The following is a 225,921-nucleotide window of genomic DNA, read 5'->3' as shown; positions in this document are numbered from 1 at the left end:
CGGCCGTGACAACGGATGCGCTTCCGGCCCGGTAAAGCCTTTCGCGAGCAACTGCTTCTGTAGTTGAAAGACGAGTTCACCGTTCTCCGCATGAACCGTCGGCAACGCACCTAGCTCCAGTGATCGCGCGAAGCTGTTCACGAGCACTTCGTCGTCGGCCATGATTGCGTTCTTGTAGGCCATGAAGTGCTTGAAACTGGACACGCCGTGTTCACGCACGAGCGTTCCCATGTCCCTGTACACCGACTCGTCCCACCACGTCACGGCCACGTGAAAACCATAATCCGCCGACGCCTTTTCCGCCCAGCCGCGCCATTCGTTGAAGGCTTCCATCAACGGTTGCTTCGGACTTGGAATAACAAAATCGATGATGCTCGTCGTACCGCCGGCCAACCCCGCTGCCGTGCCGGTATAAAAGTCGTCGCTCGCTGTCGTTCCCATGAACGGCAGCTCCATGTGCGTATGCGGATCGATACCGCCGGGCATCACATATTGCCCGGATGCATCGATGGTTTCGGTACCCGCCGGCACATCGAGGTCGAGGCCGATCTGCAGGATCGTGCCGCCTTCCTTCGGGTCTGCGCACAGCACATCTGCACGATACGTGCGCTCTGCATCGATGATCGTGCCGCCGCGAATCAGGATCGTCATGTTGCGTATCTCCTGTAAGTCCTGTGAAGACCTGCGAAATTCAGGCGCGAACGACGCGCGCCGTCGGGCTCTTGCCCATTTTCATCCACGCGCCATATACGATCGACGCAAGCGCGAGGCCCACGAACCATGCGTACGTGTAGAGCGTGTTGAAAAATGCGGGAACATTAGGGAACGAAGCGGGAAACGCCGTGTGCAGGAATCCCGGCAAGTTCGGCAACACGCCCACGAGCAATGCCACCACCGCTGCCATGTTCCAGCCACCGGTATAACTGTACTCGCCGTTCTCGTTGAAGAGTTCACGCGTATCGAGCCGCGTGCCGCGAATCAAAAAGTAGTCGACCATCAAAATGCCGGCCACGGGTCCGAGCAACGCGGAGTACCCGACGAGCCAAGTAAAAATATAGCCCTGCGTGGTCGCGAGAATCTTCCACGGCATCATCACGATCGCGATCAACGCCGTGATCATCCCACCCACGCGATACGAAATACGCTTCGGCCACAAGCTCGAAAAATCGTACGCAGGGCCCACGAGATTGGCCGCGAGATTGCAGCTCATGGTATCGAGCGTGAGGATGATGAGCGCCACACCCACGCCTATGCCGGTCATGCGGCTGGTGAGATCGATCGGGTCCCAGATCGCCTTGCCGTAGATCACCACCGTTGCCGACGTCACCACCACCGAGATCACCGAAAGCAGCGCCATGGGTGCAGGCAAACCAATCGATTGCCCGATGATCTGGTCCTTCTGCGAGCGCGCGAATCGTGTGAAGTCGGGAATGTTCAGCGCAAGCGTGGCCCAGAAGCCGACCATGGCCGTAAGCCCTGGCCAGAACGTCGCCCAGAACAAACCTTCCTTCTTGCCGCCTGCCACGAATTGCGACGGCTGTGCGAGCATTGCACCGACACCGCCCGCCTTCGATGTCGCCCACCACACGAGCGCGAGGCACATGACGATCTTGATCGGTGCGGACCAGCTTTCAAGAAAGCGGATGGAGTCCGTGCCGCGCAAGATGAAGTACAACTGGATCAGCCAGAAAAACAGAAAACATGCGAGCTGGCCGAGCGAAATGTCCAGGAAGGGAATCGGCGCGCCATGCGTCGTATTGCCGGCCAGGATGTTGAGCAACGTGTAGATCGCACTGCCGCCCAGCCACGTCTGGATGCCGTACCAACCGCAAGCCACGATTGCCCGCAGCAACGCCGGAAGTTTCGCGCCCTTCGTTCCAAACGATGAACGCACGAGCACCGCATACGGAATGCCATGTTTTGCGCCCGCGTGACCGACGAGCAGCATGGGTACGAGCACGATCATGTTGCCGAGCAACACGGTTATCACGGCCTGCCACGGCGACATGCCCTCCTCGGTCAGGCCGGCGGCAAGCATGTACGACGCGATGTTCATGACCATGCCCACCCAGAGCGCCGCGAAGTGATACCACTTCCAGGTGCGCTGCGCAGGGGTGGTCGGCGCCAGGTCGTCGTTGTATAAACTGCTGCTGGCGCCGGCCGCGAACTGCGGGTCGACGGAATGCGCTGTCTGCTTCATCGAGTTGATCTCCTCAAGATCGTTGCGGTCCGCGCCCGGGATCGGCTTGTAAAGCAGTTCGGGCGTCGGCCGTCTGGGGACGTCTGGTGACAAGCGCTGGTGTTTCGTAAAGCATCTGAACTCTATGCGGCCTTGACGCTTTCTTCAACGTCGGCGACCACACGAGCCGGGTTGTTCGGATGCGTCGTCCAGTTCGCGTACTCGCCGGCGTCCACGCGTTCCATGGTGATGCATTGCTCGACCGGGCACACGTGCATGCATAAATTACACCCAACGCATTCGGAATCCATCACCTCGAAATGGCGCTTGCCGTCTTTCTCGCGCATGATCGCCTGATGCGCGGTGTCTTCGCAAGCAATGTGACACAGTCCGCATTGAATGCACTTGTCCTGGTCGATGCGCGCCTTGATGTCGTACTTCAGATTCAGGTACTTCCAGTCCGTGACATTCTGGACGGCGCGGCCACGAATATCGTCGAGCGTGGCGTAGCCTTTTCCGTCCATCCAGTTGGACAGGCCGTCGGCGAGGTCGGACACGATCCTGAACCCATAGTGCATTGCGGCCGTGCAGACCTGGACATTGCCCGCGCCCAGGACTATGAATTCAGCGGCGTCACGCCACGTCGAAATACCGCCGATTCCGGAGATGGGCAAATCCGGCGTTTCAGGATCGCGCGCAATCTCCGCGACCATGTTCAGCGCGATCGGTTTGACAGCCGGGCCGCAGTATCCACCATGTGTGCCCTTGCCGTCGACAGTCGGCATGGGCGCCATGACGTCGAGGTCGACCGCGACAATCGAATTGATCGTGTTGATCAGCGACACGGCATCCGCACCGCCCTTGTACGCCGCCCTTGCGCTCGTGCGGATATCGCTGATATTCGGCGTCAGTTTCACGATGCACGGCATCCGCGTGCCTTCCTTCACCCAGCGCGTGACCATCTCCACGTACTCGGGCACTTGCCCGACCGCGGCGCCCATGCCGCGCTCGCTCATGCCATGCGGGCAGCCGAAATTCAACTCGACGCCATCGGCGCCGGTGTCTTCGACCAGCGGCAAGATCCACTTCCAGTCGCGCTCGTTGCATGGCACCATCAATGAAACGATCAACGCGCGCTCCGGCCAGTCGCGTTTGACCTCCCTGATTTCTTTCAGATTGATATCAAGCGGACGGTCCGTGATCAACTCGATGTTGTTCAGCCCCGCAATCCGCTGGCCGTTCCATTGCACGGCACCGTACCGCGAACTCACGTTCACCACATGCGGATCGAGCCCCAGTGTTTTCCAGACTACACCGCCCCAGCCCGCTTCGAACGCGCGGTTGACGTTGTAGGCTTTGTCGGTGGGCGGTGCGGATGCGAGCCAGAAAGGATTGGGCGAAGTGATACCAACAAAATTGTTGCGAAGATCGGCCATGAGCTGGCTCCATTATCGTGGGGTGTTTATCAGCCTCAGGCTGCCTTGATGGCCGTGGCCGCGAACGACGCACTGATGGCCTCTGCCGCGAGCTTGCCGTCCTGCACGGCCTGCACCGTCAAATCGATACCGCCATGCGCCGCACAATCGCCGCCGGCCCAGACGTTGGGCAGCGATGTCCGGCCGCCCGAGTCCACGGCAATGCGGTTGCCGTCGAGCGTGAGCAGATCGGCGTCGATAGCGTCGGAAAGGAGGGTTTGCCCGATGGCTTTCAGCACCATGTCGGCTTCGATCACGAAGCGTTCGCCTTGCGGGTTCTCGAACTCGACACCTGTCACCTGATCGCCTGCATTCAGCAACCGCACGGGCCTGGCGTGCGTGATGATCGACACTCCGTTGTGCTGCGCGAACTCGCGCTCCGCCCACGTCGCGCCCATGGTTTCCACGCCGCGCCGGTAAGCCATCGTCACCGTTTGTGCGCCGAGCTTGCGGCTCTGTACGGCGGCGTCGATAGCCGTGTTGCCGCCGCCGATCACCACCACGCGACGTCCGACCGGCACGCTTGCGAGGTCATCGGCCTGACGCACCTGTTCGATGAAATCCACCCCGTTGTACACGCCCTGCAATGTCTCGCCTTCGAGTTCGAGCGATCGCACGCCTGCAAGTCCGATTGCCAGGAACACGGCGTCGTACTGTTTGCGCAATGCGTCGAGCGTGATATCGCGTCCGAGCATGACACCATTCTTCACTTCAATGCCGCCAACCGAATAAAGCCATTCCACTTCGCGTTGCGCGAAGTCCTCCACCACCTTGTATGCAGCGATCCCATATTCGTTCAGACCGCCGGGTTTCGCCAACGCATCGAAAATCGTCACGCGATGCCCCGCGAGCGCAAGCTTGTGCGCACATGCCAATCCGGCCGGCCCCGCGCCCACTACGGCGATATGACGTCCGGTATCGGCTTCGCGCTTGAACAAGGGCTCGCCCCGGCTCATCGCCCAATCAGTTGCATGGCGCTGCAACGCGCCAATAGCAACTGGTTTGTCATCCTTATGATTTCGGACGCACGCACCTTCACAGAGGATTTCTGTTGGACACACCCGCGCGCACATGCCGCCAAGCGGATTCGCAGAAAGAATATCGACTGCCGCGCCTTTCAGGTTGCCGTTGCCGATCTTGCGGATGAAGCTCGGGATATCGATCTTCGTAGGACACGCATTGATGCACGGCGCGTCGTAACAATAGTGGCAACGGCTCGATGCAGCCGCTGCCGCGGTTGCATCGAGGAGCGGCGCCACGTCCGAGAACTCACACGCCAGTTGCTCTTGCGACAGCCTTTGCGGGGCAATGTCGCCGGTAGGCTTCATGGTCATACGCGTCCTTCCTGATTGTGGGGATTTTTATATGGGTGCGGCGCTTGTTTGTTACTGACCGGCGCGTTCCAGCATGGCGTGAAGCAGCACGTTCGCGCCCGCTTCGATCCATTCTTCCGAGGCGTCCTCGATCTCGTTATGGCTGATCCCGTCGACGCAGGGTACGAAGACCATCGATGTCGGTGCGACCTTCGACAGGTAACACGCATCGTGTCCCGCGCCTGAGACGATGTTCCTGTGCGGATAACCGAAGCGCTCGGCGGCAGCACGCACGGACGCGACGCAGGCGGTATCGAATGCAATGGGTGCGTAGTAGAAGATCTGTTCGAGCTGCGTTTCAAGGCCGATACCACTCGCTATCTTCTCCACGCCTTCACGCAACGCGGCATCCATTTTGGCGAGCACGGCGTCATCGGGATGCCGGAAGTCGACGGTGAAGAACACGCGTCCGGGAATCACGTTCCGCGAGTTCGGATGCACTTGCATCATGCCAACCGTCGCGCATGCGAGCGGCGCGTTATCGAGCCCGATACGATTCACGAGCTCCACCACGCGCGACGCGCCGAGCAATGCATCGCGACGCCGCGGCATGGGCGTAGGACCCGCATGTGCCTCCTGCCCCGTCAGCGTGATCTCGTACCAGCGCTGGCCTTGCGCGTCGGTGACCACGCCGATCGTCAGGTTCTCCGCTTCGAGAATCGGCCCCTGTTCAATGTGCAATTCAAAGGCCGCATGCAGCTTGCGTCCGCCGCAGGGCTCGCTGCCGGCATAACCGATTCGCTGCAGTTCCTCGCCGATCGTCTTGCCATCCACGTCCTTGCGCGACAGGCCGTAGTCGAGCGTGAACTCGCCTGCAAACACGCCGGAGGCCACCATGGCCGGTGCGAAACGCGAGCCTTCCTCGTTCGTCCAGATCACGACTTCGACCGGATGCTCGGTCTCGATCCCGCGATCATTGAGCGTGCGGATCACCTCGATACCACCAAGCACGCCATAGATGCCGTCGAAGCGTCCGCCCGTCGGTTGCGAGTCCGCGTGCGACCCCGTGACGACCGGCGCGGCGTCCAGGTTGCGTCCCGCGCGCCGCATGAAGACGTTGCCCATCTGGTCGACGGTCACCGTGCAGCCGGCTTCCTTCGCCCAGCTCACGATCAGGTCGCGCCCTTCCTTGTCGAGATCCGTGAGGGCAAGGCGGCACACGCCGCCCTTCGGCGTTGCGCCGATCTTTGCCATCGTCATGAGACTTTCCCAGAGACGTTTGCCGTTGACCCGGATCGACGTGTCCAGTGCTGAATCGGTTACCGCGTTCATGTCGCGTTCTCCTTGGTGTATCGCTTGAATGTGGGGTTACTACCCATACGAAACTGGTGCATCGACGCCGGCTTTGGGGCGCACTTGCACGTCTCTTGTGCAGCTTGCGCGTCTCCCGCAGCAACGTCCAATATCCTGTTCGATACCGCTTCGCAAATCCTGTCCAACTGGACAGGTTGTAGCCGATTAATATTTGCAAATCAACGTCTTTCGGGGTTTCCGATAGTTCGAAAGACAGAGCGAGAAGCGTGCCATTGCGATGCAGCAGAGCTGCATGACGGCGTTGAGATGCGCTGAGCAGCGCGGGCATCAAACCGAATAGAATGAGGCGCGCAGCGCCATTCGAGGATAACGATGAGAGACGACGAAGCGACAGCCGAGGCAGTGAAAGACGACGCCGCGCCCACTCCATTGCGGCGGCGCAAGGCACACATACGCGAGACCAACGAAGCGCATCTTCTGGCATGCGCCGAAGCGGTTTTCGCGGAACGCGGCCTCGAAGGCGCGAGCACGGCGATGATCGCGGAACGCGCAGGCTTGCCCAAAGCCAACCTGCATTACTACTTTCCGACGAAGCTCGCGTTGTATCGCAGAGTGCTGGAGGATTTGTTCGATGACTGGCATCGTGCGGCCGATACGTTCGAAACCAGTGACGATCCGGTCGAAGCCATCAGCGGTTACGTGCGGACAAAAATGGAGTTGTCGCGGCGCCGGCCGCTCGGCTCGAAAGTCTGGGCAAGCGAGATCATTCACGGCGCAGTGCACATGCAGGACATCCTGACAGAGCGGGTCAAGCCGTGGCTCGATACACGCGTCGTGGTAATCGACAGATGGGTCGCGCATGGGTTGCTCGAGCCCACAGATGCGCAGACCTTGCTCTTCATGATCTGGGCGACGACCCAGCATTACGCGGATTTCGATGCGCAGATTCGCGCGCTGAAAGGCAAGCGGGCGTTATCGCAGAAAGCCTTCGATACCTCCACCGAAGAAGTCGTCAAGCTCGTGATTCGTGCATGCGGCGCGAAGTCGCCGAGCTGACCGGGCGGTCGAAACGCAAAAAACTCGCCGGCCGCGTTGCTGCGGAGGGCGAGTTTTTTGTGTGGCGCGTGGTGCCGTTACCGGCGTCGCACTACGATACTGCCAAGACCTGACTACCGATTAGTGACCGAAGAACACCGATCCGGGAGTATTTCGCGCCGGCGCTACCGAGCTGCGAACGCCTGCTGCCGATGTGCCGCTCGTCGACGGGCCATAAGACGTCGCTGCCTGGTTTTGTGCATCCACGCGCGCTTGTGCGGCTTGGATATTGGCCGGGTAATTGATCTGGTCGCTCGACGGGTTATAGCCGGCCTTTTCCAGTTGAACCAGTTGCGCCTTCACTTCGGCGCGCGTGACCGGGCCGTTGTCGTTGCTCTGAGCAAACACGAAGGTCGGAGCTGCAAGTGCCGACACGATGACAACTGCGGGAATGAGTGACTTGAACATGGTGAAACCTCCAGTATTTTGTTTGTCGTCTCGAAGCGATTTCAGAAGTTAATAAGCGGTTTCTGAATCCGTTTCGGATGTAAGAAGTCTATGCTTCCGACCCTGGAGGGAAAACCCTTATTTACGCGAAACATCATTGTTTATTTTGCAACAATCAAGGGTAGGACTAGCAGGATATGGGTAGTTTTTACTGAATAACCCTATTTTAGGGTAAAAATAGGTGGGAGTCTGGGCAATCCAGCCCTTGAAAATGACAGTAATGTCATATTCGACAACAATGCCGCTATCGCGCCAACGTTGCCGCCAAAAAAGCTAGAAATGTCCGGTGAATTGATACCGGTCGCCGGGATGCCAGAGATTTGCCACCGACGCCACCGCATCCCGCGACCACGTCCGCCGATGCAACATGAGACAAGGCGCACCGTTTTTCATCGACAAAGCGAGCCCCGTCCCCTCATCCGGCAGCGCGGCTTCAATGCGGTACTCGACACGCTGCAGGGGCGCAGCAACCATCAGGTACTGATTCGGCGTGATCCTGGTGAAATCCTGCCGCGCGTATTCCGGCGCCAGCGCAGGGTTGACCCAGCGCTCTTCCAGTTGAATGGGCAAATCATTTTCGAAATGCAGCACGCGCGAATGAAACACGGGACTGCCCTCGGTCAGCTTCATTTCAAGCGCGAGGCGTTCATCCAGCACGGATGCTCCCAGATGCAGGACTTCCGCCCGGTGCGCATGGCCGCGTCCGATGATTTCATCGGAGATGCTGCGAATTTCGACCAGCGTCGATGCGTATTTCGGTTGCGCCACAAACGTGCCGGCACCCTGGACGCGCGTCAGGATCTGCTCGGCGGTCAGCTCGCGCAGCGCGCGATTGACGGTCATTCGCGCGACCTTGAAGTCGCGTGCAAGCTCGTTTTCGGACGGTACCTGATCGCCCTCCTTCCATTCGCCCGCATGAATGCGCGTGAGAATGTGATCCTTGATTTCCTGATACGCGGGCGTACTCATGCTGAAGTTACAGCGTCCATTTCGGCGGTTCCTGTCTATACAAGTATCGGCGCAGTCTAAACAAACAAAAGCCCTATAACAAGGCCGGGAATCACCCTAACTTTGGACTTCAAACGCGCTTCAAAAGGTTGTCTATACCGGATCGAGGCATTTCTGCATGCGGAAGTTGGTCAGGCGTGCGCCGCGCACTTCCACGACTTGCGACCGGACGACCCCGAACCCGCGCGCTTCGAAGAACGGCCGGGCGGTGAGGCTCGCGTCGGTATCGATGATGGCGAGATGCTGGTTCCGCGCTTCGGATTCGATCTGATCGAGCAGCGCGTTCGCCGCACCCGCGCGTTGATGTTCCGGATGAACGAACAACATGTCGATATGCCCATCGCTCTGAAGATCGCTGAATCCGGCAACCGCGCCGTCGATAAGCGCAAGCCATGTTGGCCGATCGAGCCGGCGCCGGGCCCATACATCGCGGTCCGCTTGCGCCCAGGCGTCGATTTGAGCGGCGTCGTAATCACGCGATGCGACCTCGCGGATCGCGCGCAAAAAGACATTGATCACCGCATCGAGGTCGGACGGTTCATAACGCCGGATGACAATCGCCATGTGATTTCAGCGCGTAAGCGACACCGTCGCGATACCCAGGATTGTCATCACGACCGATGCCAGCACATGAATGGCGATCTCGCCCGCGGCCCAGCCGTAACGCCCCTGCTGCAAGTGCGCGACGACTTCGACCGAAAAGGTGGAGAAGGTGGAGAGCCCGCCCATCAGGCCGGTGATGACAAAGAGCCGCCATTCGATCGACACACCCGGAAAGCGCGCGAACCACGCAACTGCCACGCCGATCACATACCCGGCAATGACATTCGCCGCGAGCGTCCCGAGCGGAAGATTGGGATAGACGGTGTTCAGGCGCAGGCCGAGGAGCCATCGAAACAGGGAACCGAGCGCGCCGCCAATGCCTACGGCCAGAATCGACAAGTACATGAGGAGATAAGTTTAGAAGGGAATGAGCGCCAGCCGGTCGATGAGTTGCTTGCGGCCCGCTTCCACGATGGTTCCCCCCGACGCCGACAGACGTGCGGTCCATGTACCGTCGCGGCGTTGCTCCCAGGTGCCGCATTCGTGGCCGTCGATCAGCAACGAGCCGCGGGCGACCAGTTGCGGGTCGGACGGATCGAGGACGGTGTCGTCGTTGTGTTCAAGCTTGACGGTTCGCATGAGCCCGGCGCGCGGAGTTGCACAAGGGCGTAATAATAGATGAAGCAGAATAGATGAAGCAGATAATCGCGCGCACCTTAATGCACAATACGGGTCGCCAACCTTCACCTTTGTCTGCCGCATGAATTTCGACACCATCCTCGACACCCTGCAAGAGCACTATCCCACGCATCACTGGGCGCAGTTCGCGCTCGGGATGTTGTCGCTCGTGCTCGCCGCGTTATTTGCTCAGTGGGTGGTCGCGCGGATCGTTCTGTATTTTGCGCATCGACTGCTGGTGCTCACCGAACACGATGCCTGGGACAAGGCGCTCGCCCGGCATCGGGCGTATCACCAGCTCTGGTACGCGGTGCCGTTTGCCGCGGTCGCGATCGGGATCGGCGAAGTGCCGTACATCGGGCATATTGCAGAGCTGATCGAGCGGCTCGCGCACGCGGGCGCATGGATCTGCGTGTTCTTCGCGATGGGCGGCGCCCTCAGCGCATGGCAGGACGTCTATGCCGCGAGCATGCAGGCGCAGACGCGCTCGATCAAGGGCTACATACAGATCGGCAAGCTCGCGCTCGCGCTGATCTGCGGCGTGCTGGTGTTGTCGATTGTGATCGACCGTTCCCCGCTCTGGATGCTGTCAGGTCTCGGCGCGCTATCCGCCGTCCTGCTGCTGGTGTTCAAGGACACGCTGCTGTCGCTGGTGGCGAGCACGCAGCTCACGTCGAATGACATGCTGCGCATTGGCGACTGGATCGAGATGCCGCAATCGAATGCCGATGGCTTCGTGAAGGACATCGCGCTGCATACCGTCAAGGTGCAGAACTGGGACAACACGGTGACCACCGTTCCCACGTACAAGCTCTTTTCGGAGAGTTACAGGAACTACCGGCAGATGTTCGAATCGGGCGGTCGGCGCATCAAGCGGACGCTGCGAATCGATGCCACATGCGTGCGTTTTCTCACCGACGAAGAAACCGCCCACCTCAAGCAGTTCCGCTTGCTGCACGATTATCTGGAAGAAAAGCAGATCGAGGTCGAGCTCGCCAACAAGAACCTCGGTGAACTTGCGAGTGAACCGGCAAACCGCCGGCGGCTGACGAATATCGGCACGTTTCGCGCGTATGGGCTGGCGTATCTGCAGCGGCATCCGGAGATCCGGCAAGACATGTCGATGATGGTGCGCATGATGGAACCGCAATCGGAGGGCATTCCCGTCGAGGTGTATTGTTTCACTGCCGTCACCGCGTGGACGCAATACGAACGCATCCAGGGCGATGTGTTCGATCACTTGCTCGCCATTCTTCCGGAGATGGGCTTGCGCCTGTATCAGGCGCCTTCGGGCGCCGACATGAGCGGACTGGTGGGCGCCCGCATCGGCGCTCAGGCGAGCAACGTGATCGCCGGTCATGGCGCAGGTCCAAGCCTGATGGGCAACACAGACAACGGGCGTCTGCGCGGCGAACTGCCGACGGTGTAGAACAAAAGCGGTTGGAGAAGCAGGCAAGAATCCGCGATTATTATGTATTCACGCGAATCGTCCTGATCCTTAAAGTGTGAACCTTGCCGGCATTCCTTTTTGACGTTTGAAGGATTGAAGGAATCATGCCGGTCAACGCATTCATCGCTTCTACAGGAAAACTCCCGTGACCGATCGCGTTCATGCCATGCGTGTTTTCATCCGTGTCGTCGATACCAACAGTTTCTCCCGTGCCGCCGAATCCCTCGGCATGCCGCGCGCAACTGTCTCCACGACCATTCAACAACTCGAGGCGCTGCTCGGCGTGCAATTGCTTGCACGCACCACGCGGCGTCTCAATCTCACCGCCGAGGGCGCCGCGTGCTACGAGCGCTGCGTGCGCATTCTCGCGGATATCGATGACCTGGAATCGGGCTTTCACGGCCGTGAGGACAGGCTACGCGGCCGCTTGCGCATCGAGATGCCGGACACTGTTGCAACGTCCATGGTCGTGCCCGCACTGCCGGATTTTCATGCGCGCTATCCGCATATCGAGTTATCGATTGGTGTCAGCAACCGCGCCGTCGATCTGGTCGGCGAAGGCGTGGATTGCAGCGTGCAGTTGGGGGAATTGCCGGACTCCGGCTTGATCGCACGGCGGCTCGGCAGCTTCGAGCATGTGACGTGCGCAACGCCCGCGTACCTTGAAGCGCACGGCACGCCGAAGACGCTCGATGACCTCGCGCATCATGTGGCGGTGAACTGTGTATCGATCCGAACAGGACGCCCGTGCGATTTCGATTTCGAGGTCGATGGCGAAGCGGTCGCTGTGAAAATGGCCGGATTCGTGCAAGTCACCGACGAAGCCGCTTATCTCGCATGCGGCTTGCAAGGACTCGGGCTGATCCAGCCGCCGCGCATTGCCGCATTGCCTTATTTGCGTTCGGGCGAATTGCGCGAAGTGCTGCCGCAGTGGAAGTCGATGCCCATGAATGTATCGGTGGCTTTCGTCAAGACGCGGCAAGCGGCGCCGCGTGTGAGCGCGTTCGTGGACTGGCTCGCGGAACTGTTCGAGCGCACGCAGGAAATGGACGACACGCTCACGCGGCTGTTTCACACGACACGGCGTCCGGTGGCTCCATCTCCGAGGGCAGTACAGCCCGTACGCGTCGCGCCCGATTCACGCGACGAAGACACGCACGAGGACGAGGAGACCACCAGCGAGTCATGACGCTGCAAAGGCGCTCACGCCGGACGTATCGGCTGAGCCGCCTGCTCACCCACCACGGTATTCCACTTGCGCACTTCCCAGCGCATGACCAGTCCCTCGGTCACATAGGGATCGGCCCGGGCAAATGCCTCGGGCACGGCGGCTGAATCTGCATTGAAGAGCAGCATCGCGCGATCCACTGGCGCCTCCAGCGCGCCGCCCAGCAATAACTCCCCACGCTCCACCGCCTTCCACGCATAGGTCAGATGACGTTCACGAAACGCCGCCCGGCGTTCCAGGTAATCGTCGCTCAGTTCGTAAATCAAGAGCAGATGCATTTGTACGTCCCCTTCTGACTCGTCGTCAGACTCTTCACGAAACTGCGTCGTGTATGCCGGTTGTGCGATCATGGCAGCGTTCAAAGCAGAATATTTCCGCGCGACCGTTCACTCCCGGGCCGTAAAACGGACGCCGGCGGTGCCACGAGCACTTCGAACGGTTGCCGACTCCGCCTTGTTCAGGCGCCCTCTCCGTCTTTGACGCGGATTTTCACCGCGCTAGTCTCGCCGTAACTCCTCTTCGACATCCGGTCAACGGCCGATCGTCGGAGTCCAAATCTACTCGGCGCTCGTCAAATCTGGTTCGCCGCCCGCATCCAAGGGCCCAGCTTGAACACTATCGGTTTTGCGCTCATCGTAGCGCTGCTGCGCGCGCTCGCGCGGCTACCTTATGGCCTGGTCGCGCGTTTCGGCAGCGGACTTGGCGCCCTGCTTTATTACATTCCCAGCCGCCGGAAACATATTGTGCAGGTCAACCTGCAACTATGTTTCCCGGGCAAGACCGCGGCTGAATACGAACTCCTCGGACGTTCACACTTTCGTCACGTAGTGCGTAGCTACGTGGAACGCGGCGTGCAATGGTTCGGCTCGGCCAATGCCATCGAAAAGCTGGTGAAGCTGGAAAGCCGCATCGATCTGGACGATGAAAACGCCCCGCCCACCATCTTCATGGGTTTTCATTTCGTGGCCATTGAAGTGGGATGCATGCTGTATTCCATGAAACTGCCCATCACGGCGCTCTACACGCCGATGTCCAGCAAGAAGCTGAACACGCTCGCGATCGAACAGCGCGGCCGCTTCGGCGCGGACATGGTCAAGCGCGCCGACAGCGCCCGTCGCATCCTGAAGCTGCTGCGCGGCGGCGGGTCGGTCATGCTCGCCGCGGACATGGATCACGGCATCGAAAATTCGGTGTTCGTGCCGTTCTTCGGTGTGCCGGCGTGCACGTTGACATCGGTATCGCGGCTTGCACGACTCGGCCGCGCCCGTGTCGTGCCGTTCGTGACCGAAGTGCTGCCGGACTTCAAGGGCTACAAGATGACCATCTTCGAACCGCTCGCCGACTTCCCCTCAGAAAGCGATGAAATCGATGCCCGCCGCATGAACGCGTTCCTCGAATCGCAAGTGGTGCGTTTTCCGGAACAGTATTACTGGGTGCATCGGCGATTCAAGCATCGGCCCGAGGGCGCACCGGCAGTGTATTGAGACAATACGTCATTCGGGCTTGCGGAAATCGTTGTCCACCCAGGCCTGCGCGCTGGTCTTGCTGAACTTGAATCCCGCCGAAACGCGCACTTGCGCCAGCACCCCGCCAAACATGTCGAGCGCCTTCAGGTCCGCGTAGGGATCGTCCTCGTCCGGCACGATATCAAGTGTCACCGTCACATCTTCGCCGTTCGCGCGAACCATCACATCTTTGTGAAGCATGGCGTGGCGCTGCTGCTCGTGGCGGCGCAGTACTTCGGACGCCGTCTTGATCAGCGTGCGAAATGCGTTCGGATCGAGCGGCTTGGGATTCTTCTTGTCACGGCCCATGGTCCACGGACCCGTCAACGCCGGTTCGACTTCTCCGTCCTTGATCATCTCGACGGCCCAGCCATCGTCGTCTTCATTTTTGATCACGCGGGCGGTCCAGCCGTCATCGCGCCACAGGCGTGGTTCGTGGATGGTGTTGTCTTCGTCGGCGTGGAGGTCTTGATCGGAATCGGAAACGGTCATGGAGCAAGGTTCGGTTTGAGTGGCTTGAAACACGCGCTTCGTTGCGGGGGCGTTGCAAACGTCGCGGCGCGCTGTCGATGTGACGAATTTTAACTGCAAGAAGCGACGGCATCGTCGAAAATGCCTGAACGCTGGCCGATCGGTCTAGGGCACCTGCGTGCCGGCGTGCCCGGATCTTCCGGGGACAATCGCCAACACTACGGAGGATTTACGATGCTTTCACTCATTGGCACCATTATCGTCGGCGGCATCATCGGGTTGATTGCCCGTGCGATCAAACCCGGCAACGACAGCATGGGCTGGATCATGACAATCGTGCTCGGTATTGCCGGGTCGCTGATTGCGGGCTACGCAGGCCGCGCGATGGGGTGGTATCAGGAAGGACAACCGGCGGGCTGGATCGCGTCCATCATCGGTGCAATCATTCTGCTGGTGATTTGGGGGCTGGTGACCAAACGCCGGGCCTGACCGGCTTCCGAAGCATAAGGGGCCGTTGCGGCGAAAGCTGCAACAGCCCTTTGCTTGCGCTATGCACTCATTCCCGATTTCAGGAATAGCACATGGCGCGGCGCGAAGTGCGTATATAACGGCAAGATTGCGCCGCCCATGGCGCGGGCATCGGCGCCAATTTCGCCCTCTACGAGTCGCGGGCGCAACATGCCTTGCCAGTCGAATGCATCGAGCGCAATGTTCGTGCGGCTCAAAACCTCCCGCAACAATCCACGATCCAGTTCGCCGTCGATCACGATGGCATCGAGATCGACCAGCGCCGCCGCGGATGCAATCGCCGAAGCCAGCGCGGGACATGCATCGTGGAGCCACGCTTCGCAAAGCGGCCACAATTCGGCTGAAAGTGCACGCTGGTCGTGTGCGGCATCGGCGGGAAATCCCGCTTCCGTGAAACGCTTCTCCAGAACATAGATCGAAGCCACGTTCAGCAATTGCGGCGCGCCTTCGGACCTGACCGGAAACGATCCCACAGCACCGGCGTTGCCCTTGGGCCCGGCATGCAGGCGTCCATCGATGACGAGACCGCCGCCAATGAACGTGCCGATAAAAACGTACAAGAAATCGCGCAATCCGCGCCCTTGACCCATCAGCAATTCGGCGGCGCACGCGGCGGTCGTGTCCTTTGCGAATTCAACGGGCAATGGCGTGAGCGCCTGCACGCGCGCGCGGATATCGATCTCGTTCCATGCGGCGAAAACGTCGGGCGGGGTATCGAAGAAGGTACGCCAGCCGCCCAGCCACAACGGCGCCGCCACCCCTATGCCGACCACTTTGGCGGCGTCCCCGGCGAGTGCGAGCATCGTTGCGTCGAGTTTGTCTGCAAGCAGTGCGAAGACCGTGCGCGGATCGGGATACGCATAGCCGATGGTCTCGCGCGCATGCACCTGGCCCGCGAAATCCATGGTCAGCACATCCAGACTGCGCCGGCCCACTTTCACGCCGATGGAAAACGCGCCGTCCGCGCGCAGCGAGATGGGCACCGACGGCTGCCCCATACGCCCTTGCACGCGCGTTCTCGGTTCACGCGCGAGCAGGCCATCATCGATCAGACGATCCACGATCAACGACGTCGTCTGCGAACTCAAGCGCGTCAGCCGTGCAATATCCGACTTGGGCAGCGGGCCATGCACGCGCACTGCCTGCAACACGATGCGCTCGTTCATCTGCCGCATGCCGGCTGGCTTCGAGGTGCTTGCGGACGTGGACGAACTCATCGGGCTCAGGCAATCGCCTGGACATCGGCCTGTTTTGCGCCTGTCATGATCGCGACCGCCTCGGACATGTGGATGTCGCGCGTGTTGACCAGCGCCGCGCGCCGCCCGAGCCGCTGAATGTGGATACGGTCTGCGATCTCGAACACGTGCGGCATGTTGTGGCTGATGAGGATCACCGGCAAACCGCGATCGCGCACGCGCCGGATCAACTCCAGCACCATGTTCGATTCCTTCACGCCAAGCGCGGCCGTGGGTTCATCGAGGATCACGACGTGCCGCGCAAAGGCCGCGCTGCGCGCCACCGCAACGCCTTGCCGCTGGCCGCCGGAAAGCGTTTCGACCGCCTGTTTCATGGAGCGGATGCCGATCTGCAGCCCCTCCATATGCGCGATGGCTTCCTGCAGCATGCGGCGTTTGTCGATCATCTTGAACACCGAGCCGAGCACGCCGGGGCGTCTCAGTTCGCGTCCGAGAAAGAGATTTTCCGCGATGCTCATCGCCGGCGCGACCGCCAGGTCCTGGTACACGGTCTCGATGCCCTGCGCGCGGGCATCGAGCGGACTGCGGAAGTGGACCGGTTTTCCATCGAGCAGGATCTGGCCTTCATCCGGCACGAGCGCGCCCGACAGCGCCTTGATCAGCGATGACTTGCCCGCGCCATTATCGCCGATGACCGCCATGATCTCGCCGGGGAGCAGTTCGAAGTCGACGCCATCGAGCGCGGTAACGGAGCCATAGCGCTTGATGACGCCGCGCGCTTCCAGTACGAGCTTGCGTGTGTCGTTCATGGCCATTACTCCTTAAGCGCGTGGACGCGCGAGCTTGTCAGCGGCGACCGCGAGAATCACCAGGATGCCGGTGATCAGGATTTGATAAACCGACGACACGCCGATCAGCGTCAGGCCGTTGCGGAACACGCCGACAATCAAGGCGCCCAGCAACGTACCGATGATCGTGCCGCGTCCACCAAAAAGACTCGTGCCGCCGAGCACGACCGCCGTGATGGAATCGAGATTCTCGGTTTGCCCGGCTTGCGGATCGCCCACGCCTGTTCGCGCAACCGACAATAACGCCGCGATGCCGTAGAAAAACCCCGCAAGCGTATAAACGGTGATCAGGATTTTCTGCGACGAAAGTCCCATCAGCCGCGCGGCTTCCGCGTTGTTGCCAAGCGCGTAGAGATGCCGGCCGGGCACGGTATCGCGTAACACGAACCACACGACGAGATACATCAGCAAGGTGAGCACGGTGCCATAGGTGACTTCCGCGCCACCGAGATGGAAGGTTGTGCCGAAGAACATCATGGCGTCAGGCAGGTTCGTGACGCTCTCTGCATTCGAATAAACCTGCGTCAATGCAAACGCAATGTTGAGCGTCCCGAGCGTCACGATGAACGCGGGCAACTTGATCTTCGTGATCAGCGCACCATTGAGCAATCCGAACAATGCACTTGCCCCGACGCCGCAGACGATCGCGAGCACGGGCGGGATGCCGAGCGTCACGGCAAACTTGGTCATGATGATCGAGCCGAACGCCATTACCATGCCGCACGACAAATCGATACCGCCCGTCAGCACGATCAGCGTCTGCCCGATCGCAATCACGGCGACGACCATGGTCTGCTGAAGAATCAGCGAGATGTTTTGTATCGATAAAAAGCGGTTGCTTTGCCAGATGAAAAATGCGCACGCGATCACGAGCGCCGCAAGCGGACCGATATCCGTGATAGACGGCAAACGGTCGGCAAACGTTGCACGCCCGGCGGTGGGAGAGGTGGATTGCGTCATGATTCGGGACCTCGACAGCGACATCTTAAAGGCGCCTTCATGCAACGCCCGAGCACCGGGCGCTGCATGCGGCGTGGCGTCTTACTTGTTGCCCCAGCAGTTGTCCAGACCGAACTTCGTGTCCTTGCCGGTGACGCCTGACACGGGTTTGTCGGTGATCAGCGTGACGCCGGTATCGTGATAGCCCGTCGCTTTCTTGCCCGTCTTCGCGTAGTCGATTCCGGCCTGCACGCCTTGCGCCGCCATCACCAGCGGATATTGCTGCGACGTCGCGGCGAAGTTGCCGGACTTCACATTGCGCACGCCTTCACATCCGCCGTCGATAGACACGATCATCACGCTCTTGTCCTTGCCCGCCGCCTTGAGCGCGCGATACGCGCCTGCCGCAGCCGGTTCGTTGATCGTGTAGACAAGGTTGATGTCGGGCACTTTCTGCAGGCAGTTTTCCATCGCCGTCTGACCCTTCGACTGATCGCCGCGCGTGTCCTGGCTGCACACAATCGACGGGTCGCCTTCCTTCACGCCGAAGCCCTGGAGGAAGCCGTTGTGGCGCAGCACGCCGACCGACACGCCCGGCGCGAGGTCCAGTGTGGCGATCTTCGCGGGCTTGCCGCCAAGCGATGCTTTCGCGTACTCGCCGATCAGCACGCCGGCCTTGAAGTTATCGGTGGCGAAAAGTGCGTCGGTTGCGTCTTGCGGTTCCGTGGGGGTATCGAGCGCGATCACGAGGATGCCTGCTGCGCGCGCTTTCTTGAGCGTCGGGACGATAGCCTTGGTGTCGCTCGGCGTGATCAGGATGGCCTTGACGCCGGCCGTGATCATGTTTTCTACCGCCGTCACCTGGCTCGCATTGTCGCCGTCGAACTTGCCGCTGGCCGTGATGAGTTTCACACCGCCTTTGGTGGCGGCCTCTTCGGCGCCCTGTTTCATCTTGACGAAGAACGGGTTGGTCTCGGTCTTGGTAATCAGCCCAATGGAGATCTGGTCCGCGGCATACGTTGCGCTTGCGCTAAAAATGGATGCAACGGCCAAGCCAATAAATGACGCCCGTGCGGCAGCACGCCGAAGATTTTTCATGTCTCGCTCCAATGTTTTTATGGGTCCGGCACTTCGGGAAAGAAGCGCTTCGAGCCCGTTCGCCGACTAAATCAATTGACTTTATTTAGTACAGCAGCGCGCGTCGTACAAGTCAAGAGGAGCCGGCTGGAGCGGCGATACGCGGTGCAGCATTCGGAGAGAAGGGACCCGCGCGCTGCACCGCTGGGCTTGGGCAAGCACGGATTGTTGCGACGCGTCTACGTACAAACACTAGGCGCGCGAAAAAGCTCGAAAATTAATTGTTTTCGGCTTTTTCTTCGGGGTATGGTTTACCAGCATTTTTGCCAACCTTATGGGTGTACCGCATCATGAGCGCACTAGAAGCCCTTCACGCCGTTGTCACCAGCGAAGACTCGCCCCAGATCATCCGCGATCACATCGTGGATGCGTTGCAGTTTGCGCTGCGAAACAAGCCGGGGTTCTTCACGACAAAGGAAGTGCAGTGGCTCGCGCAGTGGGACGACACGCGCATTCCAATCGCAGCAACCAAGATATTGAAAGAGATGAAGGTGGTCTGAGCGCTTTAATGCAGGCCGGCTTTGTCGACGAGATCAAACGAGAACGCAAGAGACTTGTCGCTGCCGGCAATCCGGTCAATAAACTCGAGCACGTCCGGGTCCTTCACAAAACTGGCAGCGGAAGCGGCGCTTAAAATAGCCCCGCTCTCTTGCGGCTTCGCAATCAGGTATCCCTGCACATAATCCACGCCGATTTCCTTGAGCGCGCGCAGCGTATCGATATCCTCGACCCATTCCGCCACGCTGCGCATGCCCAGATTCCGGGCTAGCGCGACGATAGCCTCGACAATGGCGATATCGGCCGGATGTGCGCACATCGTGCAAATGAATTCGCCGTCGATCTTGAGTGCATCGGCGGAAAGATCCTTGAGATATTTGAACGACGTATATCCCGCGCCGAAATCATCGAGCGCGATCTTCCCGCCCATCTCGTGAACCCGTGCAATAAAGCGCTGCGTATTGCCGAGATCATGCAAGGCGACGCTCTCGGTAATCTCGAGACAAAGATAAGGCACGACATGCCGGTACCGCGCGAATAACGCGAAGGCATCTTCCATGAATTGCTCGTCGTTGAGCGAGCCGCCGCTCAGGTTTACGCAGATAAACCGCGTGCTCTGCAGCGACGCCTGATGCTTCTCGACCCATTCGAGCAATGTGGCAAGGACCCATTTATCGATGGCCGCAATATTCCCCGATTCTTCCGCCGCGACGATAACCTTGCCCGCCGGCAAGGTCGCGCCATCGGGCGCGCGCATGCGCAACAGCACCTCGAAGTTCAGCGACTCCGTGGGTGCGGCGAGCGACATGATCGGCTGCATCACGAGAAACAATCCGGGTGGCAACCGGTTGCGTCCGAGTGTTTCGACGAGTTTCAGTTCTTCGGCCCGTTCCTCGAAGGCAGTTGCGCCCTTGCGATACGTCACCATGTGAACGCTCGAGCTTTTCTTGGCCTCGCGGCACGCCCGGTCAGCATGAGACAGCGCATCCTGCACACGCACGCCATGCGAACATTCCACGAGCCCAACGGACGCCTTGACCTGGAACGCACGGTTGCCGACCTGATATGGCGTGTCGCTCAACGCGCTTATCAGCCGCTGGCAACAGTCGACGGCTTCGTCTATCGACATGCGGCTCATCACGCACACGAATTCATCGCCGCCGATCCGTCCGAATGGAAAGCCGTTTGCGAACAGCGCGCGGGTCCGCGTGGCGACCTGCTTCAGGACTTCATCGCCGGCGCGATGTCCGAACAGATCGTTGACGAGCTTGAAACGATCCAGATCGACATAAGCAAGCGCCCACGACGACGCGTCCTCGCTCTGCGCGGCAATGGCCTTCTCCACACCACGGCGGTTTAGCGAACCCGTCAGCGGATCGTGCTCCGCGAGAAAGCGCAACCGTTCGATAGCCTTCGAACGTTCGGTCACATCCTGCAGCGATCCTTCAATCCACCCGTTCGAACGCGTGGCTTTCAGCAGGAAGCGCCGCTCGCCGCTGCCACGCGATTCGGCGCCGCCCATTTCGAGCTCGCCTTCACTGCCCTTCGATGCCAGCGCCTGCAGCGCCCCCCATGCGCCCGATTCGAAGTAGTCGTTCCAGTGCCGCACCTTGTACTCGGCTTTTTGCAGCGCGAGCATGGAGCGCAGCGCGGGGTTGGCGCGAACGAAGTGGCCGGCGGCATCGAGGGTAAAGAGCCCGATGGGCGTCACGTCATAGGTGTTGCGCAACTCCGTCTGCGCCTGCCGGCGATGTTCCCGCTCGGCTCGCATCTGCTCGGCGATGGCAAACGCCGCCATCATGCTCGACGACAACGCCGCCATCACGGTGTTCACGCCCCCGACCAGCAGCTTGATGCCGAACGCCGCACCCATCACTTCGGAGAAGGTCGCAAACAGCACGATCGCAAGCGATCCCACGTACCACAGAACCGTGCGCGATCGCGTGAGCCACACCAGCCGCGCCAGCAGGAAAATCAGCACGGCTATGCCGAAGCCGGTGATCACCCAGAGCGTGGGGATGAACTTCGAATAAGGCAGCACGATGGCAGCGCCCAGCAGCACAAGCCCGACATACTGGATGATCTTCAAGAGCCACCTGTAGCCGATCACCTTCAGCTCGCGCCTGAACAGCGAGGCGAACAGCGCGGCGGTCAACAGGTAATACGCGGCGAATGTGAGTTGCCGCAGGCTTTGCATATAGTCCGGCGGAATCACGCGTCCGAGCCACTGCATGTCCCAACCCATCGCGTTCGCGCAAAGACGCAGGTTGCCGACGAGCCACACCGCGAAGATCACGTAGGTCCATTCGCGGTTGATCATCGCCGTGACGAAAACAAAGACGGCAAGCGTCAGCAGGCCGCCTGCGATCAACCCCGAGCTTTCCTGGAAATCGAGCGCCGCACGGCGCAGCTCCGGACCACTCCAGCCAAACGCAGCGATCTGGGCAGGTCCGGAGAACGTGCCACGGCACAAAATGCTTAATGGCTGCACCAGGTGGCCGAGATGAAGCGCGAACCCGGCCTTGACCGGCGAAAATTCGTTGGTGGTGTTGAGCCTGTCTGCAGTTCCAAGCGGCTGCAAGGTCGATGCGACCCAGCACGACAGCGTTTGCGCGTGCCGTGAAGGAAGTTCAGCATAGGTCGACTGCTCCGCGCTCATGTTGGGAACGGTGAATTCAAACCAGACGGGCTTCTCCGAGAGCTGGGTATTGAAGCGGTTGGTTGTCACAGCGCCGGACATACGCTGCAACGCCGTGGCCGGATCGAGCGTGCCCGCGGCATCTCTCACCACCTGCAAAGGCAGGGTGACGCCGCCCTTGGAATCGAATTGCTGCGTACCCCAGATCAGGGTCGCGATAGTAGCGAGGGCAATGAGCGTGGGGACAATATAAACAGCGAACGCGTACAGAAACCGATCGATATTCGACCCGGTATATCCGGACTTGGCCCGCGAAAATAAGGCAACCAACGCCATACCTGGATTTCCCCCGTGATGCATGACGCAAGCCGCGCCAGCAGTGGCGAAACAGCCATAAACGCCTGTCGGCGCATAGGTTGAATCGCCACCACCCTCTCTTGTGGCCTCGGCTGTCAAGCAGCCGGGCTATCTTCTATTACCTGCCATAAACAAGTTGCGACGCTTCCGGGCATCGTACCGGTTCCGGCCGGAAAGATAAATCCGGCAAATCCAAGTCGAGGTCCGGATGATCCGTATGCACCATGAACTGGAATAACGGATGCTTCGCTTCTTCCCAACGCCGCCGCGCCGCCATGACGTCCTTGGCAAGTACCCGGTGCGGTAATCCGCCGACATGCGCCATCGGCATGAATTGCCTTTCACCAAAGACATCTTCAAACAACATCGCTTCATATTCACGGTCAAGCGGTGAACGGGCGGTTATCACCATGTAGTCGACCAGTTGCTGCTCGCAATAAAGCCAGAGCGCCTTGCAAAGCATCACCTTGACGACCCTGCCCATACCACCGCCCGCAACGCCCAGTCGCGTTGCTTCCGCGAGCCGGCTTTTCCCCAGCCAGTCTGGAAGACGCACCGATTGTTCCAGCGCCAGCGGTGCGTATTCATTTGTTTGGATACGCATCGTGCCAACGGGCGCGCCGTCCAGTTTCGCCTCCGCCAGAAGCACCGCTACACCCGCTTCGCGATCGCAATCTTCAATGCCGAGTTTCTCGGCAAAGGATGGCAAATGCCGCGCATACGCGAGACGCCGGATATCGATGACTTTATCGAGATCGGCTGTTTCGCGGACTATCCTTATAGTAAACGGCATCGATTCACGTTTCCTGAGCGTTTGTACCGTTCGCTCAAGCGTCTCCATCCGGTTACCCCGTTCCAAACGATCACTGCTTAAAACACTGCTTTGGCCTGCATCGAGCTGTTCCATTTTTGTTACCCCATATTGGCGAGAAGGAGATGCCGCGGTGCGTTTGACTTGATGCAAACAACACGCGCGACGATTTAAGTCTCGCCCAAAGGGAATTGATACAGTGTCGAATGGAAGAGAAAACTTTAAAGATACTTAAAAAAACGACGCTTCCAAGGGTTTCTTGAATTCGCCCGCAGTTTTCACTCAAACGGTTTCGTAACACGAAAATCTATTTGGGAATGCAGCGCGGGTTTGGATTATCGGCATTCGACGGGGATGCGGGCGCGGAGAAAATGCACCGGCATCGTGCGAGTATCAAGTTATAAATCGCCGGCGGGATTAAATCCGGCGTGCAATTAGCGCCTTTGCAGCGACTAAATTACCGAACAGGAAAAAATGACTCGATACCGATTGCGGCGCTTGATGCCATACGAACAGGAGGGAGTGTGGGTCGTTAAAGCGATGTGATTGAATCCGGCGGACGACAGCGCGCCCGCCAGTGTAGAGATTCGCCTGCTTCAGTCTTCGTCGTCGAGCCAGGGAATATCCACGTCGGTGATGAACGCGACCATTGCGAGTGGACGCCCTTCCTGGCGGCCGATCTTGCCATCGGCGCGTTGCCACTCACAGCGGAACACGGTGGCGGGCGTGTCGGCCATCAACGTGACCGTGCGCAGTTCATCCGGGTCCGAATCCTCCACGGGACCGTCCAGCGATATCAAAAGTTGTTGCGGCCACATGCCGTCGACCGGATCGTAGATCTTGTCGCCGTCGTGGATCACGACAAACGCTTCCACGCCAATGGTCGCCGACGCTTCCACGATCATCTTGCCGAGCGCGCGCAGCACAGCGGTCGCGCGGCCTGAGTTGGCCTGACGGATCGCGAGATCGCCGCGGGTCAGCGCCTGCTCCAGTTTCGGATTGGTTTTCTGTTGGGCCATTGGGTTGCCTCCGTAACTTGATTACCGTTCGACGGGTACGGCCCGCCGAGAGTTGCAAGGCGGGATCGTACCATTCCCGTCCCAAATTTACCGCCTGGAATGCCTCACAGGAAACTTTTGGCCTGCCGCAAACCCTTGCCTGTCAACCTGCTGCAAGAGCACGCGCAAGAAACTCGCCGCCTGCCTTGAGCGCAGTCACGTTGCCGGGTTCGAAGGTCCAGTGGCCGGCTGCATCGACGATGGAAAGCTGCGCGCCGGGCCATGCATCTGCAAGCGCGAGCGCCTGGTCGGCGGGACACACCATGTCGAAGCGGCCATGCACGAGCACACACGGCAGATGCGCAATTCGGCCGATGCGCGGCAAAAGCGGCTCGGGCGGCAACTCCTGCGCCATGTAGTGATGTTCGAGCAGAGACATGGAGATGGCGGCGGCATTGGACTCGCGAGTTTCTTCGGGCGTGGCGGCAGGCTTCGCGGGATCGGCTTCCGGCGCTTCGGCTTTCGCCTCACCTTTCTGCGCCGGTTTGTTCACCACGGACAACGTCGCTTCGAATCCGGCCCATGCGCGCGCGAGCCTGATGCCGGCATCGTCGAAACGGGCGAGCGGCGCGCCGGTAAGCGACAGGATCTCGGCCGAGTTCAACGGGCGCTCGCCGCTGGCGGTTTCGATAGCATCGAGAAACTTGCGATGGGCGTCGGGGAAGACGCGCTGTACGTCCCACAGGAACCAGTCGATGTCCTGCTGGCGCGCAAGAAAAATCCCGCGCAACAGAAATCCAAGGCAGCGTTCCGGATGCGTGACGCCGTAGCTCAACGCGAGCGTCGTGCCCCACGAGCCGCCGAAAAGCGCCCATTTTTCGATGCCGAGCAATACCCGCAGCTTTTCCATATCGCCGACCAGTTCCTTGGTGCCGTTATGTTCCAGCTTGCCGAAAGGCGTGGACTTGCCACAGCCGCGTTGATCGAAGAAGACCATCCGCCACTTCGATGCATCCAGCACATCGCCCCATTTGACATTCATCGCGCCGCCCGGGCCGCCATGCACGATCAGCATTACGGGCGCATCCTCCGGGCCTTGCGCGCGCCAGTAGATCGAATGGCCATCGCCGACATCGAGCATGCCTTCATCGAAAGCCGGGGTCTTCACGGTCGATGAATCTTCCGGAACCTGAGTCTTCACTTCGTTGCCTGCGTCGTCCGTCATTGGAACTCCGTTGGAGAGATCACGCGTCTCTCAGTATTTGATTGGGCCGCAAGGCGGGATTTTGGAACCCGGGACACGAACCGCCGCACAAGCTATCCTTCGGGTTTCGTACGCGGGGTTGACTGGCGTCTGCATGTCTTGCGCAGGGTCGCGGCCACCTCGACGCCTGTTCGCCCATTCGCCTTATCGCCGGTTGCGGCGCTTGAGCCACGTTTTTACCATTGTCCAATACTTAATGCATCGAACCTTCGTCAAGTGGCTATTCGCGACCTACCTGCTTGGCAGCGGCACGGTGTGGTCCATCCTGATTCTGCCTTTGTTTCCGTTCGTCGGCCGCAGCGGCCGTTATTGGCTTGCAAAGCAATGGTGCCGTGCCATGGTCAAGATGATGCGCATGATTACCGGCGTGTCGTGTTCAGTGGAAGGACTCGAAAACCTCCCCGACGAGCCGTTCATCATGCTGTGTCGGCACGAATCGACCTGGGAGACGCTCGCATTCATGGCGCTGTTTCCGCGCCGCATCAGCTTCGTATTCAAGAGCGACCTCAAGCGTATTCCGTTCTTCGGCTGGGTGCTCAAGGGCCTCGACATGGTGAGTCTTGATCGTGGTTCACCGCGTCAGGCGCATCAGGCGGTCACGCGCGAATGCGCGGAAAAGCTCGCGCTTGGGGATGTCGTGGTGATCTTTCCAGAGGGCACGCGGGTCGCGCATGATGCGCCGTTGAAGCTGGCATCGGGCGGAGTACGGCTTGCCTGTTCCACGCAAGTGCCGGCCGTGCCGGTCGTGCATAACGCAGGGAAGTACTGGCCCGCGAAGGGCTGGCCGGATCAGCCCGGCCATATCCGCGTGATCGTCATGGCGCCGCTTCCCGCTGATTGCGTGGTGCCGCAAGAGTTGAACCGGCTCGCTCAGGAGCGCATGGAAAAGGAGATGACGCGGCTTGCGTGAGCCCCGCTTTCCTTCAATACGGCCGGCGGCGTTTTGCAGCGCAAAGCCGGTCTACCGCTGACAACAACGCTTCAATCTCGACAGGCTTTTGCAGATAGCCATCGTAATGAACGAAAGCCGGCGGGTGCGGATGGCCCGAGATCATCAAGAACGGGATATGCGCCGTCGCCGAGTTGGTCTTCATGGTCTGGCAAAGCAGTGCGCCGCCAAGTCCTGGCATCTTCCAGTCCGATATCACGATATCAACGAGGTTCTCGCCGAGCAACGCAAGTGCGCTGTTGCCGTCGAAGGCCGACAGCACCTTGCACTCCTCCGACTGCATGCACAGGGTCCACGCTTCGATGGTCTCGGGATCGTCGTCGACGAGCAATACGGTTTTCATCGTGCTGGCGGCTTTGGTGGCGTCTTGTTGATTAGGTTCGGGCAAGTGAGACATCGCAAAGCAAGGTTTGGTTGCACGAAGATATCTTGCGCGCAGTTACAGTAAGGTTGCCTGTAGTCCATCGCAAGGCTGCTTCACGTGCATGCACCGCTTTCCTCGAGCCACTTATATAGCTTTTATCGCACGTATGCTAATGGGGTTTTGCCGATGCCGCTCGCGCGGTAACAAGTGCCTGCAACACACGCTCCAGCAAGCTATTTCATACCGATACGCACCGCCTCGCGCTCACGCCCCACGTCACGGATTGCATCGATAAGACTATCCAGCGCCGGTGACTTCGCACGGTCGTGACGCAGGATGAGGCCGATGGGTTCATCGGCACTTGCGAAAGGCATGGGCAGGCGTGTCAGCAACTTCAATGCAATGTCGTGCTCGACTACGCTCGAAGGCACGAACCATACCGCGTCGTTGTGCAATGCAAGAGCGCGTCCAAGCGACACCGACAACGTCTCGATCAGCGAGCTCGATGCCTGGGCGCCGAAAGCCGTCAGCACGCTCTCGGCGGACTGGCGGATCAACGTGCCGAACGGTGGAACGACTATTGGAAAGCGTGCAAGCAAGCTCGCGGTTACATTGCTTTCGTGCACGAGCGGATGATCGTTGCGCACAACGACCGTCAGCGGTTCGCGATACAACTGCTCGAAGGTCATCCCGACCATGCCTTCGGGTTCGGAAAGCCGGCCGACGACCAAATCGGTATCGGCGGATTTGAGGCGTTCGAGCAACTGCCCGTTCGACCCGGTCCACACTTTCACCGATACCCTCGGCCACTGTGCCCGGAATGCCGCGAGCGTCGGCGGCAGCAAGGCGGGTGCAACCGTGGGCAGCACACTGAGCGAGACTGTTCCCGGATGCTCGACGCCATGACGCGACAACTCGTCCACACCCTCGCGCAGGGCGCCCACGCAAGCCGCGGCGTGGGGCGCGAACAGACGTCCTTCGCGCGTCGGCTCGGCGCCGCGCCGGCCGCGCTCGAACAATCGCACGCCTAGAATGGATTCCAGCTCGGCAATGGTCTTCGATACCGCCGGCTGCGTGATCGACAGGCTGTCCGCTGCGCGTTGCACGCTCCCGAACTGGGTCACGGCAAGAAAGCATTGCAGGTGCCGGAACTTGATCCGGCCGCTGGTCAGGCTGCCCAATTCCGCGGCCGACGCAGCGCCAAGAGAGTATTCGTTATCCATGACGATCAGTTATGTCTGAATGCATAAAACGTCATTTTCCATAACTTCACCGCTTCGATAAAGTGTTGATTCACATTTTAAAAGCCGGAGACAAAAATGGATGCTCCCTCATCACTCCTGAGCCCGCGCGACTGGGATTCGCACCCGCCTTACTCTTATCCGGGCTACAAGTCCTCGGTATTACGCAGCCCTTCACGGCCGCTGATTCCGCTCAAGGAAAAACTGAAGGACCGCCGCGTGCCCGTCTACGGCGCGGAAGATCTCGGCAAACTGGATCACGACCTGACCCGCAACGCCGCCAGAAACGGCGCGCCGCTCGGCGAACGCATCATCGTGACGGGGCGCGTGATGGACGAACGCGGGCGGCCGGTGCGCAATACGCTGGTCGAAATCTGGCAAGCGAACGCGGCCGGACGTTACGTTCACAAGGCAGATCAGCACGACGCGCCGCTCGACCCCAACTTCCTCGGCGCGGGGCGTTGCATGACGGACAACGACGGGCGGTATCGATTCCTGACGATCAAACCCGGCGCGTATCCGTGGGGCAACCATTCGAACGCATGGCGTCCGAACCACATCCATTTTTCGCTCTTCGGCGAATATTTCGGCTCACGGCTCGTCACGCAGATGTACTTCCCGGGCGACCCGCTGCTCGCGCTCGACCCGATCTTCCAGGGCACGCCGGAACACGCGCGCAACCGGCTGGTCTCGCGATTTTCCATCGATACGACCGAGGAAGCCTATGCGCTCGGTTACGAGTTCGACATCGTGCTGCGCGGCCCGAACCAGACCCCGACGGAGGCTTGAACATGACGACCTTTAGCCAGACGCCCTCGCAAACCGTCGGACCGTACTTCGCTTACGGCTTGTGTCCCGAACAGTACAACTTCGACTTGAAGAGCTTGTTCACGCCATCGATTGCAGACCGGGAATCGGCGGGACAGCACATCAGCATCGTCGGGCAGGTTTTCGATGGCGACGAAAAAGTGATCGGCGACGCGGTGATCGAGATGGTTCAAGCCGACTCGACCGGCCGTTATGTCACCACAGTGGCCGAGGCACGCGAGTCCGGTTTCCGCGGCTTCGCGCGGGTCGGCACGGGCACCGATCCCGAGCTTCGCTACGTGGTCGATACAGTCAAGCCGGGCAGCATAGGCAGTGATTCGGCGCCGCATATCGATGTGATCGTGCTGATGCGCGGCATGCTGCTGCACGCATACACGCGCCTTTATTTCGACGATGAAACGGAAGCCAACGCCGGCGACGACGTGCTCGCGCTAGTTCCCGCAGAGCGGCGCGCAACGCTGATTGCGAAGCGTGAACCGGAAACGTCGAACACGATTTACAGGTTCGATATTCATCTGCAAGGGCCGAACGAGACGGTGTTCTTCGATCTTTGAAGCGTCGCGCCATGCGGTAAAAACGGACGTCCGGCATCGATGGTTTATGATGTCGGACGCTCGAACCCGCCTGCACTGCGCCATGAAAGACGATCAAACTCCCAGCCCGCTATACCTCAAGCTTTTCTCCGAAACTGCCCAGATCGAATGGTCCGAACTGGAGCGATTCTTCGCGCGCGGCGTGTTGCTGAAAGTGGCGCGCGATATCGATCTGGTCAGTGTGGCTGAAGCCGTTGCCGGCGACGATACGAAGCGCGTGACCGAGTGGTTGTCATCAGGACTGCTCGAACGCACGACGGCAGAAACCGCCGCTGACCTGGCGCAGCGCAACCCTGAGTTGTGGGCCGTGGTGGTGTCGCCGTGGGTTTGCGTGCAGGAACGCGGCTAGACACATTACCGTTCAGCGTGTCGTCAGTTTCCGCCATAAGGTCGTCTTGCTGATTCCCAGCGCCTTCGCCGTCCTCCCGCGATCGCCGCCGAACGAATCCAGCATCGTTCGGATCTCATCGGCCTGCAACTTGCGGCTGCGCGCCTTGAGCGATTCCTGATTCGAATTCATTGTTTCTTCCTCGAGCTCAGGCGCTATCGACCGTATCAACCTGGGCGTCAACTTCAACGGCTTCGCGGCCGGATCTTCCAGCTCCAGCGAAATCCTTTCGATCACGTTCTGCAATTCGCGCACGTTTCCGGGCCAGGCGTAGCTCGTGAATATCGGCATGACCGGGTCGAGTGCCTTGAGCGCGGCATCGAATGAAACCACGCGCCCGGTGCGCCACAACAATTGCGCGGCCAGTGCCGCTATATCCGCCGCCCGTTCGCGCAACGGCGGCAGGTGCAGATTCAGGATATTCAGCCGATAAAAAAGGTCCGCGCGAAACTCACCCGCCTTCATTCGCTCGCTCAACGCGCGATGCGTCGCCGCGACGATCCGCACATCGACCTGCAGTGGTTCAGTGGAGCCCAGCCGCACGACTTCGCGCTCCTGCAGCACGCGCAGCAACCGGCTTTGCAGCGGCAACGGCATCTCGCCGATTTCATCGAGGAAAAGCGTGCCGCGATGCGCCGACTCGATCAGTCCAGCCTTGCCGCCGCGACGCGCGCCCGTGAACGCCCCCTCCTCGTAGCCGAAGAGTTCGCTTTCCAGCAGCGTTTCCGGAAACGCGCCGCAATTCAACGCGACGAACGCGAAGTCGCGCCGCGCGCTTTCGCCATGGATGCCTTGCGCAACCAGTTCCTTGCCCGTGCCGCTCTCGCCGCGAATCAGCACGGTCGCGTCGGAGCCCGCATATCGGCGAGCGCGCTGGCGAACCTGCTCGATAGCCGGAGTGCTGCCGCTGAGGTCATCGATCGTGTATCGCGCGACGAGCGACGGCGAGCGTTGCCGCGCACGCACCGACCTGTCCATGCGCTGCAATGCCACTGACTCCTGAAACGTGACGATGGACCCCGAAGCCGCCGATGCATCGCCCCAAGCGCTTCGATGTACCACATAGCTCGCCCCGCGCACCGTCTCCAGCGACTCGCCGGGTTCGTCCGGCACGGCGCTAGCCACTTCGGGCGCCAGGTCGCGCAGGCGCTTGCCGACGACTTGCGATGGCGCGAGGCGCAGCATCTCGGCCATCTTGCCGCTGAGCGCTTCGATGCGGCCATCGGCGGCAAGCGCGATCACGCCGTCCCGCAGATGTTGCAGGACCTGATCGAGCCGGCGACGGCGCTGCGTCTCGCCGAGGGTCGCGCGCGCCACTTCCAGCGCTGTTTCGAACGCGCCCTGAACGGACGCTCGCGAGTAGAGAAACACCGACTTCATGCCGGCCTTTTCCGCGAGTTCCGTGACGAGACCCGGCCCGACAATCGCCTGCACGCCGCGGTCACGCAGATCCAGCACGCAGGATTCCGCGTCCTCCGCCGACACGTAGGACGCGCATTCGATCGCCGCACCGAACGCGCGGAAAAAGCGGGCGACTTCAGCGGGTGTCTCGCCGTGCATCACGAGACCGACCGGTTCGCCCTCGCGGCGCGCACGCGCGAGCGCATGCATGACATCGAACCCGGTCGGGTTCACCAGTACGACCGGAACGCCGATTCGCGCCTTCAGGTACGCCCCGTTCGATCCGGCAGCAACGACCACATCTGGGCGGGCATCGCCGGCGTTCTCGATCTCGTGCACCGCGTCCTCGTAACCGAGCGGCACAATACGCAGATCGGCAATGCCGTCGTATTCGGCCGCCATGTCGCGATACAGATCGCGGAGCTTGCTTATACCTACGGCCCAGATGCGTGGAGGAGGATTCATGGCGTGGAGGATCGGGCTCGAATGCTTCAGTCTAATTCACTTCTGCAAACAATGATTTCATTTCTGAAATTTTCAGGCATCGATAAAAAAGCTTAATCTGTTCCCAATCAAGAACTTGGGCACTGGCAAACAACTTGCGCTTCCAGATGCATAAAACCGGAGACCTCCATGAGCTCAACTGCAGCACTCAGCGCCGGCGCGAAGTTCCGCGCAGCGGTCGCGGCCGAACGGCCCTTGCAACTCGTCGGCGCGATCAACGCGAATCACGCGCTGCTCGCCCAGCACGCCGGGTTCAAGGCGATCTATTTGTCCGGTGGAGGGGTAGCGGCGGGATCGCTGGGCTTGCCGGACCTCGGCATCTCCACGCTCGACGACGTGCTCACCGATGTCCGTCGCATCACCGATGTCTGCGACCTGCCGCTGATGGTCGATGTCGATACCGGCTTCGGCCCGAGCGCATTCAACATTGCGCGCACGGTCAAGTCGCTGATCAAGGCGGGTGCAGGCGCGATGCACATTGAAGACCAGGTGGGCGCGAAACGCTGCGGTCATCGGCCGGGAAAGGCAATCGTCTCGCAGCAGGAAATGGCCGATCGCGTACGGGCCGCGGTGGACGCCCGCACCGACGCGAACTTCGTCATCATGGCGCGCACGGATGCTTTGGCGGTCGAGGGACTGGACGCGGCAATCGACCGGGCGCGTGCGTGTGTGGAGGCGGGCGCGGACATGATTTTCCCGGAAGCAATGACGGACCTGAAGATGTACAAACAATTCGTCGATGCCGTGAAGGTCCCCGTTCTCGCCAACATCACCGAGTTCGGATCGACGCCGCTCTTCACGGTCGAGGAATTGCGCAGCGTGGATGTGTCCATCGTGCTGTATCCACTCTCCGCTTTCCGCGCGATGAACAAGGCCGCTGAGAATGTGTATCGCGCGATTCGCACCGATGGCACGCAAGCCAACGTGCTCGACAGCATGCAAACGCGCGAGGAACTGTACAAGAGCATTGGCTATCACGACTTCGAGCAGAAGCTCGACGCGCTGTTCAATCAGACCAAATAAAGCGTTATTCCTGCGTTGATCCGATAAGGAGACTGGAACAAATGAGCGATACCCCGACGAAAGAAGCACCCGCCGCCAGCGGGTTCAAGCCCAAGAAATCTGTCGCGCTTTCGGGCGTGACGGCGGGCAATACCGCGCTCTGCACCGTCGGCAAGACGGGTAACGATCTGCATTATCGTGGCTATGACATTCTGGATATTGCAGGAACCTCGGAGTTCGAGGAGATCGCGTATCTGCTCGTGCACGGCAAATTGCCGAACGCCGCCGAACTCAAGGCGTACAAGACGAAGCTCAAGGCGCTGCGTGGTCTGCCCGCGAACCTGAAGGCCGCGCTGGAATGGATTCCCGCTTCCGCTCATCCCATGGACGTCATGCGTACCGGCGTCTCCGTGCTCGGCACCTTGTTGCCCGAGAAGGACGATCACAACGTCGCGGGCGCAAAGGATATCGCCGACCGCCTGATGGCATCGCTGGGATCGATTCTGCTGTACTGGTATCACTATTCGCATAACGGCCGGCGCATCGAGACCGAGACCGATGACGATTCCATCGGCGGGCATTTCCTGCATTTGCTGCATGGCGTCGAGCCATCGAAATCATGGGTCGATGCGATGCATGCATCGCTCATTCTGTACGCCGAGCACGAATTCAACGCATCGACGTTCACCTGCCGCGTGATCGCGGGCACGGGATCGGACATGTATTCGGCGATAACCGGCGGTATCGGCGCGTTGCGCGGCCCGAAACATGGCGGCGCAAATGAAGTTGCGTTCGAGATCCAGAGCCGCTATCAGACGCCCGACGAAGCAGAAGCGGACATTCGTCGCCGCGTGGAAGCGAAGGAAGTCGTGATCGGCTTCGGTCATCCGGTGTACACGATCTCCGATCCGCGCAACAAGGTGATCAAGGACATTTCGAAGAAGCTGTCGAAGGAAGCCGGCGACACGAAAATGTACGACATCGCCGAGCGCCTCGAAACGACGATGTGGGACGCAAAGAAGATGTTCCCGAACCTGGACTGGTTCAGCGCGGTGTCGTATCACGCCATGGGCGTGCCCACCGCCATGTTCACGCCGCTGTTCGTGATCGCGCGCACGTCGGGCTGGAGCGCGCACATCATCGAACAACGTATCGACAACAAGATCATTCGCCCGAGCGCAAATTACACCGGGCCTGACAATCTCAAGTTCGAGCCTTTGAACAAACGCAAATAATTACGGAGACATCCTGAGCATATGAGCCACATTTCAAACGTCCGGCCCGAGCCGGATCGCGTACTGGTCGACATAGTCGACTACGTTCTCAACTACAAGATCGACAGCGAAATTGCGCTCGACACCGCGCGCAATTGCCTGATCGATACCCTCGGTTGCGGACTCGAAGCCCTCACCTATCCCGCTTGCACCAAGCTGATGGGACCCATCGTGCCCGGCACGATCGTCCCCAACGGCGCCAAGGTGCCGGGTACATCGTTCCAGCTCGACCCGGTTCAGGCCGCGTTCAACATTGGCGCGATGATCCGCTGGCTCGACTTCAACGACACATGGCTTGCAGCAGAGTGGGGTCATCCGTCGGATAACCTCGGCGGCATTCTTGCCACAGCTGACTGGCTCTCGCGCAACGCTGTCGCCACCGGCAAAAAGCCGCTGACGATGAAAGACGTCCTGATCGGCATGATCAAGGCGCACGAAATTCAAGGTTGTATCGCGCTGGAAAACTCGTTCAACAAGGTCGGGCTCGATCACGTGTTGCTGGTCAAGCTGGCATCGACGGCGGTGGTCGGCCAATTGATCGGCTTGACGCGCGATGAGCTGATCAACGCAGTCTCATTGGCTTTCGTCGATGGCCATTCGCTGCGCACCTATCGTCACGCGCCGAACACCGGTTCGCGCAAATCATGGGCCGCAGGCGATGCGACCTCGCGCGCCGTGCGTCTCGCGTTGATCGCGAAGACGGGCGAGATGGGGTACCCCTCGGTTCTGACTGCCAAGACGTGGGGCTTTTACGATGTCCTGTTCAAGGGCAACGAATTCAAGTTCCAGCGTCCATACGGTTCTTACGTGATGGAGAACGTGCTCTTCAAGATCTCGTTCCCGGCCGAATTCCACTCGCAGACCGCGGTGGAAGCGGCAATGACGTTAAACACGAAACTCGCTGAAGCCGGCAAGAAAGTCGAAGACATCAGGAAGATCACGATCCGCACGCATGAAGCGGCAATTCGGATCATCGATAAAAAAGGTCCGCTCGATAACCCCGCCGACCGCGATCACTGCATCCAGTACATGGTGGCCGTGCCGCTGATCTACGGCCGGTTGACGGCATCGGATTACGAAGATTCGATTGCAAAGGATCCGCGTATCGATACCTTGCGCGCGAAGATCGAATGCGTGGAAGACCCGCAATTCACGAAGGATTATTTCGATCCCGAGAAGCGTTCGATCGCCAATGCGCTGACCGTCGAATTCAATGACGGCAGCACCTTCGACGAGCTGGTCGTCGAATACCCGATCGGACACAAGCGCCGCCGCGAAGACGGCATTCCTCTCCTGGTCGAGAAGTTCAGGACCAACCTCGCACGGCGTTTTCCGGCGAAGCAGCAAGAGGCGATCATTGCGGCATCGCTGGACCAGGCAACGCTTGAGGCAATGCCGGTCAATGAATATGTTGATCTGTACGTGATCTGATTCTGGCGCCGACAAAGGAAAAGGCGGCCCAACGAAAGTGGGTACCGCCTTTTTTCATGACTCGGACGCTACTGGCTCAATGCACCCAGTCATTCCAAAGCACGACCAATATAGTCATCAACGCCGGTCCGATAAACAATCCCACCAGACCAAACGTCTCCGCCCCGCCGAGAATGCCGAAGAGCACGAGCAAGAACGGCAACCTCGCCGCGCCGCCGATCAGCACCGGCCGCACCGCATGTTCGGCCACGAACACGACCACGAAACCAAACACCGCAACGCAGATCGCAGCCACCGTTGCGCCTTGAGCCAGCAACCACAAAGCCGCGCCCAAAAACACAATCGGCGCGCAGAACGGCAACATGGCTGCAACGGCGGTCAGCATGCCGAGAAGCGTCGCATGTGGCACACCGGTGACGGCATAGGCCACACCCAGCAGCGCGCCTTCTCCGAGCCCCACGACGACCAAACCCGTCACCGTGCTGCGAACCGAATCCGCCATGCGCCGGGCAAGCGCCGCACCATCCGATCCAAACGCGCGTCTCGACCCTTCGAGCAGTTGCTCACCCAGTTTCGACCCCGCCTTGAACAAGAAGAACAACGTGACGAGCATGAAGCTGAACACGATCAACCCGTGCGCGACACGCCCGCCGAAATGCCGCGTCATCGCAACAATGGTTGCGCTGTGAAAGTGCTTGGCCGCCGGCGATGAACCGAGAGGCGTAGCAAGATTCTCCTGCCACCACGCGGCGACCTGCTTCGATCCCATCGGCAGATGATTGACCAGATCGGGCATGGTGATCCCGCTTCGCAACGATTCCTGAACCCATCGGATCAGGTCGTTTGCCTCGCTGCCCGCCTGGGCCGCGACCACTATGAACGGCACCACGAACACGAGTGCGAGCACCACCGTCATGCCGATTGCAAGCCAGGTGCTTCGGTTCCGGAACAATGGCCGCTTTTCCAGCCATGTCAGCAATGGCCACAAAGCAATGGCGATCACCGCTGCCCACACGACGGCGGGGATGAAGTCGCGGATCATCCAGATGGCGACTGCCACGAGGACCGTGTATAGCAATCCCGAAGCGGTACGTTGCAACCGCCGTGTGCGATCCTTTTCGTCGTCAGAAGTCTGATCGCGTGGATTCATGAAACGTCCTTGTAATTGCTTCCAAAGTTGAAGCTCAAAATGTTTATAAAACGCATGCCGCGTGGCGGCGACGCAAATCTGTTTGTAATCCGCATGAAGCGTGATGCCAGCCACGCATTGTAATTCGAGCGGGAAGCGGCCAGAATCAAGGGGCTTTTTCCCAGCAACCGCGCTTCAATCTGCCATCGCATCTTTTGATCTAATTTCACACTCACCAATTTCCGTTTCCCTATAATCGGTTCCCTCGCCCCGGCATCCGTTCAAGAGATTTGCAGTGAAAGCTATTCGAACCATTGTCAACGCATGTGCAACAACAGCAATGCTTGCCGGTTGCGCGTCGGGCCTGAACCGGACGAAGGAAGAAGCGATCAACCAGAAGGTCGGAATCGTAGTCCATCCCGCACACGGCGGCGTTGAGCTGCGCCTTCAGGAATCGGCGCTGTTCGACTTCGATGAAGCATCGATGCGCCCCGAAGGCATCGTCGTACTCGACCGCGCAGCGGTGCTGCTGAAGCGCAGTACACGACCCATCATGGTCGAAGGACACACCGACAACGTGGGGCCGCTCGACTACAACCAGACCCTGTCGACGGCACGCGCGAACGCGGTCGCCGATGCGCTTGTCGCACGCGGCGTTCCCGCTGCGCGCATCAAGACCCGCGGCATTGCATTTTCGGAGCCGATCGCGTCCAACGCCACGCCCGAAGGGCGTGCGCTGAACCGGCGAGTTGAGATTCTGGTCAGGACCGAGACCGAAGAAACGCTGCTGGGACGCGTCAAAAAGAAATGACGCGCGCCGTCGAGCGCCGTTGTGTGAAGCTTATTTGACGGCCTGCACATCCATCATCAGGAGCTGCGCGCCATCGGTGACCTGATCGCCGACACCGAACAGGATCTCGCCAACGGTGCCGCTCGCGGGCGCGACGATCGTGTGCTCCATCTTCATGGCTTCCATCACCAGCAAGGGCGCCCCCTTCTCCACCACGGCGCCGGCCTCCACCAGCACGGCGATCACCTTGCCCGGCATCGGCGCGGTCAGGCGGCCTTCGCCATGTTCGGCATCAGCGGCGTGGGCAAGCAGATTCTGCCATTCAAACGCCAGTGATACCCCCGCGTAGAACACATGGAACACATCGCCGTCTACGAAGACGCGCCCCTTGATCCGTGTGTCCCCGATCAGCACCACGAACGAATGCGGCTCATCGCCGTGCGACCAGTCGAATGCAAGCGTCTCGCCGGGCAGCTCGAGCTGCTTGTTGTCCGCCCGGCCCGATGTTGAACCGCGCTTGAAGACGGCCACGATTTCATCGTCGGAATCGGCGAGGCGCCAGTTCAGCGCTTGCGTGTAACCGCCGCTCATGCGCCAGTGCGATAACGCGTCCCACGGCGACGCGCCACGCACTTCTCCACCTTCGCGCGTAAGTAGCGCAGCGCAAGCAAGCGCGAGCGTGTGTGTCTTGGATACGGTCGATGGTGCGAACAACGTGTCGTGATGACGCTCGATCAGGCCCGTGTCCAGATCGCCCGACGCGAACGGTTCGCTTACGACGATCCGATGCAGGAACTCGATATTCGTCGATGGACCCACGACCTCGCATTGTTTCAACGCAAGCGCCATGCGCAGCAACGCATCGTCACGATCGTGACCGTGCACGATCAGCTTGGCGATCATCGGGTCATAGAACGGCGTGATGGTATCGCCCTCGCGCACGCCGCTATCGATGCGCACGTTCCCGTTAAACTGAAACTCGACCGCTTCGGGCAAGCGTAAATGCTTCAGCGTTCCAGTCGATGGCAAAAATCCGCGCGAAGGATTTTCGGCATAAATGCGCGCCTCGATCGCGTGGCCGCCCACCTTGAGTTGATCCTGCAACAGCGGCAACGGTTCGCCGCTCGCCACGCGCAGTTGCCACTCGACGAGATCGAGACCGGTGACCATTTCGGTCACGGGATGTTCGACCTGAAGCCGCGTGTTCATTTCCATGAAGTAGAACTGGCCGTCGCCGGTCATGATGAATTCGACCGTACCCGCGCCGACGTAATTCACGGCACGTGCGGCGGCGACTGCGGCTTCGCCCATCGCCTTGCGTACTTCGGCTGAAAGGCCCGGAGCCGGCGCCTCTTCGAGCACCTTCTGGTGACGGCGCTGCACCGAGCAGTCGCGATCGAAGAGATACACGGCATTGCCATGCTGGTCGGCGAACACCTGCACTTCCACATGGCGCGGGCGCTGCAGGTATTTTTCGATCAGCACGCGATCATTGCCAAAGCTGCTTGAGGCTTCACGTTTGCACGACAACAGCGCTGACGCGAAGTCCGCGCTCTGCTCGACGACGCGCATGCCTTTTCCGCCGCCACCCGCGCTTGCTTTAAGCAGCACCGGATAACCGATGCCATCGGCTTCCTTCTGCAACAGCGCCGCATCCTGACTGTCGCCGTGATAACCCGGCACGAGCGGCACCGAAGCTGATTGCATCAGCGCCTTGGCCGCCGCCTTCGATCCCATCGCGGAAATCGCTTCGACCGGCGGCCCGATAAACACGAGTCCCGCCTTCTCGCAAGCCCGCGCAAATTCTTCGTTCTCCGATAGAAAACCATATCCCGGATGCACGGCTTGCGCGCCGGTTTTCAGCGCAGCATCGATGATCTTGTCGATCCGCAGATAACTTTCAGACACCGCCGCACCGCCCACATGCACCGCTTCATCGCAGACGGCGACGTGCTTCGATTGTGCATCGGCATCGGAATAAACTGCCACGCTGCCCACGCCCAGGCGTTTGCAAGTCGCGGCCACGCGGCACGCAATCTCGCCGCGATTCGCAATCAGTATTTTGTTGAACATGACGAAGCCCGGGAAGAAGTGATCACATCCGGAACACGCCAAAACGCGTGTCCTCGATAGGCGCATTCATTGACGCCGCCAGTCCCAGCCCAAGCACGTCGCGGGTCTGCGCGGGGTCGATCACGCCGTCGTCCCACAGCCGCGCGCTCGCGTAATACGGATGCCCCTGCACCTCGTATTGCTCGCGGATCGGCGACTTGAACGCTTCCTCTTCTTCCTTCGACCACGAACCACCTTTCCCTTCGATCCCATCGCGGCGCACGGTTGCCAGTACCGAGGCAGCTTGCTCGCCGCCCATCACCGAGATGCGCGCGTTCGGCCACATCCAGAGGAAACGGGGCGAATATGCACGCCCGCACATGCCGTAGTTTCCTGCGCCAAACGATCCGCCGATGATCACCGTAAACTTGGGCACTTTCGCCGTCGCAACAGCGGTCACCATCTTCGCGCCGTTACGTGCGATGCCTTCGTTCTCGTACTTGCGCCCGACCATGAACCCCGTGATGTTCTGCAGGAACACTAACGGAATTTTCCGCTGGCAGCACAGCTCGATGAAATGCGCGCCCTTCAACGCCGATTCTGAAAACAGGATGCCGTTGTTCGCGATGATGCCGACTGGATGTCCCCAGATATGCGCGAATCCGCAAACGAGCGTCGTGCCGTAGCGCGCCTTGAATTCGTCGAAGGCGGAGTCATCGACAATGCGTGCGATCACTTCGCGGATATCGAACGGCTTGCGGGTATCCGCCGGAATCACGCCGTAGATGCTGTGCGGATCATGACGCGGCGGCAGCGATTCCTTGAGCACCAAGGGCGTTGGCTTCACACGATTCAGGTTGCCGACAATGCTTCGCGCGATCCCCAACGCATGTGCATCGTTTTGCGCGAGATGATCGACCACGCCCGAGAGGCGCGTGTGCACGTCGCCGCCGCCGAGATCTTCAGCGCTGACTTCTTCGCCGGTCGCGGCCTTCACTAGTGGCGGACCGCCCAGGAAAATCGTGCCCTGGTTCTTCACGATGATCGATTCATCGCTCATTGCCGGTACATATGCGCCGCCTGCCGTGCACGAACCCATCACCACGGCGATCTGCGAAATGCCCTTCGCCGACATGTTCGCCTGGTTGTAGAAGATGCGGCCGAAGTGATCGCGATCGGGGAAGACATCGTCCTGGTTCGGCAGGTTCGCGCCGCCCGAATCCACGAGATACACACATGGCAGGTGGTTCTCTTCCGCGATCTCCTGCGCACGAAGATGCTTCTTGACCGTTACGGGATAGTAAGTCCCGCCCTTCACGGTGGCATCGTTACAGACGATTACGCATTCCTGCCCTGCAATCCTGCCGATGCCCGTGATCACTCCCGCTCCGGGCGCGTCGTCGTTATACATGCCGAATGCGGCAAGCTGCGAGAACTCGAGAAACGGCGTGCCCGGATCGAGCAGTTGCCCGATGCGATCCCGCGGCAAGAGCTTGCCGCGCGACAGATGTTTGTCGCGTGCGGCTTGCCCGCCGCCCAACGCAATCTTCGCGACCTTCTCTTTCAGATCCGCCACCAGCGCTTCGAGCGCCGCCGTGTTCGCGCGAAATTCGTCGCTACGGGGATTCAGTTTCGATTCGATGATCGGCATGAGTGTCTATGCCCTCAAGCCGTTTCGGCGAACAGTTCGCGCCCGATCAACATGCGGCGGATCTCGCTCGTGCCCGCGCCGATTTCATAGAGCTTCGCGTCGCGCCACAAACGGCCAACCGGGTATTCGTTGATATAACCATTGCCGCCGAGAATCTGGATGGCTTCGCCGGCCATCCACGTCGCTTTCTCCGCGGTATAGAGGATCACGCCCGCGCAGTCCTTGCGCACCTGGCGGCCGTGTCCCGCGCCGAGCGTATCGAGCTGACGGCCCACTGCATAGAGATACGCGCGGCAGGCTTGCAGCGTCGTGTAGAGATCGGCGACCTTGCCTTGAATCAATTGAAACTCGCCGATCGCCTGGCCAAACTGTTTGCGATCGTGGATGTACGGCACGACCGCGTCCATGCACGCGACCATGATGCCCGTCGGGCCGCCGGCCAACACCGCGCGTTCGTAATCAAGGCCGCTCATGAGCACTTTCACGCCGCCGTTCAACTGGCCGAGCACATTCTCCTTCGGCACTTCGACGTTCTCGAACACGAGTTCGCCGGTATGCGAACCACGCATGCCGAGCTTGTCGAGTTTCAGCGCGACCGAGAAACCCTTCATACCCTTCTCGACGATGAACGCGGTAATCCCCTTCGCACCCGCCTCGATATCGGTCTTCGCGTACACGACCAGCGTGTCGCAATCGGGACCGTTGGTAATCCACATCTTCGTGCCGTTGAGCACGTAATGATCGCCCTTTTCATCGGCGCGAAGTTTCATGCTGACCACGTCCGATCCGGCGTTCGGCTCGCTCATTGCCAACGCGCCGATGTGTTCGCCCGATATCAACCCCGGCAGATACTTGCGCTTCTGCGCTTCCGTGCCGTTGCGATGAATCTGGTTCACGCACAAGTTCGAATGCGCGCCATACGACAATCCCACCGACGCCGACGCCCGCGAGATCTCCTCCATGGCGACCATGTGCGCGGTGTAACCCATGTTCGCGCCGCCGTACTCCTCCGAGACGGTCATGCCGAGCACGCCCAGATCGCCGAATTTCTTCCAGAGGTCCATGGGGAACTGATCGGTTTTATCGATTTCAGCGGCGCGCGGCGCAATCTCTTTTGCGGCGAAATTGGCGAGCGAGTCGCGCAACATGTCGATGTCTTCGCCCAGGGCGAAATTCAGACCGGGTACGTCGTTCATGCGGGTCTCCTCCTTCGGGGTATCGGCGGGGCTCTATCGGAGCAGTGAGTGATACTCACACACACCGATTTGCTTGATATTTGGTAGTTTCATGCTGAACCCCACTTTCCGTCAATAGGGATTTGAGCTACGCTCACATTTGTCGAATCCAACCTCAAAGCCATGTCCTCATCGCCCGTCACCGGAAATCGCCGCACGCCTGCAGGCGTCAAGTCGCAGCAACGCGTGAAGGACATTCTTCAGGCCGGCCGAGATGTCTTCGCCGAAAAAGGCTACGACGCGGCCACCAGCGCCGAAATCGCCCAGCGCGCCGGGATTTCGGAGGCGACCGTGTTCAGTTATTTCAGCGGCAAGCGGGAGTTGTGCGCGCGGGTGATTGCGGATTGGTACGACGAGATCATCGATGCCTTCGAATCCGGCCTTCCCCGCGATGGCAGCGTGCGGCAGCAGTTTGCGTTCATCGTGAAGACGCATTTGCGACTGATGCTGGTGAACGGTACGGGATTGTGTGCGCTGGTTTTATCGGAGGGACGCACGAAACATCACGACCTGAGCGACACGCTCACGGACTTGCAACGCCGATACACCGCGCCGCTGATGAACGTTTTGTCGCACGGGCAGAGCATAGGCCAGGTGCGCGCGGATCTGCCGCTACGCTTGCTCCGGTCGCTGGTTTTCGGGCCGATGGAGCATGTCCTGTGGGACGCGACGCTCGCGAAGCGGCATCTGAGCCAGGCTCAGATCGACACGACGGCAACCGAACTCGTCGATGTGCTCTGGACAGCGCTGCAGCCACCTGCTGCAAACCTGACTGCGCTTGCGCAGTTCAGACAGGACGTGGAAGAGGCGTCGCGCCGGTTCGAGGCGTCGCGGCTCGCAAAATAGCGGGCACCGGCCGGGTCCATGGGCGCAGGCGGGATAGACCGTTAGTTGCGTTTAGATCAACTACTTCATGAACCGGCGAGCAATTCCCGCTAACCAGGGCACTGTCGTTGGACGAAGCAGACGCGCATCGTAGCCGCCCATCCGGCGCTCGTTCTCGGTCAGACATAACTCGATCAGCGCCTTAACCGATATCCCCCCGCCCACCGAATCCCCGACGTTCGCCGGGAAATTCATGTCCTGCGCGGCGCCGCCGGTGTCGAACCCCTTGGCCAGCGATATCCGGTCTCGAATCAGCGAAATCCAGACGCTCGCGGTCTTCATGAGAAACCACGGCCGTTTGTACCAGGGCAGATTCCGCCGATACCACGCAACCCAGTTCGCGAAAAACAGGATATGGCGCGCCTCTTCCTGGATCACCGGCTCGAACGTTTCAACCAGTTCATCGGGAAAATAGCCTGTCTGCTTCGCGGCTTCGAACAAACCGAACGCGAAAAAACTATCAATGCATTCGCTGTACCCCGTGAGCATCCAGGCGCGCAGTGCATCGTCGGGCGCTGGATACGGCGGTTCGGGCGCAAGGTCGATGCCGTACGCCTGCACGAGCCTCGACAACACGATCTTGTGGCGCGCTTCCTCGCCGCCATTCATGGTGACAGCTTCGCGCAGCAACGGGTCCTTGATGGTGTGGGCAAACGTCGCTACACGAATCGACGCGCGCCCTTCCGTCTGGACCGCGATGTCCCAGATGGGCAACGAGGTGATGCGCTTGAGCGCGGCCGGCGCGAGTAACGGCCAGTCGATCACTGCAGGCTTGTAGGGGTTGTGCGTGGTGAGCAGCATTTCGCAGAACATGCGTTTGTGCTGCGGGGAACCAATCTGAATCTTGCCGATGGAACCATACGACCAGTGGCGCATTGCGTGGTCGGCTTCGGCAGGCGTGAGCGTGTCGGACATGGCATAACGGAGAGTTAATCGCGTCATGCAGATTTTGGCATAACACGCGTCATCTTGCCGTCATGCAGGGCGGCGTCTGCCGCCTGAACGCCAACCGTATAGCGTCCTATGCCGACAACATCGCTATAAAAACCATCATCTCGAGATCTGTTCAAGCGCCATATCGCGCGTCTTCGGGCCCATGAAGCCGATCGCGAGCATGACCACGATCATCGCTCCGGCGATAAACACGAACACGCCCGTCGTTCCCGCCGCCTTCAGCACGCCCGCGATGAAAAACGACGTGAAAATGGCCGAAAAACGGCTCCACGAATAGACGAATCCAACGGCGCGCGCCCGGATGCTCGTCGGGAACAGCTCGCTCTGATACGCATGGAAACTGTAGGACATGATGTTGCTGGCAAGCGTGAGTCCCACGCCCATTGCAACCAGGAGCGCCGCGCCCGAGACCTGGCTGAAGACCAGTCCGCACACCACGATCATGCCGGCCATCGCAACGATCACGCTCTTGCGCTCGAATTTATCGGCGATGAACAAGCCGATGATCGGCCCGACCGGCGCGGCGATCGCGATGATCGTCGAGTACATGAGGCTGGTCGTGATGGTGATGCCCTGCCGGATCAGAAGCGTCGGGACCCAGTTGGCGAAGCCGTAGAAACCGACCGTCTGAAACACGTTGAAGATGATCATCATGGTCGCGCGTTTGCCGTAGGGCGCGACCCACATGTCGCTGAACGCACCGCGCGTGCTGACGGGTTCGGGCGCGGCGGGCACAGGCAACGGCCGGCCGTATTCCTTTTCGACCCTGGCTTCCAGGGCGGTCATGATGGCGTCGGCTTCCGTCAGCCGGCCTTTTTGCGCCAGCCAGCGCGGACTCTCGGGCAAGGCGCGGCGGATGAACCATACGAACAGCGCGCCGTGTGCGCCGATCAATACGACCCAGCGCCAGCCATCGAAGCCGAAGGGTTTGTTCGGGACCAGCGCGTAGGACAGGAACGCGACCACCGGTACGGCCATGAAGCCGATCGCCTGTTCGCACGCAAAAGCGCGTCCGCGAATGTGCTTCGGCACGAGTTCCGAAATATACGTGCCGATGGTCACCAGTTCCACGCCGATCCCCAGGCCCGCCATGAAGCGCCAGAAGTTGAGGCCGCCCGCGGTGTCCTGGAAAGCCATGATCACGTTCGCGGCCGTGTACCAGAGCAGCGAGTAAGTGAAGATCGCGCGCCGCCCGAAGCGATCGGCGAGAAACCCGCAAGCGATCGTGCCAATGAAAAGCCCAAGAAACAGCGACGCGATAAAACTCGCCACGCCCGTGAAGCCAAACAACCCGACTGTCGTCGATGTCAGGATTCCGCTCTTCACCAGCCCGGGTGCGACGTAGCCCGAGTACAGCAGGTCGTAGAGTTCGAAGAAGAAACCGAGGCTCAGCAACACGACGAGCGTCCACATGGAACGGGTTGCAGGCAAACGGTCGAGCCGCGCAGAAATCGACCCCGCCGATAAAGAGCCGGCTGTGGCCTGAGGGACTTCATATTCCTGGCGGGTGGTCATCGATTCATGTCTCCGTGGCGTGGCCGCTTTGTGTTGGCGCCGGCGCGCATTTTAACGGTCAACGTGCCAGTTTGTTGCAGATAATGAAGATTCCAGGGCTGTGGCCTGCCTCCCGTTTGGTGCCAAAATTTGAGATAGTCTGTCCCCGCCCGTCACGCTCACTGCCGAAACCGTGCCTCAAGACGCCTCCTCGCCCGCCGCGAATGAACCCGAACGCATCGACATAGCGGTCATAGGCTCGGGCTTTGCCGGTCTTTGCATGGCGATCCGGCTGAAACAGGCAGGCATGAACGATTTTTTCGTGGCCGAGCAGGCGGCGTCGCTTGGCGGCACATGGCGCGACAACCATTACCCTGGCTGCGCCTGCGACGTGCAGGCCCACGTCTATTCGTTCTCGTTCGCGCCGCATCCGGGCTGGACGCGGCTATACGCGCCGCAAGCCGAGATCCGCGCGTACCTTGAGGATTGCGCGGCGCGGTTCGGTATTGGAGCGCATTTGCGTTTCAACGAAACGCTGCAACGCGCCACCTTCGATGAACCCACGCAACGCTGGATCCTGCGATTTTCAACGGGCAGGAAGGTGTCGGCACGCGTGCTGATCGCGGGGATGGGCGGGTTGTCGCGGGCATCCGTTCCGGCAATCCCGGGCATCGATACATTCGAAGGACCGTGTTTCCATTCGCAGCATTGGGATCACGAGATGCCGCTGGAAGGCAAACGGGTTGCTGTGATCGGCACGGGCGCGAGTGCGATCCAGTTCGTGCCCGAAATCGCGGCGCGCGTGGCGCATCTCGACGTGTTTCAACGCACGCCCCCGTGGATCATGCCGAAGAACGACCGCAAACTGGGCAAGCTCGAACGATGGATCCTGAAGCACGTTCCGCTCGCGCAATGGCTGCTGCGCGCGACGCTTTACTGGATGCTCGAAGCGCGTGTTTTGGGGTTCGTCGTGCATCCGGCCCTCATGAAAGTGATCCAGAAGGTCGCTCTCAGGCATCTGCACAAACAGGTCGCCGATCCTGAGCTGAGACTTGCGCTCACACCGGATTACACCATCGGCTGCAAGCGGATCCTGATCTCGAACGACTATTACCCGGCAGTATCGCGCAGCAATGTGTCGGTGGTGACGCAGCCCATCGTGCGCGTGGAACCCAACGCAGTCGTCACCGCCGATAACGTCCGACATCCCGCCGACTGCATCATCTTCGGCACCGGCTTCCAGGTCTCGAAGCCCTTCACGCGCGGCGTGATAATCGGTCGCGGCGGCGTGCGTATCACCGATACCTGGCGCGACGGCGCCCACGCTTACCTCGGCACGACGCTGCCGGACTATCCGAACTTTTTCATGCTCGTCGGTCCAAACTCAGGCCTCGCGCATAACTCGATGGTCTACATGATCGAGTCGCAAGTCACCTACGTCATGGAAGCGCTCGCCTATATGCGCGATCGCGGCGTGGCGAGCATCGATGTAAAGCCGGAAGTCGAAGCCGAGTACAACGTCCGTATCCAGCAGCAATTGAACCGCGCGATCTGGGCAAAAGGCGGCTGCAAAAGCTGGTATATCGATCCGGCTTCAGGCAGGAATACCGCGTTATGGCCAGGCTTCAGCTGGAAATTCCGGAAGGCGTCGAGCGTGTTCAAACCAGACGAATACATCATGCAGCCGGCGATTTCACGTACCAATGTATAGGTCACGTTTTTGTAACGCGCCGAAGCCGCGCGTATACTTCGGCGAAATGTCTTTTGCCCTTCGCGTTCGCCATGGGCGCGAAGATCGGACCAACAAGGCCGCGTCCTTCATGGATGCGCGTATCGAGGATACTGAGAATCACCAGCATGAGAAAGCTCCGCTCGTCCCCCGCCGCTGTAATCGGATTGTTAGCTACCGCCTCCTTTTTCTCTCTTGTTCACGCGCAGGAAGCGCCGGACCCATCGAAGGAAGACTACGCGTATCTCACGCGCATGCACGTTCCCCAGCCCGTGATCCGCTGCGTCGCCGCTTTCGACAACTGGGTCGCGCTTACGCCGAAATACGATACCTTTATAGTGCCGGACCGGCGCGTGTTGAACGCGAGGATCGACGACGACACCACCGTCTTCAGCGCGGGCAATCCTGTTCCGGTCGATGAAGTGATCATCATGCGCGCCTTCGCAAAAACGCGCGGCCATTCGCAGTGGACCCGGCTCGATAGCCGTTGCGGCGTGAAAGACGGCCGCGTGGTTGGTGTTTCGCTCACGCCAAATGTAAAGCCGCAGATCGTTCGGTAACAGCGCGGGCGCCTGCGCCCTTTTGCGTCCTTTCCTGAATATTTCCAAGCATACGTTTCCTTACAAAGGCACACGGCTTGTCATTTATCTAATTGCTAAATTGATTTTACGGGATTCACTTGGAGAAACCGATGAAACGATTAGCGATTCTTGCCGCACTTGCAGTGGTCCTCGGCAGTTCCTTGGGCGGTTGCATCGTAGTTCCGGATGGTGGCGGATATCACCATCACGACTACTACGGCCGCTACTAGCACTGACGACCCGCGCATCGACGGCATTCATAACTGACAAAACGCGAAGGAAACCATCATGTTGAAACTCAAGAAAGGCTTGTTGCTTGCATCGCTCGCTGCTGCTGCTGCCGTGACGAGTATTGGTGTATCGAACGCGGCATCCGCCGATGAGCATTTCCGCCCCGGCTACGTGCATGTCGACAGCCGCGGCTGGCACGGCGACCGTTACTACGATGGCCACCGGTACTGGGAACGTCGTGAATGGGAACGCCGGCACGCGCCGCATCACTATGCGCCGCCGCATCGGTACTATTGATTGCGCGGGTCGAGTAAAAAAGCCAGGGGACGTCCCCTGGCTTTTTTATTGGTGCGCGTGTGGCTCATGCGCCGGTCGAATCGCGCCATCTGCGGGTATCGCGCAGAGGCGGCGCGCCGAACAAACGGCTGTACTCGCGGCTGAATTGCGATGCGCTTTCATAACCCACGCGATGCGCCGCCGTGGCTGCATCCGTCATGTCAATCAGCATCAGCCGGCGCGCTTCCTGCAGCCGCAACTGCTTCTGGTATTGCAGCGGGCTCATGGCCGTCACCGCCTTGAAATGATGATGCAGCGAAGACACGCTCATGTGCACGTCACGCGCGATCGATTCCACACGCAGCGGCTGGTCGAAGTTCTGGCGCAGCATCATGATGGCCTTCGCGATGCGCTGCGTCTGACTGTCCTGCAACGCAATCTGGCGCAGGCGCGCTCCCGAGCCGTTCATCAGGAGCCTGTAGAGGATTTCGCGCTTGATCATGGGCGCGAGGATGGGGATGTCCTCAGGCGTGTCCATCAGGCGCAAGAGCCGCAGCACGGCATCGAGCATGGGCGTGCCAAGGCGGTTCACGTAAAGGCCGCGGGTGGCATCGGCGTGAGTGGGCGGCGGCAGGTTTTCGTCGCGTATCAGCGCGGTGATTTCTTCCACGTCCATGTCCAGCCGAAGTCCAAGATAAGGCTTGTCTTCGGTTGCGCCCGTCACCTGCCCCATCACCGGCAAATCCACCGATGAAACCAGGTAATGCATCGGGTCATAGACATAAAGTTCGTCGCCGACCATGATCCGCTTGGACCCCTGCGCGATCAGGCCGAGCGCCGGCGTCTGCATGCCGTGGCTCGGACCGCCGCAATGCACGATCCGATGCACGTGCAAACCCTTGACCGCGGTCTCGTGCGAGCCCTCGTGGTCGGCGGTAAGCCGTTCGAGCAAGGCGACGAGGTCGAGGCGCGCGTGATCCAGGCCGGGGTCGAGCGGCGCGGTATCGTGACCGTTGACCGGCTCGCGTTGTGCCGACTGATCCGGATGGTCGGCATGTTGTCTTGGATCGATGGCGGAATCCGCCGTCTCATTCAGGGCCATGATTCGCATTCAGTGAGTTGGCGTCTGCGCGGCAAAACGGGCAACAACGGCGCCGGGGGTGAAGAAGGATAACCGTCAGCCGGACCTCAATGATGCATGCAGTTTGCATGCAATTCGCCTGTTTGCGGATACGCGAGGCGTTTGAAGTGCTGCCGGTGAATTGCACTCAGCTTACTCGCGCGCGGGCGTTTTCGCCCAGCGCCGCACGTGGCGTTTGCAGAATCGGGCAATGATCCGACAGGATCAGGCTAGCCTTTCGGCATATCGCAGGCAGATACTGGATTGTCGCGGCCAGCCATCGCCGCGCCGAACGGGCGTTCGGTGCGCAAGCCGCGCACGCGGTCCACGCATTGCGCATTCGTAATCCCGGTGCGGCGGTGTGGCAGTGCGCGCCGGCCGCACCATCCAAGGACGAATTCTAAGGAACCCAGCATGCGCAACAAAAAATTTGGCAATACCGGCTTGTTCGTCTCAGAACTCTGCCTCGGCACGATGACCTTCGGCGAAGGCGGCATCTGGACGAACATCGGCGGGCTGCAGCAGGCGGACGCGGACAAACTCATCGGCCGGGCGCTGGACGCGGGTATCAACTTCCTCGATACCGCCGATGTCTACGCCGACGGCACCTCCGAAATCATGACGGGTCAGGCGCTGAAAAACCTGAAAGTGCCACGCGAGAACGTCGTGGTCGCGACCAAGATCCACGGCGAAACCGGCACGAAGGGCGTCAATTCGCGCGGCGCGTCGCGCTTTCATATCATCGATGGCGTGAAGGCGAGCCTGAAGCGCCTGCAACTGGATCATATCGATTTGTACCAGTTGCATGGTTTCGATCCCGCCACGCCCATGGAAGAAGCGCTGCGCGCGCTCGACACGCTCGTGCAGCATGGTCACGTGCGGTATGTCGGCGTATCCAACTGGGCGGCCTGGCAGATTGCGAAGGCGCTGGGGATTTCGGAACGGCTCGGGCTTGCACGCTTCGAATCCCTGCAGGCTTATTACACGATCGCCGGGCGCGACCTCGAGCGAGAAATCGTGCCTATGCTGAAGAGCGAAAACGTCGGGCTGATGGTCTGGAGTCCGCTTGCGGGCGGCCTGCTGAGCGGCAAATACAAGCGCGACGGCAGTTCCAGCGAGCAAGGGCGCCGCACGAACTTCCAGTTCCCGCCGGTGAATATGGAGCGTGCGCACGATTGCATCGACGCCATGGCGAAAATGGCCGAAGCCAAGGGCGTGACGATCGCGCAAATTGCGCTCGCGTGGCTGCTTCACCAGAAAGTGGTGACCACGGTGATCGTGGGAGCGAAGCGGATCGAGCAACTCGATGACAACATCGCCGCGACCAACGTCAAGCTGAATGACGACGAACTCGCCGCGCTCGATGAAGTCAGCCAACTCGCAAGCGAATATCCGGGCTGGATGCTGGCACGTACGGGCGAGTACCGGTTGAACCAGTTGAAGGAATCCAACGGTTAATCCTTCCGGGAAGGGTCGAACGGCAAAGTCATGAGCACCGAGTCGTGATACTTGCCGTCGACTTTCAATGCGCGCGGTTCACGCGCGTATTCCACGAATCCCGCCTTCCGATAAAGCCGCAACGCCGCCTCGTTGTCCGGCGAAACGGTCAACTGAATCTCCTCGACCACGCTGCGAGCATGGTCCAGCACGGCCTGAACCACGGCCGCGGCGAGACCCGTTCCGCGCGCCACCGGGCGCACGTACATGCCATAGAGCGTGCCCTTGTGCCTGACCTTCGCCCCATGCGGCACGATGAGGCCGGCGGTACCGTCCAGACTCTCCGTGTTCACATCGTCACGTTGTAAAAACCCGCCGAACACGGCTGCATCCGTCAGCCGTTGCCCGAACCACGAAAGCGGTTTGTCCTTCTCGTCTTCGTACGCGGAGCCGAAGCCATCAGGATGTTGCTCGAGGCCTTCCAGCCTGAGTTCGCGGTACGCGGCGGCATCGGCGGAGGTAAGACGACGGATCGTGAATGACATGGGCGTCCGGCTCGAGGAATGTGCGAACGCGCAGTGTCGCATGCACGCCCCGAGCTTTGAAGACGCACCTCAAATAATCGGCTTGCCGCCCGTCACGGCGATCGTCGCGCCGGAAATATAGCTCCCTTCATCCGATGCCAGCAGCACATATGCCGCCGCCAGTTCGGCTGGTTGGCCAGGGCGCTTCATCGGCACTTGCGAGCCGAAGTTCTTGACCTTTTCGGGGTCCATCGTCGATGGAATCAGCGGCGTCCAGATCGGCCCTGGCGCCACGCCGTTCGCACGAATGCCTTTCTCGGCCAGTAACTGCGCAAGGCCGCCGGTGAAGTTCTGGATCGCACCCTTGGTCGTCGCGTACGCGATCAGGCCGGGATTCGGGGCGTCCGCGTTCACCGATGTCGTGTTCACGATCGAACTACCGGGCTGCATATGCGGCACGGCAGCCTTGGTGATCCGGAACATCGCGCCGATGTTCGTCGAGAACGTCTTGTCCCATTCTTCGTCGCTGATCTCCTCCAGGCTATCGTAGGTCATCTGGTAGGCGGCGTTGTTCACGAGGACATCGACACGCCCGAAGGTCTCGACCGTTTTCGCCACGAGCGCGCGGCAATGCGCGTAATCAGTGATGTCGCCGGGTAGCAGCAGCGACTTGCGCCCGGCTTCCTCGACCCATCGCGCGGTCTCTTTCGCGTCCTCGTCTTCGTCGAGGTAGGAGATTGCAATGTCTGCGCCTTCGCGCGCAAACGCAATCGCCACCGCCCGGCCAATGCCACTGTCGGCACCGGTAATCAACGCAATCTTGCCCGCGAGTTTGCCCGCGCCCTTGTAGCTCTTTTCACCGTGATCGGGCTGCGGGTCCATCGGCTGTGTGTGGCCAGGCTGCTGCTTTTGCGGCTGTTCGGGGAACGGCGGTTTCGGGTACGAGATCAGGGCCATTTGCGTTGCTCCAGATAGGGTTGAAGGATGTTCAACCTCAGCAAGCACCGGACCCAGCTACGCCCATGACCTTTATCGACTATCGGAATATTGGCTATCTGCGCTATCGCGTTGCGCGATATGGTGCACATCCGCAGACTCTCTCCACAATCAAAACAACGCATAACGGAGACAATCATGCGTACACAAGTCGGAATCGTCGGCGCGGGTCCTGCCGGCCTGCTGCTTTCTCACTTGCTGCATCTGCGCGGTATCGAATCGGTCGTCCTCGAAGCGCGCAACCGCAGTGAGATTGAATCCACCATTCGCGCCGGCGTACTCGAACAAGGCACGATGGACCTGCTCAACGAAGCCGGACTCGGCGCGCGAATGCGAGCCGAAGGCGCGGTGCATCACGGCTTTGAACTCGCATTCGAAGGGCAGCGCCGCCGCATTGCGCTGACCGAACTCACCGGGCATTCAATCACCGTCTATGCCCAGCACGAAGTGATCAAGGACCTGGTCGGCGCACGCGTGGCAGCGGACGGCGCGTTGAAATTCGGGGTATCGGGTGTCTCGTTGCATGATTTTGAATCAGCGGCAGGCACAAGCCGGCCTCGCATCAAATACTCACACGAAGGCGATGCACACGAGCTCGAGTGTGACTTCATCGTGGGTTGCGACGGGTCTCAGGGCGTTGCGCGTGGCTCGATGCCACAAGCGCAGCGGCACGATTACCAGCGCATCTATCCGTTCGGCTGGTTCGGAATCCTGGTGGAAGCGCCGCCCTCGTCGAACGAACTGATTTACGCGCGTCACGACCGTGGCTTTGCGCTGATCAGCACGCGTTCGCCGAGCGTGCAGCGAATGTATTTCCAGTGCGATCCCAAGGAGTCAGCCGATGCCTGGTCGGACGACCGCATCTGGGCAGAACTTCACGCCCGTGTGGATACGCATGACGGCTGGCAAATCACCGAAGGCCGGATTTTCCAGAAAAACATTGTCGGCATGCGCAGCTTCGTCTCCACGCCGATGCAATCCGGCAAGCTATTCCTGGCCGGAGACGCTGCGCACATCGTCCCGCCGACGGGCGCAAAAGGCATGAATCTCGCGGTTTCCGATGTCCGCGTGCTGACCGCCGCGTTGCGTGCCTTCTACGAAGAAGGCACGAGCGAGCAACTGGATCGTTACACGGAAACCGCGCTGAAACGCGTCTGGCGCGCGGAGCATTTCTCGTGGTGGATGACCCGGATGCTGCACAAGCTCGACGACACCTCGCCGTTCGAGCAGCGCCTGCAAGTGGCCGAGCTGGAACATGTGACGACATCGCGCGCCGCCGCCACGGCGCTGGCCGAAAACTACGTCGGCAGCGTCGCGGTTTAAGCGCTGTACTTTGGCGATTTAGAGAACGGCGACCACGCGAACGTCGCCTTCCACCGACGGCACGATCTGCCCGCCCACACGCCGGAAGGTTATCGATACGGTCTTTTCGCCGACACGCAACTCGCCGATCTCGAGCCAGTCGATACCATCCGGCAGTTGCGGCCGGTCGATACGCACTTCGCCTCGCTCGGCATCGATGGCGATTCCCAGGCACGCTTCGAGGATCATGAACGGCGAACCTGCCGCCCATGCTTGCGGCAGGCACGCAACCGGATAGCCGATAGGACGCTCGCCGCGTTGCCGCGTGAAACCGCAAAACAGCTCGGGCAGGCGCATGTCGAAGGTGACGGCGGATTCGAACAGCGCCTGCAGCAGGCGTACTGCGCCGCCGCGGTCGCCGTATCGTGCAAGACCACGTGCGCACATGGCGGTGTCGTGCGGCCAGACTGAACCGTTGTGATACGACATGGGGTTGAAACGCGGCTGGCCGGCAGCAAGCGTACGAACGCCCCAGCCCGTGTGGAACAAGGTCGATTCCAGTTGCCGCGCCACGGCCTCGCCCCGGCTGCGCTCGACCAGGTCAAACGCCAGCAGGTGCCCCGCGTTCGACGACAGCACCTTGCACAGCTCGCCCTTGCCGTCGAGCGCAATGCCGTAGAACTCCGACTCGGGCATCCAGAACATCGTCTCCACGCGCTCACGAATGTGCTGTGCGCGTTTGTCGAAGGACGCCGCGTCATCCGGCATGCCGCGTTGCCGCGCGAAACGGGCCATGGTTGCAAATGCCGTCGATGCATAGCCCTGCACTTCGATGAGCGAAATCGGGCCGATCGGGAAGCTGCCGTCTGCGTGAAACACCGAGTCGTGGCTGTCCTTCCAACCCTGGTTCGCGAGCCCGTGTTCCGTCGCGCGCTGGTAGCTCAGCAAGCCGTATTCGTTCTTGTCGCAATGACCTGCGATCCACTTTGCCGCCAACTGCAGCGAAGGCCACAATTCGTCGATAAGCGCCGTATCGCCCGTTCGCTCCGCATAAGCCCCGGCCAACGCAACGAAGAGCGGCGTGCTGTCCACGCCGCCGTAATACATTGCAAATGGCACCTCGCCGGTCGCGGCCATTTCGCTATTGCGGGTCTCGTGCATGATCTTGCCGACTTCGGCATCGCGAAAAGCCGAGTCCTCACGCGCCTGGTTGGCTGCGAGAAAGCGCAGCACGCCGCGCGCAAGCGACGGATCCAGCCACAACATCTGCAGCGACGTGATGATTGCGTCACGACCGAACGCGGTCGAGAACCATGGAATCCCCGCATACGGATACGGTCCCGTTTCGAGGTCGGTGGTAAGCAATCCCAGGTCGGCCAGCGACCGGTCGATCCACTCGCTGAAGAGCGGATTGCTCGAACGCACCCGCGCGACCGAGCGGCGTCTGTCGCGCATGCGCCTGTGAGCATCGACCAGTGCCTCACGAATCGCCGGGCGGCCCGATTCCGGCGCGCATTCCGCACCTTCCTCGGCGATCTTCTTGCTTTCGGCGCTCGCGTCGCTCAACGCATGCGTGAGCGCCGTTACCGACAGGTAAATCGACATGGCCGTTTCCGGCTGGATTCGCAACGCGTAGTCGGCTCGACTGACCGTCAGCGAATGCGGCGCGGGGGAGAACTGGATGCGCGCGGTCCGCTCGACTTCATCGAGACCCGTGTAGCGAAGCACCACTTCTCCGTCTTCGATGCACGGCTCGCGCATTTCCCCGCGTTTGGGACGCGTGGAACCGCGGACCTCGAACATGTCGTGAAAGTCGGCCGCAAAGTCGATGGACAGCGGCACCGTCGCCGGTTCCGTGCCGTAATTGGTCAATACAATGGCTTCGTGCAGCACGTGCCGCGACAGCACGCGCCGGCGCTCGATATGGAGCACCCCTTCCGGCGTGGTCGCACCACCGATGGGGGGCAGCGGCCGGTTGGTCATGTGTGCGGTAAAAACGGCGTTGTCGCTGGATACGCTCCCCGACAGCAACGACGGCGCGCGGCCGCCGAAGGTCAGGCGCAACTGCGACAGCACGCGGGTATCGTTGACGAAGAGCCCGTCGTCGTTGCCGCGGATGTCTCCATTGGCGTCGTTCACGACGAACGTATTGCCTGCTTTGAGCACGAACTGACGCTCATTCGCATAATTCGAGTGTTCTGTTGCGATAAATGCGCCGTCAGTCACCGCGAGGGGCGTGGTGGGAGCAACTTCGCGCACACCGACCGTGCTGCGCACCGGATCGGGAAGGTCGTCATGCGCGGGGCTACGGCCAGCGGCAGCGGCCTTTTGGTCGTCGAGCGACTGATTTGCCTGCTGTTGTTCCTTCGTTTCCATTACACCTTCCTGAAAAAGAGTTGCCTGGACACTCGGCTTGCCCGGCCATATCGGCCACCGTTGGCGGATTGTACGGCCGGAGCCTGCGAATCAATTTGCCGGGACCGGAGGCGTGCACGCGGCGGACCCGCTATCATCGACCGTTTTTCGACCGACGCTCACCCAACCGGTTCTCCAAGCTGCATGTCTTTCCCACATATCGATCTACTTTATTCGGCTTCTGGCCTTGCCGTCGGTTTTCTGGTCGGACTTACCGGCGTTGGCGGCGGATCGCTGATGACCCCGCTGCTCGTGCTGCTGTTCGGCATTCATCCTGCCACGGCGGTCGGCACCGACCTGCTTTATGCAGCCGCGACCAAGTCCGCCGGCACGCTGGTCCATGGATTGAAAGGTTACGTGGACTGGCGCGTTACGGGACGGCTTGCGGCAGGAAGCATTCCCGCTGCTGCCATCACGCTTTTCCTGCTCCACCGGTACGGCCTGAACACGCCCGCAGCCGCGCGGGTCATCCAGCTAATACTGGGTTACGCGCTCCTGATCACCGCCCTGTCGCTCGTGTTCCGCCCGCAACTCGCACGCTTCGCCTACAAGACCGGCATGGCACGCGAGGCTCGCGGCGGTGACTCGGGCGCAGCGGGCCGCGAAACGCGCACTATCGGCTGGACGGTACTGACGGGCGCCGTCCTCGGCGTGCTGGTGTCGATCACCTCCGTGGGCGCCGGCGCGATCGGCGTCACGGTGCTTTTGCTGCTTTACCCTCGCCTCGCCACGGCGCGAATCGTGGGCTCGGACATTGCGCACGCGGTGCCGCTTACGCTGATTGCCGGCACGGGTCACTGGCTGCTCGGCTCGGTTGACTGGTCGCTGCTGGTTTCCCTGCTGGTTGGCTCCCTGCCGGGCATCGTCATCGGCAGCCTGCTGTCCGCCCGAGCGCCCGAAGTCTTGCTGCGTAACGTCCTGGCCGCGACGCTCGTCCTGGTCGGCATGAAGCTCGTGTTCAGCTGAAAACCGGGTAGTTCGATCGATAGTAGTCGCGAGACGTGACGCTTTCCAGTCGGCCGAATGGCATATGAGCTATGAACGAGATCATTTTCGCTGTCGCGATCTCGTTTTCACGTCATATGCCATTTGGCCGACTGTCGGAGATCGGCGGATACGTGCACGATTCAGGAGACGAAATGTGAGGAGCAGCGCGCCTGGGTTGCTTTGACTCTGAAAATTCGACACTATTCTTTCGCACGACCGAGCCGTGGCACCGCGAAGGTGCGCCCTGTCGAGAACCAGGAAGGAGCCTGTGCATGAGCCAGACTGACGATCCGCGTGACGAGCAACCCGCGTCCGACCTGCCCCAGGATCCATTTCGCCGCCGCCTGCTGGTCGCTGGCATGGGCCTCGCCGGCCTGGGCGGATTGTCGCTGAGCGCCTGCGATCTCCTCGATTCCCGCACGGGCACGCCCGAGACCGCTGCCGATCTCGCGCTCGACCGCACGCTGCAGGCAAAAGTCCGGCATATCGTGGTGATTTACGCCGAGAATCGCAGTTTCAGCAATCTGTGGGGCAATTATCCGGGCGTGCAATATCCGCTCGAAGCCGTGCCCGCGTCTCGCTATGTGCAGCTCGACCGCGACGGACGCACGCCTATGCCGGTGCTGCCCAAAATCTGGGGTGGTCTCGTGCCGCAGGCGCAGGAAGTGGACGGCAAACGCTACATGATCTCGGAAAAGCAGATCGACGGTATTGCCAACGGACCCTTTCATCTCGTCGATACCGAAGGCCAGCCGTTGCCCAACGGCGTCATCACGCGTGACCTCGTACATCGTTTCTATCAGAACCAGATGCAGATCAATGCCGGGCGCAACAACCAGTTCGCTGCCTGGGGTGATTCAGGTGGCCTGGTGATGGGGCATTACCGCAACTCGGCGGAGTCGCTGAAACTCTGGAGCATCGCGCAGCAGAACGTGCTGTGCGACAACTTCTTCATGGCGGCTTTCGGCGGCTCCTGGCTCAATCACATCTTCCTGATTTCGGGTCAGGCGCCGCGATATCCCGATGCGCACAACGGGCCGGCGAAAAAGCTGCTGTCCGTGCTCGACGGTGACGATCCGCTAGGTACGCGGCTCAAACTCGCGCCCGACTCGCCGGCCTCGGCGCTTGACGGACCACCCTCGTATGTGAACGACGGCGCGCTTACGGCCGACGGCTACGCGGTCAACACCATGGCGCCGCCTTATCAGCCGAGTAACGTCAGGCCCGCGGAAGGCGGCGATCCGACGCTCGCCGATCCCTCGAATCACAAGGTGTTGCCGCCGCAGACCTATGCGACGATCGGCGACCGCTTGTCGGACAAAGGGGTGGACTGGGCGTGGTACGGCGGCGCGTGGGAGTTCGCGCTCACGCATCGCGACACCGGCATGCTTCCCGACTTCCAGTATCACCACCAGCCATTCAACTATTTCAGCAGCTTCGCACCGGGCACGCTTGCACGCACCCAGCACTTGCGCGACGCCGGCGTGGGCGAGGATGCTTCAACGAACAAGTTCATCGCGGATATCGATGCAGGCCGGCTGCCGCCCGTGGCGTTCTACAAGCCGCAGGGCAACCTGAACATGCATGCGGGTTATGCCGACGTGGAATCGGGCGACCGGCATCTGTCGAATATCGTGGAGCGGATTCAGCGCGGGCCGCAGTGGGACAACACAGTCGTCATCATCACGCACGATGAAAACGGCGGCTGGTGGGATCATGTGGCGCCGCCGAAGGGCGACCGATGGGGCCCCGGATCGCGCATTCCGGCGCTCGTGATCGCGCCGTTTGCAAAGAAAGGTCTGGTCGACCATACGGTCTACGACACGAACTCGATCTTGCGCTTCATCACCCGCGTGCATGGCCTGGTGCCGCTTGAGGGGGTCGTCGCGAGGGACCGGGCGTTTGTGGCAAATGGTGAAGCGCCGCTGGGTGATCTGACTGCGCCGCTCGATCTGGCTTGATGCGGCTTAAGCCCCGGACAAGCCACTACGAAGCCCGCGTGCCGTCCATGCGCCCTGCCCGGGCATCCGCGGCGTCGGATGTTTCTTGTCGCCACTGACGCCGTGAGCGCAGCATCTTGCGCACGGCGAGGCGTGTCATCTTGAGATAGCTGAACGGGCGCGGATCGGCGAGCATGCTTAACGCCCGCGCGTAATCGAGCGTGAGGCCAGGCGTCCACGCCATTGTCGCGGCGCGCTTGCGAATCTGCGCCGCGACCCAGAGTTCGGGTGTGACCAGCAGGCGCAGGAACGAACGCCAGCCGGTGTCGCGGCCATGAAAGGTTCCTACCGTCCCTTCCAGTGCGGCCTCCAGGGCATTGGAGACGGTACTGGAACAATTGCGGTAAGTCAGGTTGTAAGTCGGGTCCTCCCGATACTTCTCCCAGAACGCGTTCAGCCGCTCCGGTCGATAGTTCCGGATACGCACGCGTGTCGTGGATTCGCACCAAGCCGTCGACTCCGTCGGGTAGTCCGGCTGGAACACGCCAGGCACGTTGTTCTCGCGCGTCGCACGGAGGATGCGGCCAAACTCGTCCGGCGAGCGATCGATCTCGACCCCCGGATACAGGCTGATATAAATGCCTTCCGGCGATTCCAGCGCCGCGTGGCCGGTGGAAATGACGCCGTTGGCATCGACGGCGGCAATGTAGCGGTCCACGATCAGCCGCCGGTTTGCCTGCGCCCGCGCAGAGCCGACCGGCGTCCAGACGTGCACGGTCAGGGCTTTTTCGTCGGCGGCGGGCGGCCCGTCCCATTCGAACGGGGCATCGGCTTCGGTGGCACTCGCACTCGCCACGGCTTTCGCGGCTGCCGATTTGTCGGCCATGGCAGGATCGGTAATGACGTCATCGGACAGGGCCAGCGTCTTTTTGGTTTCGGGAGGCAGGCTTTCCATGCGACGCACGCGAAACGCGATCAGCAGCATGTTCCAGCCGCCGAACGCAAGTCCAAGCCCGATCGCATAAGGTGCCGTGCCCACGTAATGCGTCGGATAGGGCTGGAAAAAGAAGACAGCAAGCAGGATTTCGATGATCGCCAGCGCCAGCACCATCCTCCATCGGCTGTAACGGACAACGACCGCCGAGACGGATTGCAGCAGGCCATCGGCGAGAAACAAGGTGCCGAAGATCATCGACAAGACGAAGTTGCCGTGATGATGACCCGCCATGATCAGCAGCGCCGCCAGCACGAAAGCCGCACCCTTCACGTAACGCAGTGTTCGCTGGCCGCCAACGCCCGTACCCGCTGCGGCAAGCGTTGCGATGCCCTCGATCAGCAACAGCCACGCGAAAAAGTGAATGGGAAAGTAGAGGACGCCATCGAGGGCATCGATGAAAACGAGCACGCCGATCACGAGCCAGATGCCGCCGGCCACTGCCAGCGTGATCCATCGGCGGCGCAAGTAGTCGACGCCCAGCAGCAGCAACACGAGTTGGATCATGACGTCACCCTCGATGGACCCGCGTGATTGATACAACCCGGCCATGATAAAAGCGATACCGCGCGGCGCCAACTCACTGCCGACTATTCAACCCAGGCGCGCGCCGCGATCTCGATCAGATATCCATAATGCAGCGCGCCGACCGGCACCACTGCCCGAGCCGGTTTCCACTCGCCGAAGTGGCTCGCGTAGATCTCGTTGAGCGCCTTCCAGTGATCCACGCCGACCAGATAGACAGTCACCTCGATCACATCCTGCAGAGCCGCGCCGGCCGCGGCCAGCACCGTGCTGACGTTTTCGAGCGTTTGCCGCGCCTGCTCTTCGAACGGCAAGTCGCCGGTATGCGTGCCGTCGGGGCGCATCGGCAACTGGCCGGAAACGCAGATGAGATTGCCGGCGCGCGTGGCATGGCTGTAATGGCCGGCGGGAACCGGAAGGCCCGGTGCGTTGATTCGTTCGATAGGCATGAATAGACTCGAATATTAAGAAATGTCAGACGGCAGCATACGACCACCTGCTCACAGCACCAACCGTCCCGCAAGAAAATCGAGGAAGGCCTTGGCGCGTCCGGCCATCGACGCGCTCTGGTAAAACACCGCGCTGACCGGTTGCCTGACGTCGAGCCACGCGCTGTCCATGACGGTCCGAAGGCGCCCGCCCGCGACATCGGCGTGGGTCATGTAGGACGCGAGACATACGATACCGCCGTCGGCGAGAGCAAGCTGGCGCATGGTTTCCCCGCTCGATGCCGCAATGTCCGGCACGATCCTGAAGCGGACGTCGTCACTGAGCAAAGGCCAGTCGTTCAGGCTCTCGGGCGCGGTAAATCCGATCAGCCGATGTCCCTTCAACTCCGCCACCGTTCGCGGCTCGCCGTGCTCGGCAAGATATCCAGGACTCGCGAGTATCCGCAACCGACTGCTGCCGAGCGAGCGCGCGTGCAGCGTGGAATCCTGCAGCGCGCCGATCCGGATCGCAATATCCACGCGTTGCTCCATCAAGTCGACAAACCGCTCGTTGCTGCTCAATTCCAGCACGATTTCGGGATAAGCCGCGGCGAACGCCTGCACATGCGGGACGATGCAATGAAGCATGAACGGCGACGCCGCGTCCACCCGCAAGCGTCCCGCCGGCCGTTCGCGCTGCCGTGCGATGGACTCCTCGGCGTCTTCCACTGCGGCGAGGATGGCCCGGGCGCGCACAAGGAAGAGTTCTCCTTCGTCGGTGAGCTGGAGCCGGCGCGTGGTGCGGCGAATCAGCGTGGAATCGAGCTTGGTTTCGAGCCGCGTGAGCGCGCGGCTGACACCCGAAACCGTTTGCTGCAAAGCTTCCGCGGCGGCCGTGATCGAACCGGCGTCGATCACGGTCACGAAAGCGAGCAATTCTTCGGTGGTGGTTTTCATCGTGCGATTGTTGATGCATAGTCAAGATTGATTTGAGACTAACACCGTTTTTGCGAAAGTAGAACCGAGCGATACTAGGTCAATCGATTCAGGAATCATCAAAGGAGAATGGACATGAAGGTATTTGTAACGGGCGCAAGCGGGTTTATCGGCGGAACAATCGCAGCGCACCTCGCGCGCAACGGACATCAGGTTCGCGGGCTGATCCGCCGCGCCGATCAGGCGGCCGAACTGAAGCAACTGGGCGTGGAGCCTGTGATCGGCACGCTCGATGACCGCGATCTGCTGATTGCCGAAGCCAGGGCCGCCGATGGCGTCATCAACGCCGCGAACAGCGACCATCGCGGCGCGGTGGAAGCGTTGATCGAAGGGCTGGCGGGATCGGACAAGCCGTTGCTGCATACGAGCGGATCAAGCATCGTCGGCGACGCTTCCGGCGGCGAAGGCTCGGATGCGATCTACCACAAGGACACGCTGCCGGAACCGACCGCCGATAAAGCGGCGCGCGTAGCCATCGACAACCTCGTGCTCGACGCAGCCACCCGTGGCGTGCGCGCCTCGGTGCTGTGCAACACGCTGATCTACGGTCACGGCGCCATGAAAACCGCGAAAAGCGTCCAGTTGCCGCGCCTGCTTTCCCAGGCGCAGAAAAGCGGCATCGTCCGGCATGTCGGGCCGGGACGTAATATCTGGTCGAATGTGCATATCGACGATGTCGCCGACCTCTATGCTCGCGCGCTGGAAAAGAGCCCGGCGGGCACGTTCTATTTCGTCGAGAGCGGCGAAGCGGCGTTCCACGAAATGACCAGGGCGATGGCCGAGGCGCTGAATCTGGGCGAACCGCAAGACTGGCCGCTCGAAGAAGCGAAGAAGGAATGGGGCTATGAAATGGCGTCGTATGGGCTGGGATCGAACAGCCGGGTTCGTGGCAAGCACGCGCGTGAATTGCTCGGATGGACGCCGAAGCGCACGTCGGTGACCGACTGGATTCGCGACGAGATGCTCAAGTAAGCGCTTATTGCCTGAAACAGCGCGGCCGGTTGCGAAACCGGCCGCGCTGTTTTCCATCCGGCTGAAGCGGCTAGCGCAGCGCTTTCAGATAGCCATCGATTTCCGCGGCAGGCATCCCCGCCTTCACCGCCGCGTCATGGATCTGCTGCCACGTCGTCGGATCGACGGGCACGCCCTTCACTTCCAGTTCCGCGCGCCGCGCGCGCTCCGGTTCGCCCGGAACCATGATCCTGTCCGTATTCGCGGCAAGCGGCGAGGCTTTAACCCATTCCACGAACGCGTCCGCTTCCGCTTCGGCATCGGGTGCATCGAAGGCCTTCGGATTGACGATCACCGACGTCATGCAGTTGATGATGGCGTTGGTGGTATCGAGCGTGCTTTCATGCGTCGTGTAGCCACCCGACAACGCGCCGCCGAAAATCTCGCACATCGCGGCGAGGCCGTAGCCTTTGTGTGCGCCCATCGCCGTCAACGACCCGAACGGTGCTTCATGCATGACTTTCGGTTCGACGGTCGGCACGCCCGCATGGTCGATCAGATGTCCTGGCGCGACCTGCACGCCCTTGTTGTACGCCACGCGCGTCTTGCCGTAAGCAATGCCCGAGGTCGCGAAATCCAGCACGAGCGGTTCGCGCCCTTCACGCGGGAACGCGGCGCAGAACGGGTTCGTGCCGAAGCGGCGATCGATACCGCCAAACGGCGCGACCAAGGGATCGCCCGCCACATTGACGAAGTGAAACGATACAAGCCCGGCCGCCGCGCATTGCTCGGCCCAATGCCCGATGCGCCCGATGTGATGCGCATTGCGCAGGCCGACCGCGCACACGCCGAGCTTTTGAGCGCGCTCGATGCCGTGTTCCATCGCCTCGAACGCCACGACCTGCCCGAACCCTTTCTTCCCGTCGATAGTCAGCACCGCGCCGGCGTCACGGACGATTTCGGCGTGCGTGTTGAGCTTCAGTTCACCGTCGCCGAGTGAGGCCATGTAGCGCGGGATCATGCCGACGCCATGGGAATCGTGACCCGACATGTTCGCCATCACGAGGTGATCGGCAACCAGTTGCGCTTCGCGCGGCGTGCTGCCGGCATGCGTCCAGATCGCGCTCACATAGGCGTGCAAGGTATCGTGGGGAATCCGTGCTTCGGGCGTGTTTTCAGTGTTCATGCGACTGCGTCTCCTGACATGAAAGTGCTGCACAACAAATTCGATGGTGTGCCTGGCCATACAAAACGAAAAGGCGCGCTGGAAGCTGCGCGCCTTTTCATTATCGATGACAAGTCTTCAAGGCGTTGCGGCAATCACTTCGGCGACCGTCGCCGTGAGTTTTTTGGCGAACGGCACGTGCAGGAATTCATTCGGGCCGTGCGCATTCGATCTTGGTCCCAGCACGCCGCACACCATGAACTGCGAACGTGGGAAACCCGCCTGCAACGTGCTCATCAGCGGAATGGTGCCGCCCTGTCCAAGGAACGCGACGTCTGCGCCAAAATGCCTGCGCGATGCGTCGTTCAATGCTTCGTCGAGCCACGGCGCGAGGTCCGGTGCGCTCCAGCCCGTCGCTTCGCCGCGCTCGGCCTTGAACGTGACCTTCGCGTTGTAAGGCGGATCGGCTTCGAGCAAGGACTTGAGTTCGGCGAGCGCCGTAGTTGCCTCGACCAGCGGCGGCAAACGCAGCGAGAGCTTGAACGCGGTGCGCGGGCGCAGGACATTTCCGGCATCGATCAGCGATGGCAAACCCGCCGCCCCGGTCACCGCCAGCGACGGCCGCCAGGTGGAGTCGAGCAGCGCCTGACGCGGATCGGTGGTGACGGGCAATACCGTGCCGCCGTTCTGGCCGCAGGTCCAGGGCAACTTCTTCCAGACATCGTCGCCGAGAATTTTTGCCGTCGCTTCGGCTTCCGTCAAACGCCGCGACGGGATATCGCAATGAAACCCCTTCGGCAGCAGATTGCCCGTGCTCGAATCCTCGAGCCGTTCGAGCAACCGGCGCATGATCCGGAAAGTCGATGGCGCAATGCCGCCGTTCGTGCCGGAGTGGATGCCTTCGTCAAGCACTTGTACTTCCAGGTCACCCGCAACCAGGCCGCGCAGCGACGTGGTGAGCCATAACTGATCATAATTGCCGGCGCCCGAATCAAGGCAGACGACGAGGCTGACTTCTCCGAGCCGATCGCGCAGCGCGTCAACATATGGCAGCAGATCGTAGCTACCCGATTCTTCACACGTTTCGATGATGCCGACGCAACGCGGCCGTTCGATGCCTTGTGCATCGAGCGCGGCGATGGCGCTGATGGATGAGTACGTCGCGTACCCGTCGTCCGCGCCGCCGCGGCCGTACAGCTTGCCGTCTTCGAACTTGGGCGACCATGGGCCCAGGTCGCGGCGCCAGCCGTCGAACTCGGGTTGCTTGTCGAGATGGCCATAGAGCACGATGGTGTCGCGGCTGTTCGAACGCGTGGCCGGCGCCTCGAAAAAGATCACGGGTGTGCGATCGGGCAAGCGGATTATCTCGACTTTCAGGCCACGCACCGGCTGACGTTCGGCCCATTGCGCGGCATCCGTAATCACACGCTCGATGAAACCGTTCTTCATCCAGTCGAGATCGAACATGGGGCTCTTTGCAGGCACCGCGATGTAATCGGTCAGCGCGGGCAGGATCTCGTCATCCCACTTGCGGTCGATGAATTCACGCAAAGCGTCACGGTCGATGCGCTGTGTTTCTTGTGTAAGGTCGTCTGAGATCATGACGGGCGTCCCGGCCGTTTAAAAACGAATGATAGCCGGGATTGGCGGCGCTTCGGGCGCGGAATTGCCCGTGGAACGAATGCGAATCGAACGCTGATATCAATGGGACCGCTTCCAGCAAAATCGGGCACAATCAGTTCCAATCAGGCGCGATCAGTCGAAAAAGCGCTACACGTCGCGTCCCGGTATGCTGAGGCCCCGTCCAGTCAGGACTGAGTAAAAAAGGAACACCGCCATGTCCGTATCCATGTATCGCGCAAGCATTCCTGTATTCATCCGCGGTCTCGACGTACTCGTTTCACTGATCGCCAAAGCCGAAACCCACGCGAAGGAGAAAGGACTGGGAGACACCGACATCACGTCGACCCGGTTGATCGAAGACATGCTGCCGTTCACCGGACAGATCCAGCGCGCAAGCGATACATCGAAGCTTTCGGCGGTTCGTCTTTCAGGCGTCGAAGCGCCGAGTTTCGACGACACCGAAACGACCTTCGCCGAGTTGCGTGAACGCTTGACGAAAACGTTGGCGTATCTGAAAAGCGTCGATCAATCGACGCTCGAAGGCAGCGAAACGCGCGAGGTCACGCTGAAGCAACGCGCTGGTGAAATAACGTTCAGTGGCAGCGACTACTTGTTTTTATTCGCGCTGCCAAACTTTTATTTCCACGTGGTGACCGCGTACGACATCCTGCGCCAGCTCGGCGTGCCGGTCGGGAAACTCGATTACCTGGGCGCGATGCAATCCGCCTGACCGGACTTCAGGTTCGCGCGGCAATCTGTTTCTGCCAGCTCGTCAGAATACGTCGCGCGAGCACGGCGTAGTCGCCGCCGAAATGGTGATCGCCACTCGTCTTGATCACTTCGATGCCCGTCCTGGTCAGCGCCGGGCATAACGTGTCTTCCTCGGCCTCGCCGTAGATGCACTGAACGATTCCCGGCGGCAGTTTCGCCAGTTCCGGGCGCACCTTGAACGCGTCCTTGCTTGCGGGCATGCCAAGCCAGCCGGTCACCCGGATCTGGAAATCGGCATCGGGTGCAAAGCCCATGAGCGAAACCATCGATACCTTCGCGCGCACCGCGTCGGGCAGACGGTTGTAGGCGAACGGCATCACGTCCGCGCCGAACGAGTAGCCAATCAGCGCGACGTGCTCCGAATGCCAGCGGGCGCTGTACGCCTGGATCACGCGTGCCAGATCATGCGCGGTCTGCTCGGGCGTTTTCGCGCTCCAGAAATACCGCAAGCTGTCGATGCCAATCACCGATACCCCATCCTTCTGCAATGATTCCGCGACGGTTTTATCGAGATCGCGCCAGCCGCCGTCGCCGGAAATCACGATGGCAAGCAGGTTCGTCGGATGGGCGGCGGGCAGCTCGACCAGCGGCAGATCGGACACGTCTTCGTCGTGCATCGGCTCGATCTTCAGGTGCGGCACGGCGAGCGCCAGCAGCGCATCGGCTTTCGATGTGGCGGCGGGCTGCGTGGTTTTATCGAAGAAACCGGGCAGGCCTTTCGCGTGCGTGATGGTCGGATCGGGCGGGCACAGATTGAAACGCGAGTCGAGCTGCGCGTCGGGATTCAGCGCGAGCGCGCCCGCGACCGTGTTGTCCGGCGCCTGCGACAGGATCTTCGTGGCGAGTACGCCGCCCTGGCCGGAACCCATCAGGATCGGCGCGAAGTAACGGTCCGACTGCACTTCGCGTTCGAGCTGATGGCTGAGCGCTTCGGCATCGCCGACGAGGTTGTGGCAGCTTTCTTTCTCCGACGGCAACTTCGCGGCGTAACGCGTGGTGTCGACGCCTACGACCATCGCGCCGTTTTTGGCGAGCGCATCGGCGGTCTGGGTGTCGGCGGGGGTCCAGGTTTTATCGGAGAAGAGCACGATAAAACCGCGCATCGGACCAGCAGGTTTCGTGAACTGCACATCGCCGTAACGGCCGCCGGGAATCGTGGCGGCATGGGCCGCTGAAACAGCAAGCAATGAAACGAACGCAATCTTGCTGAAAAAATTCATGACCGCCAGCCTCCCGCCAGCAACGAGAGATCTGCAAGCGTGAAAAACACGCCCACCGAGCCGGATGCCGCGAGATAACGCGGCTCCCAGCGCGGCTGGAACTTGCTCTTGAAACCGCGCAAGCCCCGGAAATTGTAGAAACGCCCGCCAAAGCGCCAGACGAGACCGGCGAGCCGGTGCCATGGCGAGGCAAGCGGCGTCGGCTGCATGCCGGACAGCGGCGCGATGCCAAGACTCAGCGTCTGGTAACCGGCCTGCTTCAAATGCAGCGCAAGCTTGGTGAAGAGATATTCCATTGCATACGGCGATGCATCGGGCACGTGGCGCATCACGCCGACCGTGGCTTCCGTATTCATGTCGGTGGTCATGAACGTGACGAACGCCACCGGCTTGCCTTGCTGGCGAACGAGCAACACGGATTGCGCCGCAAGGTAATCGTCGTTGAACGCCGCGACCGAAAAGCTTTTCTCACGTGCTTCGCGGCCGTTCAGCCAGGCATCGGACACTTCGCGCAGCATGGGCATGGCGTACGGCACCTGTGCGGAATCGATGACTTCGACATCGAAACCATCGCGCTCGCCACGCTTTAACGCATAACGCAAATGCGCGCGATGCGAGCCCTTCAAGTCGAAATCTTCCAGCACGACGTGCGCTTCCTCGCCGAGTTTCATCAGGGTGAGACCGGCATCGAGATAAAGCGGCAGGGCATCCGCGCGAACCTGGTAAAACGCGGCGCGGCCGCCATGCGCGTGCGCCATTTCAACGAACCGGCGGATCAGTTCCGCCCATTCGCGGCGCGGGCCGACCGGATCATGAAGCGCCGCCCAGGTGCGGCCGTGCTTGGCGTACATCAGGAAGGCTTCGCGCGATGAAGAGAAGAGGAAACTCTTGTCGCCCATCATCGCGAGGCCGGCGTCGCTGCGTTCCTGTGCGCGGAAAATGCGGGCGGCATCGAGGAGATCCTGCGCCGCGGGTTTTTCGAAACGGCCGGCGGCTGGACGCAACAATTGCCAGACGGCGAAGAGCGCTGCAAACAGGCCCGCCGCCAGCGTGGCGCGCAAGGCGCGGGGGGCGCGTTCATCGAAGGCGAATTGCCACCAGAGATCGCGGCTGTAGTTGATATCGCGGAAGGCGAACAACATGATCCAGACCGCCAGCACGATCACGATCCCCACCGACACCAGCCAGCTCGCCGTGAAGCGCTCCGAGAGCAGCGACGAACGCCGGTTGAAGCGGTCGCGCGTGGCCAGCAGCAGCACGATCAGCAGCGCGAGCACGCCGGTCTCGACAAACGCCAGCCCCTTCGCCAGCGACAGCGCCAGGTTGGCCACCGCGAGCGTGATTGCGAGCCACCATGCGGCGTCGAGCCGGCGCAGCAGCCCGCGCGCGACAAACAACAGCACCACGCCCAGCACGCTTCCGAGCAGTTGCGAGCTTTCCAGCACCCATAACGGCAACACGGCCTGCAGCACCGCGATGCGCTTGCCGAACGCGGGCGTCGCGCCCGAAATCACGAGCATGCCGCCCACCACGAACGTCACCACGCTCAGGAACAAGGGCGCGAGCTGCGACACATTCGAAGGATTGAGGAACGTGAACCTGCCCTTCAGCGCGCGGCCTTCGAAACCGGCCAGCACGGCGGTCGCCACGATCAGCGGCAGGCCGAAGTAGATCGCGCGATAGGCAAGGAGCGCGGCCAGCATGGCCGGCGTATTGACGCTGCCGCCGAGCGCGAAGACCATCGCCGCCTCGAACACGCCGACGCCGCCAGGCGTATGGCCGATCAGACCCAGCAGCATGGCAGCCGAGAACACCGTCAGGAATTCGCCGAAACCGACCTGCGCATGCGGCAGCACGGCCCAGAGCGCGAGCGCGGCGGCGCAGACATCGAGGGCGGCAAGAATGAGTTGGGCAACCAGGTCGCGGCGCGACGGAACGGTGACGGCCAGCCACTTCCAGCGCGACTGCAGCGTTCGCGATGATTTGCCGCACAGCGCGATCATCACCGCAAAAATGGCCAGGATCGCGGCGCCGCTGAACCGGAGCAGTTCCGGCGAAGCGTGCAGCATGGCCGCGAGCGTATCCGCCGCGCACACCATGCCGATCGCCGTCATCAGCGCGAGCGCCAGCGCCAGCGTGACGCTGGTGAATACCGTCAGGCGGCCGACCTGCGCCGGCGTAATGCCCGCCACGCCGTACACGCGGCAACGCACGGCGCCGCCTGTCAAAGCGCCGAAGCCGGTTGCGTTGCCAAGCGCCGACGCGACCGTCGCGCCGACCCACAGCACGGAATGCGGCACTTTGGCGTCGAGGTACCGGAGGCCTACGGCATCGCGGCCGACCAGCGCCGCGTAGCTCAGCGCGGTGGCAAGGAGCGCACCGGCCCACGCCTCGAAGGAGAGCGCGAGAAGCTGGTGAACGACCGTCTTATAGTTGACCGCGTGCGACAAGTGCTGGAAAACCACCAGCAGCAGCGCGCACACGACGAGCGCAAGGACCGGGGCGGTGAAACGCTGCAACCGCCACGACCGTGTTAAACGGAGCAGCGATTCCGGCTGAAGAACTGAACGAACGACATTTCTGCGAGACATGCGAATTACCGGACTTGCTCCAACGCTTTCCAGCCTTGCGGCCATGTAGCGTTCTTGTTGGTTCTTGTTTCTGATCGGCTGCGCGCCGGACCGTTGTCGCTCTTCCCCGCGCTCCCAGGTTTCATAAACCTGAACGGAACGTTACGGTTAGCAACGCCTGTATATCGGCGATGGTTGACTGGACTTAAGAAAAGTCGGCGATTCTATGCTTTTTATCCGCGGCGGGTTCCGTTATCGCGCGGTAAGCGCGGTTTGCCAAGCGGTTTCCGGCGCTTTCCGGGCGCTTTCTTTACGAGGAATCGGCCAAGCGGGTAGCATCTTGGCTCCAGTGCACGCCCCGGCGGTGCATCTATCATCGATAAAAAAGGTTCTACCGAATGAAAACGCCACGCCTTGCTGCCGCTCTTGCCTTGACCGTTACCGCCGCTGTGACGGCGCTCGCCCTGGGCGGCTGCGTGACGCAATACGATTCGCTCGTGAAGACCGTGCCGGTGGGTTCCGGGACGTCGCATCTCGCCGTGCTGCCATTCGCCGCATGCGTGAAGGCACATTGGGCCGCGCGGCCGCTTAAGACGGGCGAATACACGCCCAATGCCGACGGCGACGTCATCACCGTGCATGGCGCCAAAGGCGAGACCCTGCTGCTGATCGACGCAGAACCCTCGGCGAACGGCACGGGCTATACGATTTACGGCGATATCGTGGGCGCAGCGGTGTACGTGGCCGATGCCCACAAGTGCGACTGACCGGCCCTCGCGCTCAGCTCGCGCCGCCCTTCATATCGACATAAGCCTGGTGCGTGCCGACGATCCGTCCGATCAGGTACCCGTCGGACGCGCACGCATTCACGCGCTGGTCGCCGTTCCAGACAATCTTGTATTGCTCGTCCTGCAGACGGATGCCAGCAGGATCGAACTGGGCTTTCGGCGGCGTCGCGGGTTTGCCCGAGTCGCGCAGTTGTTCCATGAGCAGGCGGTTCCACGTGTACGCGTAGCCATACTCGACGCCATCGGCAAACGCGTCGAGATCGCAGACCTGCTTGGGCGGCGTGATCGAAACCTCGGTCTTGTAACCGCTGGGGCCGCCGACATCGATGCGTTGGACGCCCGGCGCGCCCGACGCCCCGGCTGCGATCGCCTCGGCGGAACGATTACGCGACTGCGGTTTGGATTGAGCCGCGACGACAGCCGCCGAGGCCGCGCTGGGGAGCGCGGTTGCGGCGTTTTCGGCGGGAGGAACGGGCGCACAGGCGCTCAGAAGAAGTATCGATGCGGCGAAAAAGGCGCCAGATGCACGTACGCCCGCAAATTTGAAATGGGTGTTGAAAATCACGCTTTAGCTGTCCGTCTCAAAATAAACCGGACCCTACCTTAACATTTTGAGACGGCGGGGGAGATTGTGCCGGGTTTCGACGCGGTCCTGAGGCGAGCGGCGCCGAAAAAACAAGGGCCGCTCCGGTTGATGACCCGGAACGGCCCTGACGGGCAGACCCGCACGACGGCGGGCTGGCTCAAGCGATCTTCAACGGATGCTCGCTCAGATAAACCCGCAGCGCGTTGTTCATGCGCGTCTGCCAGCCATCGCCCGTTGCGCGAAACGCTGCGATCACATCCGCGTCGTAACGGACGCTGACCTGCTCCTTCGGATGCTCTTTTGGCGGCCGCCCCATGCGGCGTTCTGCCATGTATTCGGGAAACGGGCGCAGCGCCTTGAATTCCTCGGCCGACAATTCGTACGTGTCGGGATCGGCGGCGATACCGCGGTTGATTGCAGCCTCTTCTTCCGGCGAATGCCGAAGCAGTTTAACTTTGCTCATGTTCGTTAATCTCTCTGTAGTTCGCCCGGCGAAGGCTGATGACTCGAATAGCGCCGTCCCGCGGCGTGAACACAACACAGTGAAGACGGTCGTCGAGCAGGCCATACCCGACAAGCCGCTCTTCGCGATAGTCCCGCCGCGTATCCGCTTGAATACGCAGAGCATTCCAGTCGAGGTCCCCGGCGTCGGCCAGCGACAATCCATGCTTGCGCTGATTCGACGCGTCCTTTTCCAAATCAAACATCACGTACTGTTTCATTTATTGTAGATGCAAAAAGTCTGGAGGACAAGGTTGTTGCCGATGCGTGCGCCGCGCGATGGCAAAAAAAAACCGTTCCACGATGTGCGGAACGGTTCTCTATAACTTGCAGGCCAACTGTACCCGGTCGATGCTTTTGCCTGTCAAGCCCCTTCTTCCAGTACCAGCAGATTCTCGTGCGAAAAGCCCAGCGCCACGGGCTGCCCTCGTTCGGGCAAGCGTCGATTCGGGTCGTTGAAGACATCGAGTGAAATCACGGACTGGTCCACGCGCGTCCTGATGCGCACCACCGCGCCGAGGAAGTTCACCTCTTCCACGGTGGCCGCAAGCGTGTTGCGCCCGTTTGCCGGCGCTTCGAGCACGATGGCTTCGGGGCGCACGGCAAGCATGCGCTGCTTGCCGGTATCGCTGGAACTCAATGCATGCGAGGTCCGCAATTCCTGTCCGCCGACCACTATCCGGCCGCTCGCCGGGTCGACTACTTGCCCCGACAGCAGATTCAGCGTGCCGACAAACGACGCCACGAAGCGCGTGCGCGGAAAGTTATAGATCTCCGATGGCGTGCCGATCTGCTCGACCCGTCCTTCGTTCATGACGACGATCCGGTCCGATATCGACAGTGCCTCTTCCTGATCGTGCGTGACGAATATCGATGTAATGCCAAGCTCGCGCTGCAGGCTGCGAATATCCTCACGCAATGAGACGCGGATCTTGGCGTCGAGCGCGGAAAGCGGTTCGTCGAGCAACAGCACTTGCGGCTTGTTTGCGAGCGCCCGGGCAAGCGCCACGCGTTGCTGCTGGCCACCCGACAACTGCCACGGATATCGGTCCGCCAGCTTCGGCAACTTGATGAGCGCGAGCATCTCCTCCACGCGCGACTTGATCTCGGCTTGCGGGCGGCGCAAGACCTTCAGCCCGAACCCTATGTTGTCCGCCACCGTCATGTTCGGAAACAGCGCGTACGACTGGAACACCATGCCGACCTTGCGTTGCCGCGTGCGCAGGTAGGTCACGTCGCGGCCGCCGAGCTTGATCGTGCCTCGCGTCGGTGTTTCGAAGCCTGCGATCATGCGCAGCACCGTGGTCTTGCCGCAGCCCGAGGGGCCGAGAAACGTGATGAACTCACCGCGCTCGATCTGCATGTCGAACTGATGCAGGACCGTGTTCGTGCCGAACGTCTTGCTCAGGTTTTCGATCTCGAGAAGTGCCATGACAAACCGACCTTTTAAGTTTTTTGTCCGGCGATGGAACGCGCCGAGCCGAAGACCTGGATAAGCCCCATCGAGGCCCACGTAATGGCAAACGCGATGATTGCAAGCGCCGATGGTTCATACGCGCGATTGGCGCCGATCAATTGCAGATAAGGACCGAACGCGGGACGATTCAGCAGGCTCGCGAGCGTGAATTCGCCGATGACCACCGCGAACGTCAGGAACGCGCCCGACAAGATTCCCGAGCGCACGTTCGGGAAGATGATCTTGAAGAGGATGGTGGGCCAGGTCGCACCGAGACATTCGGCGGCTTCCGTCAAAGAGCGGACATCGACGGCGCGCAGGCCGGCGTCGACGGAGCGGTACATGTAGGGCAAACACAGCGTGACGTATCCGCAAATCAGCAGGAAATCGGTTGCGCGTTCATTGCCGGTCAGCGGCAAGAAAGAACTGCTGTTGTAGACATGCAGATAACCGAACACGATCACGATGGCCGGGATCACCAGCGGCAACAAGGTGATGAACTCGATCAGCGGACGCAGCTTCGGCAAGCGCAACTGGACCCAGTAAGCGGTCGGAACCACGAGCAGCACGCCGAGCACGATCGCAAATACGCCCATCAGAATGGAGTATCCGAACGATGCCTGGAAATGCGGGTCGGTAAGCACGACGCGGTAGGCGTCGAAGCTATATTCGTTGCGGCGCATCTTCAGGCTGAACTCGATGGTCGCCAGCAGCGGCAGCAGGAAATACGCCGCGCCGATAACCATCGCGATCCACGCGCCCGCCCGGGTCTGCGCACGTACCTTGTTGTCGGGCGTGAGAGTGACTGTGGCGGCAGTGCTCATCGACGACCCCTTTCAGCGCGCGAGCGCAGCCAGATATACCCGCCGTTGGACAAGCCGGTGACCAGCACCATGCCGAGCGCAAGTGCGTAACCGAGGTTCTCGTTGTGCAGCACGTCGCCGCGAATCTGCGCATACAGCACGATCGGCACGATATTGAGCGAGCTTCCGGTCAACGCATAAGCGGTTGCGACCGCGCCGAACGCATTGGCGAACAACAGCAGCGTGGCGCCCAGCACGCTCGGCCAGAGCACGGGCAACGCCACGTACATCCAGTAATGGAAAGCACTGCCGCCAAGACAATCGCACGCCTCGCGCCATTCTCGCTTGAGGCCATCGAGTGCGGGGGTGATGATCAGAACCATCAGGGGAATCTGGAAATACAGATAGGTCAGCGTCAGGCCGGTGAAACTCAGGATGCTGAAGCCCGTGGAATAGAGGTTGATGCCCACGTACTTTTTCAGCAGCACCGTAACCAGTCCAACGCGTCCCAACGTGCAGATGAATGCAAACGCGAGCGGCACGCCCGCGAAGTTCGACGCCACGCCGGAGAATGTCATCAACGTGGGACGAATCCATACGGGCAACTTTCCCTGCACCGCAGCCCATGCAAGCAGGAGCCCGAGAAAACCGCCACCCAACGCCGACGCCGCGCTGACCTTGAAGCTGATCCAGTAGGCATCGAGTACGCTGGGTTGCAGCAGCTCGCGGAAGTTGGCGAGCGTGAAATGCCCCTGCGCGTCCTGGAACGCGCCGACCATCAGCCACGCAGTGGGCAGCAGCAGGAACAAGACTGCGAATGCGAAAAACGGCAGGACGCCAAGATAGTTCCACGCCGGCGACACACGTCGCGCCGCTTTCATGCCGGGACCCAGCGAGGGGTCCTCATGCACGGACATGGGCGCGGCGATCTTCGATGAAGTGCTCATGATGTCGCTCTGAACTGACAGGCCGCGCCGGGAAGACCACCCGAAGCGCGAACCGGAAGGACGGCCGGAACTCAGGTTGAACCCGAGGTCCGGAAGCGCCCGTGCATTGCATTACTTCACGTTGGCGCCGACCACCTGGTCCCACTGCTTCGTGATGAGCGCTTTCGAAGCATTCTGCTCGTCGAGCGTCGGAAACACGACGTTTTTGTAAGCCGATGGCGGCGGCAGCTTGGCAAGCAGCGCAGCCGGAATCTTCTTGTTGGCTTCGAGATCCTTGAAGCGGATCGGGTGGCAATAACCGGTGAGCCAGCCAAGCTGACCTTCATCGGAATAAAGGTATTCCATCCACAGCTTCGCTGCGTTCGGATGCGGTGCGTAGGCGCTGATCCCTTGCACATACACGCCCGCGACCACGCCTGTCTTCGGGACGACAACCGCGACCTTCGGATTGCCCTTCAAGGTATCGCGATCCGCCAGGGCGTTGTAGTCCCAGCGCACGATGATCGGCGTCGTGCCCTGCGCCAGCGACGCCGCCTTGCCGATAACCGGCACGAAGTTGCCGTTCTTGTTCATGCTGCCGAAGTAGCTCAAGCCTGCGGCGCCGGCCTTCGATGCATCGCCTTTCGCTTGCGACAATCCCGCTGCGTAGACGGCCTGGATGGCCTGGTTCGCCGAACGAGGATCGCCCGCGAGTGCAACGGCATTCTTGTAGTCCGACTTGAGCAGGTCCGGCCAGTCGGCGGGAACCTTGTCCATCATGTCGGTATTCACTTCAAACGAGAGTACGCCGTAATAGTCGCCGTACCAGTAGCCGTCCTTCTCCTTGGCCGAATCAGGAATCGATGCCCAGGTCGACACCTTGTAAGGCTGCAGCAAGCCGGCGGCTTGCGCGGTCGGTCCAAACGACAGACCCACGTCGATCACGTCGGGCGCTTGCGGCCCCGTGTTGCCCTTGTTCGCCTTGATGGCTTCGACTTCATCGCCGGAACCCGCATCGGGATTCAGCTCGTTGACCTGGATGCCGTACTTCGCCTTGAAGCCCGCGATCACCGCGCCATAACCGCACCAGTCGTGCGGCAACGCGATCGTCGTCAACTGCCCTTCTTTCTTCGCTGCCTCGATCAACGCCGCCGGCGGCGCCCCCACGGCATGGCCCGCGAGCGCGGTGAGCGTGGCGATGGCCGCCGTGATGGAGGCCTTGGCCGATGTCCTGCGAAAGGTCGAAGTCACTCGCAACCCGTCTTGATTCATGGTGTTTCCATCCTCTGCCTGACGTGCTTCGTTTTTGGAATGTTGCTGCAGCGTACCTGCTGCCTGAATCCGAAACTTGTTTTAATGCGCACACATTTGGCGCGCACGCGACTCTGGCGGCCAAATATTTAAGAACTATGACGACGGCTAAAAAGACAGTAATTCGAGACTGATTTCAGCACCGCAGGAAAACGCCTGGAGCGATCTGCAAGTGTGACGAAGAGACTAAGTTCAAATACCCAAATTCGCAAGTATCCAAAAAAATGCAACCTGAAAGTCATCGGTTCTTGTTAATCTTTCGGTTGGAGAGATGGGGGAAACCTTCTAGAAACAGCTCATTAATATTGGCGACATGCGGATGACACACGTTTTGTGGTCGCATGCCAGGGCACACGGCAATGTGCCCGACTTCAACGCTCAAGGAACGCCGCATGTGGCAGGAAGATCGTCATCAGAGAATTCGAGCGCTGCTTGCAACGCTCGAGCGCGTATCGACCGAGCGCATCATGGCCGAGCTCGGCGTGTCGCGCGAGACGGTCAGGCGCGACCTGGTGGATCTGGAAGCACTGGGTGAATTGAGGCGCGTGCACGGCGGCGTCACGCGGCCTGCTGACGAAGCGCCCATTGCCGAGCGCAGCCACACGCACGTCAAATCCAAGAACGCGATTGCGCGCGCGGCTACGGCGCTGGTCAGCAGCGGTCAGACGCTGTTCATAGATGCCGGCACGACTACCGCAATCCTTGCGGAAGAACTCGCAAAACTCGCCAACCTGACCATCATCACGAACTCTATCGACGTCGCGCAGAAGATGCGTTCGACCAGCGAAAAGACCGAGACGAGCAACGAGATCATCCTGCTCGGCGGCTCCCTCAGCGACCGTGCGTTCGCGACAGTGGGCGGCACGACGGTCGCCGAGATCATTCGATACCGCGCCGATATTGCGCTGCTTTCGCCGGTTGCGATCGATCATCGGCATGGCGCGACCAATTTCGATCACGCCGAGACCGAAGTCGCGCGCGCGATGGTCGCGCATGCCGATCGCGTGGTGATCCTGGCCGACTACAGCAAGATTGGCCAATGCAGCCGGATCGCGTTTTGCCCGATCAGCCGGGTAGATACCCTGATCACCAACAAGAAAGGCGCCGAAGGTCCCGCGTTGCTTTCATTGCGCAAGAAGCTGCCGCAAGTGATCCTTGCCTAGACGCTGTCGTTGCCATACGTTGCATCGAGTACGCGGCGTCGCAGCCGCGTCTCCCGCAAGGCGCCGGCGGCATCGAGCACCGGATAGGCCGTGGAGCAGAAGAGCGAGTTGAGCCGCTTCAGATCGCTGATGATGTCAAGGTGCAAGGCACTCGTTTCGATACTCCGCGCGCTCTGTCCCGCCAACCGGTCCAGATGCGCGTATGAATAGCTCCGCTCCAGGTCACGAAAGCGTTCTTTCTCCGCAAGCAGGCGCTCGGCGCTGCGCAGATCACTGTTCAGAAAAACGCTCAGTCCAAGCTGCAGGTTCAGGATCACGCGCGCATGCAGGTCCTCGAGCTCGCTCAGGCCTTCTGACGAGAACGCCAGCCGATGCATGATCTTCTTCTCCTGAATATTCATCACCACCCGCTCGATGATGTCGCCCGCATGCTCCAGATTGATGGTTAGCGTGATGATGTCGGTCCATCGGCGGCTGTCGGCTTCGTCGAGCTGTTCGCGGGAAATCCGCGCCAGATACGTCTTCACCGCTGCGTACAACTGATCGACGTCGTCGTCCATGCGGATCGTCGTTCGCGCCTTGACCGGATCATTCGTGCGCATCAGGTCGAGCAGGTTATCGAGCATCGTGCGGATGATGTCGCCTATGCGCAGCGCCTCGCGCGCCGAATTTGCCAGCGCGAGCGTCGGCGTGGAAAGCGCGACGGGATCGAGATAGAGCGGCCGCAACTCGGGATTCATATCCGGGCGGTCCGGCAGCAGCCGATAACACAAGCGCGCAACGTGCTCGACCAGCGGCATGCACGCAAGGCAACGCACGAGGTTATAGACGAGATGAAATGTGATCACCGACTCGCGCGGGTACGCGATCACCGCGCCAAGCCCCTGCGCAATCCACGGCGCGAACGGCAGCACGATCAGCGCGCCGACCAGCTTGAAAAACAGGTTGCCCAGCGCCAGGCGGCGGCCGGCCTGGTTCTGCCCCATCGTTCCGATCACTGCCAGCAAGCCGCTTCCCAGGTTCGCACCGACCACCAGACACACGGCGACCTTCAGCGAAATCACGCCGGACGATGCCAGCGTCGCAGTCAGCAGAACAGCGGCAAGACTGGAGTACGAGATCATGGCGAAGGCCGCGCCGACCAGCGTGTCGAGCATGGAATCGCCCGTGAGCGCGCCGAACATGACCTTCACGCCCTCGCCCTGCATCACGGGACGCGCCGCCTCGACAATCAGATGCAGCGCCAGCAGGATCAGCCCCAGCCCGATGACCGTGCGGCCGATCTGCCCCACGCGCGTTTGCTTGAACGACAAAAACGCGATGACGCCGCCCAGCAACAAAATAGGCGAGAGCCATGAAAGATCGAGCGTCAGCACGCGCGACATCAACGCGGTGCCGACGTCGGCGCCAAGCATGATGGCTAGCCCAGGCGCCAACGGCAGCAGTCCTTGCGCTGCAAATGACGACGCCAGCACGGCCGTTGCGTTGCTGCTCTGGACCAGGCTCGTCACGCAAAGGCCCGCGCCGAATGCGCGAAAGCGGCTGTTCGTGCTGCGCGCGAGCACGCGCCGCAACTCGGCGCCGAGTACCCGCAGGATGCCGGTGCGGACAATATGCGTGCCCCACACCAGGACCGCCACGCCCGACAGGATATTCAAGAGAGTCAACATGTGGCCACTTCCGTTAATCGTTCCCACTGTAACGCCATTGACACATGATGCCACGCAAACGAGTTGTACAATTTTGCATTGTTGTAGTTTTGGGTATTTCCCGATAGGATCGACCGCACTCATCGACCCTGCGCGGGCCATCGTATGCCCTTGCGTTCTGTCGCGTTTTTTACCTGCAATCCAAGGGCCGCAAGCATGAACCAAGGCATGAGCCGAACTCTCGCGCTGTTCGATCTGGACCACACGCTGCTGCCGCTCGACAGCGACCAGTCGTGGGCGCGCTTTTATGCCACGCTCGGCTTCGAAGGAAGTGCCGACCACGTCAGGGAGATCGATGCGTTCTATCAGCAGTACGCAGCCGGAAAGCTCGACATGGACGGGTATCTGAAACTGACTCTCGCTCCGCTCGCCCGTCATTCGCGTGCGGACCTGGATGCGTGGCACGACGCCTTCATGAAGTCAGTCATAGAACCGGCCATTCGCCCTGAAGCGCTCGCGCTGCTGCGCCGTCATCTCGACGCGGGCGACCTGTGCTGCATCGTGACGGCGACAAACGCATTTGTCACCGCGCCGATCGCAAAGGCGCTGGGCGTGGAACACCTGCTGGCGATCGATCTGGACACTGAAGGCGACGATCCGCTCGGGCGCTACACCGGCCGCTCCGTGGGCGTCGTGACGTTTCGCGAAGGCAAGATCGTCAGGACCGAGCAATGGCTTGCATCGCAGGGATTGAAGCTGAGCGACTTCAAGGAAAGCTACTTCTACAGCGATTCGGTCAACGACGTCCCGCTCATGGAACGCGTCACGCATCCTGTTGCGACCAATCCCGATTTCCGGCTGCGTGCGATCGCGGCCGAGCGCAACTGGCCGGTCATCGAACTCTTCGCGTAAGCCGGGTTTTATTCATACGCCATATGGCGTAGCATCTCGGCCATTCTTACAACAGACGTAGAGAGACATGGCCCTGATCGCCCGCAATCTGCTCGGCATTGCCGTCCTGCTGTTCATCGCTTTCATCTTCTCCAATAACCGCCGTGGCATCCGCTTGCGCACCGTCATACCCGCACTGCTCGCGCAGATTGGAATCGGTGCGTTCATCCTGTTCGTGCCCTTCGGCAAAAGCATCCTGGCGGCTGCCGCAGCAGGCGTGAATCACGTGCTTGGGTATGGCAACGCTGGGATCGAATTCCTGTTCGGCGGACTGGTGCAATCGAAGATGTTCGAGATCTTCGGCGATGGCGGTTTTGTCTTCGCCGTGCGGGTCTTGCCCGCCATCATCTTCGTGACCGCGCTGATCGCAGTGCTCTATTACCTCGGCGTCATGCGCTGGATCGTGATCATTCTCGGCACGATCTTCCAGAAGCTGCTCGGGGTCTCGAAGCTCGAATCGTTTTCTGCCGTCACCACCATCTTCCTCGGGCAAAGCGAAATGCCCGCGGTCGTGAAGCCGTTCGTGCGCGACATGACGGGCGCGGAATTGTTCGCGGTGATGTCAAGCGGCATGGCGGCGGTGGCCGGCTCGGTGCTCGCGGGCTACGCCGGACTTGGCGTGAAAGTCGAATATCTGCTCGCGGCTTCGTTCATGGCCGTTCCCGGCGGATTGCTGTTTGCGAAGATTCTGCATCCGTCGACGGAAGCGAGCCGCGTCACACTGGAACATCTCAGCTTCGATGAAAAACGTCCCGCGAATGTAATCGAAGCAGCGAGTTCCGGTGCAACCGTTGGCCTCAAGATCGCGGTGATGGTCGGCGCGATGCTGATTGCGTTCGTCGGCCTGATTGCTTTGTTGAACGGGATCGTGGGTGGAATCGGCGGATGGTTCGGCGCGCCGCATCTGTCGATGCAGTCCGTGCTCGGCGCCATCTTCGCGCCGCTCGCATACCTGATCGGCGTACCGTGGGACCAGGCCGCGCTCGCCGGCAACTTCCTCGGCCAGAAGATCATCCTGAACGAGTTCGTGGCATATGCGTCGCTGTCTCCCTATTTGAAGGACTCCGCAAGCGTCGCCGCGGCGGGTCTCCAGGTGCTCGATCCGCGTACCATAGCGATCTTGTCATTCGCGCTGTGCGGCTTCGCGAACTTCGCGTCCATTGCCGTCCTGACCGGCGGCTTCAGCGCGGTGGCTCCGGAACGGCGCGCGGAAGTGGCGCGCTACGGCCTGCGAGTCGTGCTCGCCGCCACGCTCTCGAACCTGATGAGCGCGACGATTGCAGGCATGTTCCTGACGCTCAATTAAGGAAAAGATCATGACCATGGACAAATTGCTCGACCGGGCGAAAACCGCACGCGAACGGGCCTATGCACCCTATTCGAAGTTCAAGGTCGGCGCTGCGCTGCTCACAAAAGACGGCCGCATTTTCGATGGCTGCAATGTAGAAAACGCATCGTACGGATTGTGCAACTGCGCGGAACGCACGGCGTTTTTCAGCGCGATTGCCGCGGGCTGCAAACGCGATGAATTCGCGGCGCTGGCCGTGATCGGCGACACCGATGGCCCCATCGCACCATGCGGCGCGTGCCGGCAGGTGATCATCGAACTGGGCGGCCCGGAGCTCGCCATCCGCCTTGGCAACCTGCAGGGCGCGACGCGTGATACCACCGCCCGCGAACAGCTTCCGGACGCCTTCTACCTATGACACAGCACAAGGTCATCTACGACACGGACCCGGGCGTCGATGACGCCATGGCGCTCGTCTTCCAGGCGCTGCATCCGGATATCGAACTGCTCGGGATCACGAGTGTGTATGGGAACGCGACCATCAGTACCACCACGTCCAACGCGCTTTACCTGCGCTCGCGATTCTGTCCCGGCGTGCCGGTCGCGCGTGGCGCTGGGGCGCCGTTGCATCGCGCGCCGCCCGCGCCGCTCGGCTGGATCCACGGCGACAACGGGATGGGCAATATCGAACTCGGCGAACCCGGGGATACATTGCTGGACGAGCGTTCGGCGCATCGATTCATTATCGATACCATACGGGCCCAGCCCGGTGGAGTAACGCTGATCGCGGTCGGTCCGCTGACAAATCTCGCGCTCGCACTCGAAGCCGATCCGGAGATTGCAACGCTCGTGAAGCAGGTCGTGATCATGGGCGGCGCATTTGGAACGGCGGGCGTGCTCGGCAATGTGTCGCCGGCGGCCGAAGCCAACATCATGTGCGATCCCGATGCCGCCGATATCGTGCTCGGCGCGCCCTGGCCCGTGACCGTGGTCGGCCTGGACGTGACGCAGGAGACCATCATGCCCAACGATTGGCTCGCCGGATTTGTCGACCAGGGCGATGCCGGCCGTTTCGTGTGGGACGTCTCGCGTCACTACGCGCAATTCCACAAGGACAGCGCAGGACTCGAAGGGATATACGTCCACGATTCGTCTGCGGTGGCGTACGTGCTCGCGCCCCACCTCTACACCGTGCGCAATGGTCCCGTGCGGGTGGTGACAAGCGGCATTGCAACCGGCGAAACAATCCAGAAACCGACGACCATGAAGGCGCCTGCGCCGGACTGGGATGATCGTCCGGCGCAATCCGTGTGCATCGGCGTGGATGCCGCCGGCATGCTCGACCTGTACAAAAAAACTTTCTTCAAAGCGCTTTAATTGCTCAGTTGCGCGCCGAACCACGCGCGCAACGCCTCCACTTCTTCGGCACAGACCGAGTGCGGCATCGGATATTGATGCCACTCGATCTTGCAGCCGTGGGACAGCGCGAAGTCGCGTCCCTGCACGGCCAGTTCCAGCGGAAGAACCGGGTCCTGCGTGCCGTGCGCAGCAAAGATCGGCGTCTCGCGGTTTGCTTCGCTAAAGGCGGCATCGATCAGACCCGGCGACGGTACATAACCCGACAAAACGATCAGGCCGGCAAGCTTCTCAGGATGTGTCAGGCCCGCTGTATAAGTCATCGCGCCGCCTTGCGAGAAGCCTGCAAGGAAGATCTTCGATGTCGGGATGCCCCGTTCGTTTTCCCGCGCGATCAGATCGCGAATGCGGTCGCAGGAGGCCTTGAGACCGGCTTCATCGACGCGCCGGTTCACGCCATCGAACGAAAGAATGTCATACCACGCGCGCATCACGTAGCCGTTGTTGCCCGTCACCGGCATTTCGAGCGCGTTGGGAAACACGAAGCGCACGGCAGGCAGATCGCCCAGGCGCAACTCCGGCACGAGCGGGATGAAGTCGTTGGCGTCGGCGCCCAGGCCGTGCATGAGGATCACGGCAAACTCGGGATTCGGCGCGGTTTCCACGTCGATGGTGGACAACAAGTCGGTCATGAACTGGACTCCGGTGTGGATGACTTCAAATGATGGGAACAAGAATAAGGATGATGCCGAACAGCGAAACAACCCAGATGAGCGAACGCAGGAACGGAATTCCCGCTGCATATACGGGCACGTACACGACCCGCGCAACGATGTAGAGCCACGCGCCCGTGAGCGTCAACGGGCCTTCGCGGCCAACCATATGCGTAATCAGGATGGCGATGGCGAAAACAGGCAGCGTCTCGAACAGATTGGCTTGCGCGCGCATGAGTCTGCCGGTCAACTTGCCGGGCGGCGCTGCCGGCTTGTCGCGAGCGCTGGCGTTATAGCCAAGACCGGTCTCGCGGCTGCGCAATACCGATGGCAGCAACACCTGGATCAGCGCAAGCACCAGCGCCCAGGCGAGGATATGGAGTTCTGTCGTCATGGTGGCTCTTTAGGTTGAAGTGCGGGCAAAACCAGATTCATCATGCCATCATTGACGCATCTGCAGACACGCGGAAATTTACTCATGCAAACCCTTCCTGTGCGTCTCGTCCCCGGCGACGACCTGCGCAACACGCTCGAAGCCCTCGCACGAAACAAGGCCTTGGGCGCGGCGTTCGTGATTCAGGGTATTGGCAGCCTGAACGGGGCGAACCTGCGTTATGCCGGTATCGATCAACCCGCGCTCCTCGACTGCGACCTCGAAATCCTGACGTTGGCCGGTTCACTTGGTCCCGATGGCGCGCACCTCCACATGTCCGTTTCGGATTCCGCAGGCCGTGTGTACGGCGGCCATGTATCGGCGGGATGCATTGTCAGGACCACGGCAGAAATCCTGCTCGTCAGCCTCGACGATTTCCGCTTTTCACGCGAGTTCGATTCCGGCACGGGTTTCCCGGAACTGTCGATATATGCTCAACCCTGACGGGTGCGCCAGTACCGGCGCATGAGTTCGATGCTGACGATACACGCCACCAGCCACGCTGTACCCGAGGCGAAACCGGCCAATACATCGCTCGCGAAATGCACGCGCAGGAACACGCGGCTGCTCGCGGTCGTGACGGCAATCACCGTTGCCACGATGGCCGTCGGCAAACGCCAACGTGCGGGCATGACGCTCACCAGCACGTAAGCGACCATGCCGTAGGTCACCAGCGATCCCGATGCATGCCCGCTTGGAAAACTCCAGCCATCGGCAGTGGCGATCTCCCGGTCGTGCACCGGCCGCACGCGTTCGAAGATGCGTTTGAGCGTGGTGTTCAAGACACCGTTGCCGGCGATCGCGATCACAAACCCGATCGCGATCGCACGCTTGCCGCGCAGCGCCAGCAGCGCAGCGCCGAGTCCGCACCAAAGCGCGAGCAGCCACGGATCGCCAAGATGCGTAACGCGTGCAAAGATCCGGATCACGCTGATCGGAACGCCTTGGGCGATGCCATCGGCAAAAGCCTGATCCGCGTAACCGAGTGTCTCACCGTCGCCAATTTCGTCGGCAATCGCGGCAAAGAGCGCAGCCGCCCCGACGATGATCGCAAAGCTCACTACAAGATGGACCACGAGCAAAACGCGCGGCGACAACCCGCCCTGTTCACGCGGCAAACCGTAGCGCTGCACGAGCCGCCATGCGCCGAGCACCGCAATGATTGCGACCAGGAGCGTCACGCCGTACACCGCGAGCGCATGCTCGCCCGCAACATGCGCCGCATGAATCAACTCGGCGTATCTCGGATCTGGCTGACTCATGAAAGGGTGGCGAGAGAATCGTCGAGCGTTTCGGTGCTGAAATCGAGTTCGCGCCGCGTGACCGGTTCAAACGATACACGCTCGCTATTGAAGTCCCATCGCTCGATGACGGCGCGCCGTTCGCCTGCAGCCGATGCATCGTGGTATTCAATCAGATTCACCGAATTCGGCACCGCTCCGCGAACGCGCGAAGACAGCGATGTCCCCGCCTGCACCGCCCACATGCGCCGAGGCAAATCCTTGTAGGCGGCATGCAAAGGCAGCACGTACGGCAAATGAATATGTCCGCCCAAGATCAGATCGGCACCTGCCTTCGCCCAACGCTGAACCGCATGCTGGCGGCCGTGCAACAGGTTATGCACGTCGTTCGCACGCGCGGCGAGAACCGGCTGATGCGTGACGACCACGCGCAGTTGCCCGGGCGCCGCGCGCTCGAGCAACCGCGCCACACGCTCGGCTTGTTGCACTGAAACTTCGCCATCCTTATGACGGTAAGGACGCGTCGTGTTCACGCCGATCACGAGCAGCGCATCCGATTCGTACACGGGTTCGAGATCATGCCCGAACACCCGCCGATGATTTGCATACGGATGCATCGCGCGGGCGAAAACGTTATAGAGCGGAATGTCGTGATTGCCCGGCACGATCACGAACGGTGTGGCGCCGAATTGATCGACGAAAGCGCGCGCCGCGCTGAACTGCGCACGCCGTGCTCGCTGCGTGATGTCACCGGACATGACCACGAGATCCGGGCGATGGGTGTCGGCGAGACGCAGCAATGCGTCCACAACCGGCGGTTGTTCAGTGCCGAAGTGAGGATCAGAAATTTGCAACAGCAGGGTCATGAGCGATTGGCGTTGGCGACATCGGCCTCGGGTTTCAGCAAATACAGCGGCTCCGGGGCGATGCGGAAATCGAGCGGCATGTTCATCCAGGTCACTTCGCCATCGGTTGCGATCTTCACGAGACGGCGGCGCTTCGACGGATGCGTCACCGTGATGTGCTTGAATGCAAAACTGACAACGTTATCGGCGTCGCTCATCCTGCCCGTCGCGCCGCGCAGCGTGATTCCAATTTGCGCAAGCCGCCCGACGGCGCGCGGTGCAATAGCGGCGAGCAACCCGCGTTCCAGCAGCGGCGCTTCGGCCATGCCGATTTGTTCGAGCTGCAGGCGATTGTTCCCGACAAATAGTGTCGAAGTCCGGATTTCCTGCATTGTGCCATCGTGCTCTATGTGCAGACGCAAATGCCGATGCCGGCGCAACAGGGTGACGGCTGCCGACCAGAGCGCGATCAGACGGCTTCGCCCGAACTGCTGCTTGTACAACTCTCGATCCTCCAGCAATTTCGGATAAAGACCAAGACTCGCATTGACCAGGAACATGCGGTCGTTGACGAAACCGACCTGCACCGGATGCGCCCGTGCACTGAGCAGCAACGCAATGGATTCGGCGGGATCGGACGGAACGCCGTGGTCGCGGCTGAAGTAGTTGAAGGTGCCGCGCGGCAAGACGGCGAAGGGACAGCCGCTGCCCAGCACGGCGCCCGCAACGGCGCAAAGCGTGCCGTCGCCGCCCGCGCCGACCACCACGCCGTTTTGCGCCTTTGCGTCGCGCACCGCCTGGGCGGCGGTATCGGCGAGTTCTGCCGGGTTGTCGACAAGTCTGATCTCGAACTTCCGTCCTGCTTCGCCAAGCATTCGTTCGAGCGCGGCGCGGGTCTCATCGTTTTGTTTGCGCCCCGAACCCGCGTTTATCACGATGAAAAACGGCGCATCAGCGGCGATAGTCCGAGGTGCGTGCGCCTGCGGAGCGGCTTCGGATGGCGTTGGGGATAGTTCGGCGGGCGTCATGAATGGCGCTCCTGTCAGGTCGGATCGAGCACGCTCGATGATTGAACGGGTGCGTCGCCAGCCATTGCCGGGTAGCCGTTGCGGCGCCCGACAATTATAACAATTAGCTTACATTTTCTTCCGCCAAGAAAAAGACGCGCGGCTTGCCGCCCCGCGCGCCTGCAAAGCGACTACAAACGCCGGCTACATATGTTCGCCGCGTATATAACCTTCGAGTTGGTGGATGGTGAGCTCCTGCTCGGACATGATGTTTTTCACCAGGTCACCTATGGAAATCATCCCCACGAGTTTTTCGCCGTCGATGACCGGTAAATGGCGCATGCGTTTTTCGGTCATCAGCGCCATGCAGTCGTCCGTGGTCTGCTCCGGGCGCACGAAACGCACTTGCGAAGTCATGATTTCGTGCACCGGGGTCTGCCGCGAAACCCGGTCCATCAGCACCACTTTGCGCGCGTAATCGCGCTCGGTCATGATCCCGACAATGGCCTCGCCGTGCGTCACGATCAGCGCGCCGATATGCTTTTCCGCCATCATGACGATGGCGTCGTAGACCGAAGCCGTGTCGGCAATCGTGAAGATGGTGTGATCGGGTTTCGAATTAAGAACTTGTGCGACTGTTGCCATCGAACGCCTCCGTTGAACCGCGCGACGCCTGCCGGACGGCAGGGCGTACCACATGGGGCCACGTCTTGCCTTACATGAAAATTACCCAGCCCATTCAAAAAGTATAGGCCACCTGCCGGTTGCCCGGACGCTCGAAAACACGGGTTTTAGTCCGTCCAAGGGTCAATCCCGATACGGCAAACTCGATATGCGCACAGCACGGTAACGCTGCGTTCATAAACCCGCAAAATTGAGCTTCAGTTTCCCTGCACCGCGCCGCTAATCAGGAACCGGCTGGTCAAAGCCCGGCATAAATCGAACAGGAGAACATTTTGAGCAGCTCACAACACGACATCGAACAGCGGGTTCGGCTCGCAGGCAACAACATGTTCGAGCTGCTCTTGTTCCGCCTGGGCGAAGCGCCCGGCTCGGAGCAGCGCGAGCTTTACGGCATCAACGTGTTCAAGGTGCGTGAGATTCTCGCGATGCCCGAGATCACCGTGGTCGCCGGCGCGAATCCCGAAATCCTAGGTGTCGCCGATATCCGCGGCCAGATCATTCCGGTCATCGATCTGGCGCAGGTGACGGGTTGCCGGCCGAAAAACGGTCCGAAGATCCTGCTCGTGACTGAATTCGCACGTACCACGCAAGGTTTTGCCGTTGAGGAAGTCGACGATATCGTGCGGCTGGAGTGGAACCAGGTCCTATCGGCGGAATCGCATTCGAGCGGGCGGACCGTGACGAGCTTCGCGCGGCTCGACGGCAACGTGGACGGTTCGCGGCTCGCGCAGGTGCTCGACGTGGAGCAGATCCTGCGCGACGTCCTGCCGTCGACAACTGCAGACGAGATCAACGAGTCCAGCACGGGCCGCCTGGTCCTGAAGCCCGGCACGAAGGTGCTCGCCGCCGACGATTCCGGCGTCGCCCGCAGCCTGATCGAGCAGAGCCTGAACGCGATGGGCGTGTCGTTCATCATGACCAAGAGCGGCCAGGAAGCGTGGAATGTGCTGGAAGACCTGCAGCGCAAGGCCGAGTCGGAAGGACGGCTTGCATCGGATGAAATCGCGCTGGTGCTGACTGATCTGGAAATGCCGGAGATGGACGGCTTCACGCTCACACGCCGCATCAAGGCGAACGCCGGCATGCAGGCCATTCCGGTGGTGATCCATTCGTCGCTGTCGGGATCGGCGAACGAGGAACATGTGCGCAAGGTGGGCGCAAACGCGTATGTATCGAAGTTTGCGCCGGCCGAACTCGCGACCGTGATGCGCAACGCATTGAAGACCGGCACCTGAGCATTTCGTCCGGCCTCGACGCAAAAGCGCAAATGCCCGCTGGACGTGAGTCCAGCGGGCATTTGCGCATTACACGGTCATTCAGCGAAGCTTTACGCGATCAGGACCGCTTGATGTTTGCCGGTTGTGCGCGCAACAGCACAAAGACTTATTGACCGAAGAAAACTGCTTGCGACTTGGTGGTGCCGTCACGGCTCGTCGAACCCGACTGCATCAGCGACTTCGAGCCACCGTAAGCATTTGCATCGGCATTACGGCTTTCAGCAGCCAGCGTTTGCGTGTTCTGGCCTTGTTGCGAAGCCGGAGCACCCACCGAAGGACGATACGAAGGCGCCGGGCCGTAGCCGCTGGCAAAAGCCGGAACAGCGATAGAAGCGGTAGCGGCGATAAGCAAGGATGCGAGAAGGTTCTTTTTCATGATGAGCTCCGATATTGGGTAGACGTACGACTGTTCACAAGGCGTTGCAGCGGTCTTGCTAATGCGTCGTTGCTGCTTCGTCGATGAAATGCAGTGTATACCCCTACTATCGGTTTTTTATCCCCATAAACTTCAATACACTATTCAGGATCGAAGAATAATCGGGCGGATGGGGTGCGCCGGGGAAACGCCAGAAGCAAGCCTGTAGAAGGCTTGCGGCGATAGGTTTTGGGGACAAATGAAGTTGAAAACCGACCTTCGGCGACCGATTTCAGTGAACTTGCACGATCTGACCAATCAATTTGACCAGGACGCCGGGCGCATTGCCTTTCTGGCAGTAGCCATCGAAGCCTGCGTGAACGCCCTTCGAGCGCACGTAGTCTTCCCCAAGCGCCGTAAAAGCGATGATCCCCGCATTGCGGGTGGGAGAGATTCGGCGTAAAACGCGGGCAGTGGCGAACCCGTCGTGCTCCGGCATGCTGATGTCGAGCACGACGACATGTGGAACCCAACCATCGATTGCCTGTAGCGCGTCTACACCGCTCAGCGCAAAGCGAGTGTCGCAGCCGTCTGCGTTGAGGGCGGCCGCGAGACCTTCGGCGCTCGCGGCGTTGTCATCGACAACCAGGATTCGCCACTGCTCATGGTCTGCGTCGACGTTGCGGCTCGTCCACAGCGCGCATTTCGGGGAGTAGGAAACTGAAAGCATTGACCGCTCTATATTTTGCAGGTGCAGCAACTGCAGCATTTTTCGCGCCAACCTGCTCTATTGTCACAAGCGTTTCATGCGGAGGTGAGGCCAGAACCCGTACACGTCTTGTCTGACAATGAGTTGGCCGGTTGAAAGCGGCGCTCATCGAATGATCATGGGCGCCAGCATGTCGGGCGTTCAGGACTTTGCTTTGACCTTTTTGCCGGAAGATTCATCCGTCGAGCGCAATTTTGCATTCGCGAGAACCAACAGGTTTGCGTCGGACTGACGCAGTGCCTCGTCCAGTTTGTCCAGCGCATCGCGCAACGTGCGTTTTTGTGTCTTGTTCAACGCTTGCGGGCCATGCTCCGCGACCAGCTTCGCTTCCTTCTCGAGCCGTTTGAGCAATTTCGTCCCGAGACGACTGTCGATGGCCTGCTCGCCCAGCAATTCGACGATGCTTGCCGCCAGCCGCGTCAATCCGTCGGCCGTGGTCTGCGTGGGTTCGTCCTGCTCGACGCGATCTTCCATGTGTATATCCCCGTGATGCGCAATGAAGCGAGAAGGGTCAGGCTGCGCTCGACGGCCTTCTTGCACCGCGCGAGTCTACCCGCAAGGCGTGACAGCCATAAGTCCGTTACGTGTCACGCAGCAATCTCCCCACAGTAACGCGAATTCGTTGCACAGGACGTCCGAACTGCCGCAATTGGCACGCACAATCGGTGGGTGATCCGTTTTCATTCTCCGCCGCCGATGACCACCGCCCTGCCCTACGCCTCTGACTTTTCCGGCCTCGTGTGCGGCTTTCGTTTTGCCGAAGACGCGCCGGGCGTTCACATTGATTCGGACGGCGCGCTGAACTGGCTTGCGCAATGCAACGCCGGCGAGGAAGCGGGCGATTTTGTCTGGCTGCACTTCGACCTGGCAAACGGCGCAAGCGAACGCTGGATGCGCACGCAGCTCGATTTGCCCGATGCCTTCTTTGAAACGTTGCGCGACGGCTCGCATTCCACGCGCATCGAACATCAGGAGGGCGCACTGCTCGCGGTGATCAACGACGTGATGTTCAATTTCGATGTAACGCCATCCGAGATCGCCACGCTGTGGGTCTACACGCGCGAAAAGCTGCTGGTCACCGCGCGGCTGAAACCCTTGCGCTCCATCGATACCCTGCGCGAGGCCGTGCGCGGCGGCGAAGTCTTTCGCTCGACCGTCGAGCTGCTGATCCATTTGCTGCGCGATCAGGCCGACTTGCTGGTCCAGATCGTAAGGCGCACGAGTATCGACATCGATAAAGTCGAAGACCGGTTTCTCTCCATGCGCGCCCCCGCCACGCGCTCGGAACTGGGTGCATCGCGGCGAGTGCTGGTGCGCCTGCAGCGCCTGCTTGCGCCCGAGCCGGGATCGATCTTCCGGCTGCTTGCACGTCCGCCGCGCTGGCTGCAGACGCTCGACCTGCAGGATCTGCGCGACGCCACCGAAGAGTTCTCCCTCGTTCTCGGCGATGTGGCCGGCCTTGTAGAACGCATCAAGCTCTTGCAGGAAGAAATCGCCGCGCGTCTGGACGAACAAAGCAACCGGACGCTGTTCACGCTGACGCTGGTCACGGTGCTGGCATTGCCGATCAACATCGTCGCGGGGATCATGGGCATGAACGTGGGCGGCATTCCGCTCGCCGAGAACAAGCATGGGTTCTGGCTGATGGTCGCGATCGTCGCGACGTTCACCGTGCTCGCGGGTTGGTGGGCGTTTTATCGAAGGCGCGGGCGCTAGGCTGCGATCTGTCACCCAATTTTGAACTTGCATTCAACCATGGCGGACGCCGATACTGTACGCATATACAGTACCGGCGATCAGCAATGGAGTTGTCCGAAAAGCTGGAAATCCTCGCCGATGCCGCCAAGTACGACGCCTCTTGCGCAAGCAGCGGCGCACCGAAGCGGTCATCGCGTGGACTTGAAGGGCTCGGCGCCAGCACGGGCGCAGGCATTTGCCACAGTTTCACGCCTGACGGGCGTTGTGTGTCGTTGCTCAAGATTTTGCTGACCAACTTTTGTCAGTACGACTGTCAATATTGTGTGAACCGCCGTTCCAGCAATGTGCCGCGTGCACGGTTCACCCCGCAGGAAGTGGTTGACCTGACGGTCGACTTCTATCGGCGCAACTACATCGACGGGCTGTTTCTCCGCTCCGGAATCATCCGCTCGTCGAACTACACCATGGAACAACTGGTTCGTGTCGCACAGTCCTTGCGCGAGGACCATCAATTCCGCGGTTATATCCATCTGAAAACCATTCCCGACGCCGATCCCGGGTTGATCGAGCAAGCTGGACTGTTCGCGGACCGGCTGAGCGTAAATATCGAATTGCCGACAGATGTCAGCTTGCAACGGCTCGCGCCTGAAAAAAGCGGACGCACCATCAAGATCGCGATGAGTTCGATCCGCGTGGCGCAAGAGGAATCGGAGGCCGAACCGAAGGCGCCGCGCTTCGCGCCGGCTGGACAAAGCACGCAGATGATCGTGGGCGCCGATACCACCGACGACCAGACCATCCTCGCCACCGCAGAAACGCTGTACGGGTCGTACAAGTTGAAGCGCGTCTACTATTCGGCCTTCAGCCCGATTCCCGACAGCCCGTCCGCCGTGCCTTTGCAGGCGCCGCCGCTGTTGCGCGAGCATCGGCTGTATCAGGCGGATTTCCTGATGCGCGGCTATGGGTTCAGTGCGTCCGAATTGCTCGATGGCCCGGGCAATCTCTCGCTCGATATCGACCCGAAGCTCGCGTGGGCGCTCGGGCATCGCGAGCGCTTTCCCGTGGATCTGAACAAGGCGGCGTTGAGGATGATTGCGCGGGTGCCGGGCATCGGCATGAGAAACGCAAAACGCATTGTCGATTTGCGACGGTCCCGCAAGATTCGCTACGACGACCTCGTGCGCCTCAGGTGCAGCATGGACAAAGTGCGGCCCTTCGTCACGACGGAGGACTACAAGCCGCCAATTCGCGATGTATCGTCCGATCATCTGCGCCGCGCGCTCACCGCCGCGCCGGTTCAGCTCTCCCTTTTGTAAGCCGGGGCGCTCATGCGGATGCGGACGGTTGTCATCGATGGTGAATATGCGTCTTGGCGCGCGGCTGCGTTGTCGGCGCTCGCGGAGAAACTGCCGCCGGAATTGATCGAATGGCGGGAAATCAGCGACCACACGGCAAGCGACCCCTCTCTTTTCGACGCAGAAAAGCCGCCCGGCCTGCCCTCCGATGCGCCCGTTCTCTCGATCTCCAAGACTTTTGCAACGCTGCTGAAGGAAGCGGCGTCATTCCGCGATTCCGAACGCTGGGCATTCCTCTACAAGCTGATCTGGCGATGGTCGCAAGGCGACCGCGCGGTGGAATCGGCCGCCGACCAAGACGGCGTGCGTCTGCACAAGATGGCCAAATCGGTACGGCGCGCGCAACACGACATGATCGCGTACGTGCGTTTCCGCAAACGCGACCCGGCCCTCGGCGCGCCTGAATATGTCGCGTGGTACGAACCCGATCACGATGTCCTCGCCTGGAGCGCCGATCACTTTGCCCAGCGCATGGGCCGCTCATCGTGGATGATCACCACGCCGCACGGCGCGGCCATGTGGAGCGGGACGGAACTGCGCATCGAGCGACGCCCCGCGATCGCGGCCGACCACCTTCCTGAAAACGAAGACGATGCCGAAAAACTCTGGCTGACTTACTACAAAAGCACCTTCAATCCGGCGCGCCTCAACGAAACCGCCTTGCATCAGCACATGCCTGTGCGGTTCTGGAAGGGCTTGCCGGAGGGCCCGTTGATTCCGCAAATGATCAGCGAGGCTCGCAGCGGTGCCGGAAAAGTGGCGCAGGCGAGCGGTGTCGGCGCGCTCAGCCTGACGAGCGGCAAGGCAATCATCATGGAAGCGGAAAAGGCCCAGCCTGCCCGCCATGCAACCACATCCCTCGATGCCTGCCGCCGCTGCGAGCTTTGGCGCGAAGCGACGCAAGCCGTGCAGGGCGAAGGTCCGGTACAGGCCGCGATCATGCTGGTCGGCGAGCAGCCAGGCGATCAGGAAGATCTGAAGGGGCGTCCGTTCGTCGGTCCCGCAGGACAACTGCTCGATTCGGCAATGCAACGCTCCGGCCTCGATCGCGCCGACGTGTACATGACCAACGCGGTCAAGCACTTCAAGTGGGAACCGCGCGGCAAGCGCCGGCTGCACAAGACGCCGGCACAGCGTGAAGTCGATGCCTGTTCTGTGTGGCTCGAGCAGGAACTCGCGACGGTGAGGCCACGCGTGATCGTCGCGCTGGGCGCAACCGCGCTGCACAGTCTTGTTGGGAAACAGGCCACGCTTGGCAGTCATCTGGATAAGACCTTGCCGTTCAACGGCGGATGGCTGGTCACCACCTATCACCCGTCGTTTGCACTTCGCCAGCAAGATGAAATTGCGCGCGATCGCGCCGTCGATGTGATCGTGTCGGCGCTGGAGCGCGCGCAAACGCTGGCTTCAGCCGCCGCGCCGGATGCTACCGGCTTCAGAAGCCCAGGTCGCTCAAGCCGGGATGATCGTCGGGACGACGACCCAGAGGCCAGTGATATTTGCGCTCTGATTCCTTGATGGGCAAGTCGTTGATGCTCGCATGCCGATGCGTCATCAGACCCGCTTCGTTGAATTCCCAGTTTTCGTTACCGAAGCTGCGAAACCAGTTCTTCGAATCATCGTGCCATTCGTAGGCAAAACGCACCGCGATCCGCGAACCGGTGAATGCCCACAACTCCTTGATCAGCCGATAGTCGAGTTCACGCGCCCATTTGCGCTCAAGAAATGCCTCGGCTTCAGCACGGCCCAACACGAACTCCGCCCGATTACGCCAGCGGGTGTCTTCGCTATATGCCAGCGCAACCCGCTTGGGATCGCGCGAATTCCATCCGTCCTCAGCGAGACGGACCTTCTGCTTGGCGGTTTCAGCATCGAACGGGGGAACGGCGGTTTGCTTTCCATGTCGGGTCCTTGGCGAGGTTATCGAGCGGCTTGGCTAGTGTAGACAGGTCTGTCTACCGGCGTACTCTAGCGCAGGTAGACAGACCTGTCTACAATGGTCGATCATGAACCTACTTGCTTCCACCAAGGACTTCGCGGCGGACCTGCCGCCCGCCGAACGGATTCTCGTTACCGCGCACAATCTGTTCTACCGCGATGGCATACGTGCTACGGGAATCGATCGCGTGATCGCAGAATCGGGCGTCGCGAAGAAGACGTTTTATCGATACTATCCGGCGAAAAGCGATCTGATCGTGGCGTTTCTGGATTACCGGCATCGTAACTGGATGGCGTGGTTCGAGGACGCCGTCAAACGCCACGGCGGCGTTGCCAACGCGCTCGTGCCCACGCTCGCGGAATGGTTCGGGAGCGAGGTGTATCGCGGGTGCGCGTTCATCAACGCGGTGGTGGAAGTGGGCGGTACGCTGCCTGAAGCGGTCGATATCTCGCAGCGCCACAAACGGGATATGGCGGATGTCATCAGGACATTGCTGCCTGCCGGTTCCAGGACCGCCAAGGCGGATGCTCGCGCGCTGGCAATGGCCGTGGATGGCGCCATCATCGGTGCACAATTCGAGGATTCGCCTGACGCCACGCTGAAGTCGCTGGGTCGTGTGGTGAAGGCAATTGCAGACCCAAGTTGAGCGCCGGTTCACCGGCACAACAAAAGAGGCCGTTCATTGAACGGCCTCATTGCGTTGCGTTACGCCAACCGGCTGGTTTTAGTGTCCGCCGCTGAGCACGATCTGAGCGATCACGCCCGTTGCGATCGCAGCGAGAACATAGTCGCCGCCAACGCCAACCCAGTGGTATCCGCGTGGCGGCTGTCGCAGGCCATAGCCGCGGTAGTCGTCGACCACATACTGACGGTCGCGGTAATCATTGGGCAACCGGTCTCCACGGCGCCATTCGCGCGGGCTGTCGCCACGCATGCCGGGACCGCCGGGGCCACCGTGTCCCGGGCCGTTGTCGGCGCGGGGAGGCGGACGGTTATTGTCATAGTGCTGGCCGCCGGGGTTGCCCTGCGGACCGTGGTTTTGCGCCTGATTCTGATTTTGATAGCCGTTGCCGTGACCTTGCATACCCTGCGGCGGTTGACCGCCCGGGCGCTGCTGCTGACCGCCGTGGTCATCGTGACCAGGACCGCCGGGGCCGCCCGGAGCGCCTTGCGCAAATGCCGCTGATGCCACGCCCAAAGTCGAAAACAAAACTGCCGTAACGATAAGACTTTTCTTCACGAGTACCTCGTTCAGTGTTGTAGTAGGTAGCCAGTATGGCGTCCGCAAGACGCATTCCAAGGCTTTCTCGCAAAGTTTGACACCTTACATATGCCATACGTTTCGATCGGTGCAACGATGTCTGCATGCGGAATACCCGGCGAATTGATGGCCTATCGCAATAATTAAAAGTTTCAATCGTCTTCAATCATGTTGGCCGCGGCGGCGCAACATCGGGCAAAGCCTTATTGCATAAGCGTCGGTTGCGATTATTCGCGCTAACAAGACAGTGTATTCACCTGAATGGTATTTATCGGAACACGCCGATTGCGTAAGTTCGAGCGTGAACCATGCCAGGAACGAACCATGACAGCGTTAGCCAGAAGCGCGGACCCGTGGCAACAGACGGTCCGCTCGTTGACAGCGACCCACGCAAGCGCGGCAGAAACTGCCCCGCGGCAACGGGCCGTCCATCCTTTTTTAGAGCGGCTCACGCGAGCGTGGGAGCGCGATCACCCGCACGTTGCGGCGCCACCGGCGCAATCCGAACGGCCGTTTCCCGAAGCCGTGGTGCGTGTCATCGAACGGCCGAGCAGCGCCACTGCGATTGTTTATTGGTCGGATGCGGCAACTTGCCATTACGGTTATCAGGGTTGGCGCGTGACCACCGCGACGACCGACGGTGCGTGCGCCCTGACCGGCGAAATCATTCATCGGGGCGACGCGGTTTACCGGCCGTCGCAACGGGATCCGAAACCGCAAAACGCATCGGCGATGATTCTTGCGGCTTCCATGCCAGAGAATGAGAACTGCGACGCCGATCTGCAGGATCAGCACGCCTGAGCAAGCCATCTAGCCACGAGAAATGCCACGGAAGCGCGACCGCACAATACGGACGCGCTTTCCGTAATATGAAACACCGCGTTGCGCCGCTTTGATGTTGAGGCGGCGCTTTAAGTTCTCATGGCGAGGCAAATCTGCGTCGAGGCTTTCGCCCGCGTGGCATCGCGCTGCCGTGGATGCGCGTTCCGTAACCCGCGCGGATATTGTATGTACCTCTTGCAACCGTCTCTTCGATTCGGCAATTTCCAAGCCAAATCCCGTGCTCGCTGCTGATATACCTCTCTTCGTTTCATAAGCCAGAAGTACGATTCCAGCGCTGTGACAGCTATTACACTGTAGAGCCGCACTTTCATTGCTGGATGCGCAACGCGGTTCAGGCGAACGGCCCGACAGATTAATGACGCGCATCGGCAGGACCGTGCGTCGTAAATTTGTCATCGCAATTGCGTAGAATCGCAGTCTCCCGCCGCTCCATCACTGCAAGGAGTTCATCGTGAAGAGTTTTCAAGCGCAGCGCGCCGTAGCTCGTGACACCATCCGGTCAGCAGACACAGCGTATGAGTCGCAAGTGCTACGCGAACCGAAAGAGGCACGCGCACAGACGGATCAGGACGTCTACGCCGATTCACTCGATATCCCGCTCAATCACGGCGGCATGATGGATGCCGTTCGCGATGCGGTGAGAGCGAATCTATAGGAATAACGGCCACGAGAAAGCGGCGTCTCTATCAGAAGAGCGCCGCTTTTTTTCGCCTGGCGTTTTTCAGGCCCGTGGTCCCAACCGGGCGATCACATCCGCGTGCTGCGGATGCGCTTTCGTCAATACCGCGATGTCGGCGAGTTCGAATTCGCTGAAATCAAAACCCGGAGCGACCGTGCAGCCGACCAGCGCGAAGGTCGCCGGATCGCATAACTCCGCGGCAAACCATTGCCCTGTCGGGACAACCGCCTGGAATACGGCGTCAGCATGCGTCAATGCGTTGCCGAGTCGATGCGTATGCAAGTGGCCGGCGGTATCGATTACGTGGATGTTGATCGGTTCGCCCGCATAGAAATGCCAGACCTCGTCAGACCTGATCCGGTGCCACGCCGAATGCGCGCCGTCGCACAGCATGTAGTAGATCGCGGTGGACACCGAGCGTCCATCTTGCGGCGAGGTCTCCCGAAAGACCTTGTCGGCACCACGAAAAGTCTCGCGGAAAAAGCCTCCCTCGGGATGCGGCTGAAGCCCGAATTGTTCAATCAACACATCGCGCATATTCCGCACCCTTTACGATTTCAGCTTGTAGCCGGTCTTGAAGATCCACGCGACCACGCCGATGAACACCGCAAGGAACACCAGCGTCATGACGAGGCTGATTTCCACGCTGACATCGGCGATACCGTAGAAGCTCCAGCGAAAACCGCTGATCAGGTACACCACCGGATTGAACAGCGCGACGGCTTTCCAGAACGGCGGCAGGATATCGATGGAATAGAAACTTCCGCCGAGGAACGTGAGCGGCGTGATGATCAGCAGCGGGATCACCTGCAACTTCTCGAACCCGTCCGCCCAGATGCCGATGATGAATCCCAGCAAGCTGAACGTAATCGCCGTCAGCAACAGGAACACGATCATCATGAACGGATGATCCACATGCAACGGCACGAAGAGGCGCGCGGTCGCGAGAATGATCAGGCCGAGGATGATCGACTTGGTCGCGGCCGCACCCACATAACTCAGCACGATCTCCAGATACGAAATCGGCGCGGACAATAGTTCGTAGATCGTACCGGTGAATTTTGGAAAGTAGATGCCGAACGACGCATTGGAGACGCTTTGCGTCAAAAGCGAAAGCATCACGAGACCCGGCACGATGAACGCGCCATAACTCACGCCGTTCACTTCGGGAATGCGCGAGCCGATCGCCGCGCCGAACACCACGAAATACAGCGACGTGGAGATTACCGGCGAGATGATGCTGCCCATGATCGTGCGCCACGTGCGCGCCATTTCGAACTTGTAGATGGCCCGGACTGCATGAATATTCATTTCTTCTCTCCGACCAGGCTCACGAAAATGTCTTCCAGCGAGCTCTGCGTCGTCTGCAGGTCTTTGAACTGGACGCCGTTATCGGCGAGATCCTTCAGCAATGTAATGATGCGGCCCGGTTCGTCCTGCGCGTCGTAGGTGTACGTCAGTTCGCAACCGTCCGCGGAGAGCGCCAGCCGGTATCCGCTCAGACCTGCGGGAACCTGCGCGATTGCATCTTCCAGTTGCAGCGCGAGTTTTTTCTGGCCAAGCTTGCGCATCAGTTCGGCTTTCTCCTCGATCAGAATGATCTCGCCGCGATTGATCACACCGATACGATCCGCCATTTCCTCGGCTTCATCGATGTAATGCGTCGTCAGGATGATCGTCACGCCGCTCGCCTTCAGGCCGCGTACGAGGTTCCACATGTCGCGGCGCAATTCGACATCGACGCCGGCAGTCGGCTCGTCGAGGAACAGGATTTCCGGTTCGTGCGACAAAGCCTTTGCAATCAGCACGCGGCGTTTCATGCCGCCCGAGAGCGTGACAAGCTTGTTGTCCTTCTTCTCCCAGAGCGACAACGAGCGCAGCACTTTCTCGATATGCGCCGGGTTTGGCGGTTTGCCGAACAAGCCGCGGCTGAATGAAACGGTGGCCCAGACGGATTCGAACGCGTCCGTGGTCAGTTCCTGTGGCACGAGCCCGATCATCGCGCGGGCGGCGCGGTAGTCGGAGATAATGCCGTGACCGTTCACGCGTACCGTGCCTTCTGTGGGATTCACGATCCCGCACACAATGCTGATCAGCGTGGTCTTGCCTGCGCCGTTCGGCCCGAGTAGCGCGAAGATCTCCCCGCGACGGATATCGAGCGAGACATTTTTCAGCGCCGTGAAGCCGGACGCATAGCTCTTCGACAGATTCGAAATTTCGATGATGTTTTGCATGGCCGCCAAGATAGCAGAAAGCGGCATATCGTTCGCAAACGGGCAGGATTGCCTTTTCTGCAGGCATGGCGGGAACATCACTTGCAGCATTTTCCGGCAACGATCTGGAGGCGGTAATGAGCGACCCGTTTAATCTGCAACGTTTTGTCGATGCCCAGAATCCGTTGTTCGAAACGGTGACTTCGGAACTCGAAACCGGCAAGAAACGCACGCACTGGATGTGGTTCGTGTTTCCGCAAATCCAGGGGCTGGGACATAGTGACATGGCGCGACGCTACGCCATATCTTCAGTGGACGAGGCACGCGCATACCTCGATCATCCTGTGCTTGGAGAGCGCCTGCGGGTGCTGACGCAAATCGTCAACGCGCTCGAGGGACGCTCGGTGGAACAGATTTTCGGCTACCCGGACGACCTCAAATTCCATTCGTCGATGACCCTGTTCGCCCACGCCGCCACGGACAAGACGCCGTTCGAACTCGCACTCAATACGTATTTTGGCGGCGAACCGGATGCGGGCACCGTGGCGCGGCTGAAGTAACCTGGGCGGGAGCTGTAAGGCAAACCGCTACAATCCGGTTCGGCGTTTTGTCCGCGGCCGGCGGATCTCATAAGGATTCGTGGTGCGGTGCGCCCATGGCCGCTTTTATCGATGGCATGGTCAGCCTGTTTTCCCGCCCCCTTTAAATCAGCCAGGATCGTATCAGCATGCTTTCACGCGTCACCCGCATGTTTCCCGTCTGGGCCGTACTCATCTCGGTCGTCGCCTATTTCTCGCCAGCCTCGTTCACGGGCATCGCGCCCCACGTCACCACGCTGCTCACCATCATCATGTTCGCAATGGGCGTCACGCTCTCCTTCGCCGACTTCCGGCGCGTGTTCACGCGGCCGGCGCCGGTGATTGCGGGAATCGGGCTGCACTATCTGGTGATGCCGCTCGCCGCGTGGGGAATCGCCAAGGCGTTGCGCATGCCGCCCGACCTGACGGCCGGCATGGTCCTGGTCGGAAGCGTCGCGAGCGGCACCGCGTCCAACGTGATGATCTATCTGGCGCGCGGCGATGTTGCACTGTCCGTCACCATCAGTGCGTTATCGACGCTCGTCGGCGTGTTCGCCACGCCCTTGCTCACGCGGCTGTACGTGGATGCATCGATTGCAGTCGATGTCCACGGCATGCTGATGAGCATCGTCCAGATCGTCGCGCTGCCGATCGTCGCCGGGTTGTTCATCAACCACTTTTTCAACAAGCTCGTGCGCGCGGTCGAACCGGCGTTGCCGATCATTTCGATGATCGCCATCCTGCTCATCATTTCCGCCGTGGTCGCGGGAACACAGAAGAGCATTGCGTCTGTGGGCCTGCTGGTGATGTTCGGGGTGATTTTGCATAACGGCATCGGCCTGCTTGGCGGCTATTGGGGCGGCCGCCTGCTCGGCTTCGATGAAGCCGTGTGCCGCACGCTGGCAATCGAAGTCGGGATGCAGAACTCGGGACTCGCAGCGACGCTCGGCAAGCTGTATTTCACGCCGATAGCAGCGCTCCCGGGCGCATTGTTTTCGGTATGGCACAACTTGTCCGGTTCGTTGCTGGCCGGCTATTGGGCCGGACGGCCGGCGAAGGGATCGACGCAGGAGATGGAAGCCGCGAAGGGTTCGCGGCTGGAGGTTTGAAATCCCGAACGGTCCGGCACAACACGTGTATCGGACCGTTCCTGTCTTAACCTTCCTGCAGCGCCTTCACCACATCCGCAGTCGCCCTCACGCGCCCCATGCGCGGGAAGATGTTCCCGACTACGAACGCATGGGCATCGGCGCTCAGCGACGTCATCGCGTCTTCCGCAAACACGAGTTCGTAGCCGCGATCGAATGCGCCGCGCGCCGTCGATTCCACGCCGAAATTCGTGGCAATGCCGCTCATGATCACTGTCCGGATGCCCTTGCGGCGCAGTTGCTGCTCCAGATCCGTGCCATAAAACGCGCCCCACTGGCGCTTGGTCACGACTACATCCCCGCTCTGAATCCCAAGTTCCGCCGTTAATTCCGACGCACTCGCGGGCGGCGGCGGCGAACCCTTCGGCGGCGCAGTGGGTGCATCGGCGGAAAGGTGCAGGATCGCCGTCAGGTCGACGCGAACCCAGACGACCAGGCCGCCTTTCGCACGCACCGCGTTGGCGAGTTGCACGCTGTTTGCTACGACATCGGCGGCGGCATGCGGGCCGAGCGGACGCGCCAGAATGCCGTGCTGCAAATCGATGGCTATCAGCGCGGTGCGTTCAGGATTGAGATCGAGACTAGACATGACGGCTCCAATTGAAAGCGTGCGCAAGACAATGCGCGTGAAAATGTGAGGACAGTCTCATATTTTACGCTTATTCCCGATCGGCCGCAGAACCCGCGGTTTCAACTTATATTAGTGACTGGTGTGGCCTCGAATCCCAAAGGAACGATCATGGAACGCGACGATTTCATAGAAATGCTTGCGCGCGAGGGTTTCCAGACGACCGTGCTGGTCGAACGGGAACCCGACGCTTTTCTGGAAAATCATACGCACGCGTTCGAGGCGAAGGCGCTGATCCTGGAAGGTGAGCTGACGCTGGACGTCGCGGGAAAACAAACGCGCTATCAGATCGGCGATGTGTTTCATCTCATGACGAATGAAGCGCACAGCGAACGATATGGCCCCGAGGGCGTGTCTTATCTGGTCGGCCGGAAACAGGCTTGACCTGAAACGACCGATGGCCGGCTATATGGCCGGCCATCGGGCATTGAGCAACTCAACGCTGCATCACTCCTTCACCACCGACGCAAACGGCATGTCCATCGGCGCCGCTGCATGCTTCTGCTTGTGCGCCTGCCGCATCGGCTTGAGCACGAACAGAGCCAATAGCGCAGACAGCGCCGCCATGCCGGACGCCAGCATGAACACCGCGTGCCAGCTTCCCGTGGCCGCCGTGATCACGCTGCTGAACGGCACCAGCAACGCGGCCGTTCCCTTCGCCGTATAAAGCAGACCGGCATTGGTCGCGGCAAACTTCGGACCGAAGGTGTCGCCGCAAGTGGCCGGGAACAAGCTGTAGATCTCACCCCACGCGAAGAACACGATCCCGGTCAGTATCACAAAGGCAACGGGACTTTGCCCGTACTTCGACAACGCCAGGATTCCGACTGCTTCGATGGCGAACGCCATGAACATGGTGTTCTCTCGCCCGATCCTGTCGGAAATCCATCCGAAGAACGGCCGCGTCAAACCATTGAGCACCCGGTCGATGGTCAGCGCGAATGTGAGCGCAGGCAAGGTCAGCCCGAGAATCGAAACGGGCGAGTCGTGCAAGCCGAAGTCCTTCGCGATCGGACCCAGTTGCGCAGTCGCCATCAATCCGCCGGCCGCCATCATCACGAACATGAGGTACATCACCCAGAAGATCGGCGAACTCATTACCTGCCTGGGGGTGGCGTTGTAGACGGCAGTCTTCAACGCGCTCTTGGCGTTTGCCAGCAAGCTCGCCGGCGGTGCGAACAGCGCCATGCCGAGGAAGAACACGACCAGTCCCTGACCCAGGCCGAACCACAGGAAGGTCGCTTCATAGCCGCTGTTCTTGATCATGTGCGCAATAGGCACGACCGTCGCAGCCGACCCGGCGCCGAAACCCGCCGCGGTGATACCCGCTGCCAGCCCTCGACGATCCGGAAACCACTTGAGCGCGTTGCCCACGCACGTGCCGTACACGGCGCCCGCGCCCACGCCACCGACCGCGGCCGCGAAGTACAGCATTGGCAAGGAAGCCGAGATCGAATTGAGCACCCACGCAGCCGCACACAGCAAGCCGCCAACGACGACTACCGGACGCGGGCCGTATTTATCGACGAGATAACCTTCGATTGGAACAAGCCATGTTTCGGTCACGACGAAAATCGTGAACGCGACCTGGATGGCCGCGCGGCCCCAGTGATGCTTTTCATCGATCGGATTGACAAACAGCGTCCAGCCGTACTGCATGTTCGCGATCATGGCCATGCAGATCACGCCGAACACGAGCTGCACCCATGGCGATGCCAGGCGCGACTCTCCTACTGGGCGATTCGTTTCCATCAATGTCTCCTTGGCATTTGCTGCCTTGTATTCGGGACGCCGAATTGACGTCTGCCTCATTGCCGTCTCGTTTGAGGGGTAGCAATGGGATACACAATATGTGATATATCAAGTAAGTCAAGTGAAAGAAACGACAGGGTTTTCACCAGATCGGGTTATTACTGAAGGGAATATGAAAGAACGCCTCACATTTTCTCGACGACTTTTCAAGGGCCAAAAAAAAGCCCGCAGGCATGCCTGACGGGCTGAGGCGTGGTGCGCGACATGGCAGTCCGCAACACGTATGACCGTTATAGTCGAAAGCTAAACGTAATGTAAGTTATTTTTGTTATTTCTTTGAAAGAAATTGACCGCTTACATCGCGATGGAAGGAGGACGGGTTTTCAGCCGTTGAACAACGTACTCCGCGCCGCATTCATGATCGATGAAATCGCGGGATGGCTGATACGTCTTTCGATGGAAATCGCGAAGAACTCCTCAACGATCGTCTCTATATGTCCGATCGCCACCAGTCCATGTTCGCGTTTGAGTTGCGCCGCCAGGACCGTGGGGGCGAACAGCACACCGCGGCCTTCGCGGCCGAAAGCGAGCGTGAGCGCGCTGTCATCGAATTCCCCGACAATGCGCGGCGTAATCCCGCGAGACTTGAGCCAGTGATCGAGCTTCCTGCGCACGGCCGATTCCGTTCCGGGCAGCAACATGGGCATGTCGCTGAGCGATGCCGGGTATGACCTCGCGCCGCGGGTCACCAGCGCCTTGGGTGCAAAACAGCTCAGCGTGGAGCGGCCCAACGAATGATTAAAGGCCTTTACGTTCACATCAGGGGGAATCGGCGCGTCGGCGATGATCAAATCGAGTTTGTGCACCGCAAGCTGCGATAACAGCGAATGCAGTTTGCCTTCGTTGCAGATCAGTTTCAGCGAGGTCGACAAGTTCAAGGCCGGTTCGAGCAACCGGTAAGCGACCGTCTTCGGCACCGAATCCGCCACGCCCACTCGCAGTTGCGTACGTGCTGCTTCCCTCTCCTGCCGGACTGCGCTCTCGAGTTCGGCACCCAGGGAAAAGATCTCATCGGCGTAATCGAGCGCGAGCCGGCCGGCATCAGTCAGCTCCAGATTGCGGCCGCTTTTCTTGAAAAGCTTTTTGTTGAGCGTTTCCTCGAGCAGTTTGATCTGTCCGCTGAGCGTTTGCGGCGTGATGTGCAACTGCGCACCCGCTCGGGCGATGCCACCCGCGTGCGCCGCGACCCAAAAATAATACAAGTGCTTGAAGTTCATCCTGGCCCTGTAAGCGACACCCGATACATCGATATTCCCGAACGATCGATGTTAAAAATACGTATATTACATTATGCTTACTTACTATACATTAGGGCTTCGGTAGCGACGAAAACGAAGGAGCCAAGAGAATGAAATGTCCCATGTGCAAAACCCCGGATCTTTTGATGACTGACCGGCAAGGCATCGAAATCGACTATTGCCCGACGTGTCGCGGCGTATGGCTGGATCGTGGGGAGCTCGACAAACTGATCGACCGTGCGGCGGAAGAAGGCCGCGTGCAGAGCGCTGCGCCGCAGCCCGCTGCGATATTGACGAACGCCAGCACTGAACGCAGGCGGGACGAGCGCATCCGTTACGACGACCATGATCGCCGCGACGACGAATATCGCGAGCGCCGTCATCCATACAAAAAGAAGAAGTCGATGCTCGGCGAGCTGTTCGACTTCGGCTGACCTTGAAGCCTTGAAGCCCCAAAGCTTCGGATTTTCCGATCAATCAAACACGGCCCTTCGTTGAACGGCCGGATATCAGCGAGGTTCTGAATGACAACCGTTGCGCAGTTACTGAGTTCCAAACCGGATCAGTCGTTTCACACAATAGAAGCCACGGCGAGCGTGTTCGACGCCATCAAGCTGATGGCCCACAAGCAGATTGGCGCGTTGGTGGTGACGTCTGGCGACCAGATCACCGGCATCTTCACGGAGCGCGACTACGCGCGCAAGATCGTGTTGCTCGACCGCTCGTCCAGGGTTACGCCGGTCGGTGACGTGATGTCGAGGGCGGTTCGTTATGTTCGTCTCAACCAGACGACCGAGCATTGCATGACGCTCATGACGGACAACCGCATACGCCATCTTCCGGTTATCGATGGAGGATTGCTGATCGGGATGGTGTCGATCGGCGATCTGGTGAAAAACTTGATCGCGGAGCAACAGTTCACGATACATCAACTGGAGCACTACATTCGCGGCAACAGTCATGCCGATGTGCCGGAAGCCGAAACACGATAGTCATGTCGGACCTGTTAGCGAGGTTAAGCAACATGCGACGCGCAAACGAACTGGAAGTCCATCTGGACAGAAACACGCATTCGGACCGTTTCCGAAAATTGTTTTCAACGAAACTGGATATGACGATCAAGCGGGCACGGTTCACGACCCGGCTGGTTGCATCGTATATGGGCGTGAAGGAGCACGAGGTCCACTTCTGGCGGGCCGGGATCACGCTGCCGGGCAGCGGACAATGCCGGCGTCTTTCCAGGCTTTTAAGGGTCGACGTGGCGTGGTTGTGCGGGACGCCGGCCACGGCCGCCTGAGAATTGATGCATGGCGCGATCTTCAGCTCGCGCCTCGACGTTCGCCACGAGCTCCTTGAGGTTGGGCGCCGTCAGGCCGGCGGCGCGATCATCGAGCAGCAGGAGTCGGGGATCGATATGCGGAATTTCCTGGCGGCTTTTGACGCACTCAAGGCTTGTGCCGTATGAAATGCGCCAGGAGAGGCACGTGTCGCCCCGGCCCGTTCTCTGTCATAATGAGGCGCTTCCGACCGCCACTTTTCGCCAATCAACGCCTTACATCGCCACGAACCGAGTTCGCGCATCCCGTCCCCGCACCTTCTGATGCAGCCTTTCATCGTCTTGCTCGTCCTGTTTTCCGCGCTGCTGCATGCAACCTGGAACGCATTCCTCCATTCCAGCGCGGACCGCGTCTGGCAGTTCGGGATGATGTCGTTCCCCTACATCGTGTGTTCCGCTGTTGCGCTGCTGCTCGTGCCGGCACCGGCGCGTGAGAGCTGGCCGTACATCGGCGCTTCGGCAGTATTGCAGTTCGGTTATTGCGTGGCGCTCGCAAAAGCCTATAAAGCCGGGGACTTCGGACAGATCTATCCGATCGCACGCGGGCTTTCGCCCCTGCTCGTTTTCGCCGGCGCGTTCGTGTTCGCGGGGGAACATCTTCGGCCGCTGGCGCTGGCAGGGGTGACGCTGGTATCGGCAGGCATCATCTCGCTCGCATTCCGCAAGCGCCGTTTCGCCGCCGCAAGCGTGCCGGCCGCGCTTCTGACAGGCGCGTTCATCTCGGCTTATACGATCGTTGATGGCCTTGGCGTGCGTGTCGCGGGAAACAGCTTTGCGTACATTGCATGGGTGTATCTGCTCTTCAACGTGCCGTTCGCGGTGTTCGCGCTGTACCGATACGGCGGTCCGCGCCGACTATTTCTGAGCGACCCGCGCCGTTCAATGCAGGGCATGGTGGGCGGCGCAATTGCAATGGTGGCGTACGGGATTGTGGTCATCGCGTTTCGCTACCTGCCGATCGCGATGGTCTCCGCGTTGCGCGAGCTCAGTTCCATTTTTGCGGTGCTGATCGGCTGGATGTTCCTGAGCGAAAAGCTGACCGCACGGCGCGTCGTGGCTTGCGCCCTCGTCACGGCCGGCGCGGTTCTGATCAGGATTTAGTATTTACTTCGAAACCGGGGTCACTTCAACCGCTGTGGCAGAGATATAAACCACGTGAACGGTATCTCCGGCTTTAAGTTTTTTTGCGGCCAATTCCGGCGGGATACCAAACGTTTCGGTATGCCACGGTCCGCGTAGCGTAATCGTTTTCTTCTTTTGATCAATACTTTGCACAGTCGCAATAATCTCGATTTCCTTTGCCGCGCCGAAACCCGATGCGTCGGACGCAGAGGCGAATGCCGTCGTATCGACGCGCTTTCTCAGACCAGCATCCGCAACTGTTGATTTGACCGCTCTCAGCAACAGGGCTTCCTTGATCAGTACATCAACGCGATCACCAATTTTGAGCGAATCGAAGTTGGTAACCTGGGGACTGACCGCCACTGGGACGACATGTCCCTTGGATCCTTTGAGAGAAAGGGTTCGGGAACCGATATCGATCCCCACGATCTGCGCCTGGAGATGGCGCGGCTCCGAGGCCAGCGCGGTTTTAATGGCGTCGGTGGAAAGCTGATCATCGGTTTGCGCGCTGACATTTACGGTCGCCAAGCAGCCAGCCAGCGATGCAGCCAAAATCCATTTTGCGTTCATTGCGGCGCCTCCGGTTTTTTTGGACACAGATTTGGGGTAAAACGTGTGTTCCAAACTGGAGTAGTTCATGTTGAAGAAAGCTGATGCGAATGCAGTTGCGCCAGAGTCGCTGGAAGGCGCGCGTAGCGCGACTGGAAGCGCCTCTGGCGCCCCCGAAGTCAAACGCTGGTCGACCGGGCGCAAACGTGGCGTGGTGCTCCGATTGCTGCGCGGCGAACCAGTCGATGCCGTGTCGCGCGAAGTTGGCGTGACGATCGCTGAGCTTGAATGCTGGCGTGAACAGGCTCTGGCGGGCATGGAGGCAGGTCTGAAGGCACGCACCAGCGATCCGTTGGAAGCCCGACTCAACGAGGCCGTCCGGCGCGTCGGCGAGCTCACGATGACAATCGAGATTTTGAACAAGGAACGCGAGCGGCAGGCCCGTCGCCCTTTGAGCGCTCGGAGATCATCGACATGAGCCACGAGATCTCCGTGAGCGTCGGCAAGCCCTTTGGATTGCAACGGGTTTGCCAGGTGCTCGACTTCCCGCGCTCGACGATCTACGCCGTACGTGCCAGAGCGAGCGCCGGCGTGACGCCGATGGTTGTGCGCAGGCGTGGGCCGAAGCCGAAGATGCCCGATGCTGACCTGCTCAAGGCCATCCGTGACGATCTGGCGGCTTCGCCCTTCAAGGGCGAGGGGCATCGCAAGGTCTGGGCACGGCTGCGCATCCTGCATGACATCCGTGTCTCCCGGACCCGCGTGTTGCGGCTGATGCGGGAGCACAGTCTGCTCTCGCCGCATCGTCAAGCGCGAGGCGAACCCATCCTTCACGACGGCCGGATTACAACTGATCGCCCCAATGAAATGTGGGGTACCGACGGCGTGCGCATCGCGACCGTGGACGACGGCATGGTGTGGATCTTCTGCGCCGTCGACCACTGCGACGGCATGTGCACCGGCATTCATGCCGCGAAAATTGGTGACCGTTTCGCCGCCCTCGAGCCGATCTCCCAGGGGCTGCTGGGCGAGTTTGGCTCCGTGGGTGCCGACGCGGGTCGCGGGCTGTCGCTGCGCATGGATCATGGTTCGCAGTACACCTCGGACAACTTTCGCGACCAGATCAAATTCTGGGGCATCGCGCCGAGCTACGCCTTCGTCGCCGAGCCGCAGACCAACGGCGTGGCCGAGAGGTTCAACCGAACCATGAAGGAGCAGGCTGTTCATGGACGTATCTTCAAAAACCTGGAGGAAGTTCGTGCCGCCGCTGTCGCGTTCAAGGATCGATACAACCGCGACTGGCGTCTTGAAAAGCTGGGCTTCAAATCACCCCTCGAAGCCCGTCAGGAAAGGCTGATGAAATTGGCCGCCTGAACTGCAAAAGTGTGTCCAAACAACCGGAGCCGATACACATTTTGCGTTCATGCATTTCTCCGGACGATGAAATAGTTAATCGCGCTCCAAATCATTTTAATTTCGAATCAGAAGCGCAAACGCACTAAAGCGCTAACGATATTTATACCGCGGCGCTTGCGTCACTGTCCATTGATCCGCGTCAATTACAGATTAACCGGAGATTATGTCTTGTATTTTGATAACTGAATCAATTCGATAATTAAAATAATAGGAAAGGTTATCGACGTAGAGTCGTTAATCCTTTCCGTAGCCGGGCGTCGTTAAGCGACGGATGTCTCAGGCGGGACGCGTGCCGCTCAAAAGGCGCAGGCGCGTGATTTCGGACGGTGCGGCAATCCGGATAGGCGGTCCCCAGTAGCCGGTTCCGCGGCTTGTGTACACCCATAGGTCATTGAGCTTTTCGAGGCCCGCCACAAACGGCTGCTGCAGCCGTACGAAGAAATTCCACGGCAGGAACTGGCCTCCGTGGGTGTGACCCGACAACTGCAGTGTAAAACCTGCCTTCGATGCCGCCGGCGCGCTGCGTGGCTGATGCGCGAGGAGCAGGCGGAACATGATGTCGGCGGGCGCACCGAGCATCGCCTTGGCCGGATCGCTCTTGTGCGCGGGATCGAAGCTGCCTGCGCCGTAGTCGGTCACCCCGGCCACGATCGCGCGCGCGCCATCGTGGTCGACCACCACATGTTCGTTGAGCAAGACAGTGAGCCCAAGCCGGCGGAATTCAGCGATCCATTTGTCGGCGCCCGCGTAATACTCGTGATTTCCAGTCACCAGAAACGCGCCGTGGCGCGCCTTTAATTCGGACAACGGGCGTGTGTGGGCAGCAAGATGCGGCACGGAACCGTCGACCACGTCGCCAGTCACGGCAATCAGGTCGGGCTTCAGCGCATTGACGGCGGCCACGATCTTTTCCACGTACTGGCGCTTGATGGTCGGCCCGACGTGGATGTCGCTGATCTGGACAATGGTGAAGCCATTGAGCGCTGCAGGCAGGTTATCGATGGGCACGTCCACGTTCTTGACTGCCGCCCGGCGGCGCGCGCTGTAGATGCCGAACACTGTCACCAGCACGGCCACCACCGGAACGCCGAGGGCGCTCCATGCCCTGAATTCCGGCCAGGGGTTTACAGCATTTTCACTGCTGCTCGCCAGGTGCAATACCAGCAGCACGATGTCCCGAAGAAACGTCAGCACGAGCAGCGAAGAGAAGAAACCCATTATCAGCAGCCCGATCCACGCCAGGCGATCGGAAAGCGGCTGCTGCCCGATGTTGCGCGCGATCATGCCGAGCGGAATCAACATCACCGACACCACCAGCGCAAGTACCGCGAGTATCTTGAGCGCGGTCCCCACGGGCGCCGCGGGAATGAGGCGCACGCCGATATACACGTGAAACAGAATCCCGATGCCGATTATGCGGATGAAAAATGCGGAACGTCGCATAGGCCGCCTGGTAGAAAGTGAGGCCGGCTTCTGGCCGGCGTAGAGCGCGGAGCAATCGTCGCGATGTCCGACATGCGCATCGACCGAGAATTGGCCGATGCAAAACGGCATCCGATTCTACCGGTTCACCAAAAAGCCTGCCGACGCATCGTACTGGGCGTTGCTGCCAACTTCCTGTGCGTTAAAAAAAAACCCGCAAGAAGCGGGTTATTTTTCAATCGAACAGACCTTGAACGCCGCTCAAGGGGCCGATGCAGCCTTTGCAGCCGCAGACTTCTTCTCTGCGTTCTGGATGTTTTGCGGATAGTTGGTCTGGTCGCCGGCCGGGTTGTAGCCGTTCTTCTCCAGATCCTTCAGTTCCGCATTTTTCTTGGTGCGCGCTGCTTTCCGATCGGCCTTGCGTTGCGCCTTTTGCACTTGCTTCGGGGTGGAAGCGGCGGTATCGGTGGTTTGCGCCATTGCGACCGGGGCGGTCATTCCAGCAGTTGCCACTGATACGACGAGAGCCAATGCAGCCATGCGGATTCGGTACATATCGAGATTCTCCACGAAAAGCGGTTTTTTTGTGCGGCAGCGCCGGCGGCGTCTTCCGCGTTTGTCGTGCTGGACCTGCATGTTTCGTTACGTGCCGGTTATCCGCGCATCGGTCTTCGTAAGCCTTGTAATCTTTATGTGCGGGTAACTGATACGCGAACGTATATTAACCAACTCTTTATGCCTCCGTGTAGCACAAACGTAAGATGCAAATCAGCATTTGCGATGATGGAAATGACGCGAATGCTTCTTTGCACAATTCAGTTTGAGCGCACGATCAGGAACGAAAGCACGCAGTCTTCCGCGTTGGGCGCTTGTCAATTGCGTTCGGGAAGTAATCCTGCTATCAAAATTATTATGCAATCCTTATTGAAATGCGATTCCGTGCACGTGCCCTTTTCAAAGATTGCGAGCAAAAAAAAATCCACCCGGCTCCCGCCGGGTGGATTTTTCTTTGCGACTACGCTTGGATCTCAGAGGTACCTTGACTGCTGCGCCGCCGCGCTTCCGAGGAAGCTAAGCGAGTCGGTATGGAACCGGCCCACTCACCATTCGTCATCCAGCGGGGATCTGGATCACCAACGAAGCATGCATGATGAAGACCTGACACGCGTAGAGCTATCGGACGAATCCGACTGCTCAGCGGGGGACCTGGCCACTTGCCGGCGCAGCGGGATTCACTGCATTGACGAGAACGCGCGTACCCGGCACGACCGCCGCAACCGCTCCCGGCGAGTTGGCCTGCACGGTCAACTCGGCGCCTTGCGTGTCACGGAGTGTCACTGAGCCGCGCTGGCTATCCACGCTCGTTACCTGGGCGACAGTCTCCCTGCCATCTTGCGTGGGCACTGCGGCAAGTCTGGAAGATTCGAGCACGGTAAGACGAACCGGTCGCGCTGTCGTGCCATACACTGCGGTGCCTGCCTTGAGCTTGTCGAGGTTAGGGATGTTGGGGCCGACCTGGAACGATTCCGTGACGCCCTGAGCGTTTATCACGGTAACGCTGTGTGTGGCCGTATCCACCGATTGCACCTTGCCGCCAATGCGTACGTTCGTGGTGCCGTCGATAGACGCTACGCGCTCGTCATCAGGACGGAGGATGCCGCCGCGATCATGGCGATCTTGATGGATTTACTGGACTTCGATTTCATTTTGCTGCTCCTGCCGGACACTGAGGGTCTGCTCGTGCGCTGTCCGGTGTTCAATCGCACAAACTGTTCAAAAACGTGAACCCAGTTTGTTTTTCGAGATGAGCGATGTCAATTGAACCGGGGTATTTTTAGGTATCCTCCTATTCACGACTGTCGAATAGGAGCCACTTTAAAACAGTCAATTTCACAGCACGATGAATGACATTGCTTTCGAGCGTCGTACACTGTTGCAATCACGCCCCGCGTACTTATTTAGGATGACGCAGTCCATTACAATACGCGCCTGCAATCTTTGCCCGGCATCGGGCGATGGGGAAATACCATTTCCCGATAATATCATTATAAATCAATCACTTATCTATGACCTAAAGTACCCCGTGGACAGGCTTTGTGGTATAGGAAAATCGTCTACTGTCCGAACAAAGTTCTGGGCGTGGTTGGTGGCGTCCTACCATTCCGCACCCACGAGCTAACCCGTTTGATTCTGGGAGTGGAGATTGGTAACTCTGTGAGGGCGTCGTCTGTTCCGTGATTAGCGAACTCCCCGTGCAAATTTTCCCGCAGTGCTTTGACGGCAGTAACGGCGTCACTCAAAACCGCGAACCTGCCTGCACTCTTTCCGCTAACTGTGGCGCTGAACTTAAGTCTTTTCCGGTCGAACGAAACGCCCTTGTACCCGGTTGTGTTTCTTGTTGGGATACCAACGTTGTACATGTTCTCAGTGGGCGTAGCGTGCCTGAGATTTATCCACCCGTTGTTACTTCGTCTACGGTCTGCGTGGTCTACATGATTCAGCGGGAAAGCACCCTCTAGATAAAGGAATGCTAGTCGGTGTGCGAGATACCGCTTTTGGTCAATCGCTATACCGACGTACCCCTTATTAAAATCCCCCGCAATGCCATTAACAAACGCCCCTCGTCTGGCATTCCGCCAATAGAACTTTCCGCTAACCACACTGTAATACAATACTTCCTTGAGTCTTTCCTGAGTCAATACAGGATGACAGGTACTCTTTTTATCGTTCAATTGTCCTTAATTTAAAGTCGAGGCTATGGCTAGGTACAAGCTGGCGGGAGTTAAGTTGTACTAAGAGGGGTGGCAACGTTGCCACCCCTCTCCGCCGTATGCTGATCCTGAGTTATCGAAGAAAGTAGCTCACGGCGAGATAACTCTCCCGCAAGCTGTTAAGCAGGTAGCTGCTAAGAAGTCAGCACACAAAGAGGTCGGATCACGTGATACCACCTGTGGCTATAGATGAAACGGTTTTCCGTGGCACCTAGTTCGCTAAGCATCGACCAAAGATAGCGGATCAATCCACCCAGGCTGCAATCGCTCCTCCTCACACGTCAGGGTAGGCAACTCCTCCAGCGCGTCTAATGTGGTCACAATGGGTAACGTGGTCACAGTACGGTCCCCATGTAATGTGGTCACAATGGGCACATCGACCAAGGTAACTACTTGTTGGGTATATACCTCTTCCTCTTGGGTATATACCTTGGGATTGGCTTGGGTATATACCCTCCGCAAAGGCTTAGCCCATATAGGCAGGTCCCCAGTTAGGGTATATACCGCACGCCGATATGACGCCTTGCCATTCTTGCTGAGCTTGCCAAAGTAGCTACTTTCGGCTGTGTTGTCGTCTAAAACATGCGTAGTTCCGGCGCAAGTTACGGCGTTCCCGCTCAAGGTGCGCTCAATCATGGCGATTTAGGCTCGAGCACTGGAACTTACGCTGGAACTGCTGCATAGAAACGGGCTTACCACTAGTAAAACAAACCCATAGGTAGTTCATGTAGATTCCTCGCTAGATATCTTAGTAGATGCAATTTCAGACTCCATGCCGGACTTCCGCAGAATGTCCTCGAAAGAGTCCTTGGTGAGCAGCATTAGGATATCGATGGACAGGGGCTTACCTTGTCCGTGGGCAGGCCGGAGATAACCAGTACGACTCACCTTGGCTTTCATTTGATACGTCTCGCTATACCAGAACCACTTACGCCCCGCCAACATTACGTAGGTGGGAAAATACTCTACCGTCTCTTGAATTCGTGTCATGTTAGGTCGCTCCGTTGGAATACCCTGTAAGTGGTCGATCAGTTGCGACATACGCAGCTTGGCTACCTTAGCCCGTCCCTCAGGCTTTACGTCAGGCATAGCTACGTCCAGACCCCAGGAGTTAATGCGGTCGATAATGCGCTTTATCGAGGGGTCTGTAGACTTCCTGGCTACAAGGGGAATCTGGCCGGAGAATCGATTCTTCGAAAGTGTTCCGTATGCCTCGCCGAAGCGTGCACCTAACGCGCTAGCTACAGCCGCAGCAGGTAATGCCAACGCCGCAATATCGAGCCTACGCTTACCGTCTGCACCTAACACGACAACCATATCGGCCCATCGCTCACGCCAGTCCGCAGGCGTCTTAGATATCTGCTGGAGGCTAGAATAGTATCCGTCAGCACGTAACTCCTTATTAACCTCAGTCTGCTTAGTCAACCTTTTCTTAGTTTCTTCGTGACGTGCTACTTTGCGCTGCTCCTTGGCTACCTGATCTAGATAATCCTCCCCGAATTGTGGAGATGTACTAGCAGCCAGGACGGTTTTAGCCTTTACCTTATCGTCCATACATTGAGTTATTCCTTATCCGGTACATTAATAATCATTAACTCGTTATTCATACGTACAGTAATCGTATTACCCTTGATGCTAAGGAACGATGCTCCTTGATGTGCTAGGTTAGAGATAACATCTTTCATCTCGTTAGACACAGCAGTACACTTTCGTCTAATACGATAACCATTGTTGCTATGAGTACGCTTAGTAGGTAGCTCTAACTTAGCCTCAAGCATAGTTGATCCTTAAATGTGAATTGTTATTTATAACGTGATAGATATAGAGCAGTTAATACAATGGGTCTGATATAGACACTCTACACATGGGCGTGTTAATACGCACGCTTGTATCTACACCTCACACTGTCTACTCGTTATCTATACTCGGCCTGCTATTGCGCATGCCTCGTGCTATATACACATGGCCCATGTACATGTAACTGTGGTCTATCGTGTGAGAACTAACGAGAATGAAATAAATAGCAATCAATGCATTATCTAAATCATTACAATGACGTAATGTAATATATACAACCATGCACCAACATTGTGAATTCAATCAATCAGCTAGGCCGATAGTTGATAGGGATATCCTAAGATGACGGGGGGTATGTTCAAATACAGCTATCGAGGTCTCAAGATCGGCAGATCCGTGTTGTTCTAATGCGATGTCCCAAAAAGAGGTACGTTTTTCTCTGGATACTCCTTAACCGTAGAATATCTATCTACATCTGGCCTAATCCCATCATATCCCGGTATCCGCCAGATAGGAACAGTACGTAATCCCTCGCTCTAATTGGCATCTCGTCTCTGTCGAAACCTACGTCCCATAAGGAACTACGGCGAGAGTCCTTGCCCGTAAGGGGTAATCCATTGGCCCTACAATCGAATCCTAGTTTCTCCGCTCCTGATTTAGTACCGTGACATTCACGGCACATAGGACTAAGAACGTTATTGGGATCGATGCAATCGGCCATATCGGACCACGTATTAGTATCTCCAAATAGGGCTAAATTACCCTTATGCGGCCTTAGATGGTCACAGAATACCGTTGCGGTTACTCTACGGCCCCGTAACTCACAGACTGCACAGATAGGGAATCGCTTAATCCAGCTACTACGGAACGTGGCCCACTTAGAGTTATAAAGTCCACCTCCACCACGCCAAGATTCTAGGTGTGTCTCGTTATGTGGCCTACTCATATGCTCTATTATTCTTCTTAAACACAGGGAAGTCGTCAGAGTCGTCTATTACCTCGGTCTCATTGGATGCCCTAGCAGCTAACCGGTTAGGTCTAATCGGGTTCTTAAGCCCCAGAGTGCGATACCACGAGCGCGTATCAGTCGCCAATTGAGTAACGATACCCACTAGCGGATTAGGTTTAATCTGGCCTGACTGAGTAGAGAACGTTAAATCTTGCGTCGATAGAGTATTACTCGCTCTAGCGTGCAGTACGATAGATTCGGCCAGCTTACCAGCTACCTCCAGGTCAACTGGATTCCAATCATCAGAAGCACGCTCCCCTAAGATAATGGGCCAATAGATTAATGCTGCTTCGGATAATGGTGAAACTGGACGCGGCAATCGAGAAATAGCAATCTCGGATTTACTGCGCCGCTTTCGCGTAACTTGGTTACTCATAACACTCCTTAGTAAATGTTTAAGTCTGCAGGCTCAGTAAAATTAACCAGCCCATGCACGGCATTAACCGCAGCAGCAATAGGATCGATACGCCCGATAGAACGCTTCTTTGTTAATCGGCTATTCATGTTTATATCGGTATAGTCCTTGGCGTTTAGCGCAGCCATTGTAAGCGGCTTATCTTCTTTGCTATGCCAGCATTGACCGGAGATTAACTTATCCCGCAATGCCTTCGTCGGTTCAGTAAGCTGGACGATACTTTGTTTCAATGGCTCCATAATATCCAAGTCACCACCTGCTATTTTATATTCGGCAAGGAATCGGCTGCTCATAGCGGGATCGTAATAAACCTTCTTAACGTTACTGGCCTTGATAAGCCGTACTACATCCTTCGCAACGTCAACAAAGTCGATAGTCTTGCCCCGTGTGGTATTCAGGATTCCGTCAGCAGCCCACCCGGAGTAATCCCGCTTATCCCGGAGGGAATGCGCCTGGAGGGTATCGGCAGGTTTCCAGCAGTGAGATTGCAATTGCCATTCACCACCACGGCTAGCCCCAGGCAGTAACCAGTTACCCACTGGCCTAACGCCCGCCACAGTAAAGGCGGTCAAATCCTGTGACTCGGACAAGTCCAGCCCCGCGGTTACATACGAGCACTCATGCCAATCCAGCAGGTCCCCGAACGTCTCCCGCCATACGTCCTCGCTCATCCATGAGTCAGTCTGATCCACACGCTGATTCAAGTGCAGGTTTCTGAACGCGTTAGCATTAGTCCCCCGCTTGGCTGCAGCAGCTTCCTTCTTGAGCACTTCCATATCGAGGAAGTAGCCCAGGCCGGGATTAGCGGCAATCAATGCCCCCTCGTCGTCTACCTCGCAATCAGGCGGCGCGGCGTACAAGTGACACACAAGGGTAGGGTCCTCGCTGCCAACGGCGTCATCAATCCACAATGAGAACAGGGAGCTATCTAGCGGGGCTTGCGTGCTGATCGCCAGGAGCAGCGCGGAGGCACCATACGCTAACTGGCTAGTCGTCAGGCTGTCCACGAACGCGCTTTCAGGCTCCGGTATCTGCCCAATCTCATCAAGGATAACGAGGATAGGAGACAAGCCCATTGCGTGCGCACCGTCCGCAGCCAGAGGGGTATAGTGCGCCCCCGTGTTCCCGCAGCGGGCTACCCCTGTATGATCCGTACACCTGACTATCTTCCGCAAGGCGGGACTCAGGGCGACCATTTGCGACAGTGCCCGGTAAATCAACTTGGCTTGGTCCCGTGAGTTCGCTCCCGATACTATCTGTGCATTCTCGATAGCCTCAGGACCGCACAGGAACAGCAGCACGACGCACGCGGCAAGCATCGACTTCCCTGACTTCCGGCCCACGCTCAGGTACGCCCTGCGGGTTCCTGCGGGGTTATCGAAGATTGCTAGTATCCAGCGCTTCTGGAAGGGGGCCAGCTTAAGGGGAGTTCCTACTTTACCTTTTGGACCACTAGGCACTCGTAAGTGCTTTTCGATCCAACGGCAATTGCGCTCTCCTCGCGTCTCAGTCAAAGCCCAGCCTCGGTCGCTATCTTTCGGACCTTTGCGGATGCTTTTACAGTTACCTGAGGCGGGCTATCTTTCAGCAGGTTAGCGAAGAAAATATGCACTTTCTCATCGAGGGGATTGTTGCGAAGTATCTCGTTAGAGAGTTCATAGAACACATCACGGGCTAGCTCAACTTGTGCAGCGTGCGCAACTGCCCACCGGCCTTCTTCGCTAGGGGCATTCAGCGCAGGGCGTCTCTCAGATGGTTTTAGCGGAACAAACATCCACCGGGCTTCCTGCAGGTACTTATAAGCCTTGTTCATTCCCCACAGCGCGGCCCAAATCAACTCATCCGACTTAGGCGTACCATCGTGAAAAGCAACGTTACCTTGCGCCCACTGGAAGGCCTCACGGCCAAAGACATTGACGGCCATTGAGTACAGCGTCTCTGTGCCGCTCGCGTCGAGAAAGCAAACATCGTTCCTCAGTGTCCGCAGTGAGAATTCATTTCCAAAGAGATTCATTAGTTATCCTCTAGCGTAAATGGCGAAGCACGATAATCCACAGGTGGGTATCCACGCAAGCCCTTTGCTATCCCATGCAGATTAAGCGCTACGTTCGCAAGGACTAAATACTGCCGCGAACTATTTAAGAAAGCTGCGATAGCATCTCTATCTTTTACCTTTTCTCCAGATAATCGCTTAGCCTCAGCACGATCACGGTTAGCGAGGAAAATACATAGCTGGCTTCTAAGTAGATCAGGCCCGCACTTACCATCATGCGTCTTTGCAGCCCAATCAATCCGTGCATCGATATCAGGAGCCGTGCCCTTGATGACGCCAAGGTTAGGCCCGTAGAAACTTTCCATTAACTCAATACGCAGATCGTCCATCCCCTTAGGGTACGAGACCTTCCCTTTGGTCACGACAAGCGGAATGTGCCGCGCCTTTGCATGGCGAACCAGACTAGCCCGTGTCACGATTGCACCGTGTAGTTGGAGATAAACTCGCCAAGGCACTCGACGGGAACGCCCCGATTCTCAGCACGGGCAATCAGCCGATTCAGTGACTTAGTCTCCAACGTAATCGGTAGCTTCCAAGTCATATCGAACGCGCTATATTCAGCATCCTTAAACTTTGGCTGTTCCTCGCGCAGAATAGTAGCTACCAGAAGTCGAGCCATGTTGCACATTGAACGCTTATGCAGGAAACCCATATTGCGCACACGTGCGTATCCTTGCGGGGAAAAGTAAAGCACCGCAGAAGTTTCATTGTCACGCAGCGGGAGACGGTTCGTATTCGTATCGTTCATTCTATGTATTCCTTAATAGTTTTGCCGGAGACAATCCCCGGCAGTGAGTTCGTTATTACTTAAACAGGATGCGCCCAGCGCTTATAGCTTAGTACCAGCTTTTCGCGGGGCTTAGCCGCAGGGTCCTTCGTAAAGTTATACGTAGGCTTAGCGTCCTTCGGGATACCGGTAGTAGCTACGGGCAAGGACTTAGCCTCACTCGCTACCGCAATGATCTGTGCTCCTGAGTTGGCAGGAACACTCACAACCGACAATTCATGAATCTCTATCTTGCTGTAGTGCATGCCGGTATCAATCTTATGGCCGTCGATAGGCATAAATCCCACGCTGAAAGAACTAAGCGCTTTAGCCTGCAACTTACTCCACGTGTTATCCGCGAGGGCATCTACGCCAGCGGGAAGCAACGTTGCGTTAGCCAATAGCTTATTCCCTACCAACTGCATGCTAGTTACTGTCCCAATAACCTGTTTGTGATCGTGCTGTAGCAGGAGAGGCAAAGGTAGCTTAAACGTAGCTCCGCTCACATCAACGGTATCGCCAGTGCGGTCCAAATCTGACGTACTAGCGTAACCCGCAATGTTCCGGGCGCTCATTGTGTATCAGTCCGGCTAAAGCCAGCATTGAATTCCGCAAATTGCTCAGGCGTGAGATACAAGGCTTTCTGTGCGTACTTAGGGCCGACCACGACAGAGAACGTAGCCTTGTGGTTAAGCGTCTGTTTCGTGATACCGGCGATTGCAGCTTTACGCTGCTCCGGAGTCATCGAGTACCGATACGACTGTCCTAGCTCTTTATAATCAATCATTGTGTATTCCTTATTTAAGGTTAGAAAGCAATGCGTTCAGGATGACTACCAGTTCCGATTTAGCCCGCCCCGAAGCATTGGCCGTAACGAGCAGGTTATTCAGCTTGTCCCGTTGCCCGCTCAATGCCGCACGTGCCCGCTCGTTATCGTACTGCCCCGATACAAGTGCCGCGTCATACACGACTTCGACGCCCGCGGCCGTAGCGGCATTGACCGCAGCCTGACCGCCCGTCTGTCGAATCAATTCGGAGCGCAAACGCAATACTTCCTTACTGTGGAATTCCATCTTCTCCTCAATGGCCCGCAACTCTGCCTGAAGCAATTCCGCCGACTCCCCCGAATACATAAGAGCCTCCCGGTTATCTTGTGCCCAGCCCGCAGCCAGCCGCGTTACCGCCACAGCGGAGAACGTACTGATATCGTCGTAAGGGTTGATGGAAACGCGGGGATATGCGGGCGTTGCGAGTGCTTGAGCTACGAGGTCTTTAATGTTCATTTGTCATCCTAACTATATATCCGTGTCGGCAAGGAGAATTCCCGGCATCGACGTGATCTAAACTGCTATCGGCAAACCCAGGATCAGTGACGGGCTTACCTACTTTTGAAACTTAATGTGTGAAACTTAATACTTTACGATAGGCAATTACTCTGGTTAGATTTAAGGTAATCCACAAGTGCAGCCTTAATCACGTGTGATACGAGGCAATCTTTCTGCGCTGCAAGTTCTCTAATCTGGCGGTGAAAATCGGGAGCTACCTTGGCGCTAATAACGCGTGCGTCGGTATAAGGCGAGGAAGGGATAATCTTATCCATTTAAGTTTCTCTAAAGTAGACGTAAGGAATGCTCACAGCGGATTAGGCAGTGGGCGGCGGAGTGCTCTGGGAATTTGATGTTGCTCAGATTGAGCAGTGAGAGTGCCGCGGGAGCGTATCCATTACAACTCACCGCGCTTCCACATCGTGGGGAGTGTTTCGCTGTGCGGAACTGCCCCAGGGCGTCGGCATCATTTCGGGAGGCACAGCCATTCGGGAAAGTTCGTTCTCTCCAAGACTCTGTAGTGATTCCACCATGTGGACTAGCCTAGTAGTAGGGGAGTTTATCCTAGTAGTGCTGTCTCCCTGTCCTCAAAGCGCTACCACGTTCCGCACTGTGGGGCGGGTACTAAAACTACTAGGGTAACTCTCCTGCGAATAAGAATATTCTTTCTCTTATCCCTTAGCGTGGGGACGTTTTCATATCGTGGAACATCGCCCGTAACCCATTGATCTATAACGGATCAGTCCTAATCGTGGATTTTGTGGAATCTTTGCTTCTCTCCAAGACTCCTTGAGGTACCCCAAAACAGGCCTCTAAGCCATACTGGGTAAGGGTTTCAGGTCCCCAGCCTGCTAACGGGCAGGGCGTACCGACCATGAGCAGCCGGGAGATTGCGGAGCGAACACACAAGCAACATAAGAACGTACTGGCGGACATCCGGAAGATGATCGAGGGGCTTGATCTGACATTGGCTGATTTTTCAGCCGATCTCGCAGACGGTTATGGGCGGCTGCAGCCCGGGTACAACCTTCCAAAACGCGAGTGCATGATTTTAGTCTCCGGGTATAACGTGCGACTACGAGCGGCTATCGTGGATCGCTGGCAGGAGCTAGCCTGTACTCCATTACCTTCTTAGGTCCAAGGCCAGAATTGGGACTCCCACAGATTGTGGAAGTTGAATCACACGCCTTGCTACCAGAAGTGGGCTTTTCCCGCAGCGCGGGAGAAGTAATAACTCCACGCTTACCAAGCATGTAGACTTTGCCCGCATTGGTCGCGGTTCGAATCTCCGTCAGTGGCGGAAGTTTGATTACTCCCCGAGCAGCAAGCCTCTCGATAGACAACTTAACGTTGTCGTGTCTAGTTTCGACCAACACTGCAATCTCACGGCTAGACATGGTTTCTACATCATTACTCGTAACAGCCTCACGCAGCCGCCATCTCCGCAAAACTGCTTAGATGGGCAGCTTGACCCCATGCACCTTGTACTTCTTCAGCGCCTCGACCATCGGCGTAAGCGGGTACAAAGCCGCGCCGTAGGCCCCCGATGAATCGCCCTCACTGTGGCCTTGTAGAGCGTCCGCTAGCTCTTTGCCTATTCCACACTCGCGGCATAAATCCTTGAACACATGCCGGAAGCTATGGAACACCATATTGGTCCCTGCGAACGCGCCTGCCTTGCGCATCTCCTTATGCCCATCGCGTTATACACAAGTGTCGTCGCCGTCGGCTTCGCGTAATAGGCGCAGTGTTTTTGCGGCAATATGAACTTCCCTGAGTCCGAGCCAGATCGTTTTCGCGCCGGGTTCGCCGTCGCTTTTGCGTCCGAGGAATCCCCCCAGGCGTGCGATCAGGCGCAATACTTCATTGAGCTTGGGCTGGGTCGGACGGGGTACTTTCGTGAACAGGTAGGCACTGCGAATTTCGTCTGGATCAAAGAAAAGATGCGCGTCCAGATCGGGGCAAGTGCGTCCCAGCCGCATCAGATAGGCCACGCGCCAAGCCACTACCAGGAACAGCGCCAATGCGCGCTCGAGCTGTTCGATCGAGCCGAGCTGAAGCGCCTCGACGCGGCAAGCATTCTTCAAGATGTTGAACAACATCTCAATTTCCCAGCGCGTTCGATACCAGTCGATCAATTCGATCGCCTCTTCCGAGGTCGTCGCCACGCGGTTGGTCAGCAAGCGCCATTCGATCGGCTTGACTCCCGCGGGCGCATCAAACTCGCGCGCGACCAGACAGGTGGCCGCCACGCACTTGCCTCGGCCTGTGGGCAACTCTACGCGCTGCATCCACAGGTGCTGGCGCACCGTGCGTGCCTTGACACCATGACGCGAGGCCATTGTGAAGCTGATCTGCCCGATGGATTCGCCACGGGTCGCGCGGTCCCACAGCTTGTCTCCCTCCGGCAAGCAGCGGTTATGCGTGGCACGTACCAGCCAGTCGGCCGGCGTACCCAGTGCTTGGGCGCGCTCCATGAGCGCCATCAGGTCCGCTTCGCGGTCCGCCACGTACACCAGGCGCGTGGATGGCAGGCTCGGTGCCATCTCGGCAATGCGTTCATACCCCTCGATCCAACGCAGACTTTCCTTCAGCCCGCCGCGCTTGCCCGATTCGTCCTTCTTCTCGCGCGCCCACATCCACGCGTCCAAAATACCCAAGGGCTCGCGCTGCGGCGTGACCGCGTAGGTCGGATGCAGATACATGCCGCGCTGGGCCTCATAGCTCAGTGGTCCGAGTCCGAACGTGCCTTGACCGTTAAAGTCCAGCTCCGTGGTGTCTTGCAGGCACAGCACCACACGATGCGCTTCCATCCGCTTTTGCGTGTGCTGCCAATGGGGCTCGAGAATCGCGTGCCAGTCGACGTTCTCGTTGTCGAAGAAGCGGTACGCCGCCATCGTCTCGCCCCAACCCTGGCATGCCTTGGGGACACTGGCCATCGGGTCGGCCGCCAATCGTTGCATCAAAAGCCTCGCTCGCTTGTTCAGGCGCGCATCGCCGAGCTCGAGTTGCTCGAATTCCGTCTGGGTCCAGGGCGTCGTTTCGGTGACCAATACGTTCACTCAAAAAGCGAAAGTAAACGCGATTTGCCGAAAGTTTACAAGCCCCCACTCCATGTCATTGAAAGTAAACATGTTTCTCTGCGCTCAGCGACCACCGATCAGAGATGTGTATAACGCAATGCCTTATGCCACCACACGGACCACCTGGGCGCTTCATATCCGGCTTTGTCCGCACGAAGCAACGGGAATATCCGCTTACCCTTTTGTGACTGTGCGTACTTAATGAACCCCATGCGCTGTAGTTCTTGATGAATCGGAATACGCCTATCGCTCCCCGTGTTCTTAACGCTCTGCCCCTCGCCCGTACCAGTGATATGCATAACCCAGGCAGTCTGCTCGCGTCCCTTACTGTTTTCGCCGACTTAAAATTGACCCACCGCGCCGACTGAATTTTGACCCAGGGTGTGACCGGTCTGAATACCGGCCGATTGTGGATAAGTCTATGGTTTTGTGTCTCGTTTGTCCTCGATCATTTTGACGCCAAGCGTTATCAGGAGTAAGCCGCGAAGGGCGTAGCCCGCAGCGACTTACTCCTGACGCTGCCATTTGGGTTAGGGCGCGCCCTTGTTCGACGCGCCGCTCTTTCCGATGCCCTCACGTGCCTGGATATGCTTCTTTGCGTTGGAGCTGCTGTGCCGGAAGCGATAGCTTTCATTGCCGGTTTCGACGATGTGGCAGTGATGCGTGAGACGGTCGAGCAAGGCCGTGGTCATCTTTGCGTCGCCAAATACACTCGCCCATTCGCCGAAGTCCAAATTCGTCGTGATGGCTACGCTCGTGTGCTCGTACAGGTTGCTGAGCAAATGAAACAGCAGCGCTCCGCCGGCTTGGCTAAACGGCAAATACCCCAGTTCGTCGCAAATCACCAGGTCCAGACGCAGCATGCTCGCCAGGATTCGGCCAGTACGCCCTTGTGCCTTCTCCTGCTCCAGCGCGTTGACCAGATTCACGGTTGAGTAAAAGCGAACACGCTTGCCGTGCTCCACAATGCTCGACACGCCGATGGCCGTCGCTAGATGACTTTTTCCCGAACCCGTTCCACCCACGAACACCAGGTTGTGCGCCTCTTCGGTGAACGTCGTCTCGGCCAACTTCACGATGAGCTTTGGATCAACGGGCGAACCGTCAAAGTCAAAGCCCGCCAGATCGCGATGCATGGGGAATTTCGCCGCCAGCATTTGGTTGTTCACCGAGCGTACCGCCCGGTCTGCGGTCTCGGCTTGAAGCAGACGATCAAGCAGCCAGCTCAACGAGGAAACTTCCGCATCCCCCTCCAGAAGCTCGCCCCAGACTGCGGCCATCCCGTGCAGGCGCAGGTGTTTGAGTTCGGCGCTCAGATCACGCATGGTCGAGCTCCGAGGTCGTGCTGCGCAACCCGTCGTAGCGCGATGTGTTAGCCAATGGCGGCGTCGAAAGCTGCAACTGCGTATCGATCTTCGGCGGAAGCTGCGCGTCGCGCAGTCGTGCCAGCACATTCTCCACATGCTCCACGCTCACACGCCCCGAGCACGGCATCTGCTCCAGCGCCAATTCAACTGCCGCCAAGACCGCGTCCAACCCGTTTGCCGGAACCAGCGCCAGTACCTTCGCCATCACCCGGTCGCCTCCCGCTTCGCGCAGCAGCCCCACGCGCAAGCGTTTGAGCGGCTCAGGCATATCCAGAAAGGGTGCGCCATTGCGCAACGCCCCGGGTTTGCGCTGCAATAGCGTCACGTAATGCTGCCAGTCGTACTGCACCTGGCCCTCGCCAGCCAGCCGGTCATGCCCCGCCACTACGATGTTTTGCGCCACCACCACGATCCGCGTGGGATAAAGCCGTGTGCTCAGCATCTGCCCGGCAAACTCGCAGGGAACCGAATAGCGGTTGCGCGCGATTACCACCAGGCAGGTGCTCGACACGCGCGCCAGACGCTCGACATAACCGTCAAACGGTGCCGGCATGGGCATCAAATGCTCACGTTCCTGATCAAGTACGTCAGCAACGCTCACGCCCTTGTAGTCCGGATGACGCACTTCGCCCCATAGCGTCCGGCATCGCGAGTCCAACCAAGCGTTCAGTTCGGCGAGGCTTGCGAAGCGCTCCTCGCGCGCGCTTGCCCAGATCCGTTGCCGGCTGTCCTGTACGTTCTTCTCAACGACGCCTTTCTCCCAGCCGCTGGCCACGTTGCAGAAGTCCGGCTCAAACAAATAATGCGAACACATGACAGCGAACCGCTCATTGACCAGCCGTCCCTTGCCTTTGCGCGGAACTTTGTCGACTGCCGTTTTCATGTTGTCATAGATGCCGCGGCGTGCCACGCCACCAAGCGCCTCGAACGCTCGCGTGTGCGCGTCAAAGAGCATCTCGTGGCCCTGGCTAAAATACGCCGTCAGCCAGAACGCTCTCGAGGCGCAAAGCTTCGTATGCGCGACCTGCAGCTTGCGATACATCCCGCCGATCACCAGGCCTTCCTCGCTCCAATCGAATTGGAACGCCTCGCCCAGCTCATAGCGCAGCGGCACAAACGCGTTCGTTGAAATCGACTTACCTTCGGCGCACCGCCACGCCCGAATAAAATCGGTCACCCGCGAATAGCAACCTTCATAGCCCGCCGCCCGAATCTGCTCGAACAGCGTCCACGTGCGCCGCCGTTCCTTCCTCGGCCGGTGTGCGTCAACGACTAACGCTTCGATCAGCCCATCGTGAAACGGCGTGAGTTTGGTTGCTCCCACCCCACGTTCGTACTTCGGCTCCTGCGGCACTTCGTCTTTCAGATACTTGCGTATCGTGTTGCGCGACAAACTCGTGAGCCGCGCAATCTCGCGTACTGACTTGTCCTGGCGGTGAAACATTCGCCGTACCTTACCAATCATTGTCATCGGGATCATCCTCAAAACCTCTGCCTCTAAAAGCAGCAGGTTAGATTGATTGCCCGGGTCAATTTTGAGTCGGCGAAACCATCATAAGTGGATCACTTTTGGGTCGGCGTCAACAGTCCCTTACTATCCCGGTACTTCTCCTGCTTGATATCTTTGGGCGCAAGCTGGCATAGCTCCTCGATGCGAGCACCCGTGTATAGGCCCAGTAATGGTAGCCAGTACGCGGCCTCGCCTGCTCCAAGCTCCGGCCTAATCCCTTCTGAATAAATCGGATGAGCAAATATCCCGTTAAGTGCGGCCTCACTGAAAGGAACCCTACCGCTACCCTTGGGCTTCTTCTTCACAGCGATACGAACGCCCTTCGCAGGATCAACGTCTATCCATGCCTGCCCGATAGCGTGGTTAAACATGATGCTCATGTAATTGAGTGTCTTATTGACCGTGTTTGCAGAGTGGCCCTCAGCTATCAACTTATCCTTGAAGTCCACGATATGAGTCTTGGTGACTGCTGGCACTTCGATGTCGCCCATGAGTTCCCGGAAACGATTAAGCGCACGCTCCGCAGTCTCCACGGTTCGCGGTACGGGTTTCTTCTCGTTCGCCCACAGTCGCATAATCGCGTGGATAGACTTGCCGCCTGTCGGCGTGAGGGTGCGTTTCTGAGGGGCGCTAGCAGGCTGCGTACTCTTGGTTGCTGGCTTCGTAGGGTGAGAACTTACGGGAGCAGCAGCGGGGCTGTGCTGCGGTGCATTTTCGAACGCACGGCGGAACGCCTCAGCTAGATCGGCTATGTGCTGCTCTTTCTTCTTCGCCTTGCGTTCCTGCTTGGCTACCCATTTAGCTTGGTCCGCATCCTCCTGGCCGATATCCCGGGAATCGTTCCATTCCATCTCGTCCTGTTCGTACTCTTCCCGCGCCCTTCGCTGTGCGTCCGTTTCCGGAGGGCTACGGTAATCCGGGTCCCAGGTTTTGCCGGTGTATGGATCAACAAACAGGGGCGGTAGTTCAGCGGGCCTACGCAACATCATAAACAGCGCATCCACCTCCACATCGACCTGACGGCAGAGCATCTCTGCATCCCGTTTCGTAGTGGTCCGAAGCGACCGCACGTATTCCGTTTTGCCATACGCCCCTACCAAATCGGCAGGAACGCGACGCCGGTAATAGTACGTTGATCCCTTGCGAATTAGATGGTCTGACATATCGTGTGTGGTATAGCCACGTGGTATAGAAATCGGCCCAAACCCCTTACCGGGCAAGGAACCCAGTCTACACAAGGGTTTCGCCTGTGGCAAACGAGAAATACCATGTCTCTTCTCGACGTGGACACTATCGATTACGTCGGCGTGAACATCCTGTTCAAGCGCGTGTACGTCGGCATCTTCGACGACCTCGACTGGGATGATGAAGCCACGCATTTTTCGTTGCTGACGAAAAAGATAGATCGTTACACGCAGTACGTCCGCTCCGGCCAGTTGCTGGCGGCTTACCCACGCGTGCGAGGTTATCCGGTGATCATCGAATATGTCGCCATGCGGCCAATGACACGTACCGCGGAGGCGTTCTGGAAGACGCGCGAGACAATCATCCGCGCGGTGGGGTTCGATGTCCGCTGCCGCACAGTAGATGTGCGGCATGCCACAGCACCTGACTCAGTCGTCGCTGATGTCGTCGGGACTACGAACGTGAAGAGCGGCGTGCTGGTGGATACCCGGCTGGAATCCGTTGCCGACGTACTCGATCTTGCGATGCCGCCAGCGGCCGAGACGAGACATTCGAATGAGATCGTGCGAGTCGACCATCATCCGATTCTGGTGATGCATAAGAAAACATCGTCTGGACGATGAGCTTTCCGAATCACATGATCGGATTGTGACGAATTTGTGAATTTGACCATAACAAAAAAGGCGAAGCCCCTACGGGCTTCGCCTTTTTTTCGCTTTACGGCGCAGCAAGCATTTGCCTGATGCAAATGCGGTGCAGCTTTTCGTTATTCGCCGCCGACGTTCGTCGGCAAACGGCGTTTGTGCGAGATCGCGACCGGGCGCTTGGAATCCCCATCGCGCGAACTGCCCGAACTGGTGCGCGCCGCGCCTGCGGTGAACGCCTTGCCGGTGTCTTCCTGGATGGTCGAGATGGAATGCTTGTAGACCGCCTGAATGCCGGCAGCCGAGCTCAGCATGACCAGGTACTGATCAAAGGATTCGATGTGACCAACCAGCCGCACCCCGTTCACGAGGAAAATTGCGACACGCTTGCGCTCCTTGCGAGCCGCGTTCAAGACATCGCTCTGACTTTGCTGCTGGGATTCTGTAGCCATTCTTATTCGACCTGACGTTAGTATTTCGGGCTCATTTCGGCAGACATCCGCCGAAACATGGGTCAATGATGCCAGATCATCGGCCGTCGCATTGTTTGCCCCCATTCGAGCGTGTTCGGTGCATGGAGTTCAAATTTCACTGAAATCGTGGTCCCATACTACCCCGCTGGAATTTCCCGCGCACATTGTCGCTCGACAACGGCAATATAAAAACGGACAAAGTCTCTCTGTTCAACCCCTTTCGAAACGATCGCCGACAAAACGCAGGCGGAAAAAAAGCTGTCATGGCCAAATGCGTCGGTCATGACAGCTTTGTCGTTCACGCTATTGAAGGCAGCACGCGGCAAACCTGCCGCGTTGCCCGGTCCAGAATTACTGGGCCGGAGCCGGGGCCGCCTTTTTCTGCTTGTGCTTGAACAGATGCGGCTTGCCGCGCGAGCTGCCCGGCGTCGATGAGTTGTCGCCGCCCGTGGTCGGTCCGGCCGTTGCCGCGCCGTGCGCATTACCACCACCGCCGCCACCGTTGCCGTTGCCGCCGCCGCTCTGGGCCATGGCCAGGCCGGATGCCGCCATCAACAGCGCGGATAAGGAAACCAGTGCGATCGCTTTCATTGTAAATCTCCAAGGAACGTCATTTTGTAGTGGTTTGCGGATCATCCGGTTTTACGCCCGATGATCGACATCTGGACAACGCGTCGAATGTAATGGATTGCCCGCACCGCTTCAACACTAGTTTCTACCGACAACGCTGGTTTAGTCGCATGAAGTCACGCCGGCGGCCCGGGAAGCAGGGTAATGAGCTGTCCCGCGACGCTGTCGAGTATTTCCTTCGATAAAACCGGGTCCGACACCGCCCGCGCCAGCCCGATTGCGCCAAGGCACGCAGTGAACTGCAGAATGGCGCGAGCGCGGCGTGCGGCGGGGTCGGCAATATCGAGCAGACTTTCCGAGAATCCGATGTTGTGTTTGACGCGCTCGGTGTACACGTCGCGCGTGGCGTCGCTGCTGCGCGCGACGTCGCCCAGGAGCGCCCCCAGCGCACAGCCCCTGCCTGGCGAATCCCGGTGCGCTTCGCTCAGATAATCGCGCACGCCCATCTCGAGGGATTCGACCCGTGCTTCCCACGCATCAAGGCTTTCGAACGCGACGTCGAGCGCTTCGGTTACCAGCTCGTCGCGCGATTCGAAGTGCTTGTAGAAACCGCCGACGGTCATGCCGGCTTCCTTCATCACATCGGCGACGCCGATACCATCGAGTCCAAGCTCCCTGAAGCGCCGCGCCGCCACTTCGACAATGCGCTGGTGCGTTGCCGCCTTCTCTGCTTGTGAATGTCCCATGAGTTGCGTTCGTCCTTTGGCGGGGCGCCTGGAAACGCGCCCCAGGGAAATGATTTTATACGCTGTCTTGTCTGGAGTTTCGCGCGGCCTTCCAACCGGTTCCTGTCACCTCACGCCCCTGCTTTGAAAAAGCGGTTTTCCGGCCGCGGCAGGCCGAGATTTTCCCGCAACGTTCGGCCTTCGTATTCACGCCGGAAAATGCCGCGAGACTGCAGTTCCGGCACGACTTTATCGACGAAATCGTCCAGGCCGCCGGGCAGGTACGGGAACATCACGTTAAAACCGTCCGAGCCCGCTTCAACGAGCCATTGCTCCATCTGGTCGGCGATCATGGAGGGCGTGCCGACCATTTCAAGCCCCGAGTAGCCGCCCACGCGCTGCGCGAGCTGGCGGATCGTGAGGTTATCGCGCGCCGCCCATTCGATCACGCGTTCCCGGCTGCTCTTGCTCGCATTCGTCTCGGGAATCTCGGGCAGCGGACCATCGGGATCGAAGCCGGAGACATCGTGGCCGAGCATGATGCAAAGCGACGCAATACCACTGTCGTAGTGCACGAAGGTATCGAGGAGCGCGCGTTTTTCCCGTGCTTCCTCGAGCGAATCGCCGATCACGACGAACGCGGCAGGCAAGATCTTCAAGTGTTCGGGATCACGGCCAAGGCGCGCCATGCGGCCTTTGACGTCGGCATAAAAGCGCTGGCCTTCGGCGAGCGTCTTCGGCGCGGCGAAGACGGCTTCGGCGGTTTCGGCCGCGACCTGGCGTCCCGCTTCCGATGACCCCGCCTGCACGATGACCGGCCACCCCTGCACTGGCCGCGCGATGTTGAGCGGGCCGCGCACCGAGAGGCTCTTGCCCTTGTGGTTCAGCACGTGCATCTTCGCGGGATCGAAGAAAGTGCCGCTTTCAACGTCGCGGACAAAGGCGTCGTCGGCCCAGCTATCCCAGAGTCCGGTCACGACATCGAAAAACTCGCGGCCTCGCTTGTAGCGTTCGCCGTGTTCGACGTGTTCGTCCAGTCCGAAGTTGAGCGCGGCATCGGGATTCGCTGTCGTCACCAGGTTCCAGCCGGCGCGGCCGCCGCTCAAATGATCAAGCGACGCAAAGCGCCGCGCTACGTGGTACGGCTCTTCGAACGTTGTGGACGCCGTTGCAATCAATCCGATGTGCTCGGTCACCGCGGCAAGCGCCGAAAGCAACGTGAGCGGTTCGAACGAGGTCGCCGTGTGGCTTCGCCTCAATGCCTGGATAGGCATGTTGAGCACCGCGAGATGATCGGCCATGAAAAACGCGTCGAAACGCCCGCGTTCCAGCGTCTGCGCGAAGCGCTTGAGATGCGCGAAATTGAAGTTGGCATCGGGGAAGGCGCCGGGGTAACGCCACGCCCCGGTGTGAATGGTGGCCGGGCGCATGAAAGCGCCCAGCCGCAAGCGACGTTGCGTGGTCATAAAGCTCCGCTCGAGCGTTGATTGAGATGCCCCTGCGTCTTTTGTCTTTTGTTCAAGAGAGGCAGGCACATGGTTCATGGACGATCACCATCCGTAAAATACGTCGGCTGGCAAAAACGTGCACAAACGGCGTTCAACGCAAAAGCCGCCGGCCACGATCAGGCGGCATGCACTTCGAATGCATCGACACGGTCCTGATAGAACGCAAGATGACCCTTGATTTCCGCAACTGCGGGGTACGTGTCCTCGTAAGTCCACACCGCATTCGCCGAACGCTCGCCGCCAAGCGGGATGCTGTAGTACGAACATTCGCCTTTGTAAGGGCAGTACGTTGCATGGTCCGTGCGTTCGAGCAAGGACATGTCGACGTCCTTTCGCGGAATGTAATAGACCGGCGGATACGACGCTTCGCGCACGGTAAGGGCTTCACGGGTATCGGCGAGTACGCGCCCGCCGATGGACACCGTGATGCGCGACGGATTCGGCTCGATCGTGATCGGATGATCGGGCCCTGGAACCTTCACTGTCTTCGTCATGGCTTCTGCTCCTGGACTGCGGGTTAGGTAATGCCGTGTGTTGCAGCGTATCGGAAAGCGGATTTTTCTGCCGTGTACGGGCTGCTGCATGCGGGTTGCATGCGGGTTGGATCGTCCCTTAGCCCCGCCCCCGGTGAATCAAAATACAATGGCGCAGCTCAAACGCCGTCCGGCTTCGCGCAATCCATCCTCTGGAGCTTCGCCCCATGGCACTCGGAAATATCAACGATATCGCCATGTTCGTCGCCGTGGTGAAGGCGGGAAGCTTCACGATCGCCGCAAAGCAGCTCGGGCTCACGCGCTCGGCAGTGGGCAAAAGCATCGTGCGTCTCGAGCAGCGCCTGAACGTGCGTCTCCTCAACCGCACGCCACGCAGCCTGAGCCTCACCGATGACGGCGAGGTGTTCTTTTCGCGTTGCACGCAGATACTGGATGACCTCGAGGAAACCGAACTCGCAATGGCCGTACGCAGCGCGAAGCCCACCGGCGTGTTGAAGCTCAGCGTGCCTTCGGGCCTGGGGCATCGGCACGTGATGCCGGTCATCGAATCGTTCCTGCAGACATGGCCCGATGTGCGCGCCGAAGTGAGCTTCACGGACCGGTTCGTCGACCTGATCGATGAAGGAATCGACATTGCGTTGCGCATCGGCGATCCGCGTCCCGACTCACGTCTCATTGCCCGCACGGTCGCGCAGCAGCGCTTGCTGACGTGCGCATCGCCAGACTATGTGAAGGCGCACGGTACGCCGAAAACGCCCGGCGATCTCCTTGGCCACGAGTGCCTGTTTTTCATGAGCGCGGGACGGCCGCAACCCTGGACGTACAATGATCCCGCCACGAACGAAGTGAGCCACGCGACGCGCCTGCAAATGGACAGCGCAGAAGCATTGGTCGCGGCCGCCGTGCACGGTTTCGGCATCATCAACATGCCGACGTATCTGCTCGAAGACAACGTGCGCGCCGGCAAGCTCGTGCCCATGCTGCGCGAATTCCAGCCCGAGACCCAACCCATCCGCGCGATGTATCCGACGCGCAGGCATCTCTCACCGAAGGTGCGGATCTTCATCGATTTGCTGACCCGGACCTGGGGCGAAATTGCCCCATGGGATCGCGATCTCGCCCCGTGATCCATGCTCACGCGCAGGCCATGGCCTCTTCGGTGTAAAACGGATAGTCGGTGTAGCCCTTCTCCGTGCCACCCCAGAACGCCGAACGGTCGTAGTCGTTCAACGGCAGGTTGTCCTTGAGGCGCTTCGGCAAATCCGGATTCGATGCAAACCAGCGCCCGAACGCAACGAGATCTGCGTTGCCTTTTTGCAGGATGGCTTCTGCGCCATCACGGTCAAAACCGCCCGCCGCGATGATCGGCCCTTTGAAGATCTTGCGCAGGAACACGGACGCGACCGGCGCCTGATCCTCATGCAGTGTCTCGACGCCCTTCACACGCGGTTCGATGATGTGCAGATACGCCAGCCCGAAGCGGTTCAGTTGTTCGGCGACATAACCGAAAGTCGCTTCCGGGTTGCTATCGGAGATTTCACCCCACTGACCACTGGGCGATACACGCACGCCCACACGATCCGCGCCCCACACCGAGCTCACCGCCTCGGTCAGTTCCAGCAGGAAGCGCGCGCGGTTTTCGACTGAACCGCCGTAGGCATCCGTGCGTTTGTTGGTGCCGTCCTGCAGGAATGTATCGATGAGATAACCGTTCGCGCTATGAATCTCGACGCCGTCGAACCCCGCTGCGAGCGCACGCTCCGCACCCTGGCGAAAAGCTTCGACAAGTCCCGGGATTTCATCGATACCCACCGCCCGATGCATCGATACCGGCACCCAGCCGTCCTGCGTCATTGCGAGTCCTTCGAACGGTACTTCTGAAGGTGCTATCGGTGGCGAACCGCCGGTCAGGTCGACGTGGGACTGGCGGCCATCGTGAACGAGTTGCATGAAGATGCGCGCGCCTTTTGCGTGTACCGCGTCGGCGATCTTCTTCCAGGCCTGGATATGGTGATCGTCGTAGATCCCCGGACCACCGGCGTAACCGCGGCCGCTCTTCATCACGTGCGACGACTCGGTGATCATCAGCGCTCCTTCGGATGCACGCTGGCTGTAGTACTCGACCATCATCTCGCTCGGACTGTCGTCCGGGTCCGAACGCAATCGCGTCATTGGTGCGAGCACGACACGATGCTTGAGTTCATAACGGCCGAGTTTGGACGGCGAAAAAAGCTTGGACATGGCGACCTCCTGATCTTCAACAGTGGATGCAGGAAACAATGCTTCCCGCGACGGAATGAAGCGTATATCCACCGATGGAGAATGGGGTTCCCCATAAACGCGCCGCGTCCGCACGCATTGTCGCTGCCTATGTAAGCGGTCATTTTGAAGCCCGGATCGCTTTATTCGTCGGATCACAACAGTGTATTTACTATTTAAGGGTTTCTACCTAGATCGCCGAGGAATAAGATCTTTTCACGGATCGAAACAAGCGATGCCGATCAGCTTCCAGCCCACCGGAACGCCGACACCGCAAGCTTCGTAGTCGATAATCATTGGAGGTTCATCATGTTCAAGGCACTCATTCCCGCAGTTGTCATCGCATCAGCATTGGCCGCACCGAGCTTCGCGTTCGCGCAGAGCAACAGCCCGGTCACTCGCGCGCAGGTTCGCAGCGAGCTGGTGCAACTGGAACAGGCCGGCTATAACCCGGCATCGGATCGCACCCAATACCCGGCGAACATCCAGGCCGCCGAGCAACGTGTTTCTGCGCGAGACGGCGTGGCGCAGAGCAGCTATGGATCGTCGGTGAGCGGTACGTCGGCGTCGGGCGCACCGGTTGCATCGGTAGGCGGTGGGGTTGATTACAACCGTCCGTAATTGCTGGAAGTCGTTGATCGGCAAGCAGTAGAAAAACCCCGCGGCAGTTACGGCGCGGGGTTTTCTTTTTGATCGGGACGTGAGAAAGGGTGAGCCTTTGCGGGAGCGGAATCACCAAACCGGCTTATGAATTCTCAGCCACTCAAAGCTGGCGCGCAATCACCATGCGCTGCACTTCGCTCGTGCCTTCGTAGATCTGCGTGATACGCGCATCACGATAATGACGTTCCACCGGATAGTCCTCCAGGTACCCATAACCACCATGGATCTGGATGGCTTGCGAGCAGACGCGCTCCGCCATTTCCGATGCAAACAGCTTCGCCTGCGACGCCTCGCTCAGACACGGCAAACCCTCGGTACGCATGCGGGCTGCATGCAGCACCAGCAAACGCGCGGCGTTCAGGTTGGTCTGCATATCGGCGAGAAGATTGGCGACCGACTGATGTTCCTTGATCGGCTTGCCGAACTGCACGCGATCATGCGAGTAAGCGCGCGCGGCGTCGAACGCGGCCCGCGCGATGCCCACCGCCTGCGCCGCGATGCCGATGCGTCCGCCTTCCAGGTTCGCCAGCGCAATCTTCAAACCCTCGCCGCGCGCACCCAGCAGGTTGGCTGCGGGGATCGTGCAGTCGTCGAGGGTTATCGGGCAGGTATCGGAAGCGCGAATGCCCATCTTGTGTTCGGGCCGCCCGACGTTGAAGCCTGGCGTGTTCGTCGGCACGATGAACGCCGATATGCCCTTCTTGCCAAGTTCCGGATCAGTCACCGCAAAGACAATCGCCATGCCGGCACACGCGCCGTTGGTCGTGAACTGCTTCGCGCCTGATATCACCCATTGGCCGTCGCGTTCCACCGCGCGGGTCTTCAGATTGTTCGCCTCCGATCCGGCCTGCGGCTCGGTCAGGCAAAACGCGCCGATGATCTCGCCCGTCGCCAGTTTCGGCAGATATTCGGCTTTCTGCGCCTCGGTGCCGAACGCGAGTATCGGACCGCAACCCACCGAGTTGTGCACGGCCATCAACGTCGAGCACGACGCGCATCCCGCCGCGATTTCTTCGATAGCCAGCGCGTACGCCACGTAGTCGCTGAACGTGCCGCCCCACTCCGCCGGCACGATCATGCCGAGCAGGCCGAGCTCGCCGAGTTGCCGCACGACTGCGTCGGGTAATCGGGCTGCGCGGTCCCATTCGCCCGCGTGTGGCGCGAGCACTTCGGTGGCAAAGTCGCGCGCGGCGTCGCGGATCATGCGTTGGTCATCGGTCAGGAAGCTGTCGATCATGGCGGTGTGGCTCGTGTGGAATACTTGAAGAGGCGCGGGTTTAAAATGCGCCATCGAACCGGAGTGTAGGCGCTGCAATCCGCTTCGGCGATGCCTGAAACGATCAAGCTTCCTGAGCGATTCCGCCACCTAGTGACTACCCGAACTGTGGACAGACCCCGGCTAAAAACAGCCAGCGGCAAACATGATGAACGCGGGACGATCGCAGTCGATCTCGTCGAAGAAGCGCTGCGTTGCGCCGAGCGTGGCGGCATCGGGCGCGATGTCCTGCTCGAGCAAGCGGGCATTCACGCTGCATCGCTGGCAGCGCCGCTTGCGCGCGTGTCGGCGGCGCAATACGGGCGTTTATGGAGCGCGATTGCGGACGCTCTCGACGATGAATTTTTTGGCCAGGACAGCCACCCGATGCGCCGCGGCAGTTTCGCACTGCTCTGTCACGCCGCGATCGGCTCACGCGATGGCGCCCAGGCACTCACCCGCATTGCCGGTTTCCTGCGGCTGGTGCTGGACGACCTGCGATGCGAATTCGAGGTCAGCGCCACGCGCGTACGAATCCGGCTTGCAGATACTGACGCCGATGCCCCGCACCCGATGTTCGCCTATGCGACCGCGTTCATCATGATCTACGGTTTGTTGTGCTGGCTCGTGGGCCGGCGTATTCCGGTGCTGGCGGCGCATTTGCGCTGTCCCGAGCCGCGCGCCGCCGCCGAATACCGGCTGATGTTCTGCGACGACATGCGCTTTGGGCAATCGGCATCGTATGTGGATCTCGCGCCGGATTTTGCGCGCTTGCCGGTGGTCCAGACCGGCGCCTCGCTCAAGGTGTTCCTGCGGGCGGCGCCGGCAAATTTCATCGTGAAGTATCGCAACGTGGATTCACTGGCCGCACAGGTCCGCCGCAAGTTGCGGCAGATGCCGCCCGCCGAATGGCCGGGCAGCGAGCAGCTCGCCACGGCGTTGAACATGGCAGAAGCCACGCTGCGCCGGCGTCTCAAGCAGGAAGGTGTGACCTACCAGGCCATTCGCGATGCACTGCGCCGTGACATCGCCATCGCGCGCCTCGCCGATACCACCGAGACCATCGCGGAAATCGCGCATGCGCTGGGGTTCGCCGAGCCGAGCGCGTTTCATCGCGCGTTCAGGAAATGGACAGGCGTGCGGCCGGCGGCTTATCGGGTCGTGCGAGGCATGACAGAACCGCTATAGTGAAAACCTGCTGGTTCACTCAAGGAGCCGCCATGCCGAAATCGAAAGCCAAGCCGCCTCAAAAGTCGGAGCCCGCGTCCGTGGAGGCCGAACACGTCGAGTCTGCCCTCGACGAAGCACTGGACGAAAGCTTCCCTGCAAGCGACCCGGTCGCCATCTCGTTCGAGCCCGAAGCCGAGTTGCGTAAAAAGCTGCCAGGCTAGTCTTCCAGACCGGTCAGCAAGGTCGCGAGTTTTTCGACGTGCTGCATCAGCATGGCCCGATGTTTGTCGATCTGTTCGATACGCCCTGCGAGATCGGCGCGCACGGGCCCGTCCAGCTTGCCCGATGCACCCATATCCTCCGCGCGCGCATTGATGCTGTCGAGCTGCACCATCGACAATTGCCGCTCCACGCGACGCAGATCGGTCAGCAGCAAATCACGGTTGCGCCGGAATATCTGGTCGCGACGCAGCGTCTCGCCTTGCTGCAGCGCCTGGTCGGCAATGCGCCGTGTGGCTTCCGTTTGCGACAGCAGCGGTTCAGGCCCGCGTAACACCGGCCGTTTGGGCGCTGGGTGGGCATTGCCGCGAAAGACCGCCGCCGGCGCTTCCTCATCCATCGCGCGCTGCGTTTCAGGCGGAATGTCGCGTCCGTCGTGACGGTCGTCCATCCAGCGCGGCGGCAGGCCAGTTACCGTTTCCACGCCGCGGATGAACTCTTCGCTGAAGTCGCGTCGTCCGGCCAGAATCAGCTTCATATGCGACGGCGAAAAACTCATCATGCGCGCAATCCTCGCGCCGCCCGCCGGCGATCCCGCGAGCACGTTCAGGTTGCTCCGCCATACTACATACAACGTTTCATCGAAATCTTCCATGGGCTAGTCTCCAAGCAGACGGACTCGCAAGCGTCGCGCAGCGGGGCACATGCGCTCGACGCTCGGGTCCTGGCGAGCCCGTCATTGCAGCGACGCTGCCGAAAATGTAAGCAATGGCGTCGCCTGTGGGCATCTGACCGCATCTTACCGTCATCTCATTATTGTGCGTTTTGTCTGAAGAAGCGTGAAAACCCGCAGCGGTGGAAAAAATCGGTCAATTTGACGGGTTTTTCGCTTTCAGACCCACCCCGCCCCCCTCTGGCAAGCCGATATCTGCCAGACGAATAAATGAAAATTATTCGTGTGGCAGATAATTGGCGTTTATTCGCCACACGCATATTTGACAAATATTCGCTGCACGAATAAAATACGTTTATTCGTGTCACAGATAAATCGCCATGCGGCAGCCTATTGCTACCTCCCATCAAATGGGCGAAATCCTTGCAGCGGGACGGCGGCGCGCTGGCCTTACACAGGCTGAAGCTGCCATCCGGATAGGGGTGAGCCAAAGCCGTATCTCGACGCTCGAAGCCGACTCCGGCGCGTTGACGCTCAACCAGTTGCTGGCGCTTTTCGGCGCATACGGCCTGCAATTGCAGGTCGAAGACCGGGGCGACGCCACGATCCGAATCACCCAGGAATCAACACCGGAATGGTGATGACCGGGCGCAAATCGCATTCCCGCGCGTTGTCCGTATGGGCCAACGGTGTGCGCATGGGCGTCTGGCAAATTCCTAATCGCGGACCCATGGAGTTCGAGTACGACGCCGCGTGGGCGGTTTCCGACATCGGGCGGCCGTTGTCGCTGTCGCTTCCCATTCCGCTCGACAACGCCCCGCTCAAAGGCGAGCGCGTGCTGAACTACTTCGATAACCTGCTGCCCGACAGCGAAGCCATCCGCCAGCGCATCGGCCGGCGCTTCCGGACCGAGACACTCGATACCTTCGACCTGTTGCAGGCGATCGGCCGCGATTGCGTGGGCGCGGTCCAGCTTCTGGGTATCGATGACGAACCGGCGGGTGTGCAGCAAATCGACGGAACGCCGCTCTCCGAGCGCGAAATCGAGACCTTGCTGACCCAGACGGGCGGCAACTTCGGTTTCGGTGCTCAGGATGACGAAGATGACTTCCGCATCTCGCTCGCCGGCGCGCAGGAAAAAACCGCGCTGCTCTGGCACGACGGCCAATGGATGAAACCCCACGGCGCGACGCCTACTACGCACATCCTGAAACTTCCGCTCGGTCTGGTCGGAAACCGGCGCGCTGATCTGACTACGTCAGTGGAGAACGAATGGCTCTGCATGCATCTGCTGCGCGCCTATGGTTTGCCGGTGGCGGAGACGAGCATCGAGACGTTCGGCAAGCAACGCGTGCTGAGCGTGAAGCGTTTCGATCGCCAGATGCATTCGAGCGGCAAGTGGCTTTTGCGTTTGCCGCAAGAAGATTTCTGCCAGGTGATGGGGCTGCCGTCGCACAAGAAATATGAAAACGAAGGCGGTCCGGGCGTGATCGATCTGGCCCGCGTGCTTCAGCAATCCAACGAGGCAAGCGACGACGTCGAAACCTTGCTGACCGCGCAGATTCTGTTCTGGCTGCTTGCCGCGCCCGATGGCCACGCGAAAAACTTCAGCATCCGGATCCTGCCGCGCGGTCAGTACAGGCTGACGCCGCTCTACGATGTCATGTCGATCTGGCCCGTGGAGGGCAAAGGCGCAAGCCAGTGGTCGTGGTTCAAGGCGAAACTCGCGATGGCCATTGCCGGCAAGCATCGTCATTATGCGTTTCGCGATATCCAGCGCCGGCACTTCAACGCCATGGCGCCGAGGTGTTCGTACGGCAATACTGCAGAACCGATCATCCAGCGTCTGATTGCAGACACGCCGCGCGTGATCGAGCAAGTGGCGGCGCAATTGCCGGACGATTTTCCGGCAAAAGTCTCGGACCGCATATTCGATGGACTTCGCAAGACCGTCGCCGCGCTCGAAGCGATGCCGGACAAATAAAAAAGCAGGACCCGAAGGTCCTGCTGCGCATTATCCGGCTCGTTACCCGATTATCAAGGCACGTCGCGCAGATAACCTTCCTTAGCTGAATCGCGCATGCGGAACGAGACAATCCCCGCAATCGCGCACAGCGCCGTCACGTACCAATAGAACGTCGACTCGCTGCCAATGGACTTGAGGAACAGCGCCACGTACTCGGCCGAGCCGCCGAACACGGCGTTGGCCACTGCATACGACAAACCCACGCCCAGCGCACGCACTTCGGCGGGGAACATTTCGGCCTTGATCAATCCGCTGATCGATGTGTAGAGACTCACGATAGCCAATGCGACCACGACCAGCACGAACGCCACGATCGGGCTCGTGACATCCTTCAGCGCATGCAGGATGGGCACGGTGCAGATGGTCGCGAGCACGCCGAACCAGATCATCGACGTACGCCGGCCGATCCGGTCCGACAGCGCGCCGAACGCCGGCTGCATGATCATGTAGACGAAGAGCGCAGCGGTCATGACGTTGCTCGCTGTCTTGGCGTGCATGCCGGCTGTGTTCACCAGATACTTCTGCATGTAAGTGGTGAACGTGTAGAAGATCAGCGACCCGCCCGCTGTGAATCCCAGCACGGTCAAAAACGCAGTCTTGTGCTGCATCAGGCCGCGCAGCGTGCCGGCCTCTTTGAGCTTGCGGCTTTCGGCGGTCGTGGTTTCATCGAGTGATTTGCGCAAGTACAGCGAGACGAGTGCCGCAAGCGCGCCAATGCCAAACGGAATGCGCCACCCCCATGCCTTCAGCTCATCCGTGCTCAGCACTTGTTGCAAGACGACAAGCACCAGCAACGCTGCGAGCTGTCCGCCAATCAGCGTCACATACTGGAATGACGCGAAAAACCCCCGTCGTCCCTGCAGCGCCACTTCACTCATATAAGTAGCGCTCGTGCCGTATTCGCCACCCACCGACAAACCCTGGAACAGCCGCGCGATCAGCAGGAAAAATGGCGCCCATGCGCCGATGCTCGAATAGGTAGGCAGGAAACAGATGACAAGCGAGCCCGCGCACATCATCAAAACCGAGATCATCATGGAAGTGCGACGGCCGTGTTTGTCGGCGATACGGCCGAACATCCAGCCGCCGATTGGCCGCATCAAGAAGCCCGCCGCGAATACGCCGGCCGTGTTGAGCAACTGCGTGGTCGGATTGCCGCTCGGGAAAAACGCCGGCGCAAAGTACAGCGCGAGGAACGAGTAGATATAAAAGTCGAACCACTCGACGAGGTTCCCCGACGACGCACCGACGATCGCGAGAACGCGGCGCCGGGTATCCGCGGATTTGGAGAGGGCTAGTTCGGCCATGCTGATTGGACTCCTGTCGCGTAATGAAAACAGCGGAAAAACGGCGGCTCGTGGCCGCTCTTGAACCGGTCGGGTGCCGGTGGAAAAGATGACGCCTGCGTAAGCCAGGGCGTTCGGGCGCAAGTTTATACGACGCGGCCCGGCTTGGCGCGTGATGACAGTTACCCGCTTTTGTGCTTACAGCGAGATTCACGACACAAGACGGGTGTCATGATCGGCTTCACGCAGGTGCCTTTCGCAGCAAGGATTGCAGCCCTATCAACGGTTACCGGCCGGTCACTCAAATGTGCGGCCGCGCCCGCGCGAAGCTTACAGACAAGCGCTCTGCAAGCGCTTGGTAATTACCCTGACCGGGCGAAAAGACAAGACAAACGGCGAGCCCAACTATTGCCATAATTGCGGACGCTCGATTTTTTCTGGAGAACCGCAATGAACCCGCAGTCATCGAACCCGACGCTCGACGCCGCCCTTGCATCCAAATTTGCGGCGCTCGCGCTTGGCCACCTCACGCGCGAATATCCGAACAAACTCGAACACGTGATGGGCAGCGCCGCCGATGTCAAAGGTCCGCGCGCGCTGCATCCCATCTTCTATGGCAGCTTCGACTGGCACTCCTGCGTTCACGGTTACTGGCTGATTGCACGGCTGATCGACCGGTTTCCGGATTTTCCGGAAGCATCGCGAATCCGCGCGTTGATCGACGACCATTTCACGGCCGCCAACGTCGCCGCCGAAGTCGCGTATCTGGAACGTCCGGAGGCGCGCGGCTTCGAGCGTCCTTACGGCTGGGCATGGCTGCTCGCGCTCGCCGGACAGCTTGAATCGATGAAAACGCCGGACGGCCAGCGTTGGGCGAATACGCTCAGGCCGCTCGCGTCAGCCTTCGTGAATCGCTTTACGGAGTTCCTGCCGAAGTCCACGTATCCGCTGCGCGTGGGTACGCACTTCAATACGGCGTTCGCGCTGACATTGTCAGTGGGGTATGCGCGCCAGGTTGGCAACGCGGCGTTCGAGACATTGATCATCGATACCGCCCGTCGCTGGTACTTGAACGATGCCGCTTGCCAGGCGTGGGAACCAGCCGGCGATGAGTTCCTGTCTTCGTCGCTGATTGAAGCCGAGTTGATGCGGCGCGTGCTGCCGCCGGCCGAGTTCGAAGGATGGTTCGACCGCTTCCTGCCACGGCTTGTTGCGCGCGAACCGGCGACGCTTTTCACGCCCGCAACGGTCACGGACAGAAGCGACGGCAAGCTTGCGCACCTCGATGGCTTGAACCTGAGCCGCGCCTGGTGCCAGCGCTCGCTCGCACGTTCACTGAAACCCGGCGATGCCCGGATCAGCGCGCTCGAAGCCACGGCCCACGATCACCTTGCGGCCGGACTCGCGCACGTAGCCGGCGACTACATGGGCGAACACTGGCTTGCGACCTTCGCGCTGCTGGCGCTGGAAGCCTGAGGCTTTGTAAGCCCGAAGCGCAAAGCTTCAACCACGCGGCTGGAATGCGATTACGCTCATGCCGACCAGCGCGATCGCCATCCCGGCCCAGTCCCAGCTCGACGGCCGGATCCGTTCAACGGCCCACAGCCACATGATCGCCACCGCGATATACACGCCGCCGTACGCCGCATACACACGTCCGGCCGCGCTTGCATGCAGCGTGAGCAGCCACGCGAAGAGTGCCAGCGATAGCGCGCCGGGCACGAGGAGCCATGGCGAGCCGCCCTCCTTCAGCCATCGATACGGAAGATAACAGCCGACAATCTCGGCGATCGCGGTGAGCACATAAAGCAGGATGGTCTTCATGACGGAAGCAGTTGGCGAGCGTGCAAAGGACCCACAGCAGAACTCACCACGCCGCCCAATGCAAGCGAATTCGCAAGCGCAATCGCCGAGGCAAACGCAGCCTCAGCCCGTTGCGCCCTCGTCCCATCCCCCGCCGAGCGCCTTGTACACCGCGATCAGATCGGTCGTCACGCTGACCGTCGATTGCGCGAGTTGCTGGCGCGTGGAGGCGAGTTGCCGTTCGGCATCGAGAACCGTGATGAACGTCACGAGCCCTTTCCTGTAGCTGTCGGTGGCGAGCTGCAGGCTGATGCGGTTGGCCTCCACGGTTCGCATGAGAGCCTCGCGCCGGTCCTGATCGGTCCTGTACGAGACCAGCGAATTATCCACGTCCTGCAGCGCCTTCAGCACGGTCGACCGGTATTGCAGCGCCGCCTCCGCGGCTTGCGATTTCGCGATCCGCACGTTCGCCCGCAGCGCGCCGCCCTCGAAGATCGGCAGGGAAATGCTCGGGCCCACCGAATAGAAAAGACTCGACCAGTGCGCGAGATAGCGGGCGCGCGTGGCACGCGTCCCGACGCTGCCCGTCAACGAGATATCCGGGTACATCTGCGCGACCGCCACGCCGACTTCGGCCGTGGCCGAATGCAGATCGCTTTCCGCGCGACGAATATCCGGACGCCGCCGAGCAAGTGTCGATGGCAAGCCGATCGGCACGCTCGGCGGCGCTGGCGGCACTGCGCCGGGCGTTTCGAGTTCGGCATCGAGCGCGCCCGGCACGCTGCCGGTCAACACGGCAAGACCGTTCATGGCTTGCGCGATCTGCGCATCGAATTGGGGAAGCTGCGACTGGAGCGAGCCGACTTGCGCCGTTGCGCTTTGAACATCGCTCTGGCTCGTCAGGCCGACGCGTGCCTGTTCCCGCGTGAGGTCGAGAATCTGTTGCTCGGAATCGATTTCTGCCAGCGTGATCTGCTTGAGCAACTGTGCGCCGCGCAGTTGCGAATAGGTCTGCGCGACTTCGGCTTCGAGCGAGACGAGCGCATCGTTACGATTTTCGACAGCCGACTGCGTCTGCGCATTGGCCGATTCCACCGAGCGTCGCACGCGGCCGAACAGATCGAGTTCCCACGATGCATCGAAGCCGTCCTGGAAGAGATTGACCGGCCCGGTCGCCGAATCTATGGCGCTTCGCACGCGCGGTGCGTTCGCCCCAAGCGCATTGATCTGGTCGAACGCGCCTTGCGATTCGAGGATGCCCTTGAGTCCGAGTTGTTCGCGCATATAACTCGCGTTTGCGCTGACTTGCGGCAAACCTTGTGCGCCTGCAGCCACGGCTTGTTCGCGCGCCCCCGTGATGCGCAGCACCGCGCTCTGCAAATCGAGATTCCCCGCAATGGCGCGATCGATCAGTGAGTTGAGCGTGGCGTCGTTGAATCCGCGCCACCAGCGCGGATCGGGATCGGCGTTTGTATCGATGATGGTCGGCACGCCCGCGTGCGGGATGCGCATATCGTCCGGCGGGTTTTGCATGCGTTGCAAATCACGCCAGTTATCAGGCGCTTTTGCGTCGGGCTCCGTAAAATTCGGGCCGACGGAACAGGCACTCGTGAAAAGCGCAAGCAATGCAATCGATAACGAAGTCAGGCGTTTGTTCATCTCAGTGCCCTCCTCCGCCGCCCGAAGCTTTCACCGGTGAAAAGAAGAACGTCACCGGGACGAAGCACAACGCAAAGATCGCGACGGCGCCGAACACATCGAGATAAGCCAGGATCGTGGACTGCGATATGAACTGCTTGTACATGAGGCCGGTTGCTGTCGTCATGGCCTGTTGCATGGTCTGGCCCATGTCCATCAGTGTGCGCGTCATGCGTTGTACAGAATCGTTGTAATTGGGATTGAGCGTTGTCATGTGCACGGACATGTGGGCCATGTTCGCCTGCGTGCGCTCGACGATCATCGCGGTGGAAAGCGAAATGCCGATCGATCCCGCGACGTTGCGAAACATTGTGAAGAGCGCGGAAGCGTCCGCATTCTCCGACGGCTTGAGCGTCAGATACGCGAGGGTTGTTATCGGTACGAAGAGGAAAGCAATCGCAATGGATTGCGAACTTCGCATGATGGTCAGCGTCTTGAAGTCGATATTCGGCACGAGGTGATGTGTGAAGAACAACGCGCACGACATCAGGAAGAAACCGAACGCAACCAGGAAGCGCGTTTGTATGATCGGCATGAGCTTGCTGACAATGGGAATGATGGCGACGATCATCATCGCCCCGGGCGACAACACGAGCCCCGCAAGAGTGGCGGTGTACCCGAGTTGCTGCTGTGCAAGCTGCGGAACGAGCACCGCACTGCCATAGAGAATGCTGGCGAAGCCGACCATGCAAATGGAACTCAGCGCGAAGTTTTTATCCTTCAGCACGCGCAGATCGACGACCGGCTTCTTCGCGTAGAGCAGCCAGAATATCGCGCCAACAATGCCGATCGCCGACAGGATCGCGAACGTGGTGATGAAGCCGGACTTGAACCAGTCGTCGTCCTCGCCGCGATCGAGGAACACTTGCAGGCACCCCAGGCCCAGCGCAATCAGGCCGATGCCGATGTAATCCAGCCCGAGTTCCTTACGATCCTTTTTCTTCTCCCACGGCGGGTCTTCAACAAACTGCATCACCGCGATGGTTGTGATCACGCCAATTGGCACGTTGATCAGGAACACCCAGCGCCAGGTCAAATTATCGGTAATCCACCCGCCGAGCGTCGGGCCGACCACGGGCGCGACCACGATCGCCACGGCGGATATCGAAAACGCGCGCCCCCGTTGCTCGGGTGGAAACGTGTCAAGGATGATGGACTGCTGGTTGGGTTGCAAACCGCCGCCAAAGAAACCTTGAAGCACGCGGAAAATGATCAGTTGCCACAGGTTGGTGGCGAGGCCGCACAGCAGCGAGCACATTGTAAAAGCCGCTATGCAAATCAGGAAATAGCGCTTGCGTCCCAAAAGTTTCGAGAAGAACGCGGAGATTGGCAATACGATCCCGTTCGCCACCAGATACGCGGTCAGCGTCCACGTGGCTTCGTCGTAGCTTGCGGACATCGCGCCCGAAATGTGCGGCAGCGCGACGTTGACAATCGTTGTGTCGAGCACTTCCATGAACGCCGCGAGCGTGACCACCACCGCGATCAGCCACGGGTTGGACTTCGGCTTCCAGTCGGCGCGCTCGCTCATTTCAGCATCACCTTCGGCACGACGGAAAGACCAAGCGGCAACGGCAAGTCGGGTTGCAGGCCGTTATCGATCAGGATTTTCACCGGCACGCGCTGCACGATTTTCACGAAATTACCCGTCGCGTTTTCCGCAGGGAATGCCGAGAAGCGCGAGCCGCTGCCAAGCTGGATGCTGTCCACGTGACCATGCAGTTTCAGGTCCGGATAGGCATCGACGGAAACATCCACCGCGTCGCCCGGACGCATGCGCTCGAGCTGCGATTCCTTGAAGTTGGCCGTGATCCAGACAGTGGTGGTCACGAGGGAAAAGATCGACGTGCCTGCCTGCAGGAAGGTCCCGTATTGCACATTGCGTTTTGTGACCCAGCCATCGGCGGGGGCGCGCAACTCGGTGTACGAGAGATTGAGCGCGGCCGCTTCAACTTGCGCTTCTGCCTGATGGACCTGCTCGCGGCGTTCGTCGACGGTAGCCTGGGCCTGACTGATCTGTTGCGGCACGAGGCTCGCGGTCTTCACCTGCGCGCGAGCCTGCGCGACGTTGGCAAGCGCGCTTTGTTGCTGCGCGTTGGCGGTATCGATGTTTTGTTGCGACGTTGCGCGAACGTCCACAGAATGCTGGCGTTCATACGCGGCCCGGCTCTGCGTGAGATTCGCTTGTGCAGACTGTTGCTGTGCCTTGGCCTGCGTGAGTTGCGCCGGATACTGCACTCGCGCAATAGCCAGTTGCACTTGCGCCGCGTTGAGCTGCGCCTTGGCGAGGCCGAGTTGCGCATTCGCCTGATCGAGTTGCGCCTGGTAGTCGCGGGGATCGATCTTGATCAGGAGGTCGTTCTTATGGACGAACTTGTTGTCGCCGAGATTCATGACCACGACATAACCCGAAACCTTCGGCGCGATGGTGACCGCATCGCCGTCGGTGTAGGCATCGTCCGTGCTCACCTGATTGCGGGTTGCGAACCACCAGATCAGCCCCGCGATGATGATCAGGACGACAATGATTCCGAGAATGATGAGCGGCTTTTTTCCAGGGCCTTTCTTCTTGTCGTCTTTTTTGTCCTTGTCATCACCCTGTTTTTTATCGTCGCCGGATTTGTCTTTGTCGTCGCCGGCATCGTCTTTTTTTGAGTCTTCCTTTTTATCGTCGGAATGCTCGGCGTCGTGGTCAGGTTTTTCGTCTTGATCAGGCATCAGGCTTCTCTCACTCGTTCAAGCCTGAAGCGCGCAGGACCAGTTCCTCACGCCAGGCAAGAGGTCGACAGATAGGGGTTCGGGCGCCGATGGTGTCTTACCCGCAAGCGGTTCAGCGCAAGCGGAGTGCTGCAGCAAACATCATGCCTCAGGTTTTCGTACTCTTTTCATTAATATCCGGGATGCAGCCATTACCGGACTTACAAACGGCGATTTGTTTCTCCCCGCGTTCTGAAAGGATTTTGTCATGCTTAGCGAACAAGAAATATCCGCACTTCAAGACGTCGCACCGAGCCTTCTGAGCGAAGCCAAAACTGCGTCGCCCGAGAACAAGGCTTTTGTTTTCTCCATGGAACTCGAGTCGCATCTCCTGCCCGGTCTGCGCATCCGCACGCCGCCTTCCCCGGACGATAATCCTCCGCCCTTCCCGCTCGATCTTTTTGTCGGCATTCCGCTTGCGGAGCTGAAAGCCCTGGCCCATGCGGACGCCGCCGAACGCCAGAAGCTGATCGCTCATTTCGGCGCCACGTTCTCCCCGCGACTGCTTCGTGCGATCCAGCATTTCGATGCGCATACCGTCAATTACGAGGCCGGCTTTCAAAGCGAGCCAGGAACAACGAGTGTCATTCTGGAAGATTCGGTCTGACGTTTGGCGCGAGAGTATGTGCATGAAGCGGCGCTGACAAATATGCAATCAGCGGATAGTGGTCCGACGCCACGCGCGCCAGCGCGCTCCTATGCACCTCGACCTTCACGAGCCGCTCGCCGGGATGCACCCAGATGCGATCCAGTGCGAACAGGGGATATCGCGTGGGAAAAGTCTTCGGCGAACTCGCGCGATAAAAATGCGAAACCAGCCGGCGCAGCGTCCGGCCGTAAATGAACCACTCGTTGAGGTCGCCTAGAAGAATCACGGGAAGATCCGGCGTATCGAAGCGTTGCAGCACCTGCTCGACCTGCGCGCGTCTTTCACTCGATGCCAGCCCGAGATGCGTCGCGACAACGCGCCATGTTTCCCCGCCGCAATCAATATCCGCATCGAGGGCGCCGCGTGGTTCGCGGCTCTTGAACGAAAGGTCGAGCGTGCGGACCGCGCGCACCGGGAAGCGCGTAAGCACCGCATTGCCGTAACGGCGCGCAGGGGTATCGAGTGTGGGACCCTCTACTGCATGAAGACCCGTCAAACGTTGCAGGATCGAGAGCACATCGGGCGCGGCGCTGCCGCCCAAGGGGACTTCCTGGAGCGCGAATATATCGGCATCGATTTCGGCAAGCACCGCCGCGATCCGTTCCGGCGCAAGCTTGCCGTCCACGCCGACCGCACCATGAACGTTGTATGTGGCGATCCGGAGACCGCGCGAAGAGAGCGGGGACAACGACAACGGCGAAGGCGGTTCCATGCGAACTTCGTGCATCGACGTCATGGGCTTACCTCGCGAGCCGCTTCCTTGGGCGCCTCGACTTCGACATCCACAACACGTTCATGCGGCGGTTGCGCGTCACGCTGGCGCCGGCGCTCGCCTTCCTCCGCACGCTCCTTGCGGCCGAGGAACCGCTGCAGCAACACCGATACCGCCACCAGCACCACGCCAATTCCAATCAGCACGCCAAAGGACCCGGCGGTCGGATGCCGCAGCGACGCCACAAGTTGATGCGCGAACGCGACTGTCAGCAAGATACCCGGCCCCATGCCAATCAATGTACCAAGCATGAAATCCCGCAGGCCGATCATGGATGCGCCCGCAACCAGATTCACGATCGTAAAAGGCGCAACCGGCAAGATCCTCAGGATGACGACCGCGACCAGCCCGCGTTTCGCGACGCGTTCGCTGAGCTTGTTCACGCGCGCACCGGCCACGCGCCGCACCACATCACGGCCAAGCCATTCGCCCAACAGATACGTCACGGCCGCCGCGGCGAGCGTTCCAATGAGCGCGTAAAAACTGCCCCATGCCGCGCCGAATACAAGGCCGGTAGTTGCAATCAGGAGCGTGACGGGTATCGATACGACCGCCGCCAGCACATACGCAAGCAGGACCCAAAGCGGCGCGAGCGGCAGCGTATCGATACGGCGCGTCTGGCGTGCGAGCGCGGCGAGATTGAGGTAGTCGCCAAGCGACGTCCAATGCATGGCGGCCGCGAATCCGACAATCAGGAATGCCAGCACGCCGAGCAACGCAAACCTGCCGATCAGCCGATGCGGCTTTTCCATCGGCACGAACTGACCCACGAGCTGATCAGCCTCCACCGGCTTCTCCGGATCGATCAACGCTTCCGGCGGCACGAGCCGGTCGACATCCGGCGTCACGGTCGGGTTCAAACGCTCCAGCGTGCGATGTTCGCCAGCATCTTTCATCAATGCTGCGATTGCGTCGTTCATGCTCTGGCGCGCGTCGAATTCGCGGGCAAACTCGGCAGTCTCGCAGCCGAGATGTTCGGCAATCAGCGTATTGCGCATGCCGGCAAGCGCCGCCCGGATGCGCGGGTCGCCGTCGGCATCGATGGCGATGTTGCATTCAGTGTCGAGCACCATCGACCGGTTGTTGAGGTTCGCCGATCCGACCAGCAGCAAATCGTCGTCAATGAACATCAGCTTGCTGTGCACATTCACGCAACCGGTTTCCAGCCCCGGCACGCAAGGCGACATCAGCCGGTAGCGGTCGTGCGCGTCCGCGCCCTTGAGCATCCGATGCAATCGCGCACGCAACACGCCCATCGTCATTTCCTGCAGCCAGCCGCTTTGCATGCGCGGGGAAACGATGGTGATATCGGGGCCATCCGGCTTCTCGAGCATTCCCTTCAACGCCCCGCCGACAGAACCTGCAGTGAAATACTGGTTCTCTATATAGATAGAGCGCTGCGCGCGCTCGATGGCATCGAGATACTGCTGGCGAATCTGCTGCACGGCAGGCCGTCCGTCGAAAGCGGGTTCGGTCAGCGAAATCGCGAGCTCGACGTTCTCTAGATCCACCTTGCGCGACGGCGGCCACGGGTCGTTCTCGCTCATCGACCGATGCGAGCGGATCGCAAAACGCCGGCCGCATGCACGTTGCCAGCGCTCGCGCGCCAGAAGGCCGATTGACCGCGCGGCGTCGCCGTCAAACATCGTGTGGACATCGTGAAACGGTTGATAGCGCTCGCCGTTCGCGTCGCGGCGCAGCGGATCATTGGCGTCGTGCCGCGGCGTGTCCCAACGCGAACGCGTCAGGTCCATGCCGCCGACAAACGCCAGTTTGTCGTCGATCACCACGACCTTTTGATGATGCGATGCGCCCATCGGATGCTTGCCGTCCATCTGGAACGCGACCCGCCGATGCGAGCGCCAACCCATTTTGTAGACCGGCAGCCACTCGCGGTCGAACGCGTAGAGCATCGCGAAATCCCACGCGAGAATGTAAATGCGCAGGCGCTTTCGTGTCGCCGCGACATCGTGCAGGAAGTCGCCGAGGGCGTCGGCATAACCGTCGTCGGCGCCTTCGGGCGTGAGCTTCATGCGGCTGTCGATGTCCCAGCCGAGAATGAACACGGTCCGCTGCGCTCGCGTAATCGCCTCACGCAGCACGCGGAAATAATCCGAGCCGTCGATCAGCAGACTGAATCGGTCAGCATGGCGAACACTGTCGCAATTGCGGCCCGGCTGGAAAAACGCGTCGTCTGTCATGCGTTGGCCTAACGATAGGGCACGGGTAGATAGGTCGAGGCTCATCGAAAGATTTTTGCAAGCACCGTGCCTGGCGCTGCAGCGCGGCAAAACAGCATGACGTCCCGGAAAACACCGTACAGGGAACGAACTGCCGTTCTGTACCGGTACTGTACCGATCAGTCCTCATACACTCGTGCTCTGAACCTGAGAACCGTCCGACCAGGAATGCCATGCATCTCGATGCCGCCTTGATGACCGCACTGCCCGCCGCGTTGTTGTTCGCGCTCGTCACCTCCATCACACCCGGCCCGAACAACACCATGCTGCTTGCATCAGGCGTGAACTTTGGCTTGCGCCGCACCATGCCCCACGTGCTGGGCATCAGCGTGGGCGTGGCAATTCTGATGATTCTGGCCGGACTCGGCGTGGCGCAGGCATTCGCGCACTTCACTTGGGCTTACACGCTGCTGGAAACGCTCAGCGTGGCGTATTTGTTGTACCTCGCGTGGAAGATTGCGAATTCATCGGCCGTGCAAGTCCGTGAAGGCGAGCGCCGCCCCATGCGCTTCATCGAAGCCGCTGCGTTCCAGTGGATCAACCCGAAAGCGTGGATGATGGTCCTGACTGCCGCAACGACCATCCATCTGCATTCGAGCATCTCCATGAACGCCGTGCTCATGGCACTGGTATTCATCGTGGTCGGGATGCCTTGCATCATCATGTGGGCGGCGTTCGGCACGTCGATGCGCAAGGTGCTTACGAATCCGCGTTCGCTACGGTTTTTCAACTGGACGATGGCCGCCTTGCTCGTGTTGTCCCTGTACCCGATCGTGGAGCGCGCGCTGGCGTAGTTCGTGTAATCAGCGAGCCATACGTTGCGCAGAGGACGCCGTATTTGACGCTTCGCGTTTTTGGATTCAGCCTATTTTGCTCAAGGCGGCGCATACTGGACCTGCCTGCCGCCGCGCAAAATATGCAGCCTCATTGCAACTTTAGCCGTTCAAAGCGGCAAGAACTGCGCTCATTCCGCCCTACCGGGGGATCGACAGGCACGTATGAAGCTTGCTTCCCGATCAACTCGCGCCCTGTTGGCGCGGCTTTGAAATCTCCCAAGGAGTCGCCATGTCTGGAGCTAACCGCCCGTCCGGTCCCGCAACACGCAAGTCCCTCGACCTCGCCGATCAGATTGAACGCGATGAACTCGAGAACAACCTGCCGGACGCGCTAAACCACGCCGACGAGGACGATCTCGACGACGAACCCGACTCCGGCACGCCCCGCCGATAACACGTCTCTCACGTTTGCAGCGCCTGCCGGCGCTCCCCATCAGCCGCACTTGCGCAACGCAGTGCGGCTTTTTTTGCGGCTCCGTTGCGGCCTGGTTGTTTATCGCGCCCTTTTTTAGCGGGATGCGCATTTTGGGCACGAGGGTTGCTCTAAGTACCGCGCTGCAGGACACAGCGGCATTTCAAGCAATCAAAGCGGCCGGGCGTCAAGCCAGCACGCAAACCAATCCGATAAATCGACCCTTTGGAGGGCTTCATGCTTCGATACGCTGTCATCTTTTTCATCATCGCGATCATCGCGGCATTTTTCGGCTTCGGCGGTATCGCAAGTGGCGCAACCGAGATCGCGAAGATCCTGTTCTTCATCTTTATCGTGATCTTCCTGGCTACGTTGCTGCTCGGCGTATTCAGGCGATGAAGCCGCGGTGTTCCTGATCCAGGAACACCGTTGTGACGCAAAACAGCGCGGGGATGCCCGCGCTTTTTTGCGTGTGGCGTGGGCAGAGATCAGCGCAACCTCCCCTTCCAACCTTCGATAAACCTCCACAATGCATCCTCCATTGAATAGGGCACATTGAACCGAAACCACTCGCTGGCGGCATCGTCTGGACGAAAGTAGGAGCCAGGAGCGAGCCAGATGCCATGTTCCAGCGCCTGCGTGGCCAGTTCATTGGCGTATTCCGCTTCGACCGGCAGGCGCGCCCACAAGAACAACCCGGCGCGTGGCTTGCAAAACACCTCCAGTCCAAGCGCATCCATGCGTTCTTCCACGTCCAGGTGCGCATCTTTCAGCTTCTCGGTCACCGCTTCGACGTGCCGCGCGTAGCGTCCTTCGGTCAGCACCTTCTCGACAATGCGCTCCGTCGCCGCCGATGAAGTCAGCCCCACCGCCATCTTCGTGCGCGCCAGTTCGCGCAACACGTCGCGCTCCGCGACTACGTAACCGCAGCGCAATCCCGGCGTGATGGTCTTCGAAAATCCGCCTATATAAAGCACGCGGTTCAGGCCTTCCATCGCCGCCAGCAGCGGTGCGCCGGGCGGTACGAGTTCACGGCTGACATCGTCTTCCACCACCCACAAGCCGTGGCGTTCGGCGATCTGCAGCAGACGGAACGCCGCCGCCATGCCGAAGGTCGCGCCGGTCGGATTCTGCAGCGTCGTATTGACGAAGATCGCCTTGGGCTTGTGTTCGAGGACGAGCCGCTCGAGGACATCGGTATCGATACCCGCCGGCGTACGCGGCACGCCCAGCACTGTCAGCCCTGCGAGCCGCAGGATCTGCAGCAGATTGCAATAACCGGGATCTTCGACGATCACCTTGTCGCCGGGCCGTAAAAGCGTGCGCACGATGAGGTCGAGCGCTTGCGTCGCGCCCGCGGTCAACAGCACGTTGGCGGCCGGGTCCGCCGGCAGGCCGTACCTGTCGAGCTGCTCGGCGATGCGTTCGCGCAACGGCGCGAAACCATACGGATGCCCGTAGTCCGCCATGCGTGCGGCAGGTACGCGGCTCACCGACCGCAACGCGTGATGCAGGCCGCTTTCGTTGACCCATTCATTGGGCAACCAGCCGCAGCCGGCCTTGATCGGCACGGAGTGATCGGCGAAGACATCGGACAGCAGCCAGGTTGCGGTCAGGCTCGGCGGTTGCCACGCGACGCTGCGCCTGGGCGCGGCCGCCGTGCGCGCCGCCACCCTGTAGCCGGAACCGCGCCGCGCGACGACGAGTCCCATCGACACAAGCCGTCCATATGCCTCGGTGACCGTGAACGTGCTGAGGCGTTCGGTTTGTGCAAGCTGACGTACCGATGGCAGCAACGCCCCGGCTCGCAGCGTCTGCTGTTCGATCGCGCCGGAGAACGCAGTCACGAGTTGCTCGACGAGCGTCGCCTGCGCCCGGTCGCGGTCCAGTTGAAGTTCGATCATGAATCGCTGAAAAGAGGATGATCAAGGAAGTGAACCAGCCGGACCAGTGTGCAGCACCTGCGGCGGCGTCACCAATACAGTTCCCATCATTCTGCCAGCACAGTTCTTCGCGCGACAGGACAACTGTCTATGCCGTGGGTTTTTATCGAGGACTACATTGCGTGTTCTAACAGGAGATTTCACATGACTTCGCGCCCCGTCATCGACGACCTTTCGTCGTTCTGGATGCCCTTTACCTCGAACCGGCAATTCAAAGCGGCGCCGCGCCTGATCGAAGGTGCGAAGGGCATGTACTACAAATCGACCGATGGCCGCGAAATCCTCGACGGTTGCGCCGGCCTCTGGTGCGTGAATGCGGGCCACTGCCGCGACGAAATCGTCGCCGCCATCCAGCATCAGGCCGCCACGCTCGACTTCGCGCCGACCTTCCAGATGGGCCATCCGCTTGCATTCGAAGCAGCCACGAAAGTCGCGGCGATCATGCCCGAAGGGCTCGACCGCATCTTCTTCACGAACTCCGGTTCCGAATCAGTCGATACCGCGCTGAAAATCGCCCTCGCCTATCACCGCGCGCGAGGCGAAGGACAGCGCACGAAGCTGATCGGCCGCGAACGGGGTTATCACGGCGTGGGTTTCGGTGGTATTTCGGTCGGCGGGATTGGACCGAACCGCAAGACGTTCTCGGGCGCGTTGCTGCCGGGCGTCGATCATCTGCCGCATACGCATGCGCCGGATCACAATGCGTTCTCGAAGGGTCAGCCGGCATGGGGCGCCCATCTTGCCGATGAACTCGAACGCATTGTCGCGCTGCACGACGCATCGACCATTGCGGCTGTTATTGTCGAGCCGCTCGCGGGATCGACCGGCGTACTCGTGCCGCCGCAAGGTTATCTGCAGAAGCTGCGCGAGATTTGCACGAAGCACGGCATCCTGCTGATATTTGATGAAGTCATCACCGGCTTCGGCCGTCTCGGCAAGGCAACCGCCGCTGAGTTCTTCGGTGTGACGCCGGACCTGATGACGCTTGCCAAGGCCATCAACAATGCCAGCATTCCAATGGGCGCCGTGGCCGCGCATCGCAACGTGCACGACACGGTCGTCAACGCGGGCGCGGTGAATGGCATCGAGTTGTTCCACGGTTATACCTATTCCGCGCACCCCATGGCAGCCGCTGCCGCCATCGCCACGCTCGACCTGTATGCCCGCGATCAGTTGTTCGAACGCGCGGCATCGAAGGCTGGAAAGTTCGAAGCAGCAGCCCACGCGTTACGCGATGCGCCGCATGTGAAGGACGTCCGCAATCTCGGACTGGTTGCGGGTATCGAGTTGCAGCCTCGCGATGGCGCCCCGGGCGCGCGTGCGTATGAGGCATTTGTGAAGTGCTTCGAAGCAGGCGTTCTCGTGCGTTATACGGGCGATATTTTGGCGTTCTCGCCGCCTCTGATCATTGAAGATGATCAGATCGAGCAGATTTTCAGCACGGTTCGCAAGGTGCTGGAAACGGTCAAGTAACGCGGTTGGCGTGACAGTACAGAGGCCGTTCCAGCATTGACCGGAACGGCCTTTTTCGCATCAAAAAAACCCGCTTCAACGCGCGGGCCTTGCAGTGCTCGCCTTCGATGAAGCCGCTTTACGCCGCGTGGCCCAGCCCTTTTTCGCCGATGCGGAACGGTCAGCCGCCGAACGCCGGCTCGCGCTCGCATGCGTCTGGCGGGACAGCGCAGTGCGCGAAGCCGCCTTTGTGCCTTCGCGCTTGAGCACGCGCGTGGACGTGGCCGAGCGTTTCGCCTTCGATTCCGTGCTCGCGCTGCGTTTCGTCTTGTGCTGACCTGCTTGCGTATCCTTCGCCGCTTTCTTGCGTGCGCCTTCAGATGTCGTACCTTTCTTCGGCGCCTTCACGCCGACACCCGATCTGCGTGCCTCCGACAGCCCGATCGCAATCGCCTGCTTCGCGGACTTCGCGCCATGTTTGCCTTCGCGGACGTGATCGACTTGCTCCTTCACGAACGCACCGGCCTGCGTGCTCGACGATTTACCCGCGCGCTTCGCCGCGTGCGCACGTTCGATGGTTTTCTTCTCCGGCATGATGGACTCCTATTAAAGACCGTCGTTGGTCCGACGAGGAAAACCTTGCAATGGCTATGCCAACGCCCTGGCCGAATGTCGCGACAATGAATCACACACTTGCACGTAAGCCTTATGTTAGATTTTGAAGGCCATCATATTTGATTCATTAAGGACAGCCAATGTTGAAGAAAGCAGGTATTGCCCTCGCATGTATTTTCACGTTTGCAACAAGCAGTGCGGCCTTCGCGCACGACCAGCCGGGCGCCGACTGGATATCGAAGGATGCGGCCATCGCGAAGGTCAAGGCGCTGGGTTACGACGCGGTGCGCCTCGAAGCCGACGATGGACACTGGGAAGGCGAAGCCACGAAACAAGGCCAGTTCTACGACATCCACGTCGATCCGCGTTCAGGTGCGCTGATGAAGAACGAGCTGAAGCATTGAGTTCGTTGTAGGAATTACAGGGCTGAGTGAACGGATCGCTTATCGATGCTCAACCATTGAACGCCATCCGTCGTCACTTCGAACTGCTTGTCATCAGCCGCGACGATCAACGCGCGTATCATCGCGACGCCAAGGCTGAACCGATGGAATAAAGCCCGGGCATAGATTGTTGTCCCTCTCAACGAACCACTGTCCCTGAGAGGAAACAATGACCCGAGCTGCACTGTCGCGACTTTCACTCCTGGCGTGCGCGCTGACGTTCGGCGCTGCAGGCATCGCGCATGCGGAGTCTGGCGACATAGAAAGCACGTATCGCCAGCTTGTTCAAGCGCTTCAGCAGAGCCGTAACGGTACCATCGGCAACGCAGAGCGCACGCAAATCACCCAGGCTGCGAAGAATTTCCAGGACGCCATGCAACGTGACGGCGGCGCGCGGGACAACCTCATGACGGACGCGCACAACATCATCGCGTCATTATCCGATGGAACATTCAACGCCGGCGCAAGCGTCAATGCGCTTCGGCGCGACGCCAAGGGCAGCGCGATCGAGTTCGGCAAGTGGAGTGTGTCGATGCCAGGAACCCAGATCGCGAGTCCCATCGGCACGCATTTGAATCAAAGCAGCGAAGGCGATTGCGTCGGCATTTCCGTGGTGAAGGCGTTCTCCAATACGCAAACCGGCGCGGCCATCTTGCGCCGGGCAGTCACCCTGACTTCCGATGGCAGCTACAACGTCAGCCTGCCGGGCGATCCCGCGACGGTTTACCGGTTGAATCCGGGCGAGCTCGATCAATTCGGCAAAGGCGATCCGGGCGCGGCGGCCGTGGTCGGCGCAATGTTCCAGTATTTCCACAAGGACCCGAAGCAAGGCGCGCTGCCGACGAACAAGGTCATGGAATTGCTCGCCGGCCATGCGGGCGATCACGATCGTCTCGCCGATGTCCACAGCACACCCGACCAGATCACCGGCTACTTATTGCAACACGCGGATGGCGCCGGCAGCCGCTACGCCATGGTCTTTGGCGGCAAACCCGCGCGCAACGGCGACTGGTCCAAGGGCGACGGACATGCGTTCGCGATCATTCGTATCGACAAGGCGAACATGATGCTGACGTACACCAATCCATGGAACGAGGCGAGCACGCGGACCATCGCGATCCGGGACCTTGCGAGCCAGGCGGCGGGGACATCGGCTGACTTCGAGACGGTGACTTTTCGGTGAATGCGTTGAAATCTAAAAGCGAAAACCAATGAAGCGGCGCGATTCTTGTTAATGTGACGGTCGAATCCGCTCGGACCAATTCATCGCTCATGACATCGACTACCTTGCGCGCCGCGACGCCCGACGATTTCAATGCGCCGTCCGAGCAGGTCGCACGCCGTTTGATCGGCGCGATCCTGAGCGTCGATGGCGTGGGCGGCAGGATCGTGGAAACGGAAGCCTACGATCGCGAGGACCCGGCATCGCATAGTTTTTCCGGGCCCACACCGCGCAACGCCGTGATGTTCGGCCCGCCCGCGTACGCTTATATATACCGGTCCTACGGCATTCACTGGTGCTTGAACTTTGTCTGCCGGGAAGCCGGACATGGCGCGGGGGTGCTGATTCGCGCGGTCGAACCGCTGACCGGACTCGATGCGATGCGCCAACGGCGCGGTATGGAGCCGGCGAAATTGCTGTGTTCGGGACCGGGCCGCCTGGCGCAGGCGCTCGGCATTACTCATAGAAACAATGGCATGTCGCTGCTCGAGGCGCCGTTTTCCATCGAAATGCCGGAAGAAGAAGGTCCGGTTATCGCGGGGCCGCGCATTGGAATCACCAAAGCGATGGATGTGCCCTGGCGTTTTGGCCTCGCCGGATCGAAGTTCCTCAGCAAGCCCTTCCCAAAGGATGCAAAGGACGCGAATGACACACCGAACGCCTGAAAAGTAAAAGGGCTGCCAAACCTCGGCAGCCCAAAAATTCTTTTTATATGTATCAGCAGCAAGCCGGCAGCCACACCGTCAAGGACGGTCCTCGGGACTGCAACGACGCTACCTTAAGCAGCCTGTGCAATCAGGCTTTCTGTGCGCGGCTGTAGCATCGCCGCGTTTTCGAGTACCGTCGGTTCCGGCACTTCATTGGTCGACACAACACTCAACTCCACCAGCGCGGTCTGCTCGCTCGCCTGTCTGGCGGCCGCCGCTTTTTTGGTCTTCCCCGCGCGTGACGGCGGCTGGCAGGCCCCGCACACCACGTTTTCTTGCAAATCATGTTTGTGCGCAATGAACTTTCCAGTGCAGCGGCAGCATTTGGTCAACTGCAGCATGCCTGCATCGAAAAAGCGCACAAGGGTCCAGGCCCGCGTCAAATCGAGTACCGCCTCGACATCGCTATTCCTGCAATGTTCGAGATACAGCCGATACCCCTTGGTCAGTGCATCGAGGTGCGAGCAGCCTGCTTCTTTCTTCAGGAACACATATGTGTTGTAGAAAAGCGAAGCATGGATGTTCGCGAGCCACGTCATATACCAGTCCGCCGAGAAAGGCAGCATGCCCTTCGGTGGCGAAACACCCTTCACTTCGCGATACAACCGGATCATCCGGTCACGCGACAGTGTCAGTTCACTTTCGAGCACCTGCATCCGCGCCCCGAGTTCGATCAATGCGATCGCGCGGAAAACTTCTTGTGCATCTTCGGTGAGGCTTTTCTTAAGCATGGCGCGCTCTCGTGCTTAAACGAACTGTTCTGCCGGCTGGCCGGCCAGCAAGATGGCTGCGTGTGTCGGCGCAATATCCGCATGCTTCGCGGGCGCCGTCAGTGCAGTCAACATCGCGTGATCATTGAAGCGGAAGAAACACAGCAACTGGTCTGAAGACGCCAGCTTGACGACCTGTGCCAGCGTGAGGCCTGACAGAAGATCGGCGAGTTCTTTTGACAACCCGAGTCGAAACATCCCGATAGCACGGTCATCACGCAGCATGCGCTGCGCAAGCATGATGTACGACAAGTTGATTTCTCGAATCGAGTCCAGCGTTTCGCGACCGTTCATGATGTTCCTGCGTTCGATATAAACCCCGAGCACCGTGCCGAATTTTTTACCGGCTTTCTTTGCCTAGCCAAACGTTTGTTCTGTCGGGCTACATTCAAACTTGTTTCAGCGAGTTACATCTTGTAACAACACTGTGAAACGGATTGTAAGTAGCGTGCATCGGGAAATCAAGCTCATCTCAATAATAAATTTCCATAAAACAACACTGCGGATCGGTAGTTTTTTCTTAACTTTGTAACAGGAAAAAGTGACCGGTTTTTAACGTTGTTTTTGCGCCGCTGCTTTTGCCAGATAAATTGCTTGGCTTTTGATTTTATTAAGGAAAAAACGCAGACCCCATTCACTCGGTTGACACGATTTCACAATTAACAGGTTTATGTTCAGCCGGAATTTGTTACAACTGGACTCAGGATTTTAGGAATGCGCCACAAGGAAAACCCGCATGGCGCTTCTGTCGTCCGCCTTTCAGTTTGCCGGGCTCGATTCGCAGAAAAAAATTACCGAAACGGGAATGGGCGAACTTGTTACGGGCGGTTTGTAACAACAGGGCAGTCCCGGATCGACGGGAATTTTTTATCCGGCTCGAGCGGCGCCGACGCATGATGCGTCCGCGCCGTTGAAACAATTGACGCTGATCAGCGTTGCGGCACGCCTTCGCGCCACTCGCCCCAGTGCATGGCAATGTCCTGCACCAGCGGATTACCCGCCCGATACAGATTTTCGATAGCCGGCGTAAAACCGCCTTGCGCGGCATAGTTCAGCAGATTGTCCGAGGCAGTCTGTCCTTCATAGGGCCGGTCAAAGTCCGAGCCTGTCCGCACCGCCGCCACACGGTTCAAATCCACCTTATGGGCGCTCGCCGCGCGCTTCAACGCTTCGTACGTCGCGTTGTCCTCCTGCTGCGTCGTGCAATAGACGCCTTTGCCGTCGGTGAGCAGCCTGGTCCAGTCACGGGCCCGCTCGCCGATATATTTCCCCGACCACCACGTGTCTCCAGCCAGCGTGTCGCACTGGATCACCTTTGGCGGCTGGTTGGCCGGCGCATAGCCGAACTTCGCGCGCGCAGCCTGGGCTTCGGCGCTGTCGGAGAGCACGGCATTCTTCGATAACGCATACGCCGCATCGGCGAGTGCCGGGTTCAACTGGAACACCTCGGTCTTGTAGTCGAGCGGTGGCTTCTCTGCAGGGCCCTTCGTATTGATGCCGAGATAACCGCTCGGCCAGCTATCCGGCTTCTCGCGGGCATCGACTTCCCACTGGATTCCGAAGTCGACGAGATATTTCGCCCACGCCGCCGATCCGACAGTTCCTTGTACTGGATCGATACCGGCAATGCCCGCGATCATGAAGTACGTGCGGCGCAGATCGAATTTATCGGAGAAGGTCAGCGCCATCATCGATGCCGCGGCGTTCGCGTGCCCCATGCCCGTGGTCATGACGCAGATCTCCTGCCGGTTGCAATGTACGACCGGGTAGTCCGGCGAGAGGCCGGGCACGCTGATCGTCTTCCAGGGACCGAGTTTGTCGAGCCAGACCTGACCTTCCGGCCCGAACATGGAAACGATCATAACCTTTACGTCCTGCCCTCCATGATTGCTGCTGCGAAAGTCGTCGGAGTCCTGCGCAAACGTTGACGCACACGCGCTGAAAGCAAGCGTCGCGGCGACGGCGGTCAAGCGCGATGCGGGGAAATGTTTGAAAATGCGAGGAAGAAACGTGGAACGGACATTTGATTTCATCTGGGCGGCACCGTAAGAGGATGTGGAAACACAGGTGAAACGCGAGGTGAATTGTTGACGTGTAACGCGCATGCCAGGTAAGACACTGTAAGGATCACTCGCCGAAAGCATTATAGAAGCGCCGCGTGCAATACAAATTGCTGCAAGTACGGATTACGCACTACCCTGCAAGGCATCTTCCACGGGTTTCAAGGATCTCCATGCATGCCACCGCAGCTTCAAAAATGATCGATGCATTTCATGCGAGCCATGTCGAAGAACGGCAAGAGGTCGAGATGTGGCTGGAGACGAACGGCGATTGCGCCGTCGCGCTCGAAGCGGTGTGGTCGGAGGGGGAGCATCACCGTGGACATGCACGAGCGGCAATGGAACGGCTGGTCGCGCTGGCCGACCGGCATGGCGTGATGCTGTCGCTCGTGCCGAAGCCGCTGGCGCTGAAAGGTGATGGCGTGGATCGCGCCGCGCCGGACGGCGCGGCGCTCGAGGCGTTCTACGAGCGGCTCGGCTTCGAGCGATCAGGCGGCGAGTTCGAAGGCTCGCCCGTACTCGTACGTGCGCCGCGCAAAGTGGATTGATCGGCTTCGCTGTCCACGGCCGCGTCGTTGTAGGGATCACGCCCCGCACTGTCCGTTGCTTGCGGTTGTGCGGGCGCGTTCAGCAACTCGCCGTCTTCGCTGCCCTTCGAGCGCGCGGTCATCTCCTCGCCCTCCGCGCTGTTGAAGATCACAAAGTTGCGCTGCGGATTGGCAATCTCGATACCCGCTTCCGTAAAGCGATCCACGATGCGCCGGTTGAATTCGCGCTGGACGCCCCATCGCGCGGTATCGCGGCACTGGATCTGGCCGGCGAGCGTGACTGTCGAGCCATCGACCGCGTCAACGCCCCAGAGGCTGAAGTCCGAGAGAATGCCGTCCTTGAATGCATCGTCCTCACGCAGCGAAGCGCCGATCTCCTTGAGCGTATCCGATGCCAGTCCGATATCCTGTCCGAGCGCAATGCTCACGCGGACCGCCGCATTGCCAATGCCGCGATTCGTATTGTTCACCGTCGATACCGAGCTGAACGGCACGGTGAAAAGCGACCCGTCGCCGCCCCGCAGACGCACGGTCCGTATCGACAGATATTCGACCGTTCCCGACACGCCCGCGAGCGTGACCGAATCGCCGACCTGCATGGCGTTTTCCATCAAAAGGAAGATACCGGTGATCAGATCCTGCACGAGCTTTTGTGAACCGAAGCCAAGCGCCACGCCGAAGATGCTCGCGCTCGCGAGCAACGGCCCCGTGTTCACGCCGATCTCGCTGAGTCCGGTCATGACAACGACCATCGCGATCACGATGAAAAGCGCCGTGCGCATCATCGGCAGGAGGGTCTGGAGCCGCGCCGCGCGCAAGCGGTCGCCGCTCGCGGTCCAGCGCTCGAGCCGCTGCTCGACCAGCACGTTGGCGCCTTCCCACACGATCACGGCGAATAGCGCAGCCACGGCAATCGTGATCAGCGCCGAAGCAAGCCTGTGTCCCACGCCGCCCGATGAGAACAGCGAGAAGACGTGCAGGCCCCAGACCTGCAGCAGCGTCAGGACGAGCCCTATGATGATCAATGTTTGCAGGACGCGCCGCAGCAGCGGGTAGTAGCGGTATGCATGCCGGTGCGCGATCGACTTCGTTGCAAGATCCTCTTCTTCGGCGGCCGTGTGGAACATGTGTCCAAGCGCGCCGAACACCACGATCGCGATCACGCGCGCGGCGACGAGCACGAGCAGCGACACCCCGAAAAGATGAAACAGCGTGCGGTAACCGTTGTGTACGTCGAGTGCCCAGACGAACCACAGCGCCATCACCAGGAACACGGCGGCGACGGCCCACATGTCGGCGATCCAGTTGCCGAACAACACAAACGGACGGCGTCCGCGCATGCTGTCGCGAATCCACTGCGCGACGGTCACGCGGCATTTCAGTATCACGATGGCAATCAGCACGTGGACCACGAGCGCGACCGCCTTGATGATCGAATCATGTGCGACGTTGGTCAGTCCCAGCGGCGCGGCGCCCTCGGCAAGCGCAATGCCCGCGCCCGCGACCGAGACGATCGCGACCAGCCAGTGATGTGTAAAAGCGGCGGATTCATCGCTCATCTGAATGAGGCGCAGACCCGGAGCACGCGGCGCGAAGAAGAACCCGCTCGCGATCACGATGCCGCGGCAGATCAGGTAGACATCGACGAGCGCCGCGACGGAGCGGCCCTGGGGCGTGCCCTCATCGATGAAGATGGACATCAGCACCGTCGCCGCAATCGTGAAGACGACCAGCGGCAGCAGCGCGAGCAGGCTGTGCAGGATCGCGCTCGGCAAACGTTGCAGCAAGGTCCAGTGACGCGCGGCGTGGCGCACGCCACGGGCGGTATCGGCCTTTTGCTCTGCAATCTGGATGGCAACCTCGTTGCCGGAGCGTTCCGCCACGGCTTCCGCATGCACGGCCGCGCGTTCGTCCTTCTTGAGCTCGGGCTGGGTGTCATCGACATCGACGATTCCCCTCGCCGCAATGCGCGCACGCTGCCCGCGCACGAGCCGGGCGCTCAGGTATTCGAGCAGCAATGCAGGCAACAGCGATACGAGGATGGCCCAGAGCACCTCGCCCACGAGCGCCCGGCCGCTTTCGGTCGCGGTGCGCTGACGCCACCACTGGATGACCGATCCATAGTCGAGGAGTGCCGTCACCGAGCGGCGCAAGCCAGTGCTGATCTCGACCATCCAGGAGCTGGCCTGGTGCGTGATCTGCGACGCAAGTCCGTTGCTCGTCAGCGACTTCGCCAGGACGCCCGCCGCGCCCGATGCACCGGACGCTGCGGACGCGTCGCTCGCAGCGGTTGCGCCGGAGGCCGCCGCGGCATCACTCGCCGATATCGGCACGGCAAGCGCCCCCGCCGCCGCGACGGCGCGCAGCGTATCTTCGATCTGGCTGCGTCGTGCGGGATCGTTGAGCACCGCCAGCGCGGTGCGCGCCTGTTCGGGTGTCAATGCCACGGGCGCCTGCTTTGCAGCGCTGCTTGCGCTGGTTGCGGCGATTGCCGGAAAAGACAAAGCACCGTTCAGGGCAAACGCGAAAAGAAGGGAAATGGAAAGGACAATTTTGCGCATAGGCGAGATGAGGAACTCTGTTATGGATTCCGCAACGGATGCGCTCGGCCTCGAGCACGATTGAACCTGCGGTCATCGCAGTACAAGCTGGAATACTTCGTGCATGAAAGGTCTGATCAAAACTACCGGACCTTCGCATGCGAGTCCAGAACCAGCCAACTGCCAGGCTTCTGACGGCCGCCGCGCTTGCCGCGGCCGGACTGCTGCTAGCACTTCTCACGCCCGGGCGTGCAGTTGCCGCCCACACCCCGGGTAGCGCGAGGGACCTGAAAACCGCGCCGCCGGCGGGGGCGTCGGTAAGCGACCCCGGTAGCATGATGACACTCGATGAAGGCACCACGCAGCTTCCGGCAACCGGCAACACGCAATTGCCCGATACGCCGGACACGCCGCGGCCGCACCACGATCGCCCTCCGGCGCATTTGCCGTGATCGTTTTGCAGGCCCGTCGCGTCAGGCCTGCGCTTCTGTGCGGTCCTCGGTTTTCGTTCCCGGCGCGCGTGCAATGTCCGGTTCGAAAAACACCCAGCGCGCTTCAGGAAACGCGCGCTGCAGGTCCTCTTCGATCACGTTGATGGCATCGACCATGGCGCGGCCGCTTTCGTATTCCACCATCTCGGCCTGCACCGCGACCACGATCTGCTTGCCCCACTGCAGCGTGATCAAGTTGAGCACGCGGACGATTTCCGGACGCGCGCGCAGATGTGCATCGATCGCCCTGCGCACTTCCGGACTTGCTGATTCACCCACGATCATCGACTTGACTTCGCGTGCGACCAGAGACGCGATCACCATCAGCAACACACCCACGCCGATGGAACCCGCTGCGTCATAAACGGAGTTGCCGGTGATCATGGTCATCAGCACCGCGCAGAACGCGATCGCCAGACCGGCCAGCGCCGCGACATCTTCGCCCGTCACGACGATCAGCTCGGACTCGCGCGTTTCGCGGAACCATCGCCAGAGCGATTTGTTGCCGGAGGTCTTGCGGATCTCCTTCAACGCGCCGGCAAGTGAAAACGCTTCGAGCACGACGGAGATGCCGAGCACGACCAGCGCAACAATGGGATTCGTGACCGGCTCATGCGCCGAGATCCGATGCACGCCTTCATAGACAGAGAACGCGCCGCCGACAAAAAACAGCAGCAACGCAACGAGCATCGAATAAAAGTAGATCTCGCGGCCCGAGCCGAGCGGATGAAGCACGTCGGCGGGCGCCTGCGAGCGTTTGAGACCGAACAGCAGAAGAAGCTGGTTGCCGCAATCGGCGGTCGAGTGAATCGCTTCGGCGAACATGGAGCCGGAGCCCGTGAATGCCGCGGCGCCGAACTTGCACACGGCAATGCCGAAGTTGGCGGCGAGCGCGTAAAAAATGGCCTTCGGCGATTCTTCTTTCATCGGGCTCCCGGCGAGTGTTCAGGTTTTTTGAACGTGATGAACTTGGGTGGAAGTCGCGGATTCAGACCACTTCGACGCGGCTTTCGCCGTCGATCATTTCTCCGATCACAGCCGCCTCGTCGAAGCCGTCCGCGCGGAAGATGGCGAGGACTTCATCGACCGCTTCAGGCGCACACGATACCAGCAGGCCGCCCGAAGTCTGCGGATCGGTGAGCAGGGTTTGTGCCATATCGTGCAACGACGACGCCAGCCGGATGTCCTTGCCATACGCCGCCCAGTTGCGCCCCGATGCGCCCGTGAACACCCCCGCCTTCGCGAAAGCCTCGACGCCCGGCAGCCACGGCAGATCGCCGTAGCGGATCCGCGCGGTCAGCCTCGCGCCCCGGCTGAGTTCGAGCGTATGGCCGAGCAGGCCGAAGCCGGTGATATCGGTCAGCGCATGGACTGCGTCCAGCGCCGCGAGATCCGCGCCCGGCCGGTTGAGCTTGGTCGTGGCGGCGATCATGGCGGCGTACCCCGCGGCATCGAGTTGATCCTTTTTCAGCGCCGCCGATAAAACCCCCACGCCCAGCGGTTTGCCGAGGATCAGCACGTCGCCGGCGCGCGCGGCCGCGTTGCGCTTCACCCGCTTCGGATGCACCAGTCCGATTGCAGCAAGACCATATATAGGTTCGACCGAATCGATGGAATGGCCGCCGGCAACAGGAATGCCCGCCTCAGCGCAAATGGATTCGCCGCCCTTGAGGACGGCTGCGATCACGTCGTGCGGCAAAACGTTGATCGGCATGCCGACGAGCGCCAATGCCAGGATCGGCTTGCCGCCCATCGCGTAGACGTCGGAAAGCGCGTTGGTTGCGGCGATGCGGCCGAAATCGTAGGGGTCGTCGACGATCGGCATGAAGAAGTCGGTCGTCGCGACGATCGCCTGCTCGTCGTTCAACCGGTAAACCGCCGCGTCATCCGCCGTGTCGTTGCCGACCAGCAGATCGGGAAACAAGGCCATGGGCGTGCTGCGCTTGAGCAGGTCGGCAAGCAGCCCCGGCGCGATCTTGCAGCCGCAGCCGCCGCCATGGGAAAGGCTTGTCAGGCGCGGCGACGGGTTGGCGTTCAACTTGATCTCAGTCATTCAGAAGGTCCGGCGAAGTAACGGGCGAACGACATTATGGTGTCTGTTCGGGATCGGCGGGAAAAGCCGGGTTTCCGGAAGAAGCCGTAACTCCGCGTTTACCTTCACTTATAAAAAACATTTTCATATGTGAAAATCAGCGTTGGAATCGAACGGAAAGCTGCGTTCGATGGAACCTGACAACGTGAAAGGAGCAGCAATGGTCAAGCGGGTCGAAGGCAAGAATGTGGTGGTCACGGCGGCTGGAAACGGCATTGGGCGGGCCTCGGCGCTGATGCTGGCGGCAGAGGGCGCAACTGTCTGGGCTACCGACATCAACGAGGAAGCGCTCGCAGAACTCGCGCGTGACGCCGGCACGGGCTCGACCTTGCGCACCGCGCGCCTGAATGTGCTCGATGCCGCCGATATTGCCGCGTTCGCCGCGAAAACCGGCCCTATCGACGTGCTGTTCAACTGCGCCGGCTTCGTGGCCGACGGCAACATCCTGAAGTGCGACGACAAGGACTGGGATTTCAGCTTCGACCTGAACGTCAAGGCCATGTACCGGACCATTCGCGCTTACCTGCCGGGCATGCTGGAAAGCGGCAAAGGCGCGTCGATCATCAACATGGCATCGGCGGCGTCGAGCGTGAAAGGCGTGCCGAACCGCTTCGCATATGGGGCATCGAAGGCGGCTGTGATCGGCTTGACGAAGTCCGTTGCCGCCGATTTCGTCGGCCAGGCGATCCGGTGCAACGCGATCTGCCCGGGAACCATCGAGTCGCCGTCGCTGCGCGGGCGTATTGCAACGCAGGCTGCGGCGTCCAACGTGGACGAAGAGAAGGTCCGTGCGGCGTTTGTTGCGCGCCAGCCCATTGGACGCGTTGGTCGTGCGGAGGAAGTGGCGGCGCTCGTCACCTATCTCGCCTCCGACGAATCCGGATTCACCACCGGCACGATCCATATGATCGACGGCGGCTGGTCGAACTGATCCGCGCTCCTGCCGATAACAACTACACACCTCAGGAGACCGCCCCATGTCGGGATCGATTCCACTCGCCGGGAGCGCGGCAGAAGCCAGCGCGCTCGAAGAAAACGCGTATCGCAAGGCTGTCTGGCGGATCGTGCCCTTGCTGATCGTCTGCTTCATCTTTGCGTACTTCGACCGCGTCAACATCAGCTTCGCCAAACTCCAGATGCAGGGCGATCTCGGCCTCTCGAACGCTGCGTATGGTTTCGGCGCGAGCATCTTCTTCGTGGGTTATTTCATCTTCGAGATCCCGAGCAACCTGATCCTGAGCCGCGTCGGCGCGCGGGTCTGGATTGCGCGGATCATGATCTCGTGGGGCATTGCGTCGGCGGCGATGATGTTCGTGACATCGGAGACATGGTTCTACGTGCTGCGCTTCGTGATTGGCGCGACCGAAGCCGGGTTTCTGCCCGGCATCATCCTGTACTTCACGTACTGGTTTCCGGCGAAGCGGCGCGCACGAATCAATGCGCTTTTCATGACGTCGATATCCATTTCCGGCGTGATCGGCGGCCCGTTGTCGGGCTTCATCATGACGCGCTTCGCGGGCGTCGGCGGACTTGCCGGATGGCAATGGCTGTTCGTGCTCGAAGGCTTGCCGACGGCGCTGCTCGGCTTGCTCGTGCTCGCGATCCTCGATGACCGTATCAGCAACGCAAAGTGGCTCAGCGCCGAAGAAAAAGCCGTCATGCAGGCCAATATCGATCGTGAGGACAAGGGCACGTCGCATAGATTCATCGATGCGATGCGCCAGCCCGGCACCCTCCTGCTCTCGCTGATCTATCTCTTCATGCTGATGGGTTTGTACGGCCTCACCTTCTGGATGCCGCAACTCATCAAGAACACCGGCATCACGAGCCCCATGACCATCGGCTTGCTCACAGCGATTCCGTATGCGGCGGCCGGCATCGGCATGGTCGCGCTCGGAAAGAGTTCGGACCGGCACGGCGAGCGCCGCTGGCATCTCGGGCTGGCGGTGGCGGTGGGCGGTATCGGCTATGCGCTGAGCGCGTACTTCGCGCACGACACCACGCTCGCCATGATCTCGCTCGTGATTGCGTCGGTTGGCGCGATCGGCTGCCTGCCCGTCTTCTGGACCCTCCCGCCCGCGTTTCTCAGCGGTACGGCAGCGGCGGGCGGCATTGCGCTGATCAACTCCATCGGCAATCTTGGCGGGATCATCAGTCCGTATCTGGTCGGCAAGGTAGTCGATCTCACCGGCGCCACGTCGGGCGGCCTGTATGCCATCGCCACCGTCCTGATCCTCGCTGCATTGCTGATCCTGTTCGGCTTGCCGGCGCGGATCGCGGACCGGGATCAAGCGCTTTGAAATTTTTTTTGACCTGCCATGAACACAGTACTGAAGCCACCGAAGAACGCATCCGCCGATAATGCCGAGAGCCCCCGTTACGCGGCCCCCGCGCTCGAGAAGGGACTCGATATTCTCGACGTCCTGGTCGATACCGCCGAAGGCTACACGCTCAACGAACTGTCGGTGAAGCTCGGGCGCACGGTCAGCGAAATCTTTCGCATGGTCGTGACGCTCGAGCGGCGCGGTTACGTGCAAGGCGACCACAACGACCGGTACACGCTGACGCTCAAGCTGTTCGAAATGGCGCACAGGCAGCAGCCGATCCGTTCGCTCACCGCCATGGCCCTGCCGCTGTTGCGCGATCTTGCGAACGTGACGCGGCAGTCGTGCCATTTATCGATTTACCACAGCGGGCGCGTGGCGGTGATCGCTCAAGTCGACAGCCCCGAGCGATGGTCATTCGGCTTGAAAGTGGGCGCCGTCATGGGCCTGACCGATACTTCATCGGGTCACGTGCTGATGGCGTTTCGCGATCCCGCCGAGCGCGAACGGATGCTCGCCGCGCATACGCGCGTGGAAGGCGAAAACGATGTAGAGCCATCGGCCTTGCTCGCTTTACTCGATGAAATACGCGCCACCGGACACGAGATCGTGCCGAGCCGGCAAATGCGTGGCGTAACCAACGTTGCGTTCCCCGTGATAGGCAGTAACGGCGATGCAATCGCCGCGGTGAACGTGCCTTATCTTGAACGCATCGATCAAAAGCTCAACCCCGTATTCGACGATGTCTGCCGGATGGTGGGAGACATGGCGTCACAATTGTCGGCGCTGATGGGCTTTAGCGGCTACAACCTCGAAGGCGAATGAGCGCATCCAGTTTTAAGCGGACACGGGATAATAAATAAAATAAATCGCTGCCGGCTTGCTTTGATTTAATCGCGTTGACGAAAAAAATCACCGTCCGTATAAAAGTTGCACCAAGCAACCTCCGGTGACGACATCATGAAAACGACGAAAATATCCATATGCCTGCCGACGTGCAACCGGCCCGAGTTGCTGGTCGAATCACTCATGTCGTGCCTTGCGCAGACGCACGAGAACATAGAGATATTGATTGGCGATGATTCGTCGGATCACCGCACGCAGGCGTTGATCGATTCGACTTACCTGCATGAACCGCGCGTAGTCTATGTCCGCAACGAACCCGCGCTCGGACAGGCGGATAACATTGCCAGCCTCTTCGATCGCGCCACCGGCGACAAGATCCTGCTGATCCACGACGACGATGCCCTCAAGACCGATTGCATAGAGCGCCTGCTCTCGGCGTGGGATCTCCATCCCGATCTCGATATTGCGTTCGGCGATCAATATCAGATGAACGACCACGGCGTAGTGGATATTGAAGCCAGCAAGAAGCTCAACACGGACTACCATCGCACGGACGCAGTAGTCGGATTGCAAACCGATCCCGGCAGAACCGGTCTGGTTCAGATGATGCCAAACAATGGCTGGCTCGCGAACGCGGACCTGGTCAAGAAGATCAGCTACAGAAAGCAATACGGCATTGGTTGCGAATACGTCTTCGGCGCACAGATTTGCATTGCGGCCGCGCAGGTGTTCTACCTCAAGGAATACGTGTCGTATTACCGCAAGACGGATGTATCGATGTCGAAGACGACCGCGCGCTCAACGACAGCGGCCGCCGTCCTCGCTTATGACTTCCTCAAGTCGCTCAAGCTTGACAAGAAACTTGAGCCGGCGCGCGAACTCGCGCTCAAGCGGATCGTGCCGATTGTGGTTTCGGTATATGCGCGAAATCATCAACCGGCACTGGCGCTTGGTATCGCGCTTTCGCATTTGTATGCGTACGACTATGGACTCAACAAACGCCTTTATTTCCATCTGATGCTGGTCCTCAAGGGACTTACCGCAACGGGAACTTTGAAGAGCAGTACGCAGAACGGCTAGGCAACGCTCAAAACGTTTCTTCCTCAGGATCGGGGCCGCGGGTCGAAGCTTGTGGCTTCGATATCTTCACTACGCGTGCGGTCCGCGCGGATTCGTAGATCGCCTCCATGATCCGCTGGTCCTGCAAACCCTCTTCACCGGGCGTATGCGGGATCTTGTCATTGATCACGCAAAGCGACATGTGATCGATCTCGCGGGCAAACTGGTTATTCGGATCGATGGTGATTTCCGTGTTCGCCGACTTGCCGTCGACAAGCATGCCGTAACGCATGCGCAAACCGTTGTAGCCGAAAGCCGGGTCCATTTCTGCCCAGCCGTCGGTCCCTTGCAAGCGGAAAAACCGTGACTCGTGGCATCCGTAACTCGCCATGCATGTCGCTGTGAAACCGCTCGGAAACCGCATGATGAAGTGCACCGATTCCTCGACTTCCTTGAAGCGTGGATCGGCTGCGGGTTGCGTGAGCGAGGCCGAGACTTCGTAGGGTTCTTCGCCGCTGAAAAACCGTGCAGCGTTGAGCGCATAAAGCCCGATATCCGGCAGTGCACCGCCACCGGCAAGCGCCTTGTTCAACCGCCACTGCGAAGGACCGCTCTGGTTCTGCGAGTTGCCGGCAATGAATTCGCGCAATGGACCCAGCTTGTTCTCCTTCGCCATTTTCGCGATCATGCGATCCATTGGCTCGTACTGGCTTCTGTAGGCGACCATCAGTTTGCGATTGTTCTTGCTGCATGCATCGATCATCGCCTGGCAATCGGCCACGCTCGTTGCCATCGGTTTTTCGCACAGCACATGCTTGCCGATCTTCGCTGCCCTCAGCGTGAACTCCTTGTGCATCCCATTGGGCAGCACGATATAGACGACCTGCACGCGCGAGTTGTCGGCGAGACGTTCGAAACTTTGGTAGTCGTAGATATCCGCTTCGCGCACGCCGTACTGATGCGCGATCTTCAACGCCTTGTTGCGATCGCCCGAAACCAGCGCCGCCACACGCGAGTACTTGCAGTTCGACAACGCCGGCAAGATCTGATCGAGCGCCAGGTGGCCCAGCCCGACGATTGCATATCCGATGCGATCATCGGGCGGCAGGTTTGCATCCGGCGTTTCTTCCTTCTGCTCGGTCCTGGGGTCCGCGATCAGGGGCAGCTTGACCGAATTGGCTGCGGCGGCAGGTGGTCCCGCAGCCCATGCCGTGCCCGCCGCGCCGGTTGCAAGCGCTGCCGCAAGGCCCGCGCTGCTGCGCTGGAGAAATGTGCGGCGACCGGATTGAGAAGCCGGTTTATCCTCGGGGATGAGGTCTTGTGAGTCAGGGCGGTCCGTTTGGTCCATGTGTGCTCCTTGCAAGCCTGGCAATCGATCGGGTCGGAGGCAACAAAGCATTTGCCATTCCTCGCCCGTTCATGCCCTGCGTACAAGTGCCTTCGTCACGCCTTAGCTGCGTAGCTGCGTTCAAGACCTGCGAGCGTGTCGCGCTTGAGCTTCTTCGCAAGCGACCACTTGTGTACTTCTGTCGGGCCGTCGTAAATGCGGAACGCACGGATCTCGCGAAACACCTGTTCGACAATCGTATCGCGCGATACACCTGTGCCGCCCATCACCTGCACGCAGCGATCTGCGACCCGGAACAACGCGTCGGCCACCGCGACCTTCGTCATGGAACTCTCCGATGTCCCGAGCGACCCGCTGTCGAGCACCGCAGCGCACCAGTCGATCATCAGTTCGGCCTGCTGCAGGTCAATCGCGTTCTCGGCCAGCATGAATCCAACGCCCTCATGATCGATCAGCAACTTGCCGAATGCGCGGCGCGTACAAGCATATTGCGTTGCGATTTCATGCGCGCGCGTGGTCGCGCCATGCCAGCGCATGCAATGCGATAGCCGCGCCGGCGACAGGCGGACCTGCGCGTACTTGAACCCTTCATGGACTTCGCCCAGCACCTGGCCGTCCGGAACCCGCAAGCCCTCGATGCGCACGACGGCATGACCGCCCGGCATCGAACTGTCGATAGTGTCAAGGATTCGTTCAAGACGTATGGCCGGATTCGGAAGGTCGACCAGAAACATGGTGGCCTTGACCTTGTCGGTATCGTCGTCCGCGTTGCTGCGCGCCATCACAATGCCAACCGATGCGCCTTCAGCGCCTGTGATGAACGCCTTCGTTCCATCGATCACCCAGTGATCTCCATCGCGTCGGGCCGACGTCTTGAGCATCGATGGATCGGAACCTGCGCCGCCGTCCACCGCCGGCTCGGTCATGAAAAATGCCGAGCGCGCGTCGCCCGAGACCAGCGGCGCGAGAAAACGCGTCTTCTGTGCATCGGTTCCAATCTTGCCGATGAGCAGCATGTTGCCTTCATCAGGCGCGGCCGTGTTGACTGCGACCGGGCCGAGCGGCGACAAACCGGATCGCTTCAAAACCGTTGCCGTCTCGAGTTGCGTGAGATGGCCGCCATCGGCGAGGATATGCGGCGTCAGCACCCCGGCAGCGCGTGCCTTGCCGCGCAATTCGCGCACGAGGTCCTCACTCGGTCCGTGGCTGCCGCAGCGCGGATCCCGTTCGTATGGGACTACGACCGTTCGCACGAACGCTTCGACACGCGATGCGATCTCTTTGGCGCGTTCCGTTTGCACAACCTCCATGCTGCTCATAGGTGTTTCCTTTGTTCAGGGGCTTGATGATTGGACCGTATAGCGTGTACTCCGACAATGATGCCTCAATGCACACTGCGCGAGCCATAGCTACAAGCACGATGCCGGACGACCTGTGCGGTACGGTTGCTTACCTCAAATGCCGTTGAACGTTCGCCATGCCACGTGGAAACTCGCCATTTTCAAGCGGGCTCCCGCCAAACGAACGCACTGAACCAATCCGGTAATTCATTCCTTTAATGTCGGTGATAGGCTGCGTACACGGTAAATTCCGGACCACGGGAGAGAACAGTGCACGCGCCGATTTCCAGCTCAGGCGGTTCGCTCCCCGCGTTGACGAGCATCCGCTTTCTCGCGGCGATCACTGTCGTGGTCTCACATTATTCCGAGCTCGGATTACTCAATCTGCCAAGGGAGATATTCGAATTCTTCGATGGCGGCCGTCCAGCGGTATCGTTATTTTTCGTGCTGTCGGGGTTTATCCTCACATTCACTTATCGCGATCAACTGGCTATCAAAGGCAATGCCGCGTTTTATCAGGCGCGGTTTGCACGCATCTATCCAGTGGTGTTGCTGGGTCTTGTTTTATGCGTGCCCACCACGCTCTATTTGCTTCATGGCGATAACCCGTCCTTGCTGCTCCAGTGGTACGCGGTAAAAAGCTCTGTGCACTTGGCGATAGGCGCAAGCCTGCTTTGCCAGTTGCTGCTGCTGAACGCGTGGTTTCCATTCGCCGCGATCAACCAGCCGTGGAACGGGCCATCGGACAGCGTGTCATGCGAAGCCTTCTTCTACCTCCTGTTTCCGCTCATGCTTCGCAAGATGTTGTCCGTGCCCATTGCTCGGCTGACGCTCGCATGTGTCGGGTTCTTTCTGCTGCAAGGATTGTGGATCCTGTTTTTGCAGACCTGCCTGCCCGCGTCGCGCAGCGGTTTTTTTATCGTTGGCCTGCCGCTCACGCGTCTGTTCGAGTTCGTTGCCGGAATCTATGCCGCAATCCTGTTTCTTCAGCTGCGTGAAGCGCGTGCGGACAGGCATGCGCTGGCCCTCAAATTGATCAGCGGATCATTGATCGCGCTGGTCGTGCTCGCTCTCTGGCATCCGATTTCCCCGGCGTTCTATCTGGCTTCGCCGTTGTTCGCCGCATTGATACTCGGGCTCGCGCTGATGGATCGTCCGGTGATCAACTTCCTCAACCAGCGCATCCTGATCAAGCTCGGCGAAGCAAGTTATTCACTGTATCTGATCCATGTGCCGATTGCGTATCTTGCCTACATAGCCGGGTTCAGACAGTCGAACGGATGGCTCGCGGTCGTGTTCGCTGTCGCGGCGAGCGTCGTGGTCTTCAGGTTCTACGAAGAACCCATGAGAAAACGCATTCGCGCAGGCTTCTCGCATGCGGCGACATCCGGCGACACCATCAACACCAACGACAATCAGGCAACCGCGACTGTGCAACGCCGGTCCTGACCCAAGGAACTTCCCTCTTCCCTCTCCGTCCGACGATTTCGAGCGCGTCCGTGCATGGCACATACGTTTATGTGCGGCGTATAGTCTGCTCATCGTGCAAACCAGCGCGTCCGCCTTGAGCAGCTCACGCGTTCGATTCAATCGTCCCTGGAGAATTGCAATGTCGTCCGTGTTATTCAGAAACGGCTCGCTGCTGGACCCGACACAACCTGAGCTTCTCACCGGCCATGAAGTACTCGTGGAAGACGGGCTGATCAAGGAAGTTTCCGACCAGCCGATCAAATCGAACAGCGCCCGCGTGATCGACCTGAAGGGCAAGACGCTGATGCCCGGATTGATCGACTTGCATGTTCACGTCATTGCCGTCGAATTCAACCTGCCGCGCGTCGCGACCCTGCCCAACGTGCTCGTTACGCTGCGCGCCGTTCCGCTGATGCGCGCCATGTTGCGGCGCGGCTTCACTACCATCCGTGATGCGGGCGGCGCGGGATATCCCTTCAAACAAGCGGTCGAAGCGGGGCTGGCCGAAGGTCCACGCATGTTCGTCTCCGGCCGCGCGCTGAGCCAGACAGGCGGTCACGGCGACATGCGCGCGCGCACCGACTACATGCCGCCCGATGCACCATGCGGTTGCTGCGTGCGTGTCGGCGCGCTCGGGCGCGTGGCGGACGGCGTGGATGAAGTGCGCCGCGCCGTGCGCGAAGAACTGCAGATGGGCGCGGACCAGATCAAGATCATGGCATCGGGCGGGGTGGCATCGCCGACAGATCCCGTTGGCGCATGGGGCTATTCGGAAGACGAAATTCGCGCGATCGTCGCCGAAGCGCGTGGCCGGCAAACCTATGTGCTGGCACACGCCTACACGCCCGAGGCCATCTCTCGGGCAGTACGGTGTGGGGTGCGGACTATCGAGCACGGCAATCTTATCGACGAGGACACCGCCCGGCTGATCGTCGAACACAACGCATTCGTGGTGCCGACGCTCGTGACCTACGAAGCGCTGGCAAGCGTTGGCGACAAATACGGCTTGCCCCCGGCCAGCCTTGCGAAAGTCGCCGACGTGCATCAGGCCGGCCTGCGCTCGCTTGAAATCATGAAACGTGCGGGCGTGAAGATGGGCTTCGGCACCGATCTGCTCGGCGAAGCGCAGCACATGCAGAGCGACGAATTCCGGCTGCGAGCCGACGTCCTCTCACCAGCGGAGGCCATAGCAAGTGCCACGCTGGTCGGCGCGGATGTGCTCGGCATGACCAATAAACTCGGCCGCATCATGCCGGGCGCATTCGCCGACGTACTCGTGGTCGACGGCAATCCGCTGAAGTCCGTCGACTGCCTGCTGGGTCAGGGCGAGCACATCCCCTTCGTGATGAAAGGCGGCCATATTCATTTCGACGAACTCGAACGCGCCTGATCCAGCAACTTGAGCAGCACCGCGAAGACAAGATCTCAACCGCAACTTCTGCCAGCGAGGCACGCAAGCATGTCGACGATTTCCGCCCGTATCGAGCGTATGCCGTTTTCCTCGTTTCATCGCAGGCTGCTTTTGATGGGCGGCCTGGGCTACACGTTCGACGCCATGGACGCCGCGGTGCTCGCCTTCCTGCTGCCGGTCTTGCGCAAGGAATGGATGCTGACCAGCGTGCAAACCGGCGTGCTCGGTAGCGGCACGTTTATCGGCTACTTCCTTGGCGCGATGCTCGCGGGCATTCTTGGGGACCTGATTGGCCGCAAGCGCGTGATGATGTATGCGCTCGTGATCTACTGCATCGCGTCGCTTGCGAGCGCGGTCGCGCACGACTGGCCGTTTTTCCTCGCCACGCGGATCGTCGCCGGGCTCGGCACGGGCGCGGAAAGCGCGATCGTGGCGCCGTTCTTGTCCGAGTTCGTCGCGCGGCGGTATCGCGGTGCGTTCACGGGCAGCCTTGCGGGCTTTTTCTCCTTTGGCTTCGTGGCGGCTGCATTGCTTGGTTATCTGGTGATTCCGCTTTCGCCCAATGCATGGCGCTGGGTGATGGTGATCACGGCGCTCCCGATCGTGATGTTGCTTTGGTGGCGGCGTGCGTTGCCGGAGTCGCCACGCTGGCTCGTCGCTCGCGGTCGGCACGACGAAGCCGAAGCAATCGTGGCGCAAGCCGAAGCCGAGCTGAGAGCTGCGGGCGTCAAGCTCGAATCGCTGCCCGAGACCGATGCCGCCGCAGCCTCCGTCGTGCCGATAGCCGCTGAACGCGCGTCCGCTCAACGCGCGTCCGCGCTTGCGAACGTGAAGGCCTTGTGGTCGCGCAATCTCGCACGCATCACGGCGATGACGTGGATCATGTGGCTATCGATAACCTTCAGCTATTACGCATTCTTCACGTGGATTCCCAGTCTGCTCGTGCAGAACGGCATGACGATCACGCGCAGTTTTTCATATTCGCTCGTGATCTACATCGCTCAGATTCCAGGCTATTTCTCGGGCGCGTGGCTCAACGAAAAAATCGGACGGCAGGCGACGATTGCATCGTATATGGTCCTCGGCGGCGTCTCCGCGCTTGGTCTTGCGCTCACGCGCAGCGATGCCGGCATCATGGCGTCCGGGGTGTTGCTGTCGTTCTTCATGAACGGCACGTATGCCGGCGTTTATGCGTACACGCCCGAGGTGTTCCCCACCGACGTGCGCGCGACCGGTGTAGGCATGGCTTCGTCCATTGGACGGCTGGGGGCGATCGCGGCGCCCATCCTGGTGGGGTATGTCTATCCAATACTGGGTTTCGGTGGTGTGTTCGGCGCGACGACTTTCGTGCTGGTCGTCGGCGCGCTGGCGGTCGTGGTGATGGGTGTGCCCACGCGCGGCCGCTCGCTCGAGGACATAGCAGCTACGCAACTGCGCGGCTAAGCCCCCGCTTTTGATGGATGAATCGCGGTGCCATCCATTAGACTAGCGGATCATTCCATTAGCCAATTCATATGAAACTCACCGACTACAAGGCTCTCACTTTCGACTGCTACGGCACGCTTATCGATTGGGAAAGCGGCATCATGAATGGCCTGAGGCCGCTGATCGAGCGCGTGGGCCAACCGCTTACGCGCGACGCCGTGCTCGAAGCGCACGCACGTCATGAGTCGTCGCAGCAACTCTACACGCCGGCCACGCGCTATCGCGATCTGCTTCCAATTGTGTATAAGCGGATCGCCGAAGAATGGAATGTGCCCGTCACGCGCGAAGAATGCGTGACGTATGGGCAGTCCGTTCAGCATTGGCCTGCGTTCGAGGATTCGGCGGAGGCACTGCAATACCTCAAGCAGCATTTCAAGCTGGTAATCCTTTCCAATATCGACAACGAGAGTTTTGCCTATAGCAATGCAAAGCTCAAGGTTTCGTTCGACGCTGTGATTACCGCCGAGGACGTGGGATCGTATAAGCCGTCACCCCGCAATTTTGAGTACATGCTGGACAAGCTCGGCGGAATGGGCATTCCCAAGAGCGCAATTCTGCACACCGCGGAGAGCCTGTTTCATGACCACAAGCCGGCTAATGCGTTTGGACTGGCATCGTGCTGGATCTACCGACGTCATGCGCAACAGGGTTTTGGCGCGACCATGAATCCGGGCGAGCAACCTCGCGTCGACTTCAAGTTCACGAGCATGGCAGAGCTTGCGCAAGCGCATCGGGAAGCGTTGGCTAAAGGCTGATTTTTTCAGACGGGTCGCTGTCGGACCGCTTTAATAAACATCCCGCACATAGCGCTTTTCCTTCACCATGCGGCCCACGTAGTCCCGCGCCCTGTCGTCGCTCATGCCGCCCTGCTGAATCATTACGGATCTCAAGGCAGCATCCACATCCTTCGCCATGCGGCTGGCGTCGCCGCAAACATAGAAATGCGCGCCTTCCTCGAGCCACTTCCACAGATCGGCGCCCTGCTCCCGCATCCGGTCTTGCACGTAAATCTTCTCCGCCTGGTCGCGAGAAAACGCAAGATCAAGGCGGTTCAGCAGGCCCTTGCGACGCATTTCATCGAGTTCATCGCCGTAGTAATAGTCGGTTGCGGCATGCTGCTCGCCGAAGAACAGCCAGTTGCGGCCGGTATCGCCTCGGGCCTCGCGCTCATGCAGGAAGCCACGAAACGGCGCCACCCCCGTGCCGGGACCGACCATGATCATGGGTACATCGCCATTGCGCGGAAGCCGGAAATGCGCCGACTTTTGCACGAACACCGGGACATTGGCGTCTTCTGCGCGATCAGCCAGGAAAGTCGATGACACACCTTTTCGATGACGCCGCCCATTGTTGTAGCGTACCGCCGACACGGTGAGGTGGATCTCGTCGGCATGCGCCTTGGGACTCGACGCGATCGAATACAGGCGCGGTTGCATGCGCTTCAACATTCCAGTCAGTTCATTCGCGGAAAGCTTCACCGGAAACTCGTGCAGGACGTCCGCCAACTGCTGGCCCCAGAGCCATTTCTTCAGATCAGCTTTGCGATCTTCCCGGAGCATGTCCTTCAACGTGCCGTTGTCCGTCCGTGCCGCAATGAACGCAAGCGCGTCAGCGCTTGGCCGCGCGATTTCGTAATGCTTGCCAAGTGCATCGGCCAGGCGCATCTCGCCCGCACCCGCTACTGTGACAGGCGCATCGGGCGAAAGATGGCTCAGGCCGATGAGTTCATCTACGAGTTCAGGGCAGTTACTCGGCCACACGCCCAAAGCATCGCCGACTTCGTATTCAAGGCCCGACTCCTTCGATGCTAGCGAGAAATACCGTGTGTCCTTCGTCGCGCCCTGCTTGTTCAGCCGCAAGTTCTTTACAAGCCGCGACGTAGCCGGATGCGCCTTCGAAGCAACAGTCCCAGGCAAAACGGAAGGGATCATTCCATCGGCGGCAACTGCATGCAGCGCTTCGTCTTCCGCCTTGATGCGCGCGGCAATCCGTTCGAGCCAGGCGTCGGCATCGGGTTGATATTCGACATCGCAGTCCACGCGGTCGGCGAGGCGTCTAGCGCCGCGCTCCAGCATCAGTGCATCCAGTTTTCGTCCGTGGCCGCAGAACGCGTCGTAGTTGCGATCGCCGAAAGCGAGCACCGCGTAATGCACGGTGTCCAGACGCGGTGCGTTATCGGCTTGAAGTTCGGCCCAGAAGCTTTGGCCGTTATCGGGTGCATCGCCATCGCCGAACGTGCTGGTCATCAGCAGCACGAATTGCGCTTTTTCCAGGCCCGATACCGCAAAATCATCCATGCACGATGTACGAATCTCGAAGCCCGACTCCATGAGCTGAGTCGCATAGCGCTCGGTCAACGATTCGATGTTGCCTGTCTGCGATGCCCACAACAAAGTGACCTTCGGCCGTGCCCGCACGATGCGAACCGCCGGCTCATGCGCCGCTTCATGCGCCGGTTCATGCGCCTGTTGTGGGACAGCCACGGCCCCTTCCGCGCGGCTGAACAAACCGGCAAGCACGCCATCGAACCACAGGCGGGTCTGCGGCGCAAACGGCGCGCTGGGGGGCAACACGGGAACACCTTGAGCCGCGCGGCTCTCGTTCGACCTCAGCCCGCTCATGAACCCGGCGACGTACGACCGCTCCACCTCGCTGAGTCGAGGCGCCGGCGTTTCCGGAATGCCGAGCAACGCGGAGAGGGCATCTATGCGGGACATGTCCGGTTCCTGAGTGATGTCGGTGTGATCGTCGTGCGTATCGGGTATGACGTCGCTCGTTCCAGGCGCAACGCGACTCAGCGCAACGGCGCAGAACTTGAATTCGGGCTGCTGCGAAATGGGATCGACCGCATCATTGGTCACGGCGTTGATGCAAAGCTCGTCACCATAGACATCGTTCCAGTGCATCAGCGCAAAACAGTTGCCGGCGCGAACGCGATCTGTCACGACGGCCGGCAACACAGCACGACCGCGACGCGACCTGATCTCGACGGCGTCTTTCGTTTCAATGCCCAACGCCGCCGCATCTTCAGGATGGATTTCCACAAAGGGTTTCGGGTTCAGCTTATTGAGCATTGCGACCTTGCCGGTCTTCGTCATGGTGTGCCACTGATGCTGCAAGCGACCCGTGTTCAACACGACAGGACGCTCCACGTCCGGCATCTCGGCTGGCTGCACGTGCGGGCGCGCGAAGAACACAGCCTTGCCGCTCGCGGTTGGAAACACGAGCCGAGGACGGCTGCCGTCGGGCGACACTTTCAATGTCTGATGTACACCATCGTTGATGTAACGCACCGGGTTGCGATCAGATGCCGCGTCTCTCTCAACGGGCCATTGCAGTGGCGACTCGCGCAGCCGTTCATGGCTCGCGCCGCGCAGGTCGTAGCCGGTCTTCGCGTTCGATGTCCGCACGATCTCCGCAAACACATCTTCTGCCGATGCATAGCTGAACGCATCGGCGAAGCCCATTTCGCACGCCACTTGCGCGACGATCTGCCAGTCGGGCATGGCCGTTCCCGGCGGATCGACAGCCTTTTGCGTGAGCGTCATATTGCGCTCGGAGTTGATCATCACGCCTTCGGCTTCGGCCCATAACGCTCCGGGCAGAAGGACATCGGCGTAGCGGTTGGTCTCGGTATCGAGGAAGGCGTCCTGCGTGATGACGAGCTCCGCGGCCTGCAATCCCGCGATCACGGTCTGGCGGTTCGCCACGCTTGCGACCGGGTTCGTGCAGATGATCCAGCACGCCTTGATGCTGCCGGCGGCCATGCGTGAAAACATATCCACGGTGCCGTTCCCCACCGATGTCCTGAGCGAGCCTTCCGGAATGCGCCACAGGTCTTCAATGAACTTGCGGTCTTCATCGACGAGCACCGAGCGCTGCCCTGGCAAGCCCGGACCCATGTAGCCCATCTCGCGGCCGCCCATCGCGTTGGGCTGACCGGTGAGTGAGAACGGGCCGCTGCCGGGACGACAGATCTTGCCCGTCGCGAGATGCAGATTGCAGATGGCATTCGTATTCCACGTGCCATGCGTGCTCTGGTTGAGGCCCATGGTCCAGCAGCTCATCCACTCCGGCGCTTCACCAATCCATTGCGCCGCGCGACGGATATCGGCTTCAGGAATGCCGGTGATCGCGGCGACCTTGGCGGGCGTATAGTCCGCGAGAAATGCGGGCATCGCGTCCCAACCCTCAGTCGCTTCATCGATGAAACCTGCATCCGTATGCCCGTTTTCGTACAACAGATGCAGCAAACCATTGATCAGCGCGAGGTCGGTGCCGGGCTTGATCTGCATGAAGAGACCCGCTTTGTCGGCGGTAGCGTTGCGGCGCGGATCAACCACGATCAGCTTCGCGCCCGCCTTCACGCGGTCCATCATGCGAAGAAACAGGATCGGGTGGCAGTCGGCCATGTTCGCGCCGATCACAAAAAACAGGTTGGCCTTGTCGATGTCCTGATACGACCCCGGCGGCCCGTCCGCTCCCAGCGAAAGCTTGTAGCCGCTGCCTGCGCTCGCCATGCACAGCCGCGAGTTGGACTCGATATTGTTCGTGCCCACGAACCCCTTTGCGAGCTTGTTGACAAGGTACTGCGCTTCTATCGACATCTGGCCGGAGACGTAAAAAGAAAGCGCATCGGGGCCGTGTTTGTCCAGGATGGCGCGCAGGCGGTGAGCGGTGTCGGTCAGCGCCTGTGTCATCGGAAGCGGTACTGGGTCCTGACCGCGTGCGTGACGAATAAACGCGCTTTCAAGGCGCCCCGATTTGCGCAAGGCAACGTGCGCGGACTGTCCTTTCGTGCAAAGACGCCCGAAGTTGGCAGGATGTTCCTTGTCACCCGACACCTTGACCACTTGCCCGTCCTCGACATGCAGGACCATTCCGCAGCCAACGCCGCAATAGGGGCAAACAGACTTGACGGTGCTGGTGTTCATTTCGGTTAGACCGCGACCCAGACTTGTCCGTCTTCGACGCGCGTTGCAAACGCGTTGACCGAGTTCGCGGGAATCTCGAGGCACTCGCCGGTGCGCAAGTCGAAGTGATGCTTGTAGATCGGCGATGCGACCACAATGCGATCGCCCAGATTGCCGATCAGTCCGCGCGAGAGCACCGAGGCCTGCGATCCCGGATCGAAGTTATCGATGGCGAACACACCGCCTTCGCCATCGGCGAGATGAAACACCGCGACTTGCGTGCCGTTGATCAGCGCGCATACGCCGGTGTTCGGCAGGATGTCATCGAGCGCGCACACGGGCACCCACGCTGCGGGAATTCGATCAATGTTCATGACGCCCTCCATCAAACGGTTTCGACAACGACAGGGATGCCGATCAACTTGCGTTCAGCGGGCGTAGCGGGACGAATCTGCCCGCGCTCCTCGACAAAACTCACGTTGTTATCGGACGCGTCGCTGTTCACGAAATGGCGGAACCGCTTGCGGGTTTCGGGATCGGTGACGGCTTTTTTCCACTCGCACTCGTAGGTATCGGCGACGTGCTGCATCTCGGCTTCGAGTTCGGCGGCGAGGCCGAGCTTGTCGTGCACGACAACATCGATCAGATAGTCGAGACCGCCTTCGAGGTTGTCGCGCCAGACACTCGTGCGCTGCAAGCGGTCAGCGGTGCGCACATAAAACATCAGGAAGCGGTCGATGTATTTCACGAGCGTCACCGCATCCAGATCCGCCGCAAGGAGTTCAGCGTGGCGCGGTTTCATGCCACCGTTGCCGCAGACGTACAGGTTCCAACCCTTCTCGGTCGCGATGATGCCGACGTCCTTGCCCTGCGCTTCCGCGCATTCGCGCGTGCAGCCGGAGACGCCGAACTTGATCTTGTGCGGCGCGCGCAAGCCCTTGTAGCGGTTCTCGATATCGATCGCGAGGCCCACGGAATCGCCCACGCCAAAGCGGCACCACGTCGAACCAACGCACGACTTCACGGTACGCACCGCCTTGCCGTACGCGTGGCCCGATTCGAACCCGGCGGCAATCAGTTCTTCCCAGATGAACGGCAGTTGCTCGACCCGCGCGCCGAACAGGTCGACCCTCGCGCCGCCTGTTACCTTCGTGTAAAGCCCGTACTTCTTCGCGACCTGTCCGACGGCGATCAAACCATCGGGTGTCACTTCGCCGCCAGCCATGCGCGGCACGACGGAGTACGTTCCGTCGCGCTGGATATTCGCGAGGTAGTAGTCGTTCGAGTCCTGCAGGCTCGCGTGTTCCTTCTTCAACACGAACTCGTTCCAGCACGATGCAAGAATGCTGCTCACTGTCGGCTTGCAGATATCGCAGCCCAGTCCATGACCGTGTTTGGCAAGCAATTCGCCAAAGGTCTTGATGCGCTCGACGCGCACAAGGTGATAAAGCTCCTGCCGCGAAAACGCAAAGTGCTCGCACACATGATTGTTGACCGCGAGCCCTTGCTTCTTCATCTCGGCCTTCATCACTTGCGTGACGAGCGGCACGCACCCGCCGCACGATGTTCCTGCCTTGGTCGCCGACTTCAAGGCGCCAATGCTCATCGCGCCGGCACACACAGCTTCGCAAATCGTCCCCTTCGATACGTCGTTGCACGAGCAGATCTGCGCCGAGACAGGAAGCGCATCGACGCCAAGACCCGGCTTCTGCTGGCCATCGGAAGAAGGGAGAATCAGGAACTCTGGCGACTCCGGCAACTCGATGCGGTTCAGCATCATCTGGAGCAAGGTGCCGTACTCGTTCGCGTCGCCGACCATCACGCCGCCGAGCAGGAACTTGCCGCAATCCGACACGACGATCTTCTTGTAGACCTGCTTGCGTTCGTCGCTGAACTGGTACGCACGGCTGCCCGGCGTCTTGCCGTGGGCGTCGCCAATACTTGCCACGTCCACGCCCATGAGCTTCAGTTTCGTGCTCATGTCGGCTCCCGCGAACGCATGCGCTTCGCCGAGCAACTGCTTCGCGACCACGCGCGCCATGTCGTAACCCGGCGCGACGAGACCGAACACTTGCCCTTGCCACAACGCGCATTCGCCGATCGCGTAGATGTGTTCGTCGCTCGTCACGCAGTTGTCGTCGATCACGATACCGCCGCGCGCACCCACTTCGAGGCCGCTGATACGAGCGATTTCGTCCCGCGGGCGAATGCCGGCCGAAAACACGATCATGTCGGTATCGAGATGCGTGTCATCGGAGAATTGCATGCGGTGCGTGCCCGCTTCGCCGTCGATGATCGCGACCGTATTCTTCTGCGTATGAACCGTCACGCCCAGCTCTTCGATCTTGCTGCGCAGCACGCGGGCGCCGCTGTCATCGACTTGTACGGCCATCAGGCGCGGTGCGAATTCCACTACATGCGTCTGCAACCCGAGATCGCGCAACGCCTTCGCGCATTCCAGTCCCAGCAGACCGCCGCCCACGACCGTACCGGTCCGGGATCGCGCGCCGCACTCCTTCATCGCTTCCAGATCTTCAATCGTCCGATACACAAAGCAGTCAGCCCGGTCGTTACCCGCCACCGGCGGCACGAACGGATAGGACCCGGTTGCGAGAACGAGCTTGTCGTAGCCCAGCACTTCGCCGCTCGACACGGTCACCGTCCGCGCCATGCGATCGATCGACACCGCTTTCACGTTGAGCTCGAGCCGCACGTTCTCGCGCTCGAAGAATCCCGCTTCGACCAGTGACAGATCCTGCGCCGTCTTGCCGGAGAAAAATTCCGACAGATGCACGCGGTCATAGGCGGGTCGCGGTTCTTCGCAAAGTACAGTGATGTCGAGTCCATGCCCTGCTTTTTCGGCGATGCATTCGAGAAGCTTGTGCCCCACCATTCCATGACCGATGACGACGATTTTCATGATGTGAACGCTCTCAGTTTGCAATGCTGTTATTGATGCCCAATGCATCCGCGCGCAATTCGGCTTCGCGTGCCTTGTGCTCGGTGCTGAAGCGCACGGCCAGCGCGCAGAGTGCGGAGATCGAGACGAGCACGCCGAGCATTGCCAGAGTTTGCTGGACGTTGCCGAGACCTTTCATCAGGAAGCCTGCTGCGACTGCGCCCACGTTGCCGCCCGCGCCGATGATCCCGGCCACGCCGCCAAGCGCCTTGCGGTCGATGAACGGCACTAGCGCATACGTCGCGCCGCACGCCATGTGCGTGAAGAGACCGAAGCAGAGCATCGCGATAACGGCGAGCCCGACACTGGTTTCACGCGAAAACCAGTACAAGCCGAGGCCCTCGCCCGCGATCAGCACGAACAACAAGGTGGAGCGCACATCGAGTCCGCGGCGCGCGGCAAACTTGTCGGACAGCCAGCCGCCCAGTGCGCGTGCGAAGAGCGCGAGCAAGCCGAAGCTGCCCGCTGCAAGGCCCGCGGTTTTCAACGAAAGATGGAAATGGTTGACGTAATAGATCGCGGCGATGTTATGGATGAACACCTCGACGCCGAAGCACGCGGCGTAGGTCACGAACAACATCCATACGCGATAGTTCGCGCACGCTGCACGAAAGCTCGCCCAGCCGCCTTTCTTGCCGCCATCGATTGTGATGCCTTGCGCGCGCAGTTCATCGAAGTTGCCTTGCGGGCAGTCTTGCGTCAGGCGCCAGTAGAACACCGCCATGAGCGGCATGGCGAGGGCCGGCACCACGAGCGCGTAGCGCCATGCCGATGCATCGCTTGCGCCCAGGGCAAGCATTGCTGCGAGCAACAAGGGCACCAGCGCTTGCGCCGCGCCCGCGCCTGCATTGCCCCATCCGGCGCTCGTTGCGTTAGCCGTGCCGACCACGTTCGGCGCGGACATCACCGACGTGTGATATTGCGTGATCACGAAACTCGCGCCCACTGCACCGATCCCCAGACGCGCAAGAAGAAAGCTCGTGTAACCGCCTGAAAGCGCCGCCGCCAGCACTGGAAAAGCACCCAGGACAAGCAACGCCGTATAGACCTTGCGCGGGCCGTATCGATCGCACATCGGGCCGATGATCAGGCGTACGAGGATGGTCGCCGCGACCGCTGCGATGTTGATGTTCGCAACCTGGTCGATCGACAGACCGAACTCGCGCTGGATCAATGGCATCAGCGGCGCGCATGCGAACCACGCGAAGAAGCACACGAAGAATGCCATCCACGTGAGGTGAAAAGCGCGCATTGGCGCCGTGCGAAAACTGAAGAGGTCGATCCGCGTTGCTTTATCTGACATGGCCGTTCCACAAAACAAAAAGGCGTCCCGTGATTCCAGCCAGTTGACTGAATTCAGGGGACGCCGTTGTCCAAGAAGCCCATAGGGGCTGCTGCAATAGGGTGCTGCAGTACGGTGCTGCGTGAGGCAAAAAGACGAGATCGTCGTTGATCCGTTGGCGACATCAAACGCAAGGTGTATGCCATGCGGGCTCGGATACGGCAGCACGGGGCTTTACGGGGTTTGTCGTCAATTCACAAAATGAGCGCCGATGCTTTTTGATGCAGCAAAGCACAGCTACGGTGCGCTGCGGCACTGCGCACGTGCGGGCAGACGAATGGCGTTCACGTCCATGCTTGCTTGCGCGTCTTGGCCTGCTTATTGCATTTACCTTCAAGCGCATGGCAACGACGTCTTGCGCTTACTTTCGGCGATCCAGGACAACGGCGTCCCTTCGTGCATAAGCACGAGCGGATGCCGTTTTGTTTTGGAACGCCGCCAAAGGACATCATCATCATGACTACCGGCAAGGTTACTTTGCTAAGCGCAGGCCCGGGCGACCTCGACCTGCTGACCATCAAGGCCGCGAAAGCGCTCGCGCTCGCAGATATTGTCTTGCTCGACGATCTGGCCAACCCCGGGATCGCGTCGCTGGCGCCACGCGCACGCGTGATTCGCGTGGGCAAGCGCGGCGGATGCAAATCGACGCCGCAGGCTTTCATCGAACGGCTGATGCAGCGTTATGCGTTGAAGGGCCTGCACGTCGTGCGCGTGAAAGGTGGCGACGCGCTGTTGTTCGGCCGTGCCGGCGAAGAGCTCGCGGCGTTGCGACGTGCGCAAATTCCCGTCGATATCATCAACGGGATATCGTCGGGTTTTGCTGCAGCGGCGAGCCTGGGTGTATCGCTGACGCATCGCGAGCATTGCCAGGGCGTGACCTTCGTCACCGCGCACAAACAGGACCACGGCGAGCCGAACTGGACCGCGCTCGCCGCGACCGGAACAACGCTCGTCATCTATATGGGCATGACGCGCATCGAAAGCCTGTGCGCTTCGCTCATGAGCGCGTTGCCCGCTTCCACGCCCGCGGCCGTCGTGCAGTGGGCAGGGACGCCAGACGAACGCAGATGGCTCGGGACGCTGGATCGGCTGGCTATCGATGCAACCGAAGCAGGCTTGAGCAGCCCCGCAGTGATCCTGATCGGCAACGCAATTGGCGAGGCCATGCAGTGCATGCAACAACCAGCGCCCGATGTCCAGCGCGCCGCTTGACCGGCGCGATTTGCCCCTGAAGTGCCTTCGCTGCTCCTGAATAAAAATACCGGCACTTGCCCCATGCTTCGCGTGCTTCTCGTCACCGACACTGACAAACCCATCGGCGATTTGCGCCAGGCACTTGCACGCCTGGGTTATGACATGCTCGCCGAAGTCGCGACCCCGGCGGCCTTGCCGAGAGTGGTGGAAGAGCAGCGTCCGGACGTAGTGATCATCGATACAGAATCGCCATCGCGCGACACACTCGAGCAGCTCGCCGTGATGAACGAGACCGCGCCGCGGCCGGTCCTCATGTTCAGCAACGATGGCGACCAGCAACTGATCCGCGATGCCGTCGGCGCCGGCGTCAGCGCGTATCTCGTGGAAGGGCTCGAAGCGGAAAAGCTCGCGCCGATTCTAGAGGTCGCGCTCGCGCGTTTCGCACGCGAAGTGCAATTGCTCAAACGCCTGGCCGATGCCGAGACGGAACTCGCGGACAGAAAGCTCATCGACAAAGCCAAGCGCCTCCTGATGGACCGGCGCAAGATGTCCGAGCAGGACGCGTACGCCCTGCTGCGCAAACGCGCGATGGACCAGGGGATGAAGCTCGCTGAAGTCGCCCGGCAACTGGTATCGATGGCTGATCTATTGGGGTAGCCTGCAACGACATGAATATTTCCTCGCCCTCTTCCATCGGCAAGCCCGAGAAAACGCATATCCGCCTCGGCTTCGTGGCGTTGAGCGACGCTGCGCCGCTCGTCGCCGCCAAGGTCCTCGAGTTTGGTCATCGGCATGGCCTGACGCTCGAGTTGTGCAGGCAGCCGTCGTGGGCGGCGGTGCGCGACAAGCTGCTTTCGGGCGAGATCGATGCGGCGCATGCGCTATATGGTCTCGTGTGCGGCGTGCAAATGGGTATCGGCGGACCGCGGGGCGATATGGCCGTGCTCATGGTCCTGAATCGCAACGGGCAGGCGATCACGTTGTCGAACCGGCTGACCGCGGCGTTGAAACAGCACGGCAACCTGAAAGACGCGCTTGCCACGCTAGGGCGTCGTCCAGTGTTTGCGCAGACTTTCCCGACCGGCACCCACGCCATGTGGCTTTACTACTGGCTCGCGTCTCAGGGCGTGCATCCAATACGCGATATCCGCAGCGTCGTGATCCCGCCGCCGCAAATGGTCGACGCGCTGATTGACGGAGAACTCGACGGCCTGTGTGTCGGCGAGCCCTGGAACGCCGTGGCCGAAGCGCGCGGCGCGGGCAAAACGGTCGCGGTCACGAGCCAGATCTGGCCGGAGCATCCGGAGAAAGTGCTCGCGAGCCGCCGCGATTTTGTGGCGCAAAACCCGAACACATCGCGCGCGCTGATCCAGACCATGCTGGAAGCTTGCCGATGGCTCGATTACCCGAAGCATCGTATGGATATCTCAGCGTGGCTCGCGGCACCCGATGTGGTCGACGCGCCGCAGGCGCTGATCGAGCAACGGCTGCTCGGCCACTACGACCCGGCGCAGTTCGCCGTGCAGCCGCCGGGCGTCAGTTTTTTTAACGACGGTGCCGTGAATTATCCGCGCGCCTCGGATGGCCTCTGGTTCCTCACGCAATACCGCCGATGGGGAATGCTCTCTGGCGATCAGGACGATGCCGCGATCGCCGCCGCGCTCTCGGAGACAGCGCTGTATTGCGAGGCGGCTGCGTTGATGGAAGTGCGCGTACCCGAAGAACTACGCGCCGATGTTCTTATCGATGGCCAAATGTGGGATGGGCAAGATCCGGCCGCTTATCTCGATGGATTTGATTTACGCGCATAGCTTCAGCATGTTTGCCTGAACAACGCCGGAATCGTCTAATAAAAAGAGACATACGTGCGCGTTTCTCTTCCGCCATCCAACAGTCATGGTCGACGAAACCGCGTAAGCGGTCGACTGCCGCGATTGGACACTCCGATTTGAAAGACGGCGCTGCACTCGACCGAATGGCCGATGCATCCGCTTTACCATTGCCAACACCCCTCCTGTTAGCCGATGCTTGATTGGTTACGCCCTCCCGGCCCAGGCGCTCTCCGCGTCAATACCGTGGAACGCATCGTGCTTCGTGGCATTACAAACCGTCAGAACTTACCGCTAAACGAATTTGAGGCTGCCATGAGCACGTTGTCGACCGAGAAACTCCAGGCTGTCGTTAAGAAGGATGCATCCTGGGTCATGGGCGCCCTCAAGAAATTCGGCGAGGACCGGTGCGCGGCAATGGCAGCAAGCATCGCGTTCTACTCCGCGTTTTCGCTCGCTCCCACGCTGGTCATGGTGATCGCAGTCGCTGGCTGGGTATTCGGCGCCGAAGCGGCGCGCGGCCAGTTGTTCCACCAGGTCAACGGCATGCTGGGCGACCAGGCCGCAGCAAGCGTGCAAAGCATTGTTGAAAATGCGCATCGCAGCGGCGGAACCGGGATCGCGGCCGTCATCTCATTCGTGCTGCTGGCGGTGGGTGCATCAGCGACATTTTCATCGCTCAATACCGCACTTAATCTTGTCTGGCCGCTCGCCGGCGAGCAAAAGTCGAGCGTCTTCGCATTGGTGCGCGTCCGGCTGATCTCGTTCGGCCTCGTACTCGGCGTAGCTTTTCTGCTGATCGTGTCGCTCGTGCTCGATACCGCCATCCAGGCCGTCGGCAAATGGCTGTGGGGCGATTCGTCGTTCGTGATCATCGGCGACATTGTTCAGCTTGCCGTGGGTCTTGTCATCTTGTCCATGGCGTTCGGCGCCCTGCTGAAATTCCTGCCCGATGCCCGCGTGCAGTGGCGCGACGCGCTGGTAGGCGGCCTGGTCGCGGCCATCCTGTTTTCTGTCGGCAAGAAATTGTTCGCGTTTTACCTGACCCATGCCGGTACGGCCAATTCGTTTGGTGCAGCGGGTTCGCTCGCGGTATTGCTGATGTGGTTGTACTTCTCGGCGGCGGTGTTGCTGCTCGGCGCGGAATTCTCCGCTGCGCGCGCACGCCTTCATGATCCGCGCGGCGCATGGGGCCAGCAAAGCGGCCGTGTTCCGCCCGGCAGTCGCGCCAAGATCGGATCAATGCTTGCAGGGTCCACTATCAGCGGACGCTCCACGGATGCATCTGTCGCCGAATCCCACAGCGCTGCGCTCATACCTGGCGCGGCGCGTACATCGATAGAACAGCGTGCCGAGCGCTCGCAGAAGCTCACGCAGCAAGCACGGAAAAAGGTCTCGGCGTTGAGTACGGCACTCACGCTCAGCCGTAAGCTTGCCAAAGCGGAAACGACCGCCACCAGAGCGACGGCGCAAGCCATGCTTGGTTGCGGCAGGAAGGCGGTGCGGGCGAATGACCTGGTGCGGCGTCATCCGTGGCGCGCCGTGCTGCTCGCGGGTGGGGCAGGCATTGCGCTCGCGCTGCTGTCGGGGCGGGATCAGCCGCCGCGCATGGACTAAAGGGGCAATGCCCGGCATCGTTCTGCGGTGCCGGCTTTGCTCAAAAAGACTGTATCGAGTAATACGCCATAACGTATTGCTATAACGCTGAATTAGTAAAAAACTAATAAAGATTTGGACCGACTTCTACCGGCCATTCATTAACGGGAACTTTCGCAGGAAAGTCCAGTCCCGCTTATTTCAATAGATGAATCCCGCGCTAAGCCCTTGACAGGCTTGACTGCAATGCTTCTTCCTGTTCAACGCGCAAAGTGTCTGATTTTCGAGACACGTTTTATTTTCTGGTTCTTCACTGTTGTAACGCTGCGTTATTCTCTGCGCCGGCAACAACGAATTTAAATCTTCGCGTGGAGAACTCGATGAAACGTTTCGCACTGACTTCCCTTTCGCTGGCACTGCTCGGCGCAGCTGGCGCAGCCCAAGCGCAAAATAGCGTGACGCTGTACGGCGTGATCGACTCGGGCATCGGCTACGTGCACAACGCACAAGGCAATCAGAAGCTGGTCGGCATGATTAACGGCAACCTGTCGGGCGATCGTTGGGGCTTGAAGGGTCAGGAAGACCTTGGTGGCGGTCTGAAGGCAATTTTCCAGTTGGAAAGCGGCTTTGACGTGGGCACAGGCCGTCTTGGCCAGGGCGGCCGCGAATTTGGTCGTCAAGCGTTCGTCGGTTTGACCGCTGACCAGTACGGTACGGTCACGATCGGTCGTCAATACGACCCGCTGGTCGACATGGTGCAAGGCATCACGGCTGACAACTACTTCGGTTCGGCCTTCGCAACCCCGGGCGACGTAGACAACTACGACAACAGCTTGCGTACGTCGAATGCTGTCAAGTACGTGTCGCCGAACTGGGCCGGCCTGCAAGTTGAAGGTTTGTACGGCTTCAGCAACCTCGCTGGCACGACTGGCCAAGGCCAGACGTGGTCGGGCGCAGTTGCATACAACAACGGCCCGTTGGGCCTGGCTGCTGGTTACTTCTACTCGAGCAACCCGAGCGCTGGCCGCGGACCGGCATGGAACAGCCCGTCGTCGGATTCGCTGTTCGATGGCCCGATCAACAACGGCTACACGACCGCTCACTCGATCGGTATCGCTCGCGCTGCTGCCCAGTACGCAATCGGCCCGGTAACGGTCGGCGCGTCGTACAGCAATGCGCAGTACGCACCGGACGGCAACTCGGCATACTCGTCGACGCAGAAGTACAACATCGGCAACGCGTTCGTGAACTTCCAGGCTACGCCGGCTCTGCTGTTGGGCGCAGGCTACACGTACGAGAAGGCAAGCGGCGATACGTCGGCCAAGTACCACCAGGCTTCGCTGGGTGCGGACTACTCGGTTTCGAAGCGTACGGACTTCTACGCTGTAGCGGCTTATCAGCACGCAAGCGGTACGCAAGCTACGTACACGACGAATGCAGCAGGCCAGACGGTTCGCGTCGATCAGGCTGCGCAAGCTTCGATCGGTTCGTACGGCTACGCTGGTACGAGCAACCAGGAACTCGTGATCGTCGGTATCCGTCACAAGTTCTAAAGCTGGATCTGAAGCCGGTTTCGGCTTCGATTCAAGAAACAGCCATTGGCCCCAGGTCGATGGCTGTTTTTTTATGTGCAACCGTCAAGACGTGACGACCATCGAGCAAAAAGCCCGCTGTCTTTCGACAGCGGGCTTTTTTCGTGACGGCATCCGGCGGAAAACCTACTGCTGAGATCGTCCGGTATCCGGCTGCATCAGCGTCTGGAACGGCGGCGCCGATGTGTCCGGCTGCGTCAACGCGTCGCCGTGCACCACGCGCGGCACGCTCGATACCGTCTCGCGCGCCCGCAGCGGTACATTTGCCGGATCGGCCCATGTGGGATTCGGAATCTCGCCGAAGATCTGCCGCAGGCGTTCGCCCCACGTGCGGTGGATCATCTGGAAATACTGGTTGTCGTGATCGAGCGTGGAAAAACGCGTCACCTGCAGCGAGTCTTTCTCGTAGACCAGCAGATCGAGCGGCAAGCCTACCGACAGATTGGATCGCAACGTGGAGTCCATCGAAACCAGCGCGCACTTGGCGACTTCATCGAGCGGCGTGGAGGGCGTGATCACGCGATCGATGATCGGCTTCCCATATTTCGATTCGCCGATCTGGAAATACGGGCTCACCAGCGACGCTTCGACAAAATTGCCCGCCGAATAGATCATGAACAGGCGCGTGTTCGCGCCGCGAATCTGTCCGCCAAGAATGAAGCTGCAATTGAAGTCGACACTGAATTCCGCAAGCGTCGCCGCGTCCCGCCTGTGGACCTCGCGCACGGCTTCGCCAACGAGCCTTGCCGCATCCGCCATGGAAGGCGCGTTGTAGAGCGTGAGCTTGTCTTCAGGAGCCGGTTCCGACAACAACTGCATGACAGCTTGCGTCAAGGCCAGGTTGCCGGCCGCAAGCAGCACCAGGACGCGATCGCCGGGTTGTTCGAAGACCGCCATCTTGCGGGCCGCGCTGACGTGGTCGACCCCGGCGTTCGTGCGTGTATCGGACAGGAAAACCAGTCCTTCGTCAACGCGCATTGCCACGCAATAAGTCATCCGTCGAATCCCTGAAAGAAGCAAACCAGTATTGTAAGCGCGCTCTCGCCGGACCGGGCCAGAAAGGTGCTGAAAAACGTGTGCCGAAACTCACCGCTCATTTACTTTTAACATATCGGCAAATCCGGCGTGCACTTGAGCGAAAATCAACGGCTGCCGCCTGGTTACTGATCGGCCATTGCCTGCACCGATACATCCACGCTCATGCGCTCTTCCTTGCCGCCCACCCGCGAGCCGCGCACCGGCGCCGCGGCTTCGTAGTCGCGCGCAACAGCGAGCCGGCAGTATCGGCCGCTCGCGAACGCGGCGTGCGTCACATCCACCGATACCCACACGTCGTCGAGCCACACATCCACCCACGCGTGGCTTGCGGCATGCGGCACATCGCCCGGATCGATGTAACCGCTCACATAACGCGCGGGCACGCCACGCGAGCGGCAGCAGGCGAGCATGAGATGCGCGTGATCCTGACACACGCCGTTGCCGAGTTTCAGCGCTTCGGCCGCCGTGCTCGTGACGGCTGTCACGCCCGCCTTGAACTGCACTTTCCCTTCGATGTTCTCAGCCAGCGCAATCAGTGCCGCCGGCGAGTCGATCTTCGATACAGAATGTGCGAGCTCGCGGATCGACGCATCGGCTTCGGTCAACGCCGTGTGACACGTGTAATGCTGCAGCGGAATCCGGCCGGGGCCGTCGTTGAGGCGGCCGCCGTCCAGCAAGGTGGTCTCGACCTGCCCCGTCACCGACAGGTTGATCTCGGTATGCGGTTTGGTCAGCACGAGCGTATGCAGGGTATTGGAATACGCATCGCGAGTGACGTCGAGCTTGCCGACGGTATCGATATGCCAGCGCCGCACCATCTGCGCCGAGCCGTTGGCCGGCGTCATGCGCAGTTGCTGAATGGAATACTGCACGGGCACGGCGTAACGGTAACTTGTGTGATGCCGAATGGTCAGAAGCATGATTTTTCCCAGTACGGATGCGTTCAGGCGAGAGGCAACATGAGGAACGTACGCATCACGCGTACACCCAACTCATCGACCCGTTTCAGGAATTGCGTCAAATAGGCGTGCACACCGGTTTCGAGAATCTGGCGGATATCCGTGTACAGCACGTCGGCGCGCAGCTTGCCTGCAAAGCGCTCGCAATCGTTCGATCCGTTCGTGCGCAGCTTGTCGAGCGTCTCGCAAACGCCATCGAGCGATGCCAGCAACGAACGCGGCATTTGCGCGTTGAGGATCAGCAACTCGACCACGCGCGAAGGCGTCACGACATCGCGATACACCTTGCGGTAGATTTCGAGCGCCGACACCGAACTCAATATCGATGTCCAGTAATAGAAGTCTTCCAGTTGCCGGGCGGCTTCGCGGGAGTTGGGCTCGGCATCGGCAAAACGCACGTCCAGGATGCGCGCCGTGTTGTCCGCGCGTTCCAGGTACATGCCGAGCTGGATGAACCAGAAGGCGTCGTCGTGAAGCGCCGTGCCGACCATCACGCCGCGGCACAAGTTCGAGCGGTACTTGACCCATTCGAAAAGCGTATCCGGGCTGTTTTCGAGTTCGCCGGCGGCGAGCTTTTCGCCGAATTCGAGCCAGGTGAAGTTGATGGTTTCCCAGGCTTCAGTGGTCAATGTGCCGCGAACGGCGCGCGCGTTTTCTCGAGTCGCGTGCAGACACGAAATGATGCTCGACGGATTGCCCGAGTCGGCAACCATGAAATGCAGCATGTCTTCGAGCGAATCAGAGCCCGGGAAACGCTGCTCGAAAAATGATTCGAGCTCCGAAATACGTAACACTGAGCGCTGCGCACGCGCGATCTGTTCGGGCGTCTGCGGCAGCAGCATGCCCTTCAGGTTGATGTCGAGCATGCGTGCCGTGTTCTCTGCCCGCTCCATGTAGCGGGCCATCCAGAAAAGGTGATCGGCTGTACGGCTTAGCATCATGATGGCGTTCCGTTGTTATGCAGCGCTGAAACCGCGCCACGCTCGAGGCCGTAGCCCTTCGAGTGATTAATCCACCATCCAGGTATCTTTCGTGCCGCCGCCCTGCGACGAATTCACGACCAGCGAACCCTCCTTCAATGCCACGCGCGTGAGGCCGCCGGCGGCCATCGTCACTTCCTTGCCGGACAGCACGAACGGCCGCAAATCGATATGTCTCGGCGCGATACCCGATTCCACGAAAGTCGGACACGCGGACAACGCAAGCGTCGGCTGCGCGATGTACCCATCGGGCCGCGCGATCAGGCGTTCACGGAAGGACTCGATCTCGGCTTTCGTCGATGCCGGCCCGACCAGCATGCCGTAGCCGCCCGCGCCGTGGACCTCCTTCACGACGAGCTCCGGCAAATGCGCGAGCGTGTACGCGAGATCGTCAGGCTTGCGGCACTGGAACGTCGGCACGTTGTTCAGGATCGGCGTCTCGCCGAGGTAGAACTCGATCATGTCGGGCACGAACGGGTAGATGGATTTGTCGTCGGCGATGCCTGTGCCCATTGCATTCGCCAACGCCACACGGCCCGCGCGATACGACGTCAGCAAGCCCGGCACGCCCAGCGCCGAGTCCGTGCGAAACGCGAGCGGGTCCATGAAGTCGTCGTCGAGCCGCCGGTAAATCACATCGACGCGCTTCGGCCCTTGCGTCGTGCGCATGAAGACATAGTTTTCATCGACGAAAAGATCCTTGCCCTCGACCAGTTCAACGCCCATTTGCTGCGCGAGGAACGAATGCTCAAAATACGCCGAGTTGTACATACCGGGCGTCAGCACGACCACGTTGGGATCGTCAACGCCGGCCGGCGCGATGGAGCGCAGGGTCTCCAGCAGCAAATCCGGATAGTGCGCCACCGGCGCAATGCGGTTCTGCACAAACAGTTCCGGGAAGAGCCGCATCATCATCTTGCGGTTTTCGAGCATGTACGACACGCCCGACGGCACGCGCAGATTGTCTTCCAGCACGTAGAACTCGCCCGCGTCGCCGGCGCGGACCACATCGACACCGGCCACGTGCGCATAGACATCGAGCGGCACATCCACGCCCTGCATTTCCGGCCGATACTGCGCGTTGGTGTACACCTGCTCAGCCGGGATCTTCCCCGCCCGGACGATGTCGTGATCGTGATAAATATCGCGGATGAACATGTTCAGCGCACGCACGCGCTGCCTGAGACCCGCTTCGAGCTTGCGCCATTCATCCCCGGGGATGATGCGCGGAATCATGTCAAAGGGAATCAGGCGCTCGGTGCCGGACAAGTCGCCATTCACGGCGAACGTGATGCCCACGCGCCGGAACAGCAGATCCGCTTCGGCGCGTTTGCGCGTGATGGTTTCGGGGCTTTGCGTGGAAAGCCACCGGGAAAACCGCGCGTAGTGCGCCCGCACGGTTTCTTCGTGACGCATTTCGTCGTAGATCTGCATCTGTGCGTCCTTTTTTGATCGCGGCGCGAATGCCGCTCGTGGGTGGATCGGCGATATAGATGCTGCCGCCTGGCCACGCCTTTTGTCCGACGCTCTCGTAGTTTCAGTATCCCCAATAAAGCAACAGCCGTGCCATTTTTTTAATACTTGTTTTTACTCATTGTTTTGGCGGGTTATGCGGGGGCGCTGCTTCAAACAGGTGCGACCGGATTTCGCCGATGCCAAGCGTCATCCGCGCCCTGCCCCCGTTTGGTGCACGGCAGGCCAGGTCACGGATTCTTGAACGTGGATTTTAGAGGCGGTGTCCAATGCGCGGCCGGCATTTACCGCCGCGCATTGCATTGAAACTAGTTGCGCGCCGAAAGCCCTTCGAGCAACGCCTTGTGAAACGCCTGCGGATCCTGCATTTGCGGAGCGTGGCCGAAATCTGGAAACTCGACGAGCTTCGCGCCCGGAATCGCCGCCGCAGCCTGCTTCGCCAGTTCGGGATACCGCCCGAGCGTCGGCCGGATATCCGCAGGTGCGAGATCCTTGCCGATCGCCGTCGTGTCCTTGTCGCCAATCAGCAGCAAGGTCGGCGTCCGGATCTGGCCAAATTCATACACCACCGGCTGGGTATAGATCATGTCGTAGAGCAGCGCCGAGTTCCACGCCACCAGATCCTTCCCCGGCCCGCGGTACATCCCCGCCAGCATTTGCACCCACGGCTCGTAGCGCGCGTCCCAGTGGCCCGCGTAATAGGTGGACTGCTCGTACTTGCGAATGCCGTCGGCGGTAGTCTTCAGCTCGCGCGTATACCAGTCGTCGATGGAAATCGACGGCACGCCCTTCGCCTTCCAGTCTTCAAGGCCGATCGGGTTCACGAGCACGAGTTGCTCGGTCTCCTGCGGGTACATGAGCGCGTATCGGACGGCGATCATGCCGCCGGTGGAGTGCGCCACGAGCGTCGCCTTCTTCACGCCGAGCGCCTCGAGCAGCGCGTGCGTGTTGCGGGCAAGTTGCTGGAACGTGTACTGATAACGCGTGGGTTTGGTCGATTTGCAAAAACCGATCTGATCCGGCGCAATCACGCGATAACCCGTGTTCGTCAGCACATCGATGCTCTCTTTCCACGTCGCGGCGCAGAAGTTCTTGCCGTGAAGCAGGACCACGGTCCGGCCGTTCGGGTTCTTCGACGCCACATCCATGTACGCCATGCGCACGATCTGCCTTTGCGATGAAATTGCGAACTGGCCGACGGGATACGGATAGTCGAAGCCCTGCAATTCGGGACCGTAGACGGGACCGTCGTTATCGGCGGCGGGCGCGGTGGCAGATGCCGGCCCGTCCGTTGACACGGCGTTGGCAAACACCGGCGATGCAAGCAAGGAAACCGAAGCTACAACAGCGCAGAACATGCGGCGGGTCACAGTCATGGGCGCAAGAACTCGCAGATAAAAACAGGAAGGACCGACATTTTCGGGCGCTTGGGCCACGCTGCCGCGGCGAGGGAATTTTATCGTGTGCGAGCGCTGATCGCTAACGACCGCTTTTCGCATACCGTGCGCTTATACTGCCGCCTCGCACAAACGACCATCCCGCCTTTCACATGCAGATCCGCATCTCGCAGTTCAAGACACACTTCACACTTTTCCTGGCCGCGCTAGGCTGCACGCTGTCCCTGACCGCGCTTGCGGCCGATTGCCCGCAGTTCAGCCCGGACGGCCGCGCGCCCATCGTGGTGAACGCGAAGATGCGGGCATCGACGCAGCAGCTTTGCTATTCCGACTTCGCGGTCCTCCATTCCGGCGTGACACACGGGCCTTTGTGGTCGGCTGAACATCTGACGGCGCAACACATCGACGACGCTCGCGACAACGCGCGCACGAACCGCTTTTTCGTCGATAAACAATTGCCGCCCGGCGACAGCGCCACGCTCTCCGACTACAAGCGCAGCGGTTACGATCGCGGCCATATGAGCCCGGCCGGCGACCGATGGGACAAGAAAAGCATGGCCGAATCGTTTTCGCTTGCGAACGTCGTGCCGCAAAACCCGTCGAACAACCGGCGCATCTGGTCGCGCATCGAGCAAGCGGTGCGACGGCTGGTGGAAGAATCCGGCGAGGCCTATGTCGTGACCGGACCGATTTTTTCCGGACGGCAGTTGCAGACCATTGGCGAGTCGCGCGTGCTGGTGCCTACCCAGTTGTACAAGGTGGTGTACATGCCACAACGCAAGCTGGCGTTCGCGGTCGTCGTGGACAACACGCCCACGAACGAATACACGGTCAAGACGGTCCACGAACTGGAAGCCATGAGCGGGCTGCAGTTTCCAGGCATTCCCGACTCGCTGAAAGATCAACGCATTGGAGGACTGAAAGGTGTTTAAGCCATTCTCAAACGATACCGACACACTCAACATCGACGGCGACGCACTCGTGATCGCAAATGATCCCGCGCGCTTGTCCGTGTCCGGCGATCTGACGATCACCCGCGACAAGGCCGGGCTGGCGACTGCGCTGGCGCTGCAGAAAGCCGTTAACGCAATCGTCGATGCACTGCAAAACGACGCCGCGCTGCCTGTCAAACTGGCCGCCGAGCCGGTGAAACCGGCCGGCAAGACCGATAATCCGTTTATCTAGGCTGCAAACCAGCGCCATCCAGACTTGATAAACGATGGGAGACACTGTTGATTGAATGTCACATTGCACCGAGTCCGCTGGGCCATCTGGCGTATCGCGCTGAGGATGAACATCTCACCGGCCTGTTCTTCGTCGGGCAGAAACATTTTCCCGCAGGTCTCATCGATACCGGCGCGCCGCGGTCGCGGGTTATCGCTGAAGCGATGGAGCAGATCGCCGAGTACTTCGCTGGCGAACGCACCGCGTTTTCCGTCAAATTACGCTTGAATGGAACCGACTTCCAGCAACGCGTCTGGGCGGCATTGCTGGAAATTCCGTTCGGAAATTCGTGGACTTACGGCGATCTCGCGCGCCGCATGGGCTATGCGCCGGGGGCATCGCGAGCGGTGGGCGCGGCTAACGGGCGCAATCCGGTGGGTATCATCGTGCCGTGTCATCGCGTGATTGGCGCTGATGGCGAACTGACAGGCTACGCGGGCGGCATGGAGCGCAAACAACATTTGCTGACGCTGGAAGGCGGCCCCGGCCGCGCTCAACTCACGTTGTTCTAACTGGTCAAAACATACGGCAGCGTCGCCCCAAGCACAAAACCCCGCAAGCGCTACGCGCTTGCGGGGTTTTTACGTCGTGGCGTTGGTAGAAACGCCCGCCGCGATTACTGCGTGCTGACGCGAATTTCCACGCGACGGTTCTTCGCGCGGCCCGCTGCCGTCGAATTAGACGCCACTGGGTTCGCCGCGCCGAAACCTTGCGCCGAATAGTTTTGCGAGCGCAGACCGTTGCTCTTCAGGTATTGCATGACCGATTCCGCACGGCGCTGCGACAGACGCTGGTTGTGCGATGCCGAACCTGTGGAGTCGGTGTAACCCGATACTTCGACCTGACGCAACTGAACGTTCTGACCAGCAGCAACGAACTCATCAAGCGTGCTCTTCGCGTGCGGCGTCAGCGTGGCACTGTCGGTTGCGAAGTTCGCGTCGCCGCTCAGGTCGATCTGACGCGGCATTTCCGGCGCAGCTTGCGGCACGGGTGCCGGAGCCGGTGCGGGGGCCACTTCCGGTTGAGCCGGTGCGCCGCACTGGAACGTCAGGACGCGCGGGTCCAGAGCATCTTCCGAGGGAGCGCGCAGGCGTTCCATGGTCTCCAGCTTGTATGCGGGCTTGTCGCCGCAAATCTTCTGCGCCTGTTTCACGCACTCAGCGACGCCTTCAAACAAACCATGGCATTCCACGCGATAAACCTGCGCGCCATTGGCGGTCTGGATCTGATTTGCGTTGAACGTGGGACCCGAAGCACTGGAGCAGCCAGCGAGGGCGCCGATTGACAACAAGCCTGCAGCGATTAATTTATTAGACATCCTGTTTACCGTTTCGAAATTACATGTGACTGAGATATCGAGACAAACGCGTACTGGTCGGGCCATCAGACAATTACCCGATTTCCACAGCCACCTTATTCGCCTCAAGCCTTCGATTCGGATAATCCTAAAATGATCTGGAATCCGAAATCGCGCGAAATGTTAGCACGTGGAATCAAGCATTCCTTACTGGATAATTCCTAATTAATGAAACAGCGCGGGACGACTTTGGAAACAAGCTTTAAATGTAAATATTAAGAAAAGTTTTGGCAGGCTATTACTGTTGCAGCAATAAAAAACGGCTGCGAAGGCAGCCGTTTTTTCACAACTTGGAATGCTGCCGGAACCCGGCAGCGGCGGAACGCTCTACAACGTTCGCTCCGTCAGACGCACGTTACTTTGGAAACGGCAACGGCATCAGGTCGGTGTCGGACTGACGTTGCAGGTCCTGCACCTTGGTTTGCAACGCGCGCAATTGCGCTTGCGCCGAATCCTGCTCTGCACGCAGCGACCGGATTGCCTCCTGCTGCTCCGCCTGGCGGTCCACCACCTGGCTTTGCTGTGCACGCGCCACTTCAAGGTCAGCCTGCAAGCGGTTCGCGCGCTGTTGCTGAACCGCGATCAGCCGATCCGCAAAGTTCTTTTCCGCCTCGAGTTTGGTTCGGCGGATTTCTGTATCGGCAAGCGCGGCGCTGTTCTTCGCAAAGTCCGCATAAACCGTTTCCGCCCGTGCGTCGGCTTGAGTCTTGATGACGCGCCAGAATTTCTTTTGCTGGAACAACGCAATGTAGAAAGTCATTTCGTCCGGGTAAAACAACATGCTTGCGCCATAACTGCCGTTATACGTCGTGCGCAGTTCCTTTACCTTGCCGTCGCGAATCATTTGCTGCAATTCCGCGATGTTGCCGTTCGCCGTGGCCTGCGGCTCATCCGCGGCGCCGTTGGTCAGAAGGCTCCGCCGCGTCCCCGAACCGCCCAGGGGATCGTCCTGTGCGGCGCTGCTTTGCGCGGACGCTGCAGGCCCCGCCGCGAACGCCGCGCCGCACAGGATGAACCATGCCAAGACCAGCGCCCCGCCTCTCGTTGTTTTGTTGGAGTTCATGGAATTTCCGGGTTGAACGCAATTAAGAATGCGAAAACATCGGAATTATGGCAGATAGAAAAGGTAAAGCGGAAAATGCGTAGGCCCGCTTTTTTTAACTACTTCGCCACCTGAAACACTCCATGCTTTAGAACGATTCCTGAAGCGATTCTTTAGCAACTTCGGCAAGAATTCCTGAAGCGTTTCAGCCTGCGCTTTAGAGATCGTGGCGCAATCGGGGATGATCCGGACCGGGCTGGCGCGGATGCATATCGCCCATGTTGCTGACCGGCGAGAAGATGCGGTTATCAGCGGGCTGGTCGGGTACGGCCGACATGATTGCGCCATCCGACCGGTACGCGAACGGCGCGCCGGAGTAGATACCTGGATCGACCGACGTCGCGGCCATGCGGGATTCGGCGTGCGCCAGACTGCCAAGGGCCAACAGGCTTGTGGCCATCAATACGAAACGGGACAAAGCAGTAATTTGGAACATGAGTGGTCTCGCAGCCGGATGCCTGCGCGAACGGCCAGTGGACTGCGGACTCGAACAGGCGTGAAACTTGGAAACGAACGCGTGTGCGGGGATCGACGCAACACGTGTACGGCAAAGCAAGATGAGACCATTCGCCTGCTTTTCGGACCATGAGCAAGTTCTTAATTTCTCTCAAAAGACATTGGTTGCAGAGGCGCTGCGGCGGCTCTTGCCCCCCGGGCGCGGAACGTGCGGATAGGTTTGGTCACAGCGTCGCCGCATCGAAATGATTTCAAAGAAGTTCACAAATGCCGACATAGTGGGTCTTCTCGGCGATAATCCCGCTTTACGCACCATCCTTGCCGGGCTACTCCACCCGAGATATTCATGACAGATCAAGCAATCCCCTCGACCCCGCCCGTTTCCGATCCGAACACCGTCACCACCGGCGTGCCGGGACTCGACGACATACTTGGCGGCGGTTTGCTCAAGGGCGGCTTGTATCTGATAGAAGGCATGGCAGGCGCGGGCAAGACCATCCTGTCGACGCAGATCGGGTTTCATCGCGTGACCGAGGGCGACACGGTGCTCTATATCACGCTGATCGCCGAATCGCATTCCAAGCTGCTGTCGCATCTGAAAGCACTGTCGTTCTATGACGCCGACGCCATTTCGGACAAGATGTTCTTCGTCTCCGGTTATCACGAGTTGATGCGCGACGGCCTCAGCGGTTTTCTTGCGCTGATCGCCTCGACCATCAAGACGAACCGGCCGCGTTTCATGGTCATCGATGGATTTCGCAGCGCGCGCGAATTCAGCTCGACCGAGCTCGAGCTGTCTCAGTTCATCCACGAACTGAGCGCGTTTGTATCGGCGGCAGGCTGCACCACGCTGATCCTTGCGCCTCTGTCAGGCAACGAGCCGCATCCGGAACACACGCTTGTCGATGGCCTTGTTGAACTGAACCGGTTCGCGACCGGCATGCGGCGCACACGGGAAATCGAAGTGCACAAACTGCGCGCCCGCGATCACCTGCTGGGACGGCACTCCTTCAAGATCACCGCCGACGGCCTCGTCACATTCCCCCGCCTGGAAGCCCGTTCAATACTGCGTGAAGGCGCGCCCGATCTGAAGTCGAAGCTCGCGTTCGGGCTGCCGGATTTTGATGCCATGCTCGGCGGCGGCGTGGTCAAGGGATCGACCACGACCTTGATCGGGCCATCGGGAATCGGCAAGACGCTGATAGGTCTGAAATTCCTGGAAGCAGGTGCCACCCGGGGCGAGCGCTGCGTTTATTTCGGCTTCTATGAATCGCCGGAGCGCCTGGTCGCAAAAGCAGAAGGCGTGTCGATCAAGCTTGCCGCGGCCGTCGCTGATGGCCGCCTGATTGTCGAATGGCGTCCGGCCGTAGAACTTGCGATCGATGAACTCGCGGCGGAGCTGCTGTCCGTAGTGAGACCAATCCACCGAAGTTAAGAAAAGAACATTTCATCAACAATGTTTTTGGGTCATGGGTTTATGGGGTTTCGGTTTCTTGCTGCGTGGTTTTGACAGATTTTCTTGATGACGATAGGTCTGCTGAGCGACCAGGCGCAGCACGTTATGGAGTAGTTTTTCGACCTTCATCCCGAGCAGCAACGCGGGCAGCAAAGGCTTAAGGGCGGTGTGGACATAGGCCCGGTTGATGCGCTGTGATGCGGGCAGTTCGGCGTGGCAGTGGGCGGTCAGCGTGGTCAATGCCTGCAAGTTGTCGGTCACGACCTTGGCCGCGACATCTTGTACGACGGCCTGCTGGGACAGACCGGAGACGTGTTCTAGATTGAGGCGATGCTTGAGTCGTTTGAATGCTTCTTCTATTCGCCAGCGCTGATGGTAGAGGTCACCGAAGCAACTGGCGGGAAAGCGTACCGAGTCGAATAAGGTGGTCATCAGGACGCGCACATTGCCGTTCGGGGCGACGTGGCGGACCAGGCGCACCGTTTGAGGTTCGCGCGGGCACTCGTAGTCGCGCGCGTCGCGGCAATTGGGAGCGCCCAGCGTGACGATCTGTTCCAGCAGTCCGGAGCGCAGGAATTTGCGCACGCAAGCAAACCCGGAGGAATCGACACGCATGCAAAACGGAAGTTGAAGCTGGTTCAACACGGCCACCAGCCAGCGGCAAGGATAGCCTCGGTCGAGGAGCAGCAAATCGGTGCTGGAGAGGCGATGGAGATGTTCGAACAACATCTGCCGCTCGCCACGCTCATGAACGCTGTGCAGCGAGGCGGCAAGCATCAATTCGGCGCCGGGGAGAAACAGGCCAAAGGCGATTTGATCGGCCAGCGCCGCGCGCTTGACATGGCTGGCCCGCAGACCGAAGCGCATGGTGGAGGCATCGGCGGCGACCAGTCGCAAACCACGCCAGCGCGGTATAAAACCATAATGTTCGGCGCGCTCGATCACCCAGTCGTTGAGCTGCGGGAGGGCGCGCAAGGATAGCTTGGCGCGCGCTTGCGCGAAGGCTTGCTCAGAGACGTGGCGCACCAGCTGCGCTTGTTGCCGTAGATGGGCGAAGAACACATCGAGTTCAGCCTGTACGCTCATGCGCATGCCGGTGAGTAGTAACGCGACCAGAGAGGGCAAGGGCAACTTGCGATGACGCGTAAACGCGCCGGGATGTTCGGAATGCCGGGCTATTTGGAGAAACTCGGCCGACTGCAATCGCGCGGCAAGATCGGTAAAAAAAGCGGGAAGAGACATGGTCGCCAATGAGGAAAAAATCTCACTGCGCGACGCGCTTTTTGAGGTGTGTCAAGCGGTTTTTGATCTATTTATAATTTAATGTACGGAATCCTTAACTTTGGTGGATTGGTAGTGAGACGGGTAGGCGCGTCACGGCTCGTAGTCGACGGCATTGAAGGTTTCCACGATTTCGCGAACCGCACCGAGCGTTTCGGCCTGTTCCTGAACGCGCTTACGCACCGTTTGCGTCAGGAAAGCGTCACCACGCTGCTGACCGAGGAGCTGCCGCTTTACGGCGACATGACGCACGGTGGGTCCATCCGGGCATCGGCGATGACGGAAAACATCGTGCTGTTGCGTTATATCGAGACGACCACGTCGTTGCACCGGATCATCTCGATCGTCAAACAGCGCGAGGCGGCGCACGATCCGTCGATCCGGCGCTTTGTGATCGATGAAAACGGCTTGCACCTGAGCGATGGATTCGTCGGCACGAGCACGCTTTTGTCGGCGCGCGGCACGATCCCGCCGACCTTGTCCGCACAGGACGCCGGCACGCGGACATGAAAAAGATCCTCGTCGTCGACGATGAATTCGACCTGCTCACCACCTGGCGGCTCGTGCTGCAGATGGAAGGCTATGAGGTCGGCACGGCGTCCAATGGCTTGCAGGCGCTGGAATCGGCGCGTGCGAATCCGCCCGACCTGATCGTGACCGACTGGATGATGCCGGTCATGGACGGCCTCGCGCTCTGCCACGCACTTGCGGCCGATGACACCCTGGCGCAGATCCCGGTCATACTCTCGAGCGCCGCTGCGCGCACACCAGAGGTGTCGCATCCGAAGCTGGAGTTTCATCGCAAGCCGCTGTCAATTGATTCGCTGATCGCGATCGTGACGCGCCTGATCGGTCCGGCCTGAGCCGTTCCACCGTGCCTGGGCACGAACCCTGCTCAAAAGAGTTTTCCGGTACGCCGGATTCTTCGATAAACCGCTTCACTAGAACGGGAGGCACCATGGTGCAGGATCAGGTAGAAGGCGCGGCGCAAACCGTCGTTGGCAAGGTTCAGGATGCGGTAGGCGGACTTACCGGCGATGCATCGACGCAAGCTGAAGGCAAGGCGCGGCAAGCGCTCGGCACGATTCAGCGCAATTACGGCGAGACGCTCGACAACGTCCGCGAAGCGGTCATTTCGCAGCCGATCAACGGCGTGCTGGTCGCTGGTGCGATCGGTTTCGTACTCGGCGCGATCTGGGCGCGGCAGCGGTAATTTGAGCTGTGTTGAGGAATCCGGCCGCGCCTCGAGGCGCGGCCGGTTTTTTTTCGCCCATTTTTTCTATAGGCGCAGGCCGGGCGCGGTTGATGCTGAATTCCCGAAGGTAAAAACTTTCGGAGGAACATCATGACCATTACTGCAAACCGGCTGTCGGACACGGAAGTATTGGTTGAGACAACTGTCTATACATTTTCGGACAGCACAGTCGCGGACGCCTTCTTGCGTTGTATCGGCCAGGAATCCGTCGATACATGCAGCGCCAATCACGCGCCGGTTTCATCCCGCGCCGCGAATGAGGAAAAAGCGGACGACCTTCAGCCTGGAAGCATCATCTCGCCCTCGCTTGGTGGCATGCCCTGAGAGCGGCCGCCGCGGTTTATTTTTCGGGTTTGCCGTCCACGCGATCAGTGGAAGGCAGGCTCGATTTCCTCGACGTCCCTTTCGATACCCCTTCCGGCTCAGAGCTGTGCGAGCCGAAACCGCCCGTTCCGCTCGGCTCGGGCGAGTCACCGCTGCCAAGCGGCACTTCGGCAGTTTGCTTCGGGTTTTGTTTCAGGTCGCGGTTATCGGGTTCGCCGGGTTCCGACTTCGTTGTTGCGCTCATGATCTGCTCCTTTTTGGACGGGTACAGAACCAAAGGCAGCAACACCCGTTCCCCGGCGGCGAGGATGCTGCCTAACGGATCGGATCCGAACGCGCCCTGACGCCACGCCGGTTCTGCCGCGCCACCCAGTCGGAAAGCAGATTCGGCACGCGAGGCAATGCGTGCGGCCAGTGCACCGCTTCCTTCACAACCTGCGCCATGACCCCGTGCGAGCTGAACTGATCAAGCGCCAGACGCACGATCACGCGACGGGCAATCTTCCAGACATCGATATCCGGCGCAATCCGCTGCGCCATCTCCTCGATGCTCTGGGCCGAGCGCGCCAGCAATGCCGCCCGCGATGCAATGCCCGTATGGGCATCGGCGAAAGCATGTTCCAGCGGGCCCTTGCCGAGCGCCGTGAATAGATCGGAGACGGTGCGGTGGCGGTGTGCGTCGCCGGCAAAACGCTCTGCCTCCCGCCGGTACGTCGCCTCGACCCGCACCGTCTGCTGGGTTTCGTGCCCTTCGTGCTTGCCGGGCGTGCCGTGGCGCATGTGTTCGCGCGCCGCCGCCTTGTGGTCGCCTCGCAAAAGCGCATCTGATCCGGTGACCAGGAAACTGCGTTCATGGGCCGCGAAAAAAGTGAGCGGCGAGTCGCCATCGAGCACCAGCCGGCCGAACGTATCCGGCTCGATGCTGACCGCCGCCCCCGCCGCTTCAAGACCGGCGTGATAGACGCCCTCGCCCAGCGCGATCTCGAAGAACGCCTCGATCCACGTTGCGATCAGATCGACCGGTTCGATGCCGTGAGCGCGCAACGCAGCCACGTCCGATATCGGCACACTACGCACTGATCGGGTAACAAGCGCGGTATCGCTGCATAGATCCCAGAGCACTTCGGGCACGACGACACGGACGTCGTTGTTCACCTCGTGCAGCCGGTAGCGCAGGAAACTTTGATCGGCGGCGCGTTGGCGAAGGTCGAGCATTGCATTGACGGTATCGCCTAGACGTGCAATCAGCGCGCCGACGTTCTGCGCGCGCACCTCGCGGGAAAAGCGTTCGGCCAGGCGCGCCGCCGCGCCCGCCACGTCGAGATCCTGCGCGAGCTCCTTGCGGGTATCGGCACGAATCAGCGTGAGCCGGGCGCTGACGGGCAATCCCGCGGTGCCCAGGCTCGTTTCATTCAACCGCACCGAAGCGCGATGCGTCTGCTCGGCAATTCCGCAGCGCTCGGGTTCGTCTTCCACCTCGATCAAGGCAGCGGCACGCCCGGGCGGCAACGCTGTAACAAGTGCCTGCCGCAATGCCGCGCCTTTCAACGGCGTCTTGAGCGTATCGAGTTCCGCCAGCGCAACCCGCACCGCCGTTTCCGACAATGCCGGATGCTGCTCGAGCACGCCCGATGCCATGCTCAACACGCCGGAGAGGTTTTGCAGCAATGGTGCGCGCTGGGAAAGACTCGTGGCGCCATGAGTGCGCATGCCGGCCGTGAACGAGCGCATGACCCGGTGGATCGGCTCGGACCTGCCGGCGTCCGTCATCCGGCTCTCACGAACGAACAACAAGGCGAGACGCCAGATGTTTCGCAGCCGCGGCGTCAAGGCGTTATCCGGGGAAGGTGTGTATGAAAGATGTCTTGCTCCTTTAGGTGCCGCGATAAAAGCCAGCGGCAACACAAATTAAACCTCAGCAAGGTTCATTTCGCAAATTGTCTTGTTTCGCGCGGACGTTCGGAAAATTGCCGTGTGCTTGCGATCCGCACGCAGCGCAAGCACAAATAACGCGAGAGAGATAACGGCCTGCCCTCAGGCTGCGGCCTCATACTCACAGGAAACAGTTACGGGTGGTCTCGCGCGACACGGTGATGCCGTTTGAAAAATGATTTCATTCGCGCCGCACTTCACCAGATGTCCACAGCCCAGTTCCAAACTTGAGAATCGGTGGCGCGAGTCGAAATCATCTAACCGCCAGTCCCTAATTACCTACTCAAAGTCTTATTTTTGTCTAGCTATTAAACACGTCTAGACCGAACACTTTTGAGACACAGTTTCGAAATCGCCTCAATCTCAGATAACCCAGAATTTTAAAGGTGTGAAGAAACGTCTGACGGGCCTGTGGCGCAACATGTCAACCCGAGTGATAAGCGATTTCAGCAAATCACCAAAGTTCGGTCGGGGCACTGGCAGTAGGGAATTTGCGCATGTTCAAAAGCGGCAGGCAGGGAATTCCGGGGCGCGTTCGACATCGAAAACCCGACAAATCGCAAACAAAACGCTATCGGCGTCGTTGCCAAGTCGAAGGTTGAGAGTTTACGATAAATCACCCTACATTCAATAGCTTGCATAGCCTCAACGAAACTAGACCGCTGATAATTTCAGTTTCTATGGTTTAATCCGGCATATTGAAAAATTGTCAAATTTATACAAATTTTGCCTTGGGGTAACAGCTTTACTTTACAGTTATTCACACGGTGCCTCAGACTGACAATCGCAATTCGCCATTTAAGACGGTCGGCCTAAAGCAATATAACCAAGGCATTTTTTTAATCTGCGCTCCGCCCGTCAATTGGCATAGTTCGTGCGTTATTTTCGATTTTCCGCCGCCCTATTTTTGATTGCCACATGCCAACCATCCAAGTGATCGAATTACAAATGACAGCCTTCAGCGAAGTGCTTGCCGAGTGCACGGAGCTCAAGGATCGTGTGGAAACAGAACGGGTGGCGGTATCGGCGATTACTGCCGCGCTCGTCAGCGCCAGTGAAACGCTTGTGGAGCGCGGCTGGATGACGGCAAAGAAGGTGCACGGACTGACCGTGTCCATGGAAGAAAGCGCGCTCGACCTCCGCGCCGCGCTCGACGAAGTGGACGCATCCATCACCACGGCTATCGCTCCTGTGGAGGTTTTCGCGCAGGCAACCGAGCGCATGCGGATTGCCCAATCCCAGGACGCAGTCGTCGATGTCCCCGGCGCGCCGTCGCGCGCGCTGCTCGATATCGTTGCGGCACAGTACTCGGCGCTATGCGAAAAGCTGCTGCGCAACGTCCGCGAACTGGCCACCATGGCGGCCGTCAGGCTGGATGATCTGCGCCAGAAAATCGACCTGCTCCAGTCATCGTTTGGCGAGATCACCGCGGCGATGGCGACTCCGGAGTTTCGTCAGGGAGCGCCTGCGCACCTCGTCATGCATCATTAGGGCCTGCGCAACACCGCATGTCGTTACGTAACATCGGAACATGTGTCGACCGCAGCCTCTCATCAGCAGCACAGCCTTTTGCGGGGCCTCACACCTACCGCCCAAATGGCTGATTCCGCATTGCACTGTGGCGTGATATCGTTTTCCTGTCGGAATCAAAACTTCCGGAAAACATCAATCATCTTGGTGAGCAATGCCATGAACGACGTACGCCACAGTCTCGGCCCTAACGACCGCGTGGAATTGCTCTGCTGGCTCACGTGCGGGAGCCTCGGCGCGTATTACCTGAACGGTTCCTGGCCCACCGCGGCCTTTCACGTACAAGCCGCTCATAAATGGCTCGACAGGCATCAACGGCAAGCGGAATGGCTCGCCATTGCCAAATTGTCGGGGATCGCGGCGGATCTCGCGCAACGGCATTCAGAACTGGTCGATGCCGACTGGGCCCGCGACGCGGTCGAAGAAATCCTGGACAGCGACGATCTGAACTATCAGTCGGAACTCGTCCTACGCGTGCTCGACGAATGCAGGCGCGCGCTCGCCGACAAACGCCCGGCGGATTAGGCAAAAGACGCGCAACCGGTTTAGCGCGGCGCCCTATCTGTGCTAATGGGCGCGCTCGCTCGCGCCAGAAGCGCGAACATCTAACTCACCCGCCGCAAACATGGATCAACTGGTATCGCCTTCCTTCGCAGAATTACCGGCGAAGAATGGTCGCAATTCGCTGCGCATTGAATATCAATGGTTGAACGCGAACTGGACCGATGCTCCCATCGCCGTGTTCCTGCACGAGGGGCTCGGCTCGGTTGCAATGTGGAAGGACTGGCCGCAGGCACTTTGCAATCGGCTCGGCTTTCGCGGATTGGTGTATTCGCGGCCAGGCTACGGCGCGTCCACGCCGCGCGAGGCCGGCACGGAATGGCCGGTTGATTTCCTGCACGCGCAAGCACTAGACGTGCTCCCGGCATTACTCGATGTTCTTGACATAGGCCACGCCGAGCGCGCCCGGATGTGGGTGATCGGACACAGCGACGGCGGGTCCATCGCCCTGCTCTACGCGGCGGCGTTTCCTGACGCGCTGGCTGGCGTTATTGCGATTGCGCCGCATGTGTTCGTCGAAGCGATGTCGGTGGAGATGATCGGCCAGGCGAGAGTTCAGTACACGCAGGGCGACTTGCGCAGCCGCCTGGCGCGGTATCACGCGGATGTGGACTCGGCCTTCTATGGATGGAACGATATCTGGCTGAGCCCCGCGTTCAGGGACTGGAATATCACGCGTCTTTTATCGTCTATCAGGTGCCCGCTTCTCGCGGCTCAAGCCGAGGACGACGAATACGCAACAATGGCGCAGATCGATGCCATTGCCTTGCACGCTCCCCAAGCGATGCTCGCAAAGTTGCCCGCCGGCGGCCACTCGCCGCACAGGCAATGCTCCGATTCGCTCGATGCAACGATCGAGGAGTTCGTTACCGGGAAGGCCGTGTCAAGGCATTGAGGCACAATGCTGGCAAATCCTAGTCGGGAGTACCAAGTGAACCCACAAGCGGACCCACAAGCAAAGCCGCGCCCGCCGGTCGATATCGCGCGGCATCTGCTCGTGATCGTCATCCTGACGGGACTGATGATCGGCAGCCTCTATATCCTTCGGCCATTCATTCCGGGCCTGATCTGGGCTACGACCATCGTGGTCGCGACCTGGCCGGTCATGCTCGCGGTGCAGCGCCGTGTCGGCAATCGCCGATGGGCCGCCACCGTCATCATGCTCATTATCCTTGGGATCGTGATCGTTCTGCCGCTCTATAAAGCGATCTCGACCCTCGCGCTGCACGGCGGCGAGATCATGGCCGCCATCAAGAGCCTGCCGAACTACGCATTACCGCCGCCGCCCGGCTGGATCAGCGAGATTCCGCTTGCGGGCGATCGCATTGCGCATGAATGGCAGACGTTGTCCGACTCCGGTCCGGGCGGCATCCTGGCGCGGCTCGAACCCTATGTGACCATTGCCGCGCGCTGGCTGCTCGGCCACGCGGCAATCGTCGGCGTGTTCGTGATCCACATGTTCGTGACCATCATCATTTCGGGCATTCTTTATAGCCAGGGTGACCAGGCGGCGCGGTTCGTCACACGCTTTGCCACGCGGCTTGCCAACGAGCGCGGCGCCGCGGTGGTCAAGCTCGCGGGACTCGCGATTCGCGCTGTGGCGTTGGGCATCGTCGTGACAGCGGTCGTGCAATCGACCTTGGGCGGCATCGGCTTGTGGATCGCGGGCGTGCCCGCGGCCGGCATCCTGGCTGCGTTGATGCTCATGTTGTGTCTTGCGCAGATCGGGCCGTTGCTGCCTTTGCTTGGCGGCGTGGCTTACCTCTTCTGGCACGACTCGCAACTCGCCGCCATCCTGCTGCTCGTGTGGTCGGTCATGGTCGCCATGCTCGACAACTTTCTGCGGCCCATGCTGATCAAGCGCGGCGTCAATCTGTCGATGCTGCTGATCCTCTCCGGCGTGCTCGGCGGCATGTTCGCGTTCGGGATTGTCGGGTTGTTCATAGGACCGGTGATCCTGGCGGTGACCTCGACCCTGTTGACGGCGTGGATCGATGAACCCGCGCCGGTCGCGCGCATCGCCACCGACGAAGAACGCGCCGTCACCGCGCAACACGCGGGCAAGATCTAGCGCCTCATCCGCCGTTGATCCGAAAGCCCGCCATGTGCTCGAAAAACCTGAGCGCGCGCGGGTCATCGGCGTGGGCTGTGTTGATGCGCACCCACGCCGACGACTCCCCGTTCGGCCGATAGTAACTCCCCGGCGCGAGCGTGATCCCGAACTTGAGCGCCTGCTCGACCAGCACCATGGAATCGTCGATATGCGGCACGCGTGCCCAGATGAAATTGCCGCCGGTGGGTTCATCGAAGACTTCCCAGCCGTGTTCCTCGATCCGCTGCACGGCCGTCGATAACGCGTCGCGCACCCTTCTGCGCAACCGCTCGAGATACTTCCGGTACGTCCCGCGCTCGAGCAGCGCCGCCACCACGCATTCGCTGAAACGCGATCCGCCCAGGCTCGTGAGCACTTTGACATCGACGAGATCCTTCACGAGTTCGCGCTTCGCAGCCAGATACCCGATGCGCAGCGACGATGACAATGTCTTCGACAAGCCGCCGAGATAAATCACGTGATCGAGCTGGTCGAGCGATGCCAGCCGTTGTGTCGGCGTTGCCTGGAAGTCGGCATAGATATCGTCTTCCACGATGGTGAAGTCGTGCTGCTGCGCGAGCTGCAGCAACTTGAATGCGACTTGCGGCGCGACGTTGGTCGCGGTCGGGTTATGGAACACCGTGTTGATGAAAAACAGCTTCGGCTTGATCGTCTTCAGCAGATGCTCGGCGAAATCGACATCGGGTCCCGTCGCCAATCGGGGCACGCCGACAATCCTCACGCCCTGAAGCTTGAGCAAACCGAACAGGTTGTAATACCCGGGATCTTCGACCAGCACGGTATCGCCCGACTTCAGCATGAACCGCACGATCAGGTCGAGTCCCTGGCTTGCCCCGCTCGTGACGATGATGTTGGACACGTCGGCCTCGACCCCGACGTGCGCCAGGCGCATCTGAATCTGATGACGCAGGTTTGCATCGCCATGCGGCATTGCATAGTCGATCACGCTTGCCGGGTCCATGCGCATGACCTGCCGCGCGGTCTGCATGATGCCTTCCAGATCGCGCCACGCTTCGGGCACGAAGCCGCTGCTGAGTTTCAGTGTCTCGCCGGGATAGTTGAATTGCTGGAGGATCTGGTTCGATTCCTCTTCGGCCAGGCGCGGATCCGAACCGCCGCCCGCGTCGTCACCGCCCATTTGATTGGCGACAAAAAATCCGGAACCGTGCTTCGGCACGATCATTCCCAGCGAGGAAAGCCGGTCATACGCCTCGATCACCGGAAAGCGGCTGATTTGCTGGCTCTCCGCCAGCGCGCGGATGGACGGCAGCTTCGCGCCCGACAGCAACTGGCGCGTGCGGATCAGGTTCGTGATGCCCGACACGAGCTGGTCAGTCATCGGAATGCCGCTGCTTGTATTGATCGCGAGGTCGATACCGGGGTTCATCGTGTCATCTCAAAAAGTGTGCAGGCAAAATCACTGAACAGTGCGGCACAACTGTTCGCGACTGTACATTTCCAAGATTGGAGTTTAAATAAATAATGGAGTCAAGAGGCCGTCTCTCTGTGAGCGGCCAGGATGGGAGAGCATCATGCGTGAAATCCGGACTTTGGAGCAGCAACCCAGCGAAGCGCCAGCCTGCTGGCTGATCGACCGCCCTCATACCCTGACTGTGTGCCGGGGAACAGTGTGGCTTACCATTGAAGGTGACACTGCCGACTGGTGGCTGCGCGCAGGCGATACACTCGAGCTCGCGCCGCGATCGAAGGTGTGGATCAGCGCATCGGAGCCGGACAGCCGCTTCATGCTGGCGTCGGCGCCGGTATTTTCGAGCATGCGCCGTTTCGCTTTGCCGCTTTACTGGATGCTGGCGCGTATGGGTCAGCGCAGGACGCGAGCAATGTGAATGGCGCGGGGCCGGCCAGCCCTGCCATTCAACGAATGCAGATAAAACAAAATGAACGATCGAATTCCGTCCTTCAACTCCTTTGACGCTTCGGGCACATCTTACGCCTTCGGCGTGGCTTGCCCTACGGTGCTGCCGCTTTCATCGATACTTCCCGAAGAGCCGCTCCTCATGATGGGCGCCGGCCCGGTGCCGATCCCCGATGCCGTCGCGAAGGCCAATGGCGTGGTGATCAACCACCTCGGCTCGACCATGGCGGCGGTCATCGGCCAGGTGAAGACCATGGCGCGCTACGTGTTCCAGACGGAATCGAAATGGGTGATGGGCGTGGCGGGTCCGGGATCGGGCGCGATGGAAATGGCGATCACGAACCTGGCGTGGAAGGATTCGCGCGTGCTCAGCATCTGCAACGGCTTTTTCAGCGAGCGCATGGCCGAGATGGCGCGGCGCACGGGTGCGGTCGTGGAAACGTTGAAGGTCAGCGAGGGAACCGCCGCCGATACCACGAAAGTCGCCGAAGCGATCGAGCGCTTCCGGCCGGAAGTCGTGACCATCGTTCACGGTGAAACATCGAACACCGTCTGGAACCGGAGCCTCGAATCCATCGCGGCGGTGGCGAGCGCCGCGGGCGCGCTGGTCGTGGTCGATGCCGTTTGTACGCTCAGCACCATGCCCCTGCCAATGGACGCGTGGGGTATCGATGCGGTGATCACGGGCGGTCAGAAAGGACTGTCGTCCATTCCGGGCGTGTCGCTGCTCGCGTTCTCCGAAAAGGCGTGGGACCGCATTACGTCACGACCGGTGCCGCACACGCACTGGTGCTTCGACGCATCGCTTGCGGCGAACTTCTGGCATAACGCGTCTTATCACTACACGGCGCCGGTTTCGGGCGTGCTTGCGCTGCATGAAGCGTTGCGCCTTGTGTGCGCCGAGACGCTGGAACGGCGTTTCGCGCGACATCTGCGCTGTTCGACGGCATTGCAAGCTGGCGTCGAGGCGCTGTCCCTGAAGCTCTATGTGCAGAAGGAAAGCCGCTTGAATTCGGTCGTCGGCATAGAAGTGCCAAAGGGCGTCACGGGCGCGGATATTTGCGCGCACATCTCGCGCAAGCATCATGTGGAGATTGCAGGATCGTTCGGTGCGCCAATCGTGCGGATCGGGCAGATGGGCGAACAATGCCGTGAGCATCATCTGTTTCGCACCATCCACGCGCTCGGCCGCACGATGGTCGATCTCGGCGTTCCGGTCGATTTGCCGTCCGGGGTTGCCGCGTTGGAACGGTCGTTATCGGCGGCCTGAAGCATCCGTTTTCCTGATTTCAATCAAGGCCCGCTATATGCGGGCTTTTTGTTTTTCTCGCGATGAAACTAAAACATTGATTTCCGGTTTTATCGCGTCGATTTATTTCCTCTTAAAACAATCCGGCGCTCTTGATATGAATCCGGTCATCTCATAATTAAAATGGACTGGGCCATTTAATCGCTTCCCGTCAACGTTCAAATTAAAAGCTTGAAGAAGCACGGGCCAGTTGTTAAGTTAGGCGAATTCCCAACCGCTCTCAACGTGACTGCACACGCACCGCACGGGCGGATGCGTGCATCCACCGCAGGGCGAACCGTTCAACAAGCCGCAACGTATCGCATCTGATTTCATTCATGAAAAACTCGTAATCAATACCGTCTTCGCGATTCATTCAGCGCCTCGATCGGCGTGAAGCTCCGGAATATCTATTAATTATTTTTAAGTTGCGATCAACCGATCGCGGAGTTGCACTCGCCTGGAGAAAGTCCATGAACACGGTTTCATCGAAACACACACCAGTCGCAACGTTTCAGCTTGGCGGTCCCCGGGCCTGGTGGATCTGGGCGCTGTCCGTGGCCTTCGTCATTTATCTCTTCAGCGTTCAAACGGGATATTCGATCGTCAATCCCGAGGTGAAGAAAAGCGCGTCGCTGACTGTGGAGCAAGTCGCGTCCATCGCGGCGGTCTACACATGGGTTTTCGCCGTCTGCCAGTTCTTCGGCGGCGCGTTGCTGGACCGGCTGGGTGCGCACAAGGTCCTGCCCATATCCGTCGTGCTGGTCACGGCCGGCGTGTTCCTGTTCGCCAACGCGGGGAGTTACGGCACGCTGCTCGTCTCGCAGTTCGTGATGGCCGTGGGCGCCTGTACCGGCTTTGTGGGCGCGGGGTACATAGGCGGCCAATGGTTCGGCATGGGCCGCTTCAACTTCATGTTCGGGCTGGTGCAGTTTTGCGCGTCGCTCTCATCGGCGTTTTCGGTCAACGCGCTGCAGTGGGGCCTGAGCGAAATGCCGTGGCGCGAGCTGTTCAATTTCGTGGGTGTGGCAGGCGTGGTGTTGTCGGTGCTCGCATTCCTCTTTCTGAAAAACCCGACGCCTGTCGAATCGACGGGCGCGGGGGGCGCGAGCGCGTTCATCCACTCAGTGCTCGATGCGCTTTTCCAGGTCGCCAAGGTGCCGCACGTCTGGATTTCGGCGCTCATCTGCGCTGCGTTGTTCGGCAGCATGCTTGCAGCGGGCGTAGTCTGGACACCCATGCTCATGGAGACGCGCGGCGCTTCCCCTGCCACGGCAGCATTCAGTTCGTCGTTGTTGTGGCTCGGGCTCGCCGCAGGCTGCCTCGTCATTCCGGCACTCTCCGACAAGATCGAGCGGCGCAAGATGCCCATCGTGATCGGCATTGCGGTTCAACTCGCGTGCGCGGGCGCGTTGCTGTACCTGCCGTCCATCTCGATTCCTGTTGCGATGGCGCTCAACTTCCTGTTCGGTTTTGCAAACGCCGCGCACATGCTCTGCTTCAGCAGCGCCGCGGACGTGGTCCCGCCGCAATTGATCGGTACGTCGGCGGCGTTTGTGAACGGCCTGGCGTTCATTGCGGGCGGCATCATGATTGCGGCGCCCGGCTCGAGAGTGGTGTCCGGCATGGCTGCGGGACTGACCGATCACACGCTGGCCATCGCGGAATACGCGGCGACGCCGATCACCTATTCGTTGATCGCGTCCTTTGTGCTCGCGCTGATCATGAAGGAATCGCATCCGGCACGGCGCCGCTGACCTTCTTCTGCCGATCCCTTCTCCGATACGAAAGCCGGCCTCGCGGCCGGCGCACTTCCCAGGAACTCGACATGACCGCACTAAAAGCCTTGCGCGCCGACGTGGTGACCTTCAGCGGCGATCCGTTTCTCCAGTCGCCCGAGCAATGCCTCGTTCATATACCCGATGCCATGGTCGTCATCGACCAGGGTCAGATCGTCGATGTCGGCCCCGCCTCCGAAGTAACGCCTCGCCTGCCCGCGGGAACTCAGGTTCAGCACTATCCGGACGCGATCATTTCGGCAGGGTTTATCGACACCCACATTCACTATCCGCAAACCGAGATGATCGGTGCGTATGGTGAGCAGTTGCTGGAATGGCTCAACACGTACACGTTCGTCGCCGAGCAGAATTTCGCCGATAAAAATCACGCCGACATGGTCGCCAAGGTGTTCTTGCGCGAACTCCTGCGCTCGGGCACCACGACGGCCGCCGTTTATTGCACGGTGCATCCGGGTTCGGTCGATGCATTTTTCGAAGAGTCGTCGCGTTTCAACACACGCATGGTCGCGGGCAAGGTGCTGATGGATCGCAACGCGCCGCCGGCGCTGCTCGATACCGCCGAACTCGCGTACTCCATGAGCTCCGACCTGATCGCGAAGTGGCACAAGCGCGGACGCCAGTTGTATTGCATCACGCCGCGCTTCGCGCCCACGAGCACGGACGCGCAGCTCGACGTCTGCGGCACCTTGCTCAAGGAAACGCCCGACGCTTACGTGCAAACGCATCTATGCGAAAACGTCGATGAAATCGCCTGGGTCATGGCGCTGTTCCCCGAGCGCCGGAGCTATCTCGATGTCTACGCGCACGCCGGCATAGTCGGACCCCGCTCGATCTACGGCCACGGCATCCACCTCACCGAGGACGACCTGTGCACGTGCCACCAGACCGGCGCGGCGCTGGCGCACTGCCCGACATCGAATTTCTTCCTCGGCAGCGGCCTCTTCCGTGTCTTCGATGCCAAGAACCCGAAGCGCCCTGTACGCGTCGGCCTCGGCACGGACGTGGGCGCAGGCACGAGCTTCTCGCAACTGCAATCGCTCAACGAAGCCTACAAGGTCGCGCAGATGAACCAGACGAAGCTCAATGCGATCCAGGCGTTTTATCTCGCCACGCGCGGCGGGGCGGAAGCGCTGTACCTGCAGGACAGGATCGGCACCGTTGCCAAGGGTTATGAGGCCGACCTCGTGATCCTCGATCGCAAGGCGACGCCGCTGATGTCGTTCCGCTCGGGCTATTGCAAGGACATCGTGGAGCAGCTTTTCGTGCTGATGACGCTCGGCGATGACCGCGCGATCAAGGCCACATACGTAGCGGGCGAACAGGTCTACGAGCGCAGTCCGTCAGGCGATGGATTCCGTTACCCGCTGGCTGCGTGATCCGGGCACCACTTCCAATTTCACGCAGGTTGGAACGGCCGATCCGCACTGCGCAGTGCGATCCGCGTTCGTTCGCCTGCATTTTACTGTCGGAGGAACGCGTGAAGAACTGCTTCGGTTTTAATTCAAAGGGAATCGCGGCGCTTGCGTCCTTGCTGGCGACCGGGATGCTGTGCAGCGGCGGCGCCAGCGCCCAGTCGAGCGTCCAGCTTTACGGGCAAGTGGACGCCTGGGTGGGCGCGCAGAAATATCCCGGTGGCGATCGTGCGTGGACGCTGGGCGGCGGCGGGATGTCGACATCGTATTGGGGCTTGAAGGGTGCGGAAGACCTCGGCGGCGGATACAAGGCGATCTTCGCGCTCGAAGATTTCTTCCGGCCGCAGAACGGCGCATATGGCCGCTTCCAGGGCGACTCGTTCTTCTCGCGCGATGCCTACGTCGGCGTCCAGTCGCCCTATGGAACCTTGACCGCGGGGCGGCTGACCACGTCGCTGTTTGTATCGACGATACTTTTCAATCCCTTCGCCGACTCTTACACGTTCTCGCCGATGGTCTATCACGTGTACCTCGGCCTTGGCACCTTCCCCGCCTACACGACCGACCAGGGCGTGGTCGGCGACTCCGGCTGGGACAATGCAATTTCATATTCGACGCCGGATTATCACGGTCTGAGCGGGACAGCCATGTACGCATTCGGCGACAAGGCCGGCGAAAACGGCCAGCACAAGCTGAGCGCGCAGTTCCTGTATCTCAGCGGTCAGTTCGCGGCAACGGGCGTCTATCAATACGTGAATTTCAACACGCAGCCCGACGACCTGAGTTCGCTTGTTTCCGGCATGCAGAGCCAGGCCGTGGCGCAGCTCGGCGTGTCCTACGACCTGCGTGTGGTCAAGCTTTTCGGTCAATACATGTACACGGATAACACCGTACGCACCGGCAACTTCCATATCAACACGGCGCAAGGCGGCGTGACCGTGCCTCTCGGCCCCGGCACCGTGATGGCCTCCTACGCCTATTCGCGCGACGCAGGCGGCCTCGACCAGACGCGGCAAACCTGGGCACTCGGCTACGACTATCCGCTCTCCAAACGCACTGATCTCTACGCCGCCTACATGAGCGACCGTATCACCAGTCAATCGACGGTCGAGACCTTCGGCGCCGGCGTCCGGGCGAAGTTCTAGGCCCCTGCGCGTACCGATATAAAATCCACCACGGGTTTTTGCTTTAGTCTTGGCGTTTCTCAGGAAACGCGACGGGCAAACGCACAAACTCATGGATTATTTCGCAGCGGTACGCGCGTTCGTTCATGCAGCCGAACGGCAAAGCTTCAGCAAGACGGCGCTTGAAATGGGCGTCAAGACATCGACCGTTTCGCGTTATGTGAGCGAGCTGGAAAAGGATCTGGGCATCGCCCTGTTCAACCGGTCCACCCGCGGGCTCGTGCTCACTGAAGGCGGCCGCGTGTTTCGCGAACATGCGCTTCTTGCGCTGCAGGCACTCGATGACGCCCGCGAGCTGACGTCATCGCTGAACCAGACGCCGCAAGGCGTGCTGCGCATCACCATGCCCGTGGCGTTCGGGCATCGGCATGTGGTGCCGCATTTGCCGGCGTTCATGAAGCGCTATCCGGATATTGGCGTCGATATCGTCGTGACCGACGAGACGCTGAACATGATAGAAGGGGGCGTCGATGTCGCGGTGCGGATCGGCGCGTTGCCCGATTCGCTGTTGATGGCGCGTCGGCTCGCGCCGCACCGCCGGATCGTATGCGCGAGTCCGGGGTATTTCGAACGCAACGGCACGCCCGCCGAACCCGATGATCTTGCGCATCACGAATCGCTGCGGCTCGCGCTGCAACCCGATGACCGATGGTTTTTCATGAAGCGCAAGGACGCGCCCGAAAAGCCGAAGCACACGCTCGTGGAGTTGAAGGGGCGTTTTCGCGGCGACGATTCGGAGGCCGTGCTGCAACTCGCGCTTGCGGGTTGCGGCGTGGCGTTGCTGCCCACGTGGCTTGTCGGAACAGCGCTACGCGATGAGCGCCTCATCCATGTGCTCGGCGATTGGGAAGCACGCACCGCGCGTGCCGAACCGGCGATCTGGGCGGTTTATCCGCCGAAGAAAATCGTATCGTCGAAAGTTCGTGCGTTTGTCGATTTTCTCGCCGAAGTGACCGGCGAGCCGCCGTACTGGGACGACGGTCTTGACGTCTGAACGATGCGCCTTAATGCGCAAAGCGGATATCGAGCGTGCGCAAGTAGGTTTGCAAACCGGCGTCCTGGATCGGAATCACGTAGGCGTCGCCATCGGATTCGTTGAAATGCGCATGCCAGTATCCCGGCGGCGTGACGAACTCCATCCCAGGCTTCCAATCCACCCGCGTCGGGTTTGAAATCCCGCCGTTCTCGTCCAGCTCGGTGCCGACCAGCGTATAACAACCCGCCTGACATCCCGCGATGAAATCAAGTGCAATCGATTGATGCCGGTGCGGCTTCTGCTCCGAATTGGGCGTCACGACGCCGAACATCGCCCAGAGGGTGTGAGTCACCGTCCTCGTCTGCGGGAAATTGACGTTGCCGAGCAGCACACTGATGCGGTTGCGCCGGGCGGCGTTCGCGTCCTCCCGGACCTTCTTCAACTCAGCCTGCGCCCGCGCCGCCGGATAAAGCGTCGCGGCGAAACGTGGCTGCACCGACGTCACGCCGAGATAGGTCAGCAGGGGCGCATCGTTCACGTAGTAGAGCGTGGCGGTGATGTCGGAACGAAGACTCGCGGATTCGCCGCCCGGCAGCGTGAAGAAGTCGCCCTGTGCGAAAGGGAAATCCACCGCACCTTGCATGACATGTCCGGCGCCGCTGATCACGTACCACACCAGCGATGTCGCCGTCGGCGCGAGCTTGAGTTCATCGCGGGCGTTGATGCGCACGAAGTTCGC

224 protein-coding genes and 2 pseudogenes (2 of these 226 only partly in view) are annotated in these 225,921 nt (G+C 60.0%); 99 read left to right on the top strand and 127 right to left on the bottom strand.

The window, feature by feature from the left end:
• From hydA to AX768_RS24380, 5 genes are all read right to left on the bottom strand, one after another.
• Positions 1-651, bottom strand: the 5' portion of a protein-coding gene (hydA, locus tag AX768_RS24400) for a dihydropyrimidinase (protein WP_062002696.1). It extends 828 nt beyond the left edge of the window; the window shows 651 of its 1,479 coding nt (coding positions 1-651); the start codon lies at positions 649-651; its stop codon lies off the left edge, out of view.
• A 40-nt stretch (positions 652-691) separates the two neighbouring features.
• The gene (locus tag AX768_RS24395) at positions 692-2,200 is read right to left on the bottom strand and encodes an NCS1 family nucleobase:cation symporter-1 (protein WP_062003644.1); all 1,509 of its coding nucleotides are present in this window, start codon (positions 2,198-2,200) and stop codon (positions 692-694) included.
• Positions 2,201-2,322: 122 nt separating this feature from the next.
• On the bottom strand, positions 2,323-3,615 hold the full coding sequence (gene preA / locus AX768_RS24390) for an NAD-dependent dihydropyrimidine dehydrogenase subunit PreA (RefSeq protein WP_062002695.1): 1,293 nt from the start codon (positions 3,613-3,615) through the stop codon (positions 2,323-2,325).
• Between the two features lie 35 nt (positions 3,616-3,650).
• Positions 3,651-4,988 (bottom strand): NAD(P)-dependent oxidoreductase, encoded by a 1,338-nt coding sequence (locus AX768_RS24385; protein ID WP_062002694.1) that lies wholly within the window; start codon positions 4,986-4,988, stop codon positions 3,651-3,653.
• Positions 4,989-5,039: 51 nt separating this feature from the next.
• Entirely contained in the window at positions 5,040-6,299 is a 1,260-nt protein-coding gene (locus tag AX768_RS24380; protein ID WP_062002693.1) for a Zn-dependent hydrolase, read from the bottom strand.
• Positions 6,300-6,653: 354 nt separating this feature from the next.
• Between AX768_RS24380 and AX768_RS24375 the strand changes: the two genes are divergently transcribed.
• A complete protein-coding gene (locus AX768_RS24375; protein ID WP_062002692.1) occupies positions 6,654-7,337 on the top strand; it encodes a TetR/AcrR family transcriptional regulator in 684 nt (227 codons plus the stop codon).
• A 120-nt stretch (positions 7,338-7,457) separates the two neighbouring features.
• On the opposite strand, the gene AX768_RS24370 is transcribed toward AX768_RS24375, so the two are convergent.
• The 5 genes from AX768_RS24370 to AX768_RS24350 all read right to left on the bottom strand — a co-directional run bounded on the left by AX768_RS24370 (position 7,458) and on the right by AX768_RS24350 (position 10,013).
• The gene (locus AX768_RS24370) at positions 7,458-7,784 is read right to left on the bottom strand and encodes a DUF4148 domain-containing protein (RefSeq protein ID WP_062002691.1); all 327 of its coding nucleotides are present in this window, start codon (positions 7,782-7,784) and stop codon (positions 7,458-7,460) included.
• A gap of 312 nt (positions 7,785-8,096) precedes the next feature.
• A complete protein-coding gene (gene hutC, locus AX768_RS24365) occupies positions 8,097-8,792 on the bottom strand; it encodes a histidine utilization repressor (RefSeq protein ID WP_062002690.1) in 696 nt (231 codons plus the stop codon).
• A gap of 132 nt (positions 8,793-8,924) precedes the next feature.
• Positions 8,925-9,395, bottom strand: coding sequence for a GNAT family N-acetyltransferase (locus AX768_RS24360; protein ID WP_062002689.1), 471 nt, complete (start codon positions 9,393-9,395; stop codon positions 8,925-8,927).
• Between the two features lie 6 nt (positions 9,396-9,401).
• On the bottom strand, positions 9,402-9,779 hold the full coding sequence (gene crcB, locus AX768_RS24355) for a fluoride efflux transporter CrcB (RefSeq protein ID WP_062002688.1): 378 nt from the start codon (positions 9,777-9,779) through the stop codon (positions 9,402-9,404).
• A gap of 12 nt (positions 9,780-9,791) precedes the next feature.
• On the bottom strand, positions 9,792-10,013 hold the full coding sequence (locus tag AX768_RS24350; protein WP_062002687.1) for a hypothetical protein: 222 nt from the start codon (positions 10,011-10,013) through the stop codon (positions 9,792-9,794).
• Between the two features lie 121 nt (positions 10,014-10,134).
• Between AX768_RS24350 and AX768_RS24345 the strand changes: the two genes are divergently transcribed.
• Both AX768_RS24345 and AX768_RS24340 read left to right on the top strand, forming a co-directional pair.
• Complete coding sequence (locus AX768_RS24345) at positions 10,135-11,481, top strand: mechanosensitive ion channel family protein (RefSeq protein ID WP_062002686.1); 1,347 nt, start codon at positions 10,135-10,137, stop codon at positions 11,479-11,481.
• Between the two features lie 166 nt (positions 11,482-11,647).
• The gene (locus tag AX768_RS24340; protein ID WP_082779062.1) at positions 11,648-12,691 is read left to right on the top strand and encodes a LysR family transcriptional regulator; all 1,044 of its coding nucleotides are present in this window, start codon (positions 11,648-11,650) and stop codon (positions 12,689-12,691) included.
• A 14-nt stretch (positions 12,692-12,705) separates the two neighbouring features.
• On the opposite strand, the gene AX768_RS24335 is transcribed toward AX768_RS24340, so the two are convergent.
• Entirely contained in the window at positions 12,706-13,008 is a 303-nt protein-coding gene (locus AX768_RS24335) for a YciI-like protein (protein ID WP_062003643.1), read from the bottom strand.
• 330 nt (positions 13,009-13,338) lie between these two features.
• Between AX768_RS24335 and AX768_RS24330 the strand changes: the two genes are divergently transcribed.
• On the top strand, positions 13,339-14,214 hold the full coding sequence (locus AX768_RS24330) for a lipid A biosynthesis lauroyl acyltransferase (protein ID WP_086383067.1): 876 nt from the start codon (positions 13,339-13,341) through the stop codon (positions 14,212-14,214).
• A gap of 9 nt (positions 14,215-14,223) precedes the next feature.
• Here the strand turns inward: AX768_RS24330 and AX768_RS24325 are convergent, their stop codons facing one another.
• Positions 14,224-14,727 (bottom strand): hypothetical protein, encoded by a 504-nt coding sequence (locus AX768_RS24325; protein ID WP_062002685.1) that lies wholly within the window; start codon positions 14,725-14,727, stop codon positions 14,224-14,226.
• Positions 14,728-14,940: 213 nt separating this feature from the next.
• On the opposite strand from AX768_RS24325, the gene AX768_RS24320 reads away from it, so the two are divergent.
• Complete coding sequence (locus AX768_RS24320; protein ID WP_062002684.1) at positions 14,941-15,195, top strand: GlsB/YeaQ/YmgE family stress response membrane protein; 255 nt, start codon at positions 14,941-14,943, stop codon at positions 15,193-15,195.
• A 59-nt stretch (positions 15,196-15,254) separates the two neighbouring features.
• Here AX768_RS24320 and AX768_RS24315 read toward each other — a convergent pair whose 3' ends face one another.
• The 4 genes from AX768_RS24315 to AX768_RS24300 all read right to left on the bottom strand — a co-directional run bounded on the left by AX768_RS24315 (position 15,255) and on the right by AX768_RS24300 (position 19,315).
• On the bottom strand, positions 15,255-16,451 hold the full coding sequence (locus AX768_RS24315) for an ROK family transcriptional regulator (RefSeq protein WP_062002683.1): 1,197 nt from the start codon (positions 16,449-16,451) through the stop codon (positions 15,255-15,257).
• A 5-nt stretch (positions 16,452-16,456) separates the two neighbouring features.
• Positions 16,457-17,239 (bottom strand): ATP-binding cassette domain-containing protein, encoded by a 783-nt coding sequence (locus AX768_RS24310; protein WP_172812020.1) that lies wholly within the window; start codon positions 17,237-17,239, stop codon positions 16,457-16,459.
• 12 nt (positions 17,240-17,251) lie between these two features.
• The gene (locus tag AX768_RS24305; protein WP_062002681.1) at positions 17,252-18,238 is read right to left on the bottom strand and encodes an ABC transporter permease; all 987 of its coding nucleotides are present in this window, start codon (positions 18,236-18,238) and stop codon (positions 17,252-17,254) included.
• A gap of 81 nt (positions 18,239-18,319) precedes the next feature.
• A complete protein-coding gene (locus AX768_RS24300) occupies positions 18,320-19,315 on the bottom strand; it encodes a sugar ABC transporter substrate-binding protein (RefSeq protein ID WP_062002680.1) in 996 nt (331 codons plus the stop codon).
• A gap of 329 nt (positions 19,316-19,644) precedes the next feature.
• On the opposite strand from AX768_RS24300, the gene AX768_RS24295 reads away from it, so the two are divergent.
• Positions 19,645-19,854, top strand: a complete 210-nt coding sequence (locus tag AX768_RS24295) for a hypothetical protein (protein ID WP_062002679.1) — start codon at positions 19,645-19,647, stop codon at positions 19,852-19,854.
• Positions 19,855-19,859: 5 nt separating this feature from the next.
• Here AX768_RS24295 and AX768_RS24290 read toward each other — a convergent pair whose 3' ends face one another.
• The 4 genes from AX768_RS24290 to AX768_RS24275 all read right to left on the bottom strand — a co-directional run bounded on the left by AX768_RS24290 (position 19,860) and on the right by AX768_RS24275 (position 25,881).
• Complete coding sequence (locus AX768_RS24290; protein ID WP_062002678.1) at positions 19,860-22,826, bottom strand: EAL domain-containing protein; 2,967 nt, start codon at positions 22,824-22,826, stop codon at positions 19,860-19,862.
• 139 nt (positions 22,827-22,965) lie between these two features.
• Positions 22,966-23,754: a hypothetical protein gene (locus AX768_RS24285; protein ID WP_062002677.1), complete on the bottom strand. Its 789-nt coding sequence runs from the start codon at positions 23,752-23,754 to the stop codon at positions 22,966-22,968.
• Positions 23,755-24,254: 500 nt separating this feature from the next.
• A complete protein-coding gene (locus tag AX768_RS24280; protein ID WP_062002676.1) occupies positions 24,255-24,677 on the bottom strand; it encodes a hypothetical protein in 423 nt (140 codons plus the stop codon).
• Positions 24,678-24,819: 142 nt separating this feature from the next.
• The gene (locus tag AX768_RS24275; protein ID WP_062002675.1) at positions 24,820-25,881 is read right to left on the bottom strand and encodes an alpha/beta fold hydrolase; all 1,062 of its coding nucleotides are present in this window, start codon (positions 25,879-25,881) and stop codon (positions 24,820-24,822) included.
• A gap of 235 nt (positions 25,882-26,116) precedes the next feature.
• Between AX768_RS24275 and AX768_RS24270 the strand changes: the two genes are divergently transcribed.
• Positions 26,117-26,830, top strand: coding sequence for a lysophospholipid acyltransferase family protein (locus AX768_RS24270; protein WP_062002674.1), 714 nt, complete (start codon positions 26,117-26,119; stop codon positions 26,828-26,830).
• A gap of 13 nt (positions 26,831-26,843) precedes the next feature.
• Here AX768_RS24270 and AX768_RS24265 read toward each other — a convergent pair whose 3' ends face one another.
• On the bottom strand, positions 26,844-27,212 hold the full coding sequence (locus AX768_RS24265; protein ID WP_231941595.1) for a response regulator: 369 nt from the start codon (positions 27,210-27,212) through the stop codon (positions 26,844-26,846).
• Between the two features lie 254 nt (positions 27,213-27,466).
• Positions 27,467-28,456 carry a pca operon transcription factor PcaQ gene (pcaQ, locus tag AX768_RS24260; RefSeq protein WP_062002672.1) on the bottom strand — a complete coding sequence of 330 codons (990 nt, stop codon included), beginning with the start codon at positions 28,454-28,456 and terminating at the stop codon, positions 27,467-27,469.
• A gap of 96 nt (positions 28,457-28,552) precedes the next feature.
• Here pcaQ and pcaH point away from each other — a divergent pair, with 96 nt between their 5' ends.
• The 3 genes from pcaH to AX768_RS24245 all read left to right on the top strand — a co-directional run bounded on the left by pcaH (position 28,553) and on the right by AX768_RS24245 (position 30,244).
• Positions 28,553-29,263, top strand: a complete 711-nt coding sequence (pcaH, locus tag AX768_RS24255) for a protocatechuate 3,4-dioxygenase subunit beta (protein WP_062002671.1) — start codon at positions 28,553-28,555, stop codon at positions 29,261-29,263.
• Positions 29,264-29,265: 2 nt separating this feature from the next.
• A complete protein-coding gene (gene pcaG / locus AX768_RS24250; RefSeq protein ID WP_062002670.1) occupies positions 29,266-29,856 on the top strand; it encodes a protocatechuate 3,4-dioxygenase subunit alpha in 591 nt (196 codons plus the stop codon).
• A gap of 82 nt (positions 29,857-29,938) precedes the next feature.
• Complete coding sequence (locus tag AX768_RS24245; RefSeq protein WP_062002669.1) at positions 29,939-30,244, top strand: DUF2288 domain-containing protein; 306 nt, start codon at positions 29,939-29,941, stop codon at positions 30,242-30,244.
• A gap of 12 nt (positions 30,245-30,256) precedes the next feature.
• Here AX768_RS24245 and prpR read toward each other — a convergent pair whose 3' ends face one another.
• Complete coding sequence (gene prpR, locus AX768_RS24240) at positions 30,257-32,149, bottom strand: propionate catabolism operon regulatory protein PrpR (RefSeq protein WP_062002668.1); 1,893 nt, start codon at positions 32,147-32,149, stop codon at positions 30,257-30,259.
• 168 nt (positions 32,150-32,317) lie between these two features.
• Between prpR and prpB the strand changes: the two genes are divergently transcribed.
• From prpB to AX768_RS24225, 3 genes are read left to right on the top strand one after another with little or no spacing between them, the layout of a single operon-like run.
• A complete protein-coding gene (gene prpB, locus AX768_RS24235; RefSeq protein ID WP_062002667.1) occupies positions 32,318-33,211 on the top strand; it encodes a methylisocitrate lyase in 894 nt (297 codons plus the stop codon).
• 41 nt (positions 33,212-33,252) lie between these two features.
• Complete coding sequence (gene prpC, locus AX768_RS24230) at positions 33,253-34,425, top strand: bifunctional 2-methylcitrate synthase/citrate synthase (RefSeq protein ID WP_062002666.1); 1,173 nt, start codon at positions 33,253-33,255, stop codon at positions 34,423-34,425.
• Positions 34,426-34,446: 21 nt separating this feature from the next.
• A complete protein-coding gene (locus AX768_RS24225; protein WP_062002665.1) occupies positions 34,447-35,895 on the top strand; it encodes a bifunctional 2-methylcitrate dehydratase/aconitate hydratase in 1,449 nt (482 codons plus the stop codon).
• Positions 35,896-35,971: 76 nt separating this feature from the next.
• Here the strand turns inward: AX768_RS24225 and AX768_RS24220 are convergent, their stop codons facing one another.
• On the bottom strand, positions 35,972-37,045 hold the full coding sequence (locus AX768_RS24220; RefSeq protein ID WP_062003641.1) for an AI-2E family transporter: 1,074 nt from the start codon (positions 37,043-37,045) through the stop codon (positions 35,972-35,974).
• Positions 37,046-37,319: 274 nt separating this feature from the next.
• Between AX768_RS24220 and AX768_RS24215 the strand changes: the two genes are divergently transcribed.
• Positions 37,320-37,835, top strand: a complete 516-nt coding sequence (locus tag AX768_RS24215; protein ID WP_069638405.1) for an OmpA family protein — start codon at positions 37,320-37,322, stop codon at positions 37,833-37,835.
• 30 nt (positions 37,836-37,865) lie between these two features.
• On the opposite strand, the gene AX768_RS24210 is transcribed toward AX768_RS24215, so the two are convergent.
• From AX768_RS24210 to AX768_RS24200, 3 genes are read right to left on the bottom strand one after another with little or no spacing between them, the layout of a single operon-like run.
• On the bottom strand, positions 37,866-39,887 hold the full coding sequence (locus AX768_RS24210; RefSeq protein WP_062002663.1) for an acetyl/propionyl/methylcrotonyl-CoA carboxylase subunit alpha: 2,022 nt from the start codon (positions 39,885-39,887) through the stop codon (positions 37,866-37,868).
• 22 nt (positions 39,888-39,909) lie between these two features.
• Complete coding sequence (locus tag AX768_RS24205) at positions 39,910-41,517, bottom strand: carboxyl transferase domain-containing protein (protein ID WP_062002662.1); 1,608 nt, start codon at positions 41,515-41,517, stop codon at positions 39,910-39,912.
• Between the two features lie 14 nt (positions 41,518-41,531).
• Entirely contained in the window at positions 41,532-42,713 is a 1,182-nt protein-coding gene (locus AX768_RS24200; protein ID WP_062002661.1) for an isovaleryl-CoA dehydrogenase, read from the bottom strand.
• A 162-nt stretch (positions 42,714-42,875) separates the two neighbouring features.
• Here AX768_RS24200 and AX768_RS24195 point away from each other — a divergent pair, with 162 nt between their 5' ends.
• Positions 42,876-43,598, top strand: coding sequence for a TetR/AcrR family transcriptional regulator (locus tag AX768_RS24195; RefSeq protein ID WP_062002660.1), 723 nt, complete (start codon positions 42,876-42,878; stop codon positions 43,596-43,598).
• Between the two features lie 60 nt (positions 43,599-43,658).
• On the opposite strand, the gene AX768_RS24190 is transcribed toward AX768_RS24195, so the two are convergent.
• Both AX768_RS24190 and AX768_RS24185 read right to left on the bottom strand, forming a co-directional pair.
• Entirely contained in the window at positions 43,659-44,552 is an 894-nt protein-coding gene (locus AX768_RS24190; RefSeq protein WP_062002659.1) for a ferritin-like domain-containing protein, read from the bottom strand.
• A 135-nt stretch (positions 44,553-44,687) separates the two neighbouring features.
• Entirely contained in the window at positions 44,688-46,106 is a 1,419-nt protein-coding gene (locus AX768_RS24185; RefSeq protein ID WP_062002658.1) for an MFS transporter, read from the bottom strand.
• Between the two features lie 172 nt (positions 46,107-46,278).
• On the opposite strand from AX768_RS24185, the gene AX768_RS24180 reads away from it, so the two are divergent.
• Positions 46,279-47,796, top strand: coding sequence for a flavin-containing monooxygenase (locus tag AX768_RS24180; RefSeq protein ID WP_231941594.1), 1,518 nt, complete (start codon positions 46,279-46,281; stop codon positions 47,794-47,796).
• 1 nt (position 47,797) lies between these two features.
• On the opposite strand, the gene AX768_RS32945 is transcribed toward AX768_RS24180, so the two are convergent.
• The gene (locus AX768_RS32945; protein WP_155524331.1) at positions 47,798-47,944 is read right to left on the bottom strand and encodes a hypothetical protein; all 147 of its coding nucleotides are present in this window, start codon (positions 47,942-47,944) and stop codon (positions 47,798-47,800) included.
• On the opposite strand from AX768_RS32945, the gene AX768_RS24175 reads away from it, so the two are divergent.
• Together AX768_RS24175 and AX768_RS24170 are read left to right on the top strand one after the other, a co-directional pair.
• A complete protein-coding gene (locus AX768_RS24175) occupies positions 47,943-48,374 on the top strand; it encodes a BspC domain-containing protein (RefSeq protein ID WP_062002656.1) in 432 nt (143 codons plus the stop codon). The two genes, AX768_RS32945 and AX768_RS24175, sit on opposite strands and share 2 nt — an antisense overlap.
• A 309-nt stretch (positions 48,375-48,683) precedes the next feature.
• Positions 48,684-48,923: a hypothetical protein gene (locus tag AX768_RS24170; protein ID WP_062002655.1), complete on the top strand. Its 240-nt coding sequence runs from the start codon at positions 48,684-48,686 to the stop codon at positions 48,921-48,923.
• A 64-nt stretch (positions 48,924-48,987) separates the two neighbouring features.
• On the opposite strand, the gene AX768_RS24165 is transcribed toward AX768_RS24170, so the two are convergent.
• Positions 48,988-50,004: an AraC family transcriptional regulator gene (locus AX768_RS24165; protein ID WP_062002654.1), complete on the bottom strand. Its 1,017-nt coding sequence runs from the start codon at positions 50,002-50,004 to the stop codon at positions 48,988-48,990.
• A gap of 432 nt (positions 50,005-50,436) precedes the next feature.
• Between AX768_RS24165 and AX768_RS24155 the strand changes: the two genes are divergently transcribed.
• Complete coding sequence (locus AX768_RS24155) at positions 50,437-51,480, top strand: aldo/keto reductase (protein ID WP_062002652.1); 1,044 nt, start codon at positions 50,437-50,439, stop codon at positions 51,478-51,480.
• On the opposite strand, the gene AX768_RS24150 is transcribed toward AX768_RS24155, so the two are convergent.
• Positions 51,477-52,004 carry a GNAT family N-acetyltransferase gene (locus tag AX768_RS24150; protein ID WP_062002651.1) on the bottom strand — a complete coding sequence of 176 codons (528 nt, stop codon included), beginning with the start codon at positions 52,002-52,004 and terminating at the stop codon, positions 51,477-51,479. The genes AX768_RS24155 and AX768_RS24150 overlap by 4 nt on opposite strands.
• 69 nt (positions 52,005-52,073) lie before the next feature.
• Entirely contained in the window at positions 52,074-52,940 is an 867-nt protein-coding gene (locus AX768_RS24145) for a glucose 1-dehydrogenase (RefSeq protein ID WP_062002650.1), read from the bottom strand.
• 177 nt (positions 52,941-53,117) lie between these two features.
• On the opposite strand from AX768_RS24145, the gene AX768_RS24140 reads away from it, so the two are divergent.
• Positions 53,118-54,302 (top strand): 4-hydroxybenzoate 3-monooxygenase, encoded by a 1,185-nt coding sequence (locus AX768_RS24140; RefSeq protein WP_062002649.1) that lies wholly within the window; start codon positions 53,118-53,120, stop codon positions 54,300-54,302.
• Between the two features lie 18 nt (positions 54,303-54,320).
• Here the strand turns inward: AX768_RS24140 and AX768_RS24135 are convergent, their stop codons facing one another.
• A complete protein-coding gene (locus tag AX768_RS24135) occupies positions 54,321-56,657 on the bottom strand; it encodes an amylo-alpha-1,6-glucosidase (RefSeq protein ID WP_082779059.1) in 2,337 nt (778 codons plus the stop codon).
• Between the two features lie 183 nt (positions 56,658-56,840).
• Here AX768_RS24135 and AX768_RS24130 point away from each other — a divergent pair, with 183 nt between their 5' ends.
• Together AX768_RS24130 and AX768_RS24125 are read left to right on the top strand one after the other, a co-directional pair.
• Positions 56,841-57,662 (top strand): sulfite exporter TauE/SafE family protein, encoded by an 822-nt coding sequence (locus AX768_RS24130; protein WP_062002648.1) that lies wholly within the window; start codon positions 56,841-56,843, stop codon positions 57,660-57,662.
• A 293-nt stretch (positions 57,663-57,955) separates the two neighbouring features.
• Positions 57,956-59,644: an acid phosphatase gene (locus AX768_RS24125; protein WP_062002647.1), complete on the top strand. Its 1,689-nt coding sequence runs from the start codon at positions 57,956-57,958 to the stop codon at positions 59,642-59,644.
• Positions 59,645-59,669: 25 nt separating this feature from the next.
• On the opposite strand, the gene AX768_RS24120 is transcribed toward AX768_RS24125, so the two are convergent.
• The 3 genes from AX768_RS24120 to AX768_RS24110 all read right to left on the bottom strand — a co-directional run bounded on the left by AX768_RS24120 (position 59,670) and on the right by AX768_RS24110 (position 62,527).
• Positions 59,670-61,124 carry an HdeD family acid-resistance protein gene (locus tag AX768_RS24120; RefSeq protein ID WP_062003639.1) on the bottom strand — a complete coding sequence of 485 codons (1,455 nt, stop codon included), beginning with the start codon at positions 61,122-61,124 and terminating at the stop codon, positions 59,670-59,672.
• A gap of 83 nt (positions 61,125-61,207) precedes the next feature.
• Positions 61,208-61,591 (bottom strand): RidA family protein, encoded by a 384-nt coding sequence (locus tag AX768_RS24115; protein WP_062002646.1) that lies wholly within the window; start codon positions 61,589-61,591, stop codon positions 61,208-61,210.
• A gap of 51 nt (positions 61,592-61,642) precedes the next feature.
• Entirely contained in the window at positions 61,643-62,527 is an 885-nt protein-coding gene (locus AX768_RS24110) for a LysR family transcriptional regulator (RefSeq protein WP_062002645.1), read from the bottom strand.
• Between the two features lie 114 nt (positions 62,528-62,641).
• Between AX768_RS24110 and AX768_RS24105 the strand changes: the two genes are divergently transcribed.
• Entirely contained in the window at positions 62,642-63,538 is an 897-nt protein-coding gene (locus AX768_RS24105; RefSeq protein ID WP_062003638.1) for an NAD-dependent epimerase/dehydratase family protein, read from the top strand.
• A 70-nt stretch (positions 63,539-63,608) separates the two neighbouring features.
• Here AX768_RS24105 and AX768_RS24100 read toward each other — a convergent pair whose 3' ends face one another.
• Both AX768_RS24100 and AX768_RS24095 read right to left on the bottom strand, forming a co-directional pair.
• On the bottom strand, positions 63,609-64,703 hold the full coding sequence (locus AX768_RS24100; protein ID WP_062002644.1) for a malate/lactate/ureidoglycolate dehydrogenase: 1,095 nt from the start codon (positions 64,701-64,703) through the stop codon (positions 63,609-63,611).
• A gap of 117 nt (positions 64,704-64,820) precedes the next feature.
• Positions 64,821-66,284, bottom strand: coding sequence for a M20 family metallopeptidase (locus AX768_RS24095; RefSeq protein WP_062002643.1), 1,464 nt, complete (start codon positions 66,282-66,284; stop codon positions 64,821-64,823).
• Between the two features lie 235 nt (positions 66,285-66,519).
• Here AX768_RS24095 and AX768_RS24090 point away from each other — a divergent pair, with 235 nt between their 5' ends.
• A complete protein-coding gene (locus AX768_RS24090) occupies positions 66,520-67,035 on the top strand; it encodes a DUF1993 domain-containing protein (RefSeq protein WP_062002642.1) in 516 nt (171 codons plus the stop codon).
• A 7-nt stretch (positions 67,036-67,042) separates the two neighbouring features.
• On the opposite strand, the gene AX768_RS24085 is transcribed toward AX768_RS24090, so the two are convergent.
• Positions 67,043-68,296, bottom strand: coding sequence for a virulence factor family protein (locus tag AX768_RS24085; protein WP_172812019.1), 1,254 nt, complete (start codon positions 68,294-68,296; stop codon positions 67,043-67,045).
• The gene (gene mprF / locus AX768_RS24080; RefSeq protein ID WP_062002641.1) at positions 68,293-70,887 is read right to left on the bottom strand and encodes a bifunctional lysylphosphatidylglycerol flippase/synthetase MprF; all 2,595 of its coding nucleotides are present in this window, start codon (positions 70,885-70,887) and stop codon (positions 68,293-68,295) included. Before mprF ends, AX768_RS24085 begins: the two co-directional genes overlap by 4 nt.
• A 377-nt stretch (positions 70,888-71,264) precedes the next feature.
• Here mprF and AX768_RS24075 point away from each other — a divergent pair, with 377 nt between their 5' ends.
• A complete protein-coding gene (locus AX768_RS24075; RefSeq protein ID WP_062002640.1) occupies positions 71,265-71,633 on the top strand; it encodes a hypothetical protein in 369 nt (122 codons plus the stop codon).
• Positions 71,634-71,646: 13 nt separating this feature from the next.
• Here AX768_RS24075 and AX768_RS24070 read toward each other — a convergent pair whose 3' ends face one another.
• The 7 genes from AX768_RS24070 to AX768_RS24040 form a co-directional block, all read right to left on the bottom strand.
• Entirely contained in the window at positions 71,647-72,219 is a 573-nt protein-coding gene (locus tag AX768_RS24070; RefSeq protein WP_062002639.1) for a hypothetical protein, read from the bottom strand.
• Between the two features lie 178 nt (positions 72,220-72,397).
• Positions 72,398-72,703 (bottom strand): BrnA antitoxin family protein, encoded by a 306-nt coding sequence (locus AX768_RS24065; protein ID WP_062002638.1) that lies wholly within the window; start codon positions 72,701-72,703, stop codon positions 72,398-72,400.
• A complete protein-coding gene (locus AX768_RS24060; protein WP_062002637.1) occupies positions 72,690-72,962 on the bottom strand; it encodes a BrnT family toxin in 273 nt (90 codons plus the stop codon). The genes AX768_RS24065 and AX768_RS24060 overlap by 14 nt, the downstream gene beginning before the upstream one ends.
• Positions 72,963-73,105: 143 nt before the next feature.
• Entirely contained in the window at positions 73,106-74,173 is a 1,068-nt protein-coding gene (locus tag AX768_RS24055; RefSeq protein ID WP_062002636.1) for an ABC transporter ATP-binding protein, read from the bottom strand.
• Between the two features lie 14 nt (positions 74,174-74,187).
• Positions 74,188-75,021, bottom strand: a complete 834-nt coding sequence (locus AX768_RS24050; protein WP_062002635.1) for an ABC transporter permease — start codon at positions 75,019-75,021, stop codon at positions 74,188-74,190.
• The gene (locus AX768_RS24045) at positions 75,018-75,881 is read right to left on the bottom strand and encodes an ABC transporter permease (RefSeq protein WP_155524365.1); all 864 of its coding nucleotides are present in this window, start codon (positions 75,879-75,881) and stop codon (positions 75,018-75,020) included. Before AX768_RS24045 ends, AX768_RS24050 begins: the two co-directional genes overlap by 4 nt.
• A gap of 177 nt (positions 75,882-76,058) precedes the next feature.
• The gene (locus AX768_RS24040; protein WP_082779058.1) at positions 76,059-77,198 is read right to left on the bottom strand and encodes an ABC transporter substrate-binding protein; all 1,140 of its coding nucleotides are present in this window, start codon (positions 77,196-77,198) and stop codon (positions 76,059-76,061) included.
• Positions 77,199-77,629: 431 nt separating this feature from the next.
• On the opposite strand from AX768_RS24040, the gene AX768_RS24035 reads away from it, so the two are divergent.
• The gene (locus AX768_RS24035; RefSeq protein WP_062002634.1) at positions 77,630-78,400 is read left to right on the top strand and encodes a DeoR/GlpR family DNA-binding transcription regulator; all 771 of its coding nucleotides are present in this window, start codon (positions 77,630-77,632) and stop codon (positions 78,398-78,400) included.
• Here AX768_RS24035 and AX768_RS24030 read toward each other — a convergent pair.
• A complete protein-coding gene (locus AX768_RS24030) occupies positions 78,397-80,070 on the bottom strand; it encodes a Na/Pi cotransporter family protein (protein WP_062002633.1) in 1,674 nt (557 codons plus the stop codon). The two genes, AX768_RS24035 and AX768_RS24030, sit on opposite strands and share 4 nt — an antisense overlap.
• Before the next feature lie 207 nt (positions 80,071-80,277).
• Here AX768_RS24030 and AX768_RS24025 point away from each other — a divergent pair, with 207 nt between their 5' ends.
• The 4 genes from AX768_RS24025 to AX768_RS24010 all read left to right on the top strand — a co-directional run bounded on the left by AX768_RS24025 (position 80,278) and on the right by AX768_RS24010 (position 83,665).
• Positions 80,278-80,961, top strand: a complete 684-nt coding sequence (locus AX768_RS24025) for an HAD family hydrolase (RefSeq protein ID WP_062003634.1) — start codon at positions 80,278-80,280, stop codon at positions 80,959-80,961.
• A gap of 67 nt (positions 80,962-81,028) precedes the next feature.
• Complete coding sequence (locus AX768_RS24020; protein WP_062002632.1) at positions 81,029-82,306, top strand: NupC/NupG family nucleoside CNT transporter; 1,278 nt, start codon at positions 81,029-81,031, stop codon at positions 82,304-82,306.
• 10 nt (positions 82,307-82,316) lie between these two features.
• Positions 82,317-82,706 carry a cytidine deaminase gene (locus AX768_RS24015; RefSeq protein ID WP_062002631.1) on the top strand — a complete coding sequence of 130 codons (390 nt, stop codon included), beginning with the start codon at positions 82,317-82,319 and terminating at the stop codon, positions 82,704-82,706.
• Positions 82,703-83,665: a nucleoside hydrolase gene (locus tag AX768_RS24010; RefSeq protein WP_062002630.1), complete on the top strand. Its 963-nt coding sequence runs from the start codon at positions 82,703-82,705 to the stop codon at positions 83,663-83,665. The genes AX768_RS24015 and AX768_RS24010 overlap by 4 nt, the downstream gene beginning before the upstream one ends.
• Here the strand turns inward: AX768_RS24010 and AX768_RS24005 are convergent.
• Positions 83,662-84,336, bottom strand: coding sequence for an alpha/beta hydrolase (locus AX768_RS24005; protein WP_062002629.1), 675 nt, complete (start codon positions 84,334-84,336; stop codon positions 83,662-83,664). The two genes, AX768_RS24010 and AX768_RS24005, sit on opposite strands and share 4 nt — an antisense overlap.
• Before the next feature lie 25 nt (positions 84,337-84,361).
• Positions 84,362-84,751, bottom strand: a complete 390-nt coding sequence (locus AX768_RS24000) for an MAPEG family protein (RefSeq protein ID WP_062002628.1) — start codon at positions 84,749-84,751, stop codon at positions 84,362-84,364.
• A gap of 84 nt (positions 84,752-84,835) precedes the next feature.
• On the opposite strand from AX768_RS24000, the gene AX768_RS23995 reads away from it, so the two are divergent.
• Entirely contained in the window at positions 84,836-85,234 is a 399-nt protein-coding gene (locus AX768_RS23995) for a PPC domain-containing DNA-binding protein (protein WP_062002627.1), read from the top strand.
• Here AX768_RS23995 and AX768_RS23990 read toward each other — a convergent pair.
• The 4 genes from AX768_RS23990 to AX768_RS23975 form a co-directional block, all read right to left on the bottom strand.
• On the bottom strand, positions 85,225-86,052 hold the full coding sequence (locus AX768_RS23990) for a phosphatase PAP2 family protein (protein ID WP_062002626.1): 828 nt from the start codon (positions 86,050-86,052) through the stop codon (positions 85,225-85,227). The genes AX768_RS23995 and AX768_RS23990 overlap by 10 nt on opposite strands.
• Positions 86,049-86,897, bottom strand: coding sequence for a metallophosphoesterase family protein (locus AX768_RS23985; RefSeq protein WP_062002625.1), 849 nt, complete (start codon positions 86,895-86,897; stop codon positions 86,049-86,051). Before AX768_RS23985 ends, AX768_RS23990 begins: the two co-directional genes overlap by 4 nt.
• A complete protein-coding gene (locus tag AX768_RS23980; RefSeq protein ID WP_062002624.1) occupies positions 86,894-87,904 on the bottom strand; it encodes a diacylglycerol/lipid kinase family protein in 1,011 nt (336 codons plus the stop codon). The genes AX768_RS23985 and AX768_RS23980 overlap by 4 nt, the downstream gene beginning before the upstream one ends.
• A 183-nt stretch (positions 87,905-88,087) precedes the next feature.
• The gene (locus tag AX768_RS23975) at positions 88,088-88,528 is read right to left on the bottom strand and encodes a CBS domain-containing protein (protein ID WP_062002623.1); all 441 of its coding nucleotides are present in this window, start codon (positions 88,526-88,528) and stop codon (positions 88,088-88,090) included.
• Positions 88,529-88,839: 311 nt separating this feature from the next.
• Between AX768_RS23975 and AX768_RS23970 the strand changes: the two genes are divergently transcribed.
• The gene (locus AX768_RS23970; protein ID WP_062002622.1) at positions 88,840-89,802 is read left to right on the top strand and encodes a chemotaxis protein; all 963 of its coding nucleotides are present in this window, start codon (positions 88,840-88,842) and stop codon (positions 89,800-89,802) included.
• A 148-nt stretch (positions 89,803-89,950) separates the two neighbouring features.
• Here the strand turns inward: AX768_RS23970 and AX768_RS23965 are convergent, their stop codons facing one another.
• The 3 genes from AX768_RS23965 to AX768_RS23955 form a co-directional block, all read right to left on the bottom strand.
• Positions 89,951-90,220 carry a hypothetical protein gene (locus tag AX768_RS23965; RefSeq protein WP_062002621.1) on the bottom strand — a complete coding sequence of 90 codons (270 nt, stop codon included), beginning with the start codon at positions 90,218-90,220 and terminating at the stop codon, positions 89,951-89,953.
• Positions 90,221-90,491: 271 nt separating this feature from the next.
• The gene (locus AX768_RS23960) at positions 90,492-90,929 is read right to left on the bottom strand and encodes a response regulator (RefSeq protein ID WP_062003633.1); all 438 of its coding nucleotides are present in this window, start codon (positions 90,927-90,929) and stop codon (positions 90,492-90,494) included.
• Between the two features lie 180 nt (positions 90,930-91,109).
• Complete coding sequence (locus AX768_RS23955) at positions 91,110-91,442, bottom strand: hypothetical protein (RefSeq protein WP_062002620.1); 333 nt, start codon at positions 91,440-91,442, stop codon at positions 91,110-91,112.
• Positions 91,443-91,664: 222 nt separating this feature from the next.
• Between AX768_RS23955 and AX768_RS23950 the strand changes: the two genes are divergently transcribed.
• The 3 genes from AX768_RS23950 to AX768_RS23940 all read left to right on the top strand — a co-directional run bounded on the left by AX768_RS23950 (position 91,665) and on the right by AX768_RS23940 (position 95,539).
• A complete protein-coding gene (locus AX768_RS23950; protein WP_062002619.1) occupies positions 91,665-92,684 on the top strand; it encodes a transporter in 1,020 nt (339 codons plus the stop codon).
• A gap of 86 nt (positions 92,685-92,770) precedes the next feature.
• On the top strand, positions 92,771-93,982 hold the full coding sequence (locus tag AX768_RS23945) for a putative DNA modification/repair radical SAM protein (RefSeq protein ID WP_062002618.1): 1,212 nt from the start codon (positions 92,771-92,773) through the stop codon (positions 93,980-93,982).
• An 18-nt stretch (positions 93,983-94,000) separates the two neighbouring features.
• Positions 94,001-95,539, top strand: coding sequence for a UdgX family uracil-DNA binding protein (locus tag AX768_RS23940; protein WP_082779135.1), 1,539 nt, complete (start codon positions 94,001-94,003; stop codon positions 95,537-95,539).
• On the opposite strand, the gene AX768_RS32180 is transcribed toward AX768_RS23940, so the two are convergent.
• Complete coding sequence (locus AX768_RS32180) at positions 95,457-95,945, bottom strand: nuclear transport factor 2 family protein (RefSeq protein ID WP_082779057.1); 489 nt, start codon at positions 95,943-95,945, stop codon at positions 95,457-95,459. The genes AX768_RS23940 and AX768_RS32180 overlap by 83 nt on opposite strands.
• 82 nt (positions 95,946-96,027) lie before the next feature.
• Between AX768_RS32180 and AX768_RS23930 the strand changes: the two genes are divergently transcribed.
• A complete protein-coding gene (locus AX768_RS23930) occupies positions 96,028-96,606 on the top strand; it encodes a TetR/AcrR family transcriptional regulator (protein WP_062002616.1) in 579 nt (192 codons plus the stop codon).
• A gap of 78 nt (positions 96,607-96,684) precedes the next feature.
• On the opposite strand, the gene AX768_RS23925 is transcribed toward AX768_RS23930, so the two are convergent.
• Entirely contained in the window at positions 96,685-97,044 is a 360-nt protein-coding gene (locus AX768_RS23925) for an RcnB family protein (RefSeq protein WP_082779134.1), read from the bottom strand.
• A gap of 501 nt (positions 97,045-97,545) precedes the next feature.
• Here AX768_RS23925 and AX768_RS23920 point away from each other — a divergent pair.
• The gene (locus tag AX768_RS23920; protein ID WP_062002614.1) at positions 97,546-98,022 is read left to right on the top strand and encodes a DUF3331 domain-containing protein; all 477 of its coding nucleotides are present in this window, start codon (positions 97,546-97,548) and stop codon (positions 98,020-98,022) included.
• 493 nt (positions 98,023-98,515) lie between these two features.
• The gene (locus AX768_RS23915) at positions 98,516-98,719 is read left to right on the top strand and encodes a hypothetical protein (RefSeq protein ID WP_062002613.1); all 204 of its coding nucleotides are present in this window, start codon (positions 98,516-98,518) and stop codon (positions 98,717-98,719) included.
• Positions 98,720-98,785: 66 nt separating this feature from the next.
• Here the strand turns inward: AX768_RS23915 and AX768_RS23910 are convergent, their stop codons facing one another.
• From AX768_RS23910 to AX768_RS23900, 3 genes are read right to left on the bottom strand one after another with little or no spacing between them, the layout of a single operon-like run.
• Positions 98,786-99,280 carry a cupin domain-containing protein gene (locus tag AX768_RS23910; protein WP_062002612.1) on the bottom strand — a complete coding sequence of 165 codons (495 nt, stop codon included), beginning with the start codon at positions 99,278-99,280 and terminating at the stop codon, positions 98,786-98,788.
• Between the two features lie 12 nt (positions 99,281-99,292).
• A complete protein-coding gene (locus AX768_RS23905; RefSeq protein WP_062002611.1) occupies positions 99,293-100,054 on the bottom strand; it encodes an ABC transporter permease in 762 nt (253 codons plus the stop codon).
• Positions 100,051-100,977, bottom strand: coding sequence for an ABC transporter ATP-binding protein (locus AX768_RS23900; protein WP_062003632.1), 927 nt, complete (start codon positions 100,975-100,977; stop codon positions 100,051-100,053). The genes AX768_RS23905 and AX768_RS23900 overlap by 4 nt, the downstream gene beginning before the upstream one ends.
• A 116-nt stretch (positions 100,978-101,093) precedes the next feature.
• Here AX768_RS23900 and AX768_RS23895 point away from each other — a divergent pair, with 116 nt between their 5' ends.
• Both AX768_RS23895 and panS read left to right on the top strand, forming a co-directional pair.
• The gene (locus tag AX768_RS23895) at positions 101,094-101,516 is read left to right on the top strand and encodes a DUF1810 domain-containing protein (RefSeq protein ID WP_062003631.1); all 423 of its coding nucleotides are present in this window, start codon (positions 101,094-101,096) and stop codon (positions 101,514-101,516) included.
• Positions 101,517-101,683: 167 nt separating this feature from the next.
• A complete protein-coding gene (panS, locus tag AX768_RS23890; protein ID WP_062002610.1) occupies positions 101,684-102,643 on the top strand; it encodes a ketopantoate/pantoate/pantothenate transporter PanS in 960 nt (319 codons plus the stop codon).
• Positions 102,644-102,689: 46 nt separating this feature from the next.
• On the opposite strand, the gene AX768_RS23885 is transcribed toward panS, so the two are convergent.
• Positions 102,690-103,271 (bottom strand): hydrolase, encoded by a 582-nt coding sequence (locus AX768_RS23885; protein WP_062002609.1) that lies wholly within the window; start codon positions 103,269-103,271, stop codon positions 102,690-102,692.
• Between the two features lie 150 nt (positions 103,272-103,421).
• Between AX768_RS23885 and AX768_RS23880 the strand changes: the two genes are divergently transcribed.
• Positions 103,422-103,694: a cupin domain-containing protein gene (locus AX768_RS23880; RefSeq protein WP_062003630.1), complete on the top strand. Its 273-nt coding sequence runs from the start codon at positions 103,422-103,424 to the stop codon at positions 103,692-103,694.
• Between the two features lie 63 nt (positions 103,695-103,757).
• On the opposite strand, the gene oxlT is transcribed toward AX768_RS23880, so the two are convergent.
• Both oxlT and nhaR read right to left on the bottom strand, forming a co-directional pair.
• A complete protein-coding gene (gene oxlT / locus AX768_RS23875) occupies positions 103,758-105,062 on the bottom strand; it encodes an oxalate/formate MFS antiporter (protein ID WP_062003629.1) in 1,305 nt (434 codons plus the stop codon).
• A gap of 383 nt (positions 105,063-105,445) precedes the next feature.
• A complete protein-coding gene (gene nhaR / locus AX768_RS23870) occupies positions 105,446-106,339 on the bottom strand; it encodes a transcriptional activator NhaR (protein ID WP_062002608.1) in 894 nt (297 codons plus the stop codon).
• A 131-nt stretch (positions 106,340-106,470) separates the two neighbouring features.
• Between nhaR and AX768_RS23865 the strand changes: the two genes are divergently transcribed.
• From AX768_RS23865 to AX768_RS23850, 5 genes are all read left to right on the top strand, one after another.
• Positions 106,471-106,794 carry a TFIIB-type zinc ribbon-containing protein gene (locus AX768_RS23865; RefSeq protein ID WP_062002607.1) on the top strand — a complete coding sequence of 108 codons (324 nt, stop codon included), beginning with the start codon at positions 106,471-106,473 and terminating at the stop codon, positions 106,792-106,794.
• Positions 106,795-106,884: 90 nt separating this feature from the next.
• Positions 106,885-107,352, top strand: a complete 468-nt coding sequence (locus AX768_RS23860; protein WP_062002606.1) for a CBS domain-containing protein — start codon at positions 106,885-106,887, stop codon at positions 107,350-107,352.
• A gap of 119 nt (positions 107,353-107,471) precedes the next feature.
• Positions 107,472-107,657, top strand: a complete 186-nt coding sequence (locus AX768_RS32935; RefSeq protein WP_083637982.1) for a hypothetical protein — start codon at positions 107,472-107,474, stop codon at positions 107,655-107,657.
• A gap of 6 nt (positions 107,658-107,663) precedes the next feature.
• Positions 107,664-107,825 (top strand): hypothetical protein, encoded by a 162-nt coding sequence (locus AX768_RS32930; protein ID WP_155524329.1) that lies wholly within the window; start codon positions 107,664-107,666, stop codon positions 107,823-107,825.
• A gap of 135 nt (positions 107,826-107,960) precedes the next feature.
• Positions 107,961-108,797, top strand: a complete 837-nt coding sequence (locus tag AX768_RS23850; protein ID WP_062002604.1) for a DMT family transporter — start codon at positions 107,961-107,963, stop codon at positions 108,795-108,797.
• Between the two features lie 3 nt (positions 108,798-108,800).
• Here the strand turns inward: AX768_RS23850 and AX768_RS23845 are convergent, their stop codons facing one another.
• Positions 108,801-109,388: a DUF1344 domain-containing protein gene (locus tag AX768_RS23845; protein ID WP_062003628.1), complete on the bottom strand. Its 588-nt coding sequence runs from the start codon at positions 109,386-109,388 to the stop codon at positions 108,801-108,803.
• 67 nt (positions 109,389-109,455) lie between these two features.
• Here AX768_RS23845 and AX768_RS23840 point away from each other — a divergent pair, with 67 nt between their 5' ends.
• Together AX768_RS23840 and AX768_RS23835 are read left to right on the top strand one after the other, a co-directional pair.
• Positions 109,456-109,845, top strand: coding sequence for a transposase (locus AX768_RS23840; RefSeq protein WP_061998992.1), 390 nt, complete (start codon positions 109,456-109,458; stop codon positions 109,843-109,845).
• Complete coding sequence (locus tag AX768_RS23835) at positions 109,842-110,741, top strand: IS3 family transposase (RefSeq protein ID WP_061998991.1); 900 nt, start codon at positions 109,842-109,844, stop codon at positions 110,739-110,741. The genes AX768_RS23840 and AX768_RS23835 overlap by 4 nt, the downstream gene beginning before the upstream one ends.
• Before the next feature lie 318 nt (positions 110,742-111,059).
• Here the strand turns inward: AX768_RS23835 and AX768_RS23830 are convergent, their stop codons facing one another.
• From AX768_RS23830 to AX768_RS23770, 12 genes are all read right to left on the bottom strand, one after another.
• Positions 111,060-112,226, bottom strand: a complete 1,167-nt coding sequence (locus AX768_RS23830) for a metallophosphoesterase (protein WP_062003627.1) — start codon at positions 112,224-112,226, stop codon at positions 111,060-111,062.
• Positions 112,227-112,466: 240 nt separating this feature from the next.
• Positions 112,467-112,745 (bottom strand): DUF4148 domain-containing protein, encoded by a 279-nt coding sequence (locus AX768_RS23825; protein ID WP_086381724.1) that lies wholly within the window; start codon positions 112,743-112,745, stop codon positions 112,467-112,469.
• Positions 112,746-113,399: 654 nt separating this feature from the next.
• Positions 113,400-113,783 (bottom strand): hypothetical protein, encoded by a 384-nt coding sequence (locus tag AX768_RS23820; RefSeq protein WP_155524328.1) that lies wholly within the window; start codon positions 113,781-113,783, stop codon positions 113,400-113,402.
• Between the two features lie 536 nt (positions 113,784-114,319).
• Positions 114,320-114,865 (bottom strand): HNH endonuclease, encoded by a 546-nt coding sequence (locus AX768_RS34530; RefSeq protein WP_442857280.1) that lies wholly within the window; start codon positions 114,863-114,865, stop codon positions 114,320-114,322.
• An 834-nt stretch (positions 114,866-115,699) separates the two neighbouring features.
• Positions 115,700-116,530 carry a hypothetical protein gene (locus tag AX768_RS23800; RefSeq protein WP_062002598.1) on the bottom strand — a complete coding sequence of 277 codons (831 nt, stop codon included), beginning with the start codon at positions 116,528-116,530 and terminating at the stop codon, positions 115,700-115,702.
• 1,636 nt (positions 116,531-118,166) lie between these two features.
• Positions 118,167-119,516, bottom strand: coding sequence for a terminase TerL endonuclease subunit (locus AX768_RS23795; RefSeq protein ID WP_155524327.1), 1,350 nt, complete (start codon positions 119,514-119,516; stop codon positions 118,167-118,169).
• Between the two features lie 191 nt (positions 119,517-119,707).
• On the bottom strand, positions 119,708-120,211 hold the full coding sequence (locus tag AX768_RS23790) for a hypothetical protein (RefSeq protein WP_062002596.1): 504 nt from the start codon (positions 120,209-120,211) through the stop codon (positions 119,708-119,710).
• Positions 120,211-120,579 (bottom strand): hypothetical protein, encoded by a 369-nt coding sequence (locus AX768_RS32925; protein WP_155524326.1) that lies wholly within the window; start codon positions 120,577-120,579, stop codon positions 120,211-120,213. Before AX768_RS32925 ends, AX768_RS23790 begins: the two co-directional genes overlap by 1 nt.
• Before the next feature lie 83 nt (positions 120,580-120,662).
• Entirely contained in the window at positions 120,663-120,998 is a 336-nt protein-coding gene (locus AX768_RS23785) for a hypothetical protein (RefSeq protein WP_062002595.1), read from the bottom strand.
• Between the two features lie 59 nt (positions 120,999-121,057).
• The gene (locus AX768_RS23780; RefSeq protein WP_062002594.1) at positions 121,058-121,591 is read right to left on the bottom strand and encodes an HK97 family phage prohead protease; all 534 of its coding nucleotides are present in this window, start codon (positions 121,589-121,591) and stop codon (positions 121,058-121,060) included.
• Positions 121,588-121,803, bottom strand: a complete 216-nt coding sequence (locus AX768_RS23775; protein WP_062002593.1) for a hypothetical protein — start codon at positions 121,801-121,803, stop codon at positions 121,588-121,590. The genes AX768_RS23780 and AX768_RS23775 overlap by 4 nt, the downstream gene beginning before the upstream one ends.
• Positions 121,804-121,813: 10 nt before the next feature.
• Complete coding sequence (locus AX768_RS23770; RefSeq protein ID WP_062002592.1) at positions 121,814-122,299, bottom strand: hypothetical protein; 486 nt, start codon at positions 122,297-122,299, stop codon at positions 121,814-121,816.
• 916 nt (positions 122,300-123,215) lie between these two features.
• Here AX768_RS23770 and AX768_RS34525 point away from each other — a divergent pair.
• Entirely contained in the window at positions 123,216-123,476 is a 261-nt protein-coding gene (locus AX768_RS34525) for a Rha family transcriptional regulator (protein WP_082779055.1), read from the top strand.
• Between the two features lie 568 nt (positions 123,477-124,044).
• On the opposite strand, the gene AX768_RS23760 is transcribed toward AX768_RS34525, so the two are convergent.
• From AX768_RS23760 to AX768_RS34520, 5 genes and pseudogenes are all read right to left on the bottom strand, one after another.
• Entirely contained in the window at positions 124,045-125,394 is a 1,350-nt protein-coding gene (locus AX768_RS23760; protein WP_062000780.1) for an IS4 family transposase, read from the bottom strand.
• 560 nt (positions 125,395-125,954) lie between these two features.
• Positions 125,955-126,749: an IS21-like element helper ATPase IstB gene (gene istB, locus AX768_RS23755; protein WP_061998597.1), complete on the bottom strand. Its 795-nt coding sequence runs from the start codon at positions 126,747-126,749 to the stop codon at positions 125,955-125,957.
• Positions 126,742-128,262 (bottom strand): IS21 family transposase, encoded by a 1,521-nt coding sequence (istA, locus tag AX768_RS23750; protein WP_062000707.1) that lies wholly within the window; start codon positions 128,260-128,262, stop codon positions 126,742-126,744. The genes istB and istA overlap by 8 nt, the downstream gene beginning before the upstream one ends.
• 92 nt (positions 128,263-128,354) lie before the next feature.
• Positions 128,355-129,332 (bottom strand): phage integrase, encoded by a 978-nt coding sequence (locus AX768_RS23745; protein ID WP_172812018.1) that lies wholly within the window; start codon positions 129,330-129,332, stop codon positions 128,355-128,357.
• A 3-nt stretch (positions 129,333-129,335) separates the two neighbouring features.
• Positions 129,336-129,464 (bottom strand): annotated as a pseudogene (locus AX768_RS34520) (DUF6538 domain-containing protein); the annotation flags it as partial.
• A 105-nt stretch (positions 129,465-129,569) separates the two neighbouring features.
• Between AX768_RS34520 and AX768_RS32920 the strand changes: the two are divergent.
• The gene (locus tag AX768_RS32920; RefSeq protein ID WP_062002589.1) at positions 129,570-130,109 is read left to right on the top strand and encodes a DUF6572 domain-containing protein; all 540 of its coding nucleotides are present in this window, start codon (positions 129,570-129,572) and stop codon (positions 130,107-130,109) included.
• Between the two features lie 143 nt (positions 130,110-130,252).
• Here the strand turns inward: AX768_RS32920 and hfq are convergent, their stop codons facing one another.
• The 5 genes from hfq to AX768_RS23715 all read right to left on the bottom strand — a co-directional run bounded on the left by hfq (position 130,253) and on the right by AX768_RS23715 (position 133,900).
• Positions 130,253-130,582, bottom strand: a complete 330-nt coding sequence (gene hfq / locus AX768_RS34515; protein WP_062002588.1) for an RNA chaperone Hfq — start codon at positions 130,580-130,582, stop codon at positions 130,253-130,255.
• A gap of 372 nt (positions 130,583-130,954) precedes the next feature.
• Positions 130,955-131,194, bottom strand: a complete 240-nt coding sequence (locus tag AX768_RS23730) for a hypothetical protein (protein WP_062002587.1) — start codon at positions 131,192-131,194, stop codon at positions 130,955-130,957.
• A gap of 155 nt (positions 131,195-131,349) precedes the next feature.
• Positions 131,350-131,919, bottom strand: coding sequence for a TetR/AcrR family transcriptional regulator (locus AX768_RS23725; protein WP_062002586.1), 570 nt, complete (start codon positions 131,917-131,919; stop codon positions 131,350-131,352).
• 110 nt (positions 131,920-132,029) lie between these two features.
• Entirely contained in the window at positions 132,030-133,364 is a 1,335-nt protein-coding gene (locus tag AX768_RS23720; protein WP_062002585.1) for an LLM class flavin-dependent oxidoreductase, read from the bottom strand.
• Positions 133,365-133,522: 158 nt separating this feature from the next.
• Positions 133,523-133,900 (bottom strand): DUF427 domain-containing protein, encoded by a 378-nt coding sequence (locus AX768_RS23715; protein WP_062002584.1) that lies wholly within the window; start codon positions 133,898-133,900, stop codon positions 133,523-133,525.
• Between the two features lie 206 nt (positions 133,901-134,106).
• On the opposite strand from AX768_RS23715, the gene AX768_RS23710 reads away from it, so the two are divergent.
• Positions 134,107-135,027, top strand: a complete 921-nt coding sequence (locus AX768_RS23710; protein WP_062002583.1) for a LysR family transcriptional regulator — start codon at positions 134,107-134,109, stop codon at positions 135,025-135,027.
• 7 nt (positions 135,028-135,034) lie between these two features.
• Here AX768_RS23710 and AX768_RS23705 read toward each other — a convergent pair whose 3' ends face one another.
• On the bottom strand, positions 135,035-136,141 hold the full coding sequence (locus tag AX768_RS23705) for an alkene reductase (protein ID WP_062003626.1): 1,107 nt from the start codon (positions 136,139-136,141) through the stop codon (positions 135,035-135,037).
• Positions 136,142-136,468: 327 nt separating this feature from the next.
• On the opposite strand from AX768_RS23705, the gene AX768_RS23700 reads away from it, so the two are divergent.
• Positions 136,469-136,780: a DUF4148 domain-containing protein gene (locus AX768_RS23700; protein WP_062002582.1), complete on the top strand. Its 312-nt coding sequence runs from the start codon at positions 136,469-136,471 to the stop codon at positions 136,778-136,780.
• A gap of 142 nt (positions 136,781-136,922) precedes the next feature.
• Here AX768_RS23700 and AX768_RS23695 read toward each other — a convergent pair whose 3' ends face one another.
• Positions 136,923-138,056 carry an acyl-CoA dehydrogenase family protein gene (locus AX768_RS23695; RefSeq protein ID WP_062003625.1) on the bottom strand — a complete coding sequence of 378 codons (1,134 nt, stop codon included), beginning with the start codon at positions 138,054-138,056 and terminating at the stop codon, positions 136,923-136,925.
• Positions 138,057-138,191: 135 nt separating this feature from the next.
• Here AX768_RS23695 and AX768_RS23690 point away from each other — a divergent pair, with 135 nt between their 5' ends.
• Both AX768_RS23690 and AX768_RS33320 read left to right on the top strand, forming a co-directional pair.
• The gene (locus tag AX768_RS23690; RefSeq protein WP_231941592.1) at positions 138,192-139,265 is read left to right on the top strand and encodes an AraC family transcriptional regulator; all 1,074 of its coding nucleotides are present in this window, start codon (positions 138,192-138,194) and stop codon (positions 139,263-139,265) included.
• Positions 139,266-139,297: 32 nt separating this feature from the next.
• Positions 139,298-139,468 carry a hypothetical protein gene (locus AX768_RS33320; protein WP_172812017.1) on the top strand — a complete coding sequence of 57 codons (171 nt, stop codon included), beginning with the start codon at positions 139,298-139,300 and terminating at the stop codon, positions 139,466-139,468.
• On the opposite strand, the gene AX768_RS23685 is transcribed toward AX768_RS33320, so the two are convergent.
• Positions 139,465-140,121 (bottom strand): hypothetical protein, encoded by a 657-nt coding sequence (locus tag AX768_RS23685; protein WP_062002580.1) that lies wholly within the window; start codon positions 140,119-140,121, stop codon positions 139,465-139,467. The genes AX768_RS33320 and AX768_RS23685 overlap by 4 nt on opposite strands.
• A gap of 398 nt (positions 140,122-140,519) precedes the next feature.
• On the opposite strand from AX768_RS23685, the gene AX768_RS23680 reads away from it, so the two are divergent.
• Both AX768_RS23680 and AX768_RS23675 read left to right on the top strand, forming a co-directional pair.
• Positions 140,520-140,780: a helix-turn-helix domain-containing protein gene (locus AX768_RS23680; RefSeq protein WP_062002579.1), complete on the top strand. Its 261-nt coding sequence runs from the start codon at positions 140,520-140,522 to the stop codon at positions 140,778-140,780.
• Positions 140,780-142,123 carry a type II toxin-antitoxin system HipA family toxin gene (locus AX768_RS23675; RefSeq protein WP_062003624.1) on the top strand — a complete coding sequence of 448 codons (1,344 nt, stop codon included), beginning with the start codon at positions 140,780-140,782 and terminating at the stop codon, positions 142,121-142,123. Before AX768_RS23680 ends, AX768_RS23675 begins: the two co-directional genes overlap by 1 nt.
• A 53-nt stretch (positions 142,124-142,176) precedes the next feature.
• Here the strand turns inward: AX768_RS23675 and AX768_RS23670 are convergent, their stop codons facing one another.
• Complete coding sequence (locus AX768_RS23670) at positions 142,177-143,472, bottom strand: MFS family transporter (protein ID WP_062002578.1); 1,296 nt, start codon at positions 143,470-143,472, stop codon at positions 142,177-142,179.
• Positions 143,473-143,901: 429 nt separating this feature from the next.
• On the opposite strand from AX768_RS23670, the gene AX768_RS23665 reads away from it, so the two are divergent.
• Complete coding sequence (locus AX768_RS23665; RefSeq protein ID WP_062002577.1) at positions 143,902-144,927, top strand: DUF2891 domain-containing protein; 1,026 nt, start codon at positions 143,902-143,904, stop codon at positions 144,925-144,927.
• Between the two features lie 27 nt (positions 144,928-144,954).
• Here the strand turns inward: AX768_RS23665 and AX768_RS23660 are convergent, their stop codons facing one another.
• The 4 genes from AX768_RS23660 to AX768_RS23645 form a co-directional block, all read right to left on the bottom strand.
• Positions 144,955-145,275: a YnfA family protein gene (locus tag AX768_RS23660; protein WP_062002576.1), complete on the bottom strand. Its 321-nt coding sequence runs from the start codon at positions 145,273-145,275 to the stop codon at positions 144,955-144,957.
• A 102-nt stretch (positions 145,276-145,377) separates the two neighbouring features.
• Positions 145,378-146,913, bottom strand: a complete 1,536-nt coding sequence (locus tag AX768_RS23655) for an efflux transporter outer membrane subunit (protein ID WP_062002575.1) — start codon at positions 146,911-146,913, stop codon at positions 145,378-145,380.
• Position 146,914: 1 nt separating this feature from the next.
• Positions 146,915-148,483 (bottom strand): DHA2 family efflux MFS transporter permease subunit, encoded by a 1,569-nt coding sequence (locus tag AX768_RS23650; protein WP_062002574.1) that lies wholly within the window; start codon positions 148,481-148,483, stop codon positions 146,915-146,917.
• Positions 148,480-149,670, bottom strand: coding sequence for an HlyD family secretion protein (locus tag AX768_RS23645; protein ID WP_062002573.1), 1,191 nt, complete (start codon positions 149,668-149,670; stop codon positions 148,480-148,482). Before AX768_RS23645 ends, AX768_RS23650 begins: the two co-directional genes overlap by 4 nt.
• 247 nt (positions 149,671-149,917) lie before the next feature.
• Here AX768_RS23645 and AX768_RS23640 point away from each other — a divergent pair, with 247 nt between their 5' ends.
• Positions 149,918-150,316 (top strand): hypothetical protein, encoded by a 399-nt coding sequence (locus AX768_RS23640; protein ID WP_062002572.1) that lies wholly within the window; start codon positions 149,918-149,920, stop codon positions 150,314-150,316.
• Here the strand turns inward: AX768_RS23640 and AX768_RS23635 are convergent.
• The gene (locus AX768_RS23635; protein WP_231941591.1) at positions 150,294-151,070 is read right to left on the bottom strand and encodes an endonuclease/exonuclease/phosphatase family protein; all 777 of its coding nucleotides are present in this window, start codon (positions 151,068-151,070) and stop codon (positions 150,294-150,296) included. The two genes, AX768_RS23640 and AX768_RS23635, sit on opposite strands and share 23 nt — an antisense overlap.
• A 20-nt stretch (positions 151,071-151,090) precedes the next feature.
• Positions 151,091-153,376, bottom strand: coding sequence for a VTT domain-containing protein (locus tag AX768_RS23630; RefSeq protein WP_442857273.1), 2,286 nt, complete (start codon positions 153,374-153,376; stop codon positions 151,091-151,093).
• A 167-nt stretch (positions 153,377-153,543) separates the two neighbouring features.
• Here AX768_RS23630 and AX768_RS23625 point away from each other — a divergent pair, with 167 nt between their 5' ends.
• From AX768_RS23625 to AX768_RS32160, 3 genes are all read left to right on the top strand, one after another.
• Complete coding sequence (locus AX768_RS23625; protein ID WP_062002569.1) at positions 153,544-154,164, top strand: LysE family translocator; 621 nt, start codon at positions 153,544-153,546, stop codon at positions 154,162-154,164.
• Between the two features lie 271 nt (positions 154,165-154,435).
• Positions 154,436-154,600, top strand: coding sequence for a hypothetical protein (locus tag AX768_RS32915; RefSeq protein WP_155524323.1), 165 nt, complete (start codon positions 154,436-154,438; stop codon positions 154,598-154,600).
• A gap of 255 nt (positions 154,601-154,855) precedes the next feature.
• The gene (locus AX768_RS32160; RefSeq protein WP_031363615.1) at positions 154,856-155,017 is read left to right on the top strand and encodes a DUF1328 family protein; all 162 of its coding nucleotides are present in this window, start codon (positions 154,856-154,858) and stop codon (positions 155,015-155,017) included.
• Between the two features lie 89 nt (positions 155,018-155,106).
• Here AX768_RS32160 and AX768_RS23620 read toward each other — a convergent pair whose 3' ends face one another.
• Positions 155,107-156,522, bottom strand: coding sequence for an aminotransferase-like domain-containing protein (locus AX768_RS23620; protein WP_062002568.1), 1,416 nt, complete (start codon positions 156,520-156,522; stop codon positions 155,107-155,109).
• 183 nt (positions 156,523-156,705) lie between these two features.
• Here AX768_RS23620 and AX768_RS23615 point away from each other — a divergent pair, with 183 nt between their 5' ends.
• Complete coding sequence (locus AX768_RS23615; protein ID WP_062002567.1) at positions 156,706-158,034, top strand: aspartate aminotransferase family protein; 1,329 nt, start codon at positions 156,706-156,708, stop codon at positions 158,032-158,034.
• A 75-nt stretch (positions 158,035-158,109) separates the two neighbouring features.
• Here the strand turns inward: AX768_RS23615 and AX768_RS23610 are convergent, their stop codons facing one another.
• Positions 158,110-158,607, bottom strand: coding sequence for a DUF6496 domain-containing protein (locus tag AX768_RS23610; RefSeq protein ID WP_062002566.1), 498 nt, complete (start codon positions 158,605-158,607; stop codon positions 158,110-158,112).
• A gap of 161 nt (positions 158,608-158,768) precedes the next feature.
• Between AX768_RS23610 and AX768_RS23605 the strand changes: the two genes are divergently transcribed.
• The 4 genes from AX768_RS23605 (at position 158,769) to AX768_RS23595 (ending at position 160,958) form a co-directional block, all read left to right on the top strand.
• Complete coding sequence (locus AX768_RS23605) at positions 158,769-159,032, top strand: PepSY domain-containing protein (RefSeq protein ID WP_062002565.1); 264 nt, start codon at positions 158,769-158,771, stop codon at positions 159,030-159,032.
• A gap of 26 nt (positions 159,033-159,058) precedes the next feature.
• Positions 159,059-159,184 carry a hypothetical protein gene (locus tag AX768_RS34130; protein ID WP_257722387.1) on the top strand — a complete coding sequence of 42 codons (126 nt, stop codon included), beginning with the start codon at positions 159,059-159,061 and terminating at the stop codon, positions 159,182-159,184.
• Between the two features lie 56 nt (positions 159,185-159,240).
• Positions 159,241-160,254 carry a hypothetical protein gene (locus AX768_RS23600; protein WP_062002564.1) on the top strand — a complete coding sequence of 338 codons (1,014 nt, stop codon included), beginning with the start codon at positions 159,241-159,243 and terminating at the stop codon, positions 160,252-160,254.
• Positions 160,255-160,343: 89 nt separating this feature from the next.
• Positions 160,344-160,958 carry a DNA-3-methyladenine glycosylase gene (locus tag AX768_RS23595; RefSeq protein WP_062002563.1) on the top strand — a complete coding sequence of 205 codons (615 nt, stop codon included), beginning with the start codon at positions 160,344-160,346 and terminating at the stop codon, positions 160,956-160,958.
• 113 nt (positions 160,959-161,071) lie between these two features.
• Here AX768_RS23595 and flhC read toward each other — a convergent pair whose 3' ends face one another.
• From flhC to AX768_RS23580, 3 genes are all read right to left on the bottom strand, one after another.
• A complete protein-coding gene (gene flhC, locus AX768_RS23590) occupies positions 161,072-161,731 on the bottom strand; it encodes a flagellar transcriptional regulator FlhC (RefSeq protein ID WP_056362504.1) in 660 nt (219 codons plus the stop codon).
• A gap of 15 nt (positions 161,732-161,746) precedes the next feature.
• Positions 161,747-162,064 carry a flagellar transcriptional regulator FlhD gene (gene flhD / locus AX768_RS23585; protein WP_056362507.1) on the bottom strand — a complete coding sequence of 106 codons (318 nt, stop codon included), beginning with the start codon at positions 162,062-162,064 and terminating at the stop codon, positions 161,747-161,749.
• A 635-nt stretch (positions 162,065-162,699) separates the two neighbouring features.
• Positions 162,700-163,803 carry a purine-nucleoside phosphorylase gene (locus AX768_RS23580; RefSeq protein WP_082779050.1) on the bottom strand — a complete coding sequence of 368 codons (1,104 nt, stop codon included), beginning with the start codon at positions 163,801-163,803 and terminating at the stop codon, positions 162,700-162,702.
• Between the two features lie 200 nt (positions 163,804-164,003).
• Between AX768_RS23580 and AX768_RS23575 the strand changes: the two genes are divergently transcribed.
• Positions 164,004-164,378: a hypothetical protein gene (locus AX768_RS23575; protein ID WP_062002562.1), complete on the top strand. Its 375-nt coding sequence runs from the start codon at positions 164,004-164,006 to the stop codon at positions 164,376-164,378.
• On the opposite strand, the gene AX768_RS23570 is transcribed toward AX768_RS23575, so the two are convergent.
• Positions 164,294-166,939, bottom strand: coding sequence for a mechanosensitive ion channel domain-containing protein (locus AX768_RS23570; protein WP_062002561.1), 2,646 nt, complete (start codon positions 166,937-166,939; stop codon positions 164,294-164,296). The two genes, AX768_RS23575 and AX768_RS23570, sit on opposite strands and share 85 nt — an antisense overlap.
• Before the next feature lie 137 nt (positions 166,940-167,076).
• Here AX768_RS23570 and AX768_RS23565 point away from each other — a divergent pair, with 137 nt between their 5' ends.
• On the top strand, positions 167,077-167,370 hold the full coding sequence (locus tag AX768_RS23565) for a hypothetical protein (protein WP_062002560.1): 294 nt from the start codon (positions 167,077-167,079) through the stop codon (positions 167,368-167,370).
• Positions 167,371-167,391: 21 nt separating this feature from the next.
• Here AX768_RS23565 and AX768_RS23560 read toward each other — a convergent pair whose 3' ends face one another.
• Both AX768_RS23560 and selD read right to left on the bottom strand, forming a co-directional pair.
• A complete protein-coding gene (locus AX768_RS23560) occupies positions 167,392-168,336 on the bottom strand; it encodes a cation diffusion facilitator family transporter (protein WP_062002559.1) in 945 nt (314 codons plus the stop codon).
• A 61-nt stretch (positions 168,337-168,397) separates the two neighbouring features.
• Positions 168,398-169,462 (bottom strand): selenide, water dikinase SelD, encoded by a 1,065-nt coding sequence (gene selD, locus AX768_RS23555; RefSeq protein ID WP_062002558.1) that lies wholly within the window; start codon positions 169,460-169,462, stop codon positions 168,398-168,400.
• 199 nt (positions 169,463-169,661) lie between these two features.
• Between selD and AX768_RS23550 the strand changes: the two genes are divergently transcribed.
• From AX768_RS23550 to AX768_RS23535, 4 genes are all read left to right on the top strand, one after another.
• On the top strand, positions 169,662-170,432 hold the full coding sequence (locus AX768_RS23550; RefSeq protein WP_062003622.1) for an SDR family oxidoreductase: 771 nt from the start codon (positions 169,662-169,664) through the stop codon (positions 170,430-170,432).
• A 46-nt stretch (positions 170,433-170,478) separates the two neighbouring features.
• A complete protein-coding gene (locus AX768_RS23545; RefSeq protein ID WP_062002557.1) occupies positions 170,479-171,801 on the top strand; it encodes an MFS transporter in 1,323 nt (440 codons plus the stop codon).
• 18 nt (positions 171,802-171,819) lie between these two features.
• Positions 171,820-172,650 carry an IclR family transcriptional regulator gene (locus AX768_RS23540; RefSeq protein ID WP_062002556.1) on the top strand — a complete coding sequence of 277 codons (831 nt, stop codon included), beginning with the start codon at positions 171,820-171,822 and terminating at the stop codon, positions 172,648-172,650.
• A gap of 135 nt (positions 172,651-172,785) precedes the next feature.
• Positions 172,786-173,751 (top strand): glycosyltransferase family 2 protein, encoded by a 966-nt coding sequence (locus AX768_RS23535; RefSeq protein ID WP_062003621.1) that lies wholly within the window; start codon positions 172,786-172,788, stop codon positions 173,749-173,751.
• 7 nt (positions 173,752-173,758) lie between these two features.
• Here the strand turns inward: AX768_RS23535 and AX768_RS23530 are convergent, their stop codons facing one another.
• The gene (locus tag AX768_RS23530; RefSeq protein ID WP_062002555.1) at positions 173,759-175,078 is read right to left on the bottom strand and encodes a Gfo/Idh/MocA family protein; all 1,320 of its coding nucleotides are present in this window, start codon (positions 175,076-175,078) and stop codon (positions 173,759-173,761) included.
• A gap of 95 nt (positions 175,079-175,173) precedes the next feature.
• The gene (locus AX768_RS23525) at positions 175,174-176,388 is read right to left on the bottom strand and encodes an acyl-CoA dehydrogenase family protein (RefSeq protein WP_062003620.1); all 1,215 of its coding nucleotides are present in this window, start codon (positions 176,386-176,388) and stop codon (positions 175,174-175,176) included.
• Positions 176,389-176,688: 300 nt separating this feature from the next.
• On the opposite strand from AX768_RS23525, the gene AX768_RS23520 reads away from it, so the two are divergent.
• From AX768_RS23520 to AX768_RS23505, 4 genes are all read left to right on the top strand, one after another.
• Positions 176,689-177,867 carry an acyltransferase family protein gene (locus AX768_RS23520; RefSeq protein WP_062002554.1) on the top strand — a complete coding sequence of 393 codons (1,179 nt, stop codon included), beginning with the start codon at positions 176,689-176,691 and terminating at the stop codon, positions 177,865-177,867.
• Positions 177,868-178,027: 160 nt separating this feature from the next.
• Entirely contained in the window at positions 178,028-179,278 is a 1,251-nt protein-coding gene (locus AX768_RS23515) for a metal-dependent hydrolase family protein (protein WP_062002553.1), read from the top strand.
• Between the two features lie 69 nt (positions 179,279-179,347).
• Positions 179,348-180,742 (top strand): MFS transporter, encoded by a 1,395-nt coding sequence (locus tag AX768_RS23510; protein WP_062002552.1) that lies wholly within the window; start codon positions 179,348-179,350, stop codon positions 180,740-180,742.
• 71 nt (positions 180,743-180,813) lie between these two features.
• Positions 180,814-181,539, top strand: coding sequence for a haloacid dehalogenase type II (locus AX768_RS23505; RefSeq protein ID WP_062002551.1), 726 nt, complete (start codon positions 180,814-180,816; stop codon positions 181,537-181,539).
• A 30-nt stretch (positions 181,540-181,569) separates the two neighbouring features.
• Here the strand turns inward: AX768_RS23505 and AX768_RS23500 are convergent, their stop codons facing one another.
• Genes AX768_RS23500 through AX768_RS23485 form a run of 4 tightly spaced genes read right to left on the bottom strand, consistent with a single transcriptional unit; the run spans position 181,570 to position 189,959 of the window.
• A complete protein-coding gene (locus tag AX768_RS23500; RefSeq protein WP_062002550.1) occupies positions 181,570-185,718 on the bottom strand; it encodes a bifunctional nitrate reductase/sulfite reductase flavoprotein subunit alpha in 4,149 nt (1,382 codons plus the stop codon).
• A gap of 5 nt (positions 185,719-185,723) precedes the next feature.
• Positions 185,724-186,071, bottom strand: a complete 348-nt coding sequence (nirD, locus tag AX768_RS23495) for a nitrite reductase small subunit NirD (protein ID WP_062003619.1) — start codon at positions 186,069-186,071, stop codon at positions 185,724-185,726.
• Positions 186,072-186,082: 11 nt separating this feature from the next.
• A complete protein-coding gene (nirB, locus tag AX768_RS23490) occupies positions 186,083-188,617 on the bottom strand; it encodes a nitrite reductase large subunit NirB (RefSeq protein WP_062002549.1) in 2,535 nt (844 codons plus the stop codon).
• Between the two features lie 13 nt (positions 188,618-188,630).
• Positions 188,631-189,959, bottom strand: coding sequence for an MFS transporter (locus tag AX768_RS23485; RefSeq protein WP_062002548.1), 1,329 nt, complete (start codon positions 189,957-189,959; stop codon positions 188,631-188,633).
• A gap of 495 nt (positions 189,960-190,454) precedes the next feature.
• Here AX768_RS23485 and cobA point away from each other — a divergent pair, with 495 nt between their 5' ends.
• The 5 genes from cobA (at position 190,455) to AX768_RS23460 (ending at position 196,170) form a co-directional block, all read left to right on the top strand.
• Positions 190,455-191,210, top strand: a complete 756-nt coding sequence (cobA, locus tag AX768_RS23480; RefSeq protein WP_062003618.1) for a uroporphyrinogen-III C-methyltransferase — start codon at positions 190,455-190,457, stop codon at positions 191,208-191,210.
• Positions 191,211-191,273: 63 nt separating this feature from the next.
• Positions 191,274-191,849, top strand: coding sequence for an ANTAR domain-containing response regulator (locus AX768_RS23475; protein WP_062002547.1), 576 nt, complete (start codon positions 191,274-191,276; stop codon positions 191,847-191,849).
• Between the two features lie 11 nt (positions 191,850-191,860).
• Positions 191,861-193,003 (top strand): CmpA/NrtA family ABC transporter substrate-binding protein, encoded by a 1,143-nt coding sequence (locus AX768_RS23470; protein ID WP_062002546.1) that lies wholly within the window; start codon positions 191,861-191,863, stop codon positions 193,001-193,003.
• 333 nt (positions 193,004-193,336) lie between these two features.
• On the top strand, positions 193,337-194,638 hold the full coding sequence (locus AX768_RS23465) for a YihY/virulence factor BrkB family protein (protein ID WP_062002545.1): 1,302 nt from the start codon (positions 193,337-193,339) through the stop codon (positions 194,636-194,638).
• Positions 194,639-194,997: 359 nt separating this feature from the next.
• The gene (locus AX768_RS23460) at positions 194,998-196,170 is read left to right on the top strand and encodes a porin (RefSeq protein ID WP_062002544.1); all 1,173 of its coding nucleotides are present in this window, start codon (positions 194,998-195,000) and stop codon (positions 196,168-196,170) included.
• Positions 196,171-196,335: 165 nt separating this feature from the next.
• Here the strand turns inward: AX768_RS23460 and AX768_RS23455 are convergent, their stop codons facing one another.
• The 5 genes from AX768_RS23455 to AX768_RS23435 form a co-directional block, all read right to left on the bottom strand.
• Complete coding sequence (locus tag AX768_RS23455; protein WP_075358928.1) at positions 196,336-197,205, bottom strand: proteasome-type protease; 870 nt, start codon at positions 197,203-197,205, stop codon at positions 196,336-196,338.
• Positions 197,206-197,369: 164 nt separating this feature from the next.
• Positions 197,370-198,167 carry a transglutaminase family protein gene (locus AX768_RS23450; RefSeq protein ID WP_062002542.1) on the bottom strand — a complete coding sequence of 266 codons (798 nt, stop codon included), beginning with the start codon at positions 198,165-198,167 and terminating at the stop codon, positions 197,370-197,372.
• A 23-nt stretch (positions 198,168-198,190) separates the two neighbouring features.
• Positions 198,191-199,144: an alpha-E domain-containing protein gene (locus AX768_RS23445; RefSeq protein WP_062003617.1), complete on the bottom strand. Its 954-nt coding sequence runs from the start codon at positions 199,142-199,144 to the stop codon at positions 198,191-198,193.
• A gap of 69 nt (positions 199,145-199,213) precedes the next feature.
• Positions 199,214-200,620 carry a circularly permuted type 2 ATP-grasp protein gene (locus AX768_RS23440; protein ID WP_062002541.1) on the bottom strand — a complete coding sequence of 469 codons (1,407 nt, stop codon included), beginning with the start codon at positions 200,618-200,620 and terminating at the stop codon, positions 199,214-199,216.
• Between the two features lie 347 nt (positions 200,621-200,967).
• Positions 200,968-202,035, bottom strand: coding sequence for an alpha/beta fold hydrolase (locus tag AX768_RS23435; RefSeq protein ID WP_062002540.1), 1,068 nt, complete (start codon positions 202,033-202,035; stop codon positions 200,968-200,970).
• Between the two features lie 173 nt (positions 202,036-202,208).
• Between AX768_RS23435 and AX768_RS23430 the strand changes: the two genes are divergently transcribed.
• The 3 genes from AX768_RS23430 to AX768_RS23420 are packed head-to-tail and all read left to right on the top strand — an operon-like array spanning position 202,209 to position 203,792.
• Entirely contained in the window at positions 202,209-202,988 is a 780-nt protein-coding gene (locus AX768_RS23430) for a DNA/RNA non-specific endonuclease (protein WP_062002539.1), read from the top strand.
• A complete protein-coding gene (locus AX768_RS23425) occupies positions 202,981-203,241 on the top strand; it encodes a hypothetical protein (protein WP_062002538.1) in 261 nt (86 codons plus the stop codon). The genes AX768_RS23430 and AX768_RS23425 overlap by 8 nt, the downstream gene beginning before the upstream one ends.
• A 47-nt stretch (positions 203,242-203,288) precedes the next feature.
• Complete coding sequence (locus tag AX768_RS23420) at positions 203,289-203,792, top strand: methylated-DNA--[protein]-cysteine S-methyltransferase (RefSeq protein ID WP_062002537.1); 504 nt, start codon at positions 203,289-203,291, stop codon at positions 203,790-203,792.
• Positions 203,793-203,896: 104 nt separating this feature from the next.
• On the opposite strand, the gene AX768_RS23415 is transcribed toward AX768_RS23420, so the two are convergent.
• The 3 genes from AX768_RS23415 to AX768_RS23405 all read right to left on the bottom strand — a co-directional run bounded on the left by AX768_RS23415 (position 203,897) and on the right by AX768_RS23405 (position 206,175).
• Positions 203,897-204,598, bottom strand: a complete 702-nt coding sequence (locus tag AX768_RS23415) for an OmpA family protein (protein WP_062002536.1) — start codon at positions 204,596-204,598, stop codon at positions 203,897-203,899.
• A gap of 394 nt (positions 204,599-204,992) precedes the next feature.
• A complete protein-coding gene (locus tag AX768_RS23410) occupies positions 204,993-205,700 on the bottom strand; it encodes a DUF2968 domain-containing protein (RefSeq protein WP_062002535.1) in 708 nt (235 codons plus the stop codon).
• 196 nt (positions 205,701-205,896) lie between these two features.
• On the bottom strand, positions 205,897-206,175 hold the full coding sequence (locus AX768_RS23405; RefSeq protein ID WP_155524322.1) for a hypothetical protein: 279 nt from the start codon (positions 206,173-206,175) through the stop codon (positions 205,897-205,899).
• A 366-nt stretch (positions 206,176-206,541) separates the two neighbouring features.
• On the opposite strand from AX768_RS23405, the pseudogene AX768_RS23400 reads away from it, so the two are divergent.
• A pseudogene (locus tag AX768_RS23400) lies at positions 206,542-207,627 on the top strand (ATPase domain-containing protein); the annotation flags it as partial.
• A gap of 18 nt (positions 207,628-207,645) precedes the next feature.
• Here AX768_RS23400 and AX768_RS23395 read toward each other — a convergent pair.
• On the bottom strand, positions 207,646-208,893 hold the full coding sequence (locus AX768_RS23395) for an IS4 family transposase (RefSeq protein WP_062000554.1): 1,248 nt from the start codon (positions 208,891-208,893) through the stop codon (positions 207,646-207,648).
• A 114-nt stretch (positions 208,894-209,007) separates the two neighbouring features.
• Between AX768_RS23395 and AX768_RS23390 the strand changes: the two genes are divergently transcribed.
• From AX768_RS23390 to AX768_RS23375, 4 genes are all read left to right on the top strand, one after another.
• Positions 209,008-209,442 carry an RAD55 family ATPase gene (locus AX768_RS23390; protein ID WP_335340489.1) on the top strand — a complete coding sequence of 145 codons (435 nt, stop codon included), beginning with the start codon at positions 209,008-209,010 and terminating at the stop codon, positions 209,440-209,442.
• Complete coding sequence (locus AX768_RS23385; protein ID WP_062002532.1) at positions 209,439-209,795, top strand: response regulator; 357 nt, start codon at positions 209,439-209,441, stop codon at positions 209,793-209,795. Before AX768_RS23390 ends, AX768_RS23385 begins: the two co-directional genes overlap by 4 nt.
• A 95-nt stretch (positions 209,796-209,890) precedes the next feature.
• Positions 209,891-210,145 carry a CsbD family protein gene (locus AX768_RS23380; RefSeq protein WP_062002531.1) on the top strand — a complete coding sequence of 85 codons (255 nt, stop codon included), beginning with the start codon at positions 209,891-209,893 and terminating at the stop codon, positions 210,143-210,145.
• 132 nt (positions 210,146-210,277) lie between these two features.
• Complete coding sequence (locus AX768_RS23375; protein ID WP_062002530.1) at positions 210,278-210,511, top strand: hypothetical protein; 234 nt, start codon at positions 210,278-210,280, stop codon at positions 210,509-210,511.
• Positions 210,512-210,527: 16 nt separating this feature from the next.
• On the opposite strand, the gene AX768_RS23370 is transcribed toward AX768_RS23375, so the two are convergent.
• Both AX768_RS23370 and AX768_RS23365 read right to left on the bottom strand, forming a co-directional pair.
• Complete coding sequence (locus tag AX768_RS23370) at positions 210,528-210,755, bottom strand: hypothetical protein (RefSeq protein ID WP_062172297.1); 228 nt, start codon at positions 210,753-210,755, stop codon at positions 210,528-210,530.
• A gap of 71 nt (positions 210,756-210,826) precedes the next feature.
• Positions 210,827-212,341 carry an AarF/UbiB family protein gene (locus tag AX768_RS23365; protein WP_062002528.1) on the bottom strand — a complete coding sequence of 505 codons (1,515 nt, stop codon included), beginning with the start codon at positions 212,339-212,341 and terminating at the stop codon, positions 210,827-210,829.
• 1,050 nt (positions 212,342-213,391) lie between these two features.
• Here AX768_RS23365 and AX768_RS23360 point away from each other — a divergent pair.
• From AX768_RS23360 to ydiK, 4 genes are all read left to right on the top strand, one after another.
• Entirely contained in the window at positions 213,392-213,934 is a 543-nt protein-coding gene (locus AX768_RS23360; protein ID WP_155524321.1) for a hypothetical protein, read from the top strand.
• Positions 213,935-214,132: 198 nt separating this feature from the next.
• Entirely contained in the window at positions 214,133-214,498 is a 366-nt protein-coding gene (locus AX768_RS23355; RefSeq protein ID WP_062003616.1) for a hypothetical protein, read from the top strand.
• Positions 214,499-214,598: 100 nt separating this feature from the next.
• Entirely contained in the window at positions 214,599-215,429 is an 831-nt protein-coding gene (locus AX768_RS23350; protein WP_062002526.1) for an alpha/beta fold hydrolase, read from the top strand.
• Between the two features lie 36 nt (positions 215,430-215,465).
• Entirely contained in the window at positions 215,466-216,605 is a 1,140-nt protein-coding gene (gene ydiK / locus AX768_RS23345; protein WP_231941590.1) for an AI-2E family transporter YdiK, read from the top strand.
• A 4-nt stretch (positions 216,606-216,609) separates the two neighbouring features.
• Here the strand turns inward: ydiK and AX768_RS23340 are convergent, their stop codons facing one another.
• Positions 216,610-218,034, bottom strand: a complete 1,425-nt coding sequence (locus tag AX768_RS23340; RefSeq protein WP_062002525.1) for an aminotransferase-like domain-containing protein — start codon at positions 218,032-218,034, stop codon at positions 216,610-216,612.
• A gap of 145 nt (positions 218,035-218,179) precedes the next feature.
• Here AX768_RS23340 and AX768_RS23335 point away from each other — a divergent pair, with 145 nt between their 5' ends.
• Positions 218,180-218,494: a DUF2917 domain-containing protein gene (locus AX768_RS23335; protein WP_062172291.1), complete on the top strand. Its 315-nt coding sequence runs from the start codon at positions 218,180-218,182 to the stop codon at positions 218,492-218,494.
• A 171-nt stretch (positions 218,495-218,665) separates the two neighbouring features.
• On the top strand, positions 218,666-219,793 hold the full coding sequence (locus AX768_RS23330) for a pyridoxal-phosphate-dependent aminotransferase family protein (RefSeq protein ID WP_442857279.1): 1,128 nt from the start codon (positions 218,666-218,668) through the stop codon (positions 219,791-219,793).
• A 259-nt stretch (positions 219,794-220,052) separates the two neighbouring features.
• On the opposite strand, the gene AX768_RS34125 is transcribed toward AX768_RS23330, so the two are convergent.
• Positions 220,053-220,187, bottom strand: a complete 135-nt coding sequence (locus AX768_RS34125) for a hypothetical protein (protein WP_256701203.1) — start codon at positions 220,185-220,187, stop codon at positions 220,053-220,055.
• A gap of 97 nt (positions 220,188-220,284) precedes the next feature.
• Here AX768_RS34125 and AX768_RS23325 point away from each other — a divergent pair, with 97 nt between their 5' ends.
• From AX768_RS23325 to AX768_RS23310, 4 genes are all read left to right on the top strand, one after another.
• On the top strand, positions 220,285-221,568 hold the full coding sequence (locus AX768_RS23325; protein WP_062002522.1) for an MFS transporter: 1,284 nt from the start codon (positions 220,285-220,287) through the stop codon (positions 221,566-221,568).
• A 71-nt stretch (positions 221,569-221,639) separates the two neighbouring features.
• The gene (gene guaD / locus AX768_RS23320; protein WP_062002521.1) at positions 221,640-222,986 is read left to right on the top strand and encodes a guanine deaminase; all 1,347 of its coding nucleotides are present in this window, start codon (positions 221,640-221,642) and stop codon (positions 222,984-222,986) included.
• Between the two features lie 134 nt (positions 222,987-223,120).
• On the top strand, positions 223,121-224,167 hold the full coding sequence (locus tag AX768_RS23315; protein ID WP_062003614.1) for a porin: 1,047 nt from the start codon (positions 223,121-223,123) through the stop codon (positions 224,165-224,167).
• A gap of 91 nt (positions 224,168-224,258) precedes the next feature.
• Complete coding sequence (locus AX768_RS23310) at positions 224,259-225,200, top strand: LysR family transcriptional regulator (RefSeq protein ID WP_062003613.1); 942 nt, start codon at positions 224,259-224,261, stop codon at positions 225,198-225,200.
• Positions 225,201-225,210: 10 nt separating this feature from the next.
• Here AX768_RS23310 and AX768_RS23305 read toward each other — a convergent pair whose 3' ends face one another.
• A protein-coding gene (locus AX768_RS23305; RefSeq protein ID WP_062002520.1) for a hypothetical protein crosses the window boundary here: on the bottom strand, positions 225,211-225,921 show its 3' portion. The gene runs 234 nt beyond the window's last position; only the last 711 of its 945 coding nucleotides appear in the window; the start codon falls outside the window, past its right edge; it ends in the stop codon at positions 225,211-225,213.

It is taken from the genome of Burkholderia sp. PAMC 28687 (assembly GCF_001577465.1).
Taxonomy (GTDB): domain Bacteria; phylum Pseudomonadota; class Gammaproteobacteria; order Burkholderiales; family Burkholderiaceae; genus Caballeronia.
Note: the sequence above shows the minus strand (reverse complement) of the source record. Positions and strands in the feature narration are given on the sequence as shown.

What these genes read in the sequence shown, in the direction of transcription:
- AX768_RS23475 (WP_062002547.1), top strand. Translation starts at nt 191,274, where the DNA reads ATGCTTCGCGTGCTTCTCGTCACCGACACTGACAAACCCATCGGCGAT.
- nhaR (WP_062002608.1), bottom strand. Translation starts at nt 106,339, where the DNA reads ATGAACTTCAAGCACTTGTATTATTTTTGGGTCGCGGCGCACGCGGGT.
- AX768_RS23865 (WP_062002607.1), top strand. Translation starts at nt 106,471, where the DNA reads ATGAAATGTCCCATGTGCAAAACCCCGGATCTTTTGATGACTGACCGG.
- AX768_RS23560 (WP_062002559.1), bottom strand. Translation starts at nt 168,336, where the DNA reads ATGAAAGAAGAATCGCCGAAGGCCATTTTTTACGCGCTCGCCGCCAAC.
- AX768_RS23355 (WP_062003616.1), top strand. Translation starts at nt 214,133, where the DNA reads ATGAACGACGTACGCCACAGTCTCGGCCCTAACGACCGCGTGGAATTG.
- AX768_RS24245 (WP_062002669.1), top strand. Translation starts at nt 29,939, where the DNA reads ATGAAAGACGATCAAACTCCCAGCCCGCTATACCTCAAGCTTTTCTCC.
- AX768_RS23950 (WP_062002619.1), top strand. Translation starts at nt 91,665, where the DNA reads ATGACCACCGCCCTGCCCTACGCCTCTGACTTTTCCGGCCTCGTGTGC.
- AX768_RS23630 (WP_442857273.1), bottom strand. Translation starts at nt 153,376, where the DNA reads ATGAGCCTCGACCTATCTACCCGTGCCCTATCGTTAGGCCAACGCATG.
- AX768_RS23530 (WP_062002555.1), bottom strand. Translation starts at nt 175,078, where the DNA reads ATGGACCAAACGGACCGCCCTGACTCACAAGACCTCATCCCCGAGGAT.
- AX768_RS24270 (WP_062002674.1), top strand. Translation starts at nt 26,117, where the DNA reads ATGCATCGAACCTTCGTCAAGTGGCTATTCGCGACCTACCTGCTTGGC.
- AX768_RS24140 (WP_062002649.1), top strand. Translation starts at nt 53,118, where the DNA reads ATGCGTACACAAGTCGGAATCGTCGGCGCGGGTCCTGCCGGCCTGCTG.
- AX768_RS23660 (WP_062002576.1), bottom strand. Translation starts at nt 145,275, where the DNA reads ATGAAGACCATCCTGCTTTATGTGCTCACCGCGATCGCCGAGATTGTC.
- AX768_RS24265 (WP_231941595.1), bottom strand. Translation starts at nt 27,212, where the DNA reads ATGAAAACCGTATTGCTCGTCGACGACGATCCCGAGACCATCGAAGCG.
- AX768_RS24290 (WP_062002678.1), bottom strand. Translation starts at nt 22,826, where the DNA reads ATGGCGTTGGTTGCCTTATTTTCGCGGGCCAAGTCCGGATATACCGGG.
- AX768_RS23675 (WP_062003624.1), top strand. Translation starts at nt 140,780, where the DNA reads ATGACCGGGCGCAAATCGCATTCCCGCGCGTTGTCCGTATGGGCCAAC.
- AX768_RS23745 (WP_172812018.1), bottom strand. Translation starts at nt 129,332, where the DNA reads ATGCTCTGCCGTCAGGTCGATGTGGAGGTGGATGCGCTGTTTATGATG.
- AX768_RS23895 (WP_062003631.1), top strand. Translation starts at nt 101,094, where the DNA reads ATGAGCGACCCGTTTAATCTGCAACGTTTTGTCGATGCCCAGAATCCG.
- AX768_RS24155 (WP_062002652.1), top strand. Translation starts at nt 50,437, where the DNA reads ATGCGCAACAAAAAATTTGGCAATACCGGCTTGTTCGTCTCAGAACTC.
- AX768_RS24060 (WP_062002637.1), bottom strand. Translation starts at nt 72,962, where the DNA reads ATGAAACAGTACGTGATGTTTGATTTGGAAAAGGACGCGTCGAATCAG.
- AX768_RS23570 (WP_062002561.1), bottom strand. Translation starts at nt 166,939, where the DNA reads ATGCGCAAAATTGTCCTTTCCATTTCCCTTCTTTTCGCGTTTGCCCTG.
- AX768_RS24335 (WP_062003643.1), bottom strand. Translation starts at nt 13,008, where the DNA reads ATGCATCTGCTCTTGATTTACGAACTGAGCGACGATTACCTGGAACGC.
- istB (WP_061998597.1), bottom strand. Translation starts at nt 126,749, where the DNA reads ATGCGTGATCTGAGCGCCGAACTCAAACACCTGCGCCTGCACGGGATG.
- AX768_RS23460 (WP_062002544.1), top strand. Translation starts at nt 194,998, where the DNA reads ATGAAACGTTTCGCACTGACTTCCCTTTCGCTGGCACTGCTCGGCGCA.
- AX768_RS24305 (WP_062002681.1), bottom strand. Translation starts at nt 18,238, where the DNA reads ATGACGCAATCCACCTCTCCCACCGCCGGGCGTGCAACGTTTGCCGAC.
- AX768_RS23485 (WP_062002548.1), bottom strand. Translation starts at nt 189,959, where the DNA reads ATGTCAGATAAAGCAACGCGGATCGACCTCTTCAGTTTTCGCACGGCG.
- AX768_RS23955 (WP_062002620.1), bottom strand. Translation starts at nt 91,442, where the DNA reads ATGGAAGATCGCGTCGAGCAGGACGAACCCACGCAGACCACGGCCGAC.
- oxlT (WP_062003629.1), bottom strand. Translation starts at nt 105,062, where the DNA reads ATGGAAACGAATCGCCCAGTAGGAGAGTCGCGCCTGGCATCGCCATGG.
- AX768_RS23715 (WP_062002584.1), bottom strand. Translation starts at nt 133,900, where the DNA reads ATGACGAAGACAGTGAAGGTTCCAGGGCCCGATCATCCGATCACGATC.
- AX768_RS32160 (WP_031363615.1), top strand. Translation starts at nt 154,856, where the DNA reads ATGCTTCGATACGCTGTCATCTTTTTCATCATCGCGATCATCGCGGCA.
- AX768_RS24030 (WP_062002633.1), bottom strand. Translation starts at nt 80,070, where the DNA reads ATGTTGACTCTCTTGAATATCCTGTCGGGCGTGGCGGTCCTGGTGTGG.
- AX768_RS23450 (WP_062002542.1), bottom strand. Translation starts at nt 198,167, where the DNA reads ATGCTTCTGACCATTCGGCATCACACAAGTTACCGTTACGCCGTGCCC.
- AX768_RS23540 (WP_062002556.1), top strand. Translation starts at nt 171,820, where the DNA reads ATGAACACAGTACTGAAGCCACCGAAGAACGCATCCGCCGATAATGCC.
- AX768_RS24190 (WP_062002659.1), bottom strand. Translation starts at nt 44,552, where the DNA reads ATGTCCGACACGCTCACGCCTGCCGAAGCCGACCACGCAATGCGCCAC.
- guaD (WP_062002521.1), top strand. Translation starts at nt 221,640, where the DNA reads ATGACCGCACTAAAAGCCTTGCGCGCCGACGTGGTGACCTTCAGCGGC.
- AX768_RS24045 (WP_155524365.1), bottom strand. Translation starts at nt 75,881, where the DNA reads ATGAAAGCGGCGCGACGTGTGTCGCCGGCGTGGAACTATCTTGGCGTC.
- AX768_RS23925 (WP_082779134.1), bottom strand. Translation starts at nt 97,044, where the DNA reads ATGCAAGGTCACGGCAACGGCTATCAAAATCAGAATCAGGCGCAAAAC.
- AX768_RS23830 (WP_062003627.1), bottom strand. Translation starts at nt 112,226, where the DNA reads ATGCGACGTTCCGCATTTTTCATCCGCATAATCGGCATCGGGATTCTG.
- AX768_RS23790 (WP_062002596.1), bottom strand. Translation starts at nt 120,211, where the DNA reads ATGAATCTCTTTGGAAATGAATTCTCACTGCGGACACTGAGGAACGAT.
- prpC (WP_062002666.1), top strand. Translation starts at nt 33,253, where the DNA reads ATGAGCGATACCCCGACGAAAGAAGCACCCGCCGCCAGCGGGTTCAAG.
- AX768_RS23700 (WP_062002582.1), top strand. Translation starts at nt 136,469, where the DNA reads ATGTTCAAGGCACTCATTCCCGCAGTTGTCATCGCATCAGCATTGGCC.
- AX768_RS32945 (WP_155524331.1), bottom strand. Translation starts at nt 47,944, where the DNA reads ATGCTGGTGATTCTCAGTATCCTCGATACGCGCATCCATGAAGGACGC.
- AX768_RS23650 (WP_062002574.1), bottom strand. Translation starts at nt 148,483, where the DNA reads ATGAGCGAGCGCGCCGACTGGAAGCCGAAGTCCAACCCGTGGCTGATC.
- AX768_RS24130 (WP_062002648.1), top strand. Translation starts at nt 56,841, where the DNA reads ATGTCTTTCCCACATATCGATCTACTTTATTCGGCTTCTGGCCTTGCC.
- nirB (WP_062002549.1), bottom strand. Translation starts at nt 188,617, where the DNA reads ATGAAAATCGTCGTCATCGGTCATGGAATGGTGGGGCACAAGCTTCTC.
- AX768_RS24320 (WP_062002684.1), top strand. Translation starts at nt 14,941, where the DNA reads ATGCTTTCACTCATTGGCACCATTATCGTCGGCGGCATCATCGGGTTG.
- prpR (WP_062002668.1), bottom strand. Translation starts at nt 32,149, where the DNA reads ATGAATCCTCCTCCACGCATCTGGGCCGTAGGTATAAGCAAGCTCCGC.
- AX768_RS24275 (WP_062002675.1), bottom strand. Translation starts at nt 25,881, where the DNA reads ATGACGGACGACGCAGGCAACGAAGTGAAGACTCAGGTTCCGGAAGAT.
- pcaG (WP_062002670.1), top strand. Translation starts at nt 29,266, where the DNA reads ATGACGACCTTTAGCCAGACGCCCTCGCAAACCGTCGGACCGTACTTC.
- AX768_RS24015 (WP_062002631.1), top strand. Translation starts at nt 82,317, where the DNA reads ATGACCATGGACAAATTGCTCGACCGGGCGAAAACCGCACGCGAACGG.
- AX768_RS23515 (WP_062002553.1), top strand. Translation starts at nt 178,028, where the DNA reads ATGTCGTCCGTGTTATTCAGAAACGGCTCGCTGCTGGACCCGACACAA.
- AX768_RS24035 (WP_062002634.1), top strand. Translation starts at nt 77,630, where the DNA reads ATGTGGCAGGAAGATCGTCATCAGAGAATTCGAGCGCTGCTTGCAACG.
- AX768_RS24205 (WP_062002662.1), bottom strand. Translation starts at nt 41,517, where the DNA reads ATGCCGATCATCGAATCGAAACTGAATCCCCGTAGCGACGAATTTCGC.
- AX768_RS24300 (WP_062002680.1), bottom strand. Translation starts at nt 19,315, where the DNA reads ATGAAAAATCTTCGGCGTGCTGCCGCACGGGCGTCATTTATTGGCTTG.
- AX768_RS23415 (WP_062002536.1), bottom strand. Translation starts at nt 204,598, where the DNA reads ATGTCTAATAAATTAATCGCTGCAGGCTTGTTGTCAATCGGCGCCCTC.
- pcaQ (WP_062002672.1), bottom strand. Translation starts at nt 28,456, where the DNA reads ATGGATAACGAATACTCTCTTGGCGCTGCGTCGGCCGCGGAATTGGGC.
- AX768_RS24090 (WP_062002642.1), top strand. Translation starts at nt 66,520, where the DNA reads ATGTCCGTATCCATGTATCGCGCAAGCATTCCTGTATTCATCCGCGGT.
- AX768_RS24285 (WP_062002677.1), bottom strand. Translation starts at nt 23,754, where the DNA reads ATGGAACAGCTCGATGCAGGCCAAAGCAGTGTTTTAAGCAGTGATCGT.
- AX768_RS24195 (WP_062002660.1), top strand. Translation starts at nt 42,876, where the DNA reads ATGTCCTCATCGCCCGTCACCGGAAATCGCCGCACGCCTGCAGGCGTC.
- AX768_RS23525 (WP_062003620.1), bottom strand. Translation starts at nt 176,388, where the DNA reads ATGGAGGTTGTGCAAACGGAACGCGCCAAAGAGATCGCATCGCGTGTC.
- AX768_RS23780 (WP_062002594.1), bottom strand. Translation starts at nt 121,591, where the DNA reads ATGAGCGCCCGGAACATTGCGGGTTACGCTAGTACGTCAGATTTGGAC.
- AX768_RS24110 (WP_062002645.1), bottom strand. Translation starts at nt 62,527, where the DNA reads ATGAAAACCACCACCGAAGAATTGCTCGCTTTCGTGACCGTGATCGAC.
- AX768_RS23850 (WP_062002604.1), top strand. Translation starts at nt 107,961, where the DNA reads ATGCAGCCTTTCATCGTCTTGCTCGTCCTGTTTTCCGCGCTGCTGCAT.
- AX768_RS23615 (WP_062002567.1), top strand. Translation starts at nt 156,706, where the DNA reads ATGACTTCGCGCCCCGTCATCGACGACCTTTCGTCGTTCTGGATGCCC.
- istA (WP_062000707.1), bottom strand. Translation starts at nt 128,262, where the DNA reads ATGACAATGATTGGTAAGGTACGGCGAATGTTTCACCGCCAGGACAAG.
- AX768_RS23625 (WP_062002569.1), top strand. Translation starts at nt 153,544, where the DNA reads ATGCATCTCGATGCCGCCTTGATGACCGCACTGCCCGCCGCGTTGTTG.
- AX768_RS24325 (WP_062002685.1), bottom strand. Translation starts at nt 14,727, where the DNA reads ATGACCGTTTCCGATTCCGATCAAGACCTCCACGCCGACGAAGACAAC.
- AX768_RS23335 (WP_062172291.1), top strand. Translation starts at nt 218,180, where the DNA reads ATGCGTGAAATCCGGACTTTGGAGCAGCAACCCAGCGAAGCGCCAGCC.
- mprF (WP_062002641.1), bottom strand. Translation starts at nt 70,887, where the DNA reads ATGTCTCGCAGAAATGTCGTTCGTTCAGTTCTTCAGCCGGAATCGCTG.
- AX768_RS23385 (WP_062002532.1), top strand. Translation starts at nt 209,439, where the DNA reads ATGAAAAAGATCCTCGTCGTCGACGATGAATTCGACCTGCTCACCACC.
- AX768_RS23325 (WP_062002522.1), top strand. Translation starts at nt 220,285, where the DNA reads ATGAACACGGTTTCATCGAAACACACACCAGTCGCAACGTTTCAGCTT.
- AX768_RS23645 (WP_062002573.1), bottom strand. Translation starts at nt 149,670, where the DNA reads ATGCCTGATCAAGACGAAAAACCTGACCACGACGCCGAGCATTCCGAC.
- preA (WP_062002695.1), bottom strand. Translation starts at nt 3,615, where the DNA reads ATGGCCGATCTTCGCAACAATTTTGTTGGTATCACTTCGCCCAATCCT.
- AX768_RS23730 (WP_062002587.1), bottom strand. Translation starts at nt 131,194, where the DNA reads ATGAAAGCGATCGCACTGGTTTCCTTATCCGCGCTGTTGATGGCGGCA.
- AX768_RS23575 (WP_062002562.1), top strand. Translation starts at nt 164,004, where the DNA reads ATGCATGCCACCGCAGCTTCAAAAATGATCGATGCATTTCATGCGAGC.
- AX768_RS24085 (WP_172812019.1), bottom strand. Translation starts at nt 68,296, where the DNA reads ATGAATTTTTTCAGCAAGATTGCGTTCGTTTCATTGCTTGCTGTTTCA.
- AX768_RS23985 (WP_062002625.1), bottom strand. Translation starts at nt 86,897, where the DNA reads ATGACCCTGCTGTTGCAAATTTCTGATCCTCACTTCGGCACTGAACAA.
- AX768_RS23380 (WP_062002531.1), top strand. Translation starts at nt 209,891, where the DNA reads ATGGTGCAGGATCAGGTAGAAGGCGCGGCGCAAACCGTCGTTGGCAAG.
- AX768_RS32935 (WP_083637982.1), top strand. Translation starts at nt 107,472, where the DNA reads ATGACGATCAAGCGGGCACGGTTCACGACCCGGCTGGTTGCATCGTAT.
- AX768_RS23910 (WP_062002612.1), bottom strand. Translation starts at nt 99,280, where the DNA reads ATGCGCGATGTGTTGATTGAACAATTCGGGCTTCAGCCGCATCCCGAG.
- AX768_RS24095 (WP_062002643.1), bottom strand. Translation starts at nt 66,284, where the DNA reads ATGATCTCAGACGACCTTACACAAGAAACACAGCGCATCGACCGTGAC.
- AX768_RS23465 (WP_062002545.1), top strand. Translation starts at nt 193,337, where the DNA reads ATGAGCACGTTGTCGACCGAGAAACTCCAGGCTGTCGTTAAGAAGGAT.
- AX768_RS23900 (WP_062003632.1), bottom strand. Translation starts at nt 100,977, where the DNA reads ATGCAAAACATCATCGAAATTTCGAATCTGTCGAAGAGCTATGCGTCC.
- AX768_RS24000 (WP_062002628.1), bottom strand. Translation starts at nt 84,751, where the DNA reads ATGACGACAGAACTCCATATCCTCGCCTGGGCGCTGGTGCTTGCGCTG.
- AX768_RS23655 (WP_062002575.1), bottom strand. Translation starts at nt 146,913, where the DNA reads ATGAACAAACGCCTGACTTCGTTATCGATTGCATTGCTTGCGCTTTTC.
- AX768_RS23510 (WP_062002552.1), top strand. Translation starts at nt 179,348, where the DNA reads ATGTCGACGATTTCCGCCCGTATCGAGCGTATGCCGTTTTCCTCGTTT.
- flhC (WP_056362504.1), bottom strand. Translation starts at nt 161,731, where the DNA reads ATGCTTAAGAAAAGCCTCACCGAAGATGCACAAGAAGTTTTCCGCGCG.
- AX768_RS24020 (WP_062002632.1), top strand. Translation starts at nt 81,029, where the DNA reads ATGGCCCTGATCGCCCGCAATCTGCTCGGCATTGCCGTCCTGCTGTTC.
- AX768_RS23795 (WP_155524327.1), bottom strand. Translation starts at nt 119,516, where the DNA reads ATGCTTGCCGCGTGCGTCGTGCTGCTGTTCCTGTGCGGTCCTGAGGCT.
- AX768_RS23340 (WP_062002525.1), bottom strand. Translation starts at nt 218,034, where the DNA reads ATGAACCCCGGTATCGACCTCGCGATCAATACAAGCAGCGGCATTCCG.
- AX768_RS24120 (WP_062003639.1), bottom strand. Translation starts at nt 61,124, where the DNA reads ATGATCCAACTCGTGTTGCTGCTGCTGGGCGTCGACTACTTGCGCCGC.
- AX768_RS23455 (WP_075358928.1), bottom strand. Translation starts at nt 197,205, where the DNA reads ATGACTTATTGCGTGGCAATGCGCGTTGACGAAGGACTGGTTTTCCTG.
- AX768_RS24295 (WP_062002679.1), top strand. Translation starts at nt 19,645, where the DNA reads ATGAGCGCACTAGAAGCCCTTCACGCCGTTGTCACCAGCGAAGACTCG.
- AX768_RS24280 (WP_062002676.1), bottom strand. Translation starts at nt 24,677, where the DNA reads ATGGCCCAACAGAAAACCAATCCGAAACTGGAGCAGGCGCTGACCCGC.
- AX768_RS23310 (WP_062003613.1), top strand. Translation starts at nt 224,259, where the DNA reads ATGGATTATTTCGCAGCGGTACGCGCGTTCGTTCATGCAGCCGAACGG.
- AX768_RS24150 (WP_062002651.1), bottom strand. Translation starts at nt 52,004, where the DNA reads ATGTCATTCACGATCCGTCGTCTTACCTCCGCCGATGCCGCCGCGTAC.
- AX768_RS23930 (WP_062002616.1), top strand. Translation starts at nt 96,028, where the DNA reads ATGAACCTACTTGCTTCCACCAAGGACTTCGCGGCGGACCTGCCGCCC.
- panS (WP_062002610.1), top strand. Translation starts at nt 101,684, where the DNA reads ATGCTTTCACGCGTCACCCGCATGTTTCCCGTCTGGGCCGTACTCATC.
- pcaH (WP_062002671.1), top strand. Translation starts at nt 28,553, where the DNA reads ATGGATGCTCCCTCATCACTCCTGAGCCCGCGCGACTGGGATTCGCAC.
- AX768_RS23940 (WP_082779135.1), top strand. Translation starts at nt 94,001, where the DNA reads ATGCGGACGGTTGTCATCGATGGTGAATATGCGTCTTGGCGCGCGGCT.
- AX768_RS23435 (WP_062002540.1), bottom strand. Translation starts at nt 202,035, where the DNA reads ATGACTGTGACCCGCCGCATGTTCTGCGCTGTTGTAGCTTCGGTTTCC.
- AX768_RS24055 (WP_062002636.1), bottom strand. Translation starts at nt 74,173, where the DNA reads ATGGCACTTCTCGAGATCGAAAACCTGAGCAAGACGTTCGGCACGAAC.
- AX768_RS23330 (WP_442857279.1), top strand. Translation starts at nt 218,666, where the DNA reads ATGATGGGCGCCGGCCCGGTGCCGATCCCCGATGCCGTCGCGAAGGCC.
- AX768_RS23535 (WP_062003621.1), top strand. Translation starts at nt 172,786, where the DNA reads ATGAAAACGACGAAAATATCCATATGCCTGCCGACGTGCAACCGGCCC.
- AX768_RS24395 (WP_062003644.1), bottom strand. Translation starts at nt 2,200, where the DNA reads ATGAAGCAGACAGCGCATTCCGTCGACCCGCAGTTCGCGGCCGGCGCC.
- AX768_RS24170 (WP_062002655.1), top strand. Translation starts at nt 48,684, where the DNA reads ATGTTGAAACTCAAGAAAGGCTTGTTGCTTGCATCGCTCGCTGCTGCT.
- AX768_RS23580 (WP_082779050.1), bottom strand. Translation starts at nt 163,803, where the DNA reads ATGAAATCAAATGTCCGTTCCACGTTTCTTCCTCGCATTTTCAAACAT.
- AX768_RS23945 (WP_062002618.1), top strand. Translation starts at nt 92,771, where the DNA reads ATGGAGTTGTCCGAAAAGCTGGAAATCCTCGCCGATGCCGCCAAGTAC.
- AX768_RS23595 (WP_062002563.1), top strand. Translation starts at nt 160,344, where the DNA reads ATGACATCGACTACCTTGCGCGCCGCGACGCCCGACGATTTCAATGCG.
- flhD (WP_056362507.1), bottom strand. Translation starts at nt 162,064, where the DNA reads ATGAACGGTCGCGAAACGCTGGACTCGATTCGAGAAATCAACTTGTCG.
- AX768_RS23500 (WP_062002550.1), bottom strand. Translation starts at nt 185,718, where the DNA reads ATGAACACCAGCACCGTCAAGTCTGTTTGCCCCTATTGCGGCGTTGGC.
- AX768_RS24025 (WP_062003634.1), top strand. Translation starts at nt 80,278, where the DNA reads ATGAGCCGAACTCTCGCGCTGTTCGATCTGGACCACACGCTGCTGCCG.
- AX768_RS24220 (WP_062003641.1), bottom strand. Translation starts at nt 37,045, where the DNA reads ATGAATCCACGCGATCAGACTTCTGACGACGAAAAGGATCGCACACGG.
- AX768_RS23960 (WP_062003633.1), bottom strand. Translation starts at nt 90,929, where the DNA reads ATGCTTTCAGTTTCCTACTCCCCGAAATGCGCGCTGTGGACGAGCCGC.
- AX768_RS24100 (WP_062002644.1), bottom strand. Translation starts at nt 64,703, where the DNA reads ATGAACACTGAAAACACGCCCGAAGCACGGATTCCCCACGATACCTTG.
- AX768_RS24125 (WP_062002647.1), top strand. Translation starts at nt 57,956, where the DNA reads ATGAGCCAGACTGACGATCCGCGTGACGAGCAACCCGCGTCCGACCTG.
- hfq (WP_062002588.1), bottom strand. Translation starts at nt 130,582, where the DNA reads ATGGCTACAGAATCCCAGCAGCAAAGTCAGAGCGATGTCTTGAACGCG.
- AX768_RS24175 (WP_062002656.1), top strand. Translation starts at nt 47,943, where the DNA reads ATGAGAAAGCTCCGCTCGTCCCCCGCCGCTGTAATCGGATTGTTAGCT.
- AX768_RS23800 (WP_062002598.1), bottom strand. Translation starts at nt 116,530, where the DNA reads ATGGACGATAAGGTAAAGGCTAAAACCGTCCTGGCTGCTAGTACATCT.
- AX768_RS24210 (WP_062002663.1), bottom strand. Translation starts at nt 39,887, where the DNA reads ATGTTCAACAAAATACTGATTGCGAATCGCGGCGAGATTGCGTGCCGC.
- AX768_RS34125 (WP_256701203.1), bottom strand. Translation starts at nt 220,187, where the DNA reads ATGAATCGCGAAGACGGTATTGATTACGAGTTTTTCATGAATGAAATC.
- AX768_RS23880 (WP_062003630.1), top strand. Translation starts at nt 103,422, where the DNA reads ATGGAACGCGACGATTTCATAGAAATGCTTGCGCGCGAGGGTTTCCAG.
- cobA (WP_062003618.1), top strand. Translation starts at nt 190,455, where the DNA reads ATGACTACCGGCAAGGTTACTTTGCTAAGCGCAGGCCCGGGCGACCTC.
- AX768_RS23835 (WP_061998991.1), top strand. Translation starts at nt 109,842, where the DNA reads ATGAGCCACGAGATCTCCGTGAGCGTCGGCAAGCCCTTTGGATTGCAA.
- AX768_RS23990 (WP_062002626.1), bottom strand. Translation starts at nt 86,052, where the DNA reads ATGAGTCAGCCAGATCCGAGATACGCCGAGTTGATTCATGCGGCGCAT.
- AX768_RS32930 (WP_155524329.1), top strand. Translation starts at nt 107,664, where the DNA reads ATGCATGGCGCGATCTTCAGCTCGCGCCTCGACGTTCGCCACGAGCTC.
- AX768_RS24375 (WP_062002692.1), top strand. Translation starts at nt 6,654, where the DNA reads ATGAGAGACGACGAAGCGACAGCCGAGGCAGTGAAAGACGACGCCGCG.
- AX768_RS23665 (WP_062002577.1), top strand. Translation starts at nt 143,902, where the DNA reads ATGAACCCGCAGTCATCGAACCCGACGCTCGACGCCGCCCTTGCATCC.
- hutC (WP_062002690.1), bottom strand. Translation starts at nt 8,792, where the DNA reads ATGAGTACGCCCGCGTATCAGGAAATCAAGGATCACATTCTCACGCGC.
- AX768_RS23920 (WP_062002614.1), top strand. Translation starts at nt 97,546, where the DNA reads ATGACAGCGTTAGCCAGAAGCGCGGACCCGTGGCAACAGACGGTCCGC.
- AX768_RS24225 (WP_062002665.1), top strand. Translation starts at nt 34,447, where the DNA reads ATGAGCCACATTTCAAACGTCCGGCCCGAGCCGGATCGCGTACTGGTC.
- AX768_RS23975 (WP_062002623.1), bottom strand. Translation starts at nt 88,528, where the DNA reads ATGGCAACAGTCGCACAAGTTCTTAATTCGAAACCCGATCACACCATC.
- AX768_RS23565 (WP_062002560.1), top strand. Translation starts at nt 167,077, where the DNA reads ATGCGAGTCCAGAACCAGCCAACTGCCAGGCTTCTGACGGCCGCCGCG.
- AX768_RS23670 (WP_062002578.1), bottom strand. Translation starts at nt 143,472, where the DNA reads ATGGCCGAACTAGCCCTCTCCAAATCCGCGGATACCCGGCGCCGCGTT.
- AX768_RS23720 (WP_062002585.1), bottom strand. Translation starts at nt 133,364, where the DNA reads ATGACCACGCAACGTCGCTTGCGGCTGGGCGCTTTCATGCGCCCGGCC.
- AX768_RS24380 (WP_062002693.1), bottom strand. Translation starts at nt 6,299, where the DNA reads ATGAACGCGGTAACCGATTCAGCACTGGACACGTCGATCCGGGTCAAC.
- AX768_RS23825 (WP_086381724.1), bottom strand. Translation starts at nt 112,745, where the DNA reads ATGGCTGCATTGGCTCTCGTCGTATCAGTGGCAACTGCTGGAATGACC.
- AX768_RS24145 (WP_062002650.1), bottom strand. Translation starts at nt 52,940, where the DNA reads ATGGCCCTGATCTCGTACCCGAAACCGCCGTTCCCCGAACAGCCGCAA.
- selD (WP_062002558.1), bottom strand. Translation starts at nt 169,462, where the DNA reads ATGACTGAGATCAAGTTGAACGCCAACCCGTCGCCGCGCCTGACAAGC.
- AX768_RS23680 (WP_062002579.1), top strand. Translation starts at nt 140,520, where the DNA reads ATGCGGCAGCCTATTGCTACCTCCCATCAAATGGGCGAAATCCTTGCA.
- AX768_RS24105 (WP_062003638.1), top strand. Translation starts at nt 62,642, where the DNA reads ATGAAGGTATTTGTAACGGGCGCAAGCGGGTTTATCGGCGGAACAATC.
- AX768_RS24385 (WP_062002694.1), bottom strand. Translation starts at nt 4,988, where the DNA reads ATGACCATGAAGCCTACCGGCGACATTGCCCCGCAAAGGCTGTCGCAA.
- AX768_RS23725 (WP_062002586.1), bottom strand. Translation starts at nt 131,919, where the DNA reads ATGGGACATTCACAAGCAGAGAAGGCGGCAACGCACCAGCGCATTGTC.
- AX768_RS23550 (WP_062003622.1), top strand. Translation starts at nt 169,662, where the DNA reads ATGGTCAAGCGGGTCGAAGGCAAGAATGTGGTGGTCACGGCGGCTGGA.
- AX768_RS23685 (WP_062002580.1), bottom strand. Translation starts at nt 140,121, where the DNA reads ATGGAAGATTTCGATGAAACGTTGTATGTAGTATGGCGGAGCAACCTG.
- AX768_RS23770 (WP_062002592.1), bottom strand. Translation starts at nt 122,299, where the DNA reads ATGAACATTAAAGACCTCGTAGCTCAAGCACTCGCAACGCCCGCATAT.
- AX768_RS23600 (WP_062002564.1), top strand. Translation starts at nt 159,241, where the DNA reads ATGACCCGAGCTGCACTGTCGCGACTTTCACTCCTGGCGTGCGCGCTG.
- AX768_RS23430 (WP_062002539.1), top strand. Translation starts at nt 202,209, where the DNA reads ATGCAGATCCGCATCTCGCAGTTCAAGACACACTTCACACTTTTCCTG.
- AX768_RS24185 (WP_062002658.1), bottom strand. Translation starts at nt 46,106, where the DNA reads ATGACCACCCGCCAGGAATATGAAGTCCCTCAGGCCACAGCCGGCTCT.
- AX768_RS24315 (WP_062002683.1), bottom strand. Translation starts at nt 16,451, where the DNA reads ATGAGTTCGTCCACGTCCGCAAGCACCTCGAAGCCAGCCGGCATGCGG.
- AX768_RS24010 (WP_062002630.1), top strand. Translation starts at nt 82,703, where the DNA reads ATGACACAGCACAAGGTCATCTACGACACGGACCCGGGCGTCGATGAC.
- AX768_RS23905 (WP_062002611.1), bottom strand. Translation starts at nt 100,054, where the DNA reads ATGAATATTCATGCAGTCCGGGCCATCTACAAGTTCGAAATGGCGCGC.
- nirD (WP_062003619.1), bottom strand. Translation starts at nt 186,071, where the DNA reads ATGAACATTGATCGAATTCCCGCAGCGTGGGTGCCCGTGTGCGCGCTC.
- AX768_RS32920 (WP_062002589.1), top strand. Translation starts at nt 129,570, where the DNA reads ATGTCTCTTCTCGACGTGGACACTATCGATTACGTCGGCGTGAACATC.
- AX768_RS23410 (WP_062002535.1), bottom strand. Translation starts at nt 205,700, where the DNA reads ATGAACTCCAACAAAACAACGAGAGGCGGGGCGCTGGTCTTGGCATGG.
- AX768_RS24065 (WP_062002638.1), bottom strand. Translation starts at nt 72,703, where the DNA reads ATGAGCAAAGTTAAACTGCTTCGGCATTCGCCGGAAGAAGAGGCTGCA.
- AX768_RS24200 (WP_062002661.1), bottom strand. Translation starts at nt 42,713, where the DNA reads ATGAACGACGTACCCGGTCTGAATTTCGCCCTGGGCGAAGACATCGAC.
- AX768_RS24345 (WP_062002686.1), top strand. Translation starts at nt 10,135, where the DNA reads ATGAATTTCGACACCATCCTCGACACCCTGCAAGAGCACTATCCCACG.
- AX768_RS23840 (WP_061998992.1), top strand. Translation starts at nt 109,456, where the DNA reads ATGTTGAAGAAAGCTGATGCGAATGCAGTTGCGCCAGAGTCGCTGGAA.
- AX768_RS23370 (WP_062172297.1), bottom strand. Translation starts at nt 210,755, where the DNA reads ATGAGCGCAACAACGAAGTCGGAACCCGGCGAACCCGATAACCGCGAC.
- AX768_RS23785 (WP_062002595.1), bottom strand. Translation starts at nt 120,998, where the DNA reads ATGAACGATACGAATACGAACCGTCTCCCGCTGCGTGACAATGAAACT.
- AX768_RS23360 (WP_155524321.1), top strand. Translation starts at nt 213,392, where the DNA reads ATGACAGCCTTCAGCGAAGTGCTTGCCGAGTGCACGGAGCTCAAGGAT.
- AX768_RS23885 (WP_062002609.1), bottom strand. Translation starts at nt 103,271, where the DNA reads ATGTCTAGTCTCGATCTCAATCCTGAACGCACCGCGCTGATAGCCATC.
- AX768_RS23440 (WP_062002541.1), bottom strand. Translation starts at nt 200,620, where the DNA reads ATGCAGATCTACGACGAAATGCGTCACGAAGAAACCGTGCGGGCGCAC.
- AX768_RS23775 (WP_062002593.1), bottom strand. Translation starts at nt 121,803, where the DNA reads ATGATTGATTATAAAGAGCTAGGACAGTCGTATCGGTACTCGATGACT.
- AX768_RS24370 (WP_062002691.1), bottom strand. Translation starts at nt 7,784, where the DNA reads ATGTTCAAGTCACTCATTCCCGCAGTTGTCATCGTGTCGGCACTTGCA.
- AX768_RS23705 (WP_062003626.1), bottom strand. Translation starts at nt 136,141, where the DNA reads ATGTCCAAGCTTTTTTCGCCGTCCAAACTCGGCCGTTATGAACTCAAG.
- AX768_RS23545 (WP_062002557.1), top strand. Translation starts at nt 170,479, where the DNA reads ATGTCGGGATCGATTCCACTCGCCGGGAGCGCGGCAGAAGCCAGCGCG.
- AX768_RS23375 (WP_062002530.1), top strand. Translation starts at nt 210,278, where the DNA reads ATGACCATTACTGCAAACCGGCTGTCGGACACGGAAGTATTGGTTGAG.
- AX768_RS23350 (WP_062002526.1), top strand. Translation starts at nt 214,599, where the DNA reads ATGGATCAACTGGTATCGCCTTCCTTCGCAGAATTACCGGCGAAGAAT.
- AX768_RS23845 (WP_062003628.1), bottom strand. Translation starts at nt 109,388, where the DNA reads ATGAACGCAAAATGGATTTTGGCTGCATCGCTGGCTGGCTGCTTGGCG.
- AX768_RS23505 (WP_062002551.1), top strand. Translation starts at nt 180,814, where the DNA reads ATGAAACTCACCGACTACAAGGCTCTCACTTTCGACTGCTACGGCACG.
- AX768_RS32925 (WP_155524326.1), bottom strand. Translation starts at nt 120,579, where the DNA reads ATGGACGATCTGCGTATTGAGTTAATGGAAAGTTTCTACGGGCCTAAC.
- prpB (WP_062002667.1), top strand. Translation starts at nt 32,318, where the DNA reads ATGAGCTCAACTGCAGCACTCAGCGCCGGCGCGAAGTTCCGCGCAGCG.
- AX768_RS23395 (WP_062000554.1), bottom strand. Translation starts at nt 208,893, where the DNA reads ATGTCTCTTCCCGCTTTTTTTACCGATCTTGCCGCGCGATTGCAGTCG.
- AX768_RS24135 (WP_082779059.1), bottom strand. Translation starts at nt 56,657, where the DNA reads ATGGAAACGAAGGAACAACAGCAGGCAAATCAGTCGCTCGACGACCAA.
- AX768_RS23445 (WP_062003617.1), bottom strand. Translation starts at nt 199,144, where the DNA reads ATGCTAAGCCGTACAGCCGATCACCTTTTCTGGATGGCCCGCTACATG.
- AX768_RS24040 (WP_082779058.1), bottom strand. Translation starts at nt 77,198, where the DNA reads ATGAATCAAGACGGGTTGCGAGTGACTTCGACCTTTCGCAGGACATCG.
- AX768_RS23635 (WP_231941591.1), bottom strand. Translation starts at nt 151,070, where the DNA reads ATGGAACCGCCTTCGCCGTTGTCGTTGTCCCCGCTCTCTTCGCGCGGT.
- AX768_RS24350 (WP_062002687.1), bottom strand. Translation starts at nt 10,013, where the DNA reads ATGCGAACCGTCAAGCTTGAACACAACGACGACACCGTCCTCGATCCG.
- AX768_RS24360 (WP_062002689.1), bottom strand. Translation starts at nt 9,395, where the DNA reads ATGGCGATTGTCATCCGGCGTTATGAACCGTCCGACCTCGATGCGGTG.
- AX768_RS23995 (WP_062002627.1), top strand. Translation starts at nt 84,836, where the DNA reads ATGCAAACCCTTCCTGTGCGTCTCGTCCCCGGCGACGACCTGCGCAAC.
- AX768_RS23405 (WP_155524322.1), bottom strand. Translation starts at nt 206,175, where the DNA reads ATGTTCCAAATTACTGCTTTGTCCCGTTTCGTATTGATGGCCACAAGC.
- AX768_RS23620 (WP_062002568.1), bottom strand. Translation starts at nt 156,522, where the DNA reads ATGATCGAACTTCAACTGGACCGCGACCGGGCGCAGGCGACGCTCGTC.
- AX768_RS23860 (WP_062002606.1), top strand. Translation starts at nt 106,885, where the DNA reads ATGACAACCGTTGCGCAGTTACTGAGTTCCAAACCGGATCAGTCGTTT.
- AX768_RS23640 (WP_062002572.1), top strand. Translation starts at nt 149,918, where the DNA reads ATGCTTAGCGAACAAGAAATATCCGCACTTCAAGACGTCGCACCGAGC.
- AX768_RS23965 (WP_062002621.1), bottom strand. Translation starts at nt 90,220, where the DNA reads ATGAAAAAGAACCTTCTCGCATCCTTGCTTATCGCCGCTACCGCTTCT.
- crcB (WP_062002688.1), bottom strand. Translation starts at nt 9,779, where the DNA reads ATGTACTTGTCGATTCTGGCCGTAGGCATTGGCGGCGCGCTCGGTTCC.
- AX768_RS23710 (WP_062002583.1), top strand. Translation starts at nt 134,107, where the DNA reads ATGGCACTCGGAAATATCAACGATATCGCCATGTTCGTCGCCGTGGTG.
- AX768_RS24050 (WP_062002635.1), bottom strand. Translation starts at nt 75,021, where the DNA reads ATGAGCACTGCCGCCACAGTCACTCTCACGCCCGACAACAAGGTACGT.
- AX768_RS24075 (WP_062002640.1), top strand. Translation starts at nt 71,265, where the DNA reads ATGAAAACGCCACGCCTTGCTGCCGCTCTTGCCTTGACCGTTACCGCC.
- AX768_RS32915 (WP_155524323.1), top strand. Translation starts at nt 154,436, where the DNA reads ATGTCTGGAGCTAACCGCCCGTCCGGTCCCGCAACACGCAAGTCCCTC.
- AX768_RS34525 (WP_082779055.1), top strand. Translation starts at nt 123,216, where the DNA reads ATGAGCAGCCGGGAGATTGCGGAGCGAACACACAAGCAACATAAGAAC.
- AX768_RS24165 (WP_062002654.1), bottom strand. Translation starts at nt 50,004, where the DNA reads ATGGCCCTGAATGAGACGGCGGATTCCGCCATCGATCCAAGACAACAT.
- AX768_RS23610 (WP_062002566.1), bottom strand. Translation starts at nt 158,607, where the DNA reads ATGCCGGAGAAGAAAACCATCGAACGTGCGCACGCGGCGAAGCGCGCG.
- AX768_RS24115 (WP_062002646.1), bottom strand. Translation starts at nt 61,591, where the DNA reads ATGCCTATCGAACGAATCAACGCACCGGGCCTTCCGGTTCCCGCCGGC.
- AX768_RS23470 (WP_062002546.1), top strand. Translation starts at nt 191,861, where the DNA reads ATGAATATTTCCTCGCCCTCTTCCATCGGCAAGCCCGAGAAAACGCAT.
- AX768_RS23605 (WP_062002565.1), top strand. Translation starts at nt 158,769, where the DNA reads ATGTTGAAGAAAGCAGGTATTGCCCTCGCATGTATTTTCACGTTTGCA.
- AX768_RS24005 (WP_062002629.1), bottom strand. Translation starts at nt 84,336, where the DNA reads ATGACCGACTTGTTGTCCACCATCGACGTGGAAACCGCGCCGAATCCC.
- AX768_RS24310 (WP_172812020.1), bottom strand. Translation starts at nt 17,239, where the DNA reads ATGAACGACACACGCAAGCTCGTACTGGAAGCGCGCGGCGTCATCAAG.
- AX768_RS33320 (WP_172812017.1), top strand. Translation starts at nt 139,298, where the DNA reads ATGCCGAAATCGAAAGCCAAGCCGCCTCAAAAGTCGGAGCCCGCGTCC.
- AX768_RS23980 (WP_062002624.1), bottom strand. Translation starts at nt 87,904, where the DNA reads ATGACGCCCGCCGAACTATCCCCAACGCCATCCGAAGCCGCTCCGCAG.